The sequence below is a fragment of the Saccharothrix australiensis genome (genome assembly GCF_003634935.1).
Lineage (GTDB): Bacteria > Actinomycetota > Actinomycetes > Mycobacteriales > Pseudonocardiaceae > Actinosynnema > Actinosynnema australiense.
Map to the genome: position 1 here is coordinate 5,635,618 of NZ_RBXO01000001.1, position 230,686 is coordinate 5,866,303.

Sequence of the window (230,686 nt, forward strand, 5' to 3'; positions counted from 1 at the left end):
CCGAGAACGGGCACGCGCCGCGCAGCATGAAGGTGACCCCCCAGTTCCGCCCCTCCGCGATCGACCAGATCACGCCGAGGTACTGCTGCATGTGCGAGTCGCCCACCACCACGATCCGCTTGGCGGGCGTCGACGTGCCCGGCGCGGTGCAGATCTCCAGCCCCTTGTTGCGCGGTGAGCGCGTGCAACGGCTCCCGGCGATGCCCGCGAAGTCGCGCGGCAGGGTCACCATCGGCGGGATGATCGTCGCCTCCTCCGAGCCCCAGTACTCGAACTCCGGGGTGCGGGCGAGCGCGCCCGGATGGTCGGGGTCGTCCACCAGCACCGCGTAGGAGGCGGCCTTGCGCAGGCTCACCACCTGCCAGCAGCCCGCCGCCACCAGCACGGGCACCAGCGCGAGGACGCCGAGCCGGTAGCCGCTCCACCGCCCGCCGCCGGACCGGCGGGCGGGCACCTCCACCAGGTGGTGGGTCGCGACGGACAGCGCCGCGGACACCGCGATGACGAACACGCCGCCGGCGAGCCCGACCTCCTCCCTGCCGCGGATCACCAGGTAGAACACCAGCACCGGCCAGTGCCACAGGTACAGCGAGTAGCCCAGGTCACCCAGGTGGCGCAGCGCGGGCGAGACGAGCACGCGGTCCACGCCGAACCGGCTGGACGTCGCGCCCGCGGCGATCACGGCGGCACCGCAGAGCGTCGGCCACAGCGCGAGCCAGCCGGGGAACACGCTGCCGACCTGGAGCACGAGCCCGCAGGCCACCAGACCGATCGCGCCGGCCCACCCCAGGGCGATCCGCGCCGGCCGGGGCGCCGCGAACCGCTCCACGCCGAGCGCGAGCAGGCCGCCGAGCGCGAACTCCCAAGCCCTGGTCAGCGAGTGGAAGTAGGCCAGGGGCTGGTCCGCCGCCGTGAGCACGACCGAGTACGCCAGCGAGCCGGCGAACACGGCGGCCAGGAGCACCGCCAGCGGTCGGCGGACACCCGTGCCCGCGCGGCGGGCCACGGCGGCGAGCGCGGCCACCAGCACCGGCCAGACGAGGTAGAACTGGCCCTGGATGGCCAGCGACCAGAAGTGCTGCACGACGCTGGCGTGGTTGTGCCGCCCGAAGTAGTCCGCGGCGTCCGCCACGAGCTGCCAGTTCTCCAGGAACAGCGCCGCGGCGACGACCTCCCGGATCGTCTGGAACCACCGGCTCTCGGGCAGCGCCACCACACCGACCGCCATGACCCCCGCCAGGACGACCGCCGCGGCGGGGACCAGCCGCCGGATCACCCGCCCCCACAGCGCGCCGAGGTCGATCCCGCCGCTCGCCGCCGCCCGCGCGAGCTGCCCGGTCAGCAGGAAGCCGGAGAGCAGGAAGAACACGTCGACGCCGCCGGAGACCCGGCCGAGCCACACGTGGTAGACGACCACCAGCACCACCGCGACCGCGCGGAGCCCCTGGAGCTCGGGCCGGTACCGCCGCGGGCCACCCGTCGGCGAGGCGGACCCGGAGGTGGGCCCGGAGGCGAGCGGCGCGCTGGTCGGCGTGGCGTTCGGCAAGATCAACTCCAGGGTCGGGACGGCCACCTCGCCGACCAGACTTCCCGGCACACCCCGGCCGACCGCGGACAGCGGCCACGCCGAGCAAGGACCATACCCGACGCCGCGTCGACCGACCCGCGGGGTCGGCGCGAAGGCCCGCGGACGAGCCGTCGGGCCACCCGCGAACCGTGCCCACCGGCCCGCACCCCACGTGCCGCCCTCGGCCCACCCGCACGGTCACGATCCGCGACCGCACCGCCACCTGTCGCACGCGGCTCCGAACCCGGACCGAGCGCCCGTCCGCCACCCCTGACCGCCGCCACCCCCGACCGCCGCCACCCCCGACCGCCGCCGCTCCCGACTGCCGCCGCTCCCGACTGCCGCCACCACCGGATACCACCGCGCCCGGACGCCGCCGCGCCCGAACCGACGTCACCGGCAGTGCGTGTCGGCCGGGTTGCTGCGCGCGTCCACCCGCACGGTCGCCGGCCGCTTGCCCTCGCGCGGCGGGCAGAGCTGGACCGCCACCGGGTCGCCGGTCCGGTTGCCGCTGTTGTCGAACTCGATCCGCCCGCCCGCCCCGAGCCGCCCGGTGCCCGCCGCGAACCCGCTGATGGCGCTGTTGAGCACACCGCGGGTCACCTCGCTGTTGGCGCTGAGCGTCCGCACCGCCTCCGACACCGTGTGCAGCGCGTCGTAGGCGTTGATCGCCCACCCGCCGTCGAGGTGCGCGGTGTCGAAGCCCGCCGCCTCGAACAGGCCCTCCAGCGTCGCGAACTCGGTGTTGCCGCCGCGCAACGAGTCCGCGTCCGCGAGCGGCGTGTACACCAGCCGCAGCGTCCCGTCGCGGAACACCGGCGACTCCAGCGCCTGCCGCCGCGCGCCCTCCAGCTCCGGGTCGTGGTCCGGCACGCGCATCCGCACCGCGTCCGACGTGCTGACCACGGTGATCGAGGTCGCCTCGCACAACCCGTTGCGGTACTGCTCGTCGACGCTGCGCAGGAACCGGCCCAGGTCGCGGCTGCGGGCGATGTAGAACGCGGACACGCTGCCCTGCCGCCCGCAGATCCGCTGCGCCGCGTAGCCCACCGTCGCCGGGTCCGTCGGGTCGAACTTCACCTCCGGGCGCTCGCCCAGCCCCCGCACGAACGGCAGGGCGGTGCAGGTGTACGGGTCGCGCTTGTCGTTCGGCGTCACGATGAAGTCGGGCGCCGCCTTCAGGAAATCGCCCAGCAGCTTGATCTGCTTGGCGTTGCGGTGCGACACGCGGTAGAAGTAGCCCTCGCCGATGCCGTTGTCGTACGTCGCGCCCTCGTCGCACGTCGAGAAGTCGGGCCGGTCGGCGGCCGAGCCGTCGGCGTCGAAACCCTCCGCGGTGATCAGGGCGCCCACCATCGGCATCGGTTGGCCCGGCCTGCCCAGCTCGTCGGCGGCGTCGGCCGACCGCTGGTCGCTCAGGCCGAGGCCGACCGCCGCGACCACGGCGGGGTCCTCGCGCACCAGCTCGGCGACGCGCCGCGCGGCCTGCTGCGCCGCGCCCAGGTGCGCGACCTTCAGCTTGATCGGGTGGATGCAGCCGACGCCGTTGGCCCTGGCCTGCGCGGCGGCGTAGCCCTCGATCTCGTGCAGGGCGCGACCGCCGCCGTTGGGCGTGGTCAGGGTGGACAGGACCGCCACCGTCACGGGCGTCGCGCCGGGCCGGCAGCCGCCCTTGCCCGCCTGGTCGTTCTGCTCGGCGATCCGGGCCAGCACCGGGCCGAACTCGGCGAGCCCGAACGCGTACGGCCCGGACGTCACGCCGACGCACTCGCCGTCCTCGGTCCAGAGGTCGTCGGACGGCAGGCCGTCGCGGCAGCCCACCCGCGCGGACAGCCAGCCCGCGGCCAGGTAGCCCGGCACCGCCGCCACGAGCACGACCGCGACGAGCACGACCCGCAGCCACTTGTCCCACCAGCTCCGGAAGAACTTGCCGCGGCGCGGGTACACCCCGAGGTGGAACCTGTCCCTCAGCTCTTCCGGTTGCATGGCAGCGGCTCCTTCCCGATCAGCACAGCCGCTCCGCGAGGCGGTGGTAGTGCTGGGCGCGCAACAGGAACGCCTCGGAGGACCCGGCCAGCGTCCGCAGGTCGTTCTCCGCCAGCAGGTACCGGCGGCACAACGCCCTGCGCTCGCTCAGCCGGGGGTCGCCGAGCGCGTGCAGGGTCGTGACGAGGCGTCCGACGACATCGCGGCCGTCCACGCCGGACGATCCCGGCGCGGTGGACAGGCGCGGTGTCGCGGTGATGCCGTCCACCAGCTCCAGCCACCGCTCGTCGCCCAGCTCCGGCAGCAGCGCGGCGAGCTCCCGCGCGACCGGCCCGGTGTGGCCGAGGGCCAGCTCGTGGTGCAGCCGGCCCTCCCGGTCGTCGTCCGCCCGCGCCTGGTCGCGCAGCATCGTGAACACGGTGGTCCAGTCGAGGCCGCCCGTGCGGGCCGCGAGGGCGCGCAGCCCCAGGTACCGGACGAACCTCGGCAGCGCGGCCTGCTCCCGCGCGCGACCGGACCAGAGGGTCGTCGACGTCATCAGGTCCAGGCCCGGCGGCTCGTCCAGCAGTTCCCGCAGCTTCCCGGCCTCGGCCCGGTGGCGGGCGGCGGACAGCGTCACCAGGTGCTCGCCCACGTCGTCACCCGGCCCCAGGCCCCGGATGATCCGGCTGAGCAGCTCCTCCTCGACGGTGCGGCTCGCGGTGGTGCCGGGGCGCGCCAGCACCTCGTCCACCCGGTCGACCAGGCCGGGCGCGCCCTCCAGGGCGCTCAGCACCAGGTCGGTGGCGGCGGCGTGCCCGCCGGTCAGCCGGTGCACGGCGTCGGCGACGCGGCGGGTGCCCAACTCCGGCGGCCAGATGTGGGCGCGGGCCAGGTCGTGCACGTCCTGCTCGGTCAGCTCGCCGAGGTCGATGGACAGCCACGGCGGGCGCGCCTCGTCCCGGCCGGGCAGGTCGCCCGCGAGCCGGCCGTCGCTGGTGGTGACCACGACGAGCGGGTCGGTCGGGGTCGACAGCGGGTCGGGCGAGCGGTTGGCGCGGCTGCGCCGCATCCGCAGCAGGGCGGTGATGAACGACCGCGCGGTGGGCGCGTCGCCCTCGTCCAGCAGCACCAGCGCGTTCCAGGGTCGCCCGGCGACCTTGGCGAGGCTCTCCCGCACGTCCGCGAGCAGGGCGGCCACCAACAGGTCGTCCACGTCGCCGCGCACGTCCGGCGTGTCGATCGCGGCCTGCCTGCTCAGCTGCACCAGGGCGGCGATCGGGTCGAAGCGCAGGCCGTTGTCCTGGTGGCCGAACCACACCAGCGCCTCGTCCCAGGTGAACCTGGCCAGCCGGGACGCCCGCCGCAGCCGGTCCACGATGCCCTGCGCCACGGCGTCGGCCACCGCGTCCGCGCCGGGCACGGTCGGCGTCACCGCGCCGAGCGAGGTCCGCAGCAGCTCGCCGACCAGCGTGATGAGCGCGTCGCGGTCGCGGTACTCGACGAGCCGCCTGCGCATGGCCTGCTTGGCCCGCTCGGGGTCGACGTCGGGCACGGGGCTCTCCATCGCGATGTGCGCGAGCACCACGCGCGGGAACTTCACCTCGTACCCGTTCACCTTCTCGCTCAGCCCCTGCATCACGGCGATCAGCAGGGGGCGCAGCGAATGGGTGTCCGGGTCGTCCACCAAACGGGCGTCCACCCACACCGTCGGCGTGTTCGCCTTCCACCGCGCCCACTGCTGGCGCAGGAATTCGGTGCGCCCGGAACCGCCGTAGCCCTCGATCACCAGCACCGGGCGGTCGCGACCGGTCGGCACCGGTGGCGAGCCGTCCACCAGCACCAACTGCTCCACCAAGGACACCAGGCCGGACCGGCCCACGAACATGCGCGCACCTCCGCGGGAGTCATCCGGCCACCAGTCATCCGGCCACCTTTCGGTCGCGCAATATTACTTGATCGCCCGGTCGCGCCGAGGCGAACGATCGAAGTCCGAATTTATTCGCGGTGAATTGGCATCGATTCGGCGCGTGATTCCCCGGAATATCGGACCGCCCTCAGGGGCCGAGCGCCAGCGAAACACCGGTCGCGGTCACGACGACCGCGACCGCGCCGTCGAGCACCCGCCACGCCGACGGGCGGGTGAACACGCCGGACAGCCACCGCGCGCCGAACCCGAGCGAGGTGAACCACAGCGCGCTGCCCGCCATCGCCCCGAGCCCGAACCACCAGCGGTGGTCGCCGAACGAGGTGGACGCGGTGCCCAGCAGCAGCACGGTGTCCAGGTACACGTGCGGGTTGAGCCAGGTCAGCGCGAGGCACGTGACGACGGCCGCCGACGCCGCACCGCCGAGCCGCAGCGCGGCCGGTCGCAGCACCCGCCGCACCGCGAGCACCCCGTAGCCGACGAGGAACGCCGCGCCGACCCAGCGGACGGCGGTGAGCACCGCGGGCCACGCGGTGAGCACCCCGCCGACACCACCCACGCCGAGGGCGATGAGCACCGCGTCGGAGGCGGCGCAGATCGCCACCACCGCGGGCACCTGTCGGCGCAGCACGCCTTGGCGGAGCACCAGCGCGTTCTGCGCGCCGATGACGACGATCAGGGACAACCCGGCACCCAGGCCGGCAAGCATCGCGTGCAGCACGCCGACACGCTAAGCAGGCCGCGATGACAAGGCCAGCTACAGTTTCTTCAGTAACATAAGCAACCGTGATGCTCGATCCGGAGGCCGTGCGGACCCTGCTGGCCGTGGTGGACGAGGGCACGCTCGACGCGGCGGCCCGGACGCTGCACATCACGCCGTCCGCGGTGAGCCAGCGCATCAAGGCGTTGGAGCAGCGCACCGGCCGCGTGCTGCTGGTGCGCGCGAAACCGGCGCGCCTCACCCCGTCCGGCGCGGTGGTCGCCCGCTACGCCAGGCAACTGGCGCTGCTCGAACAGGACGCGTTCGCCGGCCTCGGCCTGGTCGAACGCCCGACGCCGATCCAGGTGGCGGTGAACGCGGACTCGCTGTCGACCTGGTTCCGCGCCGTGGTCCGGGAACTGGCGGCCGACGACGGCCTCGTGCTGGGGGTGCTCCGCGACGACCAGGACCACACGGCGGAGGCGCTGCGGCAGGGGCTCGTCGTCGCGGCGGTCACGTCGTCGCCGCGGCCGGTGCAGGGGTGCCGCGTCCGTCCACTCGGGAGGATGCGCTACCACGCCGTGGCGAGCCGGGCGTTCGCGCGGCGGTGGTCGGACGCGCCGCTGGACGAGCTGCCGGTCGTGGTGTTCGACGAGAAGGACGACCTGCAGGACGCGTTCTGCCGCTCCGTCACGGGCCGCCCGGCCTCGGCGCACCGCCACGTCCTGCCCGACGGCCCGGTGTTCGAGGACGCCGTGGCGGCGGGCGCGGGCTGGGCGCTGCTCAGCGAGCACCAGGTCAGGCGTCACCGGCGGCTGACCCACCTCCACCCCGACCGGCCGGTCGACGTGCCCCTGCACTGGCAGCAGTGGAAGCTCGACTCACCACCGCTGCAACGGGTGGCCGACGCCGTGTTCCGCGCGGCACGGGAAGAGCTGCGCTAGCACGCGCCCTCGGAGCCGGTCATGCGCCCGGCGCGGTCAGGCGCGAAGCCCGGTCCGGTCGGTGATCCACCGGGTCAGGGTGTCGAGGTAGCCGGGTGCCAGGCGGGCGCCGCCCCCGGTCCGGACGCGGTGGTCCGCGCCGGGGAACACCTCGACGGTCAGCGTCGCCCGGCGGTCGCGGTCGCCGTGGCAGGCCGCGACCGTGAACAGGCGGATGCTCTCCGCCACCGGGACCAGCTCGTCGTCCGCACCGAAGACCACCAGGTGCGGGCAGCGCAGGCGCACCACGTCCGGGATCGGGTCGTGGTCCTGCTTGCGCTTGAGGAATCGCCACCAGCGCTCGTCCACCTCGGCCGCGTGCTCGGTGAACGCCGTCGGCGGGTCCTGGGCGAGCCGGGCCGCCTCGGCGAACTCGGCGTCGCGGCGACCGGCCTCGATCACGCGGTCGTAAGCGGCCAGCGCGGCCTCGACCTCGTCCTCGGTGATACCCCCGGCCCGTCGAAGAGCGGTGGAGAGCGCGTAGCGGTCCTGCGCGGCGGGTGTCATGCCGGGGCCGCCGTTGGTGACGACCCACGGCACGTCATCGCGCAACGCGGTGGCGCGCAGGACGACCCAGCCGCCTTCGCTGTGCCCGAACAACCCGACGGCCTCGCCGCGCACCTCCGGCCGCGCGCGCAGGAAGTCCAGCGCGGCGGCCGCGTCCGACGCCAGGTCGTCGATCGTCGCGTCGAGCCAGTCACCGGACGACTCGCCGACGCCGCGCTTGTCGTAGGACAGCACGGCGATCCCCGCGTCCACCAGGTGCCGCCGGATCTCCGGGAAGTGCGCGTCGTTGTCCCGGTCCGACGGCCCCGACCCGCCGACCATGACCACACCCGGCACCGGCGCACCGCGGTCGGGCACGGTCAGCGAACCGGCCAGCACCACGCCGGCGTTGGCGAAGGCGACGTTCTCCGACATGGCTCCCCCTGGTGTCGACGGTGATCGCAGCGTAGCCCCCGCCTCCACCCGATCCGGGGCGGTGGCTAGAGCACGTCGAACCGGATGCCCGCCCGCACCAGCCGGGAGGTCAGCGCGTCGCCCATCGCCACGGCCGTGGTCACCTGCCCGGCCGTCGTCGGCAGGTGGTCGAAGGCCAGGCACAGCGCGGACTCCGCGAGCATCTTCGCCGTCTCGCCGTAACCGGGGTCGCCGCCGGACACCTCCGTCACCACGCGCCGCCCGCCGCCCTCGCCGAAGAACCGCACCCGGAACCACGACCGCGCCCGCTGCTCGGGCGACGGGCCCTCGCCGGGCTTCTTCCGGTCCAGCAACCACTTCCGGGCCGGCGGCACCTGCGCCAGCGCCAGCAGCGCGCCCACGCCGCCCACCAGGGCCAGGGCGGTCGGCAGCCGGCGCACCGCGAGGTGGTGCGCGTAGGAGAAGTCGGGACCGTACCGGTCCAGGGCCGCCGCCGAGCGCAGCACCACCTGCGGGTCGATGGTCGGCGCGGGCAGCACCCACGCGCCGATCCTCTTGTCGTGTCCCGGTATCCCCATCCGGCCCCGGACGGTCCGCCCGACCGGCCGGCCCTCGACCCGACGCCGTGCGCGGGCCGCGGCGGCGGAGGGGCCCAGGCGCGAGAGGGCCGTCAGCGCCGAGTGGAACGTGCCACCGGAGAACGTGCCCGACGCGCTCGCGAAGCCCTCCACCGCGATCGGCACGCCTTCGGGCAGCCGCCGGACGGTGAAGTACGCGCCCAGGTCGTACGGGATCGAGTCGAACCCGCAGGCGTGCACCAGCCGCGCGCCGGATTCCACCGCCGTCGCGTGGTGGCGCAGGTAGGAGCGGTCGACGAATTCGGGTTCACCGCACAGGTCCACGTAGTCGGCACCCGCCCGCGCGCACGCCGCCACGAGGCCGTCGCCGTGGCGCACGTACGGCCCGACGGTCGTGGCGACCACGCGCGCCGACCGCGCGACCGCGTCCAGTGAGCGTTGGTCGGTCGCGTCGGCGGTGAGCAGGTCCAGGCCGGCCGCCGCCGGGTGCAGCTCCGCCAACCGCTCGCGCACCGCCGCCAGCTTGGCCGGGTCGCGCCCCGCCAACGCCCAGCGCGTGCCCTCCGGCGCGTGCTCCGCCAGGTACGCCGCGGTGAGCGCTCCGGTGAACCCTGTCGCACCGAACAGCACGAGGTCGTACATCCGCCGCCTTCCGAGACATCGTCACGAAGTCAACGACCGCGAGCACGCGGAGTCGGGGACCCGGCAACGGCGTTGGCCCGCAGTTCACCGGGCTGATCCCAGCCGATCACCCCACCGTGTCCACGCGTGCCTACCGTTCCCGTGGCCCTTGTCCGGTATATCAGGAAACGAAGGGTTTCGGCATGTCAGGTCGAAGGGCCACCATCGCGCTGCTCGCCGTAGGCGTGCTCACCGCGACCACCCTCACCGTCGTCGCCACGTCCGACCGCGCTCCCTCCGCGTCGGCCGCCACCACCACCTTCACCCCTTCAGCGGACACCTACGTCGACAACTCCGCGACCGGCACGAACCACGGCGCGTCCGGTCAGCTCGGCGTGGACAACTCCCCGATCAAGCGATCCTTCCTCAAGTTCACCGTGTCGGGGCTGTCCGGCGCGGTCAGCACGGCGAAGCTGCGCCTGCACACCGACGACGTGTCCGGGTCGCAGAGCCCGAGCGGCGGCACGTTCCGGTCGATGACCGACACCACGTGGTCGGAGACCGGTGTCACCTGGAACACCCAACCCGCCATCGACGGCGCGACGCTGGGCACGCTGGGCGCGGTGTCCCGCAACGCCTGGTACGAGGTCGACGTGACCTCCTACGTCACGGGCAACGGCACCTTCGCCATCGGCGTGACCTCGGGCAGCACCGACGGCGCGGACTACGACTCGCGCGAGAGCGGCGCGACCGCACCGCAGCTCGTCGTCACCACCGGCACGACGACCACCACGACCGCGCCGCCCGCCGGCGACCCGGTGCTGGTCGGCGCGGGCGACATCTCGAACTCCGGTTCGGGCGACAGCGCGACCGCCGCGCTGCTCGACGGCATCCCCGGCACCGTGTTCACCATCGGCGACAACGTCTACGACAGCGGCACCACCGCGGAGTTCACCACCTACTACGACCCGACGTGGGGCAGGCACAAGGCCCGCACCCGGCCGTCGCCGGGCAACCACGACTACAACACGAGCGGCGCGACCGGCTACTACGGCTACTTCGGCGCGCAGGCCGGTCCGTCCGGGCAGGGCTACTACTCCTACGACCTGGGCAACTGGCACATCGTCTCGCTGAACTCCAACATCGGCATGGCGGCGGGCTCGGCGCAGGAGCAGTGGCTGCGCAACGACCTCGCGGCCAGCACCAAGCCGTGCACGGCTGCCTACTGGCACCACCCGCTGTTCACGTCGGGCGCCAACCACGCGCCGTCGACGGCGACGCGCCCGCTGTTCCAGGCGCTGTACGACCACAACGCCGACGTCGTGCTGTTCGGCCACAACCACCAGTACGAGCGGTTCGCACCGCAGAACCCGAGCGGCGCGCTCGACACCGCTCGCGGCATCCGCACGTTCGTCGCCGGCATGGGCGGCGCGAGCCACTACAGCTTCGGCACCATCAAACCCAACAGCGAGGTGCGCAACAGCGACACCTACGGCGTGCTGAAGCTGACGCTGCACAGCAACAGCCTCGACTGGCAGTTCGTGCCCGAGGCGGGCAGGTCCTTCACCGACAGCGGCACCACCGCCTGTCACTGACGCCGACCACGGCACCACCGCGTGCCACCGACCTCGTCAGCGGCACCACCGCGTGCCACCGACCCACCGCCGCACCCGGTCCGACGGGCCGGGTGCGGCGGCTCGCCCCGAAGGAGGTCCGCCGTGTACCTGTCCACGATCGACCGCCCCCGAGCAGGCGGCTGGAAAGGCGTCAGCGCCAACGTGTTCGCGCTCGGCGCGGTCAGCCTGGTCACCGACGTCTCGTCCGAGATGGTCACCGCCGTCCTGCCGCTCTACCTCGTCGTCGGGCTCCAGCTCAGCCCCGCCGCGTACGGCGTGGTCGACGGCGTGTACACCGGGGCCACCACGCTGCTGCGGCTGGCCGGCGGCTACCTCGCCGACCGCACCACCAGGCGGAAAGCCGTGGCGGGGTTCGGTTACGCGCTCTCGGCGGTGGCCAAGCTCGGCCTGCTCGCCGCCGGCACGTCCACCGCGCTCCTCGGCGCGGTGATCACCGCCGACCGGGCGGGGAAGGGGCTGCGCACCGCGCCGCGCGACGCGTTGATCACGCTGTCCACGCCGTCCGGTGACCTGGGGCGCGCGTTCGGCGTGCACCGGGCGATGGACGGCATCGGCGCGTTCGCGGGGCCGTTGGTGGCGCTGGCGGTGCTCGCCGCCGCAGGCGAGTCGTTCGACTCGGTGTTCGTAACCAGCTCCTGCGTCGCCGCGCTGGGTGTGGTGATCCTGCTGGTGTTCGTGCGGGACCACCGCTCCGCCGTGCCGGCCACGCCCGTGCGCCCGTCGGCGGTGGTGGAGCTGTTGCGGGACAGGGACGTCCGCCGGGTCGTGCCGGCGGCGGCCGTGCTGGGGCTGGCGACCATCGGCGACGGGTTCGTGTACCTGTTGCTACAGAAGCGGGAGGGGCTCGCCATCGGCTGGTTCCCGCTGCTGGCCGTGGGCACGAGCCTGGTCTACCTGCTGCTCGCCGCGCCGATGGGCGCGCTGGCCGACCGGGTCGGGCGGCTGCCCGTGGTGCTGGGCGGTTACGCGGCGCTGGTCGCCGTGTACCTGCTGGTCTTCGGGCCGCTGGGTGGTCTGCCGTTGGTCGCGGTCGTGCTGGTGCTGTACGGGTTCTTCTACGCGGCGACGGACGGGGTGCTGATGGCGTTGGCCGGCCCGGTGCTGCCGGAGCGGTTGCGCGCCACCGGGATCGCGCTGGTGCAGAGCGGGCAGGCGGTGGCGTACCTGGGTTCGTCGGTGCTGTTCGGGCTGGCCTGGCAGTTCTGGGGTCCGGAGACCGCGACCCGCCTGGCCGCGTGCGGGGTGGTCCTCGCCCTCGCCGCCACCGCCGTGCTGATGGGGCGGCGCGCGTGAGCGGGCTCCCGGTCCGCGCCCGGTTCGCCGTCACGGCGGCCGCCGCCCTCGTGCTCGCCGGGGTCGCCGTCGGCTACACCGCGCTGTCGTCCGGGCCCGGTGGCGACGTGGTGGCGGGCGCGGTGTCCGGGCCCCGGTTGCAGGTGCTGGGCAACGGGCGGCTGTCGGTGGTGTCGCGCACCGACCCGTCCGCGCCGCGCGAGGTGACCGACCAGCGCTGCGACCGGGCGTACGCGGCGGGCGGGACGATCGCGTGCCTGCGCCCGGTCGGCCCGCTGAAGGCGGGCGGGCTGGCGGTGCTCGACTCGTCGCTGCGCGAGCTGCGGACCGTGCCGCTGACCGGGTTCCCCAACCGCGCGCGGGTGTCGGCCAGCGGCCGGATGGTGGCGTGGACGCTGTTCGTGGACGGGCATTCCTACGCGGCCAACGGGTTCTCCACCAGCACCGGCATCCTGGACACGCGGACCGGCGCGCTGGTGACCTCGCTGGAGGAGTTCACGTCCACAGTGGACGGCTCGGTGGTGACGGCGGCCGACCGGAACTACTGGGGCGTCACGTTCGCCGCCGACGACAACCGCTTCTACGCCACCATGTCCACCGGTGGTCACCGGTACCTGGTGGAGGGCGACTTCGCGGCACGGACGGTGAAGGCGCTGGCGGACGACGTCGAGTGCCCGTCGCTGTCACCGGACGGCACGCGGATCGCGTTCAAGGCGGCCGTCGGCGGCGACCCGCAGCGGGGGTGGCGGCTCTCGACGCTGGACCTGGCGACGATGGCGGTCACGCCGTCGGCCGAGGCGCGGAGCGTGGACGACCAGCCGGCGTGGCTGGACGACCGCACCATCGCCTACGGGGTGCAGCGCGGCGACGGCGTGAACGACGTGTGGGTGGTGCCGGCGGACGGCACCGGCTCGCCACGCGTGCTCGTGCCGGAGGCGAACTCCCCCGCGCCGCTGTAGGTCCCGGCCGCCCGTCCTGGGGGTCGGGCGGCCGGGGACCACCCGGACCCGGCGGCCGGCGCGCCACCGGACCCGCCCGCGGCACCCAGGGCCCGGCCCCGCGCCGAGCAGGTGCACGACCCACGCCCAGCGGGTGCACGACCCACGCCCAGCGGGTGCACGACCGGACCTGTTCGGCGGGAGCGGCTGCGGCCGGACCGCTCCGGGGCCGAGGCCGGATACGATGCGAGGTCGCGCCGAGCGGTCGTCCGGAGGTGCGCGCCGACCGCTCTGGTCCATCGTCGCAACTCTTGGAGTCGCCATGACGCGATCGGCCGGAAGCATCGACAGCGAACACCGCCGGGTCGTCCTCGCCGCCATGATCGGCACGACCATCGAGTGGTTCGACTTCTTCATCTACGCCATCTGCGCCGGGCTCGTCTTCGCCGGCCAGTACTTCGCCGCGCTCGGCGAGGGCGCGCTGATCCTGTCCTTCGCGACCGTCGGGATCAGCTTCTTCTTCCGGCCCGTCGGCGCGGTCGTCGCCGGGCACCTCGGCGACCGGATCGGCAGGCGGTCCGTGCTGATCCTGACGCTGCTGCTGATGGGCGTCTCGACCGTGCTGATCGGCCTGGTGCCCACGACGGCGACGATCGGCGTCGCCGCGCCGGTCCTGCTGGTGCTGCTGCGCATCCTGCAGGGCCTGTCGGCGGGCGGCGAGTGGGGCGGCGCGGCGCTGCTCGCCGTGGAGCACGCGCCGGCCGACCGCCGCGGGCTGTACGGCGCGTTCCCGCAGATCGGCGTCCCGATCGGGTTGCTGCTGGCGAACGGCGCCTTCGCCCTGGTCGCCGCGCTCACCACGGCCGAACAGTTCCTCGCCTGGGGCTGGCGCATCCCGTTCCTGGCCGGCGTCGCGCTGATCGCGGTCGGCCTGGTGATCCGCACGAAGGTCGTGGAGAGCCCGGTCTTCGAGGAGGTGCGCCGCGCCGAGGCCCGGTCCCGCGTCCCGGTCGTCGTGCTGCTCCGGCACCACTGGCGGCTGGTCCTCGCCGGCGCGCTGGTGTTCGCGGCGAACAACGCCGTCGGCTACATGACGACCGGCGGGTACGTGCAGTCGTACGCGGTCAAGTCGCTGCACCTGGACCGCTCGACGGTGCTCGCGGCGGTGATGGTCTCCGCGCTGGCCTGGCTCGCGAGCACCCTCGTCGGCGGCCTGCTGTCCGACCGGTACGGCCGCATCCGCGTCTACCGGATCGGGTTCGCCGTCCAGCTCGCGTGGATGTTCCCTTTCTTCGCGCTGGTCGACACCGGGGACGTCGGGCTGCTCGTCCTCGCGCTAGTCCTGTTCTCCGTCGGCCTCGGCTTCACCTACGGCCCGCAGGCCGCCCTGTACGCCGAGCTGTACCCGACCGCCGTCCGGTACAGCGGCGCGGCCCTGTCCTACGCCCTCGGCGCGGTGCTCGGCGGCGCGTTCGCCCCGACCATCGCCGAGGCGCTCCAGACGAGCACCGGGACGGTGCACTCCGTCGGGGCCTACCTGGCCGCCGTCACCGTCGTCGGCCTGGTGGCCAGCTCCTTCGTGCCGGACCGCCGCGGCAGGCCGCTCGACGCGGCGGACGACCGGCCGCACGAGCCCGGACCCGCGTCGAAGACCGCCGACCCGTAGCGCGCCGGATTCCCCGGCACACCGCCCGCGCCTGCCCGTGCCGCCGTTCGCCGTCCGAGGCCACCCGCCGCCGCACTCCCGCGGCTTCCCCTCTGCGGCTTCCCCTCCGCGGCCGGAGCAGCCGTCAGGAGTCGCCGAGCCGCCCGAGCGCCGTCAGCACCTCGCCGGGCCGCCCCAGCCCGTGCAGCACCTCTTCCTCGACCTCCCCGACCAGCTCGGCGAGCCGGCGGTGCTGGGCCCGGCCGCGCGAGCTGAGGTGCACCCGGACCCGCCTGCGGTCGTCGAGGTCCACCTCGCGGTACGCGGCGGCGGCCGTGACCAGCCGGTCCACCACCCTGGTCAGGGTGGGGCCGGTGGCGAGCGTGCGCGTGGTCAGGTCGGACATGGTCAGCCCGCCCTCGGCGGCGAGCGCGTCCATCACCAGCCACTGGTCGAACGTGACGCCGCGGGGCCGGAGCACCTGCTCCACCCGTGCGGTCACGGCGCGGGCCGCTCGGGCCAGCGAGTTGCTCAGCCGGGGAGCGGCGTCGCGGACTTCCATGCACGTGTCCTCACCCTTGCGCGAGTTCCTTCCAATTGTAAGACTTCCACCTGAAACTGACTCGGTCGACGGGGAGGCGGCGGCCCGACGTCCGTTCGGAGTCCTCATGGCAACCGGCTCGGTCACCCGCGAACCCTGGCGGGTCGCGGTGGTGATCCCGCTCCAGGGTCCGGCCGGGCTGTTCGGCCCGTCCTGCGAGGCGATCACCGAACTCGCCGTGCACGAGCTGAACAGCCGCGGCGGCGTCCTCGGCCGCGAGGTCGCGGTGGAGGTCGTGGACGGCGGCGCGCCGCCGGGGCGCGTCGCCGCGACGCTGCGCGGCCTGGTGGACGCCGGCGCGGTGGACGCCGTGACGGGCTGGCACATCTCGTCGGTGCGCAACGCCCTGGTGCCCGTGCTGGCCGACCGGGTGCCGTACGTCTACACCTCGCTGTACGAGGGCGGCGAGCGCCGACCCGGCGTGTTCTGCGCGGGCGAGACGCCGGGCTGCCAGATCGCGCCCGCGCTGCGGTGGCTGCGCGACAACGTCGGCGCGCGCAGCTGGTTCGTGGTCGGCGACGACTACGTGTGGCCGCGCGGCTCCACGGCGGCGGTGCGCCGGTACGCGGCGGACCTGGGCCTGCACATCGCCGGCGAGACGTTCGTCGGCCTCGGCACGCCGGACATGGGCCGCGCCGTCGACCTGGTGCGCGACACCCCGTGCGACGGGGTGCTGATGCTGCTCGTCGGGCAGGACGCGGTGGAGTTCAACCGGCGCTTCGCGGCGCGCGGCCTGCACGAGCGGCTGGTGCGGTTCAGCCCGCTCATGGAGGAGAACATGCTCATCGCCAGCGGCGAGGCGAGCACGCGCAACCTGTTCGTCGCGGCGGGCTACTTCCGCTCGCTGGTGTCGGCCGGCGCGATGGACCTCCTCGGCTCCTACGTGCGCCTGCACGGCCCGAGCGCGCCACCGCTCAACAACGCCGCCGAGTCGTGCTACGAAGGGCTGCACGCGCTGGACCGCCTCGTGCGGCGGGCGGGCGACGTCGACCTCCGCGCGCTCAACGCGGCGATCGACGGCCTCGCCTACGAAGGTCCACGCGGGACCGTCGAGTTCCGCGGATCGCAAGCGTCGCAACACGTCCACCTCGCCGTCGCGGACGGCTACGAGTTCGACGTCGTCACCCGGCTCTGACCCCGCCCGCCGGGAAAACCTTGACGGGCGGGGCCCGCCCACTTACTTTCATCTGAAAATAGCCCACCTGAATGCATCGTGGCACAGCGGGAGGCGTCGATGAACCACGTCGGTCTGCTCTACGTCGGGGCCGTCCTGCTGGTCAACGGGCTCGTGCTGCTCGGCCGGGTGCCCGCCCGGTCCGCCGCCGCGCTGAACCTGTTCGTCGGCGCGCTCCAGTGCGTCACGCTCACGGTCCTGATCGTGCAGGCGGGCGGCGACGCCGACGCGGTCCTCGCCGCGTCCGGGCTCTACCTGTTCGGCTTCACCTACCTCTACGTCGGCGTGGCGAACCTGGCCGGCCTGGAACCCGAGGGCATCGGCTGGTTCTCGCTGTTCGTCGCGGGCTGCGCCGTGGTGTACGCCGGGATTTCCTTCTGGCGCGACGGCGACCCGGTGTTCGGCGTCATCTGGCTCGCGTGGGCGCTGCTGTGGGCGTTGTTCTTCCTCGTGCTCGGCCTGGGGGTGCGGCGGCTCACCCGGTTCACCGGCTGGACCGCCGTCCTGCTCAGCCAGACCACCTGCACCCTGCCCGCGTTCCTCGCGCTGACCGGCGGCTACCGGTCGGACCCCGGTACCGCCCTGCTGGCCGCGGCGCTCGCCGTGGTCCTCGTCGGCGTCGCCGCCGGACTCGCGCTCCGGTCGCGCGGCGCGGCGCCCTCCCCCGCCTGACCCCACAGCCGCAAGACCCGTCAACCTGAGGAGAAGACCCATGAGGCACGGCGACATCTCCGCGAGCCCCGACACCGTCGGCGTCGCGGTGGTGAACTACAAGATGCCCCGCCTGCACACCAAGGCCGAGGTCCTGGACAACGCGCGCAAGATCGCCGAGATGGTGGTCGGCATGAAGAGCGGGCTGCCCGGCATGGACCTCGTGGTGTTCCCCGAGTACTCGACGCAGGGCATCATGTACGACCCCGCCGAGATGTACGAGACGGCGGCGACGATCCCCGGCGAGGAGACCGCGATCTTCGCCGCCGCCTGCCGGGAGGCGCGCACCTGGGGCGTCTTCTCGATCACCGGCGAACGGCACGAGGAGCACCCGGACAAGCCGCCCTACAACACCCTCGTGCTCATCAACGACCGCGGCGACATCGTCCAGAAGTACCGGAAGATCCTGCCCTGGTGCCCGATCGAGGGCTGGTACCCCGGCGACACCACCTACGTCAGCGAGGGCCCGAAGGGCATGAAGATCTCGCTGATCATCTGCGACGACGGCAACTACCCCGAGATCTGGCGCGACTGCGCGATGAAGGGCGCGGAGCTGATCGTGCGCTGCCAGGGCTACATGTACCCGGCGAAGGACCAGCAGGTGCTGATGGCCAAGGCGATGGCGTGGGCGAACAACTGCTACGTCGCCGTGGCCAACGCCGCCGGGTTCGACGGCGTCTACTCCTACTTCGGCCACTCCGCGATCATCGGGTTCGACGGGCGGACGCTCGGCGAGACCGGCGAGGAGGAGTACGGCATCCAGTACGCGCAGCTGTCGCTGTCGGCGATCCGGGACGCGCGCACGCACGACCAGTCGCAGAACCACCTGTTCAAGCTGCTGCACCGCGGCTACTCGGGCGTGCACGCGGCGGGCGACGGCGACCTCGGCGTCGCGGACTGCCCGTTCGAGTTCTACAAGCTCTGGGTGACCGACGCGCAGAAGGCGCGGGAGAACGTGGAGGCCATCACGCGCGACACGGTGGGCGTCGCGGACTGCCGCGTCGGCTCGCTGCCCGTCGAGCGGACGCACGAGGCGTGAGGGGCGGCGGCCGATGCCGTACCTGACCGACAGGTTCCACGACCAGAACCGGCTCGCGGGCAACCGGGACGACACCGCGCCGCGGGCGGTGGCGGCCCGGCTGCGCGGGCGGGTGCTCGGGCAGGACGACGCGGTGGACGCGGTCGTGCGCGCGATCGCGCTGGCCCGCGCCGGCGCGCACGACCCCGGCCGCCCGCTGGCCAACCTGCTGCTGGTCGGCCCGACGGGGGTGGGCAAGACGGAATTGGTGCGGCGGGTGGCCGCCGAGCTGAGGTCCGGGCCCGACGACCTGTGCCGGGTCGACATGAGCGCGCTCGCGCAGGAGCACTACGCCGCGTCGTTCAGCGGCGCGCCGCCGGGCTACGCGGGCAGCAAGGAGGGGTTCAGCGTCTTCGACCGGTCCACTGTGGAGGGTGATCCCTACACACCGGGCGTCGTGCTGTTCGACGAGGTGGAGAAGGCGCACCCGACCGTCCTGCGCGCCCTGCTGCACGTGCTGGACACCGGTGTGCTGCGGCTGGCCAACGGGCAGCAGACCATCTCGTTCCGGAACAGCTTCGTATTCCTCACCTCGAACCTGGGCTCGGCGGAGCTGGCGCGCCGGGCCGGCCGGTGGTGGTGGCCGACCCGCCGCCGCGACGTGGTCTCGCGCGCGCTGACGGCGTTCTTCGACCCGGAGTTCCTCAACCGCATCGACGAGGTCGTGGAGTTCCGCGCGCTCGGTCCCGAGGTCGCGCTGGACATCACGCTGCTGGAGGTCGAGGCGGTGCGCCGCCGGTTGCGCGGGCGCGGTGTCCGGCTGGAGGTCGAGGACGAGGCCGTGCGGTTGATCGCGCGGCGCGGGTTCGACCCGGTGTACGGGGCGCGGGCGCTGCGGCGCTGCCTGCGGGTGGAGCTGATCGCGGTGGTGGCGGAGGAGGTGCTGCGCGTGCGGCCCGAGGGCACCGACGCGCTGCGCGTCCACGTCCGCGTCGCGGGTGACGCGCTCCTCGCGCACGCCGAGCCGGGGTGATCACCGGTGGTCCCGGCCGGGGCGGACGCCGGCCGGGACCACCCCACCCGACCGACCGGGTCTCACTGACCAAATTTGGCTAGCTGCCACTCGCGCGGTACGGTGGTGCGGTAGTCAAATTTGGCTAGTGAGGAGGCAGTGATGACGTCCGTTACGCCCTACGTGATGGTGGACGACGCGAACGCCTACGGGGAGTTCCTCAAGGGCGCGTTCGACGCCGAGGTGTCCAACGTGCTCACCCTTCCCTCGGACGCCCGGCGGGTGATGCACGCCGAGGCGCGGATCGGGACCAGCGCGGTGTTCTTCGCCGACTCCGGCGCTCACGGCGAGCGCTGCCTCAGCTCCCCGTCGGAGCCGGCGCACGTCCAGCTGTGGACCACCGTGCCGGACGCCGACGCGGTGCACGCGCGGGCGGTCGCCGCCGGCGCGCGGTCGGCCCAGGAGATCACCGAACAGGAGGACGGCAGCCGGATGGGCGGTTTCGTCGACCCGTTCGGCACGCTGTGGTGGGTCAGCACCACCCGGCCCAGCGCGGGCTGAGCGGGTGTCGGCGGTCCGGCTGCTCGTGCTCGGCGCGGTGCGGCGGCGCGGTCGGGCGCACGGCTACCAGGTGCGGGCCGACCTGGAGAGCTGGGGCGCGCACGAGTGGTCCAACGCCACCTCGGGCTCGGTCTACCACGCCCTCAAGGCCATGACGGGGCAGGGCTTGCTGGTCGGGCACGAGACGCCCAGCGAGGCCGGCGGGCCGCCCAGGGTGGAGTACGAGGTGACCGAGGAGGGCGAGCAGGCGTACCGCGCCCTGCTCCGCGACGCGCTGTCGAGCCGCGATCCCCGGCTCGACCTGCTCGCCGCCGCGGTGGGCCTGATCGAGGACCTGCCCCGCGCGGAGGCCCTCGACCTGCTGCGGCGGCGCGCCCGGGTGATGGACGAGTGGCGGGCGAGCATCGAGGAGCACCTGCCGCCCGACGCCGACCTGGACACCTGGGGTCCGGTCGGCGACGTCATCGGGCTGTGGCTGCACACCGCGCGGAGCCGGGCGGAGTGGACGCACCGCCTGGTGCGCCGACTGGAGGGAGGCGCGTACCGCATGGCGGGCGAGGGTTAGGCGAGGGGGTGCGAAGGGGGGTGAGGGGTCAGCCCTTCACTCCCCTTCGGCCCTCGGCGGCGAACGCCACGGCCGCGCCCGCCAGGAAGACCGCCTCCGGGTGCGGGACGAACAGCGGGTCGGGGCGGAGCAGCAAGCGGTACTGGTCTTGGCTCAGGAATTGCACACCCGGATCGGACGGCGACAGGAAGGCCGCACCGCAGGCGAGGAGGAACCCGATCGCGCACGCCAGGACGACGAGACTGCGCGCTCGCCACGCCCACACCACCAGCGCCGCGACGATCAGTGCCACCAGCAGGTAACCGACCACGTCGACCAGGTCCGGGCCGGCCGGGGCCCTGTCCGTCCAGCCCATCGACCACTCCACCGCGCCACCGGCGGTCACCGCGCCGCCCGTGCGGTCCTCGAACGGGTCCTCCCGCAGCAGTTCCGCGCCGAGCACCGCGGTGTACAGGCCCACTCCGACCACCAGCAGCGGGAACCAGGTGCCGGGCCGACGCGCGTGCAGGTCGTGGGCGGCCAGCACGAGCGCGGCGGCGACCGCCACGACGGCCGGGAACGGCTGGTGGCCGAACAGCGCGGCGACCGCGACCAGGGCCGTGGCGGCGGCGAGCCGACCGCTGCGCAGGACCAGCGCCGCCACGGCCAGGACACCGACGCCGACCAGCGGGCCGTAGGCCCAGAGCGTGCCGAGCGGTCCGACCACCAGCAGGGGCGCCCAGTCCGGCGCCTTCCGGTGCGGGAACAACACCACTGCGGCGGCCACCAGCACGAGTTCGGGGTGCGCGGGCGCGCCGACGTCGTCGACCAGGAACCCGACGGCGGACCACCCGTCCCGTGCCGGCTCGGGCATCAGGTACCAGGCGCAGGTCAGGTACAGCAGCGCCACGACCACCACCGCCGGGCTGCGCGCACGCCACGCCCAGGCGCACAGGCCGAGCGCGACGACCGCCGCCACGAACAGCCGCACGACCCCGGCCCCTGACCACCCCGCGTCGAACTCCAGGACCAGCGCCGACTCGAAGGCGCGGCCCATCTCCACGCTTTCGATCGTGACGACGCTCTCCAGCGGCGCGTAGGCGAAGTAGCCACCGTCCTGGAACACGCGGTCGACGCGCGGCGGGCGCCAGTCGTACCGCGTCGCCACGAACACGCCCAGACCCGTTGCCAGCACCGGGAACCACACACCCGGCCGAACCGCGTGCAGGTCGTGCGCAGCCAGCAACAGGGCCGCCGACAACGCCACAGTCACCGCGAACACCGGCGAACCGAACCAGGCCGCCACCGCGAACACGACCGCCGCAGCGATCAGACGCGGACTCCGCAACCACCCCGCCACCACAACCAGCACGGCGCTCCCGACAAGCGACGCGCCCTCCCACAACAGGCCCAACGGCCCCACAACCACCAGCGGCAACCAGACCGGCATCTCCCGCACCCCCAGGCGCACACCTTAGAAGACACCCAACACGCCCCACACCCACCCGCGCCCCACGTCGCACCCCGCGAGGCCGCGTCGGTGGTTCGTGGCGCGTTTCTTGTCGATCACGCTTTTCGATCGACAAGAAACGCCCCGCGAGCCGCCGACTAAAAGGCGGCCGAGCCGCCCGACGGAGTCGGGCCATTCAACACAATCACCCCTCGTACACCGTCCGGCCACCGACGACCGTCAACCGCGGCACCACACCGGCCAACTCCTCCGCGGGCAGGGTGGTCGGGTCGCCGTCCAGCACCACCAGGTCCGCCAGGCGACCCACGCCCAACACCCCCTTGCGGTGCTCGGCGTGCTCGAAGTACGCGGGCGCGGCGGTCCACAGCCGGATCGCCTGCTCGCGCGTCAGGCGCAGGTCGGCGGGCAGCTCCGCGAGCGGGTGCGGCGCCGCGCCGACGAACGTCGCCAGCCCGCGCCGCCAGTCCGGGAAGCACACCGGCGCGTCCGAGCTGTCCGCGACCGGCACGCCCGCCGCCAGGAGCGCGCCGGCGGGGAACGCGCGGTCCCACCGGTCCGCGCCGACGGCCGCGCTGATCGTCGCGCCGCTGTGGGACTTCATCAGCGAGCTGGTGATCACGCCGATGCGGTGCTCGGCGAGGCGGCGCGGCGTGTCGGCGTCCAGCAGCGTGCCGTGGATCAGGGCGTGCCTGGCACCCGGCCACGGGTCGCGGCCCTGCGCCCGGACGATCGCGTCCACGGCCGCGTCGGCTGCGCGGTCGCCGGTCACGTGGACCTGCACCTGGAGCCGGTTGCGGTGCGCCGTCTCGACGAGGTCGAGCAGCGCGCGGTAGCGCTCTTCGTCGTCCGCGCCCGCCGTGACGAGCGCGCCGTGGCCGCCGCCCGGATAGGGCTGGTGCAGCCAGGCCGTGCCGTGGCTGGGCACGCCGTCCGCGAACAGCTTCACGCCGCCGACGCGCAGCCAGTCGTCGCCGAGCCCGGTGGCGACGCCGGCGTGGTCGAGCATCGTCGTCAACCGCTCCACCGACGTGGACGGCGACGGCCAGTCCCAGTGCAGCAGGGCGTTGACGCGGACGGTGAGCCGGCCCTCCTGGTGCAGCACGGCGTAGTCGCGCAGCAGCTCCGGCCACACGATCGGGTCGGTGACGCTGGTGATGCCGAGCGCGTTGAGCACCTTCATCCCGGCGACGATCGCGTCCAGCCGCTCCCGCCTGGACGGCACGGGCGCGTGCCGGGTCACCAGGATGCCCGCGGACTCCAGCAGCACCCCGGTCGGCTCGCCGTCGGCGTCGCGCACGATCACGCCGCCCACCGGGTCCGGTGTGTCGCGGTCGACGCCCGCCAGGCGCAGCGCGGCGGTGTTGACCAGCACGGAGTGCCGGGACGCGTGGTGCAGGACGGTGGGCCGCGCGCCGGTGGCCCCGTCCAGCGCCGCGCGGTGCGGTCCGGGGCCGCCCGCGCGGAACTCGGCGATGTTCGCCTCCCGCCACCCCTCCCCCACCAGCCAGTCGCCGTCGCGGCGGCGGCGCGCCTCGGCCCGCAGCGCCGCCCGCAGCGCCGCGACCGAGTCGACGCCGGTGAGGTCGGCGTTGCGCCGGGACTGCCCGAACATCGCCAGGTGCAGGTGGGCGTCGTTGACGCCGGGCAGCACGGCCCGCCCCGCCAGCTCGACCACCCGCGTGCGCGGGCCGACCAGCGCGGAGACCTCGTCGTCGCCGCCGACGGCGGTGATCCGGTCGCCGGTGACCGCCAGCGCGGACGCGACCGTGAACCGCTCGTCGACCGTCACCACCCGGCCGCCGCGCAGCACCAGGTCCGCGGTCACCGTCACCACCCCGCTTCCAGGACGCGGTCCAGCGCCGCGACCAGCTCGTCCGCGTGCGCCCTGGTGAACGTCAGCGGTGGCTTCAGCTTGAGGATGTTCCAAGCCGGTCCGGTCGGGTACACCAGCACGCCCTCCTCCTTCAGCCGCTCGCAGACGACCAGCGTCTCCGCCGCCGCGGGTTCCTTGGTGCCCCGGTCGAGGACGAACTCCACGCCGCTGTAGAAGCCCTGCCCGCGCACGTCGCCGATCAGCCCGTGCCGGTCGGCCAGCGCGGCGAGCCCGTCGCGCAGGTACCGGCCGACGGTGGCCGCGTTGTCCTGCAAGCGCTCCTCCTCCAGCACGCGCAGCAGTTCCAGGCCGACCGCGCAGGCGACGGGGTTGCCGCCGTAGGTGGAGAAGAACCGGCCGGTGCGGTCGAACGCCGCGGAGATCTCCCTGGTGGTGACGAGGGCCGAGACCGGGAACCCGTTGCCCATCGCCTTGCCCATCGTCACGAAGTCCGGCACGACGCCCTGGGTCTGGAAGCCCCAGAACGCCTCGCCGAGCCGGCCGAACCCGACCTGCACCTCGTCGGCGATGGTGAACGCGCCGTGCCGCCGCGCCTCGGCGTGGATCGGCGCGAGGTAGCCGGGCGGCAGCACGACCTGCCCGCCGCCCGCCAGCAGCCCCTCGTACAGGAACGCCGCCGGCGGCCGGCCCTCGGCCGCGAGCCGGTCGAAGGTGTCGGTGACGTGGCGGGCGTACTTCGCGCCCGCGTGCGGGTCGTCGTAGCCGTACGCGCCGCGGTAGCGGTCCGGCACCGGCGTCGGGTGCGTGGTGTCCGGCTTGCCGTAGTGCTTGTACCGGGACGGGCTCACGTCCGCGACGGTCGCGGTGTAGCCGTGGTAGGCGTCGTCGATGATCACCACGTCGTCGCGGCCGGTGACGTAGCGGGCCATGCGCAGCGCGAGGTCGTTGGCCTCGCTGCCGGAGTTGAGGAAGTACACCACGTCCAGGCCGTCCGGCAGGGTGGCGGTCAGCGCCTCGGCGTACTCGGTCAGCACGTCGTAGACGAACCTGCTGTTGGTGTTGAGCCGCCGCAACTGGCGGCCGGCCGCCTCGACCAGCCTGGGGTGGCCGTGCCCGAGCAGCGTCACGTTGTTCAGCGCGTCGAGGTAGCCGCGGCCGTGCTCGTCGTAGAACCGGCAGTCCCTGGCGCGCACCATCGTGATCGGCGCGCTGAAGTACGTCGGGTGGGTGTGCGGCAGGTGCTTCCGCCTGGCCGCCAGGGTGCGCGCGGTCGACGACCGCCACGGGGACACGGCGTCCCGCGCGCCGAGCAGCGGGGTCGGGTCGGGCAGCAGCTCCTGCCAGACCGGGGCGTCCGCGGACGGCACCTCGGCGGGCACCGCGCGCCACGCGCCGACCGGCACGGCCGACACCCGCACCAGCAGGCGCGCGTCCGGGCCGACCACGCCGATCGGCTGCGCCACCCCGACCGCGTCGCCCGGTGAGACCACTGTGGACAGTCCGGTGTAGAGGGTCCAGAAGCGGACCCCGTCGGCGGGTTCGTGCCGGAGCAGGAGGTTGACGCCCGGCGGGGGCTGCTCGGCGGTACCCGCCAGCGGCGCGGACACCCGCACGCCCGCTTCGGCGAACAGGTCGAGCCCGCTGGTGACCGCGCCGCCCTCGGCGGTGAACCGCGGCTCGCCGTACCGGCCGACGACCACCGCCGGGCGCAGCGCGTCGACCACCGCCGGGCGCAGCGCGTCGATCGCCGCCGTCGAGGCGGTGAACACGGCGGCCGGGTCGCGGGGGTCGACGTCGTCGAAGACCGCGCTGCCCGCCGTGAGGTCGACCGGGACCGGCGTCGCGTCGACCAGCGGCCCGACCGGGTTGCGGGCGAGCCAGTCGCCGACGGCCACGTGCCGGGCGGGTGCGGGCAGCCCGCAGGCGTGCCGGAAGCGGGCGACGCCGAACTCGGCAGGCGTCCCGGCCAGCACCCGCACCAGGTCGGCCGCCGCCGGCGAGCGGTGCCGCGGGTCGCCGTGGCCCCGGGCGGCGTCCAGGCGGGCGGCGGTGGCGGCGACGGTGGCCGCCCGGATCGCCAGCAGCGGGTGCAGCAGCTCCACCTCGGGCCCGGTGAGCGGGCACGCCCGGTGGTAGGCGGCGACGATCGCGGCGGCCACGCGCATCGGCTCGGGCCGGCCGCGCATGGCGGCGGCGCAGAGGATCGCGAGGTCGGCGACGCGGGCCGCGCGCTGGGCGTCACCGAAGTCGATGACCCCGACCACCCGCCGGCGCGGGCCGGGCCCGACGAGCAGGTTGAACGCGTTGAGGTCGTGGTGGACCACGCCCTGCGGCAGGTCCGCGAGCGCGGCCAGCGACGGCACGTGGTCGGCCTGGATCCGGGTGATCGCCGCGCGCAGCGCCGGGTCGGCGACGGCGGGCAGGGCGTCGGCGAGCGCGGTGGCGGCGTGCGGGAACTCCCAGTAGTGAGGCGCGGGCGGTTCCGGGTGCCGCCACGCGACGGTGGCGGCGGCCAACCGGCCCGCGACCGCGCCGACGTCGGCGAGCAGTTCCGCCGACGGCGCGCCCACCTCGGCCAGGGGTGTGCCCGGCAACCAGGTGAGCAACCGGGCGACGAGGTCCGGCGCGCCGGGCACGACGACGACGTCGTCCGGGTCCGGCGCGCGACCGCTCTCCGCGCGGGTGTCCCCCCTGCCACCGCTCCGGGGACGACCGCCTTCCGCACGGCCGTTCCCGGCGCCACCGCTTCCCGCGCGGGCGGCGACCACGCGCGGCACCGGCAGGTCCGGCGCGTGCTCGGCCAGGTGCCGCAGCAGGGCGTTCTGGAACCGCACCGCGCCCAGGTCCGCCGCCGAGCACACCTTGAACACGTACTCCGCGCCCGACGCGTCCGCCACCCACAGGTTCCGGTCCGTCTCGCCGGCCAGCGGACGACTGCCCACGACGGACACCCCGAAGCAGGCGTCCAGCACCTCGCGCAGGCGGCCGTCGTCGAGCACCGGCACGCCCGCCGTGATCCGCCGGTAGCGCTCGTCGGTGGCCGACATCAGAGCACCACCACCGAGCGCGGCGCCGAGCCCGCCCGCAGCGCCTCCAGCGCGGCAGGCACGTCGGCCAACCCGATCCGGTCGTTGATCAGGCGTTCCAACCGCAGTTCCCCGGCGCGCCACGACTCGATCACGCGCGGGAAGTCCCGGCGCACGTCGCCGGAGCCGAACACCGAGCCCACCAGCCGCCGGCCGCTCGCGTACAGCTCGCGGGCGGTGAACGGCACCACCGCGGCGGCCGGCCCGGCCGGCGGCACGGCGTCGGTCGCGCCCAGCTCCACCGCCGGCTCCCGCTTGGCCGCGACGGGGTCCACCGCCGGCACCGCCGACGCGCCGGCGGCGCGGGCGGCCTGCACGACCGCCATCCCGACGCCGCCGCACCCGATCACCACCGCGCTGGACCCCGCCGCCGGCGCCGCGGTGTTGCGGACCGCGCCGACCCCGGTGGCCACCCCGCAGCTCACCAGCGCGCCGATCCCGAACGGCACCCCGTCCGGCAGCGGCACCGGGTTGTGCCGGGTCACCACGATCTCCTCGGCGAACGCGCCGCACCCCGCCTGCGCCGCCACCGGCGCGCCGTCGACCACGAACCGCGGCCGGCGGTACTCCGGTCGCGCACCATACCCGCACAGCTCCGGCTGCCCGCGCCGGCACGCCGCGCACCCGCCGCACTGCGGCACCCACGACACCATCACCCGGTCGCCCACCTCGACACCGCCCGCCTCGACACCGCCCGCCGCCGGCCCGACCGCCGGCACCTCGCCGGCGGCCTCGTGGCCGAGCACGACCGGCGGGGTCAGCCCGAGCCGGCCGGTGGCCGCCGACAGGTCGGAGCGGCACACCCCGGCGGCCCGCACCCGAGCCCGCACCAGCACGTCCGTCACGTCCACAGTGGACACCTCGTCCCGAACCGCGATCCCGTCCACCCCGTCGCGCTGCAACACCGCCGCACGCATCAAGCACCCTCCGGTCAGCTCGTCTGCCAGGCCGTCCAGGCCCGGACGACCTCGCTGTAGTTGGCGGTCCACCAGTCCGCGTCGATGAACACCCGGTCCTCGGCGTGGTCCGCGCCGAGCACGTCGATCCGCCGCTGCACGTCGTTCAGCTCGGGCGCGGCACCCGTGTTGGCCGCGCCCGCGCCGGACAGCTCGGCGAACCGCGCGCCCGGCTCCGGCCGCGAGGCGAACCGGATCAGCTCCTGCGCGAGGTCCTTGTTCCGGCTGCCCTTGGGCACCACCAGCACGTCCCACGTCACCGGCACCTTGGTCCGCACGCGCTGCCACTGCGTGCCGCCGGCCTTGAGCGTCGAGTACGCCCGCGCGCTGACCACCAGCGCCATGTCCGCCTGGTCGTCCACCATCGCCTGCTGCTGCTGACCGTAGGTCTGCGCCAGCGTCAGGTCGTGGCGGACGCGGTCGTAGACCTTCAGCGCCCGGTCGACGTCCAGCGGGTACAGCCCGTCCGGCGGCACGCCGTCGGCGAGCAGCGCGGCCTCCAACTGGCCGATGGCCGGGTCCTTGGCGTAGATCACGCGCTTGCCGGGGAACTTCGCCGGGTCGAAGAAGTCGGCGAGCGAGGTCGGCGGGTCCGCGCCGTAGGTGTTGCCGTTGTACATCAGCATGAGCCCGAACAGCGCCGTCGGCACGCCGCAGTCCGACAGCGTGCCGGGCGGGAAGCTGCCCTCCAGGTCGCCGACGTCGATCTTCTCCAGCAGCGTGCCGCAGTGCTCGCGGGCCATGAACGCGTCGGTGTCCACGACGTCCCACGTGACCCGGCCCGCGCCCACCATCGCGCGCAGCTTGGCGTTGTCCGAAGGCCCGTCCAGCGTGACCCTGACGCCGCTCTGCTTCCGGAACGGTTCCAGGAACGCCTTTTCCTGCCCCTCCTGGTAAGCGCCCTTGCCGTAGGACACGAAGGTCAGCGACCGGACCTCGCCCCCGCCGCCGCACGACGTCAGCAGCAGGGCGACGAGGGCCGCCCCGATCCAGGGTCGACGCACGTTCACCCTCCCTCGGTGGTGGCCGGCCGGGGCACGGCGGCCTGGTGGCGCGGGTGCCAGCTCACCACGATCGACTCGCCCGGCGCGGCGGGGAGCGCGGTGCCGGCCAGGCGCATCGCCGAACCCTCCGCGCCGTCGGCGAACCGCAGCCCGATCCGGTGGTGGTTGCCCACGTAGACGACCTCGGTGATCACGGCCTTGCGCTGCCGGCGGCCGTCGGGCACCGCGCCGGGCTCGGTGTGCAGCTCCAGCCGCTCGGGGCGGACCACGACCACCTCGGCGTCGTCGGCGAACACGTTGGACTCGCCGAGGAACCGGGCCACGAACAACGTGCTGGGCCGCTCGTACAGCTCGCTCGGGGTGCCGACCTGCTCGACCCGACCGTGGTTGAACACCGCGATCCGGTCCGACAGCGTCAGCGCCTCCTCCTGGTCGTGCGTGACGAACAGGAACGTCATGCCCAGCTCGCGGTGCATCCGCGCGATCTCCCGCCGGAGCTGGTCGCGCAGCTTCTTGTCCAGCGCGCCCAGCGGCTCGTCCATCAGCAGGGCGCGCGGCTGGTACACCACCGCGCGGGCCAGCGCCACCCGCTGCTGCTGGCCGCCGGACAGCTGCCGCGGCAGGCGGTCGGCGAAGTCGGCCAGCCCGACCAGGTCCAGCGCCTCCCGCACCCTGGCCGCCGTGTCCGCTTTGGACACCTTGCGCTGCTGCAACGGGAAGGCGACGTTCGCGGCCACGGTCAGGTGCGGGAACAGCGCGTACTGCTGGAACACCACCCCGAGGTCGCGCTTGTGCGGCTTGAGCCCGCTGATGTCCTCGCCGTCGACGCGGATCGAGCCGGCGGACAGCGGCGTGAAACCGGCGATCATGGACAGCGTGGTCGTCTTGCCCGAGCCCGACGGGCCCAGGAAGGTCATGAACTCGCCGGGCGCGACGTCCAGCGAGACGTCGTCCACCGCGGGCCGGGACAGGCCGGGGAACACCTTGGACACCCCGGAGATCCGGATGCCGTGACTGGTCGACGTCGCTGCGGTCGAGGGCCTCATGGTTCACTCCGGCGTCGGCGGGCGAGTTGCGGCAGCAGCAGCGCCGCGGTGGTGACCACGACGATCAGGCTGGACGCCGCGGCGATGGTGGGGTCGATCTCCAGCGTGATCGAGTCGTACATCTGCACGGGCAGCGTGCGGGTGTCCGGGGTCTGGAGGAACAGCGCGATCACGACCTCGTCCAGCGAGGTGACGAACGCGAACACGAACCCCGACGCCACACCGGGCATCAGCAGCGGCAGCGTGACCCGGCGCAGCACCGCCCAGCCGGACGCGCCCAGGCTCGCGGCGGCCACCTCCACCGTGCGGTCGTAGCCCGCCAGGCTGGTCGCCACCGACGTGACCACGAACGGCACCGCCAGCACGGTGTGCGCCAGCACGAACCCCAGCAGCGTGCCGTTGAGGTGCCAGCGCAGGAACGCGCCGTAGATCGCCACCGCGACCACGATGCCGGGCACGACCATCGGCGCCATCATGGCCGAGCGGAGCAGCTCGCGGCCGGGGTACCGGCCCCGGTCCAGCCCGATCGCGGCGGCCACCCCGAGCAGCGTGGCCAGCACCGCCGTGAGCGCCGCCACCTGCGCCGAGGTGACCACCGACGACATCCACTGCGGCGACGAGAAGAACTCCTCGTACCAGCGCAGCGACCACTCCCGCGGCGGGAACTCGAAGGTCTCGCCCGCGCCGAGGCTCATCGGGATGACCACCAGGGTCGGCGCGAGCAGCAGCGCCGCCACCCCGGCCACCCACAACCGCAGGCCCCAGCCGAGCGCGGCCGGCCGCTTCACCGGCGCGCTAGGCACGGTCCACCGCCCGGTCCAGCGCCGCGGTGGGCCGGGCGATCCGGCTCACCGCGAACAGCACCACGAGCGTCACCACCAGCAGGACCGCGCCCAGCGCGCCCGCGCCGGGGAAGTCCAGCAGGTCGCCGACCCTGGTCTCGATCACCTGCGACACCAGCGACTGCTGCGGCGTGCCCAGCAGCGCCGGTGTCACGAAGAACCCGAGCGTCACGATGAACACCAGCGAGAACCCGGACACCACGCCGGGCAGCGACAGCGGCAGGTACACCCGCGCGAAGGACTTCGGCCGGCTCGCGCCGAGGCTGGTCGCCGCGTCCATCAGCCGCAGGTCGATGGAGCTGAGGTTGCTGTACAGCGGCAGCACCATGAACGGCAGCATCACCTGCACCATCGCCACGGTGACGCCGGTGACGCTGCCGAGCAGCACCACACCGTCGAAGCCCAGGGCCGCGAAGAACCGGTCGATCAGCCCGCCGCGCTGCTCCAGCAGGTACCAGGCGAAGTTGCGCGCCATCACCGACGTCCAGAACGGCAGCAGCACCAGCACCGTCAGCACCGCCCTGGTGCGCCGGGACACCCTGGTCATCGCGTACGCGTACGGGTAGGCGACGACCAGCGCCACCAGGGCCACGACCAGCGCGGTGCGCAGGGTTCGCAGCAGCACGGTCACCGAGACGCCGTCGGTGAACAGCGCCGCGTAGTTGCCCAGGCCGGCGGTCGGCTCGGTGAAGCTGCTCCACACGATGGTGGCCAGCGGGTAGCAGAAGAACACCAGCAGCACCGCGACCGCGGGCAGCAGGGCCCACCCGGCCGCGCCGCGCCGCACCCGCTCCGGTCCGGCCGCCGGCGCGGGCCCGGTGGTCGTCGTGGTCGTCGTGGTCGCCGTCATCGGCATCACCCGGCCGTCCAGGCGGTGAACTTCCGCGTCACCGCGTCGAAGTTCCCGGCCCACCACTTCGCGTTGCCCAGCACCACGCTGTGCCGGTGCTCCGGGGAGAACGCGTCGATGCGGCGCTGCACGTCGTCGAAGGCGGGTTTGACGCCCTCGTGCACCGGCTGCACCGAGGCCAGCTCGGAGAACCGGGCGGACTGCTCGGGCCGCCCGGTGAACGCGATGAACCGCATCGCGAGGTCCCGGTTGGCGGAGCCCTTGGGCACCACCAGGTCGTTCCAGTTGACGATCGTCTTGTCCCACACCGGTTCGAAGGGCGCGCCCGCCTTGAGCGCCTGGTGCGCCCGCGCCGTGGACACCAGCGCCAGGTCCACCTGGCCGTCCACCATCGACTGCTGGACCTGCCCGTAGGTCTTGGCGAACGTGGTGACGCCCTTGATCACGTCGAGCTTGCGCAGCGCGCGGTCGACGTCGAGCGGGTACAGCCGCTCGGCCGGCACGCCGTCGGCGAGCAGCGCGTCCTCCAGCAGGCCGGCCGCGACCTCCGGCGGCACGATCCGGCGGCCGGGGAAGCGCACCGGGTCGAAGAAGTCGGCGATCCTCGTCGGCGGGTTCGCGCCGAACTTCCTCGTGTCGTACATGAAGATGATGCTGTAGTAGTACGCGGGCACCCCGCACTCGCCGACCGTCTCCGGCGGGAAGGCGGTGCGGTCGACCACCGAGAAGTCCAGCTTCTCCAGGTAGGTGCCGCAGTACTGCTCGGCCGCGGCGGCGCTGGTGTCCACCGCGTCCCACGTGACCTTCCCGGCCTCCACCATCGTCCGCAGCTTGGCCTCGTCCACCGGGCCGTCGTTGCGGAACGCGGTGCCGGTCTCGGTCGTGAACGGTTGCTGCCACGCGGTCTTCTGGTTGTCCTGGAAGGAGCTGCCGGTGGACACGAAGGTGAGCGTGGGCGTGCCCGGTCCGCTCGCGCCGCAGGCCGCCGCGAGCGCGAGGACCGAGGCGAGACATCCGGTGGTGATACTTCGACGCACGGCGACCTCCGAGGTCGGCGTTGACAAGGGGTGCCCGACGGGCGTCTAGTTCCCGACCGCGGCCACGTGCTCGCACACGAGGCGCACGAGCGCGTCCGCCTGGTCGTCGGTGATGACCAGCGGCGGCGAAATGATGACGTTGTTGCCCGCGGCGCGGACGATCAGCCCGTCCGCCCGCGCGCCGGACTGCACGCCGGAGGCGTCGCGGTCCAGCTCGATGCCGAGCATCAGCCCGACCCCGCGCACCTCGCGCACGTGGTCCAGCTCCGCCAGCGGCGCGAGCCCGGCGGCGATGCGGTCGCCGACCGCCGAGGCCCGCGCCGGCAGGCCCTCCCGCTCCAGGATGTCCAGGTTCGCCAGCGCCACCGCCGCGCCGACGGGGTGGCCGTTGTAGGTGAAGCCGTGCGGGAACCACGCGCCGTCGACGAGGTCGAGCACCCGCCGCCCGACCAGCACCGCGCCCATCGGGATGTAGCCGCTGGTCAACCCCTTCGCGGTGACGACGATGTCCGGCTCGATGCCGTAGCGCTCGGCGGCGAACCAGTGCCCGACCCGGCCGAACGCCGTCACGATCTCGTCCACGACGAGCAGGATGTCGTTGCGGCGCAGCACTTCCTGCACCCGCGGCCAGTAGTCCGGCGGTGGCGGCACCATGCCGCCGACGCCGAGCACGGGCTCGCCGATGAACGCCGCGATCCGGTCCGCGCCCAGTTCGGCGATGCGCTGCTCCAACTCGGCGACCAGCGCGTCGGTGTCGTGGTGGAGCGCGTGCGGCCTGCCCAGGAACTCGACGTCGGGCAGCAGCGGGCCGAAGCCCTGCCGGAGCCGGTCGATGCCGGTCGCGGCCAGCGAGCCGCCGCCCATGCCGTGGTAGCCGCCGGTGCGGGCCAGGATGATCGTCCGCTCCGGTCGGCCGGCGTGGTGGTGCGCCAGCCGGGCCAGCTTGATCGCGGTCTCGTTGCCCTCGGAGCCGCCGTTGGTGAAGAACACCTTCTCCAGGCCGGGCGGCGCGAGCCGCAGCAGCCGGTCGGCCAGGCGGATGGCGGGCTCGTTGGAGTAGTCGCCGAAGGAGGAGTAGAACTCCAGCCGCCGGATCTGCTCGGCGGCGGCCTCGGCCAGCTCCGCCCGCCCGTGCCCGACCGGGCACTGCCACAGGCCGCACGTGCCGTCCAGGTAGGACTTGCCGCGCACGTCCCACAGCACCGCGCCCTCGCCGCGGGTGAAGATCACCGGCTCGTCCGGCGCGCCGATCGTGGTGTGCGGGTGGATGATCGCGCGCATGTCCAGCTCGGCGAGCCGGTCCGCCCGCTCGTCGGCGTCGGCCCGGTCGCCCGGACCGGTTTCCCCCGGGGTCGTCATGTCGGTCGTCCTCACAGCTTGATCGCGATCGCTTTGGTCTCCAGGAACGCCTCGATGCCCTCGGCGCCGCCCTCGCGCTCCTGCCCGCTGTTGCGCATCCCGCCGAAGGGCAGCTCCGGCCGGACCGGCGCGGGGTCGTTGACCCCGATCACCCCGAAGTCGAGCCGGTCCGCGGCGGTCCACAGGCGGGACAGGTCCCGGCCGAACAGGTAGGCGGCCAGGCCGTACTCGGTGGCGTTCGCCCTCGTCACGGCCTCGTCGTCGGTGTCGAAGGAGTAGACCGGCAGCACCGGGCCGAAGGTCTCCTCCCGCGTGACGAGCATGTCGTCGCCGACCTCGGTGAGCACGGTCGGCTCGTAGAACGCGCCCTTCAGCTCGGCAGGCCCGGACCAGCGGCGGCCACCGACGCGCACCCGCGCGCCGCGCTCGACCGCGTCCGCGACCTGCCGCTCCACCTTGTCGAGCGCGGCCTGGTCGATCAGCGGGCCGATGGTGGTGCCCTCGGCCGCGCCGTGGCCGACGCGCAGCGCGGCGACCTTCTCCTCGATCAGCCCGAGCAGCTCGTCGTGCACGGAGCGGTGCGCGTAGAGCCGGTTCACCGCGATGCAGCTCTGGCCGGCGTTGAAGAACTTGGCCGCCACCACGCCTGCCGCGGCGGCGGGCAGGTCGGCGTCGGCGAACACGATCGCGGGCGAGTGGCCGCCCAGCTCCAGCGAGGTGCGCCGGAGGTGGGTGTCGGTGGCGCGCAGCAGGCCGAGCCCGACCTCGGTCGAGCCGGTGAAGCTGACCTTGCGCAGCCTCGGGTCGGCCAGCAGCGCGCCGGCGACCTCGGCGGGCCGCGAGGTGGTGATCGACTGGAGCACGCCGGCGGGCAGGCCCGTGTCGTGCAGGACGCGCACCAGCTCGGTGGCGATCAGCGGGGTCTGCTCGGCGGGCTTGACGATCAGCGGCGCGCCTGCCGCCAGCGCGAGGCCGATCTTGCGGATGAGCATGCTGGCCGGGAAGTTCCACGGCGTGATCGCGAGCGCCGGCCCGACCGGCGCCTTGACCACCAGGCCGGGGCCGCTCGGCGACGGCGGCAGCACCCGGCCGCCCGCGCGGCGGGCCTCCTCGGCGCTCCACTCCAGCATCCGCGCGCTGCCCAGCAGCTCGGCCCGCGCCTCGCCGAGCGGCTTGCCGTTCTCCCTCGTCAGCAGGGCGGCCAGCACGTCGACCCGGTCCCGGATGGCGGCGGCGGCCCGGCGCAGGTGGCCGCCGCGCTCCTCGGCGCTCACCGCGCGCCACGCCTCCGCCGCCGCGCAGGCCGCGTCCAGCGCCGCCAGCGCGTCCCGCGCGGTGCCGTCCGCCGCCCGGCCGATCGGCTCCCCCGTGGCCGGGTCCACGACCTCGAAGCTCGTGGCGCCGGGACGCCACTGCCCGTCGACCAACAACGTTGCCCAGGAGTCCGTCGGCATGACCCAGCCCTTCGTCGATCTCGTGACGCGCGGTCGCGGCCCAGTGTCGGCCTGGCTGTTGTGATTGTCAACAGACGAATCGGCGGCGCGGGCACCGGCCGGTCGACGCGCACCGGACGCCCCGAACCGCCTACAGTGCACGGAATGGACACCCCTCGAAGCGCCTCGCCGGACACCGCGGCGCAGGCCCGGACCGAGACCGCGACGCCGGGGCAGCTGCCGATCCACGGCCTGCTGTCGTACCGGCTCAGCCGCGTGGCGAACGCGATGTCCCGCAGCGCCGCCCTGCGCTACCGCCGCGAGTTCGACGTGAGCCTCGGCGAGTGGCGGACCATCGCGCTGCTGGGCGCGGACGCGCCGCTGACCCTGAACCGGCTCGCCCGCCTGGCCGCGCTGGACAAGGCGCAGATGAGCCGCGTCGTGGCCAAGCTCAGCGAGCGCGGCCTGGTGCTGCGCGAGTTCGGGGCGGGCCGGACCACCCAGCTCACCCTCACCCGCAAGGGCGCCGCCCTGTACCGGGGCCTGATCACCGCGGCCAACGAGCGCGACCGGGCGTTCCTGGTCTGCCTGACCGAGCAGGAGCGGGACGCGCTGGACTCGGCGCTGGACAAGCTGGCCACGCTGGCCCGCGCGCTGGAGCGCGCCGAGGAGCGCTGACCCCAGGGCAGCCTGTTGACATTATCAACACTGCTCTGCCACGCTCGGCGCCATCGTTGTCGTCAGGAGGTGCGACCGGTGGCCGACCGCGTGACGCTGTGTGAGTGCTTCGCCCGCGACGGGCTGCAACACGAGCCGGACTTCGTGCCCACCGCCACGAAGCTGTCCACTGTGGAGGCGTTCGTGGCGGCGGGTTTCCGCCGGATCGAGGCCACCAGCTACAGCCACCCCGACCGGGTGCCCGCGTTCCGGGACGCCGGCGACGTGCTCGCGGGCGTGCCGCGCCGGGACGGCGTCGCGTACAAGGCGACCTGCCCCAACCCGCACGCGGTGCGGCGGGCGCTGGCCGACCTCGACGCCGGGCGCGGCGCGGACGAGCTGAGCCTGCTGGTGTCGGCGACCGAGTCGCACACCGCGCGCAACCTGCGCACCACCCGCGCCCGCCAGTGGGAGAACGTGGCCGGGATGGCGCGCCTGGCCGACGGCCGGTTCACGCTCGTCGGCGTGATCTCGGTGGCGCTGGGCTGCCCGTTCGAGGGCGCGGTCGACCAGGGCCGGGTGGTCGAGGACTTCGGCCGCTTCGCCGACCTCGGCGTGGCGCTGGTGACCGTGGGCGACACCACCGGGCTGGGCACGCCGGCCACGGTGCGCCGGCTGTTCACCCGCCTCGCCGCCGAGTACCCGGACGTGCCCGCCGTGGCGCACTTCCACGACACCCGGGGCACGGCGCTGGCCAACTGCGTCGCCGCGCTGGACGCCGGCTGCCGGCACTTCGACAGCGCGTTCGGCGGCGTCGGCGGCCACCCCGCCGGCATCGCCTACGGGACGGGGCTCACCGGGAACACGTGCACCGAGGACCTGGTGAACCTGCTGGAGTCGCTGGGCGTGTCGACGGGCCTGGACCTCGACCTGGTGCTGGCGGCGTCGGCCCGCTGCGAGCAGGCGCTGGGCCGCCCGCTGCGCAGCGCGGTGGCGCGGGCCGGGTACGGGCTGCCCGCCACGGCGGCGGCCGGGGCGGGGCGGTGACGGCGGCGATGGCGGGTACCACCGGGATGCGCGAGGAGACCGTTGTGCCGCGAGGCGTGTTGCTCACCGAGGACCGCGGCGCGGTCCGGGTGCTGCGGATGAACCGGCCGGCCAAGCGCAACGCGCTCGACACGGCGCTGACCGAGGCGCTGCTGGCCGCGCTGCTGGCGGCCGACGCCGACGACGCGGTGCGCGCGGTGGTGCTCACCGGCGAGGGCCCCGGGTTCTGCGCGGGCGCGGACATCACCGAGTTCGCCGACCTGACGCCGGCCGACCAGGCCGCCGTGGTGCGCCGCGCCGACCTCACCGCGCGGACCCAGCTGCTGCCGCAGCGCCTGCGCAAGCCGATCGTGTCGGTGGTGCGGGGCGCCGCGCTCGGCGGCGGGGCCGGGCTGGCCATCGGCTGCGACATGATGGTGGTCGCGACCGACGTCGTCCTCGGCTACCCGGAGCTGAAGCACTCGATCGTGCCCGCCATCGTGATGACCGGGCTCCAGCGGCAGGTCGGCCGCAAGCTGGCGTTCGAGCTGGTCAGCCACGGCCGCCTGCTCGGCGCGGAGGAGCTGCTCGCGATCGGCCTCGCCAACCGGGTGGCCGAGCCGGACCGGGTGCTCGACGTCGGGCTGGAGGTGGCGGACCGGTGGGCCGAGGCCGACCCGGTCGCGCTGGCGGCCACGAAGGAGCTGTTCTACCGGGTGGCCGACCTGCCCGTCGACGAGGCCATGCGGGCGGGGCGCGACGTCAACGCCATCATGCGCGGCTTCCGGGGATGAGCGCGGTGCGACCACTGTCCGGGATCACGGTCCTCGACTTCTCCCGCGTGCTGGCCGGGCCGATGGCCACCCAGGTGCTCGCCGAGCTGGGCGCGGACGTGATCAAGGTGGAGCGGCCGGGCGCGGGCGACGAGTCCCGCGCCATGCAGCCGGTGCTGCCCAGCGGCGAGAGCGCGTACTACTTCGCCTTCAACCGCGGCAAGCGCTCCGTGGTGCTCGACCTCAAGTCCGAGCGCGGCAGGCGGGTGGCCCGCGACCTCGCCGCGACGGCCGACGTCCTGGTGGAGAACTTCCTGCCCGGCGCGATGGACCGGCTCGGCCTCGGCTACCCGGCCCTGTCGGCGGTCAACCCCGGCCTGGTCTACGTGTCGTGCACCGGGTTCGGGCAGCAGGGGCCGTACGCGGACCGCCGGGGCTACGACACCGTGTTCCAGGCGCTGTCCGGGCTCATGGCGCTGACCGGGCACCCCGGCTCGCCGCCCGCGAAGGCGGGCGTGCCGGTGGCGGACCTGACCTCCGGGCTGTGGATCGCGATCGCCGCGCTGACCGGGCTGGTGGGCCGGGTCGGCGCGGGCCGCGGCAGCCACGTGGACCTGGCCATGATGGACGTGCAGGTCAGCCTGCTCGCGCTGGCCGCCGCCCGGCTGTTCGCGCTGGACGAGGACCCCGACCGGACGGGCACCGAGCACCCCGGCCGGGTGCCGTCGGCCGCGTTCGAGTGCGCCGACGGCGGGTGGCTGCACGTCAGCTGCAGCGACCAGCACTGGCTGCCGCTGTGCGCGGCGCTCGGGCTCGACGAGCTGGCCGACGACCCGGAGCTGGCGCGCAACGCCGGCCGGCTGGCGCAGCGCGGTCGCGTGATGGCCGCGCTCACCTCGGCGCTCGCCGCGCGGCCGCGGGCGGAGTCGGCCGCGGCGCTGCGGGCGGCCGGTGTGCCCGCCGGCGAGGTGAACAGCGTGCGGGAGGCCCTGGCCGACGAGAACACCGCGGCGCGCGGCATGGTCGACCACTTCCGGCACCCGGTCGCCGGCACGTTCCCGGCGCTGCGGACGCCGTTGCGGATGGCGGAGCCGGGCGGTGAATTCACCCCGGCCCCGGTGGGCGTGCCGCCGCGGCTCGGCGCGGACACGGACGCGGTGCTGCGGGAGCGGTTGGGGCTGGGCGACGACGAGATCGAGGCGTTGCGCGCGGAAGGGGCGATCGGGTGACGGGCGACGACGCCGGGGTGCCCGGCGGGACGGCCGACGGGGTGCCGGGCAGGGCGGGTGACGGCGTGTCCGTCGGGGTGGTCGACGGGGTCGCGAGCGTGGTGCTCGACCGGCCGCACGCCCGCAACGGGCTGGACCTCGCGATGTGCCTGGGGCTGCGCGCGGCGTTCGAGCGGTTGGACTCCGCCGCCGACGTCCGGGTGGTGCTCCTGCGGGCGAACGGGCCGGTGTTCTGCGCCGGCGCGGACCTCAAGGAACGGGTCGGCCGGGACGAGGCGTGGGTGCGGCGCAGGCGGCAGGCGTCCTTCGCCGCCTACGAGGCGATCGAGCGGTGCAGCAAGCCGGTGGTGGCGCTGGTGCAGGGGCCGGTGGTCGGCTCGGGCGGCGAGATCGCGATGAGCTGCGACTTCGTGGTCGCCTCCACGGCGGCCACGTTCCGGTTCCCCGAGCCGCACCTGGGCACCGTCGGCGCGACGCAGCGGTTGCAGCGGGTCATCGGCCGGGCGCGGGCGAAGGAGCTGCTGTTCACCGACCGGGTGATGTCGGCGGAGGAGGCGCACCGGGTGGGCCTGGTGGCGCGCCTGGTCGCACCGCACGAGCTGGCGGACGCCGGCGTGGCGGTGGCCGCCGCGATCGCCGCCGCTCCGCCGCTCGCGCTCGCGCTGACCAAGCAGGCGGTCGACCTCGGCGCGGAGACCGACCTGGACCGGGGCATCCGGATCGAGATGGCCGCGATCGAGCGCAACCTCGCCGACGGCGGGTGGCGGGCGGGCGTGGCCCGGTTCAGCGGCGCGGGCGACGACGTGCGGAACGACGACGTGCGGAACGACGCGGGCGGCACCGCGGCCCCCGGCACGGGCGGCAGCACGGCCCACGGCACGGGCGACGACGCCGACAGCAGCCTGGGCGACGACGCGGACAGCGACTCGGACGGCAGCGCGGACAACGGCCCGGAGAACAGCGGCACAACGACGTGAACAGCGTCGTGCGCGGAAGCGGCGCGCACGACGACGTGGACAGCGGTGTGGACGAGCAACCGGAGGACTGATGGACGTCGAACCGGCCGGCATCTGCCCCCTCACGACCGACGCGGCGCTGCGGCGGGCCGCCACCATCGCGCCCGACCTGGAGGCGGTGGTGACCCCGCACGACCGCGTCACCTACGCGGAGCTGGCCGCCGAGGTCGCCCGCGTCCGGTCCGCGCTGGCGGCGGCCGGGATCGGGCGCGGCGACCACGTCGGCATCTGCCTGGGCAACGGTCCCGCGTGGGTCGCGCTGTTCCTCGCGGTCGGCTCGCTCGGCGCGGTGGCGGTGCCGGTGAACACGCGCCTGCGGTCCGAGGAGTTCGCCTACGTGCTGCGGCAGGCGCGGGTGCGGGTGCTGTTCCTCGCGGACCGGCTGCTGACCGCCGACCTCACCGGGGTGCTGCGGCAGGCGTGCCCGGCGGTGGACCGCGCGCTGCCCGACCCGGCGCTGCCCGACCTGCGGCGGGTCGTGGTGGCGGGCGCGGACGTGCCGGCGGGCGCGGGTTCGTGGGCGGACTTCCTGGCCGCCGGCGGCGCGGACGTGCCGGCGGGCTGCACGCCCGACGACGTGCTGCTGGTCCAGTACACCTCCGGCACCACCTCGTACCCCAAGGGCGTGCTGCTGACGCACCGGAGCATGTGCGCCGACGCGTTCTTCTCCGGTGGCCGCCTGGGGCTGCGCACCGGCGACCGGTTCCACAGCGCGCGGCCGTTCTTCCACGTCGCGGGCACCACGCTGTCGATCCTCTCCTGCCTCCAGCACGTCGCGACGCTGGTGGCGATGGAGCGGTTCGAGGCGGGTGAGGCCCTGCGGCTGTTCGAGCGGGAGCGGTGCACGCACTTCTCGGGCAACGACACGATCGCGCTGATGCTGCTCAACCACCCGGACCGCGCGCGGCGTCGGCTGGTGCTGCGCGGCGCGTGGCTGGCCGCGTCACCGACCGTCGTGCGCCGCGTGATCGACGAGCTGGGCGCGCGGGAGTGCGTGGTCGGGTACGGGCTGTCCGAGGCGTCGCCGAACGTCGCGCAATCCGCCTGGTGGGAGCCGGAGTCGGTGCGGGCGGCGGCCCGGATGCTGCCGGAGCCGGGCGTCTCGGTGCGCGTGTGCGACCCGTCGTCCGGGGTGGACCGCCCGGTCGGGACGCCCGGCGAGATCGTGGTGCGCGGCTGGAACGTGATGCTCGGCTACTACGACCTGCCGGCGGACACGGCCGCGGTGCTGTCGCCCGACGGCTGGCTGCGCACGGGCGACCTCGGCCGGCTGGGCGAGGACGGTCGGCTGGAGTTCCTGGGCCGGCTCAAGGAGATCATCCGGGTGGGCGGCGAGAACGTGGCGCCCGCCGAGGTGGAGAACGTGCTGCACCGCCACCCCGACATCCGGCAGGCGGTGGTGGTCGGCGTGCCGGACCCCAGGCTGGTGGAGGTGCCGTTCGCCTTCGTGGTGCTCAACGAGGGCAGCGCGGCCACACCGGAGGAGCTGCTGGCGTGGCTGCGACCACACCTGGCCGGGTTCAAGGTGCCGCGCCGGGTGTGCCTGGTCGACGGGTTCGAGCGGTTCGGCGTGACCGCGAGCGCGAAGGTGCAGAAGCGGCACCTGGTGGCGCACGCGGTGCGGCTGCTGGCCGCCGAGGACGCGCGGTGAGGATCGGCACGCCGGTGACGCGGCTGCTGGGCGTGGACCTGCCGGTCGTGCAGGGTGGGATGTCCTGGGCGTCGTCGTCCGCGGCGCTGCCGCTGGCGGTGTCGCGCGCGGGCGGGCTCGGGGTGGTGGCGGCGGGGCCGATGCGGCTGCCCGACCTCGCCGCCGCGGTGGCCGGGGTGCGCCGGGGCACCGACCGGCCGTTCGCGGTGAACCTGCCACTGTACCGGCCGGGCGTGGACGAGGTGGTCGACCTGCTGGTGCGCCTGCGCCCGCCGGTGCTGATCGCGTCGCAGGGCGGGCCCCGGCGGTACCTCGCGCGGTTCCGGGACGTCGGCACGGTGTGCCTGCACGTGGTGGCCGGCGTGGAGCACGCCGTGAAGGCGGCGGAGTGCGGTGTGGACGGTCTCGTGGTGGTCGGCGGCGAGGCGGGCGGGCACCCGCCGCCGAGCCAGGTATCCACGCTGGTCCTGCTGCGGGCGGTGGCGGCGGCCGTGGACCTGCCCCTCGTGGCCTCGGGCGGGTTCGCCGACGGTCGCGGCCTGGCGGCGGCGCTGGCGCTGGGCGCGGGGGCGGCGCAGTTCGGCACCCGGTTCCTGCTCAGCGAGGAGGCCACCGTGCACCCGGCGTACCGGGAGGCGGTGCTGCGCGCGGGGGTGGCCGACACGCGCCTGGTCGGGCACGGCCTGGGGCCGGTGCGGACGGTGGCCAACGAGTTCTCCGCGCGCATGGCCGAGCTGGAGGGCGCGGGCGCGGACCTGGAGACGCGGCGGGCCGAGTTCGCCAAGGCGACGCTGCGCATGGCGGCGCAGGGCGGTGACGTGGCGCACGGCAAGGTCGAGGCCGGCCAGTCCGCCGGCCTGGTCGACCGGGTGCTGCCCGCCGGCGAGATCGTCCGCCGCCTCGCCGAGGAGTACGCCGCGGCGGTGGCCGGGCTGCCGCGCCCGGAACCGCCGGCCGGCTGACCGGCGGGTGGGTGGCCTCGCTCCGGCCCGTCGCGGTGGTCGGGGCCGTGCCGAGGACTCGACCGGGGCCGACGCGGTGCCGGGGACCCGGCCGGCTGCTCACGCGGTGCCGGGGACGCGGCCGGCGGTGACCGGGGTGCGACCGGCTCGACGGCGTCACCGGTCCGGGGCGGCTCCGGGCGCGCGTCGGCGGTGCTACGAGACCGCTTCCAGCGGCAGGTCGCCGCCGCGCCAGGTGGCCGCCAACTCCTGGACCGGCACGCCGAGCGCCTCGCCGAGGCAGACGATCGTGCCGAACCCCGGCGACGGCAGCCGCCCGGTCTCGATCTTGCGCAGGGTTTCCGGCGAGATGCCTGCCGCGTGCGCGACTTCCGCCAGGTCGCGGCCTGCCCGCGCCAGGCGCAGCCGGACGCCGAGGCGCCTGCCTGCTTCGATCTGCTCGGGTGTGAGCGGTTGGCGGACCATGCGCCCAGGGTAAGTTGGTATTACTGTACCGGCAAGTGGTAGGGTGGCGGTATAGTAATACCACCACACCCTGACGCGAGGTATGCCGTGATCGAGCTGAAGACACCCGCGGAGATCGAGCGGATGCACGTGGCCGGGCGGTTCGTCGCCGAGGTGCTCTCCGAGGTCGGCCGCCTCGCCGAGGTGGGCGTCAACCTGATGGACCTGGAGCACCACGTGCGCCGCATGATCGACCGGCGCGGTGCGGAGTCCTGCTACTGGGACTACGCGCCGTCCTTCGGGCGCGGCCCGTTCCGCAACGTGATCTGCCTGTCCGTCAACGACGCCGTGCTGCACGGCCTCCCCCACGACTACACGCTGCGCGACGGTGACGTGCTCAGCGCGGACCTCGCGGTCGGCATCGACGGCTGGGTGGCCGACTCCGCGCGCACGATCGTCGTCGGCACACCCGACGACGAGGACCTGCGGGTCATCCGCGCCACCGAGGAGGCGCTGGAGGCCGCGATCGCGGTGGCGCGGCCGGGCAACCGCCTCGGTGACATCTCGGCGGCGATCTGGGCGGTGGCCCGCGACCACGGCTACCCGGTCAACACCGAGTTCGGCGGCCACGGCATCGGTCGCACCATGCACGAGGAGCTGCACGTCTCCAACAAGGGCCGGGCGGGGCGCGGCCTGGAGCTGCGGCCGGGGCTGACCCTGGCGCTCGAACCCTGGTTCACGCGCACGACGGACCGGATCGTCTACGACGACGACGGCTGGACCATCCGGTCGGCCGACGGCTCGCGCACCGCGCACTCCGAGCACACGATCGCCATCACCGACGACGTGCCCCTGGTGCTCACCCGGCGCGAGCAGGAGGACCCCGCCCACCTCGGCTGACCGCGCCCACTTCGGCTGACAGCGCCCGCCTCGGCCGACCCGACCAGGACGGGTGCGGCGGCTCACGCCCGGTCGTTGCCGAAGAGGCCGGGCTCGACGCAGTTGTGCAGCAACGGGTCCACTTCGGACTCCCGCCGCACCCAGTCGCCGTCGCCCCAGTGGAACGCGTCGGGGCCCACCACGGGCTGGTGGCGCGCGGCCGGGCGGCCGGTGAGCCCGGCCGCCGCGCGGGCCAGCCCGGTCAGGTGGGCGAGGCGCACGCCCGTGTCCACCCCGTACAGGACCTCGAAGGCGGCGGCGGTCGCGGCGAGGTCGGCGTTGCCCGGCCCGCCGCAGTAGCCGTTCACCGACACCTCGACCACCTGTGCCCCCGCGCGGGCGGAAGCGGTGGCGCAGGCCACCGCCAGGCCGAAGGTGTCGTGCGGGTGGACGCCGACCGGGACGCCCGCCGCGGCGGTCGCGCGGACCAGGTCGGCGAACGCCTCCGGGCCGAGCGCGCCGGGCCCGTCGAACAGCGTGACCTCGTCGGCTCCCGCCAGTGCCGCCAGGGTGTCGGCGAGCACGTCACGGGTCAGGTAGGACACCATCATCAGGGCGGCGACGACCCGCAGCCCGCGGGCACGGGCCCGTGCCACGACGGCGGCGGCACGGGCGACGACCTCCGCGCGCGTCCGCACCCCGCCGCCCTCCACCGGGTCGTAGATCGCCGACGCCGGGCCGAAGCCGGGCACCGGGACCTGGACGCCGTCGTACCCGGCGCGGCGCGCCGCCTCGACCTCGTCCGCGGTGGACACGAACGGGCACAGGACCGCGCAGTCCGGGCGCTCCGCCTTGACGGCGGCCACCGCCTCGGCGGAGTCGTCCGCGCGGGGCACGACGACCTCGGGCACCCCGGACGCGACCAGCCTGCGCAGGAAACCCGACCGCGCCGCCCGCTCCAGCGGCAGCGCGCCGAGCGCGCGCATCGTCGTGTCGCGCAACCGCACCCGCGCGGGCAGCGCGCCGACCACGGCGGGGTCGCGGTTGCCCGCCGCGACCGACCACCGGCCCGGCGAGTACGCGCCCGGCACGCGCGAGCGGCCGATGTCCGCCCGGAACGCCTCGACCTCGGCGTCGTCGAAGGCGGTCACCGCGCCACCAGCTCGGCGACCACCGAGCCGAACAGCTCGCCGTGCAGGTCCACGTCGGTCTCCTCGGTCAGCGGCGAGAACAGCGCCGCGCCGTTCATGCCGCTCAGCACCACGCCCCGGTTGGCCAGGTACAGCCACAGCGCCTGGCGCACCGCCGAGCCGGCGCCGGGGCGCAGCGCGCCGGCGGCGCGCGGCGGCTCGGGCGTGAAGGCGTACGAGACCCGCCCGCCGAGCCGCCCGACGTGCCAGGGCAGGCCGTGGTGCTCGATCACCGCCGCGACGTCGCCCGCGTAGTGCGCGGCGAGGCGGTCCAGGTGGGCGTAGGTCGGTTCCGTCATGACCTCGCCGAGCACCGCGCGCATCGCCCGGACGGCGAGCGCGCCGCCCGCCAGCGTGCTGCCCAGGCCGCCGTCGCCGGACGCCGTGTACCGCGCAGCGACCGCCGCGACCGGCTCGGTCATGCCGTAGGCGCCCGCCGGGACCCCGCCGGCCAGCCACTTGCCCATCGTGACCAGGTCCGGCGACAGGCCGAGCGCGCCGGTGCAGCCGGCGGGACCGGCCGGGATGGTCTGGGTCTCGTCGACGACCAGCAGCGTGCCGGTGCGGTGCGTGAGGTCGCGCAGGGCGGCGTGGAAGCCGGGGTCCGGGTGGATCACCGCGCCGCCGTTGGTCATCACCGGCTCGGTCAGCACGGCGGCCACGTCGCGCGGCTCCAGCGCCCGTTCGAGCGCCGGGAGGTCGTTGAACTCCACCACCTTCGTGGTCTCGCGCACGTCCACGCCGTTGGGCTCCACGCCGGGCGGCGCGGCGACGCCGAACGGCGTCAGGACGGCGCAGGTCTGCTCGACGGAGCCGTGGTAGGCGCGGTGGAACACCAGCACCCGTCGCCGCCCGGTGACGACCCTGGCCAGCAGCAGGGCGAACCGGTTGGCGTCCGACGCCGACACGGTGAACTGCCAGAACGGCAGGCCGAACCGCCGGTGCAGCTCCTCGGTGACCCACACGTGGTCCTCGTGCGGCCAGAGGGTGACCGCGCCGCGGTCGAGCTGGTCGCGCAGCGCGGCGACGACGGCGGGGTGGCCGTGGCCCCACAGCGCGGCGGTGCCGGCGAGCCCGAAGTCGGCGTACTCGTGGCCGTCGGTGTCACGCAGCCGCGCGCCGTGCGCGCGGTCCACGACGAGCGGCACCGGCGGCGGGAACTGCTTGATCCAGTGCTGCGGCGTGCCGTGGAGCTGGGACGCCCGCGCCCGCTCGTGCAGCGCGCGGGCGCGCGGTCTGGCGTCGACCCACGCGGCGCGCTCGCGGGCCAGCAGGTCGGCGAGGCGGCGGTGGTCGACGCCGGGCGCCACCGGGTCCGGCCGGTCCTCGGTCATCGCGGCTCCTCGGTCATCGCGGCTCCTCGGTCGTTCCGGCCCCTCGGTCGTTCCGGCTCCTCTGGGGCAGCGCTGTCGGGCGCGTCGCTTTCGAGGGCACCGGCCTCGGCGCCATCGGCCCCGGCGGCGGTGGACCCGGCGGCATCGGACCCGGCGGACCGGTCGTCCTCCAGCGGCCGGGGATCGAGGAACCGGCGCAGCACGTTCCCGGTCACCCTGGCCACGGGGTTCGCGTACCCGGCCACGCCGAGCGCGGTGCACCAGGCGATCGAGCCGGTGGCGAACACCGCCCCACCGCGCGGGTACTCGAAGAACGCCAGGTCGGCCCGCACCCGCGGCTCGACCGTGCCGCCCTGCCGCGAGTCCGACGTCAGCACCTCCTCGACGGCGTGCTGGAAGTGGTCGTCGAAGCCGTCGGCCGTCGCGAGCACGACCGTGTGCGGCGGCGAGCCCAGCGCGTGGTCGACGCGGTCGATCTCCATGCCCGCGGCGGCACCGCTCACCAGCGCCTCCGCGTCGATCAGACCGTCCACTCCGGACAGCGCGAACGCGCCGCGCCCGCCGGCCGTCGCCACCGGTCGGTACGGGCGTCCACGACCGCGACCGCCCTGCGCCGTGAACCCCACGCCGACGTGCCGCTGCGGCGGACGGCCGCGGTGCCGCCACAGCCCGCCCGCCTCGCCCGTGGTGCTCAGGTGCGTCTCGCCCGGCGGCACCTCCCAGCCGCGCGTCCCGGTGTGCCCGCGCCGGATCTCCACGACGTGCGGCGCGGCCGGCGACACCCCGGTCACCCAGTAGTAGCCGTTGCCGCCCAGGTACATCACCCGCCCGCCGCGCGCGAGGTAGGTCTCGTGCGCGTCGAGCATCGGGCCGGTCCAGTACTCCGGGTGCGACCCGGTGAGCACCACGTCGTAGCCGGCCAGCGCCGCGACGCCCTCGGCGTGCAGGTCGTCGTCGCAGACCACGTCGTGGTCGACGCCCTCGTGGTCGAGCCAGTCGGTCAGGCACAGGTCCGCGCTGAGGTTCCACAGCCCGAACGGCCCGGTGTAGTTCGGGGTGATGGTGGTCAGCGGCCGCCGGCGCGAGGCGTAGTAGCAGCCGCTGCCGTCGCGGTGGTGGTCGTAGAGGCTGCACACCTTATGCGCGGCGGCCCAGCGGTGCTGCGGCGTCACGGGGAAGTCGGGGCCGTCCGGGCCCGCGCGCTCGATGCTGGAGTGCGAGTTGGCGTAGGCGAGGTAGGTGAACGTCGGGATCAGCACGGCGACGCGCGCGGTGGTCGTGCCGCGCGGCGGGCGCACGAAGAACGGGACCCGCACCTGCTCCGACCCGCACGCCAGGCGGAACGCGTAGACGCCGCTGCGGAGGTCTTCGGGCAGGCCCAGCGTGAGCACGGGCGACCAGCGGGCGTCCGTGAGGTCGTCGTCGTGGAAGTGCAGCGCGTCGTACTCGTCGGGCGCCAGGCGGAAGTCGATCTCGCGGCCGGTCCAGTTCGCGCCCGGCACGCCGCGGGCGGGCGTGTTGACGGCCTCGGCGTGCAGCGCGTGCGGTCCGTCGTCGGGGACGGTGGCACCGCGGGTGTCGCGGCCCGGCCTCCACCGCGCCAGCACGGGTGCTGCTGGTCCCCCAGTCACCGCCGTGTTCACAGCCGTCGCCGTGTTCGCAGCCACCGCCGCGCCCAGGGCCACGACGTCGAGCGCGCCGGCCAGGATCGTCGGGCGGTCGATCCGGCCGTTGAAGTGCGCGGCGGCGGCACCGCCCGACCACCAGGCCGCGACCTGGGGCTCGATGCCGGCCGCGCCGACGTCCACCGGCCCGCTGTGCCGCGCCGACGCGCGCCAGGACCCGACCGGCCACTCCGGGACGGGCACCTGCGCCACCCGAACGCCGGTGCGGTCGAAGGCGGCGGCCACGAACGTCCACCGGCCCACCGGCACGGGCCGGTCCGTGACGGCCAGCGGCGCGTCCCCCGCGCCCGCCCAGACCGCGAGCCGGTCGTCGGCGGTCAGCCCGAGCGCCCACCCGCGCCGACCGCCCCCGCCCTGCCCGGCCCCGCCCTGCCCCGCACCGTCCCGCGCGGCCCCGCCCTGCCCGACCCCACCCGGCGCGGCCACGCTCCGCCCGACCCCACCCGGCGCAGCCCCGCCCTGCCCGGCCGCGTCCAGCCCGGCCGCGTCCAGCCCGACCCCGCCCCGACCGCCCGCGTCACGCCGCGCGACCACGGCTCGCGGGCGGCCGGCGGCCATCGTCGGCATGATCCAGGCGGTGACCGTGAACGCGTCGACGTCGAGACCGGGGTGCGCGGGCGCGCGCAGGTAGGACCCGGACGGCAGGGGCTGCACCCGTGCGGCGTGCGACCCCAGCCGCTCGACGACCTCCTCGCGGACGCCGGGACCGCGCGCGTCGGCGGAGCCGTGCCCCAGCCGCAGCAGCGCCACGTCGTAGTCCACCGTCGCGCTGACCATCAGGCGGACCTCCTCGCCCGCCGCGACGCCGAGCGGGTCGACGTAGCCGAGCAGCGCGGCGGTCACCGCCGCGCCCCGGTCAGCGCGGCGACCACCTCGGCGCACGCGTCGAGCTGCGCCAGCCGGTCGTACACCGGGTACAGCACCAGCTCGTCCACCCCCGCCTCGACCAGTTCCCGCAGCCGCTCCGCGCAGCGGTCCGGCGGGCCGAACACGGCGACGCGGTCGGCCATCCCGGTGGAGTCGTACACCGGGTTGCCGCCGAAGGCCCGGTCGAACGCCGGCGTCAGACGCGCGCGGGCCCGCCACTCCGCGTCCTCCACCGCGAGGTACACGCACTTGGCCACCGCGAAGCCGGCCGGGTCGCGCCCGGTGTCGGCGAGTTCCCGGCGCACGACGTCGAGCTGGCGCAGGAACTCCGCCGAGGACACCGGGGCCGCGCCGAGCCAGCCGTCCGCGATCCGCGCCGCGCGCCGCAGCGCGGGCTCGGCCCGCGCGCCGAGCCAGATCGGCGGACCGGGCCGCTGCACCGGCGCGGGCTGCGACCGGACGCCCGAGAAGGAGTACAGCTCGCCGTGGTGGTCCCCGCCGCTCCACAGGGCCCGCAGGACGCCGATGCCCTCGACCAGCCGCCGCACCGGGCGACCGGTGTCGATGCCCAGCGCGGCGAGGGCGGGCCGGTGGTGGGCGTTGCCGACGCCGAGCCCGACGGTGAGCCTGCCGCCGGAGAGCCGGTCGATCGTGGCCAGCTCGCGGGCCAGCACGGCCGGGTTGCGCCGCCCGGAGTACAACACCCCGATGCCCAGCCGCACGCGCCGGGTGACCGCCGCCAGGTGGGACAGCACGTGCAGCCCGTCGAGGGAGGGGTTCGCGCCGCCCACGGTGTCCTGCGTCCACAGGCCGTCGAAGCCCAGTTCCTCGGCCCGGCGGGCGAACGGGACGAGCAGCCCCGGCTCGGTGGGCGCGCCGAGCGAGAACCGGGTCGGCGTGCGCACCGGGCTACCGGATCTCGGCGCCGAACACCGTGACCGCCGAGTCCCGGTCGGCCATCCGCCGGAACCCCTCGACCACCTCGGCCATCGCCGGTTGGGCCAGGCAGTCCTGCCAGGCGTCCCACGACTCGACCTCGATGTCCTCCACGACGTCCCACGGCGCGGCACCCGTCCGCGAGCCCTCCAGCTTGACGACGCGGAACCGGCGGACGCACTCCTGGCGGCTGGTGATCGCCTGGTCGACCGTCTTCGACCACGCCACGTACTCGTCGGCCGAGACGCCGGGCTTCAGCTTGTAGAGGCAGTAGACCTTCTGCACTGGGCTCTCCGTTCACGGTTCGCCGTCCGCGGAGGGACCGAACCGTCCACTCCGGAGCGGTTCCGAGTATCCGAGCCCTCTGTTGTCGATGTCAACACCGACGATCGGTCGACTTCTCCAGCAGCACGTGCACCCAGCCGACGCCGAACTCGCGCCGCCCGACCTCCCGGAAGCCCAGGCCCGCGTAGTACTCGCGGAGCCGCCGGTTGTGCGCGACGCAGTCCAGCCGCAGCAGCGGCGCGCCGACCTCCCGCGCGTGGTCGGCGACCCACCCCAGCAGCCTGCCGCCGAGGCCGGCGCCCGCGCACCGCCGGTCGGTGACCAGGGCGTGCACGTAGGCCGCGAAGGCGTTCCGCGACCGCCAGACCGGTTCGTCCGACCAGAGCAGCCGGAACCCGCCGCGCACCGCGCCGCCGCACCGCGCGACGTGCCACTCGCCGGCGTCGATCTGCGCGCGGACGTCGTCGGGCGACAGCCAGCCCGGTCGCCACTGGTCGATGTTCCGGCGCGCCAACCACTCCTCGGCGTCGCCACGCAGCCGCAGGAGGTCGTCCGCGTCCGCCGGCGTCGCCGGTTCGATCACCGTCTCCACGACCTGCCAGGTTACCGGAGACACGCTGTTGACAGTGACAACAGCTAAGTGCATCCTCACGGATCAACGAGGTCGGGACGGGGTGATGGCGTTGGACCGGCACTTGCCCACCGCGCGCCGCCGATGGCTGCCGCGCCGGCTGCTGTCCGGCGCGACCGTGGTGCTGCTGGTCTCCGCGCTCGTCTTCGCCGCCACGCGGGTGCTGCCCGGCGACCCGGCCCGCGCGGTGCTCGGGCACGAGGCGACGCCGGACCGGGTGGCCGCGCTGCGCGCCGAGCTGGGCCTCGACCGGCCCCTGGTCGCGCAGTACCTGACGTGGCTGGGCGACCTCCTGACCGGCGATCCGGGCCACTCCCTGGTCACCCGCGAGCCGGTCGCCGGGCTGATCGGCGACCGGGCGGTCAACTCCGCGGTGCTGGTGCTGCTCGCCGCGGTCCTCGTGGTGCCGCTCTCGGTGCTCGTCGGCGCGGTCGCCGGCCGCCACCGCGACCGCCCGTTCGACCGCGCCGTCCTGGCGACCACCCTCGGGCTCACCGCGCTGCCCGAGTTCGTCATCGCGCTCCTGCTGGTGATCCTGCTGTCCACCACGGTGTTCCCGCTGCTGCCCGCCACCGTGCTGCTCGCGCCGGGCGAGAGCCCCCTCGCGGACCCGGCGCAGCTGGTGCTGCCGGTGACCGCGCTGGTGCTGGGCGTGCTGCCGTACCTGTCCCGACTGGTGCGCGGGTCGGTGATCGACGTCTACGAGTCGGAGTACGTGCGCACCGCGCGGCTCAAGGGCGTGCCGGAGGGTGCCGTGCTGCGCCGGCACGTGCTGCCCAACGCGCTGGTGCCGGCGGTCCAGGGCACCGCGCTGGCGCTGGCCTACCTCACCGGCGGCGTCGTGGTGGTCGAGCAGGTGTTCAACTACCCCGGCCTCGGCAGCGCCCTGGTGGACGCGGTGCAGAACCGGGACTTCCCGGTGATCCAGTCGGTGTGCCTGGTGTTCGCCGCCTGCTACGTGGTGTTCAACCTGCTCGGTGACGTGGCGACGGTGTGGGTGACGCCCCGGCTGCGGACGGCCGCCCGGTGAGCCCGGCGCGCTCGCCCGGCGCGGTGCGGCGCTGCCTGCGCGAGCCCCGGACGCGGGTGGGGCTCGCGGCGACCGGGCTGGTGCTGCTGGTGGTCTTCCTCGGCCCGTTCCTCGCGCCGCACGCGCACAGCGACATCGTCGGCGCGCCGTACGCGCCGCCGTCGGCCACCGCACCGCTGGGCACCGACTACCTCGGCGAGGACGTGCTCTCCCGCGTGCTGACCGGTGGCGGCGGCATCGTGTGGATCTCGTTCGCCGGCACGCTGGCCGGTGTCGCGGTCGGCGCGGTCGTCGGCATGACGGCCGCGTACAGCGGTGGCCTGCTGGACGAGGTGCTGATGCGCGCGATGGACGTGCTGCGCGCGTTCCCGCCGCTGGTGCTCATCCTGCTGCTGGTGTCGGTGGCGCGGGCGGAGCCGGCGCTGATGCCGCTGGTCGTCGCCGTCGCGTGGGTGCCCCAGGTGGCGCGCGTGGCCTACGGCGCGGCGCGCGAGGTGGCGTCGCGCGAGTTCGTCGAGTCGGCGGAAACCCTTGGCGCGTCCCGGTTCCGCATCGTGCGCCGGGAGATCCTGCCGAACGTCGCGACGCCGCTGGCGGTGGACTTCGGCCTGCGGCTCACCTGGTCCACCGGCATCGTGGCCGCGATGAGCTTCCTCGGCGTCGGCCTCCAGCCGCCGGCGGCCGACTGGGGACTGATGATCAAGGAGAACTACCAGGGCCTGGCACTGCAGCCGTGGGGCGTCGTGGCGCCCCTGCTGTGCGTCGCGGTCTTCACCTTCGGCACGAACCTGGTGACCGAGGGCTTCGCCCGCGCGGTCGCCGGCGTCCCGCCCCGGCGGGTGGCCCCGTGAGCGCGGTGGAGGTGCGGGGCCTGCGCGTGGACCTCGACGGGCGCGGCGTGGACGTGGTCGACCTGGTGGACTTCACCATCGAGGCGGGCGAGGTGGTGGGCCTGGTCGGCGAGTCGGGTTCCGGCAAGACCACCGTCGGCGTGGCGCTGCTCGGCCACGCGCGGCGCGGCGCGGCCATCGTCGGCGGCAGCGTGGTGGTGGACGGGCAGGAAGTCGTCGGCCTGGGCCGCGACCGGCTCGCGGCGTTGCGCGGCAGCACGGTCGCGTACGTGCCGCAGGACCCGTCGATGGCCCTCAACCCCGCGCTGCGGCTGCGCCCGCAGTTGACCGAGCTGTTCGAGTTCCACCGGCCGGGGCTGTCCCGGTCCGAGCGGGCCGCCCGCGTCCGCGCCGCGCTGCGCGAAGTCGGGCTGGGCGAGGCCGGGCTGGGTGAAGTCGGGCTGGGCGACGAGGGCGACGCCTTCCTGGACCGCTTCCCGCACCAGCTCTCCGGCGGGCAGCAGCAGCGCGTCGCGCTGGCGATGGCGTTCCTGCTGCGGCCACGGGTGATCGTGCTGGACGAGCCGACCACCGGGCTGGACGTGACCACCCGGTCGCGGGTGCTGGGCACCGTGCGGGACCTGTGCGCGACCCACCGCGTCGCGGCGCTGTACGTCACCCACGACATGGCGGTGGTCGCCGGCCTGGCGCACCGCGTCCTGGTGATGTACGCGGGCCGGGTCGTGGAGAGCGGCCCCGCCGCGCGGGTCTTCGGCGCGCCCGCCCACCCCTACACCCGCGCGCTGCTGGCCGCCGTGCCGTCGGTGTCGCGGCGGCGGGACCTGGCCGCGATCCCCGGCGACCCACCGCCGCCCGGACGGCGGCCGGCCGGGTGCGCGTTCCACCCGCGCTGCGCGGACGCCGTCGCCGAGTGCGCCACCACCGCGCCGGGACCGGTCGAGGTCGGACCCGGCCACGTCGCGCGCTGCCTGCGCGCCCACCGGGCCGGGCGGGCCACGACCGCGCCGCGCCCGCCCGCGCCCCGTGCCGGACCGGGGCCGGGGGTGCTGCTGCGGGTGGCGGACCTCGACGCGTTCCACGGCGAGCGGCAGGTGCTGCACGGCGTGTCGCTGGCGCTGGCCGAGCGGGAGTGCCTGGCGCTGGTCGGCGAGTCGGGCAGTGGCAAGACCACGCTCGCCCGCAGCGTCATCGGCCTGCACCACCGGCACAGCGGCGGGATCGCGTTCCGGGGAGCCGAGCTGGCCACCCGCGCCCGCGACCGCCCGCCGGAGCTGCGCCGCGCCGTGCAGTACGTCTTCCAGAGCCCCTACAACTCGCTGAACCCGCGTCGCACGATCGGCGAGATCCTGCGGGAGCCGCTGGAGGTGCTGTACCCCAAGAACGCTTGGAAGGCGCGACGGGGCACGGCGTCGCCGATCGGTGACGCCGTGGCGGAGGCGCTGGACCGGGTGTCGCTCTCGCCGGCGGTGGCGTCGTGCCGCCCCGACCAGCTCTCCGGGGGCGAGCGCCAGCGGGTCGCGATCGCGCGGGCGCTGGTGTGCCGCCCCGAGGTGCTGATCTGCGACGAGGTCACCTCGGCGCTGGACGTGTCCGTGCAGGCGTCGATCGTGCGGCTGCTGCGCCGGCTCCAGGAGGAGGACGGGCTGGCGCTGCTGTTCGTGACGCACGACCTCGCGCTGGTCCGCGCGGTCGCGGACCGGGTCGTCGCGATGCGCGCCGGCCGGCTGGTCGAGAGCGGTCCGGTGGACGACGTGCTCGACCACCCCGGCGACCCCTTCACCAGGGCGCTCGTCGCGGCCGGCCGGGCGTTCGACGCCGCACCGACGGACCCGGCCGCCGCGCCACCAGGGTCCCCGGTCGCGCCACCGGGGTCCCCGGCCGCCCCACCGGACCCCGACGCCACCACACCGGCCTCGCCGGCCGCCCCACCGGACCCCGACACCACGCCACCGGGTGTTCCGCCCGCACCGCCGTCACGGGAGGACCGCGCATGACCACGAGGCCGGCCGAAGGCTTCACCCGGCGCGCCTTCCTGAACACCGCCGCCGCGCTCGGGCTGACCACCGCAGCACCGGCGTTGACGGCCTGCGGTGGCGACGGCGCGCGGACCGCCGGCACACCCCGGCGCGGCGGCACGCTCACGGTCGCGACCGGTGGCGCGAAGGGCTCCGACACCCTGGACCCGATGCTGCTCAACAGCATCCCGGTGAGCTTCATGGCCCGCGCCCTCCACGACCAGCTCGCCGACTTCGGCAACGACATGGGCTACCACCTCCGGATGGCCGAGCTGATCGAGCCCAACCCCGCCGGCGACGAGTGGACGATCCGCCTCCGACCGGGCATCGAGTTCCACGACGGCAAGACCCTCGACGTCGACGACCTGATCTTCACCTTCCAGCGCACCTTCTCACTGCCCGGCGCGGTGACCGTGGGCAAGTTCAAGGCGTTCGTCGACCTCGACGGGTTCACCAAGCTCGACGCGCGCACGCTGCGCATGAAGCTCCTGCGCCCCAACGCCACCTTCGCCACCGCGCTGGCGAGCCCGTTCAAGGTCGTGCCGGTCGGGTTCGACCCGCGCCGCCCGGTGGGCACCGGACCGTTCAAGCACAAGAGCTTCACCCCGAACCGCCAGTGGGTGTGCGAGCGGTTCGCCGACTACTGGGACGCCGACGGGCCCGCCCAGCCCAGCGACACGCCCGCGCCGCCCGGCCTCGGTCCCAAGCCCTACCTGGACGAGCTGGTCGTCACCGTCGTCAACGACGACTCGGCGCGGCTCAACGCGCTGGTCACCGGGCAGGTGGACGCGATCAACCTGCTCCCGTACGCGCAGCTGCCGACCATCGAGCGGCACCGGGACCTGCGGCTGCTGGAATCGCGGACCGGCGCGTGGACCGGGATCTACATGAACATGCGGCAGCCGCCGTTCGACGACGTCCGCGTGCGCCAGGCGCTGCGGCTGGCGATCGACCGCGAGCAGGCGCTGACCGCGTGCCTGTCCGGCCGGGGCGTGGTCGCCAACGACCTGCCCGAGCCGTTCGCGCCCGGCTACCCCGGCTCGCTGGTGCGCGCACGCGACCTGGACCGGGCGCGGGCGCTGCTCAAGGCGGCCGGCCACGAGGGCGTGGAGGTCGAGCTGGTCACCGGCCCGGTGTCCACCGAGGCCGTGTCGATGTGCACGGTGCTGGCCGAGAACGCCGCCGAGATCGGGATGACGGTCCGGGTGCGCCAGGTGGACACCGCCACGCTGTTCGGGCCGAACTTCCACCACTGGCCGTTCTCGGTGGACAAGTGGCCGCCGCAGGGCGACTTCCTGACCCTGCTGGCGCTCACCGACCTCAGCGACACCACGACCCTGACCCACCCCGCCGAGCCCGACCTCGGCGAGCTGCGCGGCCTGCACGAGCGCGCGCAGGCGACCACCGACGAGGCCGAGCGCGTCGCGCTCACCCGGCGGGTGTACGACATCCAGTACGAGCGCGGCGGGTGGATCATCCCGTTCTTCGCCAACGTCGAGAACGCGCACCACGTGCGGACCGGCGGCTGGCCCAACCAGGACTTCCCCGGCCGCACCTTCGGCAACGGCCGCTTCGAGCAGGTGTACCGCACCGACTAGGGGTATCCGGCCGATCGCGCCGCGCACCGCCGACCCGGCGTGCGCCGGCGCACCGCGCCGCCGACACCCGGCGTGCGCCGACACACCACACCGACGACCACGGGAACCACATGACCAACTCGCCCGACCCCGGCGGCGCGCACCGGGGACGAGTCGCCCGCCGCGCCGTCCTGGCCTCCGCGGCGGTCGCCGCGACGGCGTTCACCGCCGAGCAGGCGCTCGCCACCCCGAAGCACGCCGAGCACCGGTGCGGCCCGTACGTCCCCGAACCGGTACCGGCCCAGGCCCCCGCCGAGGAGGGCTTCCTGGACGTGCCCGGCGCACGCCTGTGGTACTGGGACACCGGCGGTGACGGCCCGGCGGTGGTGCTCGTGCACCCCGGCAGCGGCAGCGCCCTGTCGTGGCCGTACCAGCAGCCGGTGTTCGCCCGCGCCGGCTACCGGGTCGTCGCGTACTCGCGGCGCGGCCACTACAACTCGACGCCGCCGGAGCCCGGCCGCCCCGGTGTCGGCGCGGACGACCTGCACGCCCTGGTCGAGCACCTCGGCCTGCGGCGGTTCCACCTCCTCGGCGCGGCGCTGGGCGGCTACTACGCGACCGACTACGCGCTGCGGCACCCCCGGCGGCTGCTCAGCCTGGTGATCCTGAGCAGCTTCATGGGCATCTCCGACCCGGAGTACAAGCGGGTCACCGAACAGCTGCGCCCGCCCGGCTTCGACGCCATGCCGCACGACTTCCTGGAGCTGAGCCCGCACTACCGCGCCGCGAACGAGGGGGGCGCGCGGCGGTGGAAGGAGATCTCCGACCTCTCGCTGGGCGGGCACGCGGTGGAGAGCCAGGAGCTGTCCGAGCCGATCGACTGGACCCGGCTGGCGACGCTGTCCGCGCGGACGCTGATCATCACCGGCGACGCCGACCTCTACCTGCCGCCGCCGGTCCTCCGGGTGGTCGCCGCCCACCTGCCGGCCGCGGACACGCTGGTGTACCACCGGTGCGGGCACTCCGCGAACTGGGAGCGGCCGGCGGACTTCAACCGGGACGTGCTGCGGTTCTGGTCCGGCGCGCGGTTCCGCGACGAGTCCTGCCGCTGACCGCCGGTCACCCACCCGGACGACGACCGCGCGCCGTCCGGGTGGCGTGCCGCACCGCGCGTGCGCGGCGGGCGGTCCACCGCGGATCACCCCGGCCGCGGGCCCACCGGGTGCCGCCGCGCGGGTCCCTGGTCACCGTGGCCGAGCCCGATCGGGTGGTTGCCGTTCCGCCGCGCCCGCCCGTGACCGCCCCCGAGCCGAGCCGCGCCGATGCCCCCGGACGAGTTCCCTCGGCGGGCCAACGGACACCGAGCGTCATGACGGACGCGGAACTCCTCACGCTTCCGTGTGCGACGCCCGCGCCGGCCGAAACGTCCGCCGTGTCCCCTTTCGTGTGCACCTTCCCGCGAACCCGCGTGATCCGGGGTGCACTTCGGTCAAGCGTCGAAGCGAGCGGTTGTGACGACAGGGGATTCGGGGGGCGTTATGGAGCTGTCCATGTCACGCGGCGATCGGGAGGCGTTCCTCCACGAAGCGCGGGTGGGCGTGTTGGGCGTCACCGACGGGCGCGGCGACCGCGCACCGCTGCTGGTGCCGGTGTGGTACTCCTACGAGCCCGGTGGCGACGTGCTCGTCCAGACCGGGCGGTCCTCGTTGAAGGCCAAGCTGATCCGCGAGTCGGGCCGGTTCTCCCTCTGCGCGCAGCACGAGACGCCGCCCTACCGCTACGTCAGCGTCGAGGGTCCGGTCGTCGCCGTGGACGACCCGCTGGACGCCGCCGACTTCGAGGCGCTGGCCCGGCGCTACCTCGACCCGACGACCGCCGAGAAGTACCTGGCGGCCAACCGCGCGCAGCTCGCCGAGGACGTCGCCTTCCGGATGCGGCCGCAGCACTGGCGCACGGCGGACTTCGCGGCCTTCGCCGAGAACTTCGGTTGACGCCGATGGAACCGCCGGAGGCGGCGGTGGTCGCGACGGACCGCGGAGCCGCCCGGACCGCCGCGTCCGGACCCGCGACCGACACCGTGCACGGCCTGTTCGACGCCCGAGCCGCCGCCGCGCCCGACGCGACGGCCGCCACGCACGGCGGGCGGCGGCTGTCCTACGGCGAGGTGCGACGGCGCTCCGACGCCCTCGCCGCGCGCCTGTGCCGGTCGGGGGTCGTGCGGGGCGACCGCGTGGGCGTCGTCGGCGCGCGCGGCCTGGACGCGCCGGTGGCGTTCCTCGGCGTCCTCAAGGCCGGTGCGGCCTACGTGCCGCTCGACGACACCGCACCGCCCGCCCGGCAGCAGGCGATGGCCGACGACGCGGGCGTGCACACCGTGGTGACGCTGCCCGGCAGCACGTGCCGCGTCCGGCGGCTGCGGACCCGCGTCCCCGTCGACGAGGCCCGCCCGGACCCGCCGGCCGAGGCCGTGCGCCCGCCGGGGGTCACCGCCGACGACTGCGCCTACGTCATGTTCACCTCCGGCTCGACGGGCCGGCCGAAACCGGTCGCCGTGCCGCACCGGGGCGTCGTCGCGCTGGCCCGCTCGGACCTCGTGGGCCAGCGGCCCCGGCCCGGCGACCGGGTGCTGCACGGCTACGCGCTGTCGTCGGACGCGTCGACCATCGAGGTCTGGCCACCGCTGCTCAACGGCGCGTGCCTGGTGCCGGTCGACCGCGCGGACCTGCTGTCGCCCGACGCCCTGGAACGCGTGCTCCGCGCGGAGGGCGTCGCGATCGCCTACCTGACCACGGGCGTGTTCCACCACGTCGCCCGCGTCCGGCCGGCGGCGTTGCGCGCGCTGCGGTTCGTGTCGGCCGGCGGCGAGGCGATGGACCCGGAGCTGGCGCGGACCGTCCTGTCCGCGTGCCCCGGCACCGCGGTCGTCAACTTCTACGGCCCCACCGAGAACACCGTGGTGACGACGGCGTACGACGTGCGCCGGCTGCCCGCCGACGCCACCGCCGTGCCGATCGGCCGCCCGCTGGAGCACTGCTCGTGCCACGTGGTGCGCGCCGACGGCACGCCCGCCGGCGTCGGCGAGGAGGGCGACCTGCTGGTCGGCGGCGCGGGTCTCGCCCTGGGCTACCTCGGCGACCCGGCGCTCACCGGGCGGCGGTTCCGGTCGAGCCCGGTCGAGCCCGGCGCCGTGCTCTACGACACCGGCGACCGGGTGGTGCGGCTCGCCACGGGCGACCTGGAGTACCGCGGCCGGGCGGACCGGCAGGTCAAGCTGCGCGGCCACCGGATCGAGCTGGACGGCGTCGAGGCGCGCATCCGGGCGCACGCCGACGTCGGCGAGGCGGTCGTGGAGCTGTCCGGTGGCACGCTGGTCGGGTACGTCACCCCGGCCCGGCCCGGCGCGGGGGTGCGCGTCGACCTGGTCCGCCGGGACCTGGCCACCTGGCTGCCGCCGTCGGCCGTGCCGTCCCGGCTGGTCGAGCTGCCCGCGTTCCCCGTCAACGGCGCGGGCAAGGTCGACCGGGGCAGGCTCCGCGCCCTGCTCGCCGACCGGCCCGCGGCGGTGCCCGCGACCGTGCCCGCGCCGCGCGGCGACGGGCCTCGGGAGACCGTCACCGCGGTCTGGCAGGCGGTCCTGCGCGTACCGGTGGGCGAGGCGGACGACTTCTTCGCCCTCGGCGGCGACTCCCTGCTGGCGGCCGAGGTCGTCAACCGGACGCTGACCGCGTTCGGGGTCGACGCGCGGCACGGCAGCGCGCTGATCCGCGAACTGCTGGACGACCCGACGCCGGCCGGCTTCACGGCGGCCGTGCGGAGGGCGGTGGAGCGGCCCCGGACGCCGGACCGGGCGGGCCCGGCCGTCGACTTCACGGCGGAGGCGGAGCTGGGTTTCCGCCTGCCCCGCCGACAGGGGCCGCCGCCGCGCGTGCACGACCCCCGGCACGTGCTGCTCACCGGCGCGAGCGGGTTCATCGGGGCGTTCCTGCTGGACCGGCTGCTGCGGCGCACCGGCGCGGAGGTGCACTGCCCGGTCCGGGCGCGGGACCGCGGGCACGCCACCCGCCGCGTGCGGGCCAACCTCGCGCGGTACGGCCTGGGCGGCGACCACGCGGCCGACCGCGTCACCTGCTTCCCCGCCGACCTCGGCCGGCCGCTGCTCGGCCTGGACGCCCGGCACGCGGCGGACCTCGCCCGCCGCCTGGACCTGGTCGTCCACGCCGGCGCGCGGGTCAACTTCCTGTACCCGTACCGGGCGCTGCGGTCGGTCAACGTCGACGGCACGCGCGAGGTCGTCCGGCTCGCCGCGCCGCGCCGGGTGCCCGTGCACTTCCTGTCCACCATCGCGGTCGTCGCCGGGTTCGGCACGGCGGGCGTGCGGCACGTCGCCGAGGACCGGCCGCTGGACCACGCCGACCGGCTGACGATGGGCTACGCGGAGAGCAAGTGGGTCGCCGAGCGGCTGCTGCGCGACGCCGCCGACCAGGGCCTGCCGGTGGCGGTCTACCGGCCCTACGAGGTCACCGGCGACCAGGCGGGCGGCGAGTGCAACACCGAGACCGCGATCTGCTCGCTGATCAGGGTGGTGGCGGACACCGGGCTCGCGCCGGACATCCCGCTGCCGCTGGACTTCGTGCCGGTCGACCACGTCTCCGACGCGATCGTGCACATCGCGACGAGCGGCACGCCCGACCACCGGACCTACCACCTGACCAACCCGCGCCCGGCGACCTTCGCGGACCTGCTCGACCGGATGCGCGCGGCCGGGTACGACATCACGACCCTGCCCTACCCCGAGTGGGTGGGCGAACTGGTGCGGCACGTCGAGGCCGACCCGACCAGCCCCACCGCGCCCTTCGTCCCGCTGTGCGTCGACCGGGGGCACAAGGCGGACATCTCGGTGAAGGAGATGTACTTCGAGGGCACGTTCCCCGTGCTGGGCCGGTCCGCCGTGGAGGCGGCGCTGGCGGACAGCGGCCTGCGGTGCCCGCCGGTCGACGACGAGCTGCTGGACCGCTACCTCGACTACTTCTTCGCCTCCGGCTACCTGACCCGGCCCGACGGCGGCGCCGTCCGGGGCACCGCCGCCGCGGGGGACGCGGTGGGGGGAACCCGGTGAACGGCGGTCACGCGCCCGGTGGTCCCGCGCGCGACGCGCCGGCGCCTCCGGTTTCCGACCTCCCGCTGCCCGAGCCCGGCACGATGGGCCCGCCCGCCGAGTGCGCCCGGCTGCGCGCGCACACCCCGGTCGCCCCGGTGCGGCTGGGCTCCGACGGCGTCGCCTGGTACCTCACCCGCTACGAGGACGTCCGCGCCGCGCTCGCCGACCCGAGGCTGATCCGCCCCGACATCACCGCGTGGCCGCCCGGTGCGCCGCCCGGCGACGCACCGCGCCTGGTCACGATGATGGAGCTGGACGGACCCGGCCACCGCGCGCTGCGCCGAGCCGTCGCGGAGCCCTTCGGCCTGAAGGCGGTCGAGGCGCTGGCACCCCGGCTGCGCGCCCTCGCCGACCGGCTGCTCGACGACCTGGCCGCCGGGTCCGACTCCGGCGACCTCGTCACCGGGTTCGCCGAGCCGTTCCCGCTGCTGGTGATGTGCGAGCTGGTCGGCATCCCGTACGCGGAGCGCGACCTGTTCCTCGGCCCGGCGGACGCGGCGCTCGGCGCGCTGCTGACCCTGGAGGCCGGCCGGTCGGTCACCGGCTTCCTCCGCTCCTACGCGCTGGACCTGGCCGAGCGCAAGCGCCGCGAGCCCGGCCGCGACGTCCTCACCGACCTCGTGCGCCGGTGGGACGCGGGCGACCTCGCCGAGGAGGACGTCCTCGCGTTCACGCTGTCCATGCTCGTCGCGGGGTACCGGACGACGACGATGTTCCTCGCCGACGCGCTGCTGGTCCTGCTGACCCACCCCGCGCGGCTCGCCGACCTCCGGCGGCACCCGGAGATCATGCCCACCGCGGTCGAGGAGCTGCTGCGCCACCTGCCGGTGATGAACGCCAACGTCGTGCTGCTGGCGGAGGAGCAGGTCGAGATCGCCGATCGGGTCGTGCGCGCCGGTGAAGCGGTGGTGCCCTCCATCGCGTCCGCCAACCGCGACGAGCGCGTCTTCGCCGAACCCGACCGGCTGGACCTGCGGCGCGCGCCCAACCCCCACCTGGCGTTCGGGCGCGGCGTCCACAACTGCTTCGGCGCCCACCTCGCGCGGGCCGAGCTGGCGGTCGGCCTCGCGGCCGTCCTCGACCGGTTCCCGCACCTCCAGCTGACCGCCGATCCCCGGTCCCTGCCCTGGGAGGACGACTCGCCCGCCAAGTCGCCGCTCCGGTTGCCGGTCACGTGGCGGAACCCGGCGGGAGAGCCGTGCCCCGCGGGCGACGGCGTCCTGTGACGTCGTCCCGTGGGCGACGGCCTCCCGCGACGTGCCGCCCGCTCGCGCGTCAGGACGCGAAGACCTGCACCCACCACGGCCCGTTGGCCTTGTGGTTCACGCCCACACCGAGGTCGTTGAAGTCGCAGTTGACGATGTTGGCGCGGTGTTCCGCGCTGTTCATCCAGTCCCGCACCGCGTCCTCGGGGCTCGACGGTCCTTTGTGGATGTTCTCGCCCCACTTCCGCCAGCGGTAGCCCGCGGCGTCGAGGCGGTCGCCCGCGTCCGCGCCCTCCGGGCTGGTGTGGTCGTAGTAGCCGCGCGCGGCCATGTCGTCGGCGTGCGACTGCGCGGCGGACCGGGCCTTGCCCTCCGCGCGCAGCGGACCGCAACCGGCCTTGCCGCGCTCGGCGTTCACCAGGTCGACGACCCGCTGGACGGCGTCGGCCGCCTCGTCGTGCACGGCGTTGGCGGCCACCTGGGCGTGGCCCTGCCCGGCGAGCCCGGTACCGGCCAGGGCGATCACCGCGGCGCACGCCGCGACCTTGCCGGCGGCCCGTCGGACCCGTCGGCACTTGCGCTGGTTCTCGGTGCCGGCAAAGGGAATTCGCGTCGGCACGTCGTCGTGGTGCTCCATGATGACTCCCACTCGTCCGAAGTGGGTGTCGGATACCCTGGGTGTCGGCGCGGGAACGACGCGACCACACATTCACCGGGTCGGGTGTCGTCCGGGTTGGAGCGCTGTTTTCCGGGTACACCAGACCGTCGCCGTGAGCAATCGGTGCGGCGTTGCCGCGCCGGTGCCGGCGTCAGTCCGCCCGCCGGGCTTCGTGGTCCCGCCGGGACGACTCGATGTGGTCGATGTGCTCGCGGGTCCGGTCGCAGGTGCCGGTGGCCGTGTTGGCGCGCATCACATCCGGCGGCGTCCCCGGTGCGCGTCGGGCCGGCTGCGCCCGCAGGTCGGCCACCGGCCGCCGTGGACGCGCGCGGGCGAGGCGCCGGCGCTGCCGGCCGACCGCCGGTTGCGCGGCAAGGCGGTCCTGCGGGTCGCGGGCTGACGCCGGCGGGTCCCGGCACCGACCGGGGTCAGCCGGGTCCGAGCTGCCCCAGCGACTTCACCAGCTCCCTGGCCAGCTCCGTCGAACCGTCCGCCGCGCCGGCCACCAGGCCCGCCGCGAGCTGCGCCAACGTGCCCTTGATCGCGGTCAGGCCACGCCGGATCACGCCGGGGTCCGGCTCGGGGCGCACGACCTCCGCGAGCACGGCGTGCGCGTTCTCCGCCGCGTCCCGCTCGTCGGCCGCCGGCAGGCCGAGGTCGGAGAGCCTGCCCAGCACGTCCGCCACCACGCGGGCGACGTCCTCGAACCCCGGCGCGACCTGCTCGGTGTGCGCCTGGTTCTGGATCACGGTGGTGTTGTTCCAGGCGAGCTGCGCGTCCTTGACGTCGCCGTGGAAGACCGGGCCGTGGTGGTTGGTCACCGCATCCGCACCGTCGGACATGCCTACCCCCTTCTCGGACAACGGGCACAGCCTACGGTGCGGCGGCTCGGACGTGGGCGTCGGCGACCTCCGGGAAACCCGCCGCCCGCAGCACGTGGACCAGCGCCCGGCGGGTGTGCGCCGCCCGGTCCGCCGGTGGCAGCCGGGCGGGCGCGGTGACCGTCACCGCGAGCCCGTTCGGCGGCCCGCCCGCGCGGTCGCCGAGCGACGCGAGGTCGACCACGTCGGCCAGCGGCACGGCGTCCGGGCGGTCCGCGGTCAGGCTCAGCTCGACGGTCGGCGGCGCGGCCCAGCGCAGGGCACGGGGATCGGGCTCGACCAGTCCGGGCAGCACCTCGGTCGCCGTGCGCCAAGCGACCGCGAGGAACCGCGACAGCTCCGGCCACGTCAGGCGGCCCGGTGCGGCGGGTCGCTCGACGCGCAGCTCGGCGCAGGCCGCGATCGCGGGTTCGGCGGTGGTCGGCAGCGCCAGCAGCACCTCGCCGGTGAGGACGGGGCCGTCGGCGTCGGCGAGCGTGGTCGAGCAGCCGAACGCGTCGAGCGCGTTGCGGTTCGGGCCCGGTGCCCAGACCGCGTCCGGCGGGTTCGCGCCGCGCCGGCGGAGCGGTTCCCGCAGCGCCGCGGTGAGGTCGTCGCCGGGCAGTGCGGCCACGAGCAGGCGGGCGCGCTCCGCGGACACCTCCCGACCGCCGCGCATCGCCCAGGGCAGCCGGGCGAGCGCCCGCACCCGCAGGAAGGCGGGCCGCACCGGCCACGGGACCACCGCGCCCGGGGCGTCCGAGCCGACGCTCGGGAGTGGCTCCCACGTCCAGGTGTCACCGGACCGCACGAGCCGCCCGTCCCCCCAGGCGCCCCCGACCAGCGCCACCCGCCCGGTGCGGCCGTCGACCACCCGGCTCGCCACTCCGTCGGACGGCTCGTCGGCCACCGGGAGGCCCAACGCGCCCAACGGGTCCTCGACGAGCACGGCGACGTGCAGCGCTTCCCACACTGGTTCGGCCACCGCGACGGGCGGGTGGTCCGGCACCGCGCACAGCACCCAGTCGTGCCCCGGCGACGTGCCGCGGAACGACTGCGCCACACCGGGTCCGGCCCGGTGCAGCGCCGACGCGGGCCCGCCGATCCCGACGCGGTCCCGCAGCGCCGCGTGCAGCCCGCGGAACTCGGACCGCCTGCCCGGCACGCCCACGCCGACCTCGAAGGGCGAGGACTGCCGCTGCGACACGTTGTCGTTGTTCCAGGCGAGCTGCACGTCCCGCACCGGTCCGTGGAAGACGGGGCCGTAGAAGTTGTTGATCGTCGTCGGCACGTCGGACGACGGCGTCGACGGAGCCCGCTTGACCGGGAGCGCCGTGCGCACGTCGAGCTGGAACAGCCCGTTGTGCATGACGCCCACGCCGTTGGCGCCCGTGACGGAGCAGTTCACCAACTGCCCGCTGCACGTGTCCGTCAGGCCGATGCCCGCCACGGTCGCGTCGGCGAACTCGCCGTCCGTCACGTCCAAGTACGCCGAATCCCGGCCGCACAGCCCGATTTCGCCCCCGCCGACCACCTTCAGGTTCCGAACGGTCAACACCGCCTTGCCGAACGCGACGACCCCGCCGACGTCCATGTCCGACATCCGGCAGTCGTACGCCAGCAGGCGGCCCTCCTCGCCCACCCCGCACCCGACGACACCGCGTTCGCCGACCACCCGCCGCAGCGTGATCCGCGACTGCTTGATGACCGTCACGGCGGCGATGCTGAAGTCCCGGAAGCCGCTGTCGACCACCTCGGCCTTCGTGCCGCCGCCGCCGATCGCCTCCAGGCCGGTCGGGCAGCGCTCCACGTCGAGGCCGGCGAACGCGCCGGTCGCCTCGTCGAGCAGGCGCACCGCCGCGCTCGTCAGGTCGCGGATCACGACGTCGCGGAAGCGACCGCGCGCGTGGTCGACGGCGATGCCGACGTTGCCGTCGGAGATGTGGCAGCCGCGCACGTCCGGCGCGCCGCCGGTGGTGGAGAACACCGCGACGTTGCCCGCGCCGACGACGCGGCAGTCCTCGAACCGGCCCAGGCCCTGGGAGTTGGCGTTGATGCCGGTGTCGCGGCAGCCGGTGAACCGGCCGCGCCGGACGACCGGGTTCGCGCCGCTCGCCGTGACGAGGCCGTGCTCCGCGTCGACGACCTCGACGTCCTCGACCAGGCCGCGCGACTGCTCCGCGTACGAGATGCCGGCGCCGTGCACGGCGGTGATCCGGCAGCCGAGGACGGTCAGGTCGGCCGCGCCGTCCGCGGCGATGGCGGAGTTGCCGGTGCCGGTCAGCTCGCAGCCGGAGACGAGGACCCGCGACCCGCTCACCCGGACCCCGTGGATGCGGCTGTCGGCGAACCGGCTGTCCACGACCCGGACGTCCGCGCCCTCGATCGCGGCGAGCGCGTTGTCCGCGGCGTCGGTGAACCGGCACCGCTCGACCAGCCCCACCGCGCCGGCGAACAAGGCCCGCCCGTGGGCGATCGCGCTGTCCCGCAGCGTGACGGCGCTGCCGGCCCGCGCGTGCAGGCTGACGCCGTCGAACGCCTGGACGGTCGAGTGCTCGACGGTGAGCGTCCCGCCGGCGCACACCACGACGTCGCCGCCGCGGCCGGTGAACGCCAGGCCGACGACCCGCACCGCGCCGGACGCCTCCAGCGCGGGCTCGCCGGTGCGGCCGACGACCGCCGAGCCGGGTGCGCCGCGGCAGACCAGTTCGACGTCGCCCCGGACGACCAGCGCCTCCGGGTAGGAGCCCGGCTCGACCTCGATCACCGCGGCCCTGCGCGAGCCGGCGGCGGCGTGCAGGGCGGAGGTGATGGTCCGGTGGGCGCGCCGCGCGGTCGGTGACACCAGGTACCGAGCCGCCATCCCCGCCAGACCCCTCGTCCGTTCGTCGGAAGGGTCGATCGTACGCGGTGACGGGGGCCGGGTCGGGGCGTTCGGCGCGGGACGCCGAAGGCCGGGCACGTGCCGTTCGGGCCGCCGCGTTCGGGCGGCGGGCGACAGGGAGCGGCGGGCAGGCCGGGCCGGGCCGGAGGCGGGGCGTGGGCAGGGTGGGGCGTGGGCAGGGTGGGGCGGAGGTGAGCGGGTGAGGCGGGGTGGTGCGGAGGCGGAGGCGAGCGGGTGGGCGAGCGTGGCGGTGCGTTCGGCGCGTCCGCCCGGCGTGCGCCGGTGGGTGCTGCGATCATGGTGGCCACCCGGCGCCCACCGCACCGCAGGTCCACCCCGGACCCCGTTCACGGCCGCCGCCGACCCGACCGGAGGCCACGGACATGGGTGCGCGTTTCGAGGAGCTGGACTGGCGTCGCACGCCCCTGGGCGAACTGGTCCTGCGCCGCCGCTGGGACCCCACCTTCGACCGCGAGGTCCACGAGATCAAGCTCAACGACGAGTTCCTGATGTCGAGCCTGTTCACCACGTCCGAGGTGGCGCTGGCCCGGCTCGCCCTCGACGGCCTGCCCGCGCCGCTGGACGTCGTCGTCGGCGGACTCGGCCTCGGCTACACCGCACGCACCGCGCTGGAGAACCCGGACGTCCGCTCGCTGCTCGTCGTCGACGCGCTCGCCGAGGTCATCGACTGGCACCGCGGCGGCCTGCTGCCCGGTGGCGCGGAGCTGGCCGCCGACCCGCGCTGTCACCTCGTCCACGGCGACTTCTTCGCGATGGCGCGCTCCACGGGGTTCGACCCGGCGACGCCCGACCGGCGCTTCCACGCGATCGTCGTGGACATCGACCACTCGCCGCGGCACCTGCTGCACCCGTCGAACGCCGACTTCTACGAGCCCGACGGCGTGCGGCGCGTGGCCGGACGCCTCCACCCGGACGGCGTGTTCGCGCTGTGGTCCAACGAGCCGCCGGACGACGACTACACCGCGACGCTCGCCGAGCACTTCGCCCACGCCCGCGCCGAGGTCGTCCGCTTCCCCAACCCCCTCCAGGGCCGCGAGGCGACCAGCACCGTGTACCTCGCCCGGTCACCCCGCTGACGCGCCGCCCCGCGCCACCCGCCCGGACCGGCTGTGACCAGCGCCGCTCACGCCGGCCGCCCGCGTCGCCGATGGTAGTTTCGACCCAGTGCCGAACTCCTCCAGCCACCCCGCCGACAACCTCTCCGCCCGCAACCTCTCCGCCCGCGACCGCTCCACCGGCGGCCCCTCCACCGGCGGGCGGCGTGCCGTGATCGGCGTCCTGCTGGTGCTGGTGCTCGCGACGGCCGCCGCCGTCGCGCTGCACGCCACCGGCCGGGTCACGCTCGCCTACGACCGGCAGGCGGGGCGGCCGGTGGCCATCCTGGACGAGGTGCCGGGCCCGGAGACGGGACCGGCCTGCCCGATCGACCAGCGGTACGTCGACGAGCAGGCCGAGGGGCTGCGCCCGGACGTGCTGGCCGCCTGGCAGCGGCTGCGGACCGAGGCGGGCGCCCGGGGCGTCACGCTGTGCCTCAACGACGGCAAGCGGAGCGTCGGCCAGCAGCAGCGGGAGTTCGCCGACGCCGTGCAGCGGTTCGGCACCGCGGAGCTGGCCGCGCGGTACGTTTTGCCCCCGGAGAAGTCCATGCACGTGAAGGGCCTCGCGGTGGACATCCAGCCGCTGGAGTCGGCGGCCTGGGTGGAGCACAACGGCAACGCGCTCGGCTGGTGCCGCCGGTACCAGAACGAGGAGTGGCACTTCGAGTACGACCCGGCCTACGCGACGTCGGGGTGCCCGGCGATGCTGCCGAGCGCCACCAGCGGCTGAACCGCGCGCCACGCACCGGCCGGGACCACGCGCCCCCGCTGCCCACCGCTCGGCACCACGCGCTCCCGCCACACCGGTCGGAGCCACGCGCCTTGGCGCGCCGGCCGGCGCACCGGGAATGCGAAATCGGAAAGCGCGACGTGGGATGTCCCGATGAGCGGACTCGGCGAAGACGAGGGCCCGACGGTCATTCCGCGCACCCGGAACACCCGGCGCGTCAGCCACCGTGAGCCGCGCGGTCCCGCAGGAATGCGGAATGCGCCGGGCATTCGCCCGCGGACAACCGGACAAGCGTCCTGCACGCGTCCTCACCCCTCGCGATTCCGCGACCGGTGGAATACTGGCGTCACCGGCGTGTGATGTGCGTCTCCCGATCGGCGCGACCACCCCTCCACCACCCTTCGCCGGGAGGCACGGACCGACCGCCTGCGCGGTTCGACCCCGGGCGCGGGAACCCCTCCCGAGAGGTGTAGCCGGGCGGGGCGGGAACGTTACGAAAAGGGCCGTACGAAAACGTCCGGATGTCCGCGCGCCGGGAACTCCGCGCTGTTTCCGCAGGTGGTGAGCGGCGGGCCCCCGTTGGCCCGAGGGCCCGCCGCCTCCCGATGCTGTCCAGGGTCAACGGACGTGGCGTCGGGTCCGCCCCCGCCTCGCGTCTGCGGCGCGGCGGGAGGCGCACCGACACGGTAGCCCAGGGAGCACAAGCCGAGCCAGACGCCCGTCCAGCCTGGTGGGACGTCCGACCACGACGTTTTCCCAGTTCACAGTCTCAGTATGGCCGTACCGCTTTCTTCGTCCCGGACGATCCCGGACGAAATTTCGTCCGAAAGCCTGGACTTTTTCCCCTTGTCGTGATTCTTCCGCGCGCTCTTCCCCGTTCTCGCGCGGCGCGGCGGGCCGGGTGTTCGGGGTCCGCACCGGGGTCGGGGTTGTCGCTAGGATGCGCATTGGCTTTCGAGGAACCCGCCGTTCCTCCGGGTCGGGTTGGCCCCCGCTCCGGTGCACGTCGTGAACGCGGATTCCCGCCTGCCGAGTGCTGTCCAGGGTCGACGAAGAACGAGGAGCTGTCGTGTCCGTCCCCGCTTTCCGGCGGCGAGTGCCGCCGTTCCCCCGTGCCACCGGCGCGCCCGTCGCGCGCGGGGCCGCCCGCGCGCCCTGGGTCCGACCGTCCCGGCGCCATCGGGGGAGGCCAGCATGAGCGGCACGTCCCTCGTGCCGGGCCGCCGGCCCGGCCCGGCCGCCACCCTGCCGATCGGCCGGGCCCACCCCCGCCACCGGACCGCGCCCTCGCCGCCGACCACTCCCCCGGTCGCGCCGCGGACCACACCGCCGACCTCGCCCACGACCGAGCAACGGGGCGCGCCGCGCTCCGCACCCGCGATCGCGGCGGGGGCCGCTCAGCCGGCCACGCCCGCCACCGCGCCGCGGGCCGGGCAGCCGACCGCGCAGCAGGCCGCGCCGTCGGTGGCGCGCCGGTCCGGCGAGGCAGCGGTGCGGGCGGCGCGGTCCGTCCGCCGGTCCGCGCAGATCCGCGCCGCCGTGCGCGACGCCCGCGACGACGCGGCGCGGCAGCCGCTGGACCAGGCGCGCGGCGCGCTGGACTACCGGCAGTTCAACCAGGCGTTGGACCGGCTGCGCCGGTCGAAGGGCCTGTCCTTCCAGGCGTTGTCCAACAACGCGGGCCGGCACGAGTTGCCCAAGAGCACCGCCCACATGATGTGCACGCGCGACACCCTGCCCACGCGGGCGACGCAGGTCGAGGCGTTCCTGCGCGCCTGCGGTGAACCGCCCGAGCACGTCGCGGCGTGGCTCGCCGCGTGGCGACGCCTGTCCGAGCGGACCCGGCCGCCCGCCGGCCGGACCGCCGCGCGCGTCGAGCCGGTCGCCGCGCGCGATCCGGGAGCGGCCGATGCGACCGCCGACGGGGCGGCCCGCGCGACCGCCGGCGAGGCGACCGGTTGGACCGCCGGTGGAGCAGCCGCTCGGACCGCCGACGGGGCGACCGGTCACCCCCCACCGGCCACCGGCGTGCTGTGCGCGTCGACGCCGGCCGCGCACCACGACCACTGGTTCCGCGAGGTCGACCAACGGCGGCTGGTGTTCTCGGTCCTGCTGTCGCTGCTGCTGACGTGCGCGGGACTCTGGGTGGTCGGTGCGCTCACCGGGCTCGGCCTGCCCTCCGGGATGCGCACGGTCGTCGTGTCCGCGGGTGCCGCCGCCCTGTCGACCACGGGCAGCGTCTGGCTGCTGTTACGGCCGCGCACGCGGCCCTGACACCTCCGCCCCCCGCCGCGCCGGACCCGGATCCCGCGCGGCCGTCGGCTCCCCCGCCGACGCACACCACACGCGCTCCACGAGCGCGCCCCCGGATGGCCTCCCCCCGGCCGATCCCACGACGGTGCACGGCCTCCGCCCGGCACCGACGCACCCAGGAGACAGTGATGACCTCCCCCAACCCCAACGTCGTTCCCCTCTCCGGCCGCGGCGCCACCGCCACGCCCGCCACGCCGACGTGCACCATCGCGCACGTCCTGGCGACGGCCGTCGTCATCGGGTTCGCCATGTGGCTGATGACCGCCCACGGCTACGCCCTCCTGCCCGCGCTGGGCGCCTCCCTGTCCGTGCTCGCCGCCACCCTGACGATCGTCCACATCGGCAGGCTCCCCGCGTTGGTCAAGAGGCTGGTCCTGCGCATGGTCGCCGACCACGGCCCCTCGCCGGACCACGCCCAGCGCTGATCCCGGCGCACCTCCGGACGAGGGGATCGGCGAGATGGCGACCCGGTCGCCGGCACGGACACGGATCGAGGGGCACCACCCCGACGCGGCTCGACGAGGAGGCACGAGCACGATGTCGCGCAGCGAGAGCGACCGCCCGCTGGAGTGGGCACGCCGCGCGCAGGACGGGCAGCGGTTCAACCGAGCGCTGGACCGGCTGCGCCGGTCGAGGGACCTGTCCTTCCAGGCGGTGTCGAACAACGCCGGCAGGCAGCGGCTGCCCAAGAGCACGGCCCACATGATGTGCACGCGCGACACGCTGCCCACGCGGGCCGCGCAGGTCGAGGCGTTCGTGCGCGCCTGCGGTGAACCGCCCGGGGACGTCGCGGCGTGGCTCGCCGAGTGGCGGCGGATCGACGAGCGGGAGCGCCGGCTCAGGACCGAGCACCGGATCGCCGGGAAGTCCCGGCGGCACACCGCCCACCACCCGGCCGGCGCACCGATCCCGGTGGGAGCCGACGCCGGGGTCGACGCGGACGACCGGGCGGTGGCCGGCACGGCAGTCGACGCGGACGTCCAAGCGGTGGCCGGTGCGGACGTCCAAGCAATGGCGGGTGTGGCAGTCGGTGCGGCGGGTGTCACGGCGGGCGTCACGGCGGACGCGCCAGTGGGCCCCGCGGTCGACGTGGTGCACGGCGCGGCGGTCGGCCCGATGGACAGCGCGAGGGGCAGCACGGCGGAGGCCGGTGCGTCCCGGCGCGTCGCACCCGCCGTCCCCGCACCCGCCGCCGGCCCCGACGACGAGCCGCGACCAGCGGCGGCCCCACCGACCCGCCGCGCGGTCCGGGCCGTGCTGGGCGGCATCACCGCCGCCCTGGTGGTGGCCGCGGTGATCGCGGTGGGCATGGCACCGGCGGACCCGGCGGGACGGGGTCGGGCGGTGGTGGACGCCCTCGTGCCCGACCTCGCCGTGTCCCTCGCCCTGGTCGGCGTCGTCCGACCGCAGCCGGGCCGCCCCGCCGAGGGGTTCGCCCGCTGCGAGGACCCCGACGTCCCACCGGGCAGCTCCAGGTAGGTGTGCGCGGGTGCCGACGCCACGGTCGCCGGCACCCGCGCCCCGTCCGCCGCGCGAGCAGCCGCGCTCACAGCCGCCGGATCACCCGCGCCGGGTTGCCCGCCGCGAACACGCGGTCCGGCAGGTCGCGGACGACCACGCTGCCCGCGCCGATCACCGTGTCGCCGCCGACGGTCACGCCGGGGCAGACGATCACCCCACCGCCCAGCCACGCGTTGTCGCCGATCGTGATGGGGGCGGCGCGCTCCCAGCCGGCGCGACGGCGCTCGTGGTCCTCCACCGGGTGCAGGGCGGTCAGCAGCTGCGCCCGTGGCCCGATCCGGACGTCGTCGCCGACGGTGATGGCGGCGTCGTCCAGGAGGATCGCGTCGTGGTTGACGAAGCTGTTCGCGCCCAGCCGGGTCTGGTAGCCGTAGCTGCACTGGAACCGCGGCAGCACGGTCGCGCCCGGTCCGAACCCGCCGAGCAGCCCCGTCAGGATTCCCCGCCGCCCGGCCTCGTCGTCCGCGTCGGTGGCGTTGAAGCGGTCGAGCGCCCGGCGGCACCGCTGCCGATCCTCGACCAAGTCGGGCTCGTCCAGGTACCACTCACCGCGCAGCATCCGGTCCTTCTGCTCCCCCATGCGCGTCGATCATGCCAGGCGGCCCCGGCACGGCGTGCACGTCGAACGACGGGTCACGCGGTGCCGGCGGTCCGCGCGTCCCGTCCGCGCGACCCGTATGGTTCCGGTTGGCCTGTCACCCAGCGCGGATCATCGTGAGGAGTTCCCCGTGGCACAGACGGTTCAGGGCGTCATCGCACGCGCCAAAGGCGCACCGGTCGAGGTTGCGGAGGTGGTCGTGCCCGACCCCGGCCCGCAGGAGGCCGTGGTGCGGGTGCAGGCGTGCGGGGTCTGCCACACCGACCTGCACTACCGGGAGGGCGGCATCAACGACGAGTTCCCGTTCCTGCTGGGCCACGAGGCCGCCGGGGTCGTCGAGGCGGTCGGCGAGGGCGTCACCGACGTCGCGCCCGGCGACTTCGTCATCCTCAACTGGCGCGCCGTGTGCGGCACGTGCCGCGCGTGCCTGCGGGGCCGGCCGTGGTACTGCTTCGACACCCACAACGCCGCCCAGCCGATGACCCTCGCGGACGGCACGCCGCTGACGACCGCGCTCGGGATCGGCGCGTTCGCCGAGAAGACGCTCGTGCACGCCGGCCAGTGCACCAAGGTGGACCCGGACGCCTCGCCCGCGGCGGTGGGCCTCCTCGGCTGCGGTGTCATGGCCGGCCTCGGCGCCGCGATGAACACCGGCGGGGTGGGTCGCGGCGACAGCGTCGCGGTCATCGGCTGCGGCGGTGTCGGCAACGCCGCCATCGCGGGCGCGCGGCTCGCGGGCGCGACCACGATCATCGCCGTCGACATCGACGCCCGGAAGCTCGACCAGGCGGAGCGGATCGGCGCGACGCACCGCGTGGACTCCTCGGCGGAGGACGCGGTGGCCCGCGTGCGCGAGCTGACCGGCGGCTTCGGGGCGGACGTCGTGATCGACGCCGTGGGCCGGCCGGAGACGTGGCAGCAGGCGTTCTACGCGCGCGACCTCGCGGGCACCGTGGTCCTGGTCGGGGTGCCGACGCCGGACATGCGCCTGGAGATGCCGCTGATCGACTTCTTCTCGCGCGGCGGCTCGCTCAAGTCCTCCTGGTACGGCGACTGCCTGCCGTCCCGCGACTTCCCGTACCTGGTCGACCTCTACCGGCAGGGCCGCCTCGACCTGGACGCGTTCGTGACCGAGACCATCGCGCTGGACCAGGTGGAGCAGGCGTTCACGCGGATGCACGACGGCGACGTGCTGCGCTCGGTGGTGGTCTTCTGATGGCGCGGATCGACCGCGGTGTCACGTCGGGCACCTTCTCGCTGGACGGCGAGACCCACCAGGTGGACAACAACGTCTGGGTGATCGGCGACGACACCGAGTGCGTGGTGGTCGACGCTCCGCACGACGTCGACGCGATCCTGCGGGTCGTCGCCGGGCGGAGGGTGCGGGCCGTCCTCGCCACCCACGCCCACGACGACCACGTGCGCGTCGCGCCCGCCCTGGCCCGCGCCACCGGCGCGCCGGTCCTGCTGCACCCCGCCGACCTGGTGCTGTGGCGGATGACCCACCCGGACGTCGAGCCCGACGGCGAACTGGCCGACGGGCAGGCGGTCGAGGTCGCCGGCACCACCCTCCACGTCCTGCACACGCCGGGCCACTCCCCCGGCGCGTGCTGCTTCCACGCCCCGGAGCTGGGTGTCGTCTTCACCGGCGACACCCTGTTCCAGGGCGGTCCGGGCGCGACCGGCCGCTCCTTCTCCAGCCACGACCTGATCGTGGACTCCATCACCGCGAAGCTGCTCGTCCTGCCCGACGACACGATCGTCCACACCGGACACGGTCCCGACACGACGATCGGCGCGGAGGCGCCGGGCCTGCGCGGGTAGCCGCGCACGGCCCGCGTACCACCGAACCGCCGGAACGGCCACCTCGCAGCGGTCCTCGCGAGGTGGCCGCCGCGGTGCGGAGGACGGGACCGCGCACCGGCCGGGCACCGACCGCTCGGCGCGCACCACCCGACCGCGAGCCCCAGCAGGCAACCCGGCGAGCCGCCTGACGAACCACCCAGCGCCCCAGCCGTCAGCCGTCAGCCGTCAGCCGTCAGCCGTCAGCCGTCAGCCGTCAGCCGTCAGCTCAGGATGCCCCGCCGGTACGCGGATGCCCAGGCCCGGTTCCACCGCTGTTCCCGCAGCAGCCCTGCCGCTCGTCCACGGACGTCACCGCGCCATCTTCCCCGACGCGCGCCGGTAGGTCAGCCGGCGCAGCAGCACCTCCGCCGGGCCACGCCTGCCCACGCGCCGCAGCAGGTCGGCCAGCACCACCGAGACCAGCCACGTGCCCAGCGCGAGCACCCCGGTGGTGGCCGTGCCGAGCGTCGCGCCCCACCCCAGGAGGGGCGGCGTCAACAGCACCACGAACACCGCGGACTGGAACAGGTAGCAGCTCAGCGAACGCTGACCGCACGCGGCGAGCGCGCGCACGACGGGGCCGCGCCGCGCACCGACGCGGATCGCGAGCAAGCCCATCAGCGCCGCGTAACCCAGCCCGCCCGCGATGCCGGTCACCGCGTGCAGCGCCGAGACCGCCCACAGCGCGACCGTCGACCCCGGCGTCCAGAACCCGCCGACCGCGAGCCCCGCGGGCAGGCCGCCCGCCGCGGCCGTCGCCAGGCCGCCCACCGCCGTGCGGACCAGCAGGGCGCGGTGCGCGGACGGGTCGGAGAGCACCCCGCGCCGCGCCGCCCACGTGCCGACCAGGGCGGCGCTGACGACGCCGATGAGCCCCAGCGGGCTCGTCAGCCACTCCACCGGGCGCAGGAGCAGCGCCTCGACCGGGTCGGGCGTCTCGAACGACCGCAAGATCGACCGCCCGCGCTCCGACGGCAACGCGTAGGCGGCGCCCTGCACCAGCGCCACGAGGACCAGCCACGCGGCGGCGGCGACGAGCAGCGCGCGGTCCGAGACCCGCGTCAACGCCACCAGCAGGAAACCCAGCACGCCGTACAGGCCGAGCACGTCACCGGGGAACAGCACCACCGCGTGCACGAACCCGAACACGAGCAGCCAACGACTCCGCCGCCGCAGCAAGCGCTTGGCATCGACCTCCGTGCGCCCCGCTTCCCGTTGCCGTTGGTGGACCTGCACGACGCCGTACGCGAACAGCGCGGCGAACATCGGGTACGCACGCGCGTCGACCAGGGACACGTCCAGGACGCTGACGACCCGGTCGAGCAAGTCCTCCTCGACGATGTGCTGCCGCACGCCGTACGGGCGTCCGTAGAGGTAGACCACCGAATTGGCCAAGGCGATCAAGGCGAGCATCAGCCCCCGCGCGAGATCGGGGGCGAGCACCCGTTCCCGCGTGGCGACCGGCCCGGTCCCCACACCAGTCTCGTTGAGCGACACGGGTCCAAGCCTGCCGCCTTACGCGCCGCCGAGGGTCGTCGGATCGACCGAACCCGGACGTCCACCTCCTGGTGCCGGGGGGTCAACCGATCGACCGATGCGCGACCGGTTTCCCGTGCGGGCACGGGGTGTCGGCACGGTCGCGGAGCCGAGCGATCGCCGGCAGCCCGCCCGGACCACCCGGAGCCCGAACGCCCCAGGCCGGCGCCCTCGTGCCGGGTGGTGTGGCGGACGGCGGACGGGGAACCCGCTACAGGACACGGGAGGAGGGCCCATGAGCGCACCGCGGCACCGCGCCCGTCGCCGGGAGACGACCGGTGACCGGCCGCTCCCGGCCTGGCTGACCAAGGCCGTCACCGCCGTGATCGGGTGGGGCGCCGGACGTCGGCGCGCGCGCCTGTTCCACCCGCGCGGCATGGTGTTCGACGCCGTGTTCTCCGTGACCGGCACGCGGGACTGGGGCGTGCCGCTGCTCGACCGGCCGGGCGAGTACCGGGCGCTGGCGCGCTGGTCGAAGGCCGTCCCGACCCCGCGCGGCCTGCCGGACGTGCTCGGCCTGGCCATCCGGGTCGACGACGCCGGCGGTGCCGGCTCGCCGCTGGACCTGGCGCTGGCCACGACCGGCAGCCGGCCGGTGCTCCGCCACCTGCTGGTCCCGCGCCGCGACTTCGCCGTCACGTACACCTCGCTCCTGCCCTACCGCGTCGGCACGCGCCACCGCCTCCTCGCCGCCGTGCCCGCCGACCCGGCGCGGCGCGTGCCGGCCGACCTGACCGACGCCGCCGACGTGGCCGTGCCGGTGGCGTTCCGGATCGCGGTGGCCGCGCCGACCGGGCCGTGGCGGCAGGTCGCGACCCTCACCCTGGTCGCTCCCCGGCCGGACGCCGCGCGCCTCGCGTTCGACGTCACCGGCCACGCGCTGGACGGCTTCCGCCCCTGCGGCCGGCTCAACCGGCTGCGCGGACCGGCCTACCGCGCCTCCCGACGTGCCCGCGGCGCGGCGGACGACGGCTGACCGACCGCAGCGGAGTTCCCCGCGCGCCAACCGGACGAGCTACGCGGCGTCCACCGATGGTGTCGATGCGCCCGCCGGAGTCGCACCCCGCCGGGGCCCGTGCGACCGTGGGATGACCGCCCGCGCGACGGACACGGAATCGGCGGGTACGCAGGCGGACGCCGGGCCGGGTGACCACGCCCCGCCCCCGGCGGCCCCGTCCCACCACGAGGATCGCGATCATGCCGGGAGAGCCGACCACCCGCACCGAGGACGACGAAGGGTTCCCGCCGCGGGCGGACGCCCGACCCGCGGCGGGAACCCTTCGCACGGCACCGCCACCGCACGGCGACGACCGGGGCGGGCGCGCCGGGGGCCGGCCGGGCCGCCACGCCGTCGACACGGTCATCGACGACGCCGAACCCGAGCCGGGTGTGCTCGTGCTGGGTGTCACGGGAGCGGTCCGCGCGCCGCTGGCCGACGTCGCCGAGCGGTGCCTCGGCAAGTCGCCGCGCGTGCTGGTGCTCGACCTCTCGCGGGTCGCGGTGTGCGACGGCCACGGCGTCGCGCAGCTGACCGCGGTCCGCGCACGGGCGCGGTCGACCGGGGTGCCGGTCGAGCTCGTGGTGGCGACCTACGAGGTGGCCAGGGCGCTGCGGTTCAGCGACCCGGACGCGCTGCTGGGCGCGTGGCCGTCGCTGGAGCTGGTGCTGACCGCCGTCCGCGCAGATCCGGTGCGGCCGACCGACGAGGTGAATGGACGATCCCGATGACCTTCAACCCGCTCGAACACCGCGGCATACCGCTGGACCGGCAGGTCCGGAACTGGCGCGAGCTGAACGTGGACCCGATCGACCCCGACCACGCCGACCCCTACACGCGCTGCCGGATCATCACCATGAACGGCATCGAGGTGGAGGCGGTGCTGTTCAGCCACCAGTTCGCGCGCAACTGCCTCGACCTGGAGGTCAAGCGGCAGCTCGCGGAGGTGCGGTACTTGGAGCACCAGCAGCAGAAGGCGGTCAACTGGCTGCTGCCGGGCGTGTCCTCCGCCCTGGAGACCACGATCGCCTACGAGCAGGTCGCCGTGGACCTCACCGCGTGGGTCGCGCGGATGGAACCGGACCCGTACCTCAAGCAGGCGTACCAGTTCGGCGTGCTGGAGGACTTCGACCACCTCTACCGCTACGCCAACCTGTACGAGATGATCCAGCGCCGCAAGGCGGAGCGGATCGTCGACGGCCTCACCGAGGTGATACCCGGCCGGCCGACCAAGTACCACCACCGGCACCCCGCCGACAACGTCCGCGAGCCCTACGACCGCTCCACCGCGGCGCCGATCTCCAAGCTGCACGCCCTGACGATCATGTCGTCCGAGCAGCAGACCATGAACTTCTACATGAACGTCGGCCCCGAGTACATGGAGCCCATCGCACGGCAGCTCTACCAGGAGATCGGGCTCATCGAGGAGGAGCACGTCACGCACTACGAGTCCCTTGTGGACCCCGGCGAGACGTGGTGGGAACGGCTGGTCAACCACGAGTACAACGAGTGCTACCTGTACCACTCGTTCATGCAGACGGAGTCCGACCGCCGGATCAAGGCGATCTGGGAACTCCACCTCAACATGGAGCTGGAGCACCTGCGCGTCGCGTGCGACCTCATGCGCGCCCACGACGGCCGCGAGCCCGAGGAGGTCGTCGCGCCGGAACTACCCGCGCCGGTCACCTTCGAGCCCAACAAGGGCTACCTGCGCGAGCTGCTCGACACCCAGATCGACCTCACCACCCTGGGCACGGGCTACGTGCAGGAGGCCCACGAGCGGTTCGAGGCCATGCAGAACGCGCTCATGGGCGGCGAGGCCCCGCCCAGCGAGCAGGTCATCGACCTGCACCGCGAGCAGTACGGCACCGACTACCGGCTCTCGACCGAGGGTGAGCACCCCGTGGCCGCACTGCGCCAACCGCAGCACGAGGGGTCGCGATGACCACCTCGACCCGACCGGACGCGCCCGACCGCGAAGCCGACGTGGTGGAACTGCTGATCGGCCAGCACATGCAGATCCGCGACCTGTTCGCCGAGGTCCAGGCGGCGAGCGGCGCGCGACGCGACGACGCCTTCGCACGCCTCGTCCGGCTGCTCGCCGTCCACGAGACCGCCGAGGAGATGGTCGTGCACCCCGCGGCGCGCAGGGGCATCGACGGTGGCGACGCCATCGTGGCGGACCGCCTCGCCGAGGAGAACGAGGCCAAGGAGCAGCTCGCCCACCTGGAATCGCTCGGCACCGAGGACCCGGAGTTCGCCGCCGGCCTGGAACGCCTGCGCGACGCCGTGCTCCGGCACGCGCACCACGAGGAGACCTACGAGTTCCGCTACCTGCGGGAGTACTACGACGCCGACCGGCTGCACAGCATGGCCGCGATGGTCCGGGCGGCGGAGCGGACGGCGCCCACCCACCCGCACCCCGGCACCGAGTCCGCCACCGCGAACATCGTGACGGGGCCGGTGGTCTCGCTGTTCGACCGCGTCAAGGACGCGATGCGGTCCGGGCTGTCCCACGACGACGAGCGGGAGTAGCGGTCCGGTCGAGGCGCGACTTCCCGTGTGGCACGGGGTGATCCGCGCCCGGAGGCGGGCGCGGAGTCGGGACTGGGACCTCGACGTTCGTGGCGTCCCGCCCTGTCCGGCGGTACTGACGGCCCGGCCGCGTGGCCGGGCCGTCGGCTCGCCCTGGTCGCGCGGTTCGGCGGCGGGGGCGAGGGGAGGAAAGCCTTCCGCTGTCGACGATCCGGCGCGCTCCACGGCAGAGCGGGCCGGATCGGTCCCCCGACGGGTCATCATCCTCGGCGACGTGGACTAGAACCGTCAATCGCTTTTCCGACAGGGGATGGGAGCCCGGTGCGCGTCGAGCCGGCCGCGACGTCGGACGTCCGGCGGGTGCGAGTGTTCACCTGGAGTTCGCGTTGCCACCCCACCGGTGTTCGGCGTCGAGTCACGATACTGCTGCGCGGGCGTCGGCGGATCGGGGTTCTCCATGTCGCACGGGCACGAGCATCACCACCACCACGAGCCGGTCGAGGGCAGTTGGCGGGACACCGAAGACGATCGACCGCTGTCGGTCGCACGGCGGCGCTTCCTGGCGGGGCTGGGCATCGCCGCCGCGGGCTCGGCCGCGTTCACCGCCCCCGCCCACGCCCACGACCACCCGCCGGCACGCCCGTCGAACCCGTGGAGCGGCGGTCGGGACCGCTGGTACGCGGGCGATCACCACATCCACACCCAGTACTCCTCCGACGCCCAGTACGAGGTCGCCACGCAGGTCGCGAACGCCCGCGCGCACGGCCTCGACTGGCTCGTGATCACCGACCACGGCGGGGTGGCGCACGAGAAGTACTCGGTGGACCAGGTGGCCCCGGACATCGAACGGGCACGCGCGCGGCACCGCGACGTGGTCGTGTACCAGGGTCTGGAGTGGAACATCCCCGGCGCGGAGCACGCGACCGTCTTCCTACCGCCGGGGAAGTCCACAGTGGACATCCTGAAGGCGTTCGAGGCCGCCTACGACGGCGGCATCCTCGCCGCGCCCGCCTCCAGGGGCGGCAAGGGGCTGATCGCCAGGGCGACCTCCGCCGACGGCGAGCCGTACGCGCTGGCCGCGTTGCGCTACCTGGAGGCCCAGGTGCTCGCCGGACGCACGGAGATCGCGCTGATGTTCGCCAACCACCCCGCGCGCCGCGGCCTGGACAGCCCGCACGAGCTGCGCGGCTGGCGGGACGCCGCACCGGGCGTCGCGGTGGGCATGGAGGGCGCGCCCGGTCACCAGGCGGCGGGCATCCCGGTCGCCCTCGGCGGCCTTGGCTCGGCGCGCGGCTACTACGAGGCCGAGCCCAACGAGGACAGCTTCCCCGGCTACCGGCCGACCGGGTCGGAGAACCCGTACCGCACGTACGGCGGGTTCGACTGGATGACCGCGAAGGTCGGCGGCGTGTGGGACTCCCTGCTCGCCGAAGGGCGGCCGTGGTGGGTCACCGCGACCTCCGACAGCCACCAGGTGCACGGCGACACGTTCATCCCCGGCACGCAGGACCACGCCACGACGGGCAGCCGGGGCGCGCCGATCGACACCGGCGCGCCGCGGGCGTACGGCGACTTCTGGCCGGGCCACTACAGCGCGACGCTGGTCGCCGCGGCGTCGAAGTCGCCGGTGGACGTCATGCGCGGCCTGCGGGCGGGCCGGGTCGTCGCGGTGCACGGCGGGCTGGTCGACGGGCTGGACGTGCGGGTCCGCTCGGCGGAGGACCGCCGGGGCGTGACCGTCGGCGGCCGGACGTTCGTGCGGCGCGGCGGTGACGTCGAGGTGGTGGTCGACGTCCGGCTCGCGCGGCGGCCGAACGGTCGGGGCGGCCTGCCCCGGCCGGCGAAGGTCGACCTGATCGCCGGTCCGGTCACCGGTCCGGCGGCCGACCGGGACGCCTTCACCGCGCCGGGCACCGGCGTGGTCGAGACCTTCGAGGTGGGCCGTGCCGCGCGCGGCGCGGTGCGGTTCACCCACGTGTTCCGCGCCGTCGAGCGCTCCTTCTACCTCCGGCTGCGCGCCGGTGACGGCAACCGGCTCGCCCCGGACGGCGGCCCGGTGGTGGACGTGGCGGGCGACGCGGACCCGTGGTCGGACCTGTGGTGCTACGCCAACCCGGTGTTCGTCGACGTCGTGTGACGCCGGCGGCCTGCGCTGTGCCCGCGCCATCAGCCGGGCACAGCACGGGCCGGGCGAGGGCGGGGCGTGGCGGCGCGGAGTGCGGGCCGGGCGACGGCAGGGCGGGGCGCGGGCAGAGGCGGGGCGCGGGGCGTCACCCGTCACCCGAGCAGGCAGGCCGTCAGGCAGACCAGCGCGAGCACCGACAGGCCACGCCACAACCGGTAGCCGTAGCCGGTGAGGCACCGCATCAACAGGCTCCACGCCGTCACCACCGGACCCGCCCAGCCGACCGCGCGGGCGCGCTCCGCGTAGCGCAGGCGCTGCTTCTCCACCAGCACGGCGTCCGCCGCCACCTCCTGGCCGCCGGACCGCAGCACGGCGGCCAGCCGGTCGTAGGCGTCGGGCGTGAACCGGCGGCACGCGCCGCGCAGCAGCGCCAGCCGGCGGCGCACCGCCGAGACGTCCTCCGGACGCGGCTCCAGCCCCAGGTAGGCGAAACCGGCCAGCTCGACACCGCCGGCCGCGTGCCACAGGAACCTGTTGTCCCGCAACGAAGAACACCGCGCGAACCGGAGGTCGACCCGGCCCGCGGGCGCGTCCTCCACGGTCAGCCGCAGCTCGCCGGCGACGAGCCGCGCCGCGTCCAGCGCCACCACCCGGCCGGCGAGGTGCGCGCCCCGCAGGTCCACCCGTCCCCGCACGGCCGCGCCGGACAGCACGACGGCGCCCTCGGCGGCGAGGTCGGCCAGCAGCAGTCCGTCGCCGAGCCGCGCGTCCCGCAGGTCCAGCGCCACGCCGCCGTCGTCGTGCAGGGCCGCGCCCGACAGGTCGACGCGCCCGCCGGCGTCCAGCCCGACCAGCCGCACGCCGCCGTCGGCGCGGCACTGCGCCAGGTCGACGTCGCCCACGACGCGGACGCGCGCACCCGAGAGGCCGCGCAGCTCCGCCCGACCCGCGCGCAGGTCGCCGCCGACCCGCGCGTCCGCCAGCCGCACGCCGGACCTGATGAGCGCGAACGCCAGGTGCACGTCCCCGGCGACGCGGACGCGGTCGAGCGCGACCGGGTCCTCCTCGACCTCCGCCGCGCCGAGCACCAGCGAACCGCCGACGGCCGCGCCGACCAGGGCCAGCGACCGCAGCCGCGCCTCGGTCAGGTCCACGTCGCCGGTGAGCCGGGCACGGTCGGCGAGCAGGTCGGCGAGCCTCGCCTGGCGCAGCGACACCCCGCCGCCGACCCGCGCGTCGACCAGCACCACGGCCCCGGTCGCGGTGACGCCGATGCGCACGTCGTCCTCGCCGAGCACACCGCCGCCGACCCGCATCCCGCGCCCGTCCAGGGCGACGCCGTCCGCGCCGTCGAGCACCGCGCCGGCCAGGTGCAGGTCGCCGCCGACGCTGAGCCGGTGCGCCCGCAGGGTGGCGATCCGGCTGTCGCGCAGGGACACCTCGCCGCCGACGACGGCGTCACCCAGCTCCACCGCGCCGTGCACGGACGAGCCGGTCAGCACCAGGTCGCCCCGGCACCGCAGCCGGCGGGCGTCGAGGCCGGGCAGCTCGCAGTCCTCGAACTCCAGGCTGCGCACGGCGGCCTCGCGCAGCACCGGCGGGCGGTCGAACCGGCAGCGCGTGAACCGCAGGGCGCGCGGCGGCGCGTCGGGCAGCTCGAACACCCCGGTGACGTGGGCGTCGACCACCTCGACGGCCGTGCCCGCCCGCCCACCGCCCACCAGCTCGGCGGCGGGCAGTTCCCCGGTGGTCATCGCCCTCCCCCAATCGCCCCGTGCCGGCGGCTCGGGGTGTGGGCGATGCTAATGGTGCATAGTGCCCATTTCCTCCGCTCCACTGCGGGTCACCGGAGCGGGTGGGCGCCGAGCGCGCGGACCGGTCAGAGCAGCGCGACCAGGGCGCCCACCGCGCCCGCCGCGAGCAGCGCGCCGACCACGCCCCGCCGCAGCGCCAGCAGCCACAGCACGGCGGCGGCGAGCACGGCGAACTGCCACCCCTCGTGCAGCGACGCGGCCAGCGGGAGCGTGGAACCCGCGATCGCGCCGATCGCCGCCGCGCCCGCGCCGGTGAGGAACGCCTGGGCCGTCCCGTTGTGCCGCAGCCGCTCCAGCCGGGGACCGGTGAGCACGACGAGCACGAACGACGGCGCGAACGCGACCACGGCCGCCAGCAGCCCGCCGACCAGGCCCGCGGCGGCGTACCCGACGACGGCCACGGTGTGCACGACCGGTCCGGGCGTGACCTGGCCGAGCGCCACGGCGTTGAGGAACTGGCCGTCGGTCATCCACCCGTACGTGTGCACCGCGTCCTGCCGCATCAGCGGGATGATGACGAACCCGCCGCCGTAGGACAGCGCGCCGACCTTGGCCGCCACCCACGCGACGGCGAGCAGACCACCGCTCGCGGCGGGCAGCGCCAGCACCACCGGCCACGACGCACGCCTGCCCGGTGGTGCGCCGACGGCGACCTCCACGACGCCCGCGGCGATCAGCACGAGCACCAGCCACGGCCCGGTGACGGCCGCCGCGACACCGCCCGCGACCAGGTACGCCACCCACCGGACGCGCGGCGCCGTGCCCGCGCCGGCGCGTCGGCGGCTCGCCGGCAGCAGGCCCCACGCGGCGTGCAGCGCGACGGCGGGCACGGCGGCGCCCGCGCCCGCCGCCGCGCCGAGCACCCAGGCCGGCGGGTCGGTCGCCAGGAACAGCGCGGCCAGCGCCAGGATCAGCACCAGGCCGGGCACGATGAAGCAGAACCCGCCGACCAGCGCGCCGGCCGTGCCGCGCAACCGCCACGCGCACAGGATCGCCAGCTGGGTCGACGCGGGGCCGGGCAGCAGGTTGGTGGCCGCGACGCCCTCCTCGAACTCGGCCTCGCCCAGCCACTTCCGCCGCGTCACGCACAGGTCGCGCAGCAGTGAGATGTGCGCGGGCGGACCGCCGAACCCGATGCAGCCGATGCGGCCCCACTCGCGGGCGATCGTCGCGAGGCCCACCCCGTCCGTCACGGCGCGCTCGCGGTGGCCGTCGGGCGCTCGACGCGTCCGGTGAGCCGCGCCAGGCCGTCCTCGAACGCCTCGACCACCTCGGAAGTTCCCATCGGGGGGAATCCTCGCCGAGGTGTCCACCCCGGTCAACGACGACCACCGTGCGGCCACCCGGAGTTCACCGGGTGGCCGCACCGGGCCTCACCCGCCGGTCCTGACCTCTTCCTTCGGCTGGGCCAGGTCCAGGCTGGAGCGCAGCGTGATCGGCTTGAGCAGCAGCGCCGCGACCACGCCCACCACGCCGATGCACGCCGACAGCAGGAAGATGTGCCCGGTCGAGTCGCCGTACGCGGCGCGCACGACGTGCTGCACGCCCTCGGGCAGCGCGGCGACGTTCAGGCTGCCGCCACCCCCGCCCGTGCTCGGGTAGCCCGCCGCGGCGAGGCCCGAGGTGATGCGGTCCCGCACGTCTCGGGCCAGCACCGCGCCCAGCACCGAGACCCCGATGGTGCCGCCGAGCGACCGGAAGAACGCGATGGTCGCGCTCGCCGACCCGATGTCCCGCAGCGGCACGGTGTTCTGCACCGCCAGCACGAGGTTCTGCATGCTCATCCCGACGCCGACGCCGACCAGCAGCATCGCGCCGCCGACGAACACCAGCGACGTCGCGTGGTCGATCACGGCCAGCGCCGCGAACCCGACGACGAGCGTGCTCGCGCCGGCCACGATGTAGGGCTTGACCCGCCCGGTGCGGGTGATCAGCCGCCCGCTGACGATCGACGCGCCCAGCACGCCCGCCATCATCGGGATGGTCAGCAGCCCGGCCTCGGTGGGCGTGTAGCCCCGCCCGATCTGGAAGTACTGGCCCAGGAACACCGCGCCGCCGAACATCGCCATGCCGACCGCGAGGCTCGCCAGGATCGCCAGCGCGGTCGTGCGGCGCTTGACGATCTCCAGCGGCACCACCGGTTCCGCCGCCCGCGACTCCACGAGCACGGCCAGCCCCAGCAGCGCCAGCGAACCGCCGACCATCGCGCCGCTCTGCCACGACACCCACGCGAACGAGTCGTCCACGAACGAGATCCAGATCAGCAGCACGGACACGCCGGCGGCGATCAGCGTCGCGCCCAGGTAGTCGATCCGCACGTCGGGCCGCCGCTCGGCGCGCACCTTCAGGGTCGCCTGGAGCACGAACAGCGCCACCAGCGCGACCGGCACGCCGATGAAGAAGCACCACCGCCAGCCCAGCCAGGAGGTGTCCACGATCAGCCCGCCGAGCAGCGGCCCGCCGACCGTCGCCACCGCCATCACCGCGCCCAGGTACCCGTTGTACCGGCCGCGCTCGCGGGGCGGGATCATGGCCGCGATCACGACCTGCACCAGCGCCTGGAGCCCGCCGACGCCGATGCCCTGGAACGCGCGGGCCGCGATGAGCTGGCCGGCGGTCTGCGCGAACCCGCTGACGACCGAGCCCAGCGCGAAGACCACGATGGCCACCTGGACCATCGTCTTCTTGTCGAACAGGTCCGCGAGCTTGCCCCAGATCGGCGTGGACGCGGTGGCGGTGAGCAGGGTCGCCGTGACGACCCAGGTGTACTGGGTCTGCGAGCCGTCGAGCGCGCCGATGATCTGCGGCAGCGCGGTGGACACCACGGTGCTGCTGAGCATGGCGACGAACAGCACGAGCAGCAGGCCGCTGAGCGCTTCCAGGATCTGCCGGTGGCTCATCGGCGCGGCGCCGGCGGGGCCGGCGACCGGTTCGGCACTCATCGAGCGGCCTCCAAGGTGGAGCACAGGGCTCCTTCGACATCGGTGGTGAAGCGGCCGAGCGCCGAGGTCAGCGCCTCGACCTCGCCCGGCGTCCAGTGCGCGAGCGCCCGGCCGAGCAGGTCGGCGTGCCAGGCACGCGCCTCGGCCAGCACGGCGTGCCCGGCGTCGGTGACGGCGAGCACGCTGGCCCGGCCGTCGGCCGGGTCGGCCCGTCGCTCGACCAGGCCGTGCGCGACCAGGGCGGCCACCGACCGGCTGACGGTGGACGGGTCGAGCCCGGTGCGCCGCGCCAGTTCCTTGGCGTGGCACCCGGCGGTGCGGTCGATCAGCGTGAGCGTCCCGACCAGGCCGGTCGGGACGGGTGGGTACCGGTCGGTGTGCCGGTGGCGCACCATCCGCACGACCTTCAGCAGCTCGCGCATCCGCTCGACCAGTTCCGCGTGGTTCGGGTTGGCGTCCACGGCGACCCCTCCCAAGAAAGCTTGCTTACTACAAGCATCTATCAAAGTTGCTCGTTGCGCAAGTTTGCCCAATGGGAAATCACGTAGGCTGGCGTGACGATGGACACGGGACTGCGCGCGCGCAAGAAGTCGGCCACGAGCCTCGCCCTGCACGAGGCCGCCCTGCGCCTGGCCCTGGAGCACGGACCCGACCGCGTCACCGTCGAGTCGATCGCGGACGCCGCGGGCGTCTCCCGGCGCACCTTCTCCAACCACTTCGCGAACAAGGAGGAGGCGCTCTTCCACGGCGACCTGCTGCGCCTGCGCCGCCTGCTCGCCCTGGTCCGCGCCCGCCCGGCGGACGAGCCGCCGGGCACCGCCCTGGCCCGTGCCGCGACCGACCTGTTCGCCGAGGGCGACCCGCCGGACCCGGTCCGGGCGGCCCAGCGGCGGCTGCTGCGCGGCCACCCCGCGCTGCTCGCCCACCAGGTCGCCGCCTACGCCGCGGTCGAACGCGAACTGGCGGCCGAGGTGCGCACGCGCGGCGCGACCGAACTGCGGTCCCGAGTGCTCGCCGCGACGTTCCTCGCCACGCTCCGCGCCGCGACCCAGCACTGGCTGGAGCACCCCGACCGACCGCTCGCCGAGTGGGTCTCCGACGCGCTCTCCTAAAAAACCTGCACGTTGTGCAAATTTTGGTACCTTGGATACGACACCACGTGGAGCAGCGACTCCATCACTTGGAGTCGGGAAAAGGACACGCTGATGACCAGTGCCACCGTCTCCGAGAACCGCGAGGGCCACGGGGACCGCGAAGATGCCGGGCCAGGCGAAGCGCGGATGACGTTACGCCTGCCGAAGGAGTACACCGCGCGGAAACCCGGCCTGCCGTTCGACCCGGCCGCGGGGCAGGCCGAACTGGGCGCGCAGGGCCCGGTCCACCGGATCGAGCTGGCCGACGGCGAGCCCGCGTGGCTGATCACCGGTCACGCGGAGGCGCGCGCGGTGCTCGCCGACCCCCGGATGAGCTCCGACCGGTTCCGGAGCGAGCGCGCGATGAGCAAGCTGCCGCCGAAGCTGCGCAAGATGCTGACCGAGCAGGACGTGCGCGCGGGCAACTTCCTCACGATGGACCCGCCCGAGCACACCCGGTACCGCAAGCTGCTCACCGGCCAGTTCACCGTGCGGCGGATGCGGCAGCTCGAACCGCGCATCCACGAGATCGTCACCGACCACCTGGACCGGATGATCGCGGCCGGGACCAAGGCCGACCTGGTGCAGGCGTTCGCGCTGCCGGTGCCGTCCCTGGTGATCTGCGAGCTGCTCGGCGTCGAGTACGACGACCGCGACGAGTTCCAGGAGCGCTCGGCGACGCTGCTGCGGCTCGACACGCCGACCGACGACCTGGTGCGGGCGTCCGAGGAGCTGCGGGCGTTCATGCTCGACCTGGTGCGGGCCAAGCGCGCCAAGCCGACCGACGACCTGCTGTCCGGCCTGATCGAGGCGGCGCCCGACCTGACCGACGCCGAACTCGTCGGCATCTCCACGCTGCTGCTCATCGCCGGCCACGAGACCACCGCCAACATGCTCGCGCTCGGCACGTTCGCGCTGCTCGAACACCCGGCGGAGCTGGCCAAGCTACAGGCGGACCCGGCGCTGATCGACAGCGCCGTCGAGGAGCTGCTGCGGTACCTGTCGATCGTGCACATCGGTCCGGTGCGCACCACGCTGGAGGAGGTCGAGATCGCCGGCGTGACCATCCCGTTCGACTCGACGGTGCTCGTCTCCGTGCCGATGGCCAACCGCGACCCGCGCAACTTCGACGCGCCCGGCGTGCTCGACGTGGCCCGGCCGCGCCCCTCGCACCTGGCGTTCGGGCACGGCGTCCACCAGTGCCTCGGCCAGCAGCTCGCGCGCGTCGAGATGACGGTCGGCTTCGCCGAGCTGCTGCGCCGCCTGCCCGGCCTCCGCCTCGACCTGCCGCCGTCCGAGGTGCCGCTGCGCAGCGACATGCTCGTCTACGGCGTGCACCGCCTGCCGGTGGCCTGGGACGCCTGACGGGCGAACCCGGCGTCCAGTTGGTCGACCGCGGTCTCGACCAGGTCGGCCAACGGACGCCCGTCCCCCGCGTCCAGCCACCACGCCACCACGACCCGCAACGCGGTCATGACGGTGGCGGCGAGCAGGTTCGGGAACAGGTCGGAGCCGGGCTCCACCCCCATCCGCTCGGCGACCGCGCCCGCCAGGGCGCGCTCCTGGGCGTGGAACGCGGCCATCTGGTGCGGCAGCAGCGAGGGCGCGCGGCGCAGCGCCCGCAACTGCTCCGCCTGCGCCCGGTCGACGCAGTCCGCGACGATCTCCACCAGCGCCCGGCGCAGGGCCTCCAGCACCGGTTCGGCGGGCGGCCTGCCGGCGAACGCGCGGACGAGGGCCTCGGCCGTCGCCGCGTCGCCCGCGACGATGGCCTCCTCCTTGGAGGAGAAGTAGTTGAAGAACGTCCGCAGCGACACGCCCGCGTCCCGCGCCACCTGCTCGACCGTGACGGCCTCGACACCGTGCTCGACGCACAGGCGGAGCGCGGCATCGGCCAAGGCCGTGCGGGTTGCTTGCTTCTTGCGCTCACGCAGGCCGGCAGGGCGGTTCATGCAAGGGATTATGGGGGGTGAACGGACGCTGCCGCGTGGAGCGGAAGCGGGATCAGGGCGGGAGCAGGGCGGGAGAGGGAGCGCTGAGAGGGCGAGGGAGTGAGGGGAAGAGAGGGAAGAACGCAGCGGGAGCGGTGAGACAGGGGTAGAGCTGTGTTGGATTTGCCGCTCCTCCGTCGCGGCGGCTCGGCCGCCCTGTGGTCGGGCCATCGCGCCTGATTTCCCGCTGTGTTGGATGGCCGCTGCTTCGCAGACGGCGGGCTCGGCCGCCCTGTAGTCGGGCCATCGCGCCTGATTTCCCGTCGATCGAAAAGCGTGATCGACGGGAAATGAGGCGCGACAGCCCGACGGCGGCCTCGCGTGGCGTGTGCGGTGGCGAGGGGTGAAGGACCTACCCGGTCCGGTCTGGCGAGGCCGCGTCGGCTTGTCGCGGTGCCTTTCCCTCCGATCACGCTTCTCGATCGGAGGGAAACGCGCCGCGACGAGCCGACTGCCAGGCGGCCTCGCCCGCCTCGACGGAGTCGAGGCAATCCACTCAGTGGGCGGCTTCGGCGGCCAGGCGTTCGTCGCCGCTCATGGTCTTGAGCGGCTTCTCCTTGATGAAGAGCACCGCCAGCAGGGCCAGTACCGCGATCGGCGCGCCGATCAGGAACAGCTCGGCCGTCGCCGTCGCGTAGATCTCCTGCACGACGCCGCGCACCTCCGCGGGCAGCTGCGACAGGTCGGGCACCGAGCCCGAGTCGCCGCCCGGCAGCGGGCCGAACTTCTCCGTCATCAGCCCGGTCACCCGGTTGGCCAGGACCGCGCCCAGCACGCTCACGCCGATCGCGCCGCCGAGCGACCGGAAGAACGTCAGCGTCGACGTGGTCGTGCCCAGGTCCTTCGCCGGCACGTCGTTCTGCGCCACCAGCACCAGGTTCTGCATCAGCATCCCGACGCCGACGCCCAGCACCGCCATGTGCACCGACACCACGAACACGCTGGTGCCCGCGTCGATGGTGCCCAGCAGCAGCATCCCGCCGACCATCACCGCGGCGCCCGCGATCAGGAACACCTTCCAGCGACCCCACTTGGTGATGAGCTGGCCGGCCACCGTGGACGACACGAGCAGGCCGAGGATCAGCGGCAGGCTCATCAGGCCCGCCTGCGTCGGCGTCTTGCCCAGCCCGATCTGGAAGTACTGGGACAGGAACACCGTGCCGCCGAACATCGCGATGCCGACCAGCGCGCTCGCCAGCGTGGTGAGCGTGACGGTGCGGTTGGCGAAGATCGTCAGCGGCACGATCGGGTCCGCCGCGCGCGACTCCACCCAGACCGCCAGCGCCAGCAGCACCAGGCCGCCGACCACCATCAGCGCGGTCCAGCCGGACAGCCACTCGAACTGGTTGCCCGCCAGCGTCGTCCACACCAGCAGCGTCGACACACCGGCCACGATCAGCGCCGCGCCCAGGTAGTCGATCTTGACCTCGTTGCGCACCACCGGCAGCCGCAGCGTGCGCTGGAGCAGCAGGATCGCGGCGAGCGTGAACGGCACGCCGATGAAGAAGCACCAGCGCCAGCCCAGCCACGACGTGTCCACGATGACGCCGCCGATCAGCGGCCCGGCGACCGTGCCGACGCCGAACACCGCGCCGAACAGGCCGGCGTACTTGCCCATGTCGCGCGGCGGGATCATGGCCGCCATCACGATGGTGGCCAGCGCGGTCATGCCGCCCGCGCCCAGGCCCTGCACGATGCGGCTGGCGATGAGGACCTCGACGTTGGGCGAGAACCCGGCGATCAGCGAGCCGACGACGAACATGCCCAGCGAAAGCTGGATGAGCAGCTTCCGGCTGTAGAGGTCGGCGAGCTTGCCCCACAGCGGCACGGTCGCCGTCATGGCCAGCAGCTCGGTCGTGACCACCCACGTGTACACCGACTGGGACCCCTGGAGGTCGGCGATGATCCGCGGCAGGGCGTTGGACACGATGGTGGAGGCCAGGATGGCCATGAACATGCCGAGCATCAGCCCGGACATGGCTTGCACGACGTCCCGGCGCGCGGTGCCACCCGCGGTCGGTTCGGTCGTTTCGACGGACATCGGTTTTCCCCCGGTTGAGTGGTGGTGGTTACGAGCTGGGCGGCGTCGCCAGACCTGCCGACAGCAGGTCGAACGACTCCGCGAGCAGGGATTCGAACGGGCGCTCGGCGTCCTGTTCCGATCCGGCCCACCTGGCGAACGCCACGCGGGACGCGGAGCCCGCCGCGGCGGCGAGCAGCATCGGGTACAGGTCGGTCGCGGGCAGCCCCACGCGGTCGGCGATGCCGGCGACCACGTGCCGCTCGACCACCTCGCCGCCCGCGAAGAGGCGGGCGAGCAGCACGGGGTGCTGCTGCACCACGCGCATCCGCAGCAGCCACAGGTCGCGGTCGTCGGCGAGTTCCTCCGCGACCTCCGCGAGCACCGCGGCCTTCACGGCGTCGCACGGGCCGACTTCGGCGGGCTGGGCGACGATCCGGTCCCGGACGCGCGGACCGACCTCCCGCTCGCCCGGCCCGACGAGGGCCTCCTCCTTGCTGCCGAAGTAGTTGAAGAACGTCCGCGGCGACACACCCACTGTGGTGCTGATGTCCTCCACGGTGACGTTGTCCAGTCCCCGTTCGGCGGCGAGCGTCAACGCGGCCCGGCAGAGCGCGATGCGCGTCTGCTTCTTCTTGCGGTCACGAAGAGTCGTCCCCCCATTCACTCGATCAGGTTACTCGCCAAAGTGCAGTCACTGCAAGTTTGCAGTCGTCTGCAAAATTGTGATCCGGCTCTCCACCGCGTCGTAAATCGGGTGCACCGGCCGGGCGACCCTCACTACGGTCGGCCGCGTGACCGACGTGGACTGGCTGCGCCTCAACCGCGAGAACTGGGACGACCGCACCAGCGTCCACGCCGCCAGCGAGTACTACGACCTGCCCGGCTTCCGCGCCGGCCGGTCGACGCTGCGCGCGTTCGAGGTGGCCGAGGTCGGCGACGTGACCGGGAAGAGCCTGCTGCACCTCCAGTGCCACATGGGCCAGGACACCCTGTCGTGGGCCCGGCTCGGCGCGCGGGTGACCGGCCTGGACTTCTCCCCCGAGGCCGTGGGCACCGCACGCGCGCTGGCCGACGAGACCGGCCTGGACGCGCGGTTCGTGGTTTCGGACGTCTACGAGGCGCGGGCGGCGCTGGGCCGGGAGCGGTTCGACGTCGTCTACACCGGGTTCGGCGCGCTGGTGTGGCTGCCGGACGTGTGGCGCTGGGCCGAGGTCGTGGCGTCCCTCCTGGCCGACGGCGGCTTCCTGTACCTGGCGGAGTTCCACCCGTTCACCGATGTGGTCGACGAGGACGGGCGGACGCTCGCCCACGACTACTTCCACGGCGACGGCGAGGTCTACGACTACCCGCTCACCTACACCGACGGGCCGCCGCTGACCAGGACCCGCTCCGTGCAGTGGCAGCACCCGCTCGGCGACGTCGTGACGGCGCTGGTGCGGGCGGGGCTGCGCATCGACTTCCTGCACGAGCACGACGTGACCCTGTTCCAGGTCTTCGCCACCCTGCGGCGCGCGGAGGACGGCACCTACCGCTACCCCGACGGCCACCCGCGCCTGCCGCTGACCTACACGCTGCGGGCGACCAGGGCGTAGCGGTCACCGCAGCAGCGCGTCGATACCCGGATCGCCGGTCGGCGGGGTGTGGCAGGTGGGCGCGCCCGCCCCGACCAGGAGGGCCACCGTGCCGACGTAGTCGCCGTCGTCGGTCCGGTTGTGCCGCGAACCCCAGATCGCGCAGTCCAGCGGCGTCGGGCCGTGCTCGTCGAACGCCGTGTCCGCGAGGTCCGCGCCCCGCGCCACGAGCAGGCGCGCGGTGTCGAGGCGGCCGTTCAGCGCGGCCTGGTCGAGCGGGGTGAAGCCGCTCCACCCGCGCGTGTCGACGGCCATCCCGCCGTCCAGCAGGGCCGCCACCACCCCGGTCCGCCCGAGGCCGGCGAACTGGCCGAGCAGCCAGCCGCCGTCGTCGCCGTCGGGCGTTCCCCGGACCGACGGCGTCGCGCGCGGCAGCGCGGCCGACTCGCCGCGCGCCACGGCGAGCACCGCCGCGTCCACGGCGTCGAGTTCGGCGACCGCGCCGCGGGACGCCAGCAGCTCGTACGCCGCGAGGTGCCCGCAGCGCGCGGCCAGGGCGAGCGGGCGACGCCCGACGTCCCACCGGTCCCACGGCCGGTTCACGTCCGCGCCCGCGTCGAGCAGCATGGTCAGGACGCGCAGTCCGCGCCCGCGCCCGATCGCGTGGTGCAGGCAGTGGTGGGCGTTCACGTCCACACCCCGGTCGAGGAACCACCGCAGCCCGGCCGCGTCCTCGAAGTCCAGCTTGTGGTTGACCGCCCGCTCGAAACCGGGCGCGTACAGGGCGTCCAGGAACGCCGGGTCGCCCTGCTCGCACGCGTGGTAGAAGGCATCCTCGTCGGGCGCGACGCCCTCCGCCAGCAGACGCCGGACCTCCGCCAGGTCACCGTCCTCCACCGCCGCCAGCAACGCCGACACGCGCAGCACCTCCGCAGGGTCGGCTCCCATTCTAGCCCGCACTGGAGCGTCCACTGTGGACGGTGCAGGCGAGCGGCGCCGACACCGGCACGGCCGACGGGCGACGCGGCCCGCACCGGCGCGGGCCACCGCCGGTGGCGGCGGGCGCGCCGCCGCCACCGGGTGGCGCTACGCCCAACCCGGCATCGGGTAGGCGGCCATCAGTTCCGCCGCCTCCGCCGCGATGCGGTCCAGCAGCGCCTCGTCGCCGGCCGCCTGCACGGCCGCGTCGATCCACGCCGCCAGTTGCGGCATCTGGTCGGGGCCGAGGCCGCGGGTGGTGATGGCCGCCGTGCCCAGTCGCAGGCCGGACGGGTCGAACGGCTTGCGCGGGTCGTACGGCACGGTGTTGTAGTTGGCCTCGATGCCGGCCCGGTCCAGCGCCTTGGCCGCCGGCTTGCCGCCGATGCCCTTGCCGGTCAGGTCGACCAGGATCAGGTGGTTGTCGGTGCCGCCGGACACCAGGTCGAACCCGCGGTGCGCCAGGGCCGCCGCCAGCGCGCGGGCGTTCGCCACGACGTCGTGCGCGTAGGTGCGGAAACCCTCCGTGGACGCCTCGCCCAGCGCCACCGCGATGGCCGCCGTGGTGTGGTTGTGCGGCCCGCCCTGCAATCCGGGGAAGACGGCCTTGTCGACGGCCTTGGCGTGCGCGGCGTCGGCGAGGATCATCGCGCCGCGCGGGCCGCGCAGTGTCTTGTGCGTCGTGGTGGTGATCACCGGGGCGTGCCCGACCGGCGAGGGGTGCGCGCCGCCCGCGACGAGCCCCGCGATGTGCGCGATGTCGGCCACCAGCACCGCGTCCACCTCCCGCGCGATGGCGGCGAACGCCGGGAAGTCGATCGTGCGCGGGATCGCCGTGCCGCCGCAGAAGATGACCTTCGGGCGCTCGCGCAGGGCCAGGTCGCGCACCTCGTCGAGGTCGACGCGGCCGGTGTCCCGGCGCACGCCGTACTGCGCGCTGCGGAACCACTTGCCGGTCGCGGACACGTTCCAGCCGTGCGTCAGGTGCCCGCCCATCGGCAGCGCCATCCCCATCACGGTGTCGCCGGGCTCCAGGAACGCCAGGTAGACGGCCAGGTTCGCGGGCGAGCCCGAGTAGGGCTGCACGTTGGCGTGGTCGACGGCGAACAGGCGCTTCGCGCGGTCCGCGGCCAGCGTCTCGACCGGGTCGACCACCTGCTGACCCTCGTAGTAGCGGCGGCCCGCGTAGCCCTCGGAGTACTTGTTGGTCAGCACGGTGCCGGTGGCCTCCAGCACGGCCCGCGACACGTAGTTCTCCGACGCGATGAGCCGGATCTTCTCGAACTGGCGACGGGCCTCGGCCTCGACCAGCCGCGCGACCTCGGGGTCGGCGGCGGACAGCGCGGGAACCGGCGGTTGGTGCACGACAGCCTCCAGGGCGCCGTGGCACCCAGGCGCGCGGTGCAAGCCGGCTCGTCGCTCCCCGGTGGTCGTTCCCACCCTCGTCACGCCAGTCGCGAACGGCTCCACTGTAGGCCACGGGCGGGCGCGGGGGCAGACCACCGTGATGCGTCGCACGACCTCGGCCGGCGCAGTGGGAATGAAATTGTTTCGGATATTCCCCGCGCACCAGTGCGAATCGCGGGATACCTGAATAACCCATATGGATGACAATGTGCGATCTCCGACACGAATCACCGCGCGCCGACGACCATGCAGTCGACCGGGTCGACTCCGGTGAACGGGAGCGGGAATCGGATGGATTTGCTGACCGCCATCGCACTGGGTGCGGCAGGCGGAGCTCTGGTCGAGACCATCACGGTGTTCGCACTGGTGGACGCATGGCAAGAGGCCCGGCGCAGGCAGCGGCTGCGCCGGGCCGGCCCGCCGTCCTTCGGCGGGTTCGTCGACCTGCCGGCGCGGGCGGCGGCGGGCATCACCCGGATCATCCTCGGCGCGATAGCCGGAGCGGTGTTCCACGACCAGCTCGCCGGGATCGCGGCGGCCATCGCCGTCGGCGCGTCCGCGCCGGCGGTGCTCCAACAATTCGCGTCGTTCCAATCGGCGCGGCAGGCGATCGAGCACGACGGCGGGCCCGCACCCGCCGGGCAGCGGACCGACGGACCCGCGCGCCACGGGAGCACGCGCGACGGGAACTCCCACGACGAGCACGTGCCGGACGAGATCGCGCTGAACGGGGCAGCGCACCACGACCGAACCGCACACGACGACGGATCGACGACGAACGACACCGGACCGGACGAGGCCGCGCCGGTCGGCACCGCGCCGGTCGGGCCCGCGCCGGTCCGGACCGCGACCACCAGGAGGGGCGCGCGGCGCGCCCTCGCCGACGGACCGGAGGCGGCCCGGTGACCCGCAACGCCACGTTCGCCGCCCGCTACTGGGCCGCGCTGACCGGGGGCCACCCCCCCGGTCGGCGCGGGGCCGGCGGCGAACCGACCTTCGGCCGCCGGTACCTGGCGGCGTTGAGCGCCCCGCCCCCGATCGCACCGCGCGTCGGGGCGAGGGCGAACCTGTGGCGGCTCGGCTCGCTGACCACCGCGGTGGTCAGCGGGCTGACCGCCCTCTTCTCGCTGGGCGCGCACGTCGTGCCCCTCACGGCCACGTCGGGCGCGGGCACGCACCTGGAGCCCGTCCCGGCGGCCCTCGTCGCGCCCGCCGAGGTCGTCGTGCTGGTCGACCAGCCGGCCGGACCGGAGGCGCTGGCCCGCGAGCGGGAGGCGACCGCGCTGATCGCGGCGGCCGAGGTGTCCCCGTTGTCGTCGGTCACCGTGCTCGGCTACGACGGCGGGCCGGCCGTCGAGGTGGTGTGCGGCCGGACGGTGCTCGCCGGGGAGGTCGAGCGCGAGCGGCTCGCCGAGTGCGCCCGGACGATCCCCGCGCGGCAGTCGGCAGGCGACGGGCACGCCCCGGCGCTGGCGCGGGCGGTGGCCGAGTTCGAGCCCACGCCGGCGGCGCACGGGACGCGGCTGGTCTTCCTGTTGACCGGCGCGACGCCCGACCGCGGGGGCGGTCGCACCCCCGCTCCGGGGAACGCGGCGTCGGACCTCGGACGGGCGCTGGCGTCCGCGCGGGAGAAGGGGGTCCGGGTCGAGCCGATCGGGTTCGGCGGGGCCGACCGGCGGGTGCTCGACGGGTACGCCGCCGGCGCGTCGCCGTGCCCCGCCGGCGGTGCGCCGCCACGGGCGACGGTCGTGGCCGACTCGAAGGAGCTGCCCGGCGTCGTGCTGTCCGTGCTCGCCGCCCGGTGCGCGACCGGGGCGCACCCGGTGCGGAACGTCCGGCTGACGGGCCGGGACGAGGTGGTGGTGCCCGTGCACGTCCCGGCCGGCGCGAGTTCGGTGGCGATCACCGTGGCGAAGGGCGACGGCCGGGTGGCGGCGGCGTACTCCGACCCGACGGGCGTGCAGGTCCCGCGATCGGCGCGGACGACCGGCCGGCCCGCCGCCGACGGCCGGGCAGGCGGTGCGCCCGACGCGGTCGAGGTGCTCCGCGTGGCGGCCCCCCGGCCGGGGCCCTGGCACGTCCACCTGACCGCTCCGGACGACGCGGGCGACTGGACCGCGCGGGTGGGCGCGACGTGGGCGGCGGGAACCTGACGACGAACCGCGCCCAGCCGCCGCCGGTCGCCGTCAGCCGAGCAGTTCCCGCGCGTAGTCCCTCAGGGAGCGCTGGTAGCGCGGCAGGTGCGGGGCCAGCGCGCCCAGGGCCAGCGACACCGCCTCCCGCTCCCGCCCCACGTCGACCAGCGCGAGCGCCAGGAACGCCCGCACCGCGTCGTCGAGGTCGTCCGACCCGGCGTCGCGCTCGGCGGTCAGCAGGTCCACCGCGACCTCCGGCTGACCGAGGTTGCGCAGGGAGCTCGCCAGCTGGATCACGGCGCGGCGGCGGTGTTCGCCGGTCAGGCCCAGGTCCAGCGCCTCCCGGTACAGCGGGACGGCCCGGTCCGGGTGCCCGGTCGAGTCGAACGCCCCCGCCAGCTCGAAGGCGGCGACCGCGGGCGGCGCACCCTCGACCGCCGACTCCACCAGGGCGGGGAAATCTTCTTCGGGCACCTCGTCGAACCGTGCCCACACCTCGGTGACCCGCTGCTCCCACTCCATGCGGCCAGCAAAGCACAGCGGGATCACCCGAACGCGCACGGGACCGAAGCCGCGAACCCGGCGGCGCTCCCGCCGGCCGCGGACCCCGTGCCCGCGTCACCCCGGTGACCGCACCCGGCCGCGACCGGCGATCACCGGTCGGCCGCGACGCCGCGCTCGTAGGCCGCGCGTGTCACCGTGCGGGTTCGGGAGACCAGGGCGGGCAGGCCGCGCCGGTCCGCCCGGAGCCGGGCCAGCAGGCCGAGGAGCGCGGCGAGCACCAGGACCAGGCCGGTCCGGCCGGTGGCGGCCAGCAGGAGCACCGGCAGCCACCAGGCGGCGAAGCGCACGACGGTCGCGCCCCGGCTCGCGGGCCCGCCGCCCCGGCCGACCACCGCCAGGTGGAACACGACCTGGCCGGGTGTCGCGCGGTCGGCCCGCAGCAGCGGCACCAGCAGCGTGTACGCGACGAGCACCGCCGCGCCCAGGGCGACGCCGAACCAGTCGGTCGTCGTCAGCTCGCGCGGCCTGCCGCCGGTCAGGGCGAGCACCACCTGGACGGCGGACTGGGTCAGGCCGATCGTGAGCAGGTCGCCGGCGAACGCCAGCCCGCGGCGCAGCAGGCCCGGCGGCGCGAGGTCGGCGCTCGGCTCGGGCACCGCGGGCGGGAGCAGGCGGCCTGCCCACCGGGCGAGCAGCCAGCCCAGGACGCAGCCCAGGGTGTTGGTCACCAGGTCGTCCACGTCGGCCAGCCGGTACGGGCACGGGTAGAGGCCGAGGATCGCGGTGCCCTGGACCAGCTCGACGCACAGCGAGGTGAGCAGGCCCACCGCGGTCGCGGCGGGCAGGCCGCGGCCGAAGCGGTAGCGGAGCAGGAAACCCAGCGGCACGAACAGGACCACGTTCAGCAGCACCTGCGACAGGGCCGCCCGGCCTTCGCGGAGGACGTCGTCCAGGGACGCGAACGGCCGCAGCTGCCAGGTGTCGAGCAGGTGGCGGTCGAGGCAGAAGTCCGGCGTGACCGCGGGCAGCGGGAACAGCGTGAACGCGACCAGCCCGCAGCCGTAGAGCACGCCGGCCGCCGCCACGACCGCCGACCAGCCGCGCAACTGCCCGTACCTGCGGTACTGGAGGTGCACCCAGGGCAGCGCGGCCAGCGGCACCACCAGGGCGAACAGGATGAACGCGATGATCGTCTCGCTCATCCGCACCGACAACGGGCCACCTCCGCTCCCTGGTCCTTTGTGGACGCTCGTTCACCCGCATCGGCACGATAACAGGAAACATCCACTCGATCGGGTGGTGTGAGAAGATTTTCGCCGGGTAATGGTCCATCCTTTGTGGACAGGGAAGCCGTTGGCCGCTCCCGATCCCGGAACCCGCGCCCGACCACTCGCCGACCGTCCTCATCGGACAAAGGCGTGGCCGCCGCGCGGTGTCCGGGAGGCGGATCGCCTACCGGGGCGCCGACGCGGCGGCCACGGTTCGGTGGTGGTCAACGGATGTGTTCGGGTTCTTCCTCAGTGGTGCGGTGGTCGGTGGTCAACGAGCGCGAGTCGGTCCTGCTCCCGGTGGTCGGCGGCGGCCCTCGCGAGCGCGTCGTCCGACGGGTCCCTCCCCCGGTGCGGTCGATCGCGGTCCGCGGCCGCCCGTCACCGGGCCCGGTTCCTCCTCCGCCGCGCGTCCGGTGGCCATCAGCGGATCCGCTTGGTGCGCTCGGGTTCCTCCGGCGCGTCCGGCGCGGTGCGGATGCGGTGCCCGGTGATGATCAGGTCGGGGTTCGTCAGGTGCTCGGGGTTGAGGTCGACGAGCTCCTGCCACCCCCCTGCCAGCCCCTTCCCGGAGGCGATGGACCAGAGGGTGTCGCCCTCCTGGATCGTGTAGTCGCCCTCGGGGTTGTCCGTCGAGGCGGGCGAGGCGGGCGGCGCGGGCGCCACCGGCCGCGGGGCCACCCGCGGCGCCACCGGAGCGGTCTGGACCGCGCGGGTCGGGGCACGGCTCACGTCCGAGGCGGACGGGACGTGGGCGGTGCGCCGGGCGCAGTTCGGCCACGCGCCGGGGCCCTGGGTGCGGAGCACGTTCTCCGCCACGCGGATCTGCTCCTCGCGGCTGGCCTCGTGCGGCATCCCGGACCCGCCGTTGGACGACCAGGTGCCGGGGGCGAACTGCAGGCCGCCGTAGTAGCCGTTCCCGGTGTTGATGGACCAGTTGCCGCTCGACTCGCACTGGGCGACCGCGTCCCAGTCCAGCCCCGGCTCGGCGGACGCCGTGGCGTTCGCGAGGCCGAGCAGGCACGCGGTCACGACGGTCAGGAACACCGCCCGGATGACGTGGTGGTTGCCGCTGTCGGTTGTGCCTCCGTGATGACCCATGATTCGACTTGCCGCCGCACCCCGCCGTGCCGCACCGCGACCCGGTTGCCCCTGCCCGACGGCTTAGCCCCTTCCGTTCGGTGACCGTCCCGGATGGCCGGCGGACAGAGCTGGTGCCCGACCACCCGGTGTCGCTCGCGGCCGATCTCGGATCGGCCACGAGCGGACCATAGGAACGTTGGGGCGGAACGGCGCGCCGAGCGCGGTCGCGTCACCGTGAAGAGAGCGGGAAACTCCACTCGAACCGGTGACTTTCCTCAAGTCCGGCGATCATCGGGACGAGAAAGCCTTGACGGCCACCAGATCCCGCGCCCGATGTCCAGCGCCAGGGCGGGCACCAGGAGCGACCGCACGACGAGGGTGTCGAGCAGCACGCCGAACGCGACGATGAACGCGATCTGCGCCAGGAACAGGATCGGGAGCACCGCCAACGCGGAGAACGTCGCCGCGAGCACCACGCCGGCCGACGTGATCACCCCGCCGGTGATGGTCAGCCCGCGCAGCACGCCCTCCCGCGCGCCGGAACCGCGCGTCTCCTCGCGCACGCGCGTCATCAGGAAGATGTTGTAGTCGACGCCGAGCGCCACCAGGAACACGAAGCCGAACAGCGGCACCACCGGGTCCGCGCCGGGGAACCCGAGCAGCTCGTTGAACACCAGCGCGGACACGCCCAGCGTCGCGCCGAAGGACAGCACGACGGTCGCGATCAGCAGCAGCGGCGCGACGAGGGCGCGCAGCAGCAGGGCCAGCACGGCGAAGACCACCAGCAGCACGATCGGGATGATCACCAGCCGGTCGCGCTCGGAGGTGCGGCGGGTGTCGAGCTGGGTGGCGGTGGGCCCGCCGACCTTCGCGTCGGCGTCGGGCACCGCCCGCACCGCCTCCCGCAGCCGCTGCACGGTGGCGGTCGCGGCCTCCGAGTCGGCCGGGTCGTCCAGCACCACGTCGAACCGCGCCGACCCGTCCGCCTCGCCCCTGGCCTCCACAGTGGACACCCCGGTCACCTCGGCCGCGGCGGCGACCTCCGACGCCCGCGCGGCCCGCGCCAGCACGACGGTGGGCGCGCCGCTGCCGCCGGGGAAGTGCCGGGACAGCAGCTCCTGCCCCGCGACGGAGTCCACCTCGCCGAGGAACACGTCGGACTGCGCCGTGCCGGACGCCTTGAGCTGCGGCACGAACGCGACGCCGAGCAGCAGCACCAGGGCGGTCACGACCCAGGTCAGCCGGGGCCGGGCGGAGATCAGGCCGGCCACCCGCGCCCACACGCCACCCGCCTCCGGGTGCGCCGAGCCCGGCGCGGGGCGCTTCGGCCAGAACGCCGCGCGCCCGAGCAGCACCAGCACGGCGGGCAGGAACGTGGTGGCGGCGAGCAGCGCCGCGCCGATGCCGATCGCCGCGACGGGTCCGAGCCCCTTGTTGGACTTCAGGTCGCTGAACAGCAGGCACAGCACGCCGAGCACCACGGTGGCCGCGGACGCGACGACGGGTTCGACGGTCGCCCGCCACGCCGTGCGCATCGCCCGGTAGCGGTCGGCCGTGTCGCGCAACTGCTCCCGGAACCGGGACACGAGCAGCAGCGCGTAGTCCGTCGCCGCGCCGAACACGAGGATGGACAGGATGCCCTGGCTCTGGCCGTTGAGGTCGAGCACGTCGTGGTCGGCGAGCAGGTACACGGCGAGGCTCGCGACCCCGAGCGCGAACCCGCCCGACAGCAGCACGACCAGCGGCAGCAGCGGGCTCCGGTAGACCAGGACCAGGATCAGCGCGACCACCGCGCCGGCGACCACCAGCAGCAGCCCGTCGATGCCGCCGAACGCGGCCCGGAGGTCGGCTACCTGCGCGGCGGGCCCGGTGACCAGCGCGGTGAGGCCGGCGGGCGGCGTGGCGAGCGCGGCCCGCAGTTCCTCCACCGCGTCGGCCGGGTCGGCGGCGTCGACGGCCACGACCACCCGAGCGGCCTGGTCGTCCTGGCGGGACGGCAGCACGGGCGACGCCCGGCCGGGGTGGGCGATGCCCGCGAGGTAGGCGCGGTCGCCGTCGGTCAGGCCGGTGGCGCGCTCGGCCACCACGACGGCGGGGAGGCTGCGCTGGTCGTCGAACGCCTTGAGCCGCTCGGCCACCTCCGTCGCCTCGGCCGAGGCGGGCAGGAAGGCGGTGCTGTCGTTGACCGCGACCTGGCTGAGCTTGCCGGTGTACGGCCCGGCGAACGCACCGAGCACGAGCCAGGCGACGGTGATCAGGGCGGGCAGGACCCAGCGGGCGCGCACGGGGGGATGGCCTCCGGACAGCGGGTGGCTTCGGTGCTCCGAACGGTGTGATCAGCGAAGCCTAACCGGGGGTGGGGTGGTCGACAACGCGACGCGGCGGGTGTCCGTTGCAGCTCAAGGACTTCCGCACGGCGCCGACCCGACCGCGGGCCCGCCCACCCGGTGCCGCCGACCGCACGCGCGGCGGCGCGAAAAAATTCACCCGGCGACGAAAAAGTCGCTATCCTCGATGCAGTGAAGATCCTCTTCTCGAGCCTCGGCTCGCACGGACACACCTATCCACTGCTGCCGCTCGCCTCCGCCGCGCACGAGCAAGGCCACGAGGTGGTCTACGCCACCAGCACGGACTTCGTCGACACGGTGACCGGGCTCGGCATCCGGCACCGGAAGGCCGGCACGTCCATCCGACAAGCCTTCACCGACGCGTACGGCCCGACGGACCCGCGCACCGTCTCCAAGGAGCAGCTGCCCGCCCTCGCCATGAAGATATTCGGCGAGCTGCTGCCGCGCAGCGTCCACGCCGACCTGGCGCCGTTCTTCGGCGAGTGGCGGCCCGACCTGGTGGTGCACGAGGTCGGCAACCCCGGCGCCGGCCTCGCCGCGCGCGCCGCGGGCATCCCCGCGATCTGCCACGGTTTCGGCCGGGTGTGGAACGGCGAGGAGCTGTTCCGGTCCGACGGGCCGAACCCCCTGGCCGAGTTCGCCGGGGAACTCGGCGTCGAGCTGCCCGCCGAGGACCCGATGCTCCTCGGCAACCCGTACCTCGACGTCTGCCCGCCTTCGGTGCAGAACAAGCGGTTCCTGTCGGCGCACGACACGATCATCCCACTGCGGCCGGTGCCGTTCGCCGAGCCCGGCGAGCTGCCCGACTGGGTGCGGGAGCACAGCCGGCCGCTGGTGTACCTGACGCTGGGCACGGCGTTCGGCGACCCCGGCGTGCTGCGCAACGCGATCGCCGGCCTCGCCACGCTGGAGGACGCGCGCGTCCTGGTGGCGGCCGGCCCGACGGTGCCGGTCGAGGCGCTCGGCGAGGTCCCGGAGCACGTCACCGTGCTGCCGTGGGTCCCGCAGGCGGACCTGCTGCCGCACACCGACCTGGTGGTGCACCACGGCGGCAGCGGCACCACCCTGGGCACGTTCGCCGCGGGCGTGCCGCAACTGATCCTGCCGCAGGGCGCGGACCAGTTCAGCAACGCGGAGGCGGTCGTCGAGCACGGGCTGGGCGCCCAGCTCCTGGAGGAGGCCGTGACCGCGGACGCCGTCGCCGAGCAGGCACGGCGACTGCTGTCCGACACGGTGGTCGCACAGGCCGCCAAGGCCATCGCGGCCGAGGTCGCCGCCATGCCGTCACCGGCCGAGGTCGCCACGCGGCTGCCGGAGTACGCACGCTAGTCACTGGGGTTCCGCGGCTCTTGGGGTGATTCGTTCGCCGCGGATGCAAGAAGCTTCGAACGCGGGCATGACACTCAACCACTCATGCCCGCGTTCCAACCACAACGACCACCGCGACGACCACCACCATGACCATCGCGACGTGATGCGCCACCCGACTCCCCAACGCAACCCCCACCCCGAGAACCTCGCCCTCTCCCCAAGCACGCAGGGCCGGCCGCCAAGGCCACCCATCACCACGAGAAAGCACGCGGGGGTTCCGGAGCGACGGCACCACAGCAGGGTGACCACAACGGCGAGGCGACCGGACGCCACGCAGGTCTTGGACGGTCGTCGGGAACGCTGAGCAGAACGACCACCCTTTCGGCAAGGGCCGGGTTGCCGCGGGAGCGCTGCGCAGCGCGCCGGCCGGCCGCCAACCGGTCAGGGCGGGCGGGCCGGGCGCTCTTGCTCCCGTCCCGGCCCTCTTACTCCCGTCCCGGCCCTGTTGCCCTCGTCCCGGCGCTGTTCACCTTTCGGCTGGGGTCGGGCTGCGGTCTTCGCGTCGGTGGCTAGATCACGAGGTCCGCGACGAGGACCAAGGCCAGGCCGACGACCGAGATCAGGCTCTCCATGATCGACCAGGTCTTGACCGTCTGGCCGACGCTGAGCCCGAAGTAGCCCTTCACCAGCCAGAAGCCCGCGTCGTTGACGTGCGAGAAGAACAGCGAGCCCGCACCGATCGCCAGGACCAGCAGGGACGTCTCCCCCGTGCCGAGGGTCGTCACCAGGGGTGCCAGGATGCCGGACGCGGTCACCGTCGCCACGGTCGCCGAGCCGGTCGCCAAGCGGATGAGGACGGCCACCAGCCAGGCCAGCAGCAGCACCGACAGGCCGCTGCCGGACACCCACCCCGCGATCAGCTTGCCGATGCCCGTGTCGATCAGGGTCTGCTTGAAACCACCGCCGGCGGACACGATCAGCAGGATGCCCGCGATCGGCGGCAGGCCCTGCTCCACGCTCTTGGCGATGTCGCGGCCGGACATCCGCGCGCCCCGGCCCAGCGTGATCATGGCCACGATGACCGCGATCAGCAGCGCGATCACGGGCGTGCCGAGGAAGTCGAACGCCGACCGCACGGGGTTCCCCTTGGCGGCCACGATGTCCGCCAGCGCCTTGCCCATCATCAGCACCACGGGCAGCAGGACGGTGGCGAGCGTGACCGCGAACGACGGCCGCGCCTTCGCCTCGTCGCGCTCCGAGCCCTCGAACAGGTCCGGCGCGGGCACGTCGACCCAGCGGGCCGCGTAGCGGGCGAACAGCGGACCGGCGATGGCCACCGTCGGCACCGCGAAGAGCACGCCGAGGCCGAGCGTGATGCCCAGGTCGGCGTCCAGGGCGTTCACCGCCACCAGCGGGCCGGGGTGCGGCGGGACCAGGCCGTGCATCGCGGAGAGGCCGGCCAGCGCCGGGATGCCCAGGCGCACCAGCGACATCCCGGACCGCCGGGACACCAGCAGGACCACCGGCATGATCAGCACGAGGCCGATCTCGAAGAACATCGGCAGGCCGATCAGCGCGCCGACGACCGCCATCGCCCACGGCAGGGTGCGGCGGCTGGAGCGCCCGATGATGGTGTCGACCAGGGCGTCCGCGCCACCCGTGTCGGCGAGCAGCTTGCCGATCATCGCGCCGAGCGCGATCAGCGTGCCGACGCCGGCGGCGGTGTCACCGAACCCCTTCGCGAAACCGGCGACGGCCGCGTCCATCGGCAGTCCCGCGATGGCCGCCACGACCAGCGACGACACCGTCAGGCCGAGGAACGGGTTGAGCTTGAACCGGCTGATCAGCAGGACGAGGAGCGCGATGCCGACGACGGCGGCGGGCAGGAGCCGGCCGGCGGACAGGGCGTCCGTGGCGACGGTCATGACGGGTTTCCTTCCTCGGCGTTGAGGTAGGCGTCGACGAGGGCGTCGACGGGCAGGGACAGGTCGAGCACCAGGCCGGGCTCGTCCGGTTCGAGCGGTTCGAGGGCGGCGTACTGCGAGGCCACGAGCGACACCGGCATGAAGTGGCCGGACCGGGCGGCGACGCGGGCGCGCACCACCTCGGGGTCGCCGGCGAGGTGGAGGAAGCGGGCCGACGGCGCGGCGGCGCGCAGGCCGTCGCGGAACGACCGCTTGAGGGCGGAGCAGGTGACGACCCCGCCGTCGCGGTGCTCGGCGATCCACTGGCCGATCGCGCGCAGCCACGGCACGCGGTCGTCGTCGTCCAGGGGCACGCCGGCGGCCATCTTGGCGATGTTGGCGGGCGGGTGGAAGTCGTCGGCGTCGGCGAACGGCACGCCGAGCCGGCGGGCCAGCGCCGCGCCCGTGGTGGTCTTCCCCGAGCCCGACACGCCCATGACCACGATCACCTGCGGCACGGCTGCTCCCTTCGTCGTGCCGCACAGCGTGCGCCATTAATCAGGTTTTTACAACGTGTCGCACGTCAAAAACCTGCTCTTTATCGATGAGGTGCCTCTCACCAGCCCAATCGTGAGAGGATTCCGCCTCGTGGGAGCACCCGAACCGCCCAAGCCCGGCCTGCACCAGACCCTCCTGGACGACCTGGGGAAGAGGATCACCGCCGGTGCCATCCCGCCCGGCGAGGTGCTGCGCATCGACGCGCTCGCCGAGCACCACGGCGTGTCGCGGCCGGTGGTCCGCGAGGTGGTCCGGGTGCTGGAGTCGATGGGCCTGCTGACGACGCGCCGCCGGGTCGGCGTGACGGTCGCCGGGCGGTCCGGGTGGAACCTGTTCGACCCGCGCATCATCCGGTGGCGGCTGGACGGCGAGGACCGCGAGGCGCAGCTCACGTCGCTGGGCGAGCTGCGCGGCGGGCTGGAGCCGGTCGCGGCGGCGCTCGCGGCGCTGCGCGCGACCCCCGAGCAGTGCGGCGACCTGACCCGCGCCGTGATGGGCATGTCGGTCCACGGCAAGGCGGGCGACCTGGAGGCGTACCTCGACGCGGACCTGCTGTTCCACCGCACGCTGCTGGCCGCGTCCGGGAACGAGATGCTGGTCGCGCTGACCGAGGTCGTCTCCGAGGTGCTCATCGGCCGCACCCACCACGGCCTGATGCCCACCCGGCCCAACCCGCTCGCCATCCGCCTGCACGCCGACGTGGCGCAGGCGGTGCAGTCGGGCGACCCGGCGGCGGCCGAGCAGGCGATGCGGGAGATCATCAGGGAGGCGTCCGCCGCGCTGCGCGGCGAGCCGGCGGTGGACGGGTGACCGCCGCTCGGTGCCCGTCGACGCGGGCTGGGTCTCCGGTCGGGTCGGCGTCCGCCCGCCCGCCCGTGACGCGACCGGGGGCCGTTCCGCGCGGAACGGCCCCCGGCTGACCGGAGTGTCGGGCTCCGGCTCGCGACGCCCTAGAGCGTCAAGCCCCAGCTGTCGATCGTGCCCACGTCGTTGGCCGCCACGTCCCGCACGCTGAGCTTCCAGGTGCCGTCGCGCGCCTCCGCCGAGAGGTCGGTCGTGTAGGTGGTGTCGAGGTCGTCCGCGCTGTCGCCGCCGCTGGAGTCCTTCAGGCGGTAGGCGGTGCCGTCCGGCGCGACCAGGTCCACCACCAGGTCACCCCGGTAGGTGTGCTTGATGTGCACCTCGACCCTGCTGCCCGCCGCCGCGTTGCCGGTGCAGCCGGTGAAGGTCACCTCGCTGGTCACCGCCGCGCCCGCGTCCGGGATCGCCACGTCGGTGCCGTTGGTCCGCGACTCGCACGCCGCCGCCGCGACCGCCCACGTGAAGGTCGTGCTGCCCGAGCCGCCCGCCGCCGCCGTGGCGGTCGCGGTCACCGTGTAGGTGCCCGCGGTGGTCGCGGTGCCGCTGATCAGGCCCGTGGACGCGCCGAGCGACAGGCCGGGCGGCAGGGTGGGCGCCGACCAGGTGTACGGCGCGGTGCCACCGGTCGCCTTGAGCTGGAGGCTCACCTCACCGCCGACGGTCGTCGCCTGGTTGCCGGGGTTGGCCACGGTCACGGGGGTCGGCGCGGCGTTGTTCACGCGCAGCAGGCGGTTCGGCGTGTTCGCGCCGGGGTTGGTGATCTTGTTCGGCGTCGCCGCCGCCACGATCGCGCTGTGCACCTCGGCCGGCGTCCTGGTCGGGTTGTCCGCCAGGTAGAGCGCGACCGCGCCCGCCACGTGCGGCGAGGCCATCGACGTGCCGCTCATGCTCGCGGAGCCGGAGTTGTTCGAGTGCGACGCCGAGATGATGTCCTGACCGGGCGCGAACAGGTCGCTGCACCGGCCGAAGCTGGAGAACGACGCCCGCGCGTCGGTGCGGGCCGAGGCCGCGACGTTGATCGTCTCGGTCACGCGCTGCGGCGAGTACTTGCAGGAGTCGTCGTTGAAGTTGCCCGCGGCCACGACGTAGGAGATGCCCTTGGCGATCGACGCCTTCACCGCGTTGTCGAGCACGCGGCTGGGCTCGTTGGCGGTGCCCGTGTAGAGGCTCATGTTCGCCACGGCCGGGAGCACCGCGTTCGCGGTCACCCAGTCGACGCCCGCCGCCTCGGTGGACACCGAACCGGAGCCCTGGCAGTTGAGCACCCGCACGGCCTTGAGCTTGACCTCCTTGGCCACGCCGAAGGTGCTGCCGCCGACGGTGCCCGCGACGTGCGTGCCGTGGCCGTGGCAGTCCTTGCCGTTCTGGCCGTCGGAGAACGCGTCGAACCCGAACGTCGCCCGCCCGCCGAAGTTCGTGTGGTTGTAGTTGATGCCGGTGTCGATCACGTACGCGGTGACGTTCGACGCGCCGGTGGAGTAGCTGTACTTCTGGTTGAGCGGCAGGGAGTCCTGGTCGATGCGGTCCAGGCCCCACGACGGCGGGTTGTTCTGGTCGGTCAGCAGCCCCGTGGAGCGGTCCTGCTCGACGTAGGACACGGCCGGGTCGGCGGCGAGGCGCTTGGCCCGCTCGGCGGGCATGGTGACCGAGAAGCCCGTCAGGGCCGCGTGGTAGGTGAAGCCGATCCGGCCGCCGCCGTGGCGTGCGACGAGGGCCTCCGCCTCGCCGCGGACCGTCGACCGGCCGAGCCGGTCGTCCTTGAGCACGACGAGGTAGGCGTCCCGGAGCGCGTTCGGCGCGTTCTCGGCGACGATCGGGCCCTCCTGGGCGGCGGTGGCCGCGCCGGGCGGGACGACCGCGACCGCGGCGGCGGCGGCGGTGGCCGCGACGCCCAGGCCGAGGATTCGTCCGGGCGGGGTTCGGTGTCGCATCACTGCTCCTCGGTGCAGGGCGCCCGGAACGGCCGGCCCTCGACGACCACGTGTTCCGGGCGGTGAATGAGCGGTGTCCGATCGGACCAGCCGAGTATTTGCCGCGCCCGGCGCGCCCGACAAGAGACTTTCGTACGGTTCCGGCGGAATTCCCGTCGCCGCCGATGTCCGATCCCCGACAATGTCCGGGGTCGCCCGCAACCGCCACGCCACCCCTTGACGATCCCGTGGAGATCGACTTACCGTCACCGGACGTTCGCCCTGCGAGGTGTTGATGTTCCTGCTGGAGCCGGTCGGCCTTGGACAGCGGGACAACGACGTCTACCTCGCCCTGCTGGAGCTGCGCCGCGCCACCGCCGGGCAGCTCGCCGAGCACGTCGGCGAGCCGCTGCCGGAGGTCCGCGCGGCGCTGGCCGACCTGGTCGGCGCGGGCCTGGTGCACCAGCTCGGCCACGCGCCCGCCTCGTACCTCGTGGTCGCGCCGGACGAGGCGTTGGCGGCGCTGATCCAGCGGCGGCGCGGCGACCTGGCCCGGATGCAGGTCCGGGTGGAGGAGCTGGCGCGGCGGCTGCGGTCCGGCGCGCCCCGGCCCGGCTCGGCGGTGGAGCTGGTGGAGGGCGAGGACGCGGTGATCGCGTCCGTGACCCGGTTGCAGGCGCAGGCGCGGGAAGAGGTGCTCGCCGTGGACGCGCCCCCGTACCTGGGCGGGCAGTGGAACCCCAACGACTTCGAGATCACCCAGCTGGCGAGCGGTGTCGAGTACCGGTTCGTGTACTCGGCGGACTCGCTGTCGACGCCGCTGCACGTGGCGAACATGCGGCGCTGCGTGGCGGCGGGCGAGCAGGCGCGGGTCCTGCCGGACGCGTCGATGAAGATGGTCATCGTGGACCGGAGCACGGCGCTGATGCCCGCGTCCTACCGGGAGCCGGACGCGGCGGTGCGGCTGCTGGTGCGCGAGTCGGCGCTGATCGACGTGCTGGTGTGCTGCTTCGAGGCCATGTGGGCACGCGCCACCCCGGTGGCGGCGGTCGACCCGGTGGACGGCGCGCCGGAGCGGTCGCCCGGCAGGTCCGGGCTGTCCGCGCGCGACGGCGAGCTGCTGGCGCTCCTGTCCGCCGGCATGAAGGACCGCTCCATCGCGCGTGCGCTGGGGGTGACGGAGCGGACGGTGGGCAGGCGGGTCACCGAGCTGATGGCGGAGCTGGGCGCGCAGTCGCGTTTCCAGGCCGGGTTGCTGGCGGCGCGGAAAGGCTGGATCTAGCGTTCGACGCAATTCCGCGCCGGGGTGATCGGGCCTCGCGCCGAATTGTGGTTCCGGGCGATCGCGCGGCTCCGGGAGCGACCGGCGGTCGATTCACGTGGTCATCGGACGCGCATTGTCGGAAATCCACGACACCCGGCGCGCGTATTGTCCGGGGCGCGCATCGCCCTCCGGCCTCCGGTGGCGCGGGCCGTCCGTGACGCGCGAGTCGCGCGCACGGCGTCAGTCCCGCACCGCCTCCAGGAGGAACTCCTGGTCCGCCTTCCCGGAGCAGGCCGTCTGCATCAGCTCGGCCCCCGGTTCCACCTCGGCCGGCCCGCCCAGCACGCCGAGGCACTTGCCGCTGTGCACGGGGCGCAGCGCGAAGCCCCGCGGCACGGGTGTGGTCACCGGCTCCAGCAGGAACCGCTGGTGCGCCGCGCCCGTGCACTCACCCGGCGCGACCAGCACCTCGTCGTCCAGGGACGCGCCGTCCACCGACAGGCAGCCCCAGCCCTGCTCGGGGTGCCGCCACTTGATCAGGTGGACGCCGCCGCCCACGGCCTCCAGGTACGTGTCGGGCACGACCCCGGCGCACGGGCGCTGCACGGCCAGGGGCCGGTCGGTGCGCCGGTTGCGCTCCCGGCCCTCGCCGACGCACAGGTCGCGGTCGGCCACGTGCGCGGGGCGCAGCAGGTACCGGCCGTCGGCGGGCGGCTGCTCCGGCCGGTCCGGCGCGCCCGGCCGGACGACGAACGCGGTGGCGGTCGCGGCCAGCGCGAGGAGCACGGCGGCGGCCACCAGGGGCCACCGGGCCCGCCGGCGCCCGGCGGGCGGCTCTTCGCCGGGTTCGACCGGCGCGGCCGGGTCCATCGCCAGCCGGCGGCGCGCGGCGACCCAGCGCCCGGCGTCCTCCTCGTCGAGCCCGCACGCCCGCGCGTAGGCGGTGACCAGCTCCTCGCGGGGCAGCGTCGACCGGCCCAGCATCGTGGCGGTCGTGCTGGGCGGCAGGACGTGCCCGGCCGCGTGCGCCTTGCCCTCCAGCTGCCGGTAGGTCAGGCCGGACCACAGGCGCAGTCTTCTCAGCGCGGTGACGAACTCGGCTGCCGTGGTCGCGTCCTCGGGTTGCGGCGGCCCCGCCCGGTGATCTTCCACGGACCCAGCCTGCGCCAGGCGGTCGCCGCCCTCCATCGGCGGTTCGGCCCACGGCACTGGTGCGGGTGGCGTGCCCGGCGTGTCCCGGACGGCGGCCCTTCCCGTTCGGACAGCGCGCTGACCGGCGCGTACAGGCCCGAACAAGGTCGAACGGCCGCGAACGCCGCCACCACCGCTATACCGGGGTGCCGGAGGTGGTGGCATGGCGGTCGAGATCCGGTTGCTGGGCACGGTCGAGGTGTTCCTGGACGGCAGGCGGGCGGACCTGGGGCACGCCCGGCAGCGGTGCGTCCTGGCGGCGCTGGCGGTGGAGCCGAACCAGCCGGTGGGGTTCGACCAGCTCGTCGCGCGGGTGTGGGGTGACCGGCCGCCGCGCCGGCCGCGCCCCTCGCTGTACGGCTACCTGTACCGGCTGCGGCAGGCGCTGGTCGACGCCGAGGACGTCGCCCTGGTCCGCCGCACCGGCTGCTACGAGCTGGTGGTGGACCCGGACGCGGTGGACCTGCGCCGGTTCGAGTGGCTGGTGTCGGCCGCCCGCCGCGCCGGCGCGGACGCGGCGCGCCTGGCCCTGTTCGACGAGGCGCTGGCCCTGTGGCGGGGCGAGGCGTTCGCCGGCCTGGACACGCCGTGGCTGGGTGCGCTGCGGGCGGTGGCCGAGCAGCACCGGTCCCTCGCCGAGGCCGACCGCACGGACGCGGCGCTGCGCCTGGGTCGCGGCGGGGGTGAGCTGGCGCGGCTCACGGCGCGGTCCGCGGCGCACCCGCTGGACGAGCGCGTGGCCGCGCAGCTCGTGCTGGCCCTGCACCGGGCGGGCCGGACCGGCGAGGCGCTGGCCCACTACCAGCGGGTGCGCCGGCTGCTGGTGGACGAGCTGGGCATCGACCCCGGCGGCGCGCTGCGCGCCGCGCACCGCGAGGTGCTGCGGCCGGAGGGCGGACCGCTCGCGGCCGACCACCGGGCGCTCCAGGACCGGTGACGGTCTGCCCGGCCATGCCCCTCCTCCCGCTCACGCGACCCTGCCACGATCGGGCGGGCCGCTGCGCGGGAACCGGGGTGATTCTCGAAGGCGCTGCTCGGGGCGCGCTGCTCGGGGCGCGCTGCGATGCCCGGGGGCGCTGCCGGCGAGTGGGGCTCGCCCGTTCAGGTGAGTCCGCGTGGCCGGGATCGCCTGAACGGCCTAGCGTCAGCGCCGGGACGAGGAAGGGAGGCGCATGACCGGTGCCTCCCGCCGCGCCGCCGCCCACCGGCCGGACGTCGACCGGCCGGGACCGGGGTGCGACGGCCGCGCGGGAACCGCGTCCCACCCGTCGCCGGGCACGCCGTGCCCGGCCCCGCGTTCGGGGGTGCGCCCGTGGCTCGCTTAAGAACCGAGGGGGTGCGCCGGCTCCGGCGGGCGCACCCCCGGAACGCCCACCGCGCCGGCGCGGGTCCTCCCGCGACCGGCGCGGCACGTGATCAGGACCGCGTGATCGGGTCGGCCCCTACTCGAACCGGCTCGGGTCGCCCGCGCCCCGGCGCACGATCTCCGGCTCGCCGCCGGAGAAGTCGATCACGGTGGTCGGCTCGGTGCCGCACTCGCCCGAGTCGAGCACCGCGTCGAGCACGTTGTCCAGGCGGTCCTTGATCTCCCAGCCCTGCACCAGCGGTTCCTCCTGGTCGGGCAGCAGCAGCGTGCTGGACAGCAGCGGCTCGCCCAGGTCCTGGAGCAGGGCCTGGGCCACCGGGTGGTCGGGGATGCGTGCGCCCACCGTCTTCTTCTTCGGGTGCAGCAGGCGGCGCGGCACCTCGCGGGTGGCCGGGAGGATGAACGTGTAGCTGCCCGGCGTCGCCGCCTTGACCGCGCGGAACACCGCGTTGTCCACGTGCACGAACTGCCCGAGCTGCGCGAAGTCCCGGCACATGAGCGTGAAGTGGTGCCGGTCGTCGAGGTGGCGGATCTGCCGGATGCGGTCCAGCCCCTCCTTGTTGCCCAACTGGCAACCCAGCGCGTAGCAGGAGTCCGTCGGGTAGGCGATCAAACCGCCCGACCTGATCAACTCCACCGCCTGGTCGATGCTGCGGCGTTGCGGGTTGACCGGGTGCACGTCGTAGTACCTCGCCATGCGCGGAGCCTAGTGCGCCCGGATGCGCCTCGCGCGGGCCCACCCGCCCGCCGCACGACGCGCCAGGGACGCGCGAACGCCGCCGACCGACGCCGGGGTTGCGTGGACGCCGCCGACCGACGCCGGCGGGAGGGCGCGCCGCCCTCGGCACGCCCTCCCCCGTGCGGGCGCTAGCGGGGCAGGTACGCCCGGTGCGACCGGGAGAACTCGAACCCGTTGTGCTTGTCCCAGTTGACCGACCACGTCATCAGGCCGCGCAGGTTCGGGTAGGTCGCCTTGGGCTTGTACGGGCCGCAGTTCGTGCCCTTCATCAGGCAGTCCAACGCCTTGTGGGTGTCGCCCACGGACGTGAACCCGTTGCCCGCGTTGACGCTCGCGGGCAGCCCGATGGCGACCTGGTCCTGCCGCAGGCCGGGGAAGAACTTGGTCGCGTCACCGCGCACCGGGAACCCGGCGAGCACCATGTCCGCCATCGAGACGTGGAAGTCGCTGCCGCCCATGAAGTGGTACTGGTTGTCCAGGCCCATGATCGGGCCGGAGTTGTAGTGCTGGACGTGCAGCAGCGTCAGGTCGTCGCGCATGGCGTGGATGACCGGCAGGTACGCGCCCGCGCGCGGGTCCTGCCCGCTGCCGCCGCCGTAGAACTGGTAGCCGAGCTGCACGAAGAACGTCTCCGGGGCCATCGTGAGGACGAACTTGGCGCCGTAGCGGGCCTTCAGCGCCTTGAGCGCCGAGATCAGGTTGACGATCACCGGCGTGGTCGGGTTGCGGAAGTCGGTGTCGCCCGAGTTCAGGGACAGCGAGTGGCCCTCGAAGTCGACGTCGAGCCCGTCCAGGCCGTACCGGTCGATGATCGCGCCGACGCTGCGCACGAAGGCGTCGCGGGCAGCCGCCGTGGTGAGCTGGACCTGGCCGTTCTGGCCGCCGATGGAGATCAGGACCTTCTTGCCCTGCGCCTGCTTCTCGCGGATGCCGGCGATGAACTCGGCCTCGGGCTCGACGTTCGGGCACTCCGCCACCGGGCACTGCTGGAAGCGCAGGTCGCCGGAGGTGACCGAGGTCGGCTCGGCGAAGGACAGGTTGATGATGTCCCAGTCGGGCGAGACGTCCTTCATCCGGATGTAGCCGGAGCCGTTGGCGAAGCTGGCGTGCAGGTAGCCGACGAGCACCCGCTTCGGCAGCCCGGTCGGCGGTGTCGTGGTCGTCGTCGTGGTGGTGCCCGTGGTCGTGGTCGACGTCGTGGTCGTGGTCGTGGTCGACGTGGTGGTGCTCGTCGGGGAGGTCGTGGTGGTGGTCGTCGTGGTCACCGTCGGCGCGCCGGTGCACGCCGCGCCGTTGACCCGGCAGTTCGCGGGCTCGGCGGTGCCGGCGGCGTTGAACCCGAAGGTGACGGTGGCGCCGGGCGCGACCGAGCCGTTGTACTCCCGGTTGGTGAAGGTGTAGCGCCCGCTCGCGTTGGTCTGGAGGGCGTCCCAGTACGCGCCGACCGTCGTGCCCGACGGCAGGTCGAACTCGACCTTCCAGCTCGTGATCGGGGAGCTGGTCTCGTTCTTGATGGAGAACTGACCGGTGTACCCGGACGACCACGACGACGCCTTGACGAACGAGGCGGTCACGGACGACGCGTAGGCCGGGGCGAACCCCACCACCACGGCACTGGCCACCAACGCCCCCACCGCCGCCACCCTCGCCAACAGGACTCTGCGCGACATCGTCTTCCTCCCAGCGGTCGGCGGCCTCCAGGTGGGTCAGATTGGACTAGACCACAACCGGGGTGTCAAGGCTCACCCCGCCGTGCCACCCGGTCGCCCGGTGGACGTTCGTGATCATGTGGTCACTCTCGGTGGAAGACGAACCCCGACATTGGGGCAGTCCTTGCGCACGTCGGGGAAAAGCTCCCACCAGTCGGGTCTCGCCGGTTACGGTTCGCAATGTGCAGATACCGTGGAGAGCCGCGCCGCGCGCCGCGCTGTCGAGCCCGCTGACCCTGTTGGTCAGCCTGGTCACCGCGCTCCTGTCGAGCTTCGTCGTGGCCGCCGCGGTGCTGCACTCGGCCGCCTCGGGCAGCGCCGCCGTCGACTACCAGCAGAACCGGCTGTGCACCGAGTCGCTGCACCCGTCGCTGGAGGCGTCGCCGACCGCCGACGGGGTGACGCCGTTCCTGGACGCCGTGCGCGCCACCGTCGGCGACCAGCCGGTGCTGCCCGCCGCCTACACGAAGGAGGCGCGCACGGACTTCGGCGGCGAGCAGACCTACGCCAGGTTCGGTTTCCGGCCCGGCGCGACCGACCACCTGACCGTCCTGGAAGGCGGCTCCAAGGACGGGCTGTGGGTGCCCAAGCGCATCGCCGACACCACGGACCTGCAACTGGGCAAGCGCGGCATGGGCGGCAGGCTGCCACCGGTCACCGCCGTCTACGAGGACCTGCGCGACCCGCTCGACCCGTGGTGGTGCTCGGAGCGGCAGTTCGTCATCCCGAACATCCTCAGCCGCGACGACCTCGCGACCTCCGTGGTGTGGCTGCCCAGCGCCGAGTCGTTCGCCGCGCTGCCGCCGGAGCTGACCCGGACCGTCAACGTGACCGTCCGCTTCCCCTCCCCCGTGCCGCGGACCGTCGACGAGGCCGAGGAGCTGCACGCCGCGGGCACCGCCCGGCTGGAGCCGCTCGACCAACCCGGTGTCCGGGTGGTCTCGCCGCTCGTGCTGCCGGTGGAGAACGCGCACCAGACCGCGGCCAACGTCCGCTCGGCCATCCTGCCGCTGACCCTGATCAGCCTCCTGATCGGCCTCGCCGGGGTGGCGACCGTGACCGTCCAGTGGGCGCAGCGGCGGCACACCGAGCTGCGCCTGCTGTGGGTGCGCGGTTCCGGACCGGCCGCGCTGGGCGGCCGGGCGCTGCTCGAACTGGGCCTGCCGCTCGTCGTGGGCGGGCTGCTCGGGCTCGGCGCGGCGCGGCTGCTGCTCCCCGTCTACGCGCCGTCGCCCGCGCTGCCGGGCGGCACGCTGCCCGACGCCGTGCTCGCCGTGCTCGTGGTCATCGCGCTCGGCCTGGTCGTCACGTGGGCGACCGCCGCCGTCCGCGCGCACCGCGCGTTCCAGGCCGCCGGCACCGGTACCCGCCTGCGCCGCGTGCTGACCGCCGTGCCGTGGGAGCTGATCACGGCCGGGCTCGCGGTGTGGGCGTGGCACCGCGTCCAGCACAGCGGCCTGTCGACGCCGCTGAAGATCGGCGGCCTGCCCCGCATCGACGCGGCGGCGCTGGCGTTCCCGCTGCTGGTCGTGCTCACCGCCGCGCTGCTCGTGGCGCGGCTGGCGAAGTGGGCGCTCAAGGCGTCGCACCGCGCGTCGATCTGGTCGAAGCCCGCCGCGCAGCTCGCGATCCGCCGCCTGGCCGCCGCGGCCGGACCGGTGACCGGCGTGCTGCTGGTGGGCGTGCTCGCCATCGGCACGATCGCGGTCGGCTCCAGCGTCGCGGGGTCGCAGAAGACCGCGCTGGAGGTCAAGTCCGGCATGTACACGGGCGCGGAGAGCGTCGCCCAGGTCCCGGAGGACGTGGTCCTGCCCGACGTCCTGCGCGGCAACTCGACCATCGTCGGGCTCAGCGAGCGCAACGACCGCGTCGCGCTGGTGGTGGACCCGGCGACGTTCAACGACGGCGCGTTCACCGTCGAGCGCATCGACCCGGCGCTGCTGTCCCGGCCGCTGCGGGTCGGTGACGCGCCGCGCGGCGGGATCACGCTGCCCGGCCTGCCCCCCGTCGACCCCGAGGCGCACCTGCCGTCGTTCCCGAAGCTCGGCACCGCCGGCTGGGTGGTGCCGCGCGACCTGGTGGAGTCGGTCGACGACGTCGGCTCCTGGTACGTGTGGTCGGCCAAGCCGCTCCGCGAGCTGACCAAGGCGCTGTCGGACGGCGGGATCCCCTACCGCAACGTCGTGGAGAAGTCGAAGACCGTGTCGGGGCTGCCGTTCCTGACGATCCAGTGGACGTTCGCGTTCGTCGCCGCCATCGGCGCGGTGCTGGCGGTCGTCGCGGCGATCGCGCTGCTGCTCGCCATCGAGGTGCGGCGGCGGCAGAACGCGGTGTCCGGCGCGTTCAGCACCCGGATGGGCCTGCGCCCGTCCGCGCTGCTGTCCAGCCACCTGCTGGAGCTGGGCGCGCTGGCCGTCGTCGCCGTGGTCATCGGCTCGGCCGCGAGCGCCGTCAGCAGCGGGTTCGCCGTGCCCCGGCTGGACCCCGCGCCCCGCCTGACGCCGACGCCGGAGCTGCCGAACGTGGTGCCGCTGCTGGTGACGACGGTGGGCGGCAGCGCGCTGGTGGTGCTGGTGGCGGCGTGGATCGCGGTGCGCGCGGTCCGGTCGGCACGGGTCGGGGAGCTGATCCGTGGCTGAGCGGCACGAGGGAAGGGGTACGGCGGTGGTCGAGCACGTGTTGCGCCTGCGGGAGGTCGGTGTCGACTACCCGACGCCCGCCGGGTCGGTGACGGCCGTGTCGGACGTGTCGCTGGACGTGCCTGCGCGCGGGCTGACCGTGCTCGCCGGGCCGTCCGGGTCGGGCAAGTCGACGCTGCTGCGGGTGCTGAGCCTGGTGGAGCGGCCCACGCGGGGCGGCGTCGAGCTGCGCGGCGCGGGCACGACGGGGCTGTCGTCCAAGGCGCGGCGGGCGTTGCGGCGCACGGACGTCGCGCTGGTGTTCCAGAACCCGGCGGACAACCTGATCGGCCACCTGACCGTCGGCGACAACCTGCGCGCGGCGGCCCAGGCGGCGGGCCGCACCGCGCGGGTGGACGACCTGCTGGCGCGGCTGGGGTTGCCGGGCACGGCGGCGTGGCGGGTGCCCGCGCTGTCCGGCGGGCAGCAGCAGCGGCTGGCGTTCGGGTGCGCGCTGGCCCGCGGCGCGTCCGTGGTGCTGGCCGACGAGCCGACCTCGCAGCTCGACGCGGTGTCGGCCGACCTCGTGCTGGAGACGCTCGCCGACCTGGCGCGGCAGGACGTGCCGGTCGTCGTCGCGTCGCACGACCCACGCCTGGTCGCCTTGGCGGACACCAGGTTCGACCTGCGGAACGGGGCGTTGGCGGCATGACGGCGTTGCGAGCGGTGGGTGTGCGGCGGTCGTTCGCGCACGCGAGCGGGTCGGTGGACGTGCTGCGCGGCGTCGACCTGGAGGTGGCGGCGGGCGAGCTGGTGACGCTGGCCGGGCCGTCCGGGTCGGGCAAGAGCGCGCTGCTGACGGTGCTGTCCGGGTTCGACCGGGCCGACGAGGGCACGGTCGAGCTGTGCGGCGAGGTGATGACCGCGCCGCCGGCGTGGCGGCTGTGCGCGCTGCTGCCGCAGGCGCTCGGCCTCGCGGGAGAGCTGACGCTGGCGGAGAACGTGGCGCTGCCGCTCCGGCTCGGCGCGGGCGGCGACGTCGGGCGCGTGGCCGAGTTGCTGGCGGAGCTGGGCATCGGCGAGCTGGCCGACCGCTACCCGGCCGAGGTGTCCTACGGGCAGCAGCAGCGGGCGGCGCTCGCGCGGGCCGTCATCGCGTCGCCCAAGGTGCTGCTGGCCGACGAGCCGACCGCGCACCTGGACGCGGTGAGCGCGCCAGCGGCCGTGCGGGTGCTGCGGCGCGCGGCGGACGCGGGTGCGGCCGTGCTCATCGCCACCCACCACGACGAGGTGCACCGCGCGGCCGACCGGACGGTCGTGCTCTCCGCCGGCCGGGTGTCCGGGAACGCCGTCGGATGACCGTAGGATAGGCGGCGATGTCCCGCCGAGCCGTCGCCCTCGCACTGGTGCTGCCACTGGTGGCCCTCCTGCTGCTGGTGGCGGACGCGTCGCTCCCGGACCGCGTCGGACCGGGCCCGGACGCGCCGACCGCGATAGTGGCGCTGGGCGACAGCACCATGTCGGGCGAGGGCGCGGGCAGTTACGAACCCGGCACGGACGGCGAGGACGACAACTGGTGCCACCGGTCGACGAAGGCGTCCGTCCACCACACCAAGGCGCCCGTCGACAAGGTGTTCAACCTCGCCTGCTCCGGCGCGAACGCCGAGCAGGTCGGCCTCACCGACCGCGTGCGCAACACCGAGGGCTCGCAGGCGCGGCAGCTCGCCCGCATCGCGCGCGAGTACCGCGTGACCACGGTCCTGGTCGCGGTGGGCGCGAACGACGACCCCCGGTTCTCCGACGTGCTCGGCACGTGCCTCCAGGCGTGGATCCAGCGGCGGAACGACTGCTCGAAGGCGCTGACGGACGACTGGCGCGGGCGCGTCGACCGGATGTCGCCGAAGGTGGAACGCGCGCTGCGCGACATCCGCCAGGTGCTGCACGACTCGGGCTACACACCGCGCTCGTACACGCTGGTGCTCCAGTCCTACGCCGCGCCCGTCAGCCCGGACCTGCCGCTCGACCTCCAGAACCTCGCCGGCTGCCCGCTGCGGACGGCGGACCTGCGGTGGGTGCGCGACAACGCGGTGGACGAGCTGTCGGCGGGCCTGCGCAAGGCCGCTTCGGCGGTCGGGGCGCGGTTCCTGGACCTGTCGCGGGCGGGCGACGGGCACGAGGCGTGCGCCCGCGGCAAGGACGCGGACGACGAGTGGTTCACGCGGCTGACGGTCGACTTCGAGGGGCTGCGCGACGAGGCCCGCGCACGCCACGCGTTGCAGGAGTCCTTCCACCCCAACGCGCGCGGTCACGAGCAGTTCGGCCGGTGCATGACGGCTTTCCTGGCCACCCCGGCAAGATCAGCCACCTGCGTAGCGGACCAAGCAGGCAACCTGACCCCCATCCCGGAACGCGACTAGGGCGTGTCTCGGCGGGGTCCGCGCCTTCCGCGTGCTGGGTCAGGGTGCGGCAGGCGGAAGGTCCATGATGCCGGTGGCTTGCGACCAGGCACAACGCCACGTGCCGCCGGCACCGGTGTAGACGTCGGTGTGCCAGGCTTCGTGCCGCGGGATGTCCGCGCCGTCGACGGTGAGCTGGATAACGCACCGGTAGCGGAGGACGACGACGTCGGTGCCGACGATGGCGTCCACGTCGCCGGTCAGCCCGAGTTCCCGGTAGGCGACCCGCCCGGTGGTGAGGAGGTCCAGGTATTCGGCCTTCGTCCACACCGTGCCGGTCGGGTTGCACAACCGGTACTCCGCGGCGTGCAAGCGGTCGTAGGCGCCGCGATCCACGTCGAGGAGACACCGGATCCGATCCCGCTCAGCCTTGATCACTTGGCCGGCCACATCGTCGGTCATACCCGCTCCTGTCCACTCGTTCGGTCCTGATCGACGACAAGCCGCCGACCACCAGGCAGCCGAGCCGCCCAACGAAGTCGAGCAAATCCAACACCGCGAGGCCGCGTCGGTGGTTCGCGGACCCAACGGCGGCCGAGCCGCCCGACGGAGTCGGGCAAATCCAACACCGCGAGGCCGCGTCGGTGGTTCGCGGCGCGGGTTTCGCCGATCACGCTTTTCGATCGGCGAAACCCGCCCCGCGAGCCGCCGACCACCAGGCGGCCGAGCCGCCCGACGAAGGAGGGCAAATCCAACACAGCCGCCCGACGGAGTCGGGCAAATCCAACACAGCTCAAACCCAGCTCAACGCCGTGATCGGCGCTTCGACGCAGTCCGCCACGAACCGCAGGAACCCGCCCGCCGTGCCGCCGTCGCACACCCGGTGGTCGAAGGCCAGCGTCAGCTGGGCCACCTTGCGCACGGCCAACTGCCCGTCCACCGCCCACGGCCGGTCGATGATGCGGCCCAGGCCCAGGATCGCCGCCTCCGGGTGGTTGATGATCGCCGCCGAGCCGTCGACGCCGAAGACGCCGTAGTTGTTGACCGTGAACGTGCCGCCGGTCAGGGACGCGGGTGCGATCCGGCCCTCGCGCGCCGACGTGGCGAGGTCGTCGATGGCGCTCGACAGGGCGGAGGTGGTCAGCGCGTGCGCGTCGCGGACCACCGGGACCACCAGGCCGCGGTCGGTCTGCGCGGCGAATCCCAGGTGGACCTCGTCCAGCACCACGACCTCGTCGCCCTCGACCCGCGAGTTCAGCTCCGGGAACCGCTTGAGCCCCAGCACGGTGAAGCGGGCCAGCAATCCGAGCAGCGACACGGACGGCAGCGCGGCGCGGGCGGCGAGGAAGTCGGTGGCGTCCACGTCCACCCAGACCGTCGCCTCCGGGATCTCGCGGCGGGAGCGCGTCAACTTCTCCGCCACTGCGCCGCGCAGGCCGCGCAGCGGGATACGCCTGGCCGCCGCCGGTCGGCCCGAGTCCTGGTCCGGGTTCGAATCCGCCGACCGGGCCTCCGCCTGGTGCGCGGCGGCGAGTGCGCGTTCCACGTCGGTGCGGCGGATCACGCCGCCCGGACCGGTGCCGGTGATGCGGTCCAGCGCCAGGCCGTTCTCCCGCGCCATCCGCCGCACGAAGGGCGAGATCACGGCCGGCGCGGTCGTGGACGGCTCGGGGGCGCGGGGCAGGGGTGTCCGCGCCTCGACCGACGACGACGCGACCGACCACGACTCCACCGACCGCGACCCGCTCGACCGCGACCCGCTCGACCGCGACCCGCTCGACCGCGACTCCACCGACCGCGGGCCGGCGGACTCCGCGCCGGCCGGCTGCGGACCGGTGGACTGCGCACCGGCGGACTGCGGCGCGAGCACGGGCCGTGCGGCGGTGCCGCCCGGCCCCCGGCGTCCGGACCTGCGGCGACGCGGCGCCTCCGACGTCCCGTAGCCGATCAGGACGTTGCCGGAGCCGGACGACGCCCCCGCCGGCTCGTCCGCGCCCACCGACAGCAGCACCGAGCCGACGGCCAGCTTCTCGCCCGGCTCGCCGAACCGCGCGCGGACCACGCCCTCGAACGGGCACGGGACCTCCACCACGGCCTTCGCCGTCTCGACCTCCACCACGGGCTGGTCGACGGACACGTGGTCGCCCACCGACACCAGCCAGGCGACGATCTCGCCCTCGGTCAGGCCCTCGCCCAGGTCGGGCAGCCGGAAGTCAGGCACCTCGACACCCCACGACCTCGTCGTCCCACTGGAGCCGCGCGATCGCGTCCAGTATCCGGTCCACACCGGGCAGGTGGTGCTCCTCCAGCTTCGGCGGCGGGTACGGGACGTCGAACCCGGTCACCCGCAGCACCGGCGCGTGCAGGTGGTGGAAGCACCGCTCGGTCACCCGCGCCACCACCTCCGCGCCGTACCCGCCGAACCCGGACGCCTCGTGCACCACCACGGCCCGGCCGGTCCGGCGGACCGACGCGCACACCGTGGCGTCGTCGAACGGCGAGAGCGACCGCAGGTCCACGACCTCGACTTCCCAGCCCTCCTCGACGGCCGCCTCGGCGGTCTCCAGCGCGGTCGCCATCAGGGGCCCGTAGGCGATCAGCGTCACGTCGGCGCCCGGCCGCCGCACCACGGCGCGGTCCATCGGCACGGCGACGTCCGACAGCTCGCCCTTGGTCCAGTACCGCCGCTTGGGCTCCAGGAAGATCACCGGGTCGGGCGAGGCGATCGACGCGCGGAGCAGGTGGTAGGCGTCGTCGGGGGTGCCGGGCGTGACGACGGTCAGCCCCGGCGTGTGCGCGTAGTACGCCTCCGACGAGTCGCAGTGGTGCTCGACGCCGCCGATGCCGCCGCCGTACGGCACGCGGATCACGACCGGCAGCGACACCCGGCCGCGCGTGCGGTTGCGCATCTTGGCGAGGTGGCTGGTGATCTGCTCGAACGCCGGGTAGGCGAACGCGTCGAACTGCATCTCCACCACGGGCCGCAGGCCGTTCATCGCCATGCCGATCGCGGTGCCGACGATGCCGGACTCGGCCAGCGGCGTGTCGAACACGCGCGCCTCGCCGAACCGCGCCGCCAGGCCGTCGGTCACCCGGAACACGCCGCCCAGCGGGCCGACGTCCTCGCCGAACACCAGCACGGCCGGGTCGTCGGCCAGCGCGTCGGCCAGGGCACGGTTCAACGCGCCCGCCATCGAGACGGGGACACCGCTCATCGCACCTCCACCTCCTCCACCACGCCGACCGCCACCACGACACCGCTCATCGCACGCCCGCCACCACGCCGACCGCCACCCGGAGCGGCCTCGTGTCCACCACCGGGGCACCGGTCATGCCAGCTCCTCCGCCAGCGCGGCGGCCTGCTCCCGCAGCTGCGCCGTGGGCGTCGCGTAGACGTGCTCGAACAGGGCGGCGGGGTCCCGCGGCCGGTCGGCGTTCAGCTCCGCCCGCACCCGCGCGGCGAACTCCTCGGCCTCCGCCGCCACGGCGGACCGGCGCGCGGCGTCCAGCAGGCCGCGCGAGGTCAGGTACGCCTCGATCCGGTCGACGGGGTCGCGGTCCAGCCACGCGGCGACCTCGTCGGGGGTCCGGTAGCGGGTCGCGTCGTCGGCGTTGGTGTGCGCCTCGATCCGGTAGGTCCGCGCCTCGATCAGCGTCGGCCCGCCGGATTCCAGGGCCTCGCGCACCACCGCGTACACCGCGGCGACGTCGTTGCCGTCCACCAGCACGGAGGGAACGCCGTAGCCGATGCCCTTGTGCGCCAGCGACGGCGCGGCGTTCTGCTTGGACATCGGCACGCTGATCGCGTAGCCGTTGTTCTGCACCAGGAACACGACCGGCGCACGCCACACGCCGGCGAAGTTCAGCGCCTCGTGCGTGTCGCCCTCGCTGGTCGCGCCGTCGCCGAGCAGCACGAGCACCGAGGTGTCCTCGCCCTTGAGCCGCGCGGCGTGCGCGAACCCGACCGCGTGCAGCGTGTTGGTGGCCAGCGGGGTGCACTGCGGCCCGACGCGGTGCGCGCAGGGGTCGTACCCGCTGTGCCAGTCGCCCTGGAGCAGCGTCAGCGCCTCCGCCGGGTCCACACCCCTGGTCACCAGGGCGACCGTGTCGCGGTAGGTGGGGAACAGCCAGTCGGCGGGCCGCAGCGCGAGCACGGAGCCGACCTCGCACGCCTCCTGGCCGCGCGACGACGGGTACACCGCCAGCCGGCCCTGCCGGGTGAGCGCGGTGGCCTGGGTGTCGAAGCGGCGGCCGACGACCATGCGCCGGTGCAGTTCGAGCAGCACGTCGTCGTCGGGCATCACCAGCGGCGAACCGGCCACCGGCGAACCGTCCTTGTCCAGCAGCGACAGCGGTTCGTCGGTCGGCAGCAGCGTCCGCTCCCTCGTCGGCGACATGGCCCCTCCGGCGCTCGGTGGCGAGTAGGGGTATGGTCCGGCTCACACCGACCAAAGATCCAGATCGTGTGCGCAATCCTGGACGAATGGCCTTCCAGCGGGGCTAGAGTGGACCGGGTGACGCCCAGGACTGGACATTCGGCACCGCTCGACGAGACGGACCGGCGGCTGGTGCAGGAGCTGCGCGCGGACGGCAGGCTGTCCATGCGGGCGCTCGCGGAGCGGCTGCACATCTCGCGCGCGAGCGCCTACTCGCGGGTGGAGCGGCTGCACCGGGACGGCGTGATCACCGGCTACACGGCGGTGGTGGACCCGGAGCGGTACGGGTTCGGCATCTCGGCCTACGTCTACCTCAAGATCAGCCAGCACTCGTGGAAGGCGGTGCGGCAGCGGGTGCTGGAGATCCCCGAGGTGTGGCACGGGGCGCTGGTGTCCGGTGACTACGACCTCGTGCTGCTGGTGCGCACGGCGGACGCGCACAGCCTGCGCGACCTGGTGCTGTCCAAGCTCCAGACGATGCCCGACGTGACGTCCAGCCACACCGTGCTGATCCTCGACGAGCTGCCCGCCGAGCAGGACGGCCGCCCCGCTCACCAGCCGAAGTTCTGAGTCCAGTAGAGGCCGTAGGTCCCGCCGCGCGCCAGGCCGACGCCCAGCGACTTGAGCCCGCAGTTGAGGATGTTCGCGCGGTGGCCCGGCGACGCCATCCAGCCCGCGACCACGGCTTCGGGCGTGCGCTGCCCGGCGGCGATGTTCTCCGCGCCGGGCGCGGGGTGCCCGGCGGCCTCGACCCGGTCCACGAACGTGCGGCCGTCCCGCGAGCCGTGGTCGAAGTAGTTCCGCGCCGCCATGTCGGCGCTGTGGGCACGCGCGGCCACGTCCAGCCGCTCGTCGGCCACCAGCGCCGGGCACCCGTTGGCGGCGCGCTCGGCGTTGGTCAGCTCGAACACGGCGGCCTCGGCCTCGGCGTCGGTCCTGGCCGGCGGGGCGGGCTCGGGCCTCGGCCCCGGCTCGCGCGCGGGCGACGCGGTGGCGGTGCCCGGCGACCCCGTGCCGGACGGCGTCCCGGCGGTGCCGGACGGCGTCCCGGTGGCGGCGGGCGGGGTCCCTGGATGCGCCGTGGTGCGCACCGACGTGGTCGCCGTGGCGGTCACCAGACCGCTACCCCGTGGTTGGGCGCAGCCGACGAGGACCAAGCCGGCCAGCGTGGCCAGGGCCGGCAGCGCGGTGCTGGTGCGCGACACGGGAAACCTCACCGGGGTTCGACGGCGTTTCGGGTACGGCGACCGCGCGAGCGCTTTTCGCAGGGTGAGCGCGCTGCGGTCGCCGCACCGAAGGGGGAACCGGGCGGATCGGGCAGGAGGGAGAGCGCTGCGATCGGCCTCAATTCCGGAAATGACCTTAACCGCCGCGGGCGCGTTGTCAACAAGCGATTATTTAAGGAACATTTAAAGCTCGCATGAGGTGGCGGAAAGAATCGGGCGGCTAGCCTTCGTGCTCCGGCAGCAGGGTCAGCCGCAACTGGACCCTGGTGCCGCCGAGCGGCCCGCGGTCGACGACCAGCGAGCCTCCGGTGGACTCGGCCGCGCGGCGGGCGATGTCGAGTCCGAGACCGGTGGAGCCGGCGCTGCTGCTTCCACGGCGCAGCGCCGACTCCAGGTCCTCGATGCCGGGCCCGGAGTCCTCGATGACGATCACCACGTGGTCCGCCCGGTGGAACAGCGCCACGACGAACCCGACGCCCTCCGGCGTGTGCCGGAAGACGTTGCCCAGCACGACGTCCATCGCGGCGGCCAGGTCGGTCCTGGTCAGCGGCACGAACGCGCTGCGCTCCGCGCCCCGCAGGTTCCACCGCCGCCGCTGGTCGTCGGCCAGCGCCGACCAGAACACCAGGCGGTCCCGCACCACCTCCGCCGCGTCGCACCGGCCGCCGTCCGGGTCGTCCAGCTCCCGGCGCGCGGCCCGGATCAGCTCGTTCACCTCGCGCTCCAGCGCGTGGACGGCCTGCCGCACCCGGTTCGCGCCGGGGTCCTGGCCCAGGGTCTCCGAGTCCAGCCGCAGCGCGGTGAGCGGCGTGCGCAGCCGGTGCGACAGGTCGGCCAGCACCTCGCGCTCGGCGGCCATCAGCTGCCCGATCCGGTCCGCCATCCGGTTGAACGCGCCGCCCGCGTCCACCAGCTCGGGCGGCCCGGTCGGCGTCACCCGCGCCGCCAGCTCGCCCTGCTCCATGCGGCGCGCGCCGTCCGCCAGCGCCCTGGACGCCCGGACGACCCGCGCGCCGAGCCGGTCCGCGACCAGCACCGAGGCCAGCACCAGCGACACGGCGACCCCGCTGAGCGCGAGCCAGGCGGGCAGCACGTCCCGCGACAGCTCCGCCTCGGCCACGAACGCCTCCACGACCGCGACCCGGTCCTTGCCGAGCACCACCGGCTGGAGGTGGACGCGCCCGTCCGGGACGGTCCCGGTGAACGCCAGCCCGTCCTCCCGCGCCGTCCGGAGCTGGTCGGGGGTCGCCTTGACCGTGCCGACGACCCCGCCGCCCGGCAGGTGGACGGCCAGTCGACCGCCCGCGGCCGTCAGCGCCTGCTCCACCGTCGCGGGGTCGGCCGTGATGACCAGGACCGGGGTCAGCGCGGCGGCCTGGCGCTCGGCGGTGTCCAGCGCCCGCTCCTCGGCGAGGCGGCGCACGACCAGGGCGAGCGGGATCAGGAACGCCAGCGCCACCATCGACGTGACCGCAAGCGACACCAGGGCCAGGGACTTCCTCACTCGACCGCCGTCAGCTTGAACCCGACGCCGCGCACGGTGTGCAGGTAGCGCGGCCGGGCGGCCCGCTCGCCCAGCTTGCGCCGCAGCCACGAGAGGTGGACGTCCAGCGTCTGGTCGTCGTGCCGGCCGGGCAGGTTCCACAGGTTCGCCAGCAGCTCGCCGCGCGGCACGACCCGGCCCTCCCGCGCCGCGAGGTAGGCGAGCAGGTCGAACTCCTTGCGGGTCAGGCTCAGCTCGCGGTCGCCGAGCCGGGCCTCCCGCCGGTCGAGGTCGACGGTCAGCTCGCCGATCCGGATCGGTCCGGGCGCGGCGTCCTTGCGCGCGCGGCGCAGCACCGCCGACAGCCGCGCGGCGAGGTGCTCGCTGGAGAACGGCTTGACGAGGTAGTCGTCCGCGCCCGCGTTGAGCAGCCGGACGATCTCCGCCTCGTCGTCGCGGGCGGTGGCCACGATGACCGGGACGTCGCACACCCCGCGCATCATCCGCAACGCGTCCGCGCCGTCCACGTCGGGCAGGCCGAGGTCGAGCACCACGAGGTCGAACCGGGTGGCGGTGATCTCGCGCAACGCCTCCAGCGCCGTGCCGACCGGCAGGACGGCGTGGCCCAGGGCCGTCAACGCGCGCGTCACCGCCGACCGCACCACCGGGTCGTCCTCGACGAGCAGCACCGAGACCATGCCGCGCACCGTAACGCGCGGACTTCACGAACGGGTGAACGGCCTTGGCGCGCCCGCGGCGGGGTGTTTCCGGGGCGGCGTCGTGGGGCGGGCGCGACGTCGTGGGGTGGGCGCGACGTCGCGGTCGGCCACGGCGTCGCGGCCGGGCGCGGTGCCGGGGAGTGCGCGTGCCGGTGGTGCGCGGTGGCGCGGGCCGGTCGGGGTGGGGCGCAGGTCGGCGGCGCGGTCGGGAGGTCGAGGGGTCCGCCGCGGCGGTCGCGCCGGCAGGATGACCGCGTGCGCAGGGGCCTCCAGTACTTCGCGGCGTGGTCGGCGTCCACCGCCGTCGCGGTGGCGCTGTCCTGGCTCGGCATCCGGTTCGTGCTGGACGCGGGCGTCTCCGAGCGCTCGCGCGTGGTCGCCGGACCGGTCCAGCAGTCGACGGCGGTCCCGACGACCACCACGACCACCGTCGCCCCGACCACCACCACGACGACGACGGCCGCGGTCGCCCCGCCCGCCGCACCTCCCCCGGTCACGACGACCACCACCACGACCACCACCACCACGACGACAACGACCACCGCGCTCCTGCCGTCCGAGCAGGGCACGTGGGGCGAGCAGAACGGCGAACAGGTGTACCTGCGCAGCTTCGAACTCCAGGGCGGCATCGCGTCGATCAGGTTCTCCCGCGACAACATGGAACCGATCTCGGCGACACCCCGGCAGGGTTACGCGGTCAACGTCGAGCAGCCCGCTTCCGCCGTGGTGGTCGAGTTCGTGGCGCCCGACCGCCGGTCCCGGCTGGAGGCGAGCTGGATCAACGGCCCGCAGTGGCGGATCATCGAGACGCCCTGACCACCGGCCGGTGCCGAACCGCGAACCGCGCGCCACCGCGCGCCGGGTGGTTCGATGATCGACATGACGCACCCAGGCGAAGCGCACCACGAAGACCTCTCGGAACGCCTCAACTGGCTGCGCGCCGGCGTCCTCGGCGCGAACGACGGCATCGTGTCCACCGCCGGCCTCGTGGTGGGCGTGGCGGGCGCGACCACCGACCGCACCACCATCTTCGCCGCCGGCGTCGCCGGGCTGGTGGCGGGCGCGCTGTCGATGGCGGGCGGCGAGTACGTGTCGGTGAGCACCCAGCGCGACACCGAACGGGCCGCGCTGCGGTTGGAGGCGCGCGAGCTGCGCGAGATGCCCGAGGAGGAGGAACGCGAACTCGCGGACATCTACCAGGACAAGGGGTTGTCGCCGGAGCTGGCCACGCGGGTGGCGCGCGAGCTGACCGAGCAGGACGCGTTGCGGGCGCACGCCGAGGCCGAGCTCCAGATCGATCCGGACAACCTGACCAGCCCGTGGCACGCGGCGTGGGCGTCCCTGGTGTCGTTCGCGGTGGGCGCGCTGATCCCGCTGGTGGCGATCCTGGTGCCGCCGACCGGTTGGCGGGTCTGGGCGTGCGCGGTCGCCGTGCTCGTCGGGTTGGTGCTGACGGGGTGGATCAGCGCGCGGCTCGGGTCCAGCCGGGTGTGGCGGGCGGTGCGGCGGAACGTCGTGGTGGGCTCGTTGACGATGGTCGTGACGTACTACGTGGGGCTGCTGTTCGGGGTCACGGTGGGTTAGGCGGCCTGCGGGCGGTTGAGTACCAAGTGAGACGCAACGGAAGAAAGTCGGGCGTTCGAGGTGTGAGGCGGGCGAAAAGCGGGTAACCGCGTTCGACCCGACGTCGTCGAGCACGTCGGGACCGGAGCGGAGGTGCCTGCCGTGACCCATCCCCCGACCGTCGTCTTCGCCCCGCGCACCGAGAGAGCCGAGCGGCGGCTCTGGACGGTGCTCGCGGCGCTCTTCGCCCTCGTCGCCGGGGTGAACTGGGTGTTGGCGCTGAGCGAGGGCCAGTGGTGGCAGGGCGCGGTGGCCGCGCTGTTCGTCCTCGCCGGCACCGGCTGCGCCCGGATCGCCCACCGGACGCGGGCCTGACCGACCACCACATCGCGATCGCCATAGGACGAACGGACGGGAGATCGCGGCCGCGGATTCGTACACAGGCGATGGGGTGGTCGTCTTGCGCAGCGTCCCCGACGACCGTCCAAGACCTGCTGCGCTTCCGGGCACGCGCACTCCGTGCTCACCCTGCTGTGGTCCCGTTGCTTCAAAAGCACATGGGAAGAAAACGCGAACCGGGGGTCACCGAAGCGCGCCGCCCTCGCACCCACCTCATCCTCGCAGGACTGAAGCCCTTGAGGTCTTCCGAGCAACGGGACCACGGCAAGGGGACCACGGACTCCACGCGCCCGGAAGCCTCGCAAGTCTTGGATGGTCGTCGGGAACGCCACGCGGCTCGACCACCCCTCCGCCTGTGTACGAATCCGCCGCGCCGATCCCCCGTGGGTCCCGACCCCGATCCAGGGCGTCACTCCGCCGTCGCCAACCGCGCACCCGCCGACGCCGGCCACGCCGGGGACCACTCGACGGGCAAGCGGCCGATCCGCCGCCCCCGTTGCGCCAATCGGCCGTAACCCGCTGGTCGCGGGGATGTCAACGCCGCGTGGGATTCGCCACGACGCCCTGTCGGACTAGAGCCATCACGGCGAATTCACTCTATCGTCACAAGACCCCGGCAACCCCGGTGCACCGCCCCGCGTGACCACAGCGGCCCCATCCGGCCGCACGGGCACGCGCACAAGGATGTGCAGTCTCCCGCACAACGGAGTGCGGCCCCACGCCGACGATCTCCCGGCGTGGGTTCACAGCCAGCCACGCAGGCCGAGCTGCCACGCGTCAACGTCGCGCGTCGGCGTCGGCCACCTCCGTATGCCCGCACGATGCCACGGGAGGGCCCGTTGTGACCCACCACCACGAGCCACAAGGACTTTACGACCCCCAGTTCGAGCACGACGCCTGCGGTGTCGCGTTCGTCGCCGACCTGGCCGGTCGTCGCAACCACGCGATCGTCGCGCAGGCGCTGGTCGCGCTGCGCAACCTGGAGCACCGGGGCGCGCGGGGCGCGGAGCCGGAGACCGGCGACGGCGCGGGCATCCTGATCCAGGTCCCCGACGCCTTCCTCCGCGAGGTGGTCGACTTCGCGCTGCCCGAACCGGGGTGCTACGCGGTCGGCACGGCGTTCCTGCCCCGCGAGGGCGACGCCGGGGTCAGGGCGGCGGTCGAGCGCATCGCCGAGGAGGAGGGCGCGACCGTCCTCGGGTGGCGCGACCTGCCGGTGGACACCGACCACGTCGGGCCGACCGCGCGGACCACCATGCCCGCGTTCAGCCAGCTCTTCCTCGGCGGCGAGGAGGGCATGGAGCTGGAGCGCCTCGCGTTCGTGGTGCGCAAGCGCGCCGAGCACGAGACCGACGTGTACTTCCCGAGCCTGTCCGGCCGGACCATCGTCTACAAGGGGATGCTGACCGAGCCGCAGGTCGCGAGGTTCTTCCCGGACCTCACCGACGAGCGCGTGACCAGCTCGGTCGGCCTGGTGCACTCCCGGTTCTCCACCAACACGTTCCCGTCGTGGCCGCTGGCCCACCCGTACCGGTACGTGGCGCACAACGGCGAGATCAACACCCTGCGCGGCAACCGGAACTGGATGGACGCCCGCGAGTCGACGCTCGCCACCGACCTGATCCCCGGCGACCTGTCGCGCATCTTCCCGGTCATCACGCGGGGCGCGAGCGACTCCGCCTCGTTCGACGAGGTGCTGGAGCTGCTGCATCTGGGCGGGCGGTCGTTGCCGCACGCGGTCCTGATGATGATCCCCGAGGCGTGGGAGAACCACACCGGGATGGACCCGCAGCGGCGCGCGTTCTACGAGTTCCACGCCACGCTGATGGAGCCGTGGGACGGCCCGGCGCTCGTGGCGTTCACCGACGGCACGCTGATCGGCGCGGTGCTGGACCGGAACGGGCTGCGGCCCGCCCGGTACTGGGTCACGGAGGACGGCCTGGTGGTGCTGGGTTCCGAGGCCGGCGTGCTGGACCTCGACCCGACGACCATCGTCCGCAAGGGACGGCTGGAGCCGGGCCGGATGTTCCTCGTGGACACCGCCGCCGGCCGGATCGTCGACGACGAGGAGATCAAGGGCGAACTCGCCGCCGAGCACCCGTACCGCGAGTGGGTGGCCGACGGCGTGCTCCACTTGGCCGACCTGCCCGAGCGGGAGCGCGAGGTGCCGACGCACGCCTCCCTCGTGCGCCGCCAGCAGGTGTTCGGCTACACGGAGGAGGAGCTGGCGCTGCTGCTGCGGCCGATGGCCGTCACCGGCGCGGAACCGATCGGCTCGATGGGCAACGACGCACCCTTCGCGCCGCTGTCGGACCGGCCGCGGCAGCTTTTCGACTACTTCACCCAGCTGTTCGCGCAGGTGACGAACCCGCCGCTGGACGCGATCCGCGAGGAGCTGGTGACCAGCCTGCGCGCCACGCTCGGCGCCGAGCCCAACCTGCTGGACGTGGCGGGCGACTCGTGCCGCCGCATCGCGCTCCCGTTCCCGGTGCTGGACAACGACGAGCTGGCCAAGCTGGTGCACGTCGACGACGACGGCGCGCTGCCCGAGTTCCGCACCTGCACCGTGCGCGGCACCTACGACGTGCGGGGCGGCGGCGCGGCGCTGGTCGGCAGGCTGGCCGAGATCAGGGTCGAGGTGTCGGCGGCGATCCGGGACGGCGCGCGGCTCATCGTGCTGTCCGACCGGGGCGTGGACGCCGAGCACGCGCCGATCCCGTCGCTGCTGCTGACCGGCGCGGTGCACCACCACCTGGTGCGCGAGAAGACCCGGACGCAGGTCGACCTGATCGTGGAGGCGGGCGACGCCCGCGAGGTGCACCACGTCGCGCTGCTCATCGGCTACGGCGCGAAGGCGGTCAACCCGTACCTGGCGATGGCGTCGGTCGAGGAGCTGCCCGGCCTGGACGGCCGGACCGCGACCCGGAACCTGATCAAGGCGCTGGGCAAGGGCGTCCGCAAGACCATGTCGAAGATGGGCGTCTCGACCGTCGCCTCGTACACCGGCGCGCAGATCTTCGAGGCGATCGGGCTGGGCGCCGAGGTGGTCGACTCCTGCTTCACGGGGACGACCTCCCGGCTCGGCGGCATCGGGTTCGACGTCATCGCCGAGGAGGTCGCGCGGCGGCACCGGCTCGCGTTCCCCGTCGACGGCGTGCGGGCGCACCACCGCGAGCTGGAGACCGGCGGCGACTACCAGTGGCGGCGCGAGGGCGAGGCGCACCTGTTCAACCCGCGGACGGTGTTCAAGCTCCAGCACTCCACGCGGTCCGGCCGCTACGACGTGTTCAAGGAGTACACGAAGGCCGTCGACGACCAGTCCCGGCGGCTGATGACGCTGCGCGGGCTGTTCGAGTTCAAGGAGACCACGCCGATCCCGATCGAGGAGGTGGAGCCGGTGTCCGAGATCGTGAAGCGGTTCGCCACCGGCGCGATCTCCTACGGCTCGATCTCCCGCGAGATGCACGAGGTCCTCGCGATCGCGATGAACCGGCTGGGCGCGAAGTCCAACACCGGCGAGGGCGGCGAGGACGCCGAGCGGTTCACGCCCGACGCCAACGGCGACTCGCGGCGGTCGGCGATCAAGCAGGTGGCGTCCGGCCGGTTCGGCGTGACCAGCGAGTACCTGGTGAACGCCGACGACATCCAGATCAAGATGGCGCAGGGCGCGAAGCCGGGCGAGGGCGGCCAACTGCCCGGCGCGAAGGTGTACCCGTGGATCGCGAAGACGCGGCACTCCACGCCGGGTGTGGGCCTGATCTCGCCGCCGCCGCACCACGACATCTACTCCATCGAGGACCTGGCGCAGCTCGTCCACGACCTGAAGAACGCCAACCCGGCGGCCCGCGTCCACGTGAAGCTGGTCTCCGAGGTCGGCGTCGGCACGGTGGCGGCGGGCGTGTCCAAGGCGCACGCGGACGTGGTGCTGATCTCCGGCCACGACGGCGGCACCGGCGCGTCGCCGCTGTCGTCCATCAAGCACGCGGGCGGCCCGTGGGAGCTGGGCCTGGCCGAGACGCAGCAGACGCTGCTGGCCAACCGGTTGCGCGACCGGATCGTGGTGCAGACCGACGGCCAGCTCAAGACCGGCCGGGACGTCGTCATCGCGGCGCTGCTGGGCGCGGAGGAGTTCGGGTTCGCGACCGCTCCCCTGGTCGTCTCGGGCTGCGTCATGATGCGCGTCTGCCACCTGGACACGTGCCCGGTGGGCGTGGCGACGCAGAACCCCGTGCTGCGCGCCAGGTTCGCGGGCAAGGCCGAGCACGTCGTGAACTTCTTCGAGTTCGTGGCGCAGGAGGTCCGGGAACTGCTGGCACGCCTGGGCTTCCGGACGCTGGCCGACGCCGTCGGGCACGCGGAGCTGCTGGACACGCGGGAGGCCGTGGACCACTGGAAGGCGTCCGGGCTGGACCTGTCGCCGATCTTCCACGTGCCGCCGCTGCCCGAGGGCGCGGCCCGGCGGCGCACCGTCGCGCAGGACCACGGGCTGGACAAGGCGCTGGACAACACGCTGATCCAGCTCGCCGAGGGCGCGATCGCGTCCGGTGACCGGGTGCGGCTGGAACTGCCGGTGCGCAACGTCAACCGCACGGTCGGCACGATGCTCGGCTCCGCGGTGACCAGGCGGTGGGGCGGCGCGGGACTGCCGGACGACACGATCGACATCACGTTCACCGGGACCGCCGGGCAGTCGTTCGGCGCGTTCCTGCCGCGCGGCGTCACGCTGCGGCTCGTCGGCGACGCCAACGACTACGTGGCCAAGGGCTTGTCCGGCGGGCGGATCACCGTCCGGCCGGTGCCCGACGCGCAGTTCGCCGCCGAGCAGCACGTCATCGCGGGCAACGTGATCGCCTACGGCGCGACCGGCGGCGAGGTCTTCCTGCGCGGCAAGGTCGGCGAGCGGTTCTGCGTGCGCAACTCGGGCGCGCTGGCCGTCGTGGAGGGCGTGGGCGACCACGGCTGCGAGTACATGACCGGCGGCCGGGTGGTCGTGCTCGGCCCGACCGGGCGCAACTTCGCGGCGGGCATGTCGGGCGGCATCGCCTACCTGCTGGACGCGGTGGAGCGGAACGTCAACCCGGAGATGGTGGACCTCGACCCGGTGGCCGAGGCGGACCGCGAGTTCCTGCGCGCCGCGGTGGAGAAGCACTACGCGGAGACCGAGTCCGCGGTGGCGCACGGCCTGCTGGCGGACTGGGACCTCGCGGTCGACCGGTTCACCAAGGTCATGCCCAAGGACTACAAGCGGGTGCTGGCGGCACAGGCGCGGGCCGAGCAGGAGGGCCGCGACGTCGACGAGGCGATCATGGAGGCCGCACATGGCTGACCCACGCGGATTTCTCACCACGGCGCGGGAAACGCCCCGCAGCCGACCGGTGTTCCTGCGCCTGCGGGACTGGCGCGAGGTGTACGAGGAGTTCGAGCGGCCCCGGCTGGAGCGGCAGGCCGGCCGCTGCATGGACTGCGGCATCCCGTTCTGCCACCAGGGCTGCCCGCTGGGCAACCTGATCCCGGAGTGGAACGGCCTGGTGTGGCGGCAGGACTGGCGCGACGCGGCGGAGCGCCTGCACGCCACCAACAACTTCCCGGAGTTCACCGGGACGCTGTGCCCCGCGCCGTGCGAGGCGGCGTGCGTCGTCGGCATCGACGGCGACCCCGTCACGATCAAGCGGGTCGAGATCTCGATCGTCGACCGCGCCTGGGACGAGGGGTGGGTCACGCCGCAGCGGCCGCTGACCCGCACCGGCAAGCGCGTCGCCGTGGTCGGTTCGGGGCCCGCGGGGCTGGCCGCCGCGCAGCAGCTGACCCGCGCCGGGCACGACGTGGTGGTGCTGGAGCGGGCGGACGCGATCGGCGGCCTGCTGCGCTACGGCATCCCCGAGTTCAAGATGGAGAAGTGGCGGCTGGACCGGCGGCTCGACCAGCTGCGGGCCGAGGGCACGGAGTTCCGGACCAACGTCGAGGTCGGCGTGGACGTCACGGTGGCCGAGCTGCGCGCGTCCTACGACGCCGTGGTGCTGGCGGGCGGCGCGACGGCGTGGCGCGACCTGCCGGTGCCCGGCCGCGAGCTGTCCGGCGTGCACCAGGCGATGGAGTACCTGCCGTGGGCGAACCGGGTGGCGCGCGGCGAGCTGGCCGACTCGCCGATCAGCGCGGCGGGCAAGCACGTCGTGGTGATCGGCGGCGGCGACACGGGCGCGGACTGCGTCGGCACCGCCCACCGCCAGGGCGCGCTGTCGGTGACCCAGCTGGAGATCCTGCCCCGGCCGCCGGAGCGGCGGTCCGCGGCGCACCCGTGGCCGACGTACCCGGCGCTGTACCGGGTCACCTCGGCGCACGAGGAGGGCGGCGAGCGGCTGTACTCGACGTCCACGGTGGAGTTCCTGGGCGACGGGGACGGCGCGGTGCGCGCGCTGAAGCTGGTCGAGGTGGCGTCCTCCGGCGGCCGGTTCGAGCCGGTGCCGGGCACCGAGCGGGAGATCCCGGCGCAGCTGGTGGCGCTGGCCCTGGGCTTCGTCGGGCCCGAGCGGACCGGGTTGCTGGACGACCTGGGCGTGGACCTCGACGAGCGCGGCAACGTCGCCCGCGACGACCGGTTCGCGACCTCGGTGGACGGCGTGTTCGTGGCCGGTGACATGGGGCGCGGCCAGTCGCTGATCGTGTGGGCCATCGCCGAGGGCCGCTCGGCGGCGGCAGGTGTCGACGCCTACCTGACGGGCCGCGACGTGCTGCCCCGGCCGATCGAGCCGACGGACCGGCCGCTGTCCTGAGCCGGGCGTCGCGGCGGGTGCCGCGACGCCCACCGGCGAGGGGCCCGGTGGCGGACGACGACGTCCGCCACCGGGCCCCTCGCCGACCCGACCGCACAACCCCCTCGGCGCACGACCGCTCAGGGCACGACCGCTCAGGGCACGACGCTCACGGCACGGCCGTCAGCTTGAGGTCGGCCACCCGCAGCGGACGCCCCACCAGGTCGCGGGTGCTCCACGTCGGGTCCGACCCGCTCCACGACACCGAGCCGCAGCCGAGCGCCGCGACCATCTCGCCGGCGGGCAGCACGCCGGGGAAGGCCACCGTGCGCCGCACCACCGCGCCACCGCCGGGCACGTCGAGGAAGAACCGCTCCCGCAGCGCGTCGAACAGCCCGTCCAGCCGCAGCTCGACGCCGCCCTGGCCGACCAGCCGGCACGAGCCCACGACGCTGACCTTGGCCGTCGCCGAGCTCCGGTTGACCACCGAGACGGTGACCTTGGTGAAGTTCGCCGTCACGGCCACCTGCTCCACGGTCGCCACCAGCGGGCCCAGCCTGCCCGCGACGGGCGCGGCGAGCCGCTCGGCGACCACCGACTCGTGCGCCGTGAGCCGGTCGGCGGTGGCCGCGGTCCCGTACGCCGCGCCGCCGCCGATGCCCAGCAGCACGCACGCGGCCACGGCGGGCGAACCGGGTGCGGCGCCGCGCGCGCGGGCCTCCGCCGACCCGTGCAGCAGGTCCGCCACCAGCGGCACCGCGGCCAGCGCGACCGCGAGCCCGGCGGTCGCCAACGGTGCCGTCGTCGGCTGCACCGCCTTCACCACCGCGGTCGTGACGAGGGACAGCACCAGGCACAGCAGGGCGCGGCCCGGCGTGAGGAGCCTCCTGCGCCGCCGGGGCGGCGGGCCGGTGCGCCGGGCGGGCGCGCGGGCGGGCTCCCGGCGGCCGTCCCGACGCGGGTCCGGTCGCCCGTCGCGGGGCGGCTCCCGGAGGTCGCCGCCGTACGCGCCGCCGGTCGGCTCCCGCGGGGTGCCGCGGTGCGCACCGCGCGGCGGCTCCCAGAGATCGTCCAAGTAGGCGCGCGACGACCACCGGACGTCGTCGCGGTGCGCACCGCCCGGCGGCTCGCGGAGATCGTCCGGACAGGCGCGCGACGACCTGCGGGCGTCGTCGCGGTGCCTGCCCCGCGGCGGTTCCCCGGCTCCGTCCCGCACGTCCCGGCTCGACCCGCGACGACCCTCCGGAGTGGACTCCCGGCGCGCCTCCGGGTACGGCGCGCGGCGCGCGTCCCGCGGCGCGGCGCGACGCCCGGCCCGCCGTGCCCGGCCGAGCGGGTCCTGCGGGGAAGTGCTCATCGCGGCCCCCACCTCGTGTCCGCAACCCGTGGCCCCACCAGCGTGCGGTCCGGTGATCGAATCGGCCGGACCACACGCCGGGGAATCACTCGGACGAGTGGCCCCGGAAGGGGCCGGGCGGCCGCGCCCCGCCCGGCCCGGCCGGCTAGCGGCAGACCTTCCAGGCGAAGTGGTACTTCGTGTCGAACTCACCGTCGGTGGAGTCCATCGACATGAAGCTCGTCGTCGTGCTGGGGTTCGACGAGCCGGCGTTCACCCGCAGCTCGGTGTTGATGTTGAAGTTCCGGCGCTCGCCGCACGGGTGGTAGACGATCGCGTGGATCTCCGTGGTGTCGGTCGCCTGCCAGTCGTCGGTCAGGGGACCGTTGTAGGTGTGGGTCTTGTAGGCGGTCGGCGACATGCCCTGGAAGTAGTAGTTCGCCCGCTCCACCCCGGAAGCGCCCTTCTCCAGGTGGGCGAACCCCCGGTAGTCGGATTGCGCGATGCCGTAGGTGAAGCCCTGCGGCACGTTGACTCTCAGGTTCAGCTGGCAGTTCTTCCGGAAGTCGGTGGGCGACGCGCCCACCCCGACCTGGGCGAGGAAGTCGCTGTACGTGACGGTGAACGCCTTGTTGTCCGGTGAGACCGCGACCGCCGCGGTGCCCGCCGGGCAACCCGACCCGTTGACCGTCACCACGTCGATGGTGATGTGGTCGGGCGGTGGCGTCGTGCCCGGCGCCCCACCCGGAGGAAAGATGATCACCGACGTCGCCAAGGCGGCCGCGGCCGCGAAGTTCAGCATGAAAGCACCTTCCGACTAGTTCTGCGCGGCGGCGGCGAGAATTGATGCCCAGCCCGCGGCGGCGACCGTCAGGAAAGGGTCAGCACTTCTTCCACGAGAAGTGGTAGCGCGTGCTGACGTTACTGTCGGTGGAGTCCATGACCATGAAGCTGTTACCCCGCGAGTTGCCCGCCGAGACGCGCAGTTCGGTGTTCACGTTGAACAACCGGCGCTCGCCGCACGGGGCGTACACGATGGCATCCCACTGAGTGCTGTCGGTGGCCTGCCAGTTGTCACTGAGCGGCCCGTGATAAGTGTGGCTCTTGCGCGCGGTGGGCGACATACCGGAGAAGTAGTAATTGCCCTGCTCCATTCCGGAGGCACCCGCCTGGAGGTGCGCGAACCCCCGGTAGTCGGCCTGGGCGATGCCGAAGGTGAAGCCCTGCGGGTAGCTCAGCTGGACGGTGAGCTGGCAGTTCTTCCGGAAGTCCGTCGGCTCCGAGCCCGTGCCCGCCTGCGCGAGGAACTGGCTGTAGGTGACGGTGAAGGAGGTGCGGTCCTCGGAGGCGGCGACCGCCGCGGTGCCGGCCGGACAACCGGAACCGTTGACCGTCAGCACGTCGACGCGCACGTAGTCCGGCGCCGCCTGCCCGGTCACGTCGCCGGTCGGCACTAAAGCGGTCAAGGCGAGGGCAGCCGCTGCCAAAGTGGTCAGCATGGGGGGCCTTTCTGCTGCGTGGTGACGCGGCGGCGCGCTGGAAATGTAGCGCAGAATACTCGGGGCCCGTTCCGCCAACTGGGTGGCGAGAGTTTTTCAAACGTCCGACCGGGTTCGACGGGACCTCGCCACATGGTCGGATGACCACATCTCGGCGAAGATCGCTCCACGTTTCAACCACAGTTTTCCGGAATACTGTCCCTCCACTTCGGACGAGCCCGACCGGAACTGCGCGACCGGCCGGTCGAATTAATCCGGACGGGCTGCGACCACGCGGCGGATCAACTCCACCATCTGCGCGCGCTCCGCCGGGTCCAGCACCTCGAACCACCGCGCCTCGCGGGCGTTCTGGCTCGGGAAGACTCGGGACACGGCCTCCCGGCCGCCGTCGGTCAGCGCCACGAACACCACCCGCCGGTCCTGGTCGTCGCGGGTCCGCTCGACCAGCCCCGCCCGCTCCAGCGTGTTGATCAGGTTGGACATCGCCGACCGCGTGGTGCCCGACAGGTCGGCCAGCCGCGCCGGCTGGGTCGGCCCGAGCACCCACAGCTTGAACATCAGCCGGAACCCCGGCATGGTCCACCCCTGCTCGCGGTGCACCAGCGCCTCGTAGTCCGTGATCATCGCGTACGCGAGGTGGAGCACGTTGTACGACAGGCCGAACGCCTCCGCGTCGCCCCCCAGCTCCGCGATCCGGTGCCGTGCGAACCGCTCGTAGTCCTGCTCCGTCGCGACCTCGCTCGCGACGGGCGCCTCCTGCTCTGCCACCTGCGCATCCTCGCAGGGTCGGCCGGTCAGGGGAACGCGAATGCGGCACACTGACCGCGTGCTGGGGACGAGGCGGTTCGGCGTCACGGCGGCGCTCGCGCTCGGGCTGGGCACCGCGGCGTCCGTCGCGGCCGGTTTCGACGTCGTCACGGGCGCCGCCGCGGTGGCGCTGGACGACCTGGCGCAACTGGCCACCGGCCTGTTCGCGACCGGCTGCTGCTGGTGGACCGCGCGCCGCGCGCGCGGCCCGGACCGGGCGTGGCGGGTGGTGATGGGCTTCGGGATGCTCGGCTGGTCGGTCGGGCAGTGCCTGTGGACCTGGTACCAGCTCGTCGAGGAGCGGGCGGTGCCGTCGCCGTCGCCCGCCGACGCCGGGTACCTCAGCATCGTGCCGTTCGCGTTCGTGGCGCTGCTCGTGATCGGCAGCCACCGCCGCTCCGGGACGCCGGACGCGCTGCTGGACCGCCGCTCCCGGAGCGCGCGCCTGGTCCTGCTGCTGGACGGGCTGATCGTGGTCGGCTCGCTGTTCCTGCTCACCTGGACGACGTCGCTGGGCGGCCTGGTGCAGGCGGGCAACCCGAGCACGGCCGCGTTCCTGGTCGCCATCGCCTACCCGCTGACCGACCTGGTGCTGATCGTCATCGTGGTCGTGCTCTGCGCGGACCGGAAGGTCGTGCTGCGGCCCCAACTGCGGCTGCTCGGCCTGGGCCTGATCGGGCTGGCCGTGTCCGACGGCGTGTTCGCCTACCTGGTGAGCGTCCAGGCGCCGGAGGTCCCGCCGCTGGCGAACGCGGGCTTCGTCCTCGGCCCGGTGCTGATCGCGCTGGCCGCCCTGGTCCCGTCCGCGCCGCACGCGGGACCCGCCCGCACCGCCCGGTCGTGGCAGTGGGCGTACCTGCTGATGCCGTACGTGCCGCTGCTGGTGTGCGGGGTGCTGGTGCTGCGCCGGACGCAGATCGGCGACCTCGCGGCGCTGGACGGGGTGGAGATCGGCTGCGGCTTCACGGTGTTCGTCGCGGTGATCCTGCGCCAGCTCGCGACCATAGTGGACAACGCCCGGCTCGCCGTGATGCTGCGGGAGTCGGAGCAGATCCTGGCGCACCAGGCTCGGCACGACCCGCTCACCGGCCTGGCGAACCGGGCGCTGTTCGAGAGCAGGCTGGAGGAGGCGATGGCCGAGCATCACGCCGGTGTGCCGTTCGGACTGCTGTTCGTGGACCTGGACGACTTCAAGTCGATCAACGACGTGTCCGGCCACGCCCACGGGGACGCGGTGCTCGAACGCGTGGCCGAGCGGCTGCTCGCGTGCGTGCGGGACAGCGACGTGGTGGCGCGGCTGGGCGGTGACGAGTTCGGCGTGCTCGTGCGCGGGGTGGACGAGCCGGAGAAGGTGGCGTTCCGCGTGCTCGACGCGCTCGGCGACGAGATCAGCGCCAGCGTGGGTGTCGTGGTGTGCGCCGAGCCCGATCCGGAGGACACCGCGCAGTCCGTGCTGAAGCGGGCCGACCAGGCCATGTACGAGGCCAAGCGCGACGGTGGCCGGGGCCTGGTCATCCACCCCTGAGGACGTGCCGGGCCGAAGTGGTGACACGGCCCCGTTGCCCGTTGTCGGAGCTACTCGGCCGGTAGTCTGGCGCGGTGTCAACGCCCCCGCGAACCGACTTCAGCTCATCAGCCCGGCGCCACATGGACGACGCGGTTCTGCTGCACGCGCAAGCTCGACCGGTCAACGCGGACCACCTCGCGGGATTGGCTGCCGAGTGCGCGCCGAAAGCGCTGACAGCAGGTTTCCTGGGCGGGACGGTGGATCAACACGACCTCGTCGTGCACCCGGATACCGGTGCGCCGATCAAGAAGCATGTGAACACCCTGTGGCCGGAGATGGCGACCATCGTCCGGAGCAGGTCCGCAAGTGCGCTGACTCCCCTGCTCACCACGCAACCGTTCGCCAACTGAAAGGTGGACGAGCGCTACTGCGATGGAACGCGCCTGACGGCGGCAGTCGTGGCTGACCACATTTACGCCGCGCGTTCGGTGATCGGCGTCCTCGAACAGGCGCACATCGACGGGGTGCTGACGTGACCATCCGGTTCGACGAGGCTCGGGTTGGCGCGCTGGATGTCGCCAACGCGGCCGCCAAGGAACTCGACACCGACGTGACCGTCATCCGAGACCTCTTCGCGCCGAACCAGATCGTCGGTTCGCCGGACCGCCACCCCGTTGGCCATCCCGCACAGCCTGGACCTCGTCGGCCTGGACCCTCGCCGTAACAGCTCGTGGGCGAGTACCGAGTTGATCGATGCGGCATACCGGGAGTTCGTCGAAGCGGTCACGGCGATGATCGAAGAAGGTGCCCGGCCTACTGTTCGGCGGGCCACCCCGTCGTCACTGCCACACGCGTTCGAAGGCGGAAGACGCGAGTATGAGGTTCCACTTCTCGCCTGGTTCGAGGATCACCCTAGTCCCTCGGCAGCCCCTGTTGGTCCAGACCTCCACCCTGGAGTCGAGCCGGTTGTACACGGACCCAGCGGGATGATTATTGATGACCGAGCAATCGTGGTACCGGGGGTTGGGCCGCTCGTCGATCTTCTCCTTCCCATCCCACTGCCGATAGAAGCAGACAGAGCCCGAGTCGCAATCCCAGTCGGCCCGCGCACTGGAGTTGCGCACCTGTTCGCGTTCCAGTCGCACCGGGCCGGCTGCGGCGGGTGCTGCCAGACCGCAGACGGCAAGTGCGGCCACTGTGCCGACGATCAACTTGTGGACCGATTTTCGTGACGAGGACATGTGCCTCATACCTCACCTGATCGAATTGGTTTCCGATTGACGACCCGGTGGACCGTCGAGAAAACATACGACGGGAGCGCGGGAACTCACTCCTCCAAGGAATGATGATGGGCAACTGCAACCGGTGCCGGCAAGGTCACGGATGGGTTGTTGCCGCATCGGGGGAGACGATTGACACGTTGGGGTCCGATGACCTTGGTCATGCGAGGTCGTGTGACTGTCCGCTGCCACCGACACGGATGCCCTATCGCGACAAGTCATGCCGAAGTGTGGGCGAATGATGTTTGGCGCGATGGCTGATCGCCCGCGGCGAGACCGCCCCGGTGGTGTCGGAGGCCGCCTCGACAGGCTCAGCGCTTGGGCACGAACGCGTAGACGCTGGCGGGCGAGCCCGAGCCGCGGCGGTTCACCGTGCCGCCGACCAGGACGTGCGCGCCGGTCGCGGGCAGTTCCGCCAGGTTCGCCAGCACCTCCAGGCTGATCCGGCGTTCCCGGTACAGCAGCTTGGACACCGCGTAGGAGGTGTCCACCGCCCGCTCCGGGCTGAACGTGTCGGTGCCGAGCGCGCCGCGCCGGCCCAGCCGCCCGGTGCGGACCAGCCACCGCGCCGCCTCCAGCGAGAACCCCGGCTGGTGCATCTGCCCGGAGGCGTCGAAGTTGTAGAACGCGGGCGTGCCCCACCGGTCCTCCCAGCCGGTCCACAGCACGATCGCCGCCTCCTGCGGGATGCGCCCGTGCTCGCGCTCCCACCGCTGGAGGTCGGCGACGGTCACCTCGTAGTCGGCGTCGCGCCGCGCCCGCGCCCGCACGTCCACCTTGACGGCGGGCAGGAACAGGTCCTCGGCGTCCAGCTCGTCCGCGTGCCGCTCGCCCTCGTTGAAGTGCGAGGGCGCGCCCCAGTGGGTGCCGGTGTGCTCGCCCTGCCGCACGTACTGGAGGTAGAAGCCGTCCTCGGGCACGGTCGTCACCGTGGTCATGGTGAACGCCGGGTCGCCGGGGTAGACGTTGGTCCGGTCCGGGTCGTTGACGTGCGCCAGGTTCACCAACCGGTAGTCCTTGAGGCCGAGCGTGCCGGCGCTCGCCGTCCCCGCGCCCGCCACGGCCATGCCGCCCACAGTCGTCACCACGCCCGCGAGCATCGACCGTCTCCGCACCCTCGACCACTCCTCTGCCCGCCTGTCACCCGATCCGGGCAACATTAACCGCTCGGTGATCACGGCACGAGGACCTGCCGGACGGCCCGCCCAGCCGCCGTACGGGTGAAGGCGTCGTTCGGTCGACCGAGCGCCGGTCGTCCGGTCGGCGACTCGCCGGCCGCGCGCCCGCCCCCTCCCGCGGGCACGGCGCCGCGCGCTCGGTGTGCTGCCCCATCGCGGCAAGCGATCTTCCCGGATGGCCGCTTCGGGTGCGCTCTCCGTGACCGGGCGACCGCGTCCCACTCCCGGCGGACCACCCGCGACCGGACGGAGCAGCGCCCCCACCCTGCGCACCCGCCGCGGTCGTCGCACGCACACCCGGACGGTGACCACCCGGAGCAGCGCGTCCCACTTCGGCGCGGGCGTACCTGCCGATGGCTGATCTTTTGGCCGCAAAGATGCGGTATAACCACTCGAAGGATACCTCACCCACCGGTCAATGGCACTTTGCGGTGAAATCCACTGGAACGAAAGAGTTACGCATTCCAAGTGAACACGAATATGACTCCCATCGCCCCTCAAAATCACCCGTAAATACTTGCACCGGGCACGACTTGCACGGTGCGTGCGCAAAGCGGCTCCGGATAGCTCTATGGGGCGTCGCCGTATTGGCCGCTTCCCGATGCGCATTCGGCCTCACTAACGTCGGTCCGGCCCAATGAACGAAATCCGATTGGCGGTGTACTGGTGACTGTGACCGATTCGGACGTGGACACCGAACGGCCCAGGCTCAGCCTCGGCACGGCGGCGGCCAGGAACCTGGCCACGACGACCAAGTCCGTCCCGCAGATGCAGGGCATCACGTCCCGGTGGCTGCTCAAGGTGCTCCCCTGGGTGCAGGCGTCCGGCGGCGCCTACCGGGTCAACCGCAGGCTGAGCTACGCGGTCGGCGACGGCCGGCTGACGTTCACCAACATCGGCGCGGACGTCCAGGTCGTCCCGCAGGAGCTGACCGAGCTGCCGCTGCTGCGCGGTTACGAGGACGTGGAGGCGCTCGCCGCCCTCGCGGGCCGGTTCAGCCAGCACGAGTACTCGCCCGGCGACGTGATCGTGGAGCGCGGGCAGCCCCAGGACCGGGTGTTCCTCGTCGCGCACGGCAAGGTGAACAAGATCGGCCAGGGCGAGTACGGCGCCCAGACCGTGCTCGGCGTGCTGGCCGACGGCGACTACTTCGGCGACCAGGTGCTGGCCGGGCCGCAGGGCGAGTGGGACTTCACCGTCAAGGCCGTCACCCCGGTCATCGCGCTCAGCCTGACGTGGTCGGACTTCGAGGCGCTCAACGGCGACGCGGGCGGCCTCCGGGCCCACATCCAGCGCCTGTCCGCGCCCGGCGCGCAGCGGCAGAACGCGCACGGCGAGGCCGAGATCGACATCGCGTCCGGGCACGAGGGCGAACCGGACCTGCCCGGCACGTTCGTGGACTACGAACTCGCGCCGCGCGAACTCGAGCTGAGCGTCGCGCAGACCGTGCTGCGCGTGCACAGCCGCGTCGCCGACCTCTACAACCACCCGATGGACCAGGTCGAGCAGCAATTGCGGCTCACCATCGAAGCCCTGCGCGAGCGGCAGGAATACGAAATGGTGAACAACCGCGGGTTCGGCCTGCTGCACAACGCCGACCTCAAGCAGCGCATCCACACCCGCAGCGGCCCGCCCACGCCGGACGACCTGGACGAGCTGCTCTCCCTGGTGTGGAAGGAGCCGACCGCCTTCCTGGCCCACCCGAGGGTCATCGCGGCGATCGGGCGCGAGTTCACCAAGCGCGGCATCTACCCGTCGAGCGCGGACATCGGCGGCCACCAGGTCCCCGCGTGGCGCGGCGTGCCGATCCTGCCGTGCAGCAAGATCGAGATCAGCAAGACCCGCACCAGCTCGATCATGCTGCTGCGCGCGGGCGAGCAGAACCAGGGCGTCATCGGCCTGCACCAGACCGGCATCCCCGACGAGTACCAGCCGGGCCTGAACGTGCGGTTCATGGGCATCGACGAGAAGGCGATCATCTCCTACCTCGTCAGCACCTACTACTCGGCCGCGATCCTCGTGCCCGACGCGCTCGGTGTGCTCGAACACGTCGAGATCGGCCGCGAAGACTAGTCCCCCGACGAGCGAGATTGGGAACCTGACGTGACCGTGACCGACCCCGGACGCCAGGCCGAGGAGACCGAGCAGCGGCGGAGCCTCAGCACGGCGGGCGCGCGGAACCTGGCGACCACGACCAAGTCCGTCCCCCAGATGCAGGCCATCTCACCCCGGTGGCTGCTGCGCAAGCTCCCGTGGGTGCAGACCCAGGCGGGCACCTACCGGGTCAACCGCAGGCTCACCTACGCGGTGGGCGACGGGCGGGTGACCTTCGTGAGCACCGGCGCGGACATCCGGGTCATCCCGCAGGAGCTGCGGGAACTGCGCGCGCTGCGCGACTTCCCGGACGACGAGGTGCTGGTCGCGCTCGCCGACCGGTTCGAGCAGCGCGAGTTCGCCGTCGGCGACGTGGTGGTCGAGCGGGGCCGCCGCGCCGAGGAGGTCTACCTCATCGCGCACGGCAAGGTCGACGTGATCGGCGAGGGCGAGTACGGCGCGCAGACCGTGCTGGACACGCTGGCCGACGGCGCGCACTTCGGCGCCGAGGTGCTCACCGGCCAGGAGACCGAGTGGGAGTTCACCGCCAAGGCCGTCACGCCGGTGATCGCGCTGGTGCTGCCGTGGAGCTCGGTGGAGCGGCTCGACGGCCGGGTGGAGGCGTTGCGCGCGCACTTCGAGCAGGTGGCGCGCGGCCTGGCCAAGCCGCAGAACAAGCACGGCGAGGCGGCCATCGAGATCGCCTCGGGCCACGAGGGCGAGCCGGACCTGCCCGCCACGTTCGTGGACTACGAGCTGTCGCCGCGCGAGTACGAGTTGCACGTGGCGCAGACCGTGCTGCGGGTGCACAGCCGCGTCGCGGACCTCTACAACAAGCCGATGAACCAGACCGAGCAGCAGCTGCGGTTGACCGTCGAGGCCCTGCGCGAGCGGCAGGAGCACGAGATGATCAACAACCGGGAGATCGGCCTGCTGCACAACGCCGACCTCAGGCAGCGCATCCACACCCGGAGCGGCCCGCCCACCCCGGACGACCTGGACAACCTGCTGAGCAGGCGGCGCAAGACGGCGTTCATGCTGGCCCACCCGAAGGCGATCGCCGCGTTCGGCCGGGAGGCGTCCAAGCGTGGCCTGTACCCCGGCACGGCGAACGTCGACGGCACCCACGTCACCACGTGGCGCGGCGTGCCGCTGCTGCCGTCGGACAAGATCCCGATCAGCGCCGGGGGCGCCACCTCGATCCTCGCGATGCGCGTGGGCGAGCAGGACAACGGCGTGATCGGGCTGCACCAGACCGGCATCCCCGACGAGTACCAGCCGAGCCTGAACGTGCGGTTCATGGGCATCGACGAGAAGGCGATCATCTCCTACCTCGTCAGCGCCTACTACTCGGTGGCGGTCCTGGTGCCCGACGCGCTCGGTGTGCTGGAGAACGTGGAGATCGGCCACCACTAGCGGTGCCGGCGCGGGCGGCCGGGCGGTGCGCGCCCGGCCGCCCGTGCCACCCTGCGCGCGGTCGACCGGGCGCTCCCCACCGACTCAGGAGTCAGCCGATGACCAACCTGGACGTCACCCCCGCGCACCGGTCCGCGCGGGAGGTGCTGAGCTGGAGCCGCGCCCGCGTCGACCCGGCGCTGCGCACGGCGGTGGACCGGCTGCCGGAGTCGATGCGCGTGATCGCGGGCTACCACTTCGGGTGGTGGGACGAGCACGGCGAGCCCACCGGCGCGGACGCGGGCAAGGCGCTCCGGCCGGCGCTGGTGCTGCTCGGCGCGCGGGCGGTGGGCGGCACGGCGACGGCGGCGCTGCCCGCCGCCGCGGCGGTCGAGCTGGTGCACAACTTCTCGCTGCTGCACGACGACGTGATGGACCGCGACACCACCCGGCGGCACCGGCCGACGGCCTGGAGCGTGTTCGGCGTGAACGCGGCGATCCTGGCCGGTGACGCGCTGCTGACGCTGGCGCTGGACCTGCTGGCGGGCAGCGGGCACCCGACGGCGGCCGGTGCGATCCGGACGCTGTCGGAGGCGACCCAGCGGCTGCACGACGGGCAGGCGGCGGACCTGTCGTTCGAGGAGCGCGCGGACGTGCGGCTCGCCGAGTGCGTGCGGATGGCGGAGAACAAGACGGCCGGGCTGATCGGGGCGGCGTGCGCGCTGGGCGCGCTGTTCGGCGACGGCCGCGCCGACCAGGTCGACCGGCTGCGGCTGTTCGGCGAGCACGTGGGCCTCGCGTTCCAGTTCGCCGACGACGTGCTCGGCATCTGGGGCGACCCGGCGGTGACCGGCAAGCCGGTGTACTCGGACCTGCGCAACCGCAAGAAGTCCCTGCCCGTGGTGGCCGCGCTGACCTCGGGCACGCCCGCCGGGCGGGAGCTGGACGCGCTGTACCGCGGCGCGGACCCGCTGTCCGGTGCGGAGCTGGCGCACGCGGCGGAGCTGATCGACGCGGCCGGCGCGCGCGAGTGGAGCCAGGGTCGGGCCGACGACCTGCTGGAGCAGGCGCTGGCGCACCTGCGGGCGGCCGAGCCCGTCGAGCGCGCGGGGCGGGAGCTGGGCGCCCTCGCCCGGCTCGCCACCGACCGGGACCACTGAGCCGGTCGTTCCCGCTCGCCCCGTTCCTGTTGTTCCGTTGCTGCTGTTTCTCGTCCCGTGTCCCCCTGGTGGGTCGCTCCCGGTGCGACCGCCGAGTCACCCGCGACAGGAGTCCGGCATGGTGTTACCCGTAGTACTGCTCGCGTCGCCCCGAGCGTTCTGCGCCGGCGTCGAACGGGCGGTGGAGGTCGTCGAACGCCTGCTGGAGCAGCGCGGCGGCCCGATCCACGTCCGCAAGCAGATCGTCCACAACACGCACGTCGTGGCCGAGTTGGAGCGGCGTGGCGCGGTGTTCGTCGACGAGCTGGACGCCGTGCCCGACGGCGCGACCGTGGTGTTCTCCGCGCACGGCGTGTCGCCCGCCGTGCGCGCCGAGGCGGCCCGTCGGGGGCTGGACGTGGTGGACGCGACCTGCCCGCTGGTCACCAAGGTGCACGCCGAGGCGCGCCGGTTCGCCGCGCGCGGCGACACGGTGGTGCTGATCGGGCACGCCGGGCACGAGGAGGTCGACGGCACGCTCGGCGAGGCGCCCGAGCGGATCGTGCTGGTGGAGTCGGTCGCGGACGTGGCGGCGCTGGAGGTGCCCGACCCGACCAGGGTGTCGTACCTGACGCAGACGACGCTCGCGGTGGACGAGACGAGCGTGATCGTGGCGGCGTTGCGGGAGAGGTTCCCCGCCCTGCGCGGACCGGGATCGGACGACATCTGCTACGCCACGACGAACCGGCAGGAGGCGGTGCGCGAGGTCGCGCGGGAGGCGGACCTGGTGCTCGTGGTGGGTTCGGCGAACTCGTCCAACTCGCTGCGGATGGTGGAGCTGGCCCGCCGCCAGGGCACGCCCGCGCACCTGGTCGACGACGTGTCCGACCTGCGGGACGAGTGGTTGGAGGGCGTGCGGGTGATCGGGCTGAGCGCGGGCGCCTCCGCGCCGCCCCGGTTGGTGGAGGAGGTGATCGCCGCGTTGGGCGCGTGGGACGTGCAGGTGCACGAGACGGCGCGGGAGACGATCCGGTTCACCCTGCCTGCCGCGGTCAGGCCGAGCTGACCGGACGCGGGCCGGTCGCGGTGGGGCGGGGCCGGTCGCGGCCGGGCTGTCGCGCTGGGCCGACCCAGCCGATCATCCGACCCCCCTGGACACGCATGGCAGGCGACCCGACACGGACGGTGCCGGACACGCCGGGTCTTCGCCCGGATCGCGGGAAAACCGAGACAGGAGGCCCGGTCCACCGTAGGGTCTGGCGTCGTCAGCCGACCCGACACTCGGCCGCGAAGAGCCGACCGCTTGAGGAGCTGGTGGTGTCGACCTTCCGGGTGCGCCCCTATACCAGGACCGGCGGGCGGACACGCTCGACCACGACGCTCGCGATCGAGACGATCGTGACGACGAACGAGCGGGCGGCGCGCGACGCGTTGACCTCCACCGCCGAGCACCGCATCATCAGCGACCTGTGCCGGCTGCCGCACTCGGTGGCGGAGGTGGCGGCGCGCCTGCGGCTCCCGCTGGGCGTGGTCCGGGTCCTGCTCGCCGACATGTCGGACCTGGCGTTGATCGACGTGCACGAGCAGGGCGGGGCCGGCGGGGACGGCCGTCCCTCGATGGAGCTGATGGAGCGCGTGCTGTCGGGCCTGCGTCGGATCTGAAGCAGGGCCTGGGCCGGAGCTGGGGTCGGACGGGGGGCGTCTGCTGGTCAGGTCCGCTGCCGCCCGTGTTCGAGGTACAAGCTCGCGCCGGCCGTGTAGGCGTGGTGCGCTTGCACGAGTCGGCGTTCGAGCCGTGGGATCGCGTGGTCGCCGAGCCCGTCGACAGCGACCCGCTCGGCGCCGACGCGCCGGCTGGAGGGGTGTTCAGTCGGTGGGCAGGCGGACGAGGGTGGCGTTGGTCCGGGTGTCGCGCACGGAGAACTCGGCGATGTCCTGCCACCTCATGCCGACCGAGGTGTCCAGGTGTAGCGGTGGTCCGTCCGGAGTGGACGGGTCCACCAGCCATGAGCCCACCACCACCGTTTCGCCGGCTCGGGAGTTGGCCACCAGCTCGCAGCGCGTCGGGCCCTTGACGCCCTTGGCCTCCAGCGTCACGGCCGTGCCCCAGGGGTGGGACGTCGCCGTGACGCTCGCCCGCACACCGGTGGCGGAGTCGGTGCGGGTGAAGGTGCCGGCGGCCTCGGGTGCGTTCTTCGCCACCGCGGTCGGGCCCGGCACTTCCGTCGAGTCCGCTTCCGCCGGGTCTTCTTCGGTCGGGAACTCCTCCGCCGGTGCCGCTTCCGCCGACGAGGTGGTCGGGGCCGCCCGCACGTCGTCGGACGACGGCGTCAGGCTGACCGTCACGGCCGCGGTGAGCGCGACGAGCAGCACCGCCGCCACGGCCGACAACAGGGCCGTGTCGCGGCGTCGGCGCGACCGCTCTCGGGAGACGGAGTCCAGCATCGCGCGCACCGAGCGGCCGTCGGGTCGTTCGCCGGCGTTGCCGCGCAGCATCCCGTTCGCGTCGGCCTCGTCCAGCAGGTCGGGCAGCACGGCCAGGTCGCGCAGGTCCAACGCGCAGCGCCGGCACTGGGCGAGGTGGTTCTCGAAGGCGTCCACCTCGTCCTCGTCCAGGATGCCGAGCACGTACGCCGCCACGTCGACGTGGTCCGGCCGCGGAGTCACCGGTGTCAGCCCCGATCCTGCAACGCCCGCCGCAGGGCGCGGAGTGCGTAGTAGACCCTCGACTTGACGGTGCCCGCGGGCACCCCGAGCACCGCCGCCGCTTCGCCCACGGTCCGATCTCTCAGGTAGGTCTCGAGAATAGCCTCCCGGTGCTCCTCCGTCAGTCCGTTCATCGCCTCCGCCACCACGATGGCCGCGAGGGTGCGGTCCGCCTCGTCCCGCACCGGGGCCTCGTCGGACGGCGTCAACTCCGACTCCCTCGGTCGGGCGCTGCGCTTGCGGCGGTCGTCGATCACCAGTCGGCGGGCGACGGTGAACAACCACGAGCGCAGCAGGACCGGGTCGCGCTCCAGCTTCTCGGCGTTGCGCCACGCCCGCACCAGCGTCTCCTGCACGATGTCCTCTGCCCACTGCCGGTCACTGCCGGTGAGTCGCATGGCGTGCCCGAGCAGCGCGTTGCCGAACTCCTGGTAGAGCCTGCGGATCAGTTCGTCTTCCAGGCTGGTCCCCGGCCGAGATTGGTCTCTTCGGGGTTGAGTGTTGCGTCTGTGCCGCGCCACGCCGTGCATCCAAGCGCGCGGACGGGTGCGCCGTCGAGGGTTTGCCAGGAGAAAAAGAACCCGATTCGTTCGTGAACCGTCACCGCATCGTGTCCGTACTTCCCGGTATCCGCCGCTCGGCCGGATCGGGCCACCCGGTCGCTGAGCCCTTCGGCGGCACCCGCTGGCAGGAGAAAGGACCAACGATGCGAGGTCGACGCCACCACCGGTACCCGCTGCTCGTCGCGGCGCTGTCGCTGATCGGCGCGTGCGGCGCGACCGGCGGGGACGCCGCGGGCGGCCAGGACGGCGCGGACGGCGAGCCCGGCACGACGACCTTCCGGCAGGGCCCCGGATCGGGCGCGGAACCGCACCAGATGCTGTCCGCCACCGAGTCGGAGCTGGTCGGCTGGTTCGTCGCGGACGCGGGCGGCTTCGCCCTCTACCGCTCCGACCAGGACACCGCGACGCCGCCGAAGTCCACTTGCGACGGTGAGTGCGCGAAGACGTGGTTGCCGGTGCTGGTCGGCGCGCACACCATGACGTCCGGTGTGGACCCGACGCTGGTCGGGTCGGTGGCCCGCGCGGACGGCGGCAGGCAGGTCACGCTCGCCGGGTGGCCGCTGTACCGGTTCACGGGCGACCGGCAGCCCGGCGAGCCGGCCGGTCAGGGCAAGGGCGGCACCTGGTTCGCCGTGACGCCCGAGGGGCGGAAGGCCCAGGCCGAGGCGGGCGCGGCGACCGGGTCCGGCTCCTGAGGGGCTTTCCCGTGTCGGCCAAGCGCTTCCGGCGCGTCGCCGCGTTGGTGCCGGTGCTGCTGTTCGCGCTCTCCGCCCTCTCCGCGCCACCGGCCCGCGCCGACGACCCCGTCGACGCGGGCCCGGTCGAGCAGACCCCGCTCGGCCCGATCACCGCGTCGGACCGGGACCTCCTGGTCAAGGTGCGGCTCGCGGGCCTGTGGGAGATGCCGATGGGCGAGGAGGCGAAGACCCGCGCGGCCAGTCGGCGCGTGCGGGACGTCGGCGCGCGGCCGGCCGGCGACCACCGCTTCCTGGACGAACGCGTGGTGCGGCCGGCCGCGCGGCTCGGCGTGCCGCTGCCCGACGAGGCCAACGCCGACCAGCGGTCGTGGATGGCCGAGATGCGGTCGCGCACCGGCGCGGCGTTCGACGACTCGTTCGCCAACCGCCCGCGCGCGGCGCGCGGCGCGATCTTCCCGGTCATCGGCGCGGTCCGCGCGACCACGCGCAACGAGGCCATCCGCCGGTTCGCCCAGGTGTGCAACCAGATCGTGCTCAAGCACATGACCCTGCTGGAGAGCACCAACCTGGTCGGCGAGGCAGGCTTGGCCGAGCCGGTCGCGGCCGGCGCGCGACCCGTGCGCGGCGCGGTTCCCCCCGGCACCGCGCGGTCGGGCGGCGCGGGCGGTCCCGGCGCGCTGGTCGTCCTCCTGGTGTGCCTGGCGGGAGCGGCGGCGACCCTCGCGGCGCCGCGCCTGCTCCGGCCCCGGACAGCGTCGGGTGAGAGGAGGTGGTGGTCGCCGGGCACCGACACCGCGGCGATCCCGTCGCGAAACCGTCCCGCACCTCCGCCCGGTGCGGTCGTGACCTCTCCCGCACGGCCCACCGGGCGGACCCGGCGCGGCCCGCCGGCCGCGAGCCCTCCCCCGCCACCCCGGAGGTACCACCGTGTTGTCCGAGGTCCTGCTGCTGGTCGCCCAGGTGACCGGTCCCGATCAGGTCCCGCTGCCGGTCACCGGCCCGATCGGCCAGGGCGCCCCGCCGCCGGTCGCGCAGGCGACGACCGCCGACCACGATGCCGGGGTGCGCCACGTCGCGCAGCTCTCGGCGCGGCCGGCCTACGCCGCCATGTGCGCCACCCCCTGCTGGGCGTGCTGATCGCGACCGGCTGGGCCAACCGGATCACCGGCAGGCACGGCCTGCGCAGCACCCACCTGGTGCCGGCGACGCCGGCGCTGGCGCTCGCCGCGCTGCACGCGGTCGCGTTCACCCTGCTCCGGAGCGGTCCGTTCGGCTTCGCCCGGATCACCGTCCCGCTGATCGACGGCGGCCCGTTCCGGCACGCGCTGGGCGTCGTCGGGCTGGAGCTGATGCTGGTCGTCGCGATCACCGCCGGGCTGCGCAGGGACCGGGCAGGTGGTGAAGGGGGCCGAGCAGGCGGTGGCGACCGGGGAGGCGGGTTCGGCCGGGGTCGACGCCGGGCCGGCCGAGGTCGGCACCGGCTCGGGCGCGGCGGCCTCGTCCGGTGCCGCACGGCTGGACCCCGCGCGGTTCGAGCGGGCGCGGTCGGCGGACGGCGGACGGTACGAGCCGCCCCGCGGGCAGGACGCCCGCACCCTGCCGCTCCCGGCGCGCGCCCGTCGTCCGGAGCAGGTCGCACGCCCGGCCGCCGGTCCGCACCGGTCCCCGCGCGCGACCCCGCTGAGCCGCCGCCCGGCCGCCGTGTTTCCGTAATCGCGTGCACCCAGCATCCGGACCCGCGGCGAGCCGGGGTCGAGTCACCGTCGTCGGCATACCCGCCCGCGACGAGGAGAGCACGGTCGGCGCGGTGGCGCGTGCCGCCGACGCCGGCCTGCACCATGCCTTCCCGCACGGCACGAACGTGGTGGTGCTGGCCGAGAACGGCAGCACCGACGACACCGTGCGGCGGTTCGCCGACGCGCCGCTGCGCTCCCGCAAGCTCGTGATTAGCTCGGACGGCCCCGGCACCGGCAAGGGCACCAACGTGTTCGCGATCATGGACCGCGCGCTCGAACTTGACGCCGACCGCGTGCTGCTGCTGGACGCCGACGTGCGGTCCGCCGAGCCGGGGTGGGTCGGCCTGCTCGCGGACGCCGTGGCGGGCGACGAGCCGGTGCTGGCCGTGCCCGCCTACCGGCGCGACCGGTTCGAGGCGAACACCACCAACCACCTCGCGAGCCCGCTGCTCGCGGCCGTCTTCGGCGTGCACGTGCAGCAGCCGATCGGCGGCGAGTTCGCGTTCAACCGGGCGTTCCTCGACCTGGCCGCCTCGTGGCCGCGGCCGGGCAGCGCCTACCTGTACGGCATCGACGTGTGGCTGACCGCCAACGCCCTGCGCGAGCGCGTGCGCGTGGTGGAGGTGCCGCTGGGCCGCAAGCTGCACAACTCGCCGTTCCCGAAGATCCTGCGGCTGCCGCAGCAGGTGCTGGACTCGCTGTTCCACGTCGTGCTGCGCACCGACCGGGTGCGACCGCCGGGTCCGGTGGCGCCCGCGGCGCGGTCGGCGGTGGACGGCGCGGCGGTGCGGCAGGACCCGGCGGTGGTGGCGCGGGTCTCGGCGGCGGTGGCGCGGTACCTGGCGGCGCACCGGGACGGCGTGCGGCTGCTGTTCCCGTCGGCCGACGGGCTGCGCACCGCGCCGTGGGGCCTGCGGGTGACCGCGCGGGACTGGCCGGACGTCCTGGCCGACGCCCTGGTGGCGGTGTCCGGCGGCCGGTTCGCGGCGGCGCGCGACCACCTGGTGGCGCTGTACGTGAACCGCGTGCTGACGTTCTGGGACGAGATCGACGGGCTGGGCGGCGACGAGATCGACGAGCTGCTGGACCGGCAGGCGGCGCGGACCGTGCGCGCGGTCCGGTCGCGGGGTGTCGCGCTGGGCGGCGCGACCGGGCCCGACCGGTTCGACGTCGGGCACTGGGCCGGGTTCAACGACGAGCCCGTCCTGAGCGTGCCCGGTTAGCCGATCGGCCCCTGCCCGGCCGCGTCGACCGCCGGCGGGGCCGTCGCCAGGGGTGACCGGTGGGCTGCCGGGTACCCGATCGGATGGCTCCGCGTAACGACACGCCCACGCTGAGCGCTGTTCAGGGCATGAGAGCGCGGAGCACCCCACGACAGGAGCGGAGCACCCCACGACAGAAGTGGTCGAAGCCCCTGGTCGCGCTGGCCGCCGTGTTCCTGGCGGTGGCGTTGTGGAACGGCGTGCTGGCCTTGGCGGACCAGGCGCTGTGGCGGGGCGCGACGGCCGCGGGGTGCGCGGCGGCGGCGGCCGGGCTCTGGTACGCGGCCGGGCCCGAGCGCCGCCGCTGACCCGAGCGCCGGCGGTCCACCGCGGTGCGCGGCCGGTCACGTTCGCGTCGCCCGCGCGAGATCCGGTGTCCGACCAGCGGGACCCGATACCATGAGCCGTGATCTTCTTCGGCATCATGCTCGCGGCGATCGGGGTGTCGACCCTGGTGTGGCGCGATGCCGACGTGATCGGTCTGCCGCCGGTCGCGGTCGGCGTGGCGCTGCTCGTCCTGGCCGCCGCCGCGATCGCGCTCGGCGTCGCGCGGCGCAAGCGCAGGCGCGTCGCCAGGGGCGAGCCCGAGCCGGTCGGGTCCGTGCTGGACCGGGCGAAGGCGCTGCCCCGCCTGCTGCGGCAGCGCAAGGCGTACGGCCTGCCCGCGTCCCGGCTGGCGCAGTGGGGCTTCGCGCTGGTCTACCTCGTGTCGCCGATCGACATCCTGCCCGAGCTGCTGCCGGTCGTCGGCATCACCGACGACGCGGGCGTGGCGGTGTGGTTGCTCACCAGCCTGTCCACCGCCACCGGCCAGTACCTGAACTGGGAGCGTTCAAAAAAGCAGCACCGCGAGCCCTAGCGCGGCCAGCAGGTTCACCGCCGTCGAGGCCGCGAACACGCCGACCGGCCGCCACCCCGCCTGCTTGAGCGCGCCCAGGCGGAACTCCAGCCCGATGCTCACGAACGCCAGGATCAGGAACCACGTGCGGAGGTCGTTCACGACGCCGATGGCCGCCTTCCCGGAGGGCACGGCGGCGAGGTAGGCGGTCGCGACGACCGACGTGACCAGGAAGCCCAGCACGAACTTCGGGAACCGCTCCCACAGCTGCCGCCCCGCCGACACGCCGACCGGCTTGCGCTCGACCCTCAGCGCGAAGTACGCGGTCAGCGCCACCGCGACCACGCCGAGCAGCGCGTTCTGCGTCACCTTCACGATCGTGGCGATCTGGAGCGACTCCTCGCCCGCCAGCGCGCCCGCCGCCGTCACCGCCGCCGTCGTGTCGATGTTGCCGCCCAGCCACGCACCGGTGGTCCGCGCGTCCAGCCCCAGCGCGGTCGCGGCCACCGGCAGGACGAAGATCGACGGCAGCGCGAACGCGATCACCAGGGCCGCGCTGTAGGCCAGCTGCTCCCGCTTGGCCTGCACCGCGCCCGCCGCCGCGATGGCCGCGCTGACGCCGCAGATGGCGACGGCCGCCGACAGCAGGGCCCGCAGCCGGTCGTCCAGCCCGAACCGGCCGCCCAGCCACCAGGAGAACCCGAACACCACGCCGATCAGGACCACCGACTGGACGACGGCGGGCCCGGCGGCGGACACGATCACCTTCAGGTTGATCGACGCGCCGAGCAGCACCAGGCCGGTCTTGATGAAGAACTCCGTCCGGAACCCGCCGGACAGCCGCTCGCGCAGGCCGGTCGCGCCGAGCACCGCGTTCCCGAGCAGCCCCAGCGCGATCGCGTACACCGGGAACTCGACCGCCGCGCCGACGCCCGCCAGCCCGGTGCCCTCGGTGGCCTCCGGCACGGCCGTCGACAGGTACCGCGCCACCCACGACAGCGCGAGCACCACCGCGACGCCGGCCGCGGCGTGCGCCAGGGGCCGGCGGGTCCACGCCGAGGTGGCCATCACGGCACCAGCCCCGCCGGTATCGCGCCGACCAGCGCCAGCGCGAACAGCGCCAGGCCGACGACCACGGCCAGCCAGTCCTCGTCGATCCGCCGCTTCGGGCTCGGTGGTTCGGCCATCGCGCACGCTCCACGATACGGGAAGGCAAGGAGCGTCAAACGCTAGCGCCGGCAACGGAAAGCGTCACCGGTTCCCAGGGTGTGGGACGCCTCGGACGTCCTCCAGCAGCGCGGTGAGCGCGGCCATGACGCGTGCGGTGGCCACGTCGAGCACCTGCCGCGTCAGGTCCAGCCCGTACAGGTCCGACAGGTCGACCGGCGCGCCCGCCACCACGTGCACCTTCGTCCACGGCCGCGGCACGAACCGGCCGGGCGGCAGCAGCTCGCGGGTGCCCCACTGCGCCACCGGCACGACCGGCGTCCGGGTCTCCAGGGCCAGCCGCGCCACGCCGTTCCGGCCGCGCATCGGCCACCCGTCCGGGTCGGTGCTGAACGTGCCCTCGGGGTAGACGATCACGCACTCGCCCTCCTCCAGCGACGACCGCGCCGGCCCGAGCGCCTGCCCGCCCCGGACGCCGCCCCGGTCCACCGGGATGTGCCGCCCCGACGCCATCACCCACCCGATCACCGGCGCCTTCCACAGGCTCGCCTTCGCCAGGTACCGCGGCACCCGCCCGGACGCGAGCGCGAACGCCGTCAGCGTCACCGGGTCCGCGAAGGACAGGTGGTTGGACGCCAGCAGCACCGCACCCCGACGGGGGATGTTCGCCCCGCCCGCCATCCGCACCCGGACGAACAGCACGACCAACGGCCACAGCACGTCGATCGCCACCGAGTACCAGAAACCCCTGCCGCGCCTGGGCAACCGCGCGGTCATCGCCACCATCCGGGAGAAGCTCACCCCCCGATCCTCGCCCGCGCGACCCACCGCGCCCGCCGCGACCCACCGAACCCGCCCACCACCGGCGGTGATCGCCGTTCGGCTAGGGTCCTTCCCCGTGACCGGGATCAGCGGAACGCGTGCGGCGGTGGACCGCATCACCGTGCTGCTCGTCGAGGACGACGAGGGCGACGCGGTGCTGGTCGAGGCGCTGCTCGACGAGGTCGGCGCGGACATCGACCTGCTGCGGGCGCGCACGCTGCGCGAGGCGCGCCCGCTGGTGCCGAAGGTGGACTGCGTGCTGCTGGACCTCGGCCTGCCCGACACGACCGGCCTGGACGGGCTGACCAGGCTGCTCGCCGAGCACTCACCCGCCGCGATCATCGTCCTGACCGGACTCACCGACGAGCGCCAGGGCGAGCGCGCGGTGGCCGCCGGCGCGGAGGACTACCTGGTCAAGGGCCAGGTCGACGGACAGGCGCTGGTGCGCGGCATCCGGTACGCGGTCGGCCGCAAGCACGTCGAGGAGACGCAGCGGCAGCTCCGCGACGAGCAGCTGCACGCCGCGGAGAAGACGCGCTTGGAGCGCGGCCTGCTGCCGTCGCCGATCCTGCACGGCCAGGGCCTCGGCCTGGAGGTCCGCTACCAGCCGGGCGGTAGCCGGATGCTGCTGGGCGGCGACTTCTACGACGCGGTGCGCACCCCCGACGGCACCCTCCAGGTGATCGTCGGCGACGTGTGCGGCCACGGGCCGGACGAGGCGGCGCTGGGCGTGTTCCTGCGCATCGCGTGGCGGGCGCTGGTGCTGGCCGACCAGGAGCCGTCGCGGGTGCTGCGCACGCTGCACGAGATCCTGGAGCACGAGCGCCACCAGCCGGGGCTGTTCACCACGGCGTGCATGGTGACCATCTCGCCGGACCGCCGCTGGGCGCGCATCTACCTGGCGGGGCACCCCGAGCCGATGCTGCTGGTCGGCGACCGCGTCGAGGAGCTGCCGCGCGACCGGGCCGGCCTGCCGCTCGGCGTGCTGCCGGACAGCACGTGGAGCGGCCTGGACGTGCCGCTGCCGCCGGGCTGGTCGCTGCTGCTCTACACCGACGGCCTGGTCGAGGGCCGCGTCGCGGGCGACACCGAGCGGCTGGGCTCGGACCGCCTGATCGAGCTGATCGGCCGGATCACCCGGACCCGCCCGGACTGGGCGAGCCACCCCGCGGGCCTGCTCGACGAGCTGATCACCCAGGTCAAGGAACTCAACGGGGGCGAGTTGGACGACGACATGGCCGCGCTGCTCATCTCGGACCAGGGCTGATGGAGTACCGCACCCGCTGGTCGGCGAGCCGGCTGCTGATCGCCTCCGTGGCGCTCCTCATCATCGTGTGCGCGGGCGCGATCGGTGGTGTCACGGTGGCGCTGACCGGCCTCACCAAGGCCCGCGTGCTGCTGCTGGACAACGTCGGACCGGCCCGCCGCGTCGTGCTCGAACTGGACCGGGCGCTGATCGACCAGGAGAACGGGGTGCGCGGCTTCGCGCTCACCGCGGGCGACGACTTCCTCGACCCGTACCAGGAGGGGCAGCGGGCCGAGCGCGCCGCGCTGGCCACCGCCCGGTCGGCGATCGAGCCGGTGCGGCCCGACCTCGTCCAGGACCTGGACGACATCGGCAGCCTCGCCGTCGGCTGGCGCGCCGGGTACGCCGAGGTCGTCATCTCCGAGGTGCGGGCGGCGGGCGCGCCGCGGGCGGACCGGGCCGACGCCGAGCGGGGCAAGGAGCTGTTCGACAACGTCCGGCGCGCGGTCGGCGCGCTCCAGCGCGAGCTGGACGACGAGTCGGCGAAGGCCCGCACCGACCTGGACGCGGTGGCCTCGCAGGTGCTCGTCCTGGTCATCGCCCTGGGCGTGCTGCTGGTGGTCATCATCGCCGGGGTGGCGGTCGTGCTGCACCGCATCCTGATCCGGCCGCTGGCGGGGCTGACCGAGGAGGTGCGGCGGGTGTCCTCGGGTGACTTCGAGCACGCCGTGCGGACCGGCGGGCCGCGCGAGACGGTGATGCTGAGCCAGGACGTGGACGCGATGCGCACCCGCATCCTGAACGACGTGGAGGAGCTGCGCCGGTCGAACTCGGAGCTGGAGCAGTTCGCCTACGTCGCCTCGCACGACCTCCAGGAGCCGCTGCGCAAGGTGGCGAGCTTCTGCCAGCTCCTGGAGCGCCGCTACTCGGGCCAGCTCGACGACCGCGGCGAGCAGTACCTGCGGTTCGCCGTGGACGGCGCGAAGCGGATGCAGGTGCTGATCAACGACCTGCTGGCGTTCTCCCGCGTGGGCAGGCTCACCCGCGAGCACGTGCTGGTCGACCTGGACGAGACGGTCGAGCAGGTGCTGGACAGCTACTCCGAGGTGATCGAGCGGACCCGCGCGACCGTGGAGGTGGCGGAGCTGCCGACGGTGCGGGGCGAGGCGTCGCTGCTCGGCGGGGTGTTCGGCAACCTGATCAGCAACGCCCTGAAGTTCCACGGCGAGCAGCCGCCGGTGGTGCGGGTCGACGTCGAGCGGACCGGCGAGTTCTGGACCTTCACCGTCAGTGACAACGGCATCGGGATCGAGCCGGAGTACGCTGAGCGGATCTTCGTCATCTTCCAGCGGCTGCACCACAAGGACGACTACCCCGGCACGGGTATCGGGCTCGCGATGTGCCGGAAGATCATCGAATACCACGGCGGCACCATCTGGTTGGACACCGGTGAGGGCGCCGGCACCACCTTCAAGTTCACCCTGCCGGCTATCGAGGACACCGAGGGAACCGATGAATGACTCGCTGAGCGTGGTCGACGTGCTGCTGGTCGAGGACGATCCGGGCGACGCGCTGATGACGCAGGAGGCGTTCGAGCACCACAAGATCCGCAACCAGCTCCACGTGGTGCGGGACGGTGTCGAGGCGCTGGAGTTCCTGCGGCGGGAGGGCGGGCACGCCGACGCGCCCCGGCCCGGCCTGATCCTGCTCGACCTGAACCTGCCGAAGATGGACGGGCGCGAGGTGCTGGCGGAGGTCAAGGCGGACGCGAGCCTGCGCACCATCCCGGTGGTCGTGCTGACCACGTCGGAGGCGGAGGAGGACATCCTGCGCAGCTACAACCTGCACGCGAACGCCTACGTCACCAAGCCGGTCGACTTCGACCGGTTCATCGAGGTCGTGCGGCAGATCGACGACTTCTTCGTGACGGTCGTGAAGCTGCCCCGCACCTGACCGGCGGTTCGCGGGGCCGCCGCCGTCGGTGCGGCGCGGTCCGGCGGCGCTGGTCGGGCGGCGCGGTCGGGCGGCGCGCGGCCCGACCGCGTGCGCCGGTGCTAGCGGTCGGCGACCTCGGCCAGTTCGGGGTGCTTCTCCAGGTAGCCGCGCACGAACGGGCACCGCGGGACGACCACCAGGCCCCGTTCCCGCACGTCGGCCAGCGCCTGCTCGACCAGCGCGCTCGCCAGCCCCTTGCCCTCGACGGCCACCTCGGTGTGCGTGAACGTGATCCGGCCGGGTTCCAGCGCGTACTCGGCGAACCCGGCCCGCTCACCGTCCAGGAAGACCTCGAAACGCGACGCCTCGGCGTTGTCGGACACGGTCACGGCCACAGCGGCTCCTCACTCCGTTCGGGCGGTTCGACGGGAGCCCCGGCGCGGTGCCCCGGTGCGACGCCCCGGCGCGACGCCGCGGCGGGTCGACAGGCCGCCGCGGACTCCTCGACGAGGTCCACCGTAACCGCGCCGGGCAAGATGGCGCGATGGACGTCTACCTGCTGATCCTCGGCGACCACCTGCCGGAGCCGAACTCGGGCCGCGTGGTCAGCGAGGCCGAGCGCCTGCGCGCGATCGTGGAACAGGCCGTCGTCGCCGAGGAGGCGGGCTTCACCGGGGTGGCGATCGGCGAGCACCACTTCACGAGGTACATCGTCAGCGCGCCGGAACTGCTGCTGGCGACCATCGCGGAGCGCACGTCGACGCTGCGCCTCTCGACCGGCGTCACCCTGCTCGCCCACCACGACCCGGTCCGGGTGGCCGAGGAGCTGGCGATGCTCGACGTCCTGTCCGGCGGGCGGACGGAGCTGATCGTCGCCCGCGGCGTGTCGCAGCGCACCGACGTGGCCTTCGGCGTCCAGGACGACCTGCGGGCGCGGTTCGACGAGAACCTGCGCCTCCTGCTGCGCCTGCTGGAGGAGCCGCACGTGACGTGGACGGGCCGCTTCCGCAGCCCGCTGGTCGACGTCACCACGAGACCGCGACCGCTCCAGCGGCCCAGGCCGCCGGTGTGGATCGGCAGCGGCTCGGCCGTCTCGACCGACCTGGCGGTCGAGCTGGCGCTGCCCCTGATGCTGCCCAGCACGCTGCGCGACCCGAACACGCACCGGGCCGTCGTGGGGCGCTACCGCGCCGCGATGGGCGGCGGCGGTCGGGTGGCCCTGCCCAGCCACGTGTTCGTCGCGCCGACGGCGTCGGCGGCGCGGGAGACGTGGCGACCGCACCTGGCGGCGTACGCGCGCTTCGCCGACCGCTGGCGGGGTGACGGCGACGTGGACGTGGCGGCCCTGATGGAGGGCGCGGCCGTGTGCGGCGACCCGGCGGAGGTCACCGACCGGCTCAACGCGCTGGGCAAGCTCCTCGGGCTCGACGCGCAGCTGGTGATGGTCGACATCGGTGGTCTGCCGCACTCGGCCGTGCTGGACACGATCCGGCTGTTCGGGGCCGAGGTGCTGCCCGGCCTCGAACCGTGATCCCACCCGGACCGGACCGCGAACCCCGGTCCGGACCGCAGGCCGGCCGGCGCGGACCCGGTCCGGACCGTGCGGCCGGACCGGGCGCCGGGCGCCACGCGCGGCCTCAGCGCTTGAGCCGCACCACCACCAGCCGCTGCGTGGCGCGGGTGAAGGCGACGTAGCGCTCCGCCGCCGTCATCCGCTCCGGCTCCACCACGACCACGGTGTCGAACTCCAGCCCCTTCGCCTCCCGCGGCGACAGCCCGCCGTCGACGCCGATCACCGCGAACGTGCCCGACTCCGCGCACAGCCGCCACACCACCGCCAGGTCGTCCACCTCCATCTCCACCGGCGACTCGCCCCGCCGCACCGAGACGGGTTGCTCCGCCGACGGGTCGACCAGCGCCAACGACGACGCCGCGTAGTCCATGACGGCCGCGGGCGTCCGGTAGTTGACGGTCAGCCGCCGGTGGACCCACCGGTCGCCCACGTAGGGCGACAGCACCGCATCCCACGAGCGGGCGCCTGCTTCCGCCTGGCGCTGGGCCAGGTCGCCGACGACGGTCATGGAGCGGTTCGGGCTGCGGCGCATCAGCACCCGCCACTCCATCTCGGACAGCTCCTGCGCCTCGTCCACCACCACGTGCCCGTAGGTCCACTCCCGGTCCGCCGCGGCGCGCTCCGCCGTGGTCCGGTGGTCGCGGGCCTCGTGGCGGTCGGCCAGCCACTCCGCGTCGACCAGGTCCACGGCGCGCAGCTCGTCCTCGTGCAGCTCGGGGTCGGTGTCGACGACCTCCAGCACGCCGCGCGCGTACTCGACCTGCTCGGCGCGCTCGCGCTCGGCCGCCCGCTCGGCCTCGTCGGACGTGCCCAGCAGCTCGGCCGCCTCGTCCAGCAGCGGCACGTCGGAGACGGTCCACGCGCTGCCGTCCGCCCGGTACAGCTCGGGGTAGCCGACGGCGAAGCACCGGCCCTCGTACAGGTCGGCCAGCAGCCGGCGCGGGGTCAGCGGCGGCCACAGCGCGTCGACCGCCCGGCGCAGGTCGGGGCTGTCGCCCAGCTCGCGCCGCACGTCGTCGGCCAGCTCCGCCCAGTCCGGCCCGATCAGCGCGAGGGCGGGCTCGACGAGCGCGTCCGCCAGGGCGTCGTGGAACACCTGCCGGGCCTCGTTGTGCCGCAGCCCACTGGCCCGCGCCCGGTCGCGCGCGTACAGGGCCGCCGACGCGTCGACGTGCACGGTGACGTCCTCCAGTTCGACCGGGATCGGGCGTTCCGGCAGCTCCTGGCGGTCCGCGACGGCCTCGCGGAGCAGGTCCACCGCGGCCAGGCCGCCCTTGAGGCCCCGCAGTTCCAGCGTGTCCTCCCGGACGGCGCGGACGCCGGGGAACAGCTCGCCGGGTGCCGCGAACACGACGTCGGTCTCGCCCAGCGACGGCAGGACGTCCCCGATGTAGCGCAGGAAGCCCGCGTTGGGCCCGACGACGAGGACGCCCTGCCGCGCCAGGCGTTCCCGCCGCGTGTAGAGCAGGTAGGCGACGCGGTGCAGGGCGACGGCGGTCTTGCCGGTGCCGGGACCGCCCTCCACCACCAGCACGCCGCGGTGGTCGAGCCGGATCACCTCGTCCTGCTCGGCCTGGATGGTCGCGACGATGTCGCGCATCGTCCCGCCGCGCGGCGCGTCCAGCGCCTCCCGCAGCGCGGCGTCGGCCAGTCCCAGCTCGTCGTCGTGGAAGCCCTCCAGCCGCCGGCCGCGGGTGCGGAAGTGCCGCCGCCGGGTGAGCCCCTCCGGGTGCGCGCCGGTCGCCGTGTAGAACGGCCGGGCGACCGGCGCCCGCCAGTCGGTGAGCAGCGGCCGGTAGTCGTCGGCGGGGTCGGACAACCCGATCCGGCCGATGTACCGACGGCTGCCGTCGGTGTGGTCGGTGCGGCCGAAGCACAGGCCCTCCTCCGCCACCTTCAGCCTGCCGAGCTGCTCGGACCACGTCCGCACGGCCACTTCGCGGTGCACCCGCCGCTCGTGCGGGTCGCGCAGGGCGGCGTCGAGGGCCGCTTTCGCGGCGGCCCTCTCCCGATCGAGCCGGTCGTAGAGGGAAGAAATCCGCTGCTGTTCCGTGGACAATTCCCCTGTTGCCACGCTTGCCCCCTGTGATACACTGATTCGGGATATCGCCATCCGATTAAGGATGAATTAACCCTTATTTGTATCACGGGAGTCGCCCGCGCGGTACCCTGCGGGCGGACGCGGTTCAGCCGACGCGGCTCGCGGACCCCACCGCGACCCGCTGCCGCCGCAGGGGCACGACGAGCGGCGTGTCCGTCTCGGGGTCGGCGATCACCCGGCACGGCAGGCCGAACACGTCCTCGACCAGTTCCGCCGTCACGATGTCGGCGGGGCGGCCCTGCGCGACGATGCCCTCGCCCGGCTTCATGGCGATGAGGTGGGTGGCGTAGCGGCACGCCTGGTTCAGGTCGTGCAGCACCGCGACCAGCGTGTGCCCGTCCTCGTGCAGCTCGGCGCACAGGTCCAGCACCTCGATCTGGTGCGCGATGTCGAGGAACGTGGTCGGCTCGTCCAGCAGCAGGATCGACGTCTGCTGGGCGAGCACCAGGGCCAGCCACACGCGCTGCCGCTGCCCGCCGGACAGCTCGTCGACCACCCGGCCCGCGAGGTCCTGCACGTTGGTCAGGCGCATGGCCCGCGCGGTGGCCTCCTCGTCCTCCAGGGACCACTGCCGCAGCAGCCGCTGGTGCGGGTACCGGCCGCGGGCGACCAGCTCGCCGACCGTGATGCCGCCGGGCGCGATGGACGACTGGGCCAGCAGGCCGAGCCGCCGCGCGACCTCCTTGGAGCGGTAGGACGAGATCGCCTCGCCGTCGAGGTACACCGCGCCCGAGCGCGGCTTCAGCATCCGCGCCAGCGCCTTGAGCAAGGTCGACTTGCCGCACGCGTTGGGGCCCACGATGACCGTGAACGACCCGTCCGGGACCGCCACGTCCAGCCCCGCGGCGACCACCCGCTCGTCGTAGGCCAGCGTCAGGTCCTCGGCGTGCAGTCGGGTCGTCATCGCCCGCTCCCCTTTTCCACTCGTTCGGTCGGTGCGCCACGCGGCTCCGACCGCACCCGGGCGACGCCGGACGCGACCAGGCGGTCCGGGGCCGTCCGGGCCGGGACGAGGGCCGCCTCCCGCCGACGTCCCGTCCCGCGCCTCCTGTTGTTTAGGCAAGGCTAACCGAATGGATGATCGAAGTGGAGGCGGACCGCGGAACCGCCGCGCCCTCGGCCGGTCTCAGTCGCGCACGCTCAGCGGGCGCAGGTCGGTCCAGTGCTCCTCCACGTAGGCCACGGCGGCCTCGCGCGCGCCGGGGCCGAACACCGCCCGCCAGCCGGCGGGGATCTCGGCGAAGGACGGCCACAGCGAGTGCTGCCCCTCGTCGTTGACCAGCACGTGGAACCGGCCTTCGGTGTCGTCGAACGGGTTGGTCATCGGGTCCTCCGGTCGAGCGGGTCGGTCATCGGTTCTTCCGGTCGAGCGGTCCGGCCGCCGGCTTCCCGGCCGAGCGGCCCGGTCGTCGGGACTCCCGGTCGTGCCCGGCGCGCGTCGGGCGCGCCACCGAGCAGCGGTCCACTGTGGACGAGCACCCTGGCGTGCTACCCCGGGTGGGAGGCGCTGATCGCGTACGCGGGCTGCGCCGGCAACGAGGGTTCGCGCCGCCCGAGCACCGACTGGAGGATTTCGCCCACCCGCACGGAGGTGTTGGACAGCAACGACGAGGAGATGCCGTGCGTGTGCTCGGTGCCGCCCTGGAGGTAGATGCCGCCCACCACGTCGTCGTCGGTCTCCAGCCGGTAGTCGCGGCCGACGCGCAGGCGACCGCGCTCGTCGCGCGGGCACCGGGCGGACAGCTCGCCGAGCAGCGGCGTCGGATCGGCCTCGTGGTAGCCGGTGGCGTAGACGATCGCGTCCGCGTCCAGGACCGTCCGCGCGCCGGTGGCCAGCGACTCGACGGTCACCCGCACGCCGTCCGGACCGTCCGCCAGGTCCGTCACGCAGGACGTGTTGAACAGCCGGAGCCGCGTCGTGCCGAGGACCTTCTCCCGGTACACCCGCCGGTACAGCTCGGCGATGAGGTCGTTGTCCACCACCGCGTAGTTGGTGTTGCCGTGGTAGTCCATGAGCTGCCGCTTGACCGGCTCGGGCGCGGCGTAGAAGTCGTCGACCGCCTCCGGGTCGAAGATCCGGTTCGCGAACGAGCTGTCGTCGGCCGGGCTGTAGCCGTACCGCGCGAACACCGCGCACACCTCGGCGTCGCGGAACCGCTCGTGCAGGAACGCGGTCACCTCCGCGCCGCTCTGGCCCGCGCCGACGACCACCAGCCGCGCTGGGTTCTCCAGGCTTCCGACGCGCTGGAGGAAGTCGCTGTTGTGCCACACGCGGTCCGACTGCGCGACGCCGTCGGGCAGCCGGGCCCGCAGGCCCGTGGCCACGACCAGGTTGCGCGCCCGCCGCACCTCGACCTCCCCGGTGGACGCGCGCGACGACACGTCGAAGTGGGTCACCGCGTCGCCCTCGAACACCGGGCGCACGCCGACCACCTCGTGGCCGTAGGACACCAGGTCGTCGACCTGCTCGGCGGCCCACTCGAAGTAGTCGTGGAACTCCACGCGCAGCGGGAAGAGGTTCTTGTGGTTGATGAAGTCGACCAGCCGGCCCCGGCCGTGCAGGTAGTTCAGGAAGCTGAAGGTGCTGGTGGGGTTGCGCAGCGTCACCAGGTCCTTGAGGAAGGAGACCTGCATGGTGGCGTCGTCGAGCAACATGCCGCGGTGCCAGCCGAATCGGGGCTGCCGCTCCAGGAAGTGGGTGGTCACCACGTCTTCGGGGCGGGCAGCGGCGTTGTGCTCGGTGACCGCGATCGCCATCGCGAGGTTCGATGGTCCGAAGCCGACGCCGAGGAGGTCGAAGACAGGTGGCTGTGGCATGTCCGTCCCATCGGTGCGACAACAGGGCGTGATCGAACTTCGGTTACCCTAACCTAAGTACGATGCCGGCGGGAGTGATCCAGACCTCTTTCGATCCAGGCTAGCCACGGCCGGCGAGGAGAGGAAGGCGCTTGCCGCGCCGAACCGGTCATGGCCGGTCCCGCCACCGGCGGTGTCGGTCCGCGCGCCCGGCGTGCCCGTGGGAACGGGGCCCCACCAGGCCGGGACGCGGCGCGATCCGGTGCTGCGGAACGGCGAGCACCACGCCGTCCGGACGTCCGCGTCACCGGCCCGAGGCAGGCAGCCGTGGCACTTTCACCGGGTGGGTGTGGCACTGGAACCGGCTGCGGCACCGGCCTCCGCCGTGGCGCGCCTGCGTGGAAACCACTCGAACGGCGCAGCGGCGCGGGGTGGAATCGCGACCCTTCAGGCGAGGACCGCGCGGCCGGCGGGCGTCAGCTCGGCGGGCGCCCACAGGCCGTCGCCGTCGTGCCGCGCCGGTCGGAGCAGCCCGGCGTGCGCCAGGAGGCGGGCGGTCATCTGGTCGCTGCACAGCAGCCCGTCCACGCGCAGGTCCGGTTCCCGGCTGCGGGTCACCTCGGCGCGGCCGGCCGCCACCGCGCGGAGCAGGGCGCGGGCCCGGTGGGTCAACTCGTCGTCCATGATCTTCACCGTCGTTCGCGGGGTGGTACACCCGGTTCATCGCCGCGACCGGCCGAAGTCTTACCGGTGCGCGGGCGGTCGTGCCCCGATTCCCGCCGGGGAGGGAAAAGACCTGGGTAGGGTCGAGGTCATGGGCATCGTGGAGGCCGTGAGCCGGAGCGCCGAGTACACCTTCACCAAGCCGAACGCGGGCGTCGTCCGGCTCCTCGCCGGCCTCGGCGTCGAGGGCGACGCGCACGCGGGCGAACTGGTGAAGCACCGTTCGCGCGTGCGCCGCGACCCGACGCGGCCGAACCTGCGCCAGGTGCACCTGATGCACGCCGAACTGCACGACGAGCTGAACGCCCTGGGCTTCTCCGTCACCCCCGGCGGGCTCGGGGAGAACATCACCACGCGCGGCGTCGACCTGCTCGGGCTGTCGGCCGGGACCCTGCTGCGGCTGGGCGCGGAGGCGGTCGTGGAGGTGACCGGGCTGCGCAACCCGTGCCCGCAGATCGACGCCTACCAGGACGGGCTGCTCAAGCACGTCGTCGGGCGGGACGACGAGGGGAACGTGGTGCGCAGGGCCGGGATCATGTCGGTCGTGGTGGTCAGCGGCGACGTGCGGCCGGGCGACGGGATCCGGGTCGAGCCGCCCGCCGGTCCCCACGTCCCGATGGGCCCGGTGTAGCCGTGGACCTCACGGGCACCGTCGCGCTCGTGACCGGGGCGAGCGGTGGCATCGGCGCCGGTGTCGCGCGGCGGTTCGCCCGCGCCGGCGCCGCCGTGGTCGGCCACGCGTTCCGGGGCGAGGTCGAGGGCGCCGGGCTGGTGGTGCGGGGCGACCTGACCGACGAGGGCGAGTGCTCCCGAGTGGTGCGCGAGGCGGCGGCGTGGCGCGGTCGGCTGGACGCGGTGGTGAACTGCGCCGGGGTGCAGCCGGTGCGGGACCTGGCCGAGCTGACCGCCGCCGACTGGCGCGAGGTGGTGGACGCGAACGTGCTCGCCGCGTTCTCCTGCACCAGGGCCGCCGCCGAGGTGATGCGGTCGACCGGCGGTTCGGTCACGCACATCGCGTCGATCGAGGGCAGCCGGCCCGCGCACGGGCACGCGCACTACAGCGCGTCGAAGGCGGCTCTGATCATGTTCGCGCGGTCGGCGGCGCTGGAGTACGGGCGGCACGGCATCCGGGTGAACACCGTGTCACCGGGCCTGGTGGACCGGCCGGGCCTGGCGGAAGCCTGGCCGGAGGGCGTGGCGCGGTGGCGGGCCGCCGCGCCGCTGGGCAGGCTCGGCACGCCGGACGACGTGGGCGACGCGTGCGTGTTCCTGGCGTCCCCGGTGGCCTCGTGGATCACCGGCCACGACCTGGTGGTCGACGGCGGGGTGGGCGCGCACCCGACGTGGTGACGGGGCGGCGGCCTCGCCGGAACCCGATGCCGAAGACCGGCCCGGCACCCCCGCCCGCGCGGGGGTGCCGCGCGTCCGCCGGATCCGTGCGCGCACCTTGCCCGGTGCGCCGGGCACCGCCCGCTCACCCGGTCGCGTCGGGCTCCGCCAGGATCGGCTGGGCGATCGCGAACGCCCGGTTCGCCGCCGGGACACCCGCGTAGACCGCGACCTGGAGCAGCACCTCCTTGATCTCGTCCCGGCTCAGGCCGTTGCGCAGCGCGGCCCGCACGTGCATCGCCAGCTCGCCGTCGTGGCCCAGGGTCGCGAGCATCGCCAGCGTCACGCACGACCGCGTCCGCCGGTCCAGGCCGGGCCGCGTCCAGATCGAGCCCCACGCGTAGCGCGTGATCAGCTCCTGGAAGTCGGCGGTGAACCCGTCGGTCCGCGCCACGGCCCGGTCCACGTGCTCGTCGCCCAGGACCTCGCGGCGAACCCGCATGCCCTCGTCGTAACCGCTCGTCACAGGTGCCTCCGCAGGATCTCGGCCACGGTGTCGGCCGCCTCGACGTTGGCCAGGTGGGCGGCCTCGACCACGAACAGCTCGGCCTTCGGGATGGCCTCGGCGATGTCGCGCAGGCACGCGGTCGGGGTCGCCTCGTCCAGCGCGCCCGCCACCACGGCCGTCGGCGCCTCGATCGCGGGCAGCACGGACCGCAGGTCGAGGGACGACAGCGCCTCGCAGCACCCCGCGTAGCCCTCGTCGTCCACACCGGACAGCATCGCCTCGAACGCCGCGACCGTCTCCGGCGACCGCGACCGCAGGGCGGGTGTGAACCAGCGGCTCACGACCTGCGCCGCGATCGAGCCCGTGCCGGACCGCCGCACCGCCGCCGCGCGCTCCAGCCACGGCCGCCCGTCCGGGTACGCGGCGGTGGTGCAGCACAGCACGAGCCGCTCGACGCGCTCGGGCGCGTGGCCGGCCAGCCACATCCCGACCATCGCGCCCATCGACACGCCGCAGTACGACACGCGGTCGAGGCCGAGGGCGTCCAGCAGTTCCAGCACGTCGTCGCCGAGGTCGTCGATCCGGTACGGACCGGGCGCGGCCGGGCTGCCGCCGTGGCCGCGGTGGTCGTAGCGCAGCACGCGGAACCGCTGCCGCAGCTCCGCCACCTGCGGCTCCCACAGGGCCGTCGTCGTGCCCAGCGAGTTGCCGAGCACGACGACCGGCGCGCCCTCCGGTCCGCTCAACTCGTAGTGCAGCCTCACCGCCCGGCCCTCCCCCGGTGCGCCGCGAGCGCCCGGTCCACGAACTCGCCCGCGCTCCCGGTGTACCCCGCCGGGTCGAGCGCCTCGTCGATCTCCGCTTCCGACAGGTCGATCCGCAGGTCCGCCAGCAGCGCGGCGCGCAGCGGACGCCCGGACAGCGCCGCGCTCCGGCACACCTCGGCGACCAGTTCCTGCGCCTCGGCGCGGCCGACCCGCGCGGCCAGCCGGCCGGCCACGCGCTCCGCCATCAGCAGCCCGCCGGTCAGCTCCAGGTTGCGCCGCATCCGCTCCGCGTCGACCCGCAGCCGCGACAGCAGCTCGCACAGGCCGTGCGCCGCGCCGCCGACCAGCCGCAGCAGCTCGGTCACCGACTGCCACTCGCTGTGCCACGCGCCGACCGCGCGCTCGTGCTCCTGCGCCATCGCCGCCAGCACCGTCGACACCAGGCCCGGCACCCGTTTCGCGCCCGCCGCCACCAGCACCGCCCGCACCGGGTTGTGCTTGTGCGGCATGGTCGACGACGTGCCGCCCTCGCCCTCGGCGACCTCGGCCACCTCGGTCTGCGCCAGCAGCACCACGTCCTGCGCGACCTTGGCCAGCACCCCGGCCGCCGCGCCGAGCGCGCCGGCCAGCTCGGCGATCCGCGTCCGGTCGGTGTGCCACGGGACCAGCGGCGCGGCCAGCCCCAGCTCCGCGGCGAGCTGGTCGGTCAGGCCGGGGTCGGCGACCGCCGCCAGCGTGCCCACCGCGCCGCCGAACTGCACGGCGAGCCGGTCGGTCCGCACGCGCTCCAGCGCGTCCACCACCTCGTCCACCGCCACCAGCCAGCCGGCGCACTTGAGCCCGAACGTCGTCGGCAGCGCGTGCTGGCCCAGCGTCCGCCCGGTGATCAGCGTTCCCCGGTGCTGCCGCGCCAACCGCTCGCACTCGTCCGCGACACCGCGCAGCCCCGCCAGCAGCGGGCCCAGCGCGCGGTGCGCGACCAGCGACATCGCCGTGTCCAGCACGTCCTGGCTGGTGGCCCCGTTGTGCACGGCGGACCGGCCCTCGGCGGTGACGTGCGCGCCGATCGCCCGCACCAGCGGCACCACGGGGGTGCCGGAGGTGAGCGCGCCCTCGCCGAGCGCGGCCGGGTCGTAGTGGCCGACGTCGATCGCGGTCACCACCATCCGGGCCGCGTCCTCGGTGACCAGGCCGGCCCGTGCCTGGACGATCGCGAGCGCGCGTTCGAAGTCCAGCATCGCCCGCACCCACGCCTGGTCCGAGATCTCGGCTTCCACGTCGGGGTCGGTGAACAGCGGTCCGAACAGCTCAGACGTCGAAGAAGACGGTTTCATGCTCCCCTTGCAGGCAGATGTCGAAGTGGTAGCCGAACGGCGCGCTCTTGGCGACGAGCGTGCTCCGGGCGGCCGGGTCGTCGATCGAGTTCAGCACGGGGTCGTGCGCGTTGGCCTCCTCGTCGGGGAAGTACAGGCGCGTCACCAGCCGCACCAGCATCCCCCGGCAGAACACCGACACGTTGAGGTGGGGCGCCTCGAACCCGCCGTCGGGGGTCGGCAGCGAACCGGGCTTGACGGTCAGCACACCGTAGCGGCCCTCGACGTCGGTGGGGCAGCGGCCGAACCCGCGGAAGTCCTTCCAGCGCACCGCTCCGCGCGGGTCGTCCGGGTGGTCGAACCGGCCGTCGGGGTCGGCCTGCCAGGTCTCCACGACGGCGTCCGGCACCGGGTCGCCGTTGCCGTCGAGCACGTAGCCCTCGACCCGGAACGCGCCGGGGGTGTGCTCGGGCACCACGAGCGGGCCGTCCTCCCAGGGGAGGCCGATGCCGAAGAACGGGCCGACGGTCTGCGACGGCGTGGTGAGCAGCGGCGGGGTGGCGTGCGCGGCCGGGGTGGCGGTCGGCGGGGTGGCGGTCGGCTCAGTCATCGTCGTCGTCCTCGTCCTCCAGCGGCGTGGGGTTCTTGCCTCGCAGCACGATGTCCCACTGGTAGCCCAGCGTCCACTCGGGCACGGTGCTGTCCAGGTCGAACCGGGCGATCATGGCCTCGCGCGCCTTCGGGTCGCGCACCGAGTTGAAGATCGGGTCCTGGAAGAACAGCGGGTCGCCGGGGAAGTACATCTGCGTGATCAGCCGCTGCGTGAACGCGGTGCCGAACAGCGAGAAGTGGATGTGCGCGGGCCGCCACGCGTTGTCGTGGTTGCGCCACGGGTACGCGCCGGGCTGGATCGTGGTGAACGAGTACCGGCCGTCGGCGTCGGTGATGGTGCGGCCGACACCGGTGAAGTTCGGGTCCAGCGGCGCGGGGTGCCGGTCGCCGTCGTGCCGGTACCGACCGCCCGCGTTGGCCTGCCACACCTCCAGCAGCGTGCCCGCGACCGGGCGCCCGTCGCCGTCGAGCACGCGACCGGACACGATGATCCGCTGGCCCTGCGGCTCGCCGTCGTGACCTGCCGTGAGGTCGTTGTCGTGCGGCCCGACCCGGCCCTCGCCGAGCAGCGGGCCGGTGATCTCGCCGAGCCGCTGCGGGAGCAGCGTCAGCGGCCGGTGCGGGTGCCGCAGCAGGTTCGACCGGTAGTCCGGCCAGGCCAGGGGTGGCTGCGACCCCGCGTCGTCACGCCGGTACTGCGGCGTGGTGGTGTCCAGTGGCACCGCGCCCTCCTGTTCGTCCGCCGGGGGACTCGTTCCGACCGGTTGGCCCCGGACGGCACGACGGCGGCCACCGGGGTGGTGCGAACCTAGAGACGATCACCGGGCCGGACAATGACCGCTTCCACTGACTGGAAGCCCGATGTGCGGGCGGCGGTGGCCGGCCCCGGTCCCGACCGTCCGAAGTGCACGGACGGGACCGGACCGGTCGGCGGTGGCGCGTGGCGGGCGCGGCCGGTGCGATCGGCGCAGGCGCGGTGCGGCGGACTGCGGGGGCAGGGGCGGCACGTGGCCCGGAGCGGCGGGCGGGGCGGTCGGCACGGCGCTGGTCGGCACGCGGTGGCTGTGGCGGCTGTGGCGGCCGGTGGCGGTTGGAACGGCGGCGGCCGGCGGTACCCCCTCACCCGCGTGGGTGAGGTGTGCGGTGCGCCGCCCGGACCCCCGTCGACGCCCGGCCGCGCCGGCCGGGCCCTCGACCGACCACCCGGCCGCTCCAGGACTAGGGTGGGAGTCCCTGCTCGGGGTTCCCACCCGTCATGAGGTCGACGCACATGCCCGAACCGCCCAGCCGACCCGACCTGATCCGGGTGCTCCTCGTGGAGGACCACGACATGGTCGCGGAGGCGATCGGGCTGGCGCTCCAGCAGGCGGGCGGGGTGGAGGTGGTCGCCACGGTCCGCTCCGTGGCCGCCGCGCTGGCCTCGGCCGAGCGGCACCTCCCGGACGTCGTCGTGCTCGACCGGCGGCTGCCCGACGGCGACGGCATCGCCGCGATCGCCGCGCTCCGGGCACGGGGCGCGCAGGTGCTGGTGCTGACCGGGGAGGCGACGCCGGCCATCGCCGCCCGCGTGGTGGACGAGGGCGGCGCGGGGCTGGTGCTCAAGTCGTCCCGGCTGGACGAGCTGACCGCCGCGGTCCGGCGGGTCGCGGGCGGCGAGGCGGTGTTCGACGGGTCGATGCTGGCCGGCGTGCTCAACCGCCTCACCGGCCGGGTGGCCGCGACCGGCGCGGCGCTCACCGCGCGCGAGCGCGAGACGCTGACCCTGCTGGCCGACGGCGCGAGCACGGACGAGATCGGGCGACGGCTCGGCGTCGCCCGCAACACGGTCCGCAACCACGTCCAACGCGTGCTGGACAAGCTGGGCGCGCGGTCGAAGCTGGAGGCCGTCTCGATCGCCCGCCGGGAGGGTTTGGTGGATTGAGGGGTGTTGGATGTGCGAGTGTGTTGGATTGGCCCGGCTGTGTTGGATGGCCCGACTGTGTTGGATGGCCCGACTCCGTCGGGCGGCTCGGCCGCCTGGGAGTCGGCGGCTCACGGGGCGGATTTCGCCGATCGAAAAGCGTGATCGGCGAAATCCGCGCCGTGAACCGCCGACGCGGCCTCGCGGTGGCGAGTTCGAGGGGCGGGGGCAGAACACCGCCGACGCGTGGGCACACCTGCGCCGGCGACACGTCGGTGGGCCGGAATGCGTCGGTCGGGCGGGTGACCTTCGCTCACAGGTGCACCCGTCACCGAGCCACGAGTGATCGCAGGCCCTGGACTCGTGCGCGCCCCCGGCGCTCGGCGGCCGGCCCTTACCCCGAGTGGTCGGCGGCGGCGTGGTTGCGGAAGGCGATCATCCGCGCCGGCTCGATCCGTGCCCATGACAGCGCGCTCATCCAGCCGTCCCACGCCTCCCGCCCGTACACGCCGACCAGGAACGAGACCAGCGCCTCGTCCTCCGCCGGGCGCACCGGGCGGGCCGTGCCGTGCACGGTGACCTGGAGCCGCTCGCCCTCGATGACGGAGGCCGACACGGCCGGGCGGGCGAGGACGTGCCGCCACCGCAGCGAGTCCGCGCTCGATCCGAAGTGCAGGCGTCCCCGGTGGAACAGCCCGTCGACCGGCGCGACGCGCGGCTCGCCCCGCGCGGTCGTCGTGGCCAGCGCCATCACGCGCATCGCGCCCAGCTCCGCGACCACGCCCGCGGCGTCCAGGCGGCGTTCCGGGGTGATGATCGAGCGGAGGTGCGCGCCGGACGCCGCGTACGAGTCGTCGAGCACGCGCTGCAACCACGCCAGGTCGTCCGGGCTCTCGTGCACGACGCCCAGCGTGCCAGACCACCGACTGCCACGAAATCCCCATCGGGTTAGTGCACCTGCACTAGAACGGCTGACGTGACTGCGTCTCGCAATGACCGGCCCGGTACCGCACAGTGCGTGGCGTGGACGTCCCGACGGTGAACCTGGTGGCTGAGTACAGCCCTCCGGGCGGTGCGGGCAGCGCCGGTCTGGCCCGCGAGTTCACCCGCAGGACGCTGGCCGCCTGGGGCTACCTGGGCGCGCACGACGACGTCGTGCTGGCCGTCTCCGAGCTGGTCGCGAACGCGGCCAGGCACGCGGGCGGCACCTCCACCGTCCGGCTGGCGGGCGGCGCGGGCCGCGTGCGCGTGGAGGTGGCCGACGACAGCCCGGTGCGCCCGCACCTCCGCCCGCAGGGCACGGACGGCGGGTGGGGTCTGCCGCTGATCGACCGCCTGGCGCGCTGCTGGGGCGTCGTCGCCCACGGCCACGGCAAGGTCGTGTGGTGCGAACTCGCCTGACGCCGGCGACGCGACGCGCGGGCGCGCCGATCGCCGGGGACGCACGGCCCGCGTGGTGCCGCGCCGACCCATGCCCCGCGCAAGGCCGGTCTCCCGTGCGACACCCGTCCCCCGCGCGAGGCGCGGTCGGTCGGCGTGCGGCGCGCCGCCCCCGGTCACGGCCGGGGTTCGCGGCCGGCGGTGGGCCCGGTGGTCGGGTGGGTGTGACCGCGACCGGCGGGCGCGTGGTGCACAGTGGCATCATGTCGCACCCACCGCGCCGCCGACCCGACCGGATGCCCGAGTCGGCGTTCCAACTGCTGGTCGAGGGGGTGCTCGACTACGCCATCTTCATGCTCGACCCGGACGGGCACATCGTCAGCTGGAACATCGGCGCGGAGCGCATCAAGGGCTACTCGGCCGACGAGATCCTCGGCAGGCACTTCTCCGTGTTCTACCCGCCGGAGGACATCGCCACCCGCAAGCCGGACCGCGAGCTGGAGACCGCCATCGCCGACGGCCGGCTGGAGGACGAGGGCTGGCGGCTGCGCAAGGACGGCACCCGGTTCTGGGCGAACGTCGTGATCACCGCGCTGTTCGACCACACCGGCAGCCTGCGCGGGTTCGGCAAGGTCACGCGGGACATGACCGAGCGCCGCAAAACCGAGCAGGCCCTGCTCGCCCGGCGGCGGCTGGTCACGCACCTGGTGGAGGCGCAGGAGTTGGAGCGGCGGCGGATCGCCTGGGACGTGCACGACGACTCCATCCAGTCGATGGTCGCCGTGGGCATGCGGCTCCAGCTGCTGGCGACGAAGCTGCCCGCGGAGCACGCGGCGACCGTGGCCAGGCTCGACGAGACGGTGCGCGCCGCCGTCGAGCGGCTGCGGATGCTGGTGTTCCGGCTGCGCCCGCCGGAGATCGACCGGAGCGGGCTGGTGGTCGCGCTGGAGCGGTACCTGGGCGACGTCGCGCCCGCGTGGGGCCTGGACCACGCCGTCCGGGACGAGCTGCGCCGGGAACCGCTCGGCGACACGGCCGTCACCATCTTCCGCATCTGCCAGGAAGCCGTGGCCAACGTGCACAAGCACGCCCGCGCGTCGACCGTCGAGGTCCGGCTGGCCACCGTGGACGACGGGACGCTGGTCGAGATCTCGGACGACGGCGTCGGCATGACCATGACCGCCGACCACCAGGCCGGCCTGGAGCACTTCGGCATGATCGAGATGCGCGAGCGCGCCGAGACCGCGGGCGGCTGGTGGACGGTCGCCGAACGGCCCGGTGGCGGTACCGTCGTGCGCTGCTGGCTGCCCACCACGGCGCCGGACGCCTCATGATCCGAGTGCTCATCTGCGACGACGACGACCTGATCGGGGAAGCGCTGCACGAGGTGCTGTCGGCCGAGCCGGACCTGGAGGTGGTGGCGGTCGCGCGGACCGCCGGGGAGGCCGCCGAGCTGGCCGGGAAGCACGCGCCCGACGTCGTGGTGCTGGACGTGCGGATGCCCGGCGGGGGCATCCAGGTGGCGCGGGCGCTGCGCGAGCGCCACCCGCGGACGCGCGTGATGGGGTTCTCCGCGTACGCCGATCCCGCGACGATCGCCGAGATGCGCCGCGCGGGCGTGGCCGAGTACCTGGTGAAGGGCGTGTCGAACAGGGAGATCGTCGAGGCGGTCCGGCGACTGGGACGGGCGCCGACGGGGAAGTTGTAACCTTACCCGGACTACCGTAACGTCGGCCACTCAGCCAGCCGACGGCGTCGGGAGTGCCGGCATGGACCAGCCGATGATCACCGTCCGATCCTCGTGGCGGGACGACGTGCTGGTGGTGTCCGTCGCGGGCGAGGTCGACATGGACACCGCGCCACGCGCCCGCGCGGCCCTCCAGCACCCGGCGGCGGTGGTCCTGGACCTGGACGAGGTGACCTTCTTCGGCTCGGCGGGCATCCAACTCCTGGTCGACGCCCACGCCATGGTCGAGGACCTGGCCGTGGTCGCCACCCGCCGCCCCGTGCTGCGCCCGCTGGAGGTGACGGGCCTGACCGAGCACCTGGCGCTGTGCCCGTCGGTGGACGCGGCCCTGGACCGCGTCCAACGCCGCATCAGGTCCCGCGCCGGTTGTGTCTGATCGCCTTCCCCTGTCGAGCGGTTGTGTCGGATTGCCCGACGAAGGAGGGCGATCCGACACAGCTCAATCCTGCTCCAACCCCAGGTAGAACGCGATCAGTCGCAGCAGGTGCTCGGTGTCCACCGGCTTGGTCACGTAGTCCGTCGCCCCCGAGGCCAGGCTCTTCTCCCGGTCGCCCTTCATCGCCTTCGCGGTCACCGCGATCACCGGCAGGTCCGCGTACCGCGCCATCGCCCGGATCGCCGACATGGTCGCGTTGCCGTCCAGCTCGGGCATCATGATGTCCATCAGCACGAGCGACACGTCGTCGTACTGCTCCAGCGCCCGCACCCCGGTGATCCCGTTGTCGGCGTAGATGACCTCCAGCCCGTGCAGCTCCAGCACGCTGGTCAGCGCGAACACGTTGCGCAGGTCGTCGTCGACGATCAGCACCTTCTCGCCGTGGAAGCGCATCGGCGCGGGCGGCAGGTCGGTGGGCGCCGGCTGCGGCGGTCCGGGTTGTTCGGCGGGCACCGACAGCGGCTCGGGCAGTTCGGGTTCGGCGGCCACCGGCATCAGGCCCTGGTCGCTCAGCGGCAGGTACAGGGTGAACGTCGAGCCCACGCCCGGCTCGCTGCGCACGTCCAGGCGGCCGTCGAGCAGGGCCGACAGCTCGCGGCTGATGGACAGGCCCAGCCCGGTGCCGCCGTACTTGCGGGACGTGGTGCCGTCGGCCTGCTGGAACGCCTCGAAGATCACCGACAGCTTCTCCGCCGGGATGCCGATGCCGGTGTCGTGCACGTCGAACGCGACCGTGCCCTCGTTCACCCGGATGTGGAGGCGGATCTCACCGCTGTGGGTGAACTTCACCGCGTTGGACAGGAGGTTGCGCAGGATCTGCTGGAGCCGGTGCTCGTCGGTGTGCAGGGTGGACGGCACGTCCGGGTCCACCTTGACGTCGAACTCCAGCCCCTTCTCGGCCGCCAGCGGCAGCGTCAGCGCCTCCACGTACCCGACGACGTCCGCGACCCGCACCGGGTCGGTCTGCACCTGCATGTGCCCGGACTCGACCTTCGTCAGGTCCAGGATGTCGTCGATGAGCTGCAACAGGTCCGTGCCCGACGAGTGGATGGTCTTCGCGAACTCGACCTGCTTGGGGTTGAGGTTGCCGTCGAGGTTGTCCGCCAGCAGCTTGGCCAGGATCAGCAGCGAGTTCAGCGGCGTGCGCAGCTCGTGCGACATGTTCGCCATGAACTCCGACTTGTACTTCGACGCCGACGACAGCTGCCGCGCCCGCGCCTCCAGCTCCACCGAGCCGGCCCGCAGCTCCTCGGTCAGCCGCTGCGACTCGACCAGCAGGCTGTCCGTGCGGGCGTTGGCGAGCATCGTGTTGACGTTGACGCCGATGTTCTCCTTGAGCTGGTCCAGCAGGTCCAGGTGCACCTCGGTGAACTCGCCGAACGACCCCAGCTCGATCACGCCCAGCGTCTCGCCCTGGAACACCACGGGCAGGATCACCAGGTTCAGCGGCGGCGCCGCGCCCATGCCGGACCCGATCTCCAGGTACCCCGGCGGCACGTCGGTGACCAGCACCGTCTTCTTCTCCACCGCCACCTGGCCGATCAGCGACTCGCCGCGCGCGAACCGGGTCGGCCGGCCGCCGCGCGGCTGGTAGGCGTAGGTGGCGGTCAGCTCCAGGGCGTCGGAGTCGCCGTCGACCAGGAAGAACGCGCCGTGCTGCGCCGACACCAGCGGCGTCAGCTCGCTCATCACCAGTGACGCCATCGCGTGCAGGTCGCGGTGGCCCTGCATGAGGCCGGACAGGCGGGCCAGGTTGGTCTTCAGCCAGTCCTGCTCCTGGTTGGCCCGCGTCGACTCGCGCAGGTTGCCGATCATCCGGTTGACGTTGTCCTTCAGCTCGGCGACCTCGCCGGACGCGTCGACGGTGATCTGCCTGGTCAGGTCGCCCGCGGTGACGGCGGTGGCGACGACCGCGATCGCCCGCACCTGCCGGGTCAGGTTCCCGGCCAGCTCGTTGACGTTCTCGGTGAGCCGCTTCCAGGTGCCCGAGACGCCCTCCACCTCGGCCTGGCCGCCCAGCTTGCCCTCCGTGCCGACCTCGCGCGCCACGCGGGTGACCTCGTCGGCGAACGACGACAGCTGGTCGACCATCGTGTTGATGGTGGTCTTCAGCTCCAGGATCTCGCCGCGCGCGTCCACGTCGATCTTCTTCGACAGGTCGCCGCGCGCCACGGCCGTCGTGACCTGGGCGATGTTGCGCACCTGGTTGGTCAGGTTGTTCGCCATGAAGTTGACGTTCTCGGTGAGGTCCTTCCAGGTGCCCGCGACGTTCGGGACCCGCGCCTGGCCGCCGAGGATGCCCTCGGTGCCGACCTCGCGGGACACCCGCGTCACCTCGTCGGCGAACGCCCGCAGCGTGTCCACCATCCCGTTGATGGTGTCGGCCAGGGCCGCGATCTCGCCCTTGGCCTCGACGGTGATCTTCTTGGACAGGTCGCCGCCCGCCACCGCCGTCGCCACCGCCGCGATGCTGCGCACCTGCGTGGACAGGTTGTCGGCCATGACGTTGACGTTGTCGGTGAGGTCCTTCCAGGTGCCCGCGACGCCCGGCACCCGCGCCTGACCGCCCAGTCGGCCGTCCGTGCCCACCTCGCGCGCCACCCGCGTCACCTCGTCGGCGAACCCGGAGAGCTGGTCGACCATCGTGTTGATGGTCGACTTCAGCTCCAGGATCTCGCCGCGCGCGTCGACGGTGATCTTCTGGGACAGGTCGCCGCCCGCGACCGCCGTCGTCACCTGCGCGATGTTGCGCACCTGGGCGGTCAGGTTGTTGGCCATGAAGTTCACCGAGTCGGTCAGGTCGCGCCACGTGCCGCCGACGCCCGGCACCTGCGCCTGACCACCCAGCCGACCGTCGGTGCCCACCTCGCGCGCCACCCGCGTGACCTCGTCGGCGAACGACGACAACTGGTCCACCATCGTGTTGACGGTGTCCTTCAGCTCCAGGATCTCGCCGCGCGCGTTCACCGTGATCTTCTGGGACAGGTCGCCGCGCGCCACCGCCGTCGCCACCTGCGCGATGTTGCGCACCTGCGAGGTCAGGTTGCCCGCCATGAAGTTCACCGAGTCCGTCAGGTCCCGCCACGTGCCCGCGACCCCCGGCACCTGCGCCTGACCACCCAGCCGACCGTCGCTGCCGACCTCGCGCGCCACCCGCGTCACCTCGGCCGCGAACGACGACAACTGGTCCACCATCGTGTTGATCGTCGTCTTGAGCTGGAGGATCTCGCCGCGCGCGTCGACGTCGATCTTCTGCGACAGGTCGCCCTGCGCGACGGCGGTCGTGACCTGCGCGATGTTGCGCACCTGCGAGGTCAGGTTGCCCGCCATGAAGTTCACCGAGTCCGTCAGGTCCCGCCACGTGCCCGCGACCCCCGAGACCTGCGCCTGACCGCCCAGGCGGCCTTCCGTGCCCACCTCGCGCGCCACGCGGGTCACCTCGTCGGCGAACGACGACAGCTGGTCGACCATCGTGTTGATGGTGTCCTTCAGCTCCAGGATCTCGCCGCGCGCGTCCACGGTGATCTTCTGCGACAGGTCGCCCTGCGCCACCGCCGTCGCCACCTGCGCGATGTTGCGGACCTGCGAGGTCAGGTTGTTCGCCATGAAGTTGACGTTGTCGGTCAGGTCGCGCCACGTGCCGCCGACGCCCGGCACCTGCGCCTGACCACCCAGCCGACCGTCGGTGCCCACCTCGCGCGCGACCCGCGTCACCTCGTCGGCGAACGACGACAACTGGTCCACCATCGTGTTGACGGTGTCCTTCAGCTCCAGCATCTCGCCCGCCACCGTGACGGTGATCTTCTGGGACAGGTCGCCCTGCGCCACCGCCGTCGCCACCTGCGCGATGTCGCGCACCTGGGCGGTCAGGTTGTCGGACATGAAGTTGACCGAGTCGGTGAGGTCCTTCCAGGTGCCCGCGACACCCGGCACGGTCGCCTTGCCGCCCAGCCTGCCGTCCGTGCCGACCTCGCGCGCCACCCGCGTGACCTCGCCCGCGAACGTGCGCAGCGTGGCGGTCATCGAGTTGAAGCTCTCCACCAGCTTCGCGACCTCGCCGCGCCCGGTGACCTTGATCTCCTGCGACAGGTCGCCCTGCGCGACCGCCGCGAGCACGCGGCTCAGCTCGGTCGTGGGCCGGGTCAGGTCGTCGATCAGGCCGTTGACCGCCTTGGCGGCCATGTCCCAGCCCATCGGGCCCGCGCCGGGCGCGAGCCGCTCGCCCAGCCTGCCCTCCTGGCCGACCGCCTGGCGGACCCGCACGAGCTCGGCGACCAGCCACTGGTTGCGCTCCGCGATCTCGTTGAACACCTCGGCCAGCTCGCCGTGCGGGCCGCGCGGCACGACGAGGCGGCGGCGGAAGTTGCCGTCCCGCATCTCGCGCATCGCGGTCAGCAGCCTGGCCAGGGTCACGTCCGTGTCGTCCTGCGCGGTCGTCACGTGGGCCTCCAACGTCAGCGGATCTGCGCCAAGCCTGCCACTGTTGGACGCGGCGTGTCCGCTAGGTTGGTCACGACCCGACACACAGGAGCCGCAATGGCCCAGGGCTACCGGCAAGGCGCCGATGCGGGCCTCGACCTCGACGCGTGGCGCCGCCTCGTCGACGGCTTCCACGAGGCCGTCGTCGTGCTCGACGGCGACGGTGTCGTGCGCCTGGCCAACCCGCTGGCCGCCGTGCTGTTCCCCGAGGTCAGGCCGGGTCGGCCGGCGGCCGTGGAGGGTCGTTCGCAGGACCTGGGCGGCGGCTGGACCGCGTGGTACCGGACGGTGGTGGACTTCCTCGACGAGGCGTCCCGCGAGCTGGCCGGGATCACCGACCGCACCGAGGCGTTGCGCAAGGTGGTCGAACTCGCGCCGGCGCGGCACGCCGTGCTGATCGTCCCCGGTGGCCGCGGCCGGGTCGAGTGGTGGCGGCGCGGCCCGGACGGCGTGGTGCTGACGTCCCGCACGCCGCGGCAGACCGCCGGCGCGACGCCGGGCCTGCTCGCCGTCCTGGACGGGGCGACCGCGCACCGCGAGATCACCCAGCTCGGTGATGGCGGCTGGGGCGGGGCGGCCGGCCCCGGCACGGCGGTGCCGCTGGCCGGCGGCGGCGCGCTGGTGTGCTTCGGCGGTCCGCGCGACGTCGACCTGCTCACGCGCTTCGCCGAGCGGGCCGGGACGGCGCTGGCGGTGGGCAACCGGTTCAGCGAGCAGGAGCGCACGGTCGAGGTGCTGCGGGCCAACCTGCTGCCCAGCCCGCTGCCCACCGTCGCGGGCGTCCGGCTGGCGCGGGTGTACGAGCCGGCGCACCCCCGCGCCCTGGTCGGCGGCGACTTCTACGACGTGCACCCCAGGGAGGACGGCAGCGCCGCCTTCGTGCTCGGCGACGTCGCGGGCAACGGCCTGGAGGCCGCGGTGCACTCCGGGCGGGTCCGGCAGAGCCTGCACACCCTGCTGGTCGTCGAGCAGCGGCCCGCGCAGCTGCTCACCCTGCTCAACACGGCGCTGCGGGCCGCGGGCAGCAGGCTGTTCACCACGCTCGTCGTCGGCAACCTGGTCCCCGTGCAGGCGGGCGGGCTGCGCGTGTCGCTCTCCGCGGGCGGCCACCCCGCTCCCCTGGTGCTGCGCTCCGGCGGGCGCGTGGACGAGGTGGCGGTGCACGGCGGCATCGTCGGGGTGCTGCCCGAGGTGCGCTTCCACCAGACGACCGTGACACTGGGGCCGGGCGAGACGCTGCTGCTCTACAGCGACGGCGTCACCGAGGCCCGCGCCCGCGGCGACCGCCGGAACCTGTTCGGCGACGTCCGGCTCAAGACCGCGCTCGCGGAGTGCGCCGGCCTGTCCGCGAGCGCCGTGGCCGAGCACGTGCGCCGCGTGGTCTTCTCCTGGCTGGGTCCGTCCGAGCACGACGACCTGACCGTGCTGGTCGTGCAGGCGGAGCACTGAATGTCAACTCGTCGCGTCCTCCACGGACTCGTGGATGTGCATGACCTCGACCAGCTCGGTGAGCCGGAACAGCTTGTAGACCGAGGTCTGGAGCGACGCCATCCGGAACTGGCCGCCCGCGCCGTCGAGCCGCCGGTGCCAGTCGAGCATGAGCGACAGGCCGGTGGTGTCCATGAAGGGCACACCGCTCAGGTCGACCACGACCTGTCGGTTCGGTGTCTCCTCCAGCAGGTCGGACAGCACCGGTACGGTGTCCGCGTCCAGCTCGCCCGACACCGCGACGACCGTCCAGCCGCCGCGGACCTCACTGCGCACCTGCAAGTCCATCGCGTCCGCGCCTCTCCGCCCGGCGGGTGCCGTGCCGGTACAGATCGTGCAGCAAGGCTACCCCGGACGCGACCACTGGGTGGTTGAAGCGACGGGATGTGCGACGATGCGGTAACGGCCGATCAACGGGAGCGGATTGTGCGCAACGAGCCAGCGACGCCGGTGGCCGTCACGCTGCCCGCAACCGCCGGGGCGTCCGCGCAGGCCCGACGCATAGTCGGCGAGGCGGTGGCGACGTGGGGCGTGTCACCCGACGTGGCCGAGGACGCGGCCCTGGTGGTGACGGAGCTGGTGTCGAACGCGGTGGACCACGCCACGGGACCGCTGGAGCTGGCGGTCTCGCGGACGGCGCAGGGCATCCGCATCGAGGTGTCCGACCGGTCGCCGACCATGCCCGAGCCGCGACCCGTCCAGGTCGACTCGGCCCGCGGTCGCGGCCTGATCATCGTCGCCGCGCTGAGCCGCGAGTGGGGCACGTCACCCACCGCCGACGGGAAGACGGTCTGGGCGGAACTCGCCTGACGACCCGGTCCGGCGAAGGCGAGGGCGGCTCTGGTCCGGGCGCGCGGTCGGCAGGGGTACGGTGCCGGTTCGTGGGTACTCCCCCGCGTGGGAGAGACCACGACTGAGGAGGGCACGTGTCCACCACGGAAAGCGGTCAGGTGACCGGCACGAAGGACAAGGACTACAACATCATCTGGTTCGTCGAGGCGTGCCTGGCCAACGCGCTGCGCCTGGAGACCTACATCGCCGACGCGGAGCGGGACGGCGACTCGGAGCTCGCCGACTTCTTCCGCCGCGCGCAGGGCGAGAGCAGGAAGGGCGCGGAGCAGGGCAAGGAACTCCTGGCGGCCCGCCTCAAGTAGTCCTCGAACCGGGGGAAGGGTCGTCCGCGCGAGGAAGGCCCTTCCCCTCGGCGTGCGCGTGCTCACGGCCGGCCGGTGAGCCCGGTGTGCGCGTACTACGGCCGGCCGGTGAGCCGCGCCTCCACCGCGTCCGCCGCCGCGACCGCGCCGCCCGCGCCGCGCACCACCGCGCCGAGTTCCGCTGCCGCCCGCCGGCACCGCTCGGCCGACGCCACCGCCGCCCGGAGGCCCTCGACCGACAGGTCGGCGGGCACCACGCCGACACCCAGCTCCTCGGCCCGCTTCGCGACGGCCCGCTGCTCGGGGATCCGCGGCACGGCGACGAGCGGCACGTCGTGGTACAGCGCCTCCATCACCGAGTTCATCCCGGCGTGGGTGACGAACGCCCGCGCGTGCCGCAGCACGGCCACCTGGGGCACCCGCGCCGCCACCTCGACGTTCGGCGGCACCTCGCCCAGTTCCGCCGGGTCGAGCCCGCCGATCGACATCACCACCTGCCAGGGCGTGCCGCCGAACGCCTCGACGCACGTCCGGAAGAAGTCGGGCCGCCGGTTGAACACCGTGCCCAGGGAGATCAGCAGCACGGGGTCGGCGGTGCGCGGCGTCCACGCCTCCCGCTCCGGCCGGCCGCCCAGCGACGGCCCGACGAAGTGGAAGCGGCCGTCGAAGCCCTCGCCCGACGGCTGGAACTCGCGCGGGATGAAGACCACGTTGGTGGGCGCGACGTAGCCGAACATCAGGTTCGGGTCGGCGAGGAACTCGTGCCCGGAGGCGAACTCGCCCATCGCCGCGACGGCGGCCACCAGGCGCGGGTGGGCGTGGTCGAAGGACGGCGGCAGGTACACCCGCGTCGCCGAGAAGGACTCGTTCTCGGCGAACGTGGGCACCAGCGCCACCTCGGGCGCGTCGAGCAGGTTCGCGAGCATCCGGCCGGTGAAGGTGACCGAGTCGTAGCACACCACGTCCGGCCGGTCGGCCGTGAAGTGGCCGGACAGCACGGGGAACGCGGTCCGCGCGTCGGCGAGGAAGTGCTCCAGCGTCACCGCGAGCTGGTCGGCGGTGTAGTCCGCGCGGGAGTCCAGGTCGGGCGGCAGCTCGGAGGGCAGCACGACCGGGGCCGCGCCCGCCGCCACCGGGCCGTCCACCGTGGCCGGACCGGTGGCGTAGGACACCCGGTGGCCCCGCCGGACCAGCTCCTCCACCAGGGGGAGCGTCGGGTTGACGTGACCGGGCGCGGGCGCGCTGACGAACGCGATGTGGGCCATGCGGATCAGTCCTCCAGGATCACCGGCAGTGCCTTGTGGCCGTTGGTGAAGAACGATCCCAGCGGCGCGAGCCCGTCGGCGGGCACGGCGAGGCGCAGCTCCGGGAACCGCCCGAACAGCGCGGGCAGCGCCGTGGTCGCCTCCAGGCGCGCCAGCGGGCTGCCCAGGCAGAAGTGCACGCCGTGGCCGAACGCGAGGTGGTCGCGCCGCGAGGGGCGCGTCACGTCGAACCGCTCGGCGTCCGGGCCGTGCCGCGCGGGGTCGCGGCCGGCCGCGCCGAACGACACCAGGATCGCGTCGCCCCGCGCGATGCGCGTGCCGCCGACCTCGACGTCCCGCACCGCGTACCGCAGCGGCAGGTTCGGCACCGGCGCCTGCCGGCGCAGGGTCTCGTCCACCACGTCGTCCCAGGACGCGGTGCCCGCGACGACCAGGCCGAGCTGGGACGGGTGGGTGGCCAGGGCGTGGATCGCGTGGTCGAGGAGGTTGACCGTGGTCTCGAACCCGGCGCTGATGGTCAGCAGCAGCGTGTCCAGCAGCTCCTGCTCGCCCAGCCGCGCGCCGTCCTCCCGCCGGGCGGCGATCAGGTCGCTGGTCAGGTCGTCGCCGGGCCGGTCGCGCTTCGCCGCGACCAGCTCCTTGAGCACCAGGTACAGCTCGCCGGACGCCGCGTGCACGCCCTCCGGGTCGGCGTCGAGGCTGAACACGGCCTCCACCAGCCGCCGCAGCTCCCGCCCCACCTCGGCGGGCACGCCGAACAGCCCGCCGATCACCCGGATCGGCAGCGGGTGGGCGAACTCGGCGCGCAGGTCCACCACCTGCCCGGCGGGCCGCGCGGCGAGCCGCGCGACCAGCTCGGCGGTGATCGCCTCGACCCTCGGCCGGGTCGCCTCGACGCGGCGCGGGGTGAACGCCTTCGCGACCAGGCCGCGCAGCCGGGCGTGGTCGTCACCGTAGGCGGTGAACATGTTCTTCATGGCCACCCACGGGACCAGCGGCCAGTCCGGCGGGATCTCGCCGTTGCGCCACTTCGGCCAGTGCCGGTTCGCGTCCTTGGAGACGTCCGGGTGCAGCAGCAGCTCCCGGACCGCGTCGTGGCCGGTGACCGCCCAGGCGTGCACACCGCCGGGCAGCTCGACCGGCGTGACCGGGCCGCGCGCCCGCAGCCGCGCCGCCTCGCCGAAGATGTCCGCGCCGGACGGGTCGATGACGTACCGGTCCACGGGCGCGGGTCCGGGCTCGGCCGCCACGTCGAGCACGGTCGGCCGGGGGCGTGGCGGTTCGCCGACCTCCACCAGGGCGGCGGTGAACCGGGAGCCCATGCCCAGGCCCACCACCATGATCGTGTCGCCGGGGCGCAGCGAGTCGTCGTGCAGCAGGTGGTCCAGGCCCAGGAGCTGGTCGCACGGCCCGACGTGGCCGAGTTCGCGCAGGAACGACCACGTGGTGCGGTCCAGCGCGACGCCGAGCGGTTCCAGCACGACCACTTGGAGCTGGGCCAGCCCCAGGCCGGTGACGACGAACCGGGTGATGTCCGGCAGCGCGGTGTTCGCCTCCTTCGCGGCCTGCTCGACCGCGCCGACCAGCGCCTCGCTCATCAGCGTCAGGTACGGCGCGAGCCCGGTGACCTCGATCGGCGTGCGGTCGCGGTGCCCGAGCGGGTCCGGGATCGTCGGCGTGGCCAGCACCTCCATCTGCGTGGCCGAGTTGTTGGCGGTGGCGACCAGCCGCGCCCGGCCGCCCTCGCGGGTGAGCACCGCCGACGCCGCGCCGTCGGCGAGGAAGATGCCGATGGTGGGCTGCCAGCGCTCCCAGCGGGGCGGCCGGAACCGCGACGTGGCGGTGACCAGCGTGGCCGTCGCGGACCGGTCGGCGACCAGGTGCGCCGCCGCGGACTGGAGCGCGGCCGACCCGCCGTTGCTGGTCGCCTCCACCTCGTAGACCAGGGCGTGGCCCAGGCCGAGCACCCGTTGCAGGTGGCAGGACGACGCCATGTGGTCCTGCGAGTCCATCTGGGCGTAGGCGGCCATGCCGATGTCCGCGCCGGTGAGGCCCGACTCGCGCAGCGCGCCGATGGCTGCCCGCACCGCCATCGCGTGCTCGGTGACGTCTTCGGAGCTGGTGAACGACGTGAAGTCGGACAGCGCGAGCAGCCGCCGCATGGTCTCGGTGTCCGGCACGGCGTCGGTGGCCGGCGTGCGCGGCGGCAGGTAGTGGCCGGTGCCCCCGATGAACACGTCATCCCAGATCATGGCCGTCCCTTTCCCTCAGTTCGGAGAGCCCGGCGCCGTAGCCGGCGAAGTCCAGCAGCCACGTGCTGATCGCCAGCGCGGTGGACGCGGAGTGCTGTTCCAGCACGGTGAAGTGGTCGCCCGGCACGGTCAGCGCTTCCTGGGCGGTCGTGGACAGCTCGGGCCACGCGCGCTTGCGGGTGCCGACCAGGAGGACCGGCGCGCGCACCGGGCGCGGTGGCCGCGCGAGGTCGAGGTAGCGCCCGGTGGCGAGGAGCCGGTCGTCGTCGATCGGCCGCAACTGGTGCTCGGCGGCCAGCATCCCGTCGAGCACGCCCGGCAGGTCGTCCGGGAAGCCGTCGATGAGCACCACCGCCGCGAGCGGTTTCCCGTGGTCCTCCAGGTGGTGCGCCGTGGCGAGGGCGAGCCACGCGCCGATCGAGCGGCCCACCAGGACCGGGGTGTCCACGGTGGCCGCCGCCGCGGCCAGCGCGTCGACCAGGTCGGCCGCCGAGGACGGCAGCGGGTCGCCCGCGAAGCCGGGCAGCGGCAGCACGGTCACGTCGCGCGTCGCCGCCAGCGCCGCCGCGAACCGCCCGTACTCCTCCACCCCCGAGAACGCGAGCGCCGACGGCAGGCAGACCAGGGACGGCCGCAGGAAGCCCTCGGCGAGCCGCACCGGCTCGACCACCGGCGGACCGAGGCGGCCCAGTCGCGCGGCGGTCGAAAGCAGGTCGACGCCGTCCTGCGCGCGGTCGGCCGCGATCGCCTTGCGCAGCAGCGCCTCCATCGGGCCGGCGACCCGGTTGCCCGTGCCGCACAGGCGGCCGTGGAGGTGGTCGGCCAGCCGGTCCGGTGTCGGGAAGTCGAACACGACGGTCGCCGACAGGTGCAGGCCGGTGGCGGCGTTGAGGCGGTTGCGCAGGTCGATCGCGGTCAGCGAGTCCACGCCGTGGTCGCGGAACGACTGCCGCGGGTCCTCGGTGATCCGCGTGGTGTGGCCGAGGACGGCGGCGCTGTGCGCGTTGACGACCTCCAGCACCAGCGCGCGCTGCTCGGGCTCGGGCAGGGCCGCCAGGCGCCGCGCCAGGTCCGCCGGCTCCGCCCGTGCCGCCTTCGGCCGCACCAGGCCGCGCAGCAGCGCCGGCGGCGTGCCGATCGCGCCGAGGTCGAGGCGGATCGGTGTCAGGACCGGCCGGTCGGCGGCGAGGCCGAGGTCGAACAGGGCCAGCGCCTGGTCGGTGCCCAGCGGCAGCATCCCCGTCCGGGCCAGCCTCCGGTGGTCGGTCGCCGTCAGGTGGCCCGTGGTGCCGCCCGCCTCCGCCCAGTAGCCCCACGCCAGCGAGACGGCGGGCAGCCCCTCCGCGCGGCGGTGGCGCGCCAGGGCGTCGAGGAAGGCGTTGGCCGCTGCGTAGTTGGCCTGGCCCGGCGCGCCGAACGTGGCCGCCGCCGAGGAGAACAGCACGAAGGCCGCCAGGTCCCGGTCCCCGGTCGCCTCGTGCAGGTGCCACGCGGCGTCCACCTTGGGCCGCAGGACGCCGGTCAGCCGCTCCGGTGTCAGCGTGGCCACCACGGCGTCGTCCACGACGCCGGCCGCGTGCACGACCACGCTCAGGTCGGGGATGCCCGCGACCAGCGACCGCACCGCCGTCGGGTCGGTGACGTCGCACGCCACGAGGGTGACCGCCGCGCCCAGTTCGGCGCGGAGTTCGGCCGCGCCCGGCGCGCCCGGTCCCCGGCGGCTCGCCAGCACGACGTGCGGCGCGTGGTGCCGCGCGACGACGTGCCGCGCGACCAGGCCGCCCAGCGCGCCGGTGCCGCCGGTGATCAGCACCGTGCCGTCGATGGCGGGCGGTGCGCCGTCCACGGCGGACCGGACGAGCCGGGGCGCGGTGGCCCGGCCCGAGTCGAGCACGACGTGGGTTTCGCCGTCGGCGATCGCGGTCCGCACCGCGCGGTCCAGCACCCGCGCGGACGCCGCCGAGCCGTCGGTCTCGACCAGCACGATCCGGTCCGGGTGCTCGGTCTGCGCGCTGCGCAGGAAACCCCGCGCGGCGGCCGACGGCAGGTCGCCGCCGGTCACCACCACCAGCCGCGCGTCGCCGCCGTCGGACAGGAACGCCCGTGTCACGTCGAGCAGCCGCCGGGTGGCCGCGTGCGTCCCCTCGACCGGGTCGTCGCCGCCGGTGACCTCGTGCACCACGACGTCGACCGGCGGCGCGTCCCGCACGGCCAGTGGCGCCGGTTCCACCGCGAACAGCGCGTTGCGGGGCCGGGCGGTGGCGGGTCCGGGCTCCACCGGGCGCAGGACCAGCCGGTCGATCGAGGCGACGGGCGCGCCGGCGGTGTCGGTGAGCCGGACCGAGCAGGTGTCCGGCCCGGTCGGCGTGAGGACGACGCGGACCGCCGCCGCCGTGCCGGTGACCGAGACGCCGGCGAAGGAGAACGGCAGCCGCGCCGCCGCCGCGCCGGGTGCTGCGGTGCTCCCGGTGAGCAGGGTCAGCGGCTGGATGGCCGCGTCGAGCAGCGCCGGGTGGATGCCGAACCCGTCGAGCGCGACACCGGGGAACGTCACCTCGGCGTGCAGGTCGTCACCGTCCCGCCAGATCCCGGTCAGCCCCCGGAACGTCGGCCCGTAGTCGTAGCCGGCTCCGGCGAGGGTGTCGTACAGGCCGGTGATGTCCACCGGCCGCGCGTCGGCGGGCCGCGGCCGCGCCTCCCGCCGGACCGGGGGTTCCGGGCTCAGCGCGCCGGTGGCGTGCCGCGTCCAGTCGTCCGGATCGGCCGAGGTGCGGGAGTGGATCGCGAGCGGGCGGCGGCCCGCGTCGTCGGGCGCGCCCACGGTGACCTGGACGTGGACGGTGTCCGCCGCGAGCGGCAACGGCGATTCCAGCACCAGCTCCTCGACCACCGGGCACCGCGCGTGCGCGCCGGCCTGGACGGCCAGCTCCACGAAACCCGTGCCCGGCAGCAACGCCGACCCGTGCACGGTGTGCTCGCCCAGCCAGGGGTGCGCGGACTTCGCCAGCCGGCCCGTCGCCACCAGGCCCTGGTCGTCGGGCAGCCGCACCACCGAGCGCAGCAACGGGTGGTCCACCGCGTCCAAGCCGTCACCGGGCGGCGGCGGCACCAGCCAGAACCGCTCCCGCTGGAACGGGTACGCCGGCAGCTCCACGTCGTGCGCGCCCGCTCCCCCGGTGTCCGGTGCCCGGTCCGCGCCGTCCACCCACAGGCGCGCCACCGCCGCCACCAGGCGTTCGGGTTCGTCGTGGTCGCGCCGCATGACCCCGGACGGCACCAGCACCGGGTGCGGCCCGATCTCCAGGAACCGGGTGGCGCCGTTGGCGCGCAACCACTCCACGCCGTCGCCGAACCGCACCACCTCGCGGACCTGCCGCGCCCAGTAGCCGGGCGCGCCGGGGTCGATCCGCCGTCCCTCCACAGTGGACACGAAGGGGATTTCCGGCTCGCCGAAGCCGATCTTCGCGGCGACTCGCTCGATCTCCGCGATCATCGGTTCCATCCGCGCCGAGTGGAACGCGTGGCTGACCGCCAACCGCCGCGTTTCCCGGCCGCGCGCCGACCAGAGCGCGGCGACCTCCAGCACGGCGGCCTCGTCACCGGACACCACGACCGCGTCGGGCCCGTTGACCGCCGCGATGCACACCCCGTCACCCAGCGACACCGCCACTTCCGCCTCAGTGGCCCGCACCGACACCATCGCGCCGCCGGACGGAAGCTCACCCATCAACCGGCCACGCGCCGAAACCAGCGCACAGGCGTCCTCGATGCCCAGCACACCCGCGACATGCGCGGCGGCCACCTCACCCACCGAATGCCCGATCACATAGTCCGGCCGAAAACCCAGGCTCTCCACCAACCGGAACAACGCGACCTGCAACGCGAACAACGACAACTGCGTGAAACAAGTCCGGTCCAACACGCCATCCGGGTCCGTGAACAACACCTCACGAGACAGGTCCAGCAACCCGCACACCTCGTCCAACGCCCGCGCGAACACCGGAAACACCTGGTACAGGCGACGACCCATCCCCACCCACTGCGAACCCTGACCCGAGAACACGAACGCCGTCTTCCCCGGCTGCGCGACACCGGTGACGAGGTCCGGCGACTCCGTCCCGGCCACCAGCGCGTCGAGCGCACCGGTGACGCCGGCCGCGTCGCGCCCGATCAGCACCGCCCGGTGCGCGAACCGGGTCCGGGCGCTCAGCGCCCGCGCGACCGCCCGCCGGTCGAGGTCGGCCACCGCCCGCAGCCGCTCCCCCTGTGCCCGGAGCGCTTCCGGCGAGGCCGCCGAGAGCGCCCACGGCACCGGTCCGCCCGCGTCCGCGCCAGGCGGCGGCCCGACCACCGGTTCCGGGCCCTGTTCGAGGACCAGGTGCGCGTTGGTCCCGCTGATCCCGAAGGCCGACACGCCCGCCCGGCGCGGTCGGCCGGTCTCCGGCCACGGCGTGGCCTCCGCGAGCAGCCGCACGTTGCCGGTCGACCACTCGACGTGCGGTGTCGGCGCGTCGACGTGCAGGGTGCGCGGCAGCCTGCCGTGCCGCATCGCCATGATCATCTTGATGACGCCGGCGATGCCCGCCGCCGCCTGGGTGTGCCCGAGGTTCGACTTCACCGAACCCAACCACAGCGGCTCACCGCGATCCTGACCGTATGTCGCCAGCAACGCCCGCGCTTCGATCGGATCGCCTAGCGCCGTTCCGGTGCCGTGCGCCTCCACGGCGTCCACTTCGGACGCTCGCAGCCCGGCGTTCGCCAGCGCTTGCCGAATCACGCGCTCCTGCGAAGGTCCGTTCGGCGCGGTGAGGCCGTTCGACGCGCCGTCCTGGTTCACCGCCGAACCACGCACCACGGCCAGCACCCGGTGACCGTTGCGCCGCGCATCGGACAACCGCTCCAGCACCACCAGGCCGACGCCCTCACCCCAGCTCGTGCCATCGGCCGACGCGGCGAACGGCTTGGCCCGCCCGTCCTCCGCCAGTCCGCGCTGGCGCGAGAACTCGACGAAGCCGGCCGGTGTCGCCATCACCGTCACGCCGCCCGCCAACGCCAGCGAGCACTCCCCCGACCGCAACGCCTGCGCCGCCAGGTGCACCGCCACCAACGACGACGAACACGCCGTGTCGACCGACACCGCCGGCCCCTCCAACCCGAGCAGGTAGGACACCCGCCCCGACGTCACGCTCGTCGCCGTCCCGGTCGACAGGTACCCCTCGACGTCACGGGCCACCTGCTCCACCCCGCCCGCGTACCCGGAGGTGAAGATCCCGGTGAACACGCCGGTCGCGCTGCCCCGCAACGACGTCGGGTCGATCCCGGCGTGCTCCAACGCCTCCCACGCCGTCTCCAGCACGAGCCGCTGCTGCGGGTCCATCGCCAACGCCTCACGCGGCGAGATCCCGAAGAACGCCGCGTCGAAACCCGCCACGTCGTCCAGGAAGCCCCCGGCACGGGTGTACGACGTGCCCGGCCCACCGGCCGGGTCGTACAACCGATCGACATCCCAGCCCCGGTCGCTCGGGAACTCCCCGATCGCGTCGACCTCGTCCGCCACCAGCCGCCACAGGTCGTCCGCCGACGCCACCCCACCGGGATAGCGGCAGCCGATGCCCACGACGACCACCGGGTCGTCGGCCACCGCGACACCCGCCGGGGCGTCGACCCGCCGCCGCGCACCGACGACCACGTCCCGCAGGTGCTCGGCCAACCGCTCGGGCGTCGGGTGGTCGAACACCATCGTCGCCGACAACCGCGTGCCAACGGCCGCCGACAGCCGGTTCCGCAGCTCCACCGCCGTCAGCGAGTCGAACCCCAGCTCCTGGAACGGCCGGTCCAGGGGCACCGCCGCGTCGTCGGCGTGACCCAGCACCGCCGCCGTGTGGACGGCCACCAGCCGCGCCAGCGCCGCCAACCGCCCGGTCTCCGGCAGGTCGGCGAGCGCGAGCGCCGAGTCCGCCCGCCGGACCGCCGCCCGCCCGCTCGTCAACGACCGGAAGACCGGTCGATCACCCAACGCCGACGCACGCAGCCGTGCGGTCACGACCACCGGGTCGGCGGCCGACTGACCCGCGTCGAACAGCGCCAGCCCCTGCGCCGAGGACAGCGGCAGCAGCCCGGACCGCTTCAGGCGTCGGTTGTCCTCTTCGGACAGACCTGCGGTGAGGCCGGTGCGCTCGGCCCAGGGCCCCCACGCCAACGACACGGCGGGGAGCCCCTGTGACCGCCGATGCGCGGCCAACCCGTCCAGGTAGGCGTTCGCGGCGGCGTAGTTCGCCTGCCCCGGCGCGCCGAACACCCCGGCCGCGGACGAGAACAACACGAACGCCCGCAGGTCCAGCCCCTGCGTCAACTCGTGGAGGTGCTGTGCGGCCAGGGCTTTCGGTTCCCACGTGCGCGCGAGCCGTTGCGGGGTCAGCGATTCCACCACGCCGTCGTCGACCGCGCCGGCCGCGTGCACGACCCCGGTCAGCGGGTGCTCGGCGGGAACACCGGCCAGCAGCCGGGCGACCGCGTCGCGGTCCGCCACGTCGCAGGCCACCACCGAGACGTCCGCGCCCAGCTCGCGCAGCTCCGCCACGTCCGCCACGCCCGACCGCCCGGCCAGCACCAGCCGCCGGACGCCGTGCGCGACCACGAGGTGCCGCGCGACGAGTCGGCCCAGTACGCCCGTGCCGCCGGTGACGAGCACGGTGCCCCTGGGGTCGAGCGGGGCGGGCACGGTCAACACGATCTTGCCGACGTGACCGGCCTGGCTCATGTGCCGCAACGCTTCCCGCGCCCGCCGCACGTCCCACGCGCGCACCGGCAGCCCGTCCAGGTCGCCGTCGGCCAGCAGCGCGACCACCGCGCGCAGGATCTCGCCCAGCCGGTCCGGACCCGCCTCCGCCAGGTCGAACGCCCGGTAACCGGGCACGCCGTCGCGGAGGTCCGCCTTGCCCATCTCCACGAACCGGCCGCCCGGCGCGAGCGACCGCAGCGACGCGTCCACGAACGCGCCCGTCAACGAGTTGAGCACCAGGTCCACCCGGCCGAAGCGCTCGGCGAACTCGACCGTGCGGGACGACGCGATGTGGTCGTCGTCCAACCCGAGGGCGCGCAACGCGTCCCACTTGCCCGGACTGGCCGTCGCGAACACCTCCGCGCCCCACAGCCGCGCCAGCCGCACCGCCGCCATGCCGACACCACCCGCGCCGGAGTGGACCAGCACCCGGTCACCGGGCCGGAGCCGGCCCAGGTCCCGCAACGCGTACCAGGCCGTGAGGAACGCGACCGGCACCGCCGCCGCCCGCGGGAAGCCCCACCCCTCCGGGATCGGCACGAGCACGCGGTGGTCCGCCACCGCCACCGGCCCGAACGCGCCCGCCAGCAGGCCCAGCACCCGGTCGCCGGGCCGCAGCCCGGTCACCGCCGCGCCGACCTCCACGACCACGCCCGCGCCCTCGCCGCCCAGCGGCGCGCGTTCCGGGTAGACGCCCAGGGCGATCAGCACGTCGCGGAAGTTCACCCCGGCGGCCCGCACGGCGACCCGGACCTCGTGCGGCGCCAACGGCTCGTCCGGGCAGGACGTGAACGCCAGGTCCGCCAGGCTGCCGCTCCCGGCCGCCGTGAGCCGGCCACCGACCGCCTCGGCCGACGTCCGCACGAGCCTCGGGACGTAGGCCGCACCGCCTCGGACGGCGACCTGGTCCTCGTCGCCCACCGCCGACGGCAGCGGACCGTCGGTGTCCACCAGCACGAACCGACCGGGGTGCTCGGCCTGCGCCGACCGCACCAGGCCCCACACCGCCGCGCCGACCGGGTCGGCCACGCGGTCACCGGGCACGGCCGCGACCGCGCCGCCGGTCCGCACGACGAGCCGGTCGCCGTCACCGGCCAGGAAGTCCTGCACCAGCGCGAGCGCTTCCGCCACCGATCCCGGTGAGACCACCGCCGACGGCAGCGGTCCGCCCCCGGCCACCAGGGGGACCCAGTCCACGCGGAACAGCGCGTCGTCACCGCGCGCCAGGGGGCGCGTGGTGAGACCGCCGATGCTCACGACCGGTGCGCCGGTCTCGTCGGTCAGCTCCACCCGGTGCACGCCGTCGGCGGTGGTGTCGAGCCGCACGCGGGCCCTGGTGACGCCGCGGCGGTGGACGGTGATCCCGGTGAGGGAGAACGGCAACCGCGCCTCGCCGGTGTCGTCGGCCAGGCACGCCAGGGGTTGCAGCGCGGCGTCGAGCAGCGCCGGGTGCACGCCGAACCGCGCGGCGTCGTCGACCTCGACCTCGGCGAACACCTCGCCGCCGCGCCGCCAGGCCGCCCGCACGCCCCGGAACGCCGGCCCGTACTCGTACCCGGCCGCCGCCAGCGCGTCGTACAGCCCCTCGACCTGCTCCGCGCCGGCCGGGGGCCACTCGGTGGTCGCGCGCGTCACCGCCGGCTCCCCGCCCAGCGAGCCGGCAGCGTGCCGCACCCAGCCGCCGTCGCCGCGTGAGCGGATCTCCAGCGACCGCCGTCCCGTGCCGTCCGGCGCGCCGACCGCCACCTGGACCGCGACCGCGCCGTCCTCCGGCAGCACCAGCGGCGCTGCCAGGACCAGCTCCTCCACCACGTCACCGGCGTGCGCCGCGAGTTCCACGAACACCGCGGCGGGCAGCAGCACCGCTCCCTCGACCACGTGGTCGGCCAGCCAGGGGTGGGTGGTCGGGGAGAGCCGCCCGGTCCACACCGTCCCGCCGTCGCCCAGCTCGACCGCCGCGCTCACCAGCGGGTGGTCCACCGCGTCGAGCCCGGCCGCCGACACGTCGCCGACGCCGCCGGGGGTCAGCCAGAACCGCTCCCGCTGGAACGGGTAGGTGGGCAGCGACACCGCCGGCAGGTCCGGGAACGCCCACCGGACGTCGACGCCGCGCTCGAACAGCCGTCCCGCCGCCGCCAGGAAGCCCGCCGTCCCGCCCTGGTCGCGCCGCAGCGTGCCGAGCGCCACCGCGTCCTGCCCCGCCAGCGCGGGCACCAGCACCGGGTGCGGGCTGATCTCGACGAACAGGCCGTCGCCCGCCAACTCCCGCGCGGTGTCCGCGAACCGCACCGGCTCCCGCAGGTTCCGGTACCAGTAGGCGGCGTCCAGCCCGTCGCCGAGCACGCCGCCGGTCACGGTGGAGTGGAACGCGACACCGCCGGTTGCCGGGCGCACGTCGGCGAGGTCGGTGAGCAGCCGGTCGCGGATCGCCTCGACCTGCGGCGAGTGGGCCGCGTAGTCGACCGGGAGCCGCCGCGCGCGGATGCCGTCCGCCGCGCACGCCGCCAGCAGCTCGTCGAGGGCGGTGTCGTCGCCGGACACCACGACCGCGTCGGGCGCGTTGAGCACGGCGACGGTGAGCCGGTCCGCCCACCGCGTCAGGTACTCGACCGCGCGGTCCTCCGACAGCGCCACGGAAACCATGCCGCCGCGACCGGCGATACCGGTCAACGCCTTGGCGCGCAGCGCGACGACCTTCGCCGCGTCCTCCAGCGACAACAACCCCGCCACGTGCGCGGCGGCGATCTCGCCCTGCGAATGCCCGACCACCGCATCCGGCACCACACCGTGCGACCGCCACAGCTCCGCCAACCCGACCATCATCGCCCACAACGCAGGCTGCACCACGTCCACCCGGTCCAGCGAACCGCCGGTCAACGCCTCCACCAACGACCAGTCCACGTACGGCGCCAACGCTTCCGCACACGCGTCCACACTCGCCCGGAACACCGCCGACTCCGCGTACAGCTCCCGCCCCATCCCCACCCACTGCGCACCCTGACCGGGGAACACGAACACGGTCCGGCGGGGGCGTCCGACCGCCACGGGCTCGACGGAGCCCAGGCCCGCCAGCAACTCCCGGCGGTCGCGGCCCACCACCACCGCCCGGTGGTCGAACCTCGCCCGGCCCGACGCGAGCACCCGGCCCACCGCCGCCGGGTCGAGTTCCGGCCGCGCCGCGACGAAGTCGCCCAACCGCCGCGCCTGCGCCCGCACGGCGGCGTCCGTCCGACCTGACAGCACCCACGCCACCGGGCCGTCCGCGTGCCCGGCGGGCGGCTCCTCCGCCGGGGCCTGCTCGATGACCAGGTGCGCGTTGGTGCCGCTGATCCCGAACGACGACACACCCGCCCGGCGCGGCCGACCGGTCGACGGCCACGGCACCGGTTCGGTCAGCAGCCGCACGTTGCCGCTGTCCCACGCCACGTGCGGCGTCGGCTCCGCGACGTGGAGGGTGCGCGGCAGGACACCGTGCCGCATGGCCTGCACCACCTTGATGACACCCGCGACACCGGCGGCGGCCTGCGCATGCCCGATGTTCGACTTCACCGAACCCAACCACAGCGGTGCCGCCCGATCCTGCCCGTACGTCGCCAGCAGCGCCTGCGCCTCGATCGGGTCACCCAACGCCGTCCCGGTGCCATGCGCCTCCACGACGTCCACATCGGACGGTGCCAGCCCCGCATCGGCCAACGCCTGCCGGATCACGCGCTCCTGCGCGGGACCGTTCGGCGCGGCCAGGCCGTTCGACGCCCCGTCCTGGTTCACCGCCGAACCCCGCACCACCGCCAACACCCGACGACCGTTGCGCCGCGCGTCCGACAGCCGCTCCAGCAGCACCAGGCCCGCGCCCTCGGCCCAGGCCGTGCCGTCCGCCGACGACGAGAAGGACTTGCACCGGCCGTCCGCCGCGAGCCCGCGCTGCCGCGAGAACTCCGTGAAGCCGACCGGGGTGGCCATCACCGTGACGCCGCCGGCCAGCGCGAGCGAGCACTCACCGGACCGCAACGCCCGTGCCGCGAGGTGGATCGCGACCGACGACGACGAGCAGGCGGTGTCCAGCGACACCGCGACGCCCTCCAGCCCCAGCAGGTAGGCGATCCGCCCGGACGTCACGCTGGTCGCCGCGCCCGTGCCGACGTACCCCTCCACGTCACCCGACGCGCCCGCGCCGTAGCCCGACGACCAGATCCCGGTGAACACCCCGGTCGCGCTGCCCCGCAACGACGTCGGGTCGATCCCGGCGTCTTCCAGCGTCTCCCACGCCGTCTCCAGCAGCACGCGCTGCTGCGGGTCCATCGCCAACGCCTCGCGCGGGGAGATGCCGAAGAACGCGGCGTCGAACCCGGCCACGTCGTCCAGGAACCCGCCGGCGCGGGTGTAGGAGGTGCCCGGATGGTCCGGGTCGGGGTGGTACAGCCCGTCGACGGGCCAGCCCCGGTCGGTCGGGAAACCGGTGATCGCGTCGACGCCGTCGGCGACGAGCCGCCACAGGTCGTCCGGCGAGCGCACGCCGCCGGGCAGCCGGCAGCCCATGCCGACGATGACCACCGGGTCGTCCCGGACGGCGGTCGGCGCGGCGGCGGCGCTCTCGCGGCGCGTGCCGCCGATCTCCGCCAGCAGGTGCTCGGCGAGGCGGCGGGGCGTCGGGTGGTCGAACGTCACCGTCGCCGGCAGCCGCAGGCCGGTCGCGACGCCGAGCCGGTTGCGCAGCTCGACCGCCGTCAGCGAGTCGAAACCCAGGTCCTTGAACGCCGTCTCGGCGCGGACCGCGCCGGGGTCGCGGTGCCCCAGCACGATCGCGGTGTGGGTGGCCACCACCTCGACCGCCGCCGCGAGCCGTTCGGCCGGCGGCAGCGACCGCAGCCGGTCGACCACCGCGCCCGTCCGGCGGCGCGCCACCCGCCGCGCGCCGACCAGGTCGCGCAGCGCACCCGGCACCGCGCCGGCGCGCGCCACCGCGGCGAAGTCGAGCGCGACCGGCGCGAGCACCGCGCGGTCCACGGCCATCGCGGCGTCGAACAGCTCCAGCGCGTGCCCGGTGCCCAACGGCACCACGCCGGACCGGCGCAGCCGCGCGTGGTCGGTTTCCGCCAGGTGCCCGGTCATCCCGCTGGACTCGGCCCAGTGACCCCACGCCAGTGAGGTCGCGGGCAGCCCCAGCGAGCGCCGGTGCACGGCCAGGGCGTCCAGGAACGTGTTGGCCGCGCCGTAGTGCGCCTGCCCCGGACTGCCCAGCAACCCGGCGGCCGACGAGAACAGCACGAACGCCTTCAGGTCGCGGGTCAGCTCGTGCAGGTGCCAGGCCCCGCGCACCTTCGGCGCGAACACCCGCTCGACCTGGTCCGGCGTCAGGGTTTCCAGCACGCCGTCGGCCAGCACGCCCGCCGCGTGCACGACGGCGCACAGCGGCCGGTCGGCGGGGACGGAGGCGAGCAGGCCGGCCACGTCCGCTCGGTTCGCCAGGTCGCAGGACGCGACGGTGACCCGCGCGCCCATCGCCGTCAGCTCCTCGCGCAACGCCTCGGCGCCACCGCCGCGGCTCGCCAGCAGCAGGTGCCGCACGCCGTGCTCGCGCACCAGGTGGCGCGCCAGCACGCCGCCGAGCGTGCCCGTGCCGCCGGTGACCAGCACGGTCCCGTCGAGGTCGGCCGGGAGGCCGAGGACGATCTTGCCGATGTGGTTGGCCTGGCTCATGTGCCGGAACACGTCCACCGCGTCCCGGACCCCGCGCACCTCCAGCGGCAGCGGCGTGAAGCCGCCCTCCGCGAAGGCCGCCAGCACGTCGGCCAGGATCTCGCCCAGGCGCTCGGGCCCGGCGTCGGCGATGTCGAACGCCGTGTAGGTGATGTCGTCGCGCTCCACGGTGTCGCGGACGTCGGTCTTGCCCATCTCCACGAACCGGCCGCCGGGCGCGAGCAGCCGCAGCGACGCGTCCACGAACTCGTCGGCCGCCGAGTCGAGCACCACGTCCATCGGCGGGAACCGCCGCTCGAACTCCACGGTCCGCGACGACGCGATGTGGTCGTCGGCGAAACCCATGCCGCGCAGGGTGTCCCACTTCGCCGGCCCGGCGGTGGCGTACACGTCCGCGCCGAGCCGCCGGGCGAGCTGGACCGCCGCCAGGCCGACACCGCCGGTCGCCGCGTGGATCAGCACCCGGTCGCCGGGCCGGGTGCGCCCGAGGTCCACCAGGCCGTACCAGGCGGTCAGGAACGCCACCGGCACCGCCGCCGCCCGCGCGAACGACCAGCCGTCCGGGATCGCCGCCAGCAGGCGGTGGTCCGCCACCGCCACCGGACCGAACGCGCCGGGCACCAGGCCCATCACCCGGTCGCCGGGCCGGAAGGCCACGCCGGGGCCGACGTCGAGGACGACGCCCGCGCCCTCGCCGCCCAGCAACGCCGCGCCGGGGTAGACGTCCAGCGCGATCAGCACGTCGCGGAAGTTCAGCCCGGCCGCGCGCAACGCGATCCGGACTTCGCCCGGACCCGGCGGCTCGGCGAGTCCGGGCCGGGCCACCAGCGCCAGGTCGTCGATGCCGCCGGTGCCGACGTCCTCCAGCCGCCACGGCCCGTCCGGCGGGGTGAGCGGTCGCGCCACGCGCGTGAGCCGGGGCACCCGCGCCACACCCCCGCGCACCGCGAACTCCGCCTCGTCGGAGCCGGCCACCACCGGCAGCGCGCAGTCGCCCTCGGCGTCGGCGTCGACCACCGCGAAGCGGCCGGGGTGCTCGGCGACGGCGCCGCGCACCAGGCCCCACACCGCCGCGTGCGCGAGGTCCACCTCGTCACCGGCCCGCGCCACGACCGCGCCGCGCGTCACGACGACGAGCCGCTTCCCGTCCGTGCCGAGGTGCGCCCGCATCAGGTCCAGCACGTGCAGGGCGCACGTCCGCGCCGCGTCCGCCGGGTCGCCGGTCGTCACGGGGACGTGGTGCGCCACAAGGTCGCCGGTGTCGCCGATGACCGGGTCGGGCAGCGGAACCCAGTCGAGCTGGAACAGGCTGTCCGGCCGCACGTCCGCCGCGCGCACCGCCAACGACCCGATCCGCGCCACCGGGCGGCCGTCGCCGTCGGCGATCGCCAAGCGGTAGGCGTCCGGCCCTGCGGCGGTCAGCCTCACCCGCAGCAGGCGCGCCCGCGTGGCGCGCACCGACACCTCGCGGAACGCGAACGGCAGCCGTGCCGCGTCCGCCGCGCCGGTTTCCCCGCGCAGCAGGGAGACGGCGTGCAGCGCCGCGTCCAGGGCGGCCGGGTGCAGGGCGAACCGGTCACCCTCGGGCACCTCGACCTCGGCGTACACCTCGTCGCCGCGCCTGCGCGCGGCCGTCACGCCCTGGAACACCGGCCCGTACTCGTACCCCGCGGCGGAGAACGCGTCGTAGAGGTCCGTGACGTCGACGGCGTCGGCGTCGGCGTCCGGCGGCCACGTCCACTCGTCCCACACCGGTTCCCCGGCCAGCACACCGGTCGCGTGCCGCACCCATTCGTCGTCGGTCCGGGAGTGCACGGCCACGGACCGGCGGCCGTCCTCGTCCGGGCCCACCGCCACCTGGAGGTGCGCGACGCCGTCGCCCACGACGAGCGGCGCCTCCAGCACCAGCTCGTCGACCACCGGCGCGCCGACGTGGTCGCCCGCGTGGGTCACGAATTCAAGGAAGACGGTGCCGGGTAACAGGACCACGCCCTGCACGGCGTGGTCGGCGAGCCACCCGTGCGTCCCGAGCGACACATTGCCGCTCAGCACCGCGCCGCCGTCCGGCAGCGCCACGGCCCCGGTCAGGACCGGGTGGTCCCCGGACCCCGCCGCCGCCGGGCGCAACCAGAACGGCCGGCGCTGGAACGGGTACGTCGGCACGCCGTCCGCCATCGGTCCGGCCGGCATCCGCCAGTCGGCGGTGACACCGCGGACGTGCAGACCCGCCAACGCGGTCGCGAAGTCGCCGTCGCGCCGCAGCGTGCCCGACACGACCGCGTCCACCGTCCCCTCGATCGCCGACACCAGCACCGGGTGCGGGCTGACCTCCACGAACGCGCCGTGCCCCGCCTCGCGCAAGGCACGGGTCACGCGGTCGAACAGCACCGGCTCACGCAGGTTGCGGTACCAGTAGTCGGCGTCCACGAGGTCGACCGGCGCACCGGTCACCGTGCTGTGGAACGGAATCCGGGCCGGACGCGGCGCGATGTCGGCCAGCGGGCGCAGCAACCGGTCCCGGATCGGCTCGACCTCGGCGGAGTGCGCCGCGTAGTCCACCGGCAGCCGCCGCGCGCGGATGCCGTCCGCCTCGCACGCGGCGAGCAGTTCACCGAGGTCCTGGTCGTTGCCGGACACCACGACCGCGCCGGGCGCGTTGACCACGGCCACGGTCAGCCGTCCCGCCCACCGGGCGAGTCGGTCGTGCGCCTGGTCCTCCGACAGCGCCAGGGACACCATGCCGCCCCGACCCGCCAGCGCCACCAGTGCCCGGCTGCGCAGCGCGACGACCTTCGCCGCGTCCTCCAGCGACAACAACCCCGCCACGTGCGCGGCGGCGATCTCACCCTGCGAATGCCCGACCACCGCGTCCGGCACCACACCGTGCGACCGCCACAACTCCGCCAACCCGACCATCATCGCCCACAACGCAGGCTGCACCACATCCACGCGATCCAGCGAACCGCCGGTCAACGCCTCCACCAACGACCAGTCCACGTACGGCGCAAGCGCTTCCGCACACGCATCGACCACCTCGCGGAACACCGGCTCCGACCCGTACAGCTCCCGCCCCATCCCCACCCACTGCGCACCCTGACCGGGGAACACGAACACCGTCCTGCCCACGTCGGCCGCGGTACCGGTGACGAGCCCCGGCGCGTCCACGCCGTCGGCCAACGCCCGCAACGCGGCCGAATCACCCACGACGGCACGGTGTTCGTGCACCGCACGGGCCGCCAGCGCACGCCCGACCTCCGCCGAGGTCAGCTCGGGACGCGAGTCGACGAACGCGCGCAACCGGGCGGCCTGCGCGCGCAACGCCTCCGGTGTCCGCGCGGACAGCGGCCACGGCACGGGGTCCGGCGAGCCCTCCTCCCGTTCCTCCTCCGGGGCCTGCTCGATGATCACGTGCGCGTTGGTGCCGCTGATCCCGAACGACGACACACCCGCCCGGCGCGGCCGACCGGTCGACGGCCAGGGCGTCGCCTCGGTCGCCAGGAGGATGTCGCCTGCCGACCAGTCGACGTGCAGGGTGGGCGCGTCGATGTGGAGGGTGCGTGGCACGACGCCGTGCCGCATGGCCTGCACCACCTTGATGACACCCGCGACACCGGCGGCGGCCTGCGCATGCCCGATGTTCGACTTCACCGAACCCAACCACAGCGGTGCCGCCCGATCCTGCCCGTACGTCGCCAGCAGCGCCTGCGCCTCGATCGGGTCACCCAACGTCGTCCCGGTGCCATGCGCCTCTACAAAGTCCACTTCGGACGGTTCGAGCCGTGCGCCCGCGAGCGCCTGCCGGATCACGCGCTCCTGGGACGGCCCGTTGGGCGCGGCCAGGCCGTTGGACGCCCCGTCCTGGTTCACCGCCGAACCCCGCACCACCGCCAACACCCGGTGGCCGTTGCGCCGCGCGTCGGAAAGCCGTTCGAGCAACAGCAGACCGGCACCTTCGCCCCAGGCCGTGCCGTCGGCGGCCTCGGCGAACGGCTTGACCCGACCGTCCGGCGCGAGGCCGCGCTGGCGCGAGAACTCCACGAACCCCTCGGGCGTGGCCATCACCGTCACGCCGCCGGCCAGCGCCAGCGCGCACTCGCCCGCCCGCAGCGCCCGCGCGGCGAGGTGGATCGCGACCAGCGACGACGAGCACGCGGTGTCGACCGACACCGCCGGGCCCTCCAGCCCCAGCGCGTAGGACACGCGCCCGGACGTGGCGCTGGTCGCGATGCCGGTGGCCAGGAAGCCCTCCAGGTCGGGAGGTGGCTGCGCGCCGTACCCGGAGGACCACACGCCGGTGAACACGGCCGTCCGGCTGCCCTGGAGCGCCGTCGGGTCGATGCCGGCGCTCTCGAAGGTCTCCCAGGCGGTTTCCAGCAGCACGCGCTGCTGCGGGTCCATCGCCAGGGCCTCGCGCGGCGAGATGCCGAAGAACGCCGCGTCGAACCCGGCCGCGTCGGTCAGGAAACCGCCCTCGCGGACGTAGGTCGTGCCCGGCCGGTCGGCGTCCGGGTCGTAGCGCACGTCCCAGCCCCGGTCGGTCGGGAAACCGGTGATCGCGTCGACGCCGTCGGCGACGAGCCGCCACAGGTCGTCCGGCGAGCCGACGCCGCCCGGGTACCGGCAGCCCATGCCGACGATCGCGATCGGCTCGCGGGCCGCCTCCTCGACCTCGGCCAGCCGCCGGCCCATCAGCCGCAGGTCGGCGGTGGCGCGCTTGAGGTAGCTGCGGAGCTTCTGTTCGTCGGACATGGCTACTCCCCGGCGGTGCGGTAGGCGCGGGACCTGCGGTGCTCGTCGTCGAGGATGCTGAACAGCTCGTCGTCGGTGGCCTCGTCGAGCACGTCGCCGTCGTGGCCGCGTCGCGCGGTCCAGGTGGCGAGCAGCGCCGACAGGCGGTCGGCCACCGCGTCGTGGTCGACGTCCACGGCGTCGTCCAAAGTGGACTTGAGCCGGTCCAGCTCGGCGAGCAGCGGGTCCGGCGTCGTGGCGTGCAGCGCGGCGCGCAGGTGGTCGGCGAGCCGGGCGGGTGTCGGGTGGTCGAACGTCAGCGTGGCGGGCAGCCGGAGCCCGGTCGCCGCGGCCAGCTCGTTGCGCAGCTCGACCGCCGTGAGCGAGTCGAAACCGAGGTCCTTGAACGCCTGGCGCGGGCCGACCGCCGCCGTCGAGGCGTGCCCGAGGACGGCCGCGACCCGGTCGAGCACCAGGTCGAGCACGTCGGTCGGGCGCGCGGCGGATCGCCTGGCGGTGCGCACCAGGCCGCGCAGCAGCGGGTGCGGGTCGCCGGCCCGGCGCAGGGCGGGCAGGTCCAGGCTCACCGGCACGAGTGCCGGTTCGGCCGCCGTGAGCGCGAGGTCGAACGCCGCCAGCGCCGCCGCGGTCGGCATCGGCCGCACCCCGGACCGCGCCAGGCGGTGGTGGTCGGCGCGGGTGAGGTCCCGCGTCATGCCGCCCGGCTCGGCCCACTGCCCCCAGGCCAGGGACACGGCGGGCAGGCCGCGCGACCGCCGGTGCCGGGCCAGGGCGTCGAGGTAGGCGTTCGCGGCGGCGTAGTTGGCCTGGCCCGGACCGCCGAGCACGCCGGCGGCGGAGGAGAACAGCACGAACGCCTCCAGGTCGCCGGCCAGCTCGTGGAGGTGCCGCGCCGCCAGCGCCTTCGGCTCCCAGACCCGCGCGAACCCCTGCGGTGTCAGGGACCGCACCACCGCGTCGGCCAGGACGCCGGCGGCGTGGACGACCGACGTGACCGGGTGCGCGGCCAACAGCCGGGCCAGCGCGGCGCGGTCCGCCACGTCGCACGCGACGACCGCCACCGCCGCGCCCAGCCCCGTCAGCTCGGCCTCCAGCGCGGCGTTCGCCCCGGTGCGGCTGACCAGCAGGAGGTTCCGGACGCCGTGCGCGGTCACGAGGTGGCGTGCGACCGCGCCGCCGAGCGCGCCCGTGCCGCCGGTGATCAGCACGGTGCCGTCGGGGCTGAAGGTCGGCGGGGCATCGGGTCCGGGGTCGGCGCGTTCCAGGCGCGGCACGTGCACCCGGCCGTCCCGGACCGCGAGCTGCGGCTCGTCACCGGCGACCAGGACGGCGCCGTCGACCAGGGTGAAGCGTCCGGGGTGCTCGGCGGCGGCGGACCGGACCAGGCCCCAGATCGCGGCGGCGTCGGGGTCCACGTCCTCGTCCGGGCGCACCGCCACCGCGCCCTCGGTCGCGACCACCAGGTGGCCGTCGTCGCCCGCCAGGAACTCCTGGACCACCCGCAGGGTCCGGACCGGGTCCGTCGCGCGGTGGACCGCCGTGCCGGGCGCGGTCGCGGTCACCTCGGCCACCGGCCACGCCACCCGGTACACCGGCGGTGCGACGTCGGGCGGCGGTCGCAGCGCCACCGCCGCGACACCCAGCACGGGCCCGCCGTCGGCGGTCGCCAGGTCCAGCCGGTAGGTGTCCGGACCGGTGGCCGACAGCCGCGCCCGGACGGCGTCTCCCCCGCCCCACGACGACACCCCGGTGAACGAGAACGGCACCTTCGCCCGGTCGTCGGCGACCGTGACCGCCTGGAGGGCGGCGTCGAGCAGTGCCGGGTGCACCGCGAAGCCCGCTCCGGGTGCCGGTGTCAGCTCGGCGTAGAGGTCGTCGCCGCGCCGCCAGGCCGCGCGAAGCCCCTGGAACGCCGGCCCGTACTCGAACCCGGTGTCGCTCAGGGCTTCGTAGAACCCGTCCAGGTCGACGGGTTCGGCGTCCGGCGGCCGGGTCCACGACGCCGGCGGGACGGCGGGTTGCGCGCCGAGCGTGCCCGCGGCGTGCCGGACCCACTCGTCGGCGGTGCGCGCGTGCACGGCGACGGTGCGTCGGCCGGCCACGTCCGGCCCCACCGTCACCCGGACCGGGACACCGTCGGCGACCCTCAGCGGAGCCTCGACCACCAGCTCCTCCACCGCCGGGCACCCGACCTCGTCGCCGGCCCGGAGCGCCAGGTCGACGAACGCCGTGCCGGGCAACAGGACCTCGCCCCGCACGACGTGCTCGCCCGACCACGGCTGCGCGCCGACCGACAGCCGCCCGGTCAGCACCACGCCCTGGCCGTCGGCGAGTTCCACGGCCGCGCCCAGCAGCGGGTGGTCGACCGCCCCGAGCCCGACGCCGGACACGTCGGTCGCGGCGGCGGGCAGCAGCCAGAAGTGCTCGTGGCGGAACGGGTACGCGGGCAGGTCGACGTGCGCCGGCGGCAGGTCGGGGTCCGCGCCGCCCACCCAGAGCCGGCCGACCGCCGCCAACACCCGCTCGGGCTCGTCGTGGTCGCGCCGCAGGACACCGGCCGCGACCAGCGCCGGGTGCGGCCCGATCTCCAGGAAGCGCGTGACACCGTCGGCGCGCAGCCACTCCACACCGTCCGCGAACCGCACCGCGTCCCGGACCTGCCGCGCCCAGTACGCCGGGTCGGTGAGGTCGGCCGGTCCACCGGCGGTGCCCGACACCACGGGGATCACGGGATCGCGGTAGGTCAAGCCCGCCGCGACGCGGGCGAACTCCGCGATCATCGGTTCCATCCGCGCCGAGTGGAACGCGTGGCTGACCGCCAACCGCCGCGTTTCCCGGCCGCGCGCCGACCAGACCGCGGCAACCTCCAGCACGGCGGCCTCGTCACCGGACACCACGACCGCGTCGGGCCCGTTGACCGCCGCGATGCACACCCCGTCACCCAGCGACACCGCGACTTCCGCCTCAGTGGCCCGCACCGACACCATCGCGCCGCCGGACGGGAGCTCACCCATCAACCGGCCACGCGCCGAAACCAGCGCACATGCCCCCGCCAGATCCAGCACACCCGCGACATGCGCGGCGGCCACCTCACCCACCGAATGCCCGATCACGTAGTCCGGCCGAAAACCCAGGCTCTCCACCAACCGGAACAACGCGACCTGCAACGCGAACAACGACAACTGCGTGAAACAAGTCCGGTCCAACACGCCATCCGGGTCCGTGAACAGGACATCGGAGTCCAACTCCAGCAACCCGCACACCTCGTCCAACGCCCGCGCGAACACCGGAAACGCCTGGTACAACCGACGACCCATCCCCACCCACTGCGAACCCTGACCCGAGAACACGAACGCCGTCTTCCCCGGACTCGCGTCGCCCACGACGACTTCCGGGGACTGACGCCCGTCGGCCAACGCCCGCAACGCGTCACCCGGATCACCGTCGAGGACGAGCACCGCGGCGCGGTGGGCGAACCGGGCACGCCGGGCGAGCGCCCGACCGACCGCCACCGGGTCCAGGTCCGGGTTCTCCGCGACGACCCGGCTCAGCCGCCGCGCCTGGTCCGCCAGCGCCCCCGGCGTCTTCGCGGACAGCGGCCACAGGACCGGTCCGGCCGCGACCGGTTCGGCCACACGGGGTTCGGCCACATCCGGATCGGCCTCGGGCGCTTCGATGATCAGGTGCGCGTTGGTGCCGCTGATCCCGAACGACGACACGCCCGCCCGGCGCGGCCGACCGGTCGACGGCCACGGCACCGGTTCGGTCAGCAGCCGGACCGCGCCCGTCGACCAGTCGACGTGCGAGGTGGGCGCGTCGACGTGCAGGGTGCGCGGCAACTCGCCGTGCCGCATCGCCATGACCATCTTGATGACGCCGGCGATGCCCGCCGCCGCCTGCGTGTGCCCGAGGTTCGACTTCACCGAACCCAACCACAACGCCTCGCCGCGATCCTGACCGTACGCAGCCAGCAACGCCCGCGCCTCGATCGGGTCGCCCAACGTGGTGCCCGTGCCGTGCGCTTCCACCGCGTCCACCTCGGCGGGCGTCAGACCGGCGTTCGCCAACGCCTGCCGGATCACGCGTTCCTGCGAAGGTCCGTTCGGCGCGGTCAACCCGTTCGACGCGCCGTCCTGGTTCACCGCCGAACCACGCACCACCGCCAACACCCGACGACCGTTGCGCCGCGCATCGGACAACCGCTCCAGCACCACCAGGCCGACGCCCTCGCTCCACGCCGTGCCGTCGGCCGCCTCCGCGAACGACTTGATCCGCCCGTCCGGGGCCAACCCGCGCTGCCGCGAGAACTCCACGAACCCCTCGGGCGTGGCCATCACCGTCACGCCGCCGGCCAGCGCCAGCGCGCACTCCCCCGACCGCAACGCCTGCGCCGCCAGGTGCACCGCCACCAACGACGACGAACACGCCGTGTCGACCGACATCGCGGGGCCTTCCAGTCCCAGCAGGTAGGACACGCGTCCCGACGTCACGCTGGTCGCGTTGCCGGTCGACAGGTAGCCCTCCAGGTCCGCCGCGTGCGCCCCGACGCCGTACCCGGACGCCCAAATCCCCGTGAACACGCCGGTCGCGCTGCCCCGCAACGACGTCGGGTCGATCCCGGCGTGCTCCAACGCCTCCCACGCCGTCTCCAGCACGAGCCGCTGCTGCGGGTCCATCGCCAACGCCTCACGCGGCGAGATCCCGAAGAACGCCGCGTCGAAACCACCCGCGTCGTCCAGGAAACCGCCCGCACGGGTGTACGACGTGCCCGCCGCACCGGCCGGGTCGTACAACCGATCGACATCCCAGCCCCGGTCGCTCGGGAACTCCCCGATCGCGTCGCCCCCGCCCGCGACCAGCCGCCACAGGTCGTCCGCCGACGCCACCCCACCGGGATAGCGGCAGCCGATGCCCACGACGACCACCGGGTCACCCGACGCCGCGACGGCGGCCGGTGCGGCGGCGACCCGGCGCGCACCCGACAGCACGTCGTCCAGGTGGGCGGCCAGCGCGGCGGGCGTCGGGTGGTCGAACGTCACCGTCGCGGGCAGCCGCACCCCCAGCGCCGCCGCCAGCCGGTTGCGCAGCTCGACCGCCGTCAACGAGTCGAAACCCAGGTCCCGGAACGCCCGGTCCGGGTCGACGCCGGCGGCGTCGTCGTGCCCCAGCACCACCGCCGTGTGCCGACCGACCAGGTCGACCAGCCGCGCCAGGCCGGTGTGCTCCTCCAGCCGGCCCGCGCCCACCCGCCGAGGCCGTCGCGCCGGCCCGAGCCCGCGCAGCAGGGGCGCCGGCGACGACAGGTCCAGCGCCGCCGGCACCACCACCGGGTCGCTCCCGGCCAGCGCGGCGTCGAACAACGCCAGCGCCTCCGCGGTCGGCATCGGCCGGACACCGGTCCGCGCCAGGCGTCGCCGGTCCGCCTCGGTGAGGTGCCCGGTGAGCCCGCTCCCTTGCGCCCAGTGGCCCCAGGCCATCGACACCGCGGGCAGGCCGCGGGCCCGCCGGTGCGCCGCCAACCCGTCGAGGAAGGCGTTCGCCGCCGCGTAGTTGGCCTGTCCCGCGCCGCCCAGCACGCCGGCGGCCGAGGAGAACAGCACGAAGGCCCGCAGGTCGCGCGCCAGCTCGTGCAGGTGCCAGGCCCCGTCCACCTTGGGCCGCAACACCTCGCTGACCCGCTCGGGCGTCAGCGACGACAGCACGCCGTCGTCGAGCACACCGGCCGCGTGCACCACCGCCGTCAGCGGGCGCTCCGCCGGGATGGACGCCAGCAGGCCGGCGACCGCGTCGCGGTCCGCCACGTCGCAGGCGACGACCGTCACCGACGCGCCCGGCACGTCCACCGGCCGCGCGGTCCGACCGACCAGCACCAGGTGCCGGACGCCGTGCGCCGCGACGAGGTGCCGCGCGAGGAGCCGCCCCAGCGTGCCCGTGCCACCGGTGATGAGCACCGTGCCGTCCAGGGCCGGCACGCCGCCCGCCGATCCCCCTTCGGCCCGTGCCAGCCGCGCGGCGAACACCTCGCCACCGCGCACGGCGACCTGCGGCTCGTCGGCCGCGAACCGCACCTCGCCGTCGGTGTCCACCAGCACGAAGCGGTCGGGGTGCTCGGCCTGGGCCGACCGCACCAGGCCCCACACCACCGACGCGGCGACGTCGACGGCCTCGTCGCCGGGCCGCACGGCGACCGCTCGCCGCGTGACGACCGCGAGCCGCCCGTCCGGCTGGCGCAGGAAGTCCCGCACCACGCCGAGCACCTCGGCGGCGACGGCGTGCGCCGCGCGCACCGGGTCGCCCGCCGGCACCACGACCTCGTGGACGGCCGGGTCACCGACCACCGCCTCGGCCGGCACCCAGTCCGGGCGGAACAGCCGGTCCCGCCGCGCGGCGCGGAACCCGGCCGTCACCCGCCGGACGGTCAACGCGTCGACGGCGGCCACCGGCGCACCGGTGTCGTCCGCCACCACCACGCGGTAGGTGTCCGGGCCGGTCGGCGTCAACCGGACCCGCGCGGCCGTCGCCGACCGCCGCACCGACACCCCGGCGAACGAGAACGGCAGCCGACCGCCCGCGACCAGCGCCAGCGGTTGCAGCGCCGCGTCCAGCAGCGCGGGGTGCAGGTCGAACCCGTCGCCGGACTCGACCGCCACCTCCGCGAACAGCTCGTCGCCGCGCCGCCACGCGCTCCGCACGCCGGCGAACACCGGACCGTACTCGTACCCGCCGGCGGCCAGCCCGTCGTAGAAGTCGGCGAGGTCGACGGGATCGGCGGCGGGCGGCCAGGGCTCGGCCCACTCGTGGACCGGCGTTCCGGTGCCGAGCGTGCCGGTGCCGAGCGTGCCGGTGCCGAGCGTGCCGGTGGCGTGCCGGACCCAGGTGTCCCCGGTCCGCGAGTGGATGGCCACGGCGCGCCGGCTCGCCTCGTCGGGCGCTCCCACCTCGACCTGCACCGTCACCGAGCCGCGGTCCGGCACGGCCAACGGGCTCTCCAGCACGAGTTCGTCCAGCGCGTCGCACCCGAACCGCCGCCCCGCGCCCAGGGCCAGCTCCACGAACGCGGTGCCGGGCAACAGGACCTCGCCGAGCACGACGTGGTCCGCCAGCCACGCGTGGGTCGCGGTCGACAGCCGTCCGGTGAACAGCGCGCCCCTGTCGTCGGCCAACTCGACGGCCGCGCCCAGCAGGGGGTGCGCGGGCGCGGTGAGGCCCAGGGCCGCGACGTCGGTCGACGGCCGTGGTGCGAGCCAGTAGGGCCTGCGCTGGAAGGCGTACGTGGGCAGGTCGACGTCGTCCCGGCTGCCGTTGCCGCGCAGGACTTGCGCCCAGTCGACGTCGATCCCGGCGACATGCGCACGTGCCAGGGCCCTGGTGAACTCGTCCGGACCCTCGCCCCGGCGCAGGGTGCCGGTGGACACGACGTCCAGCGACGGCACGAGCACCGGGTGCGGGCTCACCTCCACGAACACCCCGTGCCCGGACGCGACCAACGCCTCCGTCGCCAGATCGAACCGCACCGGCTCCCGCAGATTCCGGTACCAGTACGCCGCATCCACCGACCCCACCGACGCACCCGTCACCGTGGAGTAGAACGGAACCCCGCCCACACCCGACACCACACCCGCCAGATCGGCCAGCAACCGCTCCCGCACCACCTCCACCTGAGGCGAATGCGCCGCGTAGTCGACCGGGAGCGAGCGAGCGCGGATGTCGTCGGTCGCACAGGCCGTCACCAGTTCGGACAACGCGTCCGGATCACCCGACACCACCACCGCGCCGGGGCCGTTCACCGCCGCCACGGTCACGCGATCGCCCCAGCGCGCGAGGTACTCGCCCGCCCGCTCGGCGGAAAGCCCGACGGACACCATGCCGCCGAGCCCGGCCAACGACACCAGAGCACGGCTGCGCAAGGCGACGACCTTCGCCGCGTCCGCCAACGACAACAACCCGGCTACACAGGCCGCCGCGATCTCACCCTGCGAATGCCCGACCACCGCATCCGGCACCACACCGTGCGACCGCCACAGCTCCGCCAACCCGACCATCATCGCCCACAACGCAGGCTGCACCACGTCCACGCGATCCAGCGAACCGCCGTCCAGCACATCGACCAACGACCAGTCCACGTGCGGCGCAAGCGCTTCCGCACACGCGTCGACCGCCTCGCGGAACACCGGCTCCGACCCGTACAGCTCCCGCCCCATCCCCACCCACTGCGCACCCTGACCGGGGAACACGAACACCGTCCTGCCCGATGACGCCACGGAACCGGTGATCAGGAAGGGCGATTCGCGGCCGTCCGCCAACGCGTCCAACCCGGACGGGTCGCCGACCACGACGGCGCGGTGGGCGAACCGCGTCCGTGCCGCCAGCGCACGACCCACCGCGCCCGCGCCGATCCCGGCGTGCTCCGCGAGGTGAGCGCGCAACCGACGTGCCTGCTCCCGCAACGCCTCGGCGGACTTCGCCGACAGCGGCCACACCACCGGACCGCCCTCGGCGGCGGCCGGCGACGGCGGGTCGTCCGGTGACTGCTCGACGATCAGGTGGGCGTTCGTCCCGCTGACGCCGAAGGACGAGACGCCCGCCCGGCGCGGGCGACCGGTGGCCGGCCACGGCGTGTTGCCGGTGAGCAGGCGGACACCGCCGGACGTCCAGTCGACGTGCGGTGTCGGCGCGTCCACGTGCAGCGTCCTCGGCAGCACCCCGTGCCGCAACGCCAGCACCACCTTGATCACGCCCACGACACCGGCCGCCGCCTGGGTGTGCCCGAGGTTCGACTTCACCGAGCCCAGCCACAGCGGCTCGGCCCGCCCCTGGCCGTAGGTGGCGAGCAGGGCCTGCGCCTCGATCGGGTCGCCCAGCGTCGTCCCGGTGCCGTGCGCTTCCACGGCGTCCACTTCGGACGGTCGCAGGCCCGCGTCGCGCAGCGCCTGCCGGATCACCCGCTCCTGCGAAGGTCCGTTCGGCGCGGTCAACCCGTTCGACGCGCCGTCCTGGTTCACCGCCGAACCCCGCACCACCGCCAGCACCCGACGACCGTTGCGCCGCGCGTCCGACAACCGCTCCAGCAGCACCAGGCCCGCGCCCTCGCCCCAGCTCGTGCCGTCGGCGGCCGCGGCGAACGGCTTGCACCGCCCGTCGGGGGCGAGCCCGCGCTGCCGGGAGAACTCCGTGAAACCCAGTGGTGTCACGATCACGGTGACGCCGCCGGCCAGCGCGAGCGTGCACTCGCCCGCGCGCAGGGCCTGCGCCGCGAGGTGGATCGCCATCAGCGACGACGAGCACGCCGAGTCGACCGACACCGCCTGCCCGTGCAGGCCGAGCAGGTAGGCGACGCGGCCGGACGTGACGCTGGGCGAGATGCCGGTCGCGAGGTAGCCCTCGGCGTCGCGCGGCGCTTCGTCGGCGCTGCCCGCGTACCCGGACGACCAGAGCCCGGTGAACACGCCGGTGCGGCTGCCGCGCAACGAGGTCGGGTCGATCCCGGCGTGCTCGAAGGTCTGCCACGCGGTTTCCAGCAGGACGCGCTGCTGCGGGTCCATCGCCAGCGCTTCGCGGGGCGAGATGCCGAAGAAGTCGGCGTCGAACCCGGCGGCGTCGTCCAGGAACCCGCCGTGCCGCGTGTAGCTGGTGCCGGGGTGGTCGGGATCGGGGTGGTAGAGCCGTTCGACGTCCCAGCCCCGGTCGGTCGGGAAGTCGCCGATCGCGTCGACGCCGCCCTCGACCAGCCGCCACAGGTCGTCGGGCGACTCGACGCCGCCGGGCAGCCGGCAGCCCATGCCGACGATGACGATCGGGTCGTCTGCGGCGGCGGGCGCGGTGAGCGCGGGCACGTCGACTCCCGCGCGCTCACCGGACAGCCGCGCCTTCAGGTGGTCGGCGAGTTCGGCCGGCGTCGGGTGGTCGAACACGAGCGTCGCGGGCAGGCGTGCCCCGGTGGCCGCGGCGAGGCGGTTGCGCAGCTCCACCGCCGTCAACGAGTCGAACCCGAGGTCGCGGAAGCTCCGCCGGGCGTCGACCGCCGTGGTGCCGGCGTGGCCGAGCACGGCGGCGGCGTGGGTGGTGATCAGGCCGAGGACGTCGGCGGCCGGCGCGGGTCGCGGCCGGGCGGGCGCGGTCCGGAGGTGCGCGGTGGTCAGGGCGGGCCGACCGGAGGCCAGGGCCGCGTCGAACATCGCCAGCGCCTGCTCGGTGGTGAGCGGTTGGATTCCGTTGCGCGCCAGGCGTTCCCGGTCCGCCTCGGTGAGGTGGGCGGTCATGCCGCCCTCTTCCGCCCAGTGGCCCCAGGCCATCGAGACGGCGGGCAGGCCGAGCCGGTGGCGGTGCTCGGCGAGCGCGTCCAGGTAGGCGTTCGCGGCGGCGTAGTTGGCCTGGCCGGCGTTGCCGATCACCCCCGCGACGGCGGAGAAGAGCACGAACGCGCGCAGGTCGAGGTCTCGCGTCAGCTCGTGCAGGTGCCACGCGCCGTCGACCTTCGGCCGCAGCACCCGGTCGACCTGGTCCGCGGTGAGGCGTTCGACCACCGCGTCGTCCAGGACGCCCGCCGCGTGCACCACGGCCGTGAGCGGTCGGTCGGGCGGGATGGACGCCAGCACCGCGGCCAACGCCTCCCGGTCGGCGACGTCGCACCGCGCCACGGTCACGTCGGCGGCCACGTCCGGCGCGACGCCACCGGTGCGGCTCACCAGCAGCAGTCGCCGCACCCCGTGCCGGGCGACCAGGTGCCGGGCGACCGCGCGCCCGAGCGCGCCGGTGCCGCCGGTGATCAGCACGGTGCCGTCGGGGTCGAGGGGCCGGGGCACGGTCAGCACGAGCTTGCCGACGTGCGCGCCCCGGCTCATCGCCCGGAACGTCCCGACGGCCTGCCGCAGGTCGCCCGCCGCGACCGGCGGCGGCCGGAGCGCGCCGGCCACCAGCAGGGCGCGGACCTCGGCGAAGACCTCCGCCAACCGCTCGGGGTCGACGTCGTTGAGGTCGAACGGCCGGTACGCCACGCCGTCCGGCGAGCGGAGGTCGGTCCTGCCCAGCTCCACGAACCGGCCGCCGGGCGCGAGCAGTCGCAGCGAGGCGTCGGTGAACCCGCCCGCCAACGAGTTCAGCACCACGTCGACGGGCGGGAACCGCCGCTCGAATTCGGTCGTGCGCGACGACGCGAGGTGGTCGTCGGCCAGGCCCCGGCGCCGCAGCAGGTCCCATTTCGCCGGGCTCGCGGTCGCGAACACCTCCGCGCCGAGGTGCCGGGCGACCTCGATCGCCGCCAGGCCGACGCCGCCCGCGCCCGAGTGGACCAGCACCCGGTCACCCTCGCGCAGCCCGCCCACGTCGACCAGGCCGTACCAGGCGGTCAGGAACGCCACCGGCACCGCCGCCGCCCGCGCGAACGACCAGCCGTCCGGGATCGCCGCCAGCAGCCGGTGGTCCGCCACCGCGACCGGACCGAACGCGCCGGGCACCAGGCCCATCACCCGGTCGCCGGGCCGCCACCGCTCGACGCCCGGTCCGACCGCCAGCACCGTGCCGGCCGCCTCGCCGCCCAGCGCGGCCCGGTCCGGGTAGACGCCGAGGGCGATCAGCACGTCGCGGAAGTTCACGCCGGCCGCGCGCACGCCGACCCGGACCTGCCCCGGCGCCAACGGGACCTCGGGGTGCTCGGCGAAGGCCAGGTCGTCCAGGCTGCCGGTGCCCCGTTCCACCAACCGGTACGCGCCGTCGGGCGCGAGCAGTTCCGGCACGTGCCGCAGGCGGCGGGGCACCAACCGCTCGCCGCCGCGCAACGCCAGCTCGGGTTCGCCGCCCGCGTCGGCCGCGGCGCGCACCGCCTCCTCCGGTGACGCGTCGTCGTCGAGGTCCACCAGCACGAACCGGCCGGGGTGCTCGGCCTGGGCACTGCGCACCAGGCCGCGCACGGCCGCGCCCGCGACACCGCGGGTCGGCACCGCCAGGCGTGGTTCCCCCGGTGTGGCGAGGAAGTCCTGGATTAGTGCGCGGGCCCGCTGCACGAGGTCGCGCACGGCGTCCGCGTCGTCCGGTGCGGTGAGCAGCGGGCCGGGTGTCACCGGGACCGGCGTGCTCCCGGTCAGCGGCACCCAGTCGGTGCGGTAGAGGGTGGCCGGCGCCTCGGCCGGGCGCACGGTCACCGCCTCGATGTCCGCCACCGGCGTGCCGGACAGGTCGGTGACGGTGGCCGTGTAGGTGTCGTTCCCCTTGCGGGACAGGTGGACCCTGGCCTCCGACACGCCGGCGGTGTGCACGGCGACGCCCCTGAAGGAGAACGGCAGCCGGACCCGCGCGTCGGGGCTGAGCAGGATCAGCGGTTGCAGCGCGGCGTCGAGCAGCGCCGGGTGCAGGCCGTACCGGTCGCCGTCGGGGACGGACACCTCGGCGAACAGCTCGTCCGCGCCCCGCCACAGCGCCCGCACGCCCCGGAACGCCGGGCCGTACTCGTAGCCGAGGTCGGCCAGGCTCGCGTAGAAGTCCCGCGGGTCGACGGGTTGCGCGTGCTCCGGGGACCAGTCCGCCCGGCGGGGTGCGACGTGGCCGCCGAGCGTGCCGGACGCGTGCCGCACCCAGTCGTCGTCCGCGCGCGAGTGCACGGTGACCGCCCGGCGTCCCGCGTCGGGCGGTCCGACGGCGACCTGGACGTGCGTCGGGCGTTCCGACAGCGTGAGCGGGGTGTGCAGCACCAGGTCCTCGATCGCGCCCGACCTGGTCACGAGTTCGAGGAACGCGGTGCCGGGCAAGAGGATCGCGCCGTCGACGGCGTGATCGGCCAGCCACGGGTGCGTCCGGGTGGAGAGCCGGCCGCTGAGCACGACGCCGCCGTCCGGCAGCTCCACCGAGTCCGGCAGCAGCGGGTGGCCGGTGCCGTCGTCGGTCAGGTCGGCGTCGAGCCAGTAGTTCCGGTGCTGGAACGGGTAGGTCGGCAGCGCCACCGTGCTCTTGGCAGCGACCGCCGCGCCACCGCCGGGCCACGCCACGTCGACGCCGACGACGTGCAGACGTCCCAGTGAGAGGAGGAAGTCCCGAGTCGAGCCGTGGTCCCGGCGCAGGGTGCCGGTGGACACGACGTCCAGCGACGGCACGAGCACCGGGTGCGGGCTCACCTCCACGAACACCGCGTACCCGTCGGCCGCCAACGCCTCCGTCGCCAGATCGAACCGCACCGGCTCCCGCAGATTCCGGTACCAGTACGCCGCATCCACCGACCCCACCGACGCACCCGTCACCGTGGAGTAGAACGGAACCCCACCCACACCCGACACCACACCCGCCAGATCGGCCAGCAACCGCTCCCGCACCACCTCCACCTGAGGCGAGTGCGCCGCGTAGTCGACCGGGACCCGGCGTGCGTCCACGCCGTCCCGCTCGCACCGCGCCACCAGCTCGTCCAGGGCGGCGGGTTCACCCGAGACGACGACGGTCGTCGCCGTGTTGACCACCGCGACGGTGATCCGGTCGCCCCACGGCGCGACGTAGTCGGCCGCGCGCTCGGCGGACAGGCGCACCGACACCATGCCGCCCAGGCCCGCCAATGACACCAAAGCGTTGCTGCGCAAGGCGACGACCTTCGCCGCGTCCGCCAACGACAACAACCCGGCGACACAGGCCGCCGCGATCTCGCCCTGCGAATGCCCGACCACCGCGTCCGGCACCACACCGTGCGACCGCCACAGCTCCGCCAACCCGACCATCATCGCCCACAACGCGGGCTGCACCACATCCACGCGCTCCAACGAGCCCCCACGCACCACGTCGACGAGCGACCAGTCGACGTGCGGGGCCAGCGCTTCCGCGCACGCGTCGACCGCCTCGCGGAACACCGGCTCCGACCCGTACAGCTCCCGCCCCATCCCCACCCACTGCGCACCCTGACCGGGGAACACGAACACCGTCTTCCCCAGCGGCTCCACCGAACCGATGACGAGGTCGGCGTCGTCGCGGCCGTCCGCCAAGGCGTCCAACGCCGCCGACCCGCCGACCACGGCCCGGTGGTCGAACAAGGTGCGGACGGCCAGCGCGCGTCCGACCGCGCGGGCGTCGACCTCGGGGTGCTCCGCGAGGTGGGCACGCAGCCGGCGTGCCTGCTCCCGCAACGCCTCGGCGGACTTCGCCGACAGCGGCCACACCACCGGACCGCCCTCGGCGACGGCCGGCACGTCCTGCGCCTGCTCGACGATCACGTGGGCGTTGGTGCCGCTGATCCCGAACGCCGACACCGCCGCACGACGGGGGCGGTCCACCACGGGCCAGGCCCGCGCCCCCATGAGCAGGCGGAGGTTCCCGGACGTCCAGTCGACGTGCGGTGTCGGCGCGTCCACGTGCAGCGTCCTCGGCAGCACCCCGTGCCGCAACGCCAGCACCACCTTGATCACACCCGCGACACCGGCCGCCGCCTGGGTGTGCCCGAGGTTCGACTTCACCGAACCCAGCCACAGCGGCTCGGCCCGGTCTCCGCCGTACGCCGCCAGCAGCGCCCGCGCCTCGATCGGGTCGCCCAGCACCGTGCCCGTGCCGTGCGCCTCCACCACGTCGACGCCGGACGGCTCCACGCCCGCGTCGCCCAGCGCCTCCCGGATCACCCGCACTTGCGAGGGACCGCTCGGCGCGGTCAGGCCGTTCGACGCGCCGTCCTGGTTCACCGCCGAACCGCGCACCACCGCCAGCACCCGACGGCCGTTGCGCCGCGCGTCCGACAGCCGCTCCAGGAACAGCAGGCCGGCTCCCTCGGCCCAGCCGGCGCCGTCAGCGGCGGCGGCGAACGACTTGCAGCGGCCGTCCGGCGCGCTCGCGCCTTGGCGCGACATCTCGGTGAACAGGGCGGGTGTCGCGTTCAGCGTCACGCCGCCCGCCAGCGCCAGGTCGCACTCGCCCGACCGCAGCGCCCGCGCGGCCAGGTGCAGGGCCACCAGCGACGACGAGCAGCCGGTGTCCAGCGACAGCGCCGGACCGGTCAGGCCCAGCTGGTAGGCCAGGCGGCCGGAGCCGACGCTGGTCGCGGTGCCGGTGACCTGGTAGCCCTCCAGGTCGTCCGGGACGCGGCCCTGCGCGTAGCCGGTGGACCAGATGCCGGTGAACACCCCGGTCCGGCTGCCCTCCAGGGTGGTCGGGTCGACCCCGGCGGACTCGACCGCCTCCCACGCGACCTCCAGCAGGACGCGCTGCTGCGGGTCCATCGCCAGCGCTTCACGGGGCGAGATGCCGAAGAAGTCGGCGTCGAACCCGCCCGCGTCGGCCAGGAACCCGCCCCGGTCGGTGATCGAGGTGCGCGGGCGGCGTCCCTCCGGGTCGTGCAGGCGGGCCAGGTCCCAGCCCCGGTCGGCGGGGAAGCCGCCGATCGCGTCGACGCCGCCCTCGACCAGCCGCCACAGGTCGTCCGGCGACGTCACGCCGCCGGGGAAGCGGCAGCCCATGCCGACGATCGCGATCGGCTCGTCGTTCGCCGCCACCGCCCGCGCCGGCGCGCGATCGGCCTCGCCCGCGAGGTGCGCGGCCAGCCGGGCGGGCGTCGGGTGGTCGAACACCAGCGTCGCGGGCAGGTCCCGGTCGAACGCGGCGGCGAGGCGGTTGCGCAGCTCCACCGCCGTCAGCGAGTCGAAACCCAGGTCCTTGAACGGTTGGCGCGGGTCGAGCGCGCGTGGCGCGGTGTGCCCCAGGACGGCGGACACGTGGGTGGTGATGGTGGCCAGGACGTCCGCGCCGCGCCCGACCGGGCGCGCGGTCGGCGCCGCGGGCGCGACGGCCGCCTCGGGCAGGTCCGCGAGCAGCCTGCTCGGCCGGGCGTGGGTGAAGGCCCTGGCGAACGCCGCCCAGTCGACCTCCGCCACGATCGCGGTCGGCTCGTCGTGGTCCAGGACGTCGCCCAGCGCGTCGAGCGCGCGGTCCGGCGGCAGCTCCCCGAGCCCCAGCAGGCTCCGCTGCCGCCGGACGTCCGGCAGCGCCGCCATGCCGCCCTCGGCCCAGATGCCCCACGCCACGGACGTCGTCGCGCGGCCGAGCGCGCGGTGGTGGGCGGCGAGCGCGTCGAGGAACGCGTTGCCCGCCGCGTAGGCCGCGCCGTGCCCGTCGCCCCACACCCCGGCGGTGGAGGAGAACAGCACGAAGGCGTCGAGGTCGGGCAGGGACTCGGCCAGGTGCGCCGCGCCCAGCACCTTCGCCGCGACCACGTCGGCGAAGGCGGCCGGGTCGCCGTCGGCCAGCCGGGTCGACCGGATCACGCCCGCGGTGTGGAACGCGGCGCGGATGTCCCCGGTGCGGGCGACCAGGTCCCGCACCGCCTCGCGGTCGGCCACGTCGCACGCGGCGACGGTGACCCGCGTCGTCGCGGCGAGTTCGTCCCGCAGCGCGACGGCTCCGGGCGCGTCGAGGCCGCGCCGGCTCACCAGCACGAGGTGTTCCGCGCCCTGCCGGGCCAGCCGGCGCGCGACCCGCGCGCCCAGGGCGCCGGTGCCGCCCGTGATCAGCACCGCGCCCCCCGGCCGCCAGGCGCGCGGTGCGGCGCCGGGGTGGGGCGCGTGGCGCAGGCGTCGGCCGAACACGCCGGTCGGCCGGATCGCGACCTGGTCCTCGCCGCAGGCCGGCACCCCGAGCAGGCGTCGCACCGCGAGGTCGTCGGGGGTGTCCGGCACGTCGACCAGGCCGCCCCAGCGGTCGGGGAACTCCAGGGCGGCGGACGTGCCGACGCCCCAGACCAGCGCCTGCCACGGGTCGGTGACCGGCTCGACCGCGCCCCGCGTGACGCACCACAGCGGCACGGCGGGCGCGCGGACCAGGTCCAGGGTGCGCGTCAGGCCGATGGGGAGCGCGGGGTGCTCGGGATCGGGGTCGCCGCGCAGGGCGAGGAACGACAGCACGCCGTCCACGGCACGCGGGTCCGGCGGTTCCGGCAGCTCCGGGACGACCCGGAAACCCCGCGCCCGCAACGCTTCCGGCCACGGTGCGCCCGCCTCGCCCACCACGAGCCAGCGCTCCGGGTCGATGGGCGTCGACGTGGTGACCGGGGTCCAGGCGACCTCGTAGCGGTCGCGCGGTGGCGCGGAGGCCGTCGGGGTCAGCCAGAAGTCCTCGTGCTGGAACGGGTACGCGGGCAGCACGGCCCGCTCGCCCCCATCCGGGAACAGCGGCGACCAGTCGACGTCCACACCGGCCGCGAACACCCTCGTGGTGGCTTCGAGGAAGTCGGTCAGGTCACCGTGGTCGCGGCGCAGCGTGCCGGTGGCCGTGACGCCCATCGACGGCACGAGCACCGGGTGCGGGCTCACCTCCACGAACACGTCGTGCCCGGATGCGGTCAACGCCTCCGCGGCGAGGTCGAAGCGCACCGGCTCACGCAGGTTGCGGTACCAGTACGCCGCGTCCGCGGACTCCACCGGCCCGCCGGTCACCGTGGAGTGGAACGGGATCCTCGGCGGCCGGGGCTCGACGTCGCCCAGGTCGGCCAACAGCCGCTCGCGGACGGCCTCCACCTGCGCCGAGTGCGCGGCGTAGTCCACCGGCAGGCGACGGGCGCGCAGGTCGGCGGCGGCGCACGACGCCACCAGCTCGTCGAGGGCGTCCGGGTCGCCGGACACGACCACCGCGCCGGGGCCGTTGACGGCGGCGAGGGTCAACCGGTCGCCCCACGGGGACAGCAGGTCGGCGGCCCGGTCGGCGGACACCGCGACCGACACCATGCCGCCCCGGCCCGCCAGCGACGCCAACGCCCTGGCCCGCAAGGCGCTCACGCGCGCGGCGTCCTCCAGCGCGAGCGCGCCGGCGACGTGCGCGGCGGCGATCTCGCCCTGGGAGTGGCCGACGACGGCGTCCGGTTCGACCCCGAACGAGCGCCAGAGCGCCGCCAACCCCACCATCACCGCGAACAGGGCCGGTTGCACCACGTCGACGCGGTCGAGCGGGCCGCCCGCCAGGACGTCCGCCAACGACCAGTCGGTGTGCGGCGCCAACGCCTCCGCGCACCCGTCGATCGCCTCGCGGAACACCGGCGACTCCAGGTACAGCCGATGCCCCATGCCCACCCACTGCGCACCCTGGCCCGGAAACACGAACACGGTCCTGCCGGCGCGGGCCGCGCGCGTCGGCGGCAGCGCGGACAGGCTCGCCGGCAACGCCTCCCGGTCCGCGCCGACGACCGCCGCGCGGTGCGGGAACCTCGCCCGGACGAGCAGTTCCCGGCCGATGGCCGCCGCCGTGGCGTCCGGGTGGGTGAGCGCGAACTCCTGGAGCCGCCGGGCCTGCGCCGCGAGCGCCTGCTCCGACTTGGCCGACAACGCCCACACCACCGGACCGCCCGCGCCGACCGGTGCCGGTGCGGGTGCGGCGTCCGGCGGCTGGGCCAGGATCACGTGCGCGTTGGTGCCGCTGATGCCGAACGCGGACACGGCCGCGCGCCGGGGGCGGTCGACCTCGGGCCAGGCTCGGGAGCGCGTGAGCACGCGGACCGCGCCGGACGACCAGTCGACGTGCGGGGTGGGCTCGTCGACGTGCAGCGAGCGCGGTAGGACGCCGGCCCGGAGCGCCAGCACCACCTTGACGACGCCCGCGACGCCGGCCGCCGCCTGCGCGTGCCCCAGGTTGGACTTCACCGAACCGAGCCACAGGGGTTCCGCGCGGTCCTGCCCGTAGGTCGCGAGCAGCGCGTTCGCCTCGATCGGGTCCCCGAGGGTCGTCCCGGTGCCGTGCGCCTCCACCGCGTCCACATCGGACGGTCGCAGCCCGGCGTCCGCCAGGGCGGACCGGATGACGCGTTCCTGCGCCGGTCCGCTGGGCGCGGTCAGGCCGTTGGACGCGCCGTCCTGGTTCACGGCCGTCCCGGCGACCACCGCCAGCACGTCGTGCCCGTTGCGCCGGGCGTCGGACAGCCGTTCCAGCACCAGCAGGCCGACGCCCTCGGACCAGCTCGTGCCGTCGGCGGCCGAGGAGAACGGCTTGCTGCGCCCGTCCGGCGCGAGGCCGCGTTGGCGGGAGAACTCGGTGAACCCGGTCGGCGTGGCCATCACCGTGACACCGCCCGCGAGGGCCAGCGCGCACTCGCCCGAGCGCAGCGCCCGCACCGCGAGGTGGACGGCGACCAGCGACGACGAGCAGGCGGTGTCCACCGACAGCGCCGGGCCGCGCAGGCCGAGGTGGTAGGCGACGCGGCCGGACGTCACGCTGGTCGCCGTGCCGGTGACCAGGTAGCCCTCCAGGTCCTCGGGCACCTCGTGGCCGACCGCGTAGCCGGACGACCAGATGCCGGTGAACACGCCGGTGCGCGTGCCGCGCAACGCGGTCGGGTCGATCCCGGCGTGCTCCAGCGCCTCCCACGCCGTTTCCAGCACCAGCCGCTGCTGCGGGTCCATCGCCAGCGCCTCGCGGGGCGAGATGCCGAAGAACCCGGCGTCGAACCCGGCCGCGTCGCGGAGGAAACCGCCCTGGCGCACGTAGGTGGTGCCGCCCCGGCGCAGCTCCGGGTCGTGCAGGCGGCCGAGGTCCCAACCGCGGTCGCGCGGGAAGTCGCCGATGGCGTCGACCTCGGCCGTCACCAGGCGCCACAGGTCCTCCGGCGACGCCACACCGCCGGGGAACCGGCAGCCCATGCCGACGATGACGACCGGGTCGTCCCCCGCGGTGGCCGGGGCGTCGGCGGCGCTCGCGCGCCCGGCCCGGTCGTCGACGGCCCGGTCCCGCGCCTCGCCGGCGGGCCGCTCGGCCGCGCGCAGGTGCTCGATCAGGTCCTCGGGCGTCGGGTGGTCGTAGACCAGGCTCGACGGCAGGTCCCGGTCCAGCGCCGCGCTGAGCCGGTTGCGCAGCTCGACACCGGCCACCGAGTCGAACCCCAGCTCCTGGAACGTCAGCCCGCGGTCGACGTCGGCGGCGTCGGCGTGCCCCAGCACGAACGCGACCTGCGCCGTGACGAGGTCCGCCGGGTCCGCGTGCGCGCCCGGTCCCGCGACCTCCACCGCCGACAGCCAGTGCGACCGCCGCTGGAAGGCGTAGGTCGGCAGGTCGACGACCCCGGTGCCGGCCGGGAACGCCGCCGTCCAGTCCACGTGCCCGCCCGCCACGAACAGGCGGGCCGCCGCGCTCAGGAACTCCGCCGTCCCGCCGTGCCCGCGGCGCAGCGTGCCGGTGACGACGCCCCGCGCGCCGACCAGCTCGCGGGTCTGCTCCAGGGACGGCGCCAGCACGGGGTGCGGGCTCACCTCCACCACCGCGCCGTGGCCGTCGGCGAGCAGCGCGGCCGACGCCAGGTCGAACCGCACGGGTTCCCGCAGGTTCCGGTACCAGTAGTCGGCGTCCAGGCCGGCCGGGTCGAGCACGCCGCCGGTCACCGCGGAGTAGAACGGCACGACGCCCGCACGCGGCCGGATGCCGGCCAGGTCGGCCAGCAGCCGCCCGCGAATGGCCGCCACCTGGGCCGAATGGGCGGCGTAGTCCACCGGAATGGCCCGCGCACGGATGCCGTCGGCCGCGCAGGATTCGATCAATTCGGCCAGCGACGTCGGAGCACCGGACACCACCACGACACCCGGCGCGTTCACCACGGCGACCGTTATTCGTCCCCGCCAGCGCGCCAGGTATTCCTCGGCGCGTTCGAAGGAAAGCGCCAGCGAGACCATTCCGCCCTGCCCGGCCAATGCGCCGAGCGCCCGACTGCGCAATGCCACCAGGCGGGCGGCGTCGGCCAGCGACAGCGCGCCCGCGATATGCGCGGCGGCGATTTCGCCTTGCGAATGGCCGAGCACCGCGTCCGGGTGGACGCCGAACGACTCCCACAGCCGGGCCAGCGCGACCAGCACGGCGAACAGGGCCGGCTGGACGACGTCGACGCGGTCGAGCGGGCCGCCCGCCAGGACGTCCGCCAACGACCAGTCGGTGTGCGGCGCCAACGCCTCCGCGCACCCGTCGATCGCCTCGCGGAACACCGGCGACTCCAGGTACAGCCGATGCCCCATACCGACCCACTGCGCACCCTGGCCCGGAAACACGAACACGGTCCTGCCGGGGTCCGTGGCCCGCCCGACGGCCACCGGCTGCCCCACGACGGCGGTCGCGCCACCACCCGCCCGTGCCTTGTCGGTGTCCGGGCCGGCGGTGGACGTGCCGAGCAGCACGGCGCGGTGCGCGAACCGCGCGCGGGTGGTGGCCAGCGCCAAGCCGACCTCCGCCGGGCCGAGGTCCGGCCGGTCGGCCACGTGCCGGCGTAATCGCCCGACCTGCGCCCACAGGGCCTCCTCGGACTTCGCGCTCACCAGCCACGGCACCGGCCCCGCGCCGGCCGACCCCGCACCGGCCGACCCCGCGCGGGCCGACCCCGCGCGGGCCGACGAGGCGCCCGACGGCGCGGACCGCTCGACCGGCGGCCCGTCGTCGGGCGCCTGCGCGACGATCACGTGCGCGTTCGTGCCGCCCATCCCGAACGACGACACGCCCGCGATCCGCGGCCCCTCGCCCGGCCACGGCGTCAACGACGTCTGCACGCGCAGCTTCAGCTCGTCCAGCGGGATGCCGGGGTGGGGCTCGACGTGGTTCAGGCTGGGCGGCAGCGCGCCGTGCCACACGCTCAGCAGCACCTTCAGCAGCCCGACGACCCCGGCCGCGCCCTCCAGGTGGCCCACGTTCGTCTTCGCCGACCCGACCAGCAGCGCCGTGTCGCGCGAGCGGTGCGCCGCGCCCAGCCCGGCCGCCTCCACGGGGTCGCCGACGGGCGTCCCGGTGCCGTGCAGCTCGACGTACCGCACGTCGCCCGCCCGCACCCCCGACCGGGCCAGCGCCGCGCGGATCACCTGCTCCTGCGCCTCGGCGGCGGGCACGGTGAGGCCCGGCGTCGCGCCGTCGTGGTTGACCGCGCTGCCCCGGATCACCCCGTACACCCGGTCCCCGTCGGCCAAGGCCGCGACCAGCGGCTTCAGCACCACCAGCCCGCCGCCCTCGCCGCGCGCGAACCCGTTGGCGCGGGCGTCGAAGGTGTAGCACCGCCCGTCCGGCGAGAGCCCGCCGAACTCGGCCGCCGCCGTCTCCCGCGCGCCGGACAGGTTGAGGTTCACGCCGCCGGCCAGCGCGAGCGCCGACTCGCCCCGCCGCAGGCTCTCCACCGCCAGGTGGACGGCGACCAGGGCGGACGACTGGCCGGTGTCCACCGCCAGGCTCGGGCCCCGCGCGCCGAGGAAGTGCGACACCCGGTTGGCGACGACGCCCCGGTTGGTGCCGGTCAGCGTGTGCGGCGTGACGTGGTGCGGGTAGGTCAGGGTCGTGTAGTCGTCCCAGGCCGCGCCGATGAACACGCCGGTGCGCGCCGCCACCGCGGGCAGCCGCGCGTCCTCCACGGCCTCCCACGCGAGTTCCAGCGCCAAGCGCTGCTGCGGGTCCATCGCGGCGGCCTCGCGCGGCGACACGCCGAAGAACGCCGCGTCGAACCC

At 74.4% G+C, this 230,686-nt stretch carries 170 protein-coding genes, 1 pseudogene and 1 riboswitch (2 of these 172 running past the window's edge); of the genes and pseudogenes, 86 read left to right on the forward strand and 85 right to left on the reverse strand.

Features of this window, described 5'->3' with window-relative positions; all coding sequences use genetic code 11:
- From C8E97_RS23790 to C8E97_RS23805, 4 genes are all read right to left on the reverse strand, one after another.
- Positions 1–1,573, reverse strand: the 5' portion of a protein-coding gene (locus C8E97_RS23790; protein WP_281275453.1) for an acyltransferase family protein. It extends 509 nt beyond the left edge of the window; 1,573 of the gene's 2,082 nt are visible here — the first part of the coding sequence; it begins with the start codon at positions 1,571–1,573; its stop codon lies beyond the left edge, outside the window.
- A gap of 387 nt (positions 1,574–1,960) precedes the next feature.
- On the reverse strand, positions 1,961–3,553 hold the full coding sequence (locus C8E97_RS23795) for an ABC transporter substrate-binding protein (RefSeq protein WP_121007708.1): 1,593 nt from the start codon (positions 3,551–3,553) through the stop codon (positions 1,961–1,963).
- A gap of 19 nt (positions 3,554–3,572) precedes the next feature.
- On the reverse strand, positions 3,573–5,420 hold the full coding sequence (locus tag C8E97_RS23800; protein WP_121007709.1) for a hypothetical protein: 1,848 nt from the start codon (positions 5,418–5,420) through the stop codon (positions 3,573–3,575).
- Between the two features lie 169 nt (positions 5,421–5,589).
- On the reverse strand, positions 5,590–6,180 hold the full coding sequence (locus C8E97_RS23805) for a LysE/ArgO family amino acid transporter (protein ID WP_246019107.1): 591 nt from the start codon (positions 6,178–6,180) through the stop codon (positions 5,590–5,592).
- 68 nt (positions 6,181–6,248) lie between these two features.
- On the opposite strand from C8E97_RS23805, the gene C8E97_RS23810 reads away from it, so the two are divergent.
- A complete protein-coding gene (locus C8E97_RS23810; RefSeq protein ID WP_121007710.1) occupies positions 6,249–7,103 on the forward strand; it encodes a LysR family transcriptional regulator ArgP in 855 nt (284 codons plus the stop codon).
- 36 nt (positions 7,104–7,139) lie between these two features.
- Here C8E97_RS23810 and C8E97_RS23815 read toward each other — a convergent pair whose 3' ends face one another.
- Together C8E97_RS23815 and C8E97_RS23820 are read right to left on the reverse strand one after the other, a co-directional pair.
- A complete protein-coding gene (locus C8E97_RS23815; protein WP_121007711.1) occupies positions 7,140–8,063 on the reverse strand; it encodes an alpha/beta hydrolase family protein in 924 nt (307 codons plus the stop codon).
- 65 nt (positions 8,064–8,128) lie between these two features.
- The gene (locus C8E97_RS23820; RefSeq protein ID WP_121007712.1) at positions 8,129–9,283 is read right to left on the reverse strand and encodes a saccharopine dehydrogenase family protein; all 1,155 of its coding nucleotides are present in this window, start codon (positions 9,281–9,283) and stop codon (positions 8,129–8,131) included.
- 182 nt (positions 9,284–9,465) lie between these two features.
- Here C8E97_RS23820 and C8E97_RS23825 point away from each other — a divergent pair, with 182 nt between their 5' ends.
- The 4 genes from C8E97_RS23825 to C8E97_RS23840 all read left to right on the forward strand — a co-directional run bounded on the left by C8E97_RS23825 (position 9,466) and on the right by C8E97_RS23840 (position 14,796).
- Positions 9,466–10,857 (forward strand): CBM96 family carbohydrate-binding protein, encoded by a 1,392-nt coding sequence (locus tag C8E97_RS23825; RefSeq protein WP_121007713.1) that lies wholly within the window; start codon positions 9,466–9,468, stop codon positions 10,855–10,857.
- Between the two features lie 123 nt (positions 10,858–10,980).
- Positions 10,981–12,192 (forward strand): MFS transporter, encoded by a 1,212-nt coding sequence (locus tag C8E97_RS23830; protein WP_121007714.1) that lies wholly within the window; start codon positions 10,981–10,983, stop codon positions 12,190–12,192.
- Positions 12,189–13,151 carry a TolB family protein gene (locus C8E97_RS23835; RefSeq protein WP_121007715.1) on the forward strand — a complete coding sequence of 321 codons (963 nt, stop codon included), beginning with the start codon at positions 12,189–12,191 and terminating at the stop codon, positions 13,149–13,151. Before C8E97_RS23830 ends, C8E97_RS23835 begins: the two co-directional genes overlap by 4 nt.
- Positions 13,152–13,452: 301 nt before the next feature.
- A complete protein-coding gene (locus C8E97_RS23840) occupies positions 13,453–14,796 on the forward strand; it encodes an MFS transporter (protein WP_121007716.1) in 1,344 nt (447 codons plus the stop codon).
- A gap of 124 nt (positions 14,797–14,920) precedes the next feature.
- Here the strand turns inward: C8E97_RS23840 and C8E97_RS23845 are convergent, their stop codons facing one another.
- Positions 14,921–15,337 (reverse strand): MarR family transcriptional regulator, encoded by a 417-nt coding sequence (locus tag C8E97_RS23845; RefSeq protein WP_121007717.1) that lies wholly within the window; start codon positions 15,335–15,337, stop codon positions 14,921–14,923.
- Positions 15,338–15,443: 106 nt separating this feature from the next.
- On the opposite strand from C8E97_RS23845, the gene C8E97_RS23850 reads away from it, so the two are divergent.
- The 6 genes from C8E97_RS23850 to C8E97_RS23875 all read left to right on the forward strand — a co-directional run bounded on the left by C8E97_RS23850 (position 15,444) and on the right by C8E97_RS23875 (position 20,417).
- On the forward strand, positions 15,444–16,511 hold the full coding sequence (locus C8E97_RS23850; protein ID WP_121007718.1) for a substrate-binding domain-containing protein: 1,068 nt from the start codon (positions 15,444–15,446) through the stop codon (positions 16,509–16,511).
- 99 nt (positions 16,512–16,610) lie between these two features.
- Positions 16,611–17,222 carry an AmiS/UreI family transporter gene (locus C8E97_RS23855; RefSeq protein ID WP_121007719.1) on the forward strand — a complete coding sequence of 204 codons (612 nt, stop codon included), beginning with the start codon at positions 16,611–16,613 and terminating at the stop codon, positions 17,220–17,222.
- A gap of 40 nt (positions 17,223–17,262) precedes the next feature.
- Positions 17,263–18,300 (forward strand): aliphatic amidase, encoded by a 1,038-nt coding sequence (locus C8E97_RS23860; protein ID WP_121007720.1) that lies wholly within the window; start codon positions 17,263–17,265, stop codon positions 18,298–18,300.
- Between the two features lie 13 nt (positions 18,301–18,313).
- Positions 18,314–19,312, forward strand: a complete 999-nt coding sequence (locus tag C8E97_RS23865; protein ID WP_121007721.1) for an AAA family ATPase — start codon at positions 18,314–18,316, stop codon at positions 19,310–19,312.
- A 141-nt stretch (positions 19,313–19,453) separates the two neighbouring features.
- Complete coding sequence (locus C8E97_RS23870) at positions 19,454–19,852, forward strand: VOC family protein (RefSeq protein ID WP_121007722.1); 399 nt, start codon at positions 19,454–19,456, stop codon at positions 19,850–19,852.
- 4 nt (positions 19,853–19,856) lie between these two features.
- Positions 19,857–20,417 carry a PadR family transcriptional regulator gene (locus tag C8E97_RS23875; protein WP_121007723.1) on the forward strand — a complete coding sequence of 187 codons (561 nt, stop codon included), beginning with the start codon at positions 19,857–19,859 and terminating at the stop codon, positions 20,415–20,417.
- Between the two features lie 28 nt (positions 20,418–20,445).
- On the opposite strand, the gene C8E97_RS23880 is transcribed toward C8E97_RS23875, so the two are convergent.
- From C8E97_RS23880 to C8E97_RS23930, 11 genes are all read right to left on the reverse strand, one after another.
- The gene (locus C8E97_RS23880; RefSeq protein WP_147455212.1) at positions 20,446–21,744 is read right to left on the reverse strand and encodes a hypothetical protein; all 1,299 of its coding nucleotides are present in this window, start codon (positions 21,742–21,744) and stop codon (positions 20,446–20,448) included.
- Between the two features lie 307 nt (positions 21,745–22,051).
- Entirely contained in the window at positions 22,052–23,692 is a 1,641-nt protein-coding gene (locus C8E97_RS23885; protein ID WP_246019109.1) for an amidohydrolase, read from the reverse strand.
- A 2-nt stretch (positions 23,693–23,694) separates the two neighbouring features.
- A complete protein-coding gene (locus tag C8E97_RS23890) occupies positions 23,695–26,748 on the reverse strand; it encodes an aminotransferase class III-fold pyridoxal phosphate-dependent enzyme (RefSeq protein ID WP_121007726.1) in 3,054 nt (1,017 codons plus the stop codon).
- The gene (locus C8E97_RS23895) at positions 26,748–27,704 is read right to left on the reverse strand and encodes an alcohol dehydrogenase catalytic domain-containing protein (protein ID WP_121007727.1); all 957 of its coding nucleotides are present in this window, start codon (positions 27,702–27,704) and stop codon (positions 26,748–26,750) included. Before C8E97_RS23895 ends, C8E97_RS23890 begins: the two co-directional genes overlap by 1 nt.
- Positions 27,705–27,718: 14 nt before the next feature.
- A complete protein-coding gene (locus C8E97_RS23900) occupies positions 27,719–28,747 on the reverse strand; it encodes an extracellular solute-binding protein (protein ID WP_121012225.1) in 1,029 nt (342 codons plus the stop codon).
- Positions 28,748–28,749: 2 nt separating this feature from the next.
- The gene (locus C8E97_RS23905) at positions 28,750–29,793 is read right to left on the reverse strand and encodes an ABC transporter ATP-binding protein (protein ID WP_170211975.1); all 1,044 of its coding nucleotides are present in this window, start codon (positions 29,791–29,793) and stop codon (positions 28,750–28,752) included.
- Positions 29,790–30,596: an ABC transporter permease gene (locus C8E97_RS23910; protein WP_246019110.1), complete on the reverse strand. Its 807-nt coding sequence runs from the start codon at positions 30,594–30,596 to the stop codon at positions 29,790–29,792. The genes C8E97_RS23905 and C8E97_RS23910 overlap by 4 nt, the downstream gene beginning before the upstream one ends.
- Positions 30,589–31,485 (reverse strand): ABC transporter permease, encoded by an 897-nt coding sequence (locus tag C8E97_RS23915; protein WP_246019111.1) that lies wholly within the window; start codon positions 31,483–31,485, stop codon positions 30,589–30,591. The genes C8E97_RS23910 and C8E97_RS23915 overlap by 8 nt, the downstream gene beginning before the upstream one ends.
- A 5-nt stretch (positions 31,486–31,490) precedes the next feature.
- Entirely contained in the window at positions 31,491–32,522 is a 1,032-nt protein-coding gene (locus C8E97_RS23920) for an ABC transporter substrate-binding protein (RefSeq protein ID WP_147455213.1), read from the reverse strand.
- A 45-nt stretch (positions 32,523–32,567) separates the two neighbouring features.
- A complete protein-coding gene (locus tag C8E97_RS23925) occupies positions 32,568–33,881 on the reverse strand; it encodes an aminotransferase family protein (protein ID WP_246019112.1) in 1,314 nt (437 codons plus the stop codon).
- Positions 33,882–33,892: 11 nt separating this feature from the next.
- Entirely contained in the window at positions 33,893–35,335 is a 1,443-nt protein-coding gene (locus tag C8E97_RS23930; protein WP_121007730.1) for an aldehyde dehydrogenase family protein, read from the reverse strand.
- A 144-nt stretch (positions 35,336–35,479) separates the two neighbouring features.
- On the opposite strand from C8E97_RS23930, the gene C8E97_RS23935 reads away from it, so the two are divergent.
- The 7 genes from C8E97_RS23935 to C8E97_RS23965 all read left to right on the forward strand — a co-directional run bounded on the left by C8E97_RS23935 (position 35,480) and on the right by C8E97_RS23965 (position 42,628).
- Positions 35,480–35,992 carry a MarR family winged helix-turn-helix transcriptional regulator gene (locus C8E97_RS23935; RefSeq protein ID WP_121007731.1) on the forward strand — a complete coding sequence of 171 codons (513 nt, stop codon included), beginning with the start codon at positions 35,480–35,482 and terminating at the stop codon, positions 35,990–35,992.
- Between the two features lie 78 nt (positions 35,993–36,070).
- Positions 36,071–37,018, forward strand: a complete 948-nt coding sequence (locus C8E97_RS23940) for a hydroxymethylglutaryl-CoA lyase (RefSeq protein WP_121007732.1) — start codon at positions 36,071–36,073, stop codon at positions 37,016–37,018.
- A gap of 8 nt (positions 37,019–37,026) precedes the next feature.
- Positions 37,027–37,791 carry an enoyl-CoA hydratase/isomerase family protein gene (locus tag C8E97_RS23945; protein ID WP_246019113.1) on the forward strand — a complete coding sequence of 255 codons (765 nt, stop codon included), beginning with the start codon at positions 37,027–37,029 and terminating at the stop codon, positions 37,789–37,791.
- Entirely contained in the window at positions 37,788–38,999 is a 1,212-nt protein-coding gene (locus C8E97_RS23950) for a CaiB/BaiF CoA transferase family protein (protein ID WP_121007734.1), read from the forward strand. Before C8E97_RS23945 ends, C8E97_RS23950 begins: the two co-directional genes overlap by 4 nt.
- Positions 38,996–39,976 carry an enoyl-CoA hydratase/isomerase family protein gene (locus tag C8E97_RS23955; protein ID WP_246019114.1) on the forward strand — a complete coding sequence of 327 codons (981 nt, stop codon included), beginning with the start codon at positions 38,996–38,998 and terminating at the stop codon, positions 39,974–39,976. The genes C8E97_RS23950 and C8E97_RS23955 overlap by 4 nt, the downstream gene beginning before the upstream one ends.
- Before the next feature lie 70 nt (positions 39,977–40,046).
- Positions 40,047–41,666, forward strand: a complete 1,620-nt coding sequence (locus tag C8E97_RS23960) for an AMP-binding protein (protein WP_121007735.1) — start codon at positions 40,047–40,049, stop codon at positions 41,664–41,666.
- Positions 41,663–42,628 (forward strand): NAD(P)H-dependent flavin oxidoreductase, encoded by a 966-nt coding sequence (locus C8E97_RS23965; RefSeq protein ID WP_121007736.1) that lies wholly within the window; start codon positions 41,663–41,665, stop codon positions 42,626–42,628. The genes C8E97_RS23960 and C8E97_RS23965 overlap by 4 nt, the downstream gene beginning before the upstream one ends.
- Positions 42,629–42,823: 195 nt before the next feature.
- On the opposite strand, the gene C8E97_RS23970 is transcribed toward C8E97_RS23965, so the two are convergent.
- Positions 42,824–43,093 (reverse strand): helix-turn-helix domain-containing protein, encoded by a 270-nt coding sequence (locus C8E97_RS23970; RefSeq protein WP_121007737.1) that lies wholly within the window; start codon positions 43,091–43,093, stop codon positions 42,824–42,826.
- Positions 43,094–43,180: 87 nt separating this feature from the next.
- Here C8E97_RS23970 and map point away from each other — a divergent pair, with 87 nt between their 5' ends.
- Positions 43,181–43,972: a type I methionyl aminopeptidase gene (gene map, locus C8E97_RS23975; protein ID WP_121007738.1), complete on the forward strand. Its 792-nt coding sequence runs from the start codon at positions 43,181–43,183 to the stop codon at positions 43,970–43,972.
- Positions 43,973–44,034: 62 nt separating this feature from the next.
- Here the strand turns inward: map and C8E97_RS23980 are convergent, their stop codons facing one another.
- The 6 genes from C8E97_RS23980 to C8E97_RS24005 all read right to left on the reverse strand — a co-directional run bounded on the left by C8E97_RS23980 (position 44,035) and on the right by C8E97_RS24005 (position 50,840).
- A complete protein-coding gene (locus C8E97_RS23980) occupies positions 44,035–45,102 on the reverse strand; it encodes a hypothetical protein (RefSeq protein WP_121007739.1) in 1,068 nt (355 codons plus the stop codon).
- Positions 45,099–46,475: a transaminase gene (locus C8E97_RS23985; RefSeq protein WP_121007740.1), complete on the reverse strand. Its 1,377-nt coding sequence runs from the start codon at positions 46,473–46,475 to the stop codon at positions 45,099–45,101. The genes C8E97_RS23980 and C8E97_RS23985 overlap by 4 nt, the downstream gene beginning before the upstream one ends.
- Positions 46,472–49,003 (reverse strand): N,N-dimethylformamidase beta subunit family domain-containing protein, encoded by a 2,532-nt coding sequence (locus C8E97_RS23990; RefSeq protein WP_147455214.1) that lies wholly within the window; start codon positions 49,001–49,003, stop codon positions 46,472–46,474. The genes C8E97_RS23985 and C8E97_RS23990 overlap by 4 nt, the downstream gene beginning before the upstream one ends.
- Positions 49,000–49,932 (reverse strand): LLM class flavin-dependent oxidoreductase, encoded by a 933-nt coding sequence (locus C8E97_RS23995; RefSeq protein ID WP_170211977.1) that lies wholly within the window; start codon positions 49,930–49,932, stop codon positions 49,000–49,002. Before C8E97_RS23995 ends, C8E97_RS23990 begins: the two co-directional genes overlap by 4 nt.
- Positions 49,933–49,936: 4 nt before the next feature.
- Positions 49,937–50,248 (reverse strand): hypothetical protein, encoded by a 312-nt coding sequence (locus tag C8E97_RS24000; RefSeq protein WP_121007743.1) that lies wholly within the window; start codon positions 50,246–50,248, stop codon positions 49,937–49,939.
- Positions 50,249–50,339: 91 nt separating this feature from the next.
- Entirely contained in the window at positions 50,340–50,840 is a 501-nt protein-coding gene (locus C8E97_RS24005; protein ID WP_211347119.1) for a GNAT family N-acetyltransferase, read from the reverse strand.
- Between the two features lie 91 nt (positions 50,841–50,931).
- On the opposite strand from C8E97_RS24005, the gene C8E97_RS24010 reads away from it, so the two are divergent.
- The 8 genes from C8E97_RS24010 (at position 50,932) to C8E97_RS24045 (ending at position 62,736) form a co-directional block, all read left to right on the forward strand.
- Positions 50,932–51,909 (forward strand): ABC transporter permease, encoded by a 978-nt coding sequence (locus tag C8E97_RS24010; RefSeq protein ID WP_246019115.1) that lies wholly within the window; start codon positions 50,932–50,934, stop codon positions 51,907–51,909.
- Positions 51,906–52,760: an ABC transporter permease gene (locus C8E97_RS24015; RefSeq protein WP_246019116.1), complete on the forward strand. Its 855-nt coding sequence runs from the start codon at positions 51,906–51,908 to the stop codon at positions 52,758–52,760. Before C8E97_RS24010 ends, C8E97_RS24015 begins: the two co-directional genes overlap by 4 nt.
- On the forward strand, positions 52,757–54,754 hold the full coding sequence (locus C8E97_RS24020) for an ABC transporter ATP-binding protein (RefSeq protein ID WP_121007747.1): 1,998 nt from the start codon (positions 52,757–52,759) through the stop codon (positions 54,752–54,754). The genes C8E97_RS24015 and C8E97_RS24020 overlap by 4 nt, the downstream gene beginning before the upstream one ends.
- On the forward strand, positions 54,751–56,373 hold the full coding sequence (locus C8E97_RS24025) for an ABC transporter substrate-binding protein (RefSeq protein WP_121007748.1): 1,623 nt from the start codon (positions 54,751–54,753) through the stop codon (positions 56,371–56,373). Before C8E97_RS24020 ends, C8E97_RS24025 begins: the two co-directional genes overlap by 4 nt.
- 110 nt (positions 56,374–56,483) lie before the next feature.
- The gene (locus tag C8E97_RS24030; protein WP_121007749.1) at positions 56,484–57,464 is read left to right on the forward strand and encodes an alpha/beta fold hydrolase; all 981 of its coding nucleotides are present in this window, start codon (positions 56,484–56,486) and stop codon (positions 57,462–57,464) included.
- Between the two features lie 438 nt (positions 57,465–57,902).
- Positions 57,903–58,343 carry a pyridoxamine 5'-phosphate oxidase family protein gene (locus tag C8E97_RS24035; RefSeq protein WP_211347120.1) on the forward strand — a complete coding sequence of 147 codons (441 nt, stop codon included), beginning with the start codon at positions 57,903–57,905 and terminating at the stop codon, positions 58,341–58,343.
- Positions 58,344–58,348: 5 nt separating this feature from the next.
- Positions 58,349–61,468 carry a non-ribosomal peptide synthetase gene (locus C8E97_RS24040; RefSeq protein ID WP_121007751.1) on the forward strand — a complete coding sequence of 1,040 codons (3,120 nt, stop codon included), beginning with the start codon at positions 58,349–58,351 and terminating at the stop codon, positions 61,466–61,468.
- Positions 61,465–62,736, forward strand: coding sequence for a cytochrome P450 (locus tag C8E97_RS24045; protein ID WP_211347121.1), 1,272 nt, complete (start codon positions 61,465–61,467; stop codon positions 62,734–62,736). Before C8E97_RS24040 ends, C8E97_RS24045 begins: the two co-directional genes overlap by 4 nt.
- A gap of 49 nt (positions 62,737–62,785) precedes the next feature.
- Here C8E97_RS24045 and C8E97_RS24050 read toward each other — a convergent pair whose 3' ends face one another.
- From C8E97_RS24050 to C8E97_RS35480, 3 genes are all read right to left on the reverse strand, one after another.
- Complete coding sequence (locus C8E97_RS24050) at positions 62,786–63,352, reverse strand: CAP domain-containing protein (protein WP_121007752.1); 567 nt, start codon at positions 63,350–63,352, stop codon at positions 62,786–62,788.
- A 449-nt stretch (positions 63,353–63,801) separates the two neighbouring features.
- On the reverse strand, positions 63,802–64,215 hold the full coding sequence (locus C8E97_RS24055; RefSeq protein ID WP_121007753.1) for a hypothetical protein: 414 nt from the start codon (positions 64,213–64,215) through the stop codon (positions 63,802–63,804).
- Positions 64,216–64,246: 31 nt separating this feature from the next.
- A complete protein-coding gene (locus tag C8E97_RS35480) occupies positions 64,247–67,096 on the reverse strand; it encodes a right-handed parallel beta-helix repeat-containing protein (protein ID WP_211347122.1) in 2,850 nt (949 codons plus the stop codon).
- Positions 67,097–67,500: 404 nt separating this feature from the next.
- Here C8E97_RS35480 and C8E97_RS24065 point away from each other — a divergent pair, with 404 nt between their 5' ends.
- The 5 genes from C8E97_RS24065 (at position 67,501) to C8E97_RS24085 (ending at position 72,757) form a co-directional block, all read left to right on the forward strand.
- Positions 67,501–68,214, forward strand: coding sequence for a spermidine synthase (locus C8E97_RS24065; protein ID WP_121007754.1), 714 nt, complete (start codon positions 67,501–67,503; stop codon positions 68,212–68,214).
- A gap of 88 nt (positions 68,215–68,302) precedes the next feature.
- Positions 68,303–68,965, forward strand: a complete 663-nt coding sequence (locus C8E97_RS24070) for a D-alanyl-D-alanine carboxypeptidase family protein (protein ID WP_121007755.1) — start codon at positions 68,303–68,305, stop codon at positions 68,963–68,965.
- Between the two features lie 1,194 nt (positions 68,966–70,159).
- Complete coding sequence (locus C8E97_RS24075; protein ID WP_121007756.1) at positions 70,160–71,239, forward strand: hypothetical protein; 1,080 nt, start codon at positions 70,160–70,162, stop codon at positions 71,237–71,239.
- 167 nt (positions 71,240–71,406) lie between these two features.
- Positions 71,407–71,703: a hypothetical protein gene (locus C8E97_RS24080; protein WP_121007757.1), complete on the forward strand. Its 297-nt coding sequence runs from the start codon at positions 71,407–71,409 to the stop codon at positions 71,701–71,703.
- Between the two features lie 112 nt (positions 71,704–71,815).
- Positions 71,816–72,757, forward strand: a complete 942-nt coding sequence (locus tag C8E97_RS24085; RefSeq protein WP_121007758.1) for a hypothetical protein — start codon at positions 71,816–71,818, stop codon at positions 72,755–72,757.
- 67 nt (positions 72,758–72,824) lie between these two features.
- Here the strand turns inward: C8E97_RS24085 and C8E97_RS24090 are convergent, their stop codons facing one another.
- Entirely contained in the window at positions 72,825–73,379 is a 555-nt protein-coding gene (locus C8E97_RS24090; protein ID WP_121007759.1) for a sugar O-acetyltransferase, read from the reverse strand.
- A 148-nt stretch (positions 73,380–73,527) separates the two neighbouring features.
- On the opposite strand from C8E97_RS24090, the gene C8E97_RS24095 reads away from it, so the two are divergent.
- Positions 73,528–74,613 (forward strand): S-(hydroxymethyl)mycothiol dehydrogenase, encoded by a 1,086-nt coding sequence (locus tag C8E97_RS24095; RefSeq protein ID WP_121007760.1) that lies wholly within the window; start codon positions 73,528–73,530, stop codon positions 74,611–74,613.
- Entirely contained in the window at positions 74,613–75,221 is a 609-nt protein-coding gene (locus C8E97_RS24100; RefSeq protein ID WP_211347123.1) for an MBL fold metallo-hydrolase, read from the forward strand. The genes C8E97_RS24095 and C8E97_RS24100 overlap by 1 nt, the downstream gene beginning before the upstream one ends.
- A gap of 330 nt (positions 75,222–75,551) precedes the next feature.
- Here C8E97_RS24100 and C8E97_RS24105 read toward each other — a convergent pair whose 3' ends face one another.
- Positions 75,552–76,718, reverse strand: a complete 1,167-nt coding sequence (locus C8E97_RS24105) for a DUF418 domain-containing protein (RefSeq protein ID WP_246019118.1) — start codon at positions 76,716–76,718, stop codon at positions 75,552–75,554.
- 295 nt (positions 76,719–77,013) lie between these two features.
- On the opposite strand from C8E97_RS24105, the gene C8E97_RS24110 reads away from it, so the two are divergent.
- From C8E97_RS24110 to C8E97_RS24130, 5 genes are all read left to right on the forward strand, one after another.
- The gene (locus C8E97_RS24110) at positions 77,014–77,754 is read left to right on the forward strand and encodes a hypothetical protein (protein WP_246019119.1); all 741 of its coding nucleotides are present in this window, start codon (positions 77,014–77,016) and stop codon (positions 77,752–77,754) included.
- Positions 77,755–77,975: 221 nt separating this feature from the next.
- Positions 77,976–78,506 carry an STAS domain-containing protein gene (locus C8E97_RS24115; protein WP_121007761.1) on the forward strand — a complete coding sequence of 177 codons (531 nt, stop codon included), beginning with the start codon at positions 77,976–77,978 and terminating at the stop codon, positions 78,504–78,506.
- Positions 78,503–79,720 carry a hypothetical protein gene (locus C8E97_RS24120; protein WP_121007762.1) on the forward strand — a complete coding sequence of 406 codons (1,218 nt, stop codon included), beginning with the start codon at positions 78,503–78,505 and terminating at the stop codon, positions 79,718–79,720. Before C8E97_RS24115 ends, C8E97_RS24120 begins: the two co-directional genes overlap by 4 nt.
- Positions 79,717–80,310 (forward strand): hemerythrin domain-containing protein, encoded by a 594-nt coding sequence (locus C8E97_RS24125; RefSeq protein WP_121007763.1) that lies wholly within the window; start codon positions 79,717–79,719, stop codon positions 80,308–80,310. The genes C8E97_RS24120 and C8E97_RS24125 overlap by 4 nt, the downstream gene beginning before the upstream one ends.
- Positions 80,311–80,767: 457 nt before the next feature.
- On the forward strand, positions 80,768–82,447 hold the full coding sequence (locus tag C8E97_RS24130; RefSeq protein WP_121007764.1) for a PHP domain-containing protein: 1,680 nt from the start codon (positions 80,768–80,770) through the stop codon (positions 82,445–82,447).
- A gap of 140 nt (positions 82,448–82,587) precedes the next feature.
- On the opposite strand, the gene C8E97_RS24135 is transcribed toward C8E97_RS24130, so the two are convergent.
- The 4 genes from C8E97_RS24135 to C8E97_RS24150 all read right to left on the reverse strand — a co-directional run bounded on the left by C8E97_RS24135 (position 82,588) and on the right by C8E97_RS24150 (position 87,652).
- Positions 82,588–84,189 (reverse strand): hypothetical protein, encoded by a 1,602-nt coding sequence (locus C8E97_RS24135; RefSeq protein ID WP_121007765.1) that lies wholly within the window; start codon positions 84,187–84,189, stop codon positions 82,588–82,590.
- A gap of 125 nt (positions 84,190–84,314) precedes the next feature.
- Positions 84,315–85,442 carry a chromate efflux transporter gene (gene chrA, locus C8E97_RS24140; RefSeq protein ID WP_121007766.1) on the reverse strand — a complete coding sequence of 376 codons (1,128 nt, stop codon included), beginning with the start codon at positions 85,440–85,442 and terminating at the stop codon, positions 84,315–84,317.
- Between the two features lie 180 nt (positions 85,443–85,622).
- Positions 85,623–87,191, reverse strand: a complete 1,569-nt coding sequence (locus C8E97_RS24145; RefSeq protein WP_121007767.1) for an MDR family MFS transporter — start codon at positions 87,189–87,191, stop codon at positions 85,623–85,625.
- Complete coding sequence (locus C8E97_RS24150) at positions 87,188–87,652, reverse strand: MarR family winged helix-turn-helix transcriptional regulator (protein WP_211347124.1); 465 nt, start codon at positions 87,650–87,652, stop codon at positions 87,188–87,190. Before C8E97_RS24150 ends, C8E97_RS24145 begins: the two co-directional genes overlap by 4 nt.
- 99 nt (positions 87,653–87,751) lie before the next feature.
- On the opposite strand from C8E97_RS24150, the gene C8E97_RS24155 reads away from it, so the two are divergent.
- Positions 87,752–88,303 (forward strand): TetR/AcrR family transcriptional regulator, encoded by a 552-nt coding sequence (locus C8E97_RS24155; RefSeq protein ID WP_211347125.1) that lies wholly within the window; start codon positions 87,752–87,754, stop codon positions 88,301–88,303.
- A 168-nt stretch (positions 88,304–88,471) separates the two neighbouring features.
- Positions 88,472–89,689, forward strand: coding sequence for a cytochrome P450 (locus tag C8E97_RS24160; protein ID WP_121007769.1), 1,218 nt, complete (start codon positions 88,472–88,474; stop codon positions 89,687–89,689).
- Here the strand turns inward: C8E97_RS24160 and C8E97_RS24165 are convergent.
- From C8E97_RS24165 to C8E97_RS24175, 3 genes are all read right to left on the reverse strand, one after another.
- Positions 89,650–90,276 carry a TetR/AcrR family transcriptional regulator gene (locus tag C8E97_RS24165; protein WP_121007770.1) on the reverse strand — a complete coding sequence of 209 codons (627 nt, stop codon included), beginning with the start codon at positions 90,274–90,276 and terminating at the stop codon, positions 89,650–89,652. The genes C8E97_RS24160 and C8E97_RS24165 overlap by 40 nt on opposite strands.
- A 535-nt stretch (positions 90,277–90,811) precedes the next feature.
- Positions 90,812–92,356: an MDR family MFS transporter gene (locus C8E97_RS24170; protein ID WP_121007771.1), complete on the reverse strand. Its 1,545-nt coding sequence runs from the start codon at positions 92,354–92,356 to the stop codon at positions 90,812–90,814.
- A 28-nt stretch (positions 92,357–92,384) separates the two neighbouring features.
- Positions 92,385–93,002, reverse strand: a complete 618-nt coding sequence (locus C8E97_RS24175) for a TetR/AcrR family transcriptional regulator (RefSeq protein ID WP_121007772.1) — start codon at positions 93,000–93,002, stop codon at positions 92,385–92,387.
- 127 nt (positions 93,003–93,129) lie between these two features.
- Here C8E97_RS24175 and C8E97_RS24180 point away from each other — a divergent pair, with 127 nt between their 5' ends.
- Positions 93,130–93,930, forward strand: a complete 801-nt coding sequence (locus C8E97_RS24180; RefSeq protein ID WP_121007773.1) for a class I SAM-dependent methyltransferase — start codon at positions 93,130–93,132, stop codon at positions 93,928–93,930.
- A 3-nt stretch (positions 93,931–93,933) separates the two neighbouring features.
- Here the strand turns inward: C8E97_RS24180 and C8E97_RS24185 are convergent, their stop codons facing one another.
- Entirely contained in the window at positions 93,934–94,857 is a 924-nt protein-coding gene (locus C8E97_RS24185; RefSeq protein WP_121007774.1) for an ankyrin repeat domain-containing protein, read from the reverse strand.
- A gap of 138 nt (positions 94,858–94,995) precedes the next feature.
- Complete coding sequence (locus tag C8E97_RS24190) at positions 94,996–96,252, reverse strand: serine hydroxymethyltransferase (protein ID WP_121007775.1); 1,257 nt, start codon at positions 96,250–96,252, stop codon at positions 94,996–94,998.
- A gap of 16 nt (positions 96,253–96,268) precedes the next feature.
- Positions 96,269–96,355: riboswitch (ZMP/ZTP riboswitch) on the reverse strand.
- 305 nt (positions 96,356–96,660) lie between these two features.
- On the opposite strand from C8E97_RS24190, the gene C8E97_RS24195 reads away from it, so the two are divergent.
- Positions 96,661–97,200, forward strand: a complete 540-nt coding sequence (locus C8E97_RS24195; protein ID WP_147455215.1) for a hypothetical protein — start codon at positions 96,661–96,663, stop codon at positions 97,198–97,200.
- Positions 97,197–98,447, forward strand: coding sequence for a vWA domain-containing protein (locus tag C8E97_RS24200; RefSeq protein WP_121007777.1), 1,251 nt, complete (start codon positions 97,197–97,199; stop codon positions 98,445–98,447). The genes C8E97_RS24195 and C8E97_RS24200 overlap by 4 nt, the downstream gene beginning before the upstream one ends.
- A gap of 33 nt (positions 98,448–98,480) precedes the next feature.
- On the opposite strand, the gene C8E97_RS24205 is transcribed toward C8E97_RS24200, so the two are convergent.
- From C8E97_RS24205 to C8E97_RS24220, 4 genes are all read right to left on the reverse strand, one after another.
- Positions 98,481–98,951: a tetratricopeptide repeat protein gene (locus C8E97_RS24205; RefSeq protein ID WP_121007778.1), complete on the reverse strand. Its 471-nt coding sequence runs from the start codon at positions 98,949–98,951 to the stop codon at positions 98,481–98,483.
- A gap of 131 nt (positions 98,952–99,082) precedes the next feature.
- Positions 99,083–100,141, reverse strand: coding sequence for a VanZ family protein (locus tag C8E97_RS24210; RefSeq protein ID WP_246019410.1), 1,059 nt, complete (start codon positions 100,139–100,141; stop codon positions 99,083–99,085).
- 483 nt (positions 100,142–100,624) lie between these two features.
- Positions 100,625–101,302 (reverse strand): LysM peptidoglycan-binding domain-containing protein, encoded by a 678-nt coding sequence (locus tag C8E97_RS36580; RefSeq protein WP_121007780.1) that lies wholly within the window; start codon positions 101,300–101,302, stop codon positions 100,625–100,627.
- Positions 101,303–101,559: 257 nt separating this feature from the next.
- Complete coding sequence (locus tag C8E97_RS24220) at positions 101,560–103,569, reverse strand: MMPL family transporter (RefSeq protein ID WP_121007781.1); 2,010 nt, start codon at positions 103,567–103,569, stop codon at positions 101,560–101,562.
- Positions 103,570–103,803: 234 nt separating this feature from the next.
- On the opposite strand from C8E97_RS24220, the gene C8E97_RS24225 reads away from it, so the two are divergent.
- On the forward strand, positions 103,804–104,961 hold the full coding sequence (locus C8E97_RS24225) for a glycosyltransferase (RefSeq protein ID WP_121007782.1): 1,158 nt from the start codon (positions 103,804–103,806) through the stop codon (positions 104,959–104,961).
- A gap of 551 nt (positions 104,962–105,512) precedes the next feature.
- Here the strand turns inward: C8E97_RS24225 and C8E97_RS24230 are convergent.
- Together C8E97_RS24230 and C8E97_RS24235 are read right to left on the reverse strand one after the other, a co-directional pair.
- On the reverse strand, positions 105,513–106,868 hold the full coding sequence (locus C8E97_RS24230) for a GntP family permease (protein ID WP_121007783.1): 1,356 nt from the start codon (positions 106,866–106,868) through the stop codon (positions 105,513–105,515).
- A complete protein-coding gene (locus C8E97_RS24235) occupies positions 106,865–107,365 on the reverse strand; it encodes a gluconokinase (RefSeq protein WP_246019120.1) in 501 nt (166 codons plus the stop codon). The genes C8E97_RS24230 and C8E97_RS24235 overlap by 4 nt, the downstream gene beginning before the upstream one ends.
- Positions 107,366–107,495: 130 nt before the next feature.
- Here C8E97_RS24235 and C8E97_RS24240 point away from each other — a divergent pair, with 130 nt between their 5' ends.
- The gene (locus tag C8E97_RS24240; RefSeq protein WP_121007784.1) at positions 107,496–108,215 is read left to right on the forward strand and encodes a FadR/GntR family transcriptional regulator; all 720 of its coding nucleotides are present in this window, start codon (positions 107,496–107,498) and stop codon (positions 108,213–108,215) included.
- A gap of 140 nt (positions 108,216–108,355) precedes the next feature.
- Here the strand turns inward: C8E97_RS24240 and C8E97_RS24245 are convergent, their stop codons facing one another.
- Positions 108,356–110,197 carry a S8 family peptidase gene (locus C8E97_RS24245; RefSeq protein ID WP_121007785.1) on the reverse strand — a complete coding sequence of 614 codons (1,842 nt, stop codon included), beginning with the start codon at positions 110,195–110,197 and terminating at the stop codon, positions 108,356–108,358.
- Positions 110,198–110,471: 274 nt separating this feature from the next.
- Between C8E97_RS24245 and C8E97_RS24250 the strand changes: the two genes are divergently transcribed.
- Positions 110,472–111,458, forward strand: a complete 987-nt coding sequence (locus C8E97_RS24250; protein ID WP_121012258.1) for a helix-turn-helix transcriptional regulator — start codon at positions 110,472–110,474, stop codon at positions 111,456–111,458.
- 222 nt (positions 111,459–111,680) lie between these two features.
- Here C8E97_RS24250 and C8E97_RS24255 read toward each other — a convergent pair whose 3' ends face one another.
- The gene (locus C8E97_RS24255) at positions 111,681–112,592 is read right to left on the reverse strand and encodes an XRE family transcriptional regulator (RefSeq protein WP_147455216.1); all 912 of its coding nucleotides are present in this window, start codon (positions 112,590–112,592) and stop codon (positions 111,681–111,683) included.
- A gap of 202 nt (positions 112,593–112,794) precedes the next feature.
- On the opposite strand from C8E97_RS24255, the gene C8E97_RS24260 reads away from it, so the two are divergent.
- Positions 112,795–113,568 carry an AfsR/SARP family transcriptional regulator gene (locus tag C8E97_RS24260; RefSeq protein WP_121007787.1) on the forward strand — a complete coding sequence of 258 codons (774 nt, stop codon included), beginning with the start codon at positions 112,795–112,797 and terminating at the stop codon, positions 113,566–113,568.
- A gap of 505 nt (positions 113,569–114,073) precedes the next feature.
- Here C8E97_RS24260 and C8E97_RS24265 read toward each other — a convergent pair.
- Entirely contained in the window at positions 114,074–114,694 is a 621-nt protein-coding gene (locus C8E97_RS24265) for an L-threonylcarbamoyladenylate synthase (RefSeq protein ID WP_121007788.1), read from the reverse strand.
- Positions 114,695–114,864: 170 nt separating this feature from the next.
- Positions 114,865–116,406 (reverse strand): chitinase, encoded by a 1,542-nt coding sequence (locus tag C8E97_RS24270; RefSeq protein WP_121007789.1) that lies wholly within the window; start codon positions 116,404–116,406, stop codon positions 114,865–114,867.
- A gap of 221 nt (positions 116,407–116,627) precedes the next feature.
- On the opposite strand from C8E97_RS24270, the gene C8E97_RS24275 reads away from it, so the two are divergent.
- Genes C8E97_RS24275 through C8E97_RS24290 form a run of 4 tightly spaced genes read left to right on the forward strand, consistent with a single transcriptional unit; the run spans position 116,628 to position 121,480 of the window.
- On the forward strand, positions 116,628–119,084 hold the full coding sequence (locus C8E97_RS24275) for an ABC transporter permease (protein WP_147455217.1): 2,457 nt from the start codon (positions 116,628–116,630) through the stop codon (positions 119,082–119,084).
- On the forward strand, positions 119,077–119,775 hold the full coding sequence (locus C8E97_RS24280; protein WP_246019121.1) for an ABC transporter ATP-binding protein: 699 nt from the start codon (positions 119,077–119,079) through the stop codon (positions 119,773–119,775). Before C8E97_RS24275 ends, C8E97_RS24280 begins: the two co-directional genes overlap by 8 nt.
- Complete coding sequence (locus tag C8E97_RS24285; protein WP_121007792.1) at positions 119,772–120,422, forward strand: ABC transporter ATP-binding protein; 651 nt, start codon at positions 119,772–119,774, stop codon at positions 120,420–120,422. The genes C8E97_RS24280 and C8E97_RS24285 overlap by 4 nt, the downstream gene beginning before the upstream one ends.
- Before the next feature lie 17 nt (positions 120,423–120,439).
- On the forward strand, positions 120,440–121,480 hold the full coding sequence (locus C8E97_RS24290) for a GDSL-type esterase/lipase family protein (RefSeq protein ID WP_121007793.1): 1,041 nt from the start codon (positions 120,440–120,442) through the stop codon (positions 121,478–121,480).
- 39 nt (positions 121,481–121,519) lie between these two features.
- On the opposite strand, the gene C8E97_RS24295 is transcribed toward C8E97_RS24290, so the two are convergent.
- The 4 genes from C8E97_RS24295 to pdhA all read right to left on the reverse strand — a co-directional run bounded on the left by C8E97_RS24295 (position 121,520) and on the right by pdhA (position 125,856).
- Positions 121,520–121,921 (reverse strand): nuclear transport factor 2 family protein, encoded by a 402-nt coding sequence (locus C8E97_RS24295; RefSeq protein ID WP_121007794.1) that lies wholly within the window; start codon positions 121,919–121,921, stop codon positions 121,520–121,522.
- A 331-nt stretch (positions 121,922–122,252) separates the two neighbouring features.
- Entirely contained in the window at positions 122,253–123,680 is a 1,428-nt protein-coding gene (locus C8E97_RS24300) for a dihydrolipoamide acetyltransferase family protein (protein ID WP_121007795.1), read from the reverse strand.
- Positions 123,673–124,674: an alpha-ketoacid dehydrogenase subunit beta gene (locus C8E97_RS24305; protein WP_121007796.1), complete on the reverse strand. Its 1,002-nt coding sequence runs from the start codon at positions 124,672–124,674 to the stop codon at positions 123,673–123,675. Before C8E97_RS24305 ends, C8E97_RS24300 begins: the two co-directional genes overlap by 8 nt.
- Before the next feature lie 114 nt (positions 124,675–124,788).
- On the reverse strand, positions 124,789–125,856 hold the full coding sequence (pdhA, locus tag C8E97_RS24310) for a pyruvate dehydrogenase (acetyl-transferring) E1 component subunit alpha (protein ID WP_121007797.1): 1,068 nt from the start codon (positions 125,854–125,856) through the stop codon (positions 124,789–124,791).
- Positions 125,857–125,973: 117 nt separating this feature from the next.
- Here pdhA and C8E97_RS24315 point away from each other — a divergent pair, with 117 nt between their 5' ends.
- The gene (locus C8E97_RS24315) at positions 125,974–126,465 is read left to right on the forward strand and encodes an Lrp/AsnC family transcriptional regulator (RefSeq protein ID WP_246019122.1); all 492 of its coding nucleotides are present in this window, start codon (positions 125,974–125,976) and stop codon (positions 126,463–126,465) included.
- Here the strand turns inward: C8E97_RS24315 and C8E97_RS24320 are convergent.
- The 3 genes from C8E97_RS24320 to C8E97_RS24330 all read right to left on the reverse strand — a co-directional run bounded on the left by C8E97_RS24320 (position 126,447) and on the right by C8E97_RS24330 (position 129,302).
- The gene (locus C8E97_RS24320) at positions 126,447–127,100 is read right to left on the reverse strand and encodes a CAP domain-containing protein (RefSeq protein ID WP_121007799.1); all 654 of its coding nucleotides are present in this window, start codon (positions 127,098–127,100) and stop codon (positions 126,447–126,449) included. The genes C8E97_RS24315 and C8E97_RS24320 overlap by 19 nt on opposite strands.
- A 241-nt stretch (positions 127,101–127,341) precedes the next feature.
- Positions 127,342–128,625, reverse strand: coding sequence for a sensor histidine kinase (locus C8E97_RS24325; RefSeq protein ID WP_121007800.1), 1,284 nt, complete (start codon positions 128,623–128,625; stop codon positions 127,342–127,344).
- Positions 128,622–129,302 (reverse strand): response regulator transcription factor, encoded by a 681-nt coding sequence (locus C8E97_RS24330; protein WP_121012261.1) that lies wholly within the window; start codon positions 129,300–129,302, stop codon positions 128,622–128,624. Before C8E97_RS24330 ends, C8E97_RS24325 begins: the two co-directional genes overlap by 4 nt.
- A 276-nt stretch (positions 129,303–129,578) precedes the next feature.
- Here C8E97_RS24330 and C8E97_RS34855 point away from each other — a divergent pair, with 276 nt between their 5' ends.
- The 5 genes from C8E97_RS34855 (at position 129,579) to C8E97_RS24360 (ending at position 138,055) form a co-directional block, all read left to right on the forward strand.
- Positions 129,579–130,139, forward strand: coding sequence for a hypothetical protein (locus C8E97_RS34855; protein ID WP_121007801.1), 561 nt, complete (start codon positions 129,579–129,581; stop codon positions 130,137–130,139).
- Between the two features lie 54 nt (positions 130,140–130,193).
- Complete coding sequence (locus tag C8E97_RS24340; protein ID WP_121007802.1) at positions 130,194–130,907, forward strand: VIT1/CCC1 transporter family protein; 714 nt, start codon at positions 130,194–130,196, stop codon at positions 130,905–130,907.
- A 141-nt stretch (positions 130,908–131,048) separates the two neighbouring features.
- On the forward strand, positions 131,049–131,261 hold the full coding sequence (locus C8E97_RS24345; protein ID WP_121007803.1) for a hypothetical protein: 213 nt from the start codon (positions 131,049–131,051) through the stop codon (positions 131,259–131,261).
- Positions 131,262–132,126: 865 nt separating this feature from the next.
- Positions 132,127–136,611: a glutamate synthase large subunit gene (gene gltB, locus C8E97_RS24355; protein WP_121007805.1), complete on the forward strand. Its 4,485-nt coding sequence runs from the start codon at positions 132,127–132,129 to the stop codon at positions 136,609–136,611.
- A complete protein-coding gene (locus C8E97_RS24360; RefSeq protein WP_121007806.1) occupies positions 136,604–138,055 on the forward strand; it encodes a glutamate synthase subunit beta in 1,452 nt (483 codons plus the stop codon). The genes gltB and C8E97_RS24360 overlap by 8 nt, the downstream gene beginning before the upstream one ends.
- A gap of 148 nt (positions 138,056–138,203) precedes the next feature.
- Here C8E97_RS24360 and C8E97_RS24365 read toward each other — a convergent pair whose 3' ends face one another.
- The 4 genes from C8E97_RS24365 to C8E97_RS24380 all read right to left on the reverse strand — a co-directional run bounded on the left by C8E97_RS24365 (position 138,204) and on the right by C8E97_RS24380 (position 141,637).
- Positions 138,204–139,391 (reverse strand): hypothetical protein, encoded by a 1,188-nt coding sequence (locus C8E97_RS24365; RefSeq protein WP_147455219.1) that lies wholly within the window; start codon positions 139,389–139,391, stop codon positions 138,204–138,206.
- 145 nt (positions 139,392–139,536) lie between these two features.
- The gene (locus C8E97_RS24370) at positions 139,537–140,172 is read right to left on the reverse strand and encodes a DUF4360 domain-containing protein (RefSeq protein ID WP_121007808.1); all 636 of its coding nucleotides are present in this window, start codon (positions 140,170–140,172) and stop codon (positions 139,537–139,539) included.
- A gap of 79 nt (positions 140,173–140,251) precedes the next feature.
- Positions 140,252–140,869, reverse strand: a complete 618-nt coding sequence (locus tag C8E97_RS24375) for a DUF4360 domain-containing protein (RefSeq protein ID WP_121007809.1) — start codon at positions 140,867–140,869, stop codon at positions 140,252–140,254.
- A 249-nt stretch (positions 140,870–141,118) separates the two neighbouring features.
- Positions 141,119–141,637 carry a MarR family winged helix-turn-helix transcriptional regulator gene (locus C8E97_RS24380; RefSeq protein WP_121007810.1) on the reverse strand — a complete coding sequence of 173 codons (519 nt, stop codon included), beginning with the start codon at positions 141,635–141,637 and terminating at the stop codon, positions 141,119–141,121.
- A 58-nt stretch (positions 141,638–141,695) separates the two neighbouring features.
- Here C8E97_RS24380 and C8E97_RS24385 point away from each other — a divergent pair, with 58 nt between their 5' ends.
- Entirely contained in the window at positions 141,696–143,201 is a 1,506-nt protein-coding gene (locus tag C8E97_RS24385; RefSeq protein ID WP_246019123.1) for a GGDEF domain-containing protein, read from the forward strand.
- A 122-nt stretch (positions 143,202–143,323) separates the two neighbouring features.
- Positions 143,324–143,593 (forward strand): hypothetical protein, encoded by a 270-nt coding sequence (locus tag C8E97_RS24390; RefSeq protein WP_121007812.1) that lies wholly within the window; start codon positions 143,324–143,326, stop codon positions 143,591–143,593.
- A 62-nt stretch (positions 143,594–143,655) separates the two neighbouring features.
- On the opposite strand, the gene C8E97_RS24395 is transcribed toward C8E97_RS24390, so the two are convergent.
- From C8E97_RS24395 to C8E97_RS24405, 3 genes are all read right to left on the reverse strand, one after another.
- Positions 143,656–143,865 carry a hypothetical protein gene (locus C8E97_RS24395; RefSeq protein ID WP_121007813.1) on the reverse strand — a complete coding sequence of 70 codons (210 nt, stop codon included), beginning with the start codon at positions 143,863–143,865 and terminating at the stop codon, positions 143,656–143,658.
- Between the two features lie 157 nt (positions 143,866–144,022).
- Positions 144,023–144,433 carry a peptidase inhibitor family I36 protein gene (locus tag C8E97_RS36870; protein ID WP_121007814.1) on the reverse strand — a complete coding sequence of 137 codons (411 nt, stop codon included), beginning with the start codon at positions 144,431–144,433 and terminating at the stop codon, positions 144,023–144,025.
- Between the two features lie 341 nt (positions 144,434–144,774).
- Positions 144,775–145,578 carry a cyclase family protein gene (locus tag C8E97_RS24405; protein ID WP_246019124.1) on the reverse strand — a complete coding sequence of 268 codons (804 nt, stop codon included), beginning with the start codon at positions 145,576–145,578 and terminating at the stop codon, positions 144,775–144,777.
- 729 nt (positions 145,579–146,307) lie between these two features.
- On the opposite strand from C8E97_RS24405, the gene C8E97_RS24410 reads away from it, so the two are divergent.
- The 5 genes from C8E97_RS24410 (at position 146,308) to C8E97_RS24430 (ending at position 151,931) form a co-directional block, all read left to right on the forward strand.
- Entirely contained in the window at positions 146,308–147,714 is a 1,407-nt protein-coding gene (locus tag C8E97_RS24410) for a family 2B encapsulin nanocompartment shell protein (RefSeq protein WP_121007816.1), read from the forward strand.
- Positions 147,715–147,744: 30 nt separating this feature from the next.
- Positions 147,745–149,151: a family 2B encapsulin nanocompartment shell protein gene (locus C8E97_RS24415; RefSeq protein WP_121007817.1), complete on the forward strand. Its 1,407-nt coding sequence runs from the start codon at positions 147,745–147,747 to the stop codon at positions 149,149–149,151.
- A 98-nt stretch (positions 149,152–149,249) separates the two neighbouring features.
- A complete protein-coding gene (locus C8E97_RS24420) occupies positions 149,250–150,290 on the forward strand; it encodes a family 2 encapsulin nanocompartment cargo protein polyprenyl transferase (protein WP_121007818.1) in 1,041 nt (346 codons plus the stop codon).
- A 118-nt stretch (positions 150,291–150,408) separates the two neighbouring features.
- Positions 150,409–151,335, forward strand: a complete 927-nt coding sequence (ispH, locus tag C8E97_RS24425; protein ID WP_121007819.1) for a 4-hydroxy-3-methylbut-2-enyl diphosphate reductase — start codon at positions 150,409–150,411, stop codon at positions 151,333–151,335.
- A 251-nt stretch (positions 151,336–151,586) separates the two neighbouring features.
- On the forward strand, positions 151,587–151,931 hold the full coding sequence (locus tag C8E97_RS24430) for a DUF742 domain-containing protein (RefSeq protein WP_121012264.1): 345 nt from the start codon (positions 151,587–151,589) through the stop codon (positions 151,929–151,931).
- Positions 151,932–152,135: 204 nt separating this feature from the next.
- Here the strand turns inward: C8E97_RS24430 and C8E97_RS24435 are convergent, their stop codons facing one another.
- Both C8E97_RS24435 and C8E97_RS24440 read right to left on the reverse strand, forming a co-directional pair.
- Positions 152,136–152,936, reverse strand: coding sequence for an anti-sigma factor family protein (locus C8E97_RS24435; RefSeq protein ID WP_121007820.1), 801 nt, complete (start codon positions 152,934–152,936; stop codon positions 152,136–152,138).
- A gap of 5 nt (positions 152,937–152,941) precedes the next feature.
- A complete protein-coding gene (locus tag C8E97_RS24440) occupies positions 152,942–153,505 on the reverse strand; it encodes a sigma-70 family RNA polymerase sigma factor (protein ID WP_121007821.1) in 564 nt (187 codons plus the stop codon).
- 176 nt (positions 153,506–153,681) lie between these two features.
- Between C8E97_RS24440 and C8E97_RS24445 the strand changes: the two genes are divergently transcribed.
- From C8E97_RS24445 to C8E97_RS24470, 7 genes and pseudogenes are all read left to right on the forward strand, one after another.
- Positions 153,682–154,233 carry a hypothetical protein gene (locus C8E97_RS24445; protein ID WP_121007822.1) on the forward strand — a complete coding sequence of 184 codons (552 nt, stop codon included), beginning with the start codon at positions 153,682–153,684 and terminating at the stop codon, positions 154,231–154,233.
- A 53-nt stretch (positions 154,234–154,286) separates the two neighbouring features.
- A pseudogene (locus tag C8E97_RS36875) lies at positions 154,287–154,769 on the forward strand (DUF4142 domain-containing protein); the annotation flags it as partial.
- Positions 154,770–155,163: 394 nt separating this feature from the next.
- On the forward strand, positions 155,164–155,373 hold the full coding sequence (locus C8E97_RS35485; RefSeq protein ID WP_121007823.1) for a hypothetical protein: 210 nt from the start codon (positions 155,164–155,166) through the stop codon (positions 155,371–155,373).
- A gap of 258 nt (positions 155,374–155,631) precedes the next feature.
- Entirely contained in the window at positions 155,632–155,949 is a 318-nt protein-coding gene (locus tag C8E97_RS35490; RefSeq protein WP_121007824.1) for a hypothetical protein, read from the forward strand.
- Positions 155,950–155,953: 4 nt separating this feature from the next.
- Positions 155,954–157,195, forward strand: coding sequence for a glycosyltransferase family protein (locus tag C8E97_RS35495; protein ID WP_121007825.1), 1,242 nt, complete (start codon positions 155,954–155,956; stop codon positions 157,193–157,195).
- 128 nt (positions 157,196–157,323) lie between these two features.
- The gene (locus C8E97_RS34155) at positions 157,324–157,542 is read left to right on the forward strand and encodes a hypothetical protein (protein ID WP_147455221.1); all 219 of its coding nucleotides are present in this window, start codon (positions 157,324–157,326) and stop codon (positions 157,540–157,542) included.
- Positions 157,543–157,640: 98 nt separating this feature from the next.
- Positions 157,641–158,093 (forward strand): YkvA family protein, encoded by a 453-nt coding sequence (locus C8E97_RS24470; RefSeq protein ID WP_121007826.1) that lies wholly within the window; start codon positions 157,641–157,643, stop codon positions 158,091–158,093.
- Here the strand turns inward: C8E97_RS24470 and C8E97_RS24475 are convergent.
- The gene (locus tag C8E97_RS24475) at positions 158,067–159,140 is read right to left on the reverse strand and encodes a YeiH family protein (RefSeq protein WP_121007827.1); all 1,074 of its coding nucleotides are present in this window, start codon (positions 159,138–159,140) and stop codon (positions 158,067–158,069) included. The genes C8E97_RS24470 and C8E97_RS24475 overlap by 27 nt on opposite strands.
- A 183-nt stretch (positions 159,141–159,323) precedes the next feature.
- On the reverse strand, positions 159,324–160,025 hold the full coding sequence (locus C8E97_RS24480; RefSeq protein WP_121007828.1) for a lysophospholipid acyltransferase family protein: 702 nt from the start codon (positions 160,023–160,025) through the stop codon (positions 159,324–159,326).
- 112 nt (positions 160,026–160,137) lie between these two features.
- On the opposite strand from C8E97_RS24480, the gene C8E97_RS24485 reads away from it, so the two are divergent.
- Genes C8E97_RS24485 through C8E97_RS24495 form a run of 3 tightly spaced genes read left to right on the forward strand, consistent with a single transcriptional unit; the run spans position 160,138 to position 163,260 of the window.
- A complete protein-coding gene (locus tag C8E97_RS24485) occupies positions 160,138–161,328 on the forward strand; it encodes a PP2C family protein-serine/threonine phosphatase (RefSeq protein WP_121007829.1) in 1,191 nt (396 codons plus the stop codon).
- The gene (locus C8E97_RS24490) at positions 161,328–162,827 is read left to right on the forward strand and encodes a sensor histidine kinase (protein WP_121007830.1); all 1,500 of its coding nucleotides are present in this window, start codon (positions 161,328–161,330) and stop codon (positions 162,825–162,827) included. Before C8E97_RS24485 ends, C8E97_RS24490 begins: the two co-directional genes overlap by 1 nt.
- A complete protein-coding gene (locus C8E97_RS24495; RefSeq protein WP_121007831.1) occupies positions 162,820–163,260 on the forward strand; it encodes a response regulator in 441 nt (146 codons plus the stop codon). Before C8E97_RS24490 ends, C8E97_RS24495 begins: the two co-directional genes overlap by 8 nt.
- A 101-nt stretch (positions 163,261–163,361) precedes the next feature.
- On the opposite strand, the gene C8E97_RS24500 is transcribed toward C8E97_RS24495, so the two are convergent.
- Positions 163,362–163,637 (reverse strand): GNAT family N-acetyltransferase, encoded by a 276-nt coding sequence (locus C8E97_RS24500; RefSeq protein ID WP_121007832.1) that lies wholly within the window; start codon positions 163,635–163,637, stop codon positions 163,362–163,364.
- 149 nt (positions 163,638–163,786) lie between these two features.
- Here C8E97_RS24500 and C8E97_RS24505 point away from each other — a divergent pair, with 149 nt between their 5' ends.
- Positions 163,787–164,773: an LLM class flavin-dependent oxidoreductase gene (locus C8E97_RS24505; RefSeq protein WP_121007833.1), complete on the forward strand. Its 987-nt coding sequence runs from the start codon at positions 163,787–163,789 to the stop codon at positions 164,771–164,773.
- Between the two features lie 106 nt (positions 164,774–164,879).
- Here C8E97_RS24505 and C8E97_RS24510 read toward each other — a convergent pair whose 3' ends face one another.
- From C8E97_RS24510 to C8E97_RS24530, 5 genes are all read right to left on the reverse strand, one after another.
- A complete protein-coding gene (locus C8E97_RS24510; protein ID WP_121007834.1) occupies positions 164,880–166,889 on the reverse strand; it encodes a HelD family protein in 2,010 nt (669 codons plus the stop codon).
- Positions 166,890–167,001: 112 nt separating this feature from the next.
- The gene (locus tag C8E97_RS24515; protein ID WP_121007835.1) at positions 167,002–167,820 is read right to left on the reverse strand and encodes an ABC transporter ATP-binding protein; all 819 of its coding nucleotides are present in this window, start codon (positions 167,818–167,820) and stop codon (positions 167,002–167,004) included.
- Positions 167,821–168,042: 222 nt separating this feature from the next.
- Positions 168,043–168,240 (reverse strand): MbtH family protein, encoded by a 198-nt coding sequence (locus tag C8E97_RS24520; RefSeq protein ID WP_121007836.1) that lies wholly within the window; start codon positions 168,238–168,240, stop codon positions 168,043–168,045.
- Positions 168,241–168,404: 164 nt separating this feature from the next.
- A complete protein-coding gene (locus tag C8E97_RS24525) occupies positions 168,405–169,733 on the reverse strand; it encodes a lysine N(6)-hydroxylase/L-ornithine N(5)-oxygenase family protein (protein WP_121007837.1) in 1,329 nt (442 codons plus the stop codon).
- 426 nt (positions 169,734–170,159) lie between these two features.
- On the reverse strand, positions 170,160–170,396 hold the full coding sequence (locus tag C8E97_RS24530) for a hypothetical protein (protein WP_121012267.1): 237 nt from the start codon (positions 170,394–170,396) through the stop codon (positions 170,160–170,162).
- A gap of 130 nt (positions 170,397–170,526) precedes the next feature.
- On the opposite strand from C8E97_RS24530, the gene C8E97_RS24535 reads away from it, so the two are divergent.
- On the forward strand, positions 170,527–171,066 hold the full coding sequence (locus tag C8E97_RS24535; RefSeq protein WP_121007838.1) for an MOSC domain-containing protein: 540 nt from the start codon (positions 170,527–170,529) through the stop codon (positions 171,064–171,066).
- 2 nt (positions 171,067–171,068) lie between these two features.
- Complete coding sequence (locus C8E97_RS24540; RefSeq protein WP_121007839.1) at positions 171,069–171,785, forward strand: SDR family NAD(P)-dependent oxidoreductase; 717 nt, start codon at positions 171,069–171,071, stop codon at positions 171,783–171,785.
- Between the two features lie 124 nt (positions 171,786–171,909).
- Here the strand turns inward: C8E97_RS24540 and pcaC are convergent, their stop codons facing one another.
- From pcaC to pcaH, 5 genes are read right to left on the reverse strand one after another with little or no spacing between them, the layout of a single operon-like run.
- Positions 171,910–172,290, reverse strand: a complete 381-nt coding sequence (gene pcaC, locus C8E97_RS24545; RefSeq protein ID WP_425470582.1) for a 4-carboxymuconolactone decarboxylase — start codon at positions 172,288–172,290, stop codon at positions 171,910–171,912.
- Positions 172,287–173,036, reverse strand: coding sequence for a 3-oxoadipate enol-lactonase (gene pcaD / locus C8E97_RS24550; RefSeq protein WP_121007840.1), 750 nt, complete (start codon positions 173,034–173,036; stop codon positions 172,287–172,289). The genes pcaC and pcaD overlap by 4 nt, the downstream gene beginning before the upstream one ends.
- Positions 173,033–174,373, reverse strand: a complete 1,341-nt coding sequence (gene pcaB / locus C8E97_RS24555; RefSeq protein ID WP_121007841.1) for a 3-carboxy-cis,cis-muconate cycloisomerase — start codon at positions 174,371–174,373, stop codon at positions 173,033–173,035. Before pcaB ends, pcaD begins: the two co-directional genes overlap by 4 nt.
- A complete protein-coding gene (pcaG, locus tag C8E97_RS24560; RefSeq protein WP_121007842.1) occupies positions 174,348–174,962 on the reverse strand; it encodes a protocatechuate 3,4-dioxygenase subunit alpha in 615 nt (204 codons plus the stop codon). Before pcaG ends, pcaB begins: the two co-directional genes overlap by 26 nt.
- A complete protein-coding gene (gene pcaH, locus C8E97_RS24565) occupies positions 174,955–175,686 on the reverse strand; it encodes a protocatechuate 3,4-dioxygenase subunit beta (RefSeq protein ID WP_121007843.1) in 732 nt (243 codons plus the stop codon). The genes pcaG and pcaH overlap by 8 nt, the downstream gene beginning before the upstream one ends.
- Before the next feature lie 548 nt (positions 175,687–176,234).
- Here pcaH and C8E97_RS24570 point away from each other — a divergent pair.
- The gene (locus C8E97_RS24570; RefSeq protein ID WP_246019127.1) at positions 176,235–176,885 is read left to right on the forward strand and encodes a response regulator transcription factor; all 651 of its coding nucleotides are present in this window, start codon (positions 176,235–176,237) and stop codon (positions 176,883–176,885) included.
- 373 nt (positions 176,886–177,258) lie between these two features.
- Here C8E97_RS24570 and C8E97_RS24575 read toward each other — a convergent pair whose 3' ends face one another.
- Entirely contained in the window at positions 177,259–177,765 is a 507-nt protein-coding gene (locus tag C8E97_RS24575) for a pyridoxamine 5'-phosphate oxidase family protein (protein ID WP_121007845.1), read from the reverse strand.
- 122 nt (positions 177,766–177,887) lie between these two features.
- Between C8E97_RS24575 and C8E97_RS24580 the strand changes: the two genes are divergently transcribed.
- The 4 genes from C8E97_RS24580 to C8E97_RS24595 all read left to right on the forward strand — a co-directional run bounded on the left by C8E97_RS24580 (position 177,888) and on the right by C8E97_RS24595 (position 180,367).
- A complete protein-coding gene (locus C8E97_RS24580; RefSeq protein ID WP_246019129.1) occupies positions 177,888–178,265 on the forward strand; it encodes an ATP-binding protein in 378 nt (125 codons plus the stop codon).
- A 242-nt stretch (positions 178,266–178,507) separates the two neighbouring features.
- Positions 178,508–179,578 carry a PAS domain-containing sensor histidine kinase gene (locus C8E97_RS24585; RefSeq protein ID WP_121012272.1) on the forward strand — a complete coding sequence of 357 codons (1,071 nt, stop codon included), beginning with the start codon at positions 178,508–178,510 and terminating at the stop codon, positions 179,576–179,578.
- A complete protein-coding gene (locus C8E97_RS24590; RefSeq protein WP_121007846.1) occupies positions 179,575–179,952 on the forward strand; it encodes a response regulator in 378 nt (125 codons plus the stop codon). Before C8E97_RS24585 ends, C8E97_RS24590 begins: the two co-directional genes overlap by 4 nt.
- Before the next feature lie 73 nt (positions 179,953–180,025).
- Complete coding sequence (locus C8E97_RS24595) at positions 180,026–180,367, forward strand: STAS domain-containing protein (protein ID WP_170211982.1); 342 nt, start codon at positions 180,026–180,028, stop codon at positions 180,365–180,367.
- A gap of 63 nt (positions 180,368–180,430) precedes the next feature.
- Here the strand turns inward: C8E97_RS24595 and C8E97_RS24600 are convergent, their stop codons facing one another.
- A complete protein-coding gene (locus C8E97_RS24600; protein WP_121007848.1) occupies positions 180,431–184,867 on the reverse strand; it encodes a hybrid sensor histidine kinase/response regulator in 4,437 nt (1,478 codons plus the stop codon).
- A gap of 96 nt (positions 184,868–184,963) precedes the next feature.
- Between C8E97_RS24600 and C8E97_RS24605 the strand changes: the two genes are divergently transcribed.
- On the forward strand, positions 184,964–186,355 hold the full coding sequence (locus C8E97_RS24605; protein ID WP_121007849.1) for a PP2C family protein-serine/threonine phosphatase: 1,392 nt from the start codon (positions 184,964–184,966) through the stop codon (positions 186,353–186,355).
- Between the two features lie 3 nt (positions 186,356–186,358).
- Here the strand turns inward: C8E97_RS24605 and C8E97_RS24610 are convergent, their stop codons facing one another.
- On the reverse strand, positions 186,359–186,670 hold the full coding sequence (locus C8E97_RS24610) for an STAS domain-containing protein (protein WP_246019130.1): 312 nt from the start codon (positions 186,668–186,670) through the stop codon (positions 186,359–186,361).
- A gap of 150 nt (positions 186,671–186,820) precedes the next feature.
- Here C8E97_RS24610 and C8E97_RS24615 point away from each other — a divergent pair, with 150 nt between their 5' ends.
- Complete coding sequence (locus tag C8E97_RS24615) at positions 186,821–187,204, forward strand: ATP-binding protein (RefSeq protein ID WP_121007851.1); 384 nt, start codon at positions 186,821–186,823, stop codon at positions 187,202–187,204.
- Positions 187,205–187,320: 116 nt separating this feature from the next.
- Complete coding sequence (locus C8E97_RS24620) at positions 187,321–187,548, forward strand: hypothetical protein (protein ID WP_121007852.1); 228 nt, start codon at positions 187,321–187,323, stop codon at positions 187,546–187,548.
- A gap of 95 nt (positions 187,549–187,643) precedes the next feature.
- On the opposite strand, the gene C8E97_RS24625 is transcribed toward C8E97_RS24620, so the two are convergent.
- The 4 genes in view from C8E97_RS24625 to C8E97_RS36270 are tightly spaced (at most 5 nt apart) and all read right to left on the reverse strand, a layout consistent with a single transcriptional unit that may run on beyond the window.
- The gene (locus tag C8E97_RS24625) at positions 187,644–188,813 is read right to left on the reverse strand and encodes a macrolide family glycosyltransferase (protein ID WP_121007853.1); all 1,170 of its coding nucleotides are present in this window, start codon (positions 188,811–188,813) and stop codon (positions 187,644–187,646) included.
- Between the two features lie 5 nt (positions 188,814–188,818).
- Positions 188,819–191,065 (reverse strand): cytochrome P450, encoded by a 2,247-nt coding sequence (locus C8E97_RS36710; RefSeq protein ID WP_170211983.1) that lies wholly within the window; start codon positions 191,063–191,065, stop codon positions 188,819–188,821.
- Complete coding sequence (locus C8E97_RS36260; RefSeq protein ID WP_121007854.1) at positions 191,052–208,292, reverse strand: type I polyketide synthase; 17,241 nt, start codon at positions 208,290–208,292, stop codon at positions 191,052–191,054. The genes C8E97_RS36710 and C8E97_RS36260 overlap by 14 nt, the downstream gene beginning before the upstream one ends.
- 2 nt (positions 208,293–208,294) lie before the next feature.
- Positions 208,295–230,686: the 3' portion of a type I polyketide synthase gene (locus tag C8E97_RS36270; RefSeq protein WP_281275456.1), read on the reverse strand. Its footprint extends 183 nt past the window's final position; only the last 22,392 of its 22,575 coding nucleotides appear in the window; the start codon falls outside the window, past its right edge — the gene reads right to left on this strand; its stop codon occupies positions 208,295–208,297.

Bases quoted from the DNA above. Each gene is read 5' to 3' on its own strand.
- C8E97_RS23795 (WP_121007708.1), bottom strand. From the start codon at position 3,553: ATGCAACCGGAAGAGCTGAGGGACAGGTTCCACCTCGGGGTGTACCCG.
- C8E97_RS23800 (WP_121007709.1), bottom strand. From the start codon at position 5,420: ATGTTCGTGGGCCGGTCCGGCCTGGTGTCCTTGGTGGAGCAGTTGGTG.
- C8E97_RS23810 (WP_121007710.1), top strand. From the start codon at position 6,249: ATGCTCGATCCGGAGGCCGTGCGGACCCTGCTGGCCGTGGTGGACGAG.
- C8E97_RS23815 (WP_121007711.1), bottom strand. From the start codon at position 8,063: ATGTCGGAGAACGTCGCCTTCGCCAACGCCGGCGTGGTGCTGGCCGGT.
- C8E97_RS23820 (WP_121007712.1), bottom strand. From the start codon at position 9,283: ATGTACGACCTCGTGCTGTTCGGTGCGACAGGGTTCACCGGAGCGCTC.
- C8E97_RS23825 (WP_121007713.1), top strand. From the start codon at position 9,466: ATGTCAGGTCGAAGGGCCACCATCGCGCTGCTCGCCGTAGGCGTGCTC.
- C8E97_RS23840 (WP_121007716.1), top strand. From the start codon at position 13,453: ATGACGCGATCGGCCGGAAGCATCGACAGCGAACACCGCCGGGTCGTC.
- C8E97_RS23845 (WP_121007717.1), bottom strand. From the start codon at position 15,337: ATGGAAGTCCGCGACGCCGCTCCCCGGCTGAGCAACTCGCTGGCCCGA.
- C8E97_RS23850 (WP_121007718.1), top strand. From the start codon at position 15,444: ATGGCAACCGGCTCGGTCACCCGCGAACCCTGGCGGGTCGCGGTGGTG.
- C8E97_RS23855 (WP_121007719.1), top strand. From the start codon at position 16,611: ATGAACCACGTCGGTCTGCTCTACGTCGGGGCCGTCCTGCTGGTCAAC.
- C8E97_RS23860 (WP_121007720.1), top strand. From the start codon at position 17,263: ATGAGGCACGGCGACATCTCCGCGAGCCCCGACACCGTCGGCGTCGCG.
- C8E97_RS23865 (WP_121007721.1), top strand. From the start codon at position 18,314: ATGCCGTACCTGACCGACAGGTTCCACGACCAGAACCGGCTCGCGGGC.
- C8E97_RS23870 (WP_121007722.1), top strand. From the start codon at position 19,454: ATGACGTCCGTTACGCCCTACGTGATGGTGGACGACGCGAACGCCTAC.
- C8E97_RS23890 (WP_121007726.1), bottom strand. From the start codon at position 26,748: ATGTCGGCCACCGACGAGCGCTACCGGCGGATCACGGCGGGCGTGCCG.
- C8E97_RS23895 (WP_121007727.1), bottom strand. From the start codon at position 27,704: ATGCGTGCGGCGGTGTTGCAGCGCGACGGGGTGGACGGGATCGCGGTT.
- C8E97_RS23905 (WP_170211975.1), bottom strand. From the start codon at position 29,793: ATGAGGCCCTCGACCGCAGCGACGTCGACCAGTCACGGCATCCGGATC.
- C8E97_RS23915 (WP_246019111.1), bottom strand. From the start codon at position 31,485: ATGACGGCGACCACGACGACCACGACGACCACCGGGCCCGCGCCGGCG.
- C8E97_RS23925 (WP_246019112.1), bottom strand. From the start codon at position 33,881: ATGACGACCCCGGGGGAAACCGGTCCGGGCGACCGGGCCGACGCCGAC.
- C8E97_RS23930 (WP_121007730.1), bottom strand. From the start codon at position 35,335: ATGCCGACGGACTCCTGGGCAACGTTGTTGGTCGACGGGCAGTGGCGT.
- C8E97_RS23935 (WP_121007731.1), top strand. From the start codon at position 35,480: ATGGACACCCCTCGAAGCGCCTCGCCGGACACCGCGGCGCAGGCCCGG.
- C8E97_RS23945 (WP_246019113.1), top strand. From the start codon at position 37,027: ATGGCGGGTACCACCGGGATGCGCGAGGAGACCGTTGTGCCGCGAGGC.
- C8E97_RS23950 (WP_121007734.1), top strand. From the start codon at position 37,788: ATGAGCGCGGTGCGACCACTGTCCGGGATCACGGTCCTCGACTTCTCC.
- C8E97_RS23960 (WP_121007735.1), top strand. From the start codon at position 40,047: ATGGACGTCGAACCGGCCGGCATCTGCCCCCTCACGACCGACGCGGCG.
- C8E97_RS23970 (WP_121007737.1), bottom strand. From the start codon at position 43,093: ATGGTCCGCCAACCGCTCACACCCGAGCAGATCGAAGCAGGCAGGCGC.
- C8E97_RS23985 (WP_121007740.1), bottom strand. From the start codon at position 46,475: ATGACCGAGGACCGGCCGGACCCGGTGGCGCCCGGCGTCGACCACCGC.
- C8E97_RS24025 (WP_121007748.1), top strand. From the start codon at position 54,751: ATGACCACGAGGCCGGCCGAAGGCTTCACCCGGCGCGCCTTCCTGAAC.
- C8E97_RS24030 (WP_121007749.1), top strand. From the start codon at position 56,484: ATGACCAACTCGCCCGACCCCGGCGGCGCGCACCGGGGACGAGTCGCC.
- C8E97_RS24035 (WP_211347120.1), top strand. From the start codon at position 57,903: ATGTCACGCGGCGATCGGGAGGCGTTCCTCCACGAAGCGCGGGTGGGC.
- C8E97_RS24040 (WP_121007751.1), top strand. From the start codon at position 58,349: ATGGAACCGCCGGAGGCGGCGGTGGTCGCGACGGACCGCGGAGCCGCC.
- C8E97_RS24050 (WP_121007752.1), bottom strand. From the start codon at position 63,352: ATGGAGCACCACGACGACGTGCCGACGCGAATTCCCTTTGCCGGCACC.
- C8E97_RS24055 (WP_121007753.1), bottom strand. From the start codon at position 64,215: ATGTCCGACGGTGCGGATGCGGTGACCAACCACCACGGCCCGGTCTTC.
- C8E97_RS35480 (WP_211347122.1), bottom strand. From the start codon at position 67,096: ATGGCGGCTCGGTACCTGGTGTCACCGACCGCGCGGCGCGCCCACCGG.
- C8E97_RS24065 (WP_121007754.1), top strand. From the start codon at position 67,501: ATGGGTGCGCGTTTCGAGGAGCTGGACTGGCGTCGCACGCCCCTGGGC.
- C8E97_RS24075 (WP_121007756.1), top strand. From the start codon at position 70,160: ATGAGCGGCACGTCCCTCGTGCCGGGCCGCCGGCCCGGCCCGGCCGCC.
- C8E97_RS24080 (WP_121007757.1), top strand. From the start codon at position 71,407: ATGACCTCCCCCAACCCCAACGTCGTTCCCCTCTCCGGCCGCGGCGCC.
- C8E97_RS24085 (WP_121007758.1), top strand. From the start codon at position 71,816: ATGTCGCGCAGCGAGAGCGACCGCCCGCTGGAGTGGGCACGCCGCGCG.
- C8E97_RS24090 (WP_121007759.1), bottom strand. From the start codon at position 73,379: ATGGGGGAGCAGAAGGACCGGATGCTGCGCGGTGAGTGGTACCTGGAC.
- C8E97_RS24100 (WP_211347123.1), top strand. From the start codon at position 74,613: ATGGCGCGGATCGACCGCGGTGTCACGTCGGGCACCTTCTCGCTGGAC.
- C8E97_RS24110 (WP_246019119.1), top strand. From the start codon at position 77,014: ATGAGCGCACCGCGGCACCGCGCCCGTCGCCGGGAGACGACCGGTGAC.
- C8E97_RS24115 (WP_121007761.1), top strand. From the start codon at position 77,976: ATGCCGGGAGAGCCGACCACCCGCACCGAGGACGACGAAGGGTTCCCG.
- C8E97_RS24120 (WP_121007762.1), top strand. From the start codon at position 78,503: ATGACCTTCAACCCGCTCGAACACCGCGGCATACCGCTGGACCGGCAG.
- C8E97_RS24125 (WP_121007763.1), top strand. From the start codon at position 79,717: ATGACCACCTCGACCCGACCGGACGCGCCCGACCGCGAAGCCGACGTG.
- C8E97_RS24130 (WP_121007764.1), top strand. From the start codon at position 80,768: ATGTCGCACGGGCACGAGCATCACCACCACCACGAGCCGGTCGAGGGC.
- C8E97_RS24135 (WP_121007765.1), bottom strand. From the start codon at position 84,189: ATGACCACCGGGGAACTGCCCGCCGCCGAGCTGGTGGGCGGTGGGCGG.
- C8E97_RS24145 (WP_121007767.1), bottom strand. From the start codon at position 87,191: ATGAGTGCCGAACCGGTCGCCGGCCCCGCCGGCGCCGCGCCGATGAGC.
- C8E97_RS24155 (WP_211347125.1), top strand. From the start codon at position 87,752: ATGGACACGGGACTGCGCGCGCGCAAGAAGTCGGCCACGAGCCTCGCC.
- C8E97_RS24160 (WP_121007769.1), top strand. From the start codon at position 88,472: ATGACGTTACGCCTGCCGAAGGAGTACACCGCGCGGAAACCCGGCCTG.
- C8E97_RS24165 (WP_121007770.1), bottom strand. From the start codon at position 90,276: ATGAACCGCCCTGCCGGCCTGCGTGAGCGCAAGAAGCAAGCAACCCGC.
- C8E97_RS24170 (WP_121007771.1), bottom strand. From the start codon at position 92,356: ATGTCCGTCGAAACGACCGAACCGACCGCGGGTGGCACCGCGCGCCGG.
- C8E97_RS24185 (WP_121007774.1), bottom strand. From the start codon at position 94,857: ATGGGAGCCGACCCTGCGGAGGTGCTGCGCGTGTCGGCGTTGCTGGCG.
- C8E97_RS24205 (WP_121007778.1), bottom strand. From the start codon at position 98,951: ATGGAGTGGGAGCAGCGGGTCACCGAGGTGTGGGCACGGTTCGACGAG.
- C8E97_RS36580 (WP_121007780.1), bottom strand. From the start codon at position 101,302: ATGGGTCATCACGGAGGCACAACCGACAGCGGCAACCACCACGTCATC.
- C8E97_RS24230 (WP_121007783.1), bottom strand. From the start codon at position 106,868: ATGACCGTCGCCACGGACGCCCTGTCCGCCGGCCGGCTCCTGCCCGCC.
- C8E97_RS24245 (WP_121007785.1), bottom strand. From the start codon at position 110,197: ATGCGACACCGAACCCCGCCCGGACGAATCCTCGGCCTGGGCGTCGCG.
- C8E97_RS24250 (WP_121012258.1), top strand. From the start codon at position 110,472: ATGTTCCTGCTGGAGCCGGTCGGCCTTGGACAGCGGGACAACGACGTC.
- C8E97_RS24260 (WP_121007787.1), top strand. From the start codon at position 112,795: ATGGCGGTCGAGATCCGGTTGCTGGGCACGGTCGAGGTGTTCCTGGAC.
- C8E97_RS24265 (WP_121007788.1), bottom strand. From the start codon at position 114,694: ATGGCGAGGTACTACGACGTGCACCCGGTCAACCCGCAACGCCGCAGC.
- C8E97_RS24270 (WP_121007789.1), bottom strand. From the start codon at position 116,406: ATGTCGCGCAGAGTCCTGTTGGCGAGGGTGGCGGCGGTGGGGGCGTTG.
- C8E97_RS24285 (WP_121007792.1), top strand. From the start codon at position 119,772: ATGACGGCGTTGCGAGCGGTGGGTGTGCGGCGGTCGTTCGCGCACGCG.
- C8E97_RS24290 (WP_121007793.1), top strand. From the start codon at position 120,440: ATGTCCCGCCGAGCCGTCGCCCTCGCACTGGTGCTGCCACTGGTGGCC.
- C8E97_RS24295 (WP_121007794.1), bottom strand. From the start codon at position 121,921: ATGACCGACGATGTGGCCGGCCAAGTGATCAAGGCTGAGCGGGATCGG.
- C8E97_RS24305 (WP_121007796.1), bottom strand. From the start codon at position 124,674: ATGAGCGGTGTCCCCGTCTCGATGGCGGGCGCGTTGAACCGTGCCCTG.
- pdhA (WP_121007797.1), bottom strand. From the start codon at position 125,856: ATGTCGCCGACGAGGGAGCGGACGCTGCTGCCGACCGACGAACCGCTG.
- C8E97_RS24330 (WP_121012261.1), bottom strand. From the start codon at position 129,302: ATGGTCTCGGTGCTGCTCGTCGAGGACGACCCGGTGGTGCGGTCGGCG.
- C8E97_RS24340 (WP_121007802.1), top strand. From the start codon at position 130,194: ATGATCGACATGACGCACCCAGGCGAAGCGCACCACGAAGACCTCTCG.
- C8E97_RS24360 (WP_121007806.1), top strand. From the start codon at position 136,604: ATGGCTGACCCACGCGGATTTCTCACCACGGCGCGGGAAACGCCCCGC.
- C8E97_RS24365 (WP_147455219.1), bottom strand. From the start codon at position 139,391: ATGAGCACTTCCCCGCAGGACCCGCTCGGCCGGGCACGGCGGGCCGGG.
- C8E97_RS24370 (WP_121007808.1), bottom strand. From the start codon at position 140,172: ATGCTGAACTTCGCGGCCGCGGCCGCCTTGGCGACGTCGGTGATCATC.
- C8E97_RS24375 (WP_121007809.1), bottom strand. From the start codon at position 140,869: ATGCTGACCACTTTGGCAGCGGCTGCCCTCGCCTTGACCGCTTTAGTG.
- C8E97_RS24390 (WP_121007812.1), top strand. From the start codon at position 143,324: ATGGACGACGCGGTTCTGCTGCACGCGCAAGCTCGACCGGTCAACGCG.
- C8E97_RS24395 (WP_121007813.1), bottom strand. From the start codon at position 143,865: ATGGCCAACGGGGTGGCGGTCCGGCGAACCGACGATCTGGTTCGGCGC.
- C8E97_RS36870 (WP_121007814.1), bottom strand. From the start codon at position 144,433: ATGAGGCACATGTCCTCGTCACGAAAATCGGTCCACAAGTTGATCGTC.
- C8E97_RS24420 (WP_121007818.1), top strand. From the start codon at position 149,250: ATGACCAACCTGGACGTCACCCCCGCGCACCGGTCCGCGCGGGAGGTG.
- ispH (WP_121007819.1), top strand. From the start codon at position 150,409: ATGGTGTTACCCGTAGTACTGCTCGCGTCGCCCCGAGCGTTCTGCGCC.
- C8E97_RS24440 (WP_121007821.1), bottom strand. From the start codon at position 153,505: ATGCACGGCGTGGCGCGGCACAGACGCAACACTCAACCCCGAAGAGAC.
- C8E97_RS24445 (WP_121007822.1), top strand. From the start codon at position 153,682: ATGCGAGGTCGACGCCACCACCGGTACCCGCTGCTCGTCGCGGCGCTG.
- C8E97_RS34155 (WP_147455221.1), top strand. From the start codon at position 157,324: ATGAGAGCGCGGAGCACCCCACGACAGGAGCGGAGCACCCCACGACAG.
- C8E97_RS24475 (WP_121007827.1), bottom strand. From the start codon at position 159,140: ATGGCCACCTCGGCGTGGACCCGCCGGCCCCTGGCGCACGCCGCGGCC.
- C8E97_RS24480 (WP_121007828.1), bottom strand. From the start codon at position 160,025: ATGGTGGCGATGACCGCGCGGTTGCCCAGGCGCGGCAGGGGTTTCTGG.
- C8E97_RS24490 (WP_121007830.1), top strand. From the start codon at position 161,328: ATGGAGTACCGCACCCGCTGGTCGGCGAGCCGGCTGCTGATCGCCTCC.
- C8E97_RS24495 (WP_121007831.1), top strand. From the start codon at position 162,820: ATGAATGACTCGCTGAGCGTGGTCGACGTGCTGCTGGTCGAGGACGAT.
- C8E97_RS24505 (WP_121007833.1), top strand. From the start codon at position 163,787: ATGGACGTCTACCTGCTGATCCTCGGCGACCACCTGCCGGAGCCGAAC.
- C8E97_RS24515 (WP_121007835.1), bottom strand. From the start codon at position 167,820: ATGACGACCCGACTGCACGCCGAGGACCTGACGCTGGCCTACGACGAG.
- C8E97_RS24520 (WP_121007836.1), bottom strand. From the start codon at position 168,240: ATGACCAACCCGTTCGACGACACCGAAGGCCGGTTCCACGTGCTGGTC.
- C8E97_RS24525 (WP_121007837.1), bottom strand. From the start codon at position 169,733: ATGCCACAGCCACCTGTCTTCGACCTCCTCGGCGTCGGCTTCGGACCA.
- C8E97_RS24530 (WP_121012267.1), bottom strand. From the start codon at position 170,396: ATGGACGACGAGTTGACCCACCGGGCCCGCGCCCTGCTCCGCGCGGTG.
- C8E97_RS24535 (WP_121007838.1), top strand. From the start codon at position 170,527: ATGGGCATCGTGGAGGCCGTGAGCCGGAGCGCCGAGTACACCTTCACC.
- pcaB (WP_121007841.1), bottom strand. From the start codon at position 174,373: ATGAAACCGTCTTCTTCGACGTCTGAGCTGTTCGGACCGCTGTTCACC.
- pcaG (WP_121007842.1), bottom strand. From the start codon at position 174,962: ATGACTGAGCCGACCGCCACCCCGCCGACCGCCACCCCGGCCGCGCAC.
- C8E97_RS24570 (WP_246019127.1), top strand. From the start codon at position 176,235: ATGCCCGAACCGCCCAGCCGACCCGACCTGATCCGGGTGCTCCTCGTG.
- C8E97_RS24585 (WP_121012272.1), top strand. From the start codon at position 178,508: ATGTCGCACCCACCGCGCCGCCGACCCGACCGGATGCCCGAGTCGGCG.
- C8E97_RS24590 (WP_121007846.1), top strand. From the start codon at position 179,575: ATGATCCGAGTGCTCATCTGCGACGACGACGACCTGATCGGGGAAGCG.
- C8E97_RS24595 (WP_170211982.1), top strand. From the start codon at position 180,026: ATGATCACCGTCCGATCCTCGTGGCGGGACGACGTGCTGGTGGTGTCC.
- C8E97_RS24605 (WP_121007849.1), top strand. From the start codon at position 184,964: ATGGCCCAGGGCTACCGGCAAGGCGCCGATGCGGGCCTCGACCTCGAC.
- C8E97_RS24625 (WP_121007853.1), bottom strand. From the start codon at position 188,813: ATGGCCCACATCGCGTTCGTCAGCGCGCCCGCGCCCGGTCACGTCAAC.
- C8E97_RS36710 (WP_170211983.1), bottom strand. From the start codon at position 191,065: ATGATCTGGGATGACGTGTTCATCGGGGGCACCGGCCACTACCTGCCG.
- C8E97_RS36260 (WP_121007854.1), bottom strand. From the start codon at position 208,292: ATGTCCGACGAACAGAAGCTCCGCAGCTACCTCAAGCGCGCCACCGCC.